The 193633-nt window shown below is 55.0% G+C and carries 212 protein-coding genes, 5 tRNA genes, 1 riboswitch and 2 other annotated features (1 of these 220 running past the window's edge); of the genes, 190 read left to right on the forward strand and 27 right to left on the reverse strand.

Features of this window, described 5'->3' with window-relative positions; translation table 11 throughout:
- Positions 1 to 182, reverse strand: the beginning of a protein-coding gene (locus tag YWK_RS0103960; RefSeq protein ID WP_245578507.1) for an FMN-binding glutamate synthase family protein. It extends 1213 nt beyond the left edge of the window; 182 of the gene's 1395 nt are visible here — the first part of the coding sequence; the start codon lies at positions 180 to 182; its stop codon lies off the left edge, out of view.
- Between the two features lie 190 nt (positions 183 to 372).
- Positions 373 to 1818 (reverse strand): NAD-dependent malic enzyme, encoded by a 1446-nt coding sequence (locus YWK_RS18230; protein WP_051375096.1) that lies wholly within the window; start codon positions 1816 to 1818, stop codon positions 373 to 375.
- A gap of 674 nt (positions 1819 to 2492) precedes the next feature.
- On the opposite strand from YWK_RS18230, the gene YWK_RS0103970 reads away from it, so the two are divergent.
- On the forward strand, positions 2493 to 4283 hold the full coding sequence (locus YWK_RS0103970; protein WP_245578508.1) for an OPT family oligopeptide transporter: 1791 nt from the start codon (positions 2493 to 2495) through the stop codon (positions 4281 to 4283).
- A gap of 141 nt (positions 4284 to 4424) precedes the next feature.
- Here YWK_RS0103970 and purT read toward each other — a convergent pair whose 3' ends face one another.
- On the reverse strand, positions 4425 to 5603 hold the full coding sequence (purT, locus tag YWK_RS0103975; RefSeq protein WP_026963779.1) for a formate-dependent phosphoribosylglycinamide formyltransferase: 1179 nt from the start codon (positions 5601 to 5603) through the stop codon (positions 4425 to 4427).
- Between the two features lie 69 nt (positions 5604 to 5672).
- Positions 5673 to 5754, reverse strand: a riboswitch (ZMP/ZTP riboswitch).
- A gap of 231 nt (positions 5755 to 5985) precedes the next feature.
- On the opposite strand from purT, the gene YWK_RS0103980 reads away from it, so the two are divergent.
- From YWK_RS0103980 to YWK_RS0104020, 10 genes are all read left to right on the forward strand, one after another.
- Positions 5986 to 6546 (forward strand): CcdC protein domain-containing protein, encoded by a 561-nt coding sequence (locus YWK_RS0103980; RefSeq protein WP_026963780.1) that lies wholly within the window; start codon positions 5986 to 5988, stop codon positions 6544 to 6546.
- A 179-nt stretch (positions 6547 to 6725) separates the two neighbouring features.
- Positions 6726 to 7664: a Phenylacetic acid catabolic protein gene (locus YWK_RS0103985; RefSeq protein ID WP_026963781.1), complete on the forward strand. Its 939-nt coding sequence runs from the start codon at positions 6726 to 6728 to the stop codon at positions 7662 to 7664.
- A gap of 50 nt (positions 7665 to 7714) precedes the next feature.
- The gene (locus YWK_RS0103990) at positions 7715 to 8029 is read left to right on the forward strand and encodes a metal-sulfur cluster assembly factor (protein ID WP_026963782.1); all 315 of its coding nucleotides are present in this window, start codon (positions 7715 to 7717) and stop codon (positions 8027 to 8029) included.
- Positions 8026 to 8289 (forward strand): hypothetical protein, encoded by a 264-nt coding sequence (locus tag YWK_RS18235; RefSeq protein WP_051375097.1) that lies wholly within the window; start codon positions 8026 to 8028, stop codon positions 8287 to 8289. The genes YWK_RS0103990 and YWK_RS18235 overlap by 4 nt, the downstream gene beginning before the upstream one ends.
- On the forward strand, positions 8252 to 8863 hold the full coding sequence (locus tag YWK_RS18240; RefSeq protein ID WP_051375099.1) for a Phenylacetic acid catabolic protein: 612 nt from the start codon (positions 8252 to 8254) through the stop codon (positions 8861 to 8863). Before YWK_RS18235 ends, YWK_RS18240 begins: the two co-directional genes overlap by 38 nt.
- Positions 8830 to 9006 carry a PaaD-like zinc ribbon domain-containing protein gene (locus tag YWK_RS22820; RefSeq protein ID WP_425387172.1) on the forward strand — a complete coding sequence of 59 codons (177 nt, stop codon included), beginning with the start codon at positions 8830 to 8832 and terminating at the stop codon, positions 9004 to 9006. The genes YWK_RS18240 and YWK_RS22820 overlap by 34 nt, the downstream gene beginning before the upstream one ends.
- A gap of 123 nt (positions 9007 to 9129) precedes the next feature.
- Positions 9130 to 9954, forward strand: coding sequence for a PaaX family transcriptional regulator (locus YWK_RS18245; protein WP_051375101.1), 825 nt, complete (start codon positions 9130 to 9132; stop codon positions 9952 to 9954).
- 116 nt (positions 9955 to 10070) lie between these two features.
- A complete protein-coding gene (locus tag YWK_RS0104010; protein WP_026963783.1) occupies positions 10071 to 10847 on the forward strand; it encodes an enoyl-CoA hydratase/isomerase family protein in 777 nt (258 codons plus the stop codon).
- 137 nt (positions 10848 to 10984) lie between these two features.
- Complete coding sequence (locus tag YWK_RS0104015) at positions 10985 to 12577, forward strand: benzoate-CoA ligase family protein (protein WP_051375103.1); 1593 nt, start codon at positions 10985 to 10987, stop codon at positions 12575 to 12577.
- Between the two features lie 65 nt (positions 12578 to 12642).
- Entirely contained in the window at positions 12643 to 14442 is a 1800-nt protein-coding gene (locus YWK_RS0104020; RefSeq protein WP_026963785.1) for an adenine deaminase C-terminal domain-containing protein, read from the forward strand.
- A gap of 147 nt (positions 14443 to 14589) precedes the next feature.
- On the opposite strand, the gene YWK_RS20785 is transcribed toward YWK_RS0104020, so the two are convergent.
- Positions 14590 to 15024: a MarR family winged helix-turn-helix transcriptional regulator gene (locus YWK_RS20785; RefSeq protein ID WP_169727134.1), complete on the reverse strand. Its 435-nt coding sequence runs from the start codon at positions 15022 to 15024 to the stop codon at positions 14590 to 14592.
- Between the two features lie 127 nt (positions 15025 to 15151).
- Positions 15152 to 16567, reverse strand: a complete 1416-nt coding sequence (locus tag YWK_RS0104030; protein ID WP_026963786.1) for a glycosyltransferase 87 family protein — start codon at positions 16565 to 16567, stop codon at positions 15152 to 15154.
- A 169-nt stretch (positions 16568 to 16736) separates the two neighbouring features.
- On the opposite strand from YWK_RS0104030, the gene YWK_RS0104035 reads away from it, so the two are divergent.
- The 6 genes from YWK_RS0104035 to pruA all read left to right on the forward strand — a co-directional run bounded on the left by YWK_RS0104035 (position 16737) and on the right by pruA (position 21384).
- Positions 16737 to 17597, forward strand: a complete 861-nt coding sequence (locus YWK_RS0104035) for an aldose epimerase family protein (protein WP_035465962.1) — start codon at positions 16737 to 16739, stop codon at positions 17595 to 17597.
- 184 nt (positions 17598 to 17781) lie between these two features.
- Positions 17782 to 17952 carry an SPW repeat protein gene (locus YWK_RS21350; protein WP_026963788.1) on the forward strand — a complete coding sequence of 57 codons (171 nt, stop codon included), beginning with the start codon at positions 17782 to 17784 and terminating at the stop codon, positions 17950 to 17952.
- Positions 17953 to 18191: 239 nt separating this feature from the next.
- Entirely contained in the window at positions 18192 to 18644 is a 453-nt protein-coding gene (locus YWK_RS0104045) for a MarR family winged helix-turn-helix transcriptional regulator (protein ID WP_026963789.1), read from the forward strand.
- Positions 18645 to 18683: 39 nt separating this feature from the next.
- Entirely contained in the window at positions 18684 to 19205 is a 522-nt protein-coding gene (locus YWK_RS0104050; RefSeq protein ID WP_026963790.1) for a D-glycero-alpha-D-manno-heptose-1,7-bisphosphate 7-phosphatase, read from the forward strand.
- Positions 19206 to 19288: 83 nt separating this feature from the next.
- Complete coding sequence (locus YWK_RS0104055) at positions 19289 to 19669, forward strand: hypothetical protein (protein WP_026963791.1); 381 nt, start codon at positions 19289 to 19291, stop codon at positions 19667 to 19669.
- 167 nt (positions 19670 to 19836) lie between these two features.
- A complete protein-coding gene (gene pruA, locus YWK_RS0104060; protein ID WP_026963792.1) occupies positions 19837 to 21384 on the forward strand; it encodes an L-glutamate gamma-semialdehyde dehydrogenase in 1548 nt (515 codons plus the stop codon).
- Positions 21385 to 21444: 60 nt separating this feature from the next.
- On the opposite strand, the gene YWK_RS20790 is transcribed toward pruA, so the two are convergent.
- Entirely contained in the window at positions 21445 to 22611 is a 1167-nt protein-coding gene (locus YWK_RS20790; RefSeq protein ID WP_169727135.1) for an LCP family protein, read from the reverse strand.
- A 167-nt stretch (positions 22612 to 22778) separates the two neighbouring features.
- Between YWK_RS20790 and YWK_RS0104070 the strand changes: the two genes are divergently transcribed.
- Positions 22779 to 23192: a nucleoside triphosphate pyrophosphohydrolase gene (locus YWK_RS0104070; protein ID WP_026963793.1), complete on the forward strand. Its 414-nt coding sequence runs from the start codon at positions 22779 to 22781 to the stop codon at positions 23190 to 23192.
- A 143-nt stretch (positions 23193 to 23335) separates the two neighbouring features.
- Here the strand turns inward: YWK_RS0104070 and YWK_RS0104075 are convergent, their stop codons facing one another.
- Both YWK_RS0104075 and YWK_RS22620 read right to left on the reverse strand, forming a co-directional pair.
- Positions 23336 to 24247, reverse strand: a complete 912-nt coding sequence (locus YWK_RS0104075) for an MFS transporter (protein ID WP_026963794.1) — start codon at positions 24245 to 24247, stop codon at positions 23336 to 23338.
- Positions 24244 to 24615, reverse strand: a complete 372-nt coding sequence (locus YWK_RS22620; protein ID WP_026963795.1) for an MFS transporter — start codon at positions 24613 to 24615, stop codon at positions 24244 to 24246. The genes YWK_RS0104075 and YWK_RS22620 overlap by 4 nt, the downstream gene beginning before the upstream one ends.
- A 169-nt stretch (positions 24616 to 24784) precedes the next feature.
- Between YWK_RS22620 and YWK_RS21355 the strand changes: the two genes are divergently transcribed.
- The 4 genes from YWK_RS21355 (at position 24785) to YWK_RS0104100 (ending at position 26893) form a co-directional block, all read left to right on the forward strand.
- The gene (locus tag YWK_RS21355) at positions 24785 to 24871 is read left to right on the forward strand and encodes a DUF1697 domain-containing protein (protein WP_084453466.1); all 87 of its coding nucleotides are present in this window, start codon (positions 24785 to 24787) and stop codon (positions 24869 to 24871) included.
- A gap of 121 nt (positions 24872 to 24992) precedes the next feature.
- Entirely contained in the window at positions 24993 to 25865 is an 873-nt protein-coding gene (locus YWK_RS0104090; protein WP_035465964.1) for a DUF72 domain-containing protein, read from the forward strand.
- Positions 25866 to 25874: 9 nt separating this feature from the next.
- Positions 25875 to 26099, forward strand: a complete 225-nt coding sequence (locus YWK_RS18260; protein ID WP_035465966.1) for a hypothetical protein — start codon at positions 25875 to 25877, stop codon at positions 26097 to 26099.
- A 17-nt stretch (positions 26100 to 26116) separates the two neighbouring features.
- Positions 26117 to 26893 (forward strand): enoyl-CoA hydratase/isomerase family protein, encoded by a 777-nt coding sequence (locus YWK_RS0104100; RefSeq protein WP_026963797.1) that lies wholly within the window; start codon positions 26117 to 26119, stop codon positions 26891 to 26893.
- Positions 26894 to 26945: 52 nt separating this feature from the next.
- Here YWK_RS0104100 and YWK_RS18265 read toward each other — a convergent pair whose 3' ends face one another.
- Complete coding sequence (locus tag YWK_RS18265) at positions 26946 to 27827, reverse strand: cobalamin-binding protein (RefSeq protein WP_051375109.1); 882 nt, start codon at positions 27825 to 27827, stop codon at positions 26946 to 26948.
- A gap of 112 nt (positions 27828 to 27939) precedes the next feature.
- On the opposite strand from YWK_RS18265, the gene YWK_RS0104110 reads away from it, so the two are divergent.
- Positions 27940 to 28203 carry a hypothetical protein gene (locus YWK_RS0104110; protein ID WP_026963798.1) on the forward strand — a complete coding sequence of 88 codons (264 nt, stop codon included), beginning with the start codon at positions 27940 to 27942 and terminating at the stop codon, positions 28201 to 28203.
- Between the two features lie 84 nt (positions 28204 to 28287).
- Here YWK_RS0104110 and YWK_RS0104115 read toward each other — a convergent pair whose 3' ends face one another.
- Positions 28288 to 28779 carry an inorganic diphosphatase gene (locus YWK_RS0104115; protein ID WP_026963799.1) on the reverse strand — a complete coding sequence of 164 codons (492 nt, stop codon included), beginning with the start codon at positions 28777 to 28779 and terminating at the stop codon, positions 28288 to 28290.
- Between the two features lie 389 nt (positions 28780 to 29168).
- Between YWK_RS0104115 and cax the strand changes: the two genes are divergently transcribed.
- The gene (gene cax / locus YWK_RS0104120) at positions 29169 to 30158 is read left to right on the forward strand and encodes a calcium/proton exchanger (RefSeq protein WP_051375162.1); all 990 of its coding nucleotides are present in this window, start codon (positions 29169 to 29171) and stop codon (positions 30156 to 30158) included.
- 111 nt (positions 30159 to 30269) lie between these two features.
- Here the strand turns inward: cax and ilvA are convergent, their stop codons facing one another.
- Positions 30270 to 31478 carry a threonine ammonia-lyase gene (gene ilvA, locus YWK_RS0104125; protein ID WP_026963801.1) on the reverse strand — a complete coding sequence of 403 codons (1209 nt, stop codon included), beginning with the start codon at positions 31476 to 31478 and terminating at the stop codon, positions 30270 to 30272.
- A gap of 208 nt (positions 31479 to 31686) precedes the next feature.
- On the opposite strand from ilvA, the gene hisC reads away from it, so the two are divergent.
- Complete coding sequence (gene hisC, locus YWK_RS0104130; protein WP_051375110.1) at positions 31687 to 32793, forward strand: histidinol-phosphate transaminase; 1107 nt, start codon at positions 31687 to 31689, stop codon at positions 32791 to 32793.
- A 31-nt stretch (positions 32794 to 32824) separates the two neighbouring features.
- Here hisC and lgt read toward each other — a convergent pair whose 3' ends face one another.
- Complete coding sequence (gene lgt / locus YWK_RS0104135; RefSeq protein WP_026963803.1) at positions 32825 to 33634, reverse strand: prolipoprotein diacylglyceryl transferase; 810 nt, start codon at positions 33632 to 33634, stop codon at positions 32825 to 32827.
- A 149-nt stretch (positions 33635 to 33783) separates the two neighbouring features.
- Positions 33784 to 34116, reverse strand: a complete 333-nt coding sequence (locus YWK_RS18270) for a hypothetical protein (protein ID WP_035465968.1) — start codon at positions 34114 to 34116, stop codon at positions 33784 to 33786.
- A gap of 77 nt (positions 34117 to 34193) precedes the next feature.
- Here YWK_RS18270 and gltX point away from each other — a divergent pair, with 77 nt between their 5' ends.
- From gltX to YWK_RS0104315, 35 genes are all read left to right on the forward strand, one after another.
- Positions 34194 to 35678 (forward strand): glutamate--tRNA ligase, encoded by a 1485-nt coding sequence (gltX, locus tag YWK_RS0104145; protein ID WP_026963804.1) that lies wholly within the window; start codon positions 34194 to 34196, stop codon positions 35676 to 35678.
- 315 nt (positions 35679 to 35993) lie between these two features.
- Positions 35994 to 36067, forward strand: a tRNA-Gln gene (locus tag YWK_RS0104150).
- Between the two features lies 1 nt (position 36068).
- Positions 36069 to 36143, forward strand: a tRNA-Glu gene (locus tag YWK_RS0104155).
- A 7-nt stretch (positions 36144 to 36150) separates the two neighbouring features.
- Positions 36151 to 36226: transfer RNA gene (locus YWK_RS0104160), tRNA-Lys, on the forward strand.
- A 182-nt stretch (positions 36227 to 36408) separates the two neighbouring features.
- The gene (locus YWK_RS0104165; protein WP_026963805.1) at positions 36409 to 38253 is read left to right on the forward strand and encodes an NHL repeat-containing protein; all 1845 of its coding nucleotides are present in this window, start codon (positions 36409 to 36411) and stop codon (positions 38251 to 38253) included.
- A gap of 39 nt (positions 38254 to 38292) precedes the next feature.
- Positions 38293 to 40065, forward strand: a complete 1773-nt coding sequence (uvrC, locus tag YWK_RS0104170; protein WP_026963806.1) for an excinuclease ABC subunit UvrC — start codon at positions 38293 to 38295, stop codon at positions 40063 to 40065.
- A 191-nt stretch (positions 40066 to 40256) separates the two neighbouring features.
- Positions 40257 to 40874: a succinate dehydrogenase cytochrome b558 subunit gene (locus tag YWK_RS0104175; protein WP_026963807.1), complete on the forward strand. Its 618-nt coding sequence runs from the start codon at positions 40257 to 40259 to the stop codon at positions 40872 to 40874.
- 64 nt (positions 40875 to 40938) lie between these two features.
- Entirely contained in the window at positions 40939 to 42690 is a 1752-nt protein-coding gene (gene sdhA, locus YWK_RS0104180; protein ID WP_026963808.1) for a succinate dehydrogenase flavoprotein subunit, read from the forward strand.
- Position 42691: 1 nt separating this feature from the next.
- Positions 42692 to 43459, forward strand: a complete 768-nt coding sequence (sdhB, locus tag YWK_RS0104185) for a succinate dehydrogenase iron-sulfur subunit (RefSeq protein WP_026963809.1) — start codon at positions 42692 to 42694, stop codon at positions 43457 to 43459.
- A gap of 98 nt (positions 43460 to 43557) precedes the next feature.
- Positions 43558 to 44178, forward strand: coding sequence for a hypothetical protein (locus YWK_RS0104190; RefSeq protein ID WP_026963810.1), 621 nt, complete (start codon positions 43558 to 43560; stop codon positions 44176 to 44178).
- Between the two features lie 274 nt (positions 44179 to 44452).
- Entirely contained in the window at positions 44453 to 45127 is a 675-nt protein-coding gene (locus YWK_RS18275; RefSeq protein ID WP_051375112.1) for a class I SAM-dependent methyltransferase, read from the forward strand.
- Positions 45128 to 45173: 46 nt separating this feature from the next.
- The gene (locus tag YWK_RS0104200) at positions 45174 to 46100 is read left to right on the forward strand and encodes a PLP-dependent cysteine synthase family protein (RefSeq protein WP_281172230.1); all 927 of its coding nucleotides are present in this window, start codon (positions 45174 to 45176) and stop codon (positions 46098 to 46100) included.
- Complete coding sequence (locus YWK_RS0104205; RefSeq protein ID WP_026963812.1) at positions 46101 to 47234, forward strand: bifunctional cystathionine gamma-lyase/homocysteine desulfhydrase; 1134 nt, start codon at positions 46101 to 46103, stop codon at positions 47232 to 47234. It abuts the gene before it with no gap.
- A 292-nt stretch (positions 47235 to 47526) separates the two neighbouring features.
- Positions 47527 to 47754, forward strand: coding sequence for a helix-turn-helix domain-containing protein (locus YWK_RS0104210; protein WP_026963813.1), 228 nt, complete (start codon positions 47527 to 47529; stop codon positions 47752 to 47754).
- A gap of 158 nt (positions 47755 to 47912) precedes the next feature.
- Positions 47913 to 48302 carry a MarR family winged helix-turn-helix transcriptional regulator gene (locus YWK_RS0104215; protein WP_051375166.1) on the forward strand — a complete coding sequence of 130 codons (390 nt, stop codon included), beginning with the start codon at positions 47913 to 47915 and terminating at the stop codon, positions 48300 to 48302.
- Positions 48303 to 48427: 125 nt separating this feature from the next.
- Complete coding sequence (gene murI / locus YWK_RS18280; RefSeq protein ID WP_084453490.1) at positions 48428 to 49255, forward strand: glutamate racemase; 828 nt, start codon at positions 48428 to 48430, stop codon at positions 49253 to 49255.
- A gap of 94 nt (positions 49256 to 49349) precedes the next feature.
- Positions 49350 to 49958 carry an RdgB/HAM1 family non-canonical purine NTP pyrophosphatase gene (rdgB, locus tag YWK_RS0104225; protein WP_026963815.1) on the forward strand — a complete coding sequence of 203 codons (609 nt, stop codon included), beginning with the start codon at positions 49350 to 49352 and terminating at the stop codon, positions 49956 to 49958.
- Positions 49939 to 50496: a metallophosphoesterase family protein gene (locus tag YWK_RS18285; protein WP_051375113.1), complete on the forward strand. Its 558-nt coding sequence runs from the start codon at positions 49939 to 49941 to the stop codon at positions 50494 to 50496. Before rdgB ends, YWK_RS18285 begins: the two co-directional genes overlap by 20 nt.
- 115 nt (positions 50497 to 50611) lie before the next feature.
- Positions 50612 to 50685 (forward strand) — tRNA-Gly (locus tag YWK_RS0104235).
- 1 nt (position 50686) lies between these two features.
- Positions 50687 to 50763, forward strand: a tRNA-Arg gene (locus YWK_RS0104240).
- 164 nt (positions 50764 to 50927) lie between these two features.
- The gene (gene tig, locus YWK_RS0104245; protein ID WP_026963816.1) at positions 50928 to 52220 is read left to right on the forward strand and encodes a trigger factor; all 1293 of its coding nucleotides are present in this window, start codon (positions 50928 to 50930) and stop codon (positions 52218 to 52220) included.
- Positions 52221 to 52351: 131 nt separating this feature from the next.
- Entirely contained in the window at positions 52352 to 52939 is a 588-nt protein-coding gene (gene clpP, locus YWK_RS0104250) for an ATP-dependent Clp endopeptidase proteolytic subunit ClpP (protein WP_026963817.1), read from the forward strand.
- A gap of 86 nt (positions 52940 to 53025) precedes the next feature.
- Entirely contained in the window at positions 53026 to 54300 is a 1275-nt protein-coding gene (clpX, locus tag YWK_RS0104255) for an ATP-dependent protease ATP-binding subunit ClpX (RefSeq protein ID WP_026963818.1), read from the forward strand.
- A gap of 115 nt (positions 54301 to 54415) precedes the next feature.
- A complete protein-coding gene (lonB, locus tag YWK_RS0104260; protein WP_026963819.1) occupies positions 54416 to 56110 on the forward strand; it encodes an ATP-dependent protease LonB in 1695 nt (564 codons plus the stop codon).
- A gap of 193 nt (positions 56111 to 56303) precedes the next feature.
- Positions 56304 to 58718, forward strand: a complete 2415-nt coding sequence (lon, locus tag YWK_RS18290) for an endopeptidase La (protein ID WP_035465974.1) — start codon at positions 56304 to 56306, stop codon at positions 58716 to 58718.
- On the forward strand, positions 58715 to 59386 hold the full coding sequence (gene yihA, locus YWK_RS0104270) for a ribosome biogenesis GTP-binding protein YihA/YsxC (RefSeq protein WP_026963820.1): 672 nt from the start codon (positions 58715 to 58717) through the stop codon (positions 59384 to 59386). The genes lon and yihA overlap by 4 nt, the downstream gene beginning before the upstream one ends.
- Positions 59387 to 59557: 171 nt before the next feature.
- Positions 59558 to 60976: a glutamyl-tRNA reductase gene (gene hemA / locus YWK_RS18295; protein WP_084453491.1), complete on the forward strand. Its 1419-nt coding sequence runs from the start codon at positions 59558 to 59560 to the stop codon at positions 60974 to 60976.
- An 11-nt stretch (positions 60977 to 60987) separates the two neighbouring features.
- Positions 60988 to 61803: a cytochrome C assembly family protein gene (locus YWK_RS0104280; RefSeq protein ID WP_026963821.1), complete on the forward strand. Its 816-nt coding sequence runs from the start codon at positions 60988 to 60990 to the stop codon at positions 61801 to 61803.
- 22 nt (positions 61804 to 61825) lie between these two features.
- Complete coding sequence (gene hemC / locus YWK_RS0104285; protein WP_026963822.1) at positions 61826 to 62758, forward strand: hydroxymethylbilane synthase; 933 nt, start codon at positions 61826 to 61828, stop codon at positions 62756 to 62758.
- 12 nt (positions 62759 to 62770) lie between these two features.
- Positions 62771 to 63562 (forward strand): uroporphyrinogen-III synthase, encoded by a 792-nt coding sequence (locus tag YWK_RS0104290; RefSeq protein ID WP_026963823.1) that lies wholly within the window; start codon positions 62771 to 62773, stop codon positions 63560 to 63562.
- A 32-nt stretch (positions 63563 to 63594) separates the two neighbouring features.
- Complete coding sequence (gene hemB, locus YWK_RS0104295; RefSeq protein WP_026963824.1) at positions 63595 to 64572, forward strand: porphobilinogen synthase; 978 nt, start codon at positions 63595 to 63597, stop codon at positions 64570 to 64572.
- 46 nt (positions 64573 to 64618) lie between these two features.
- Positions 64619 to 65911: a glutamate-1-semialdehyde 2,1-aminomutase gene (gene hemL, locus YWK_RS0104300; RefSeq protein WP_026963825.1), complete on the forward strand. Its 1293-nt coding sequence runs from the start codon at positions 64619 to 64621 to the stop codon at positions 65909 to 65911.
- Positions 65912 to 66165: 254 nt separating this feature from the next.
- Positions 66166 to 67758, forward strand: a complete 1593-nt coding sequence (locus YWK_RS0104305; RefSeq protein ID WP_026963826.1) for a LysM peptidoglycan-binding domain-containing protein — start codon at positions 66166 to 66168, stop codon at positions 67756 to 67758.
- 27 nt (positions 67759 to 67785) lie between these two features.
- Positions 67786 to 68775 (forward strand): hypothetical protein, encoded by a 990-nt coding sequence (locus YWK_RS22085; RefSeq protein WP_169727137.1) that lies wholly within the window; start codon positions 67786 to 67788, stop codon positions 68773 to 68775.
- Positions 68772 to 70058 (forward strand): phosphotransferase, encoded by a 1287-nt coding sequence (locus tag YWK_RS0104315; protein WP_026963828.1) that lies wholly within the window; start codon positions 68772 to 68774, stop codon positions 70056 to 70058. The genes YWK_RS22085 and YWK_RS0104315 overlap by 4 nt, the downstream gene beginning before the upstream one ends.
- Before the next feature lie 53 nt (positions 70059 to 70111).
- On the opposite strand, the gene YWK_RS22090 is transcribed toward YWK_RS0104315, so the two are convergent.
- Positions 70112 to 70273, reverse strand: a complete 162-nt coding sequence (locus YWK_RS22090) for a hypothetical protein (RefSeq protein WP_169727138.1) — start codon at positions 70271 to 70273, stop codon at positions 70112 to 70114.
- 203 nt (positions 70274 to 70476) lie between these two features.
- Here YWK_RS22090 and YWK_RS0104325 point away from each other — a divergent pair, with 203 nt between their 5' ends.
- The 4 genes from YWK_RS0104325 (at position 70477) to murC (ending at position 76762) form a co-directional block, all read left to right on the forward strand.
- Complete coding sequence (locus YWK_RS0104325) at positions 70477 to 70971, forward strand: hypothetical protein (protein WP_026963829.1); 495 nt, start codon at positions 70477 to 70479, stop codon at positions 70969 to 70971.
- A 78-nt stretch (positions 70972 to 71049) separates the two neighbouring features.
- Positions 71050 to 71266, forward strand: a binding site (T-box leader).
- A gap of 39 nt (positions 71267 to 71305) precedes the next feature.
- Positions 71306 to 73972: a valine--tRNA ligase gene (locus YWK_RS0104330; RefSeq protein WP_035465976.1), complete on the forward strand. Its 2667-nt coding sequence runs from the start codon at positions 71306 to 71308 to the stop codon at positions 73970 to 73972.
- 67 nt (positions 73973 to 74039) lie between these two features.
- On the forward strand, positions 74040 to 75356 hold the full coding sequence (locus YWK_RS0104335; RefSeq protein WP_026963831.1) for a bifunctional folylpolyglutamate synthase/dihydrofolate synthase: 1317 nt from the start codon (positions 74040 to 74042) through the stop codon (positions 75354 to 75356).
- A 14-nt stretch (positions 75357 to 75370) separates the two neighbouring features.
- Positions 75371 to 76762 carry a UDP-N-acetylmuramate--L-alanine ligase gene (gene murC / locus YWK_RS0104340; protein ID WP_035466079.1) on the forward strand — a complete coding sequence of 464 codons (1392 nt, stop codon included), beginning with the start codon at positions 75371 to 75373 and terminating at the stop codon, positions 76760 to 76762.
- A gap of 144 nt (positions 76763 to 76906) precedes the next feature.
- Here murC and YWK_RS0104345 read toward each other — a convergent pair whose 3' ends face one another.
- Positions 76907 to 77086, reverse strand: coding sequence for a hypothetical protein (locus YWK_RS0104345; protein WP_026963833.1), 180 nt, complete (start codon positions 77084 to 77086; stop codon positions 76907 to 76909).
- 222 nt (positions 77087 to 77308) lie between these two features.
- On the opposite strand from YWK_RS0104345, the gene YWK_RS0104350 reads away from it, so the two are divergent.
- The 28 genes from YWK_RS0104350 (at position 77309) to zapE (ending at position 98263) form a co-directional block, all read left to right on the forward strand.
- Positions 77309 to 78091 carry a prepilin peptidase gene (locus tag YWK_RS0104350; protein ID WP_035465977.1) on the forward strand — a complete coding sequence of 261 codons (783 nt, stop codon included), beginning with the start codon at positions 77309 to 77311 and terminating at the stop codon, positions 78089 to 78091.
- 13 nt (positions 78092 to 78104) lie between these two features.
- Entirely contained in the window at positions 78105 to 79124 is a 1020-nt protein-coding gene (locus YWK_RS0104355) for a type IV pilus twitching motility protein PilT (RefSeq protein WP_026963835.1), read from the forward strand.
- A gap of 173 nt (positions 79125 to 79297) precedes the next feature.
- A complete protein-coding gene (locus tag YWK_RS0104360) occupies positions 79298 to 80269 on the forward strand; it encodes a resuscitation-promoting factor (protein WP_026963836.1) in 972 nt (323 codons plus the stop codon).
- 184 nt (positions 80270 to 80453) lie between these two features.
- Positions 80454 to 81533, forward strand: a complete 1080-nt coding sequence (locus YWK_RS0104365; protein ID WP_026963837.1) for a hypothetical protein — start codon at positions 80454 to 80456, stop codon at positions 81531 to 81533.
- 160 nt (positions 81534 to 81693) lie between these two features.
- Positions 81694 to 81933 (forward strand): DUF4321 domain-containing protein, encoded by a 240-nt coding sequence (locus YWK_RS0104370; RefSeq protein WP_026963838.1) that lies wholly within the window; start codon positions 81694 to 81696, stop codon positions 81931 to 81933.
- Positions 81934 to 82059: 126 nt separating this feature from the next.
- Positions 82060 to 82746 carry a RadC family protein gene (gene radC, locus YWK_RS0104375; protein WP_051375117.1) on the forward strand — a complete coding sequence of 229 codons (687 nt, stop codon included), beginning with the start codon at positions 82060 to 82062 and terminating at the stop codon, positions 82744 to 82746.
- A 59-nt stretch (positions 82747 to 82805) separates the two neighbouring features.
- Positions 82806 to 83840 (forward strand): rod shape-determining protein, encoded by a 1035-nt coding sequence (locus YWK_RS0104380; RefSeq protein ID WP_026963840.1) that lies wholly within the window; start codon positions 82806 to 82808, stop codon positions 83838 to 83840.
- Between the two features lie 108 nt (positions 83841 to 83948).
- Positions 83949 to 84803 carry a rod shape-determining protein MreC gene (gene mreC / locus YWK_RS0104385; protein WP_026963841.1) on the forward strand — a complete coding sequence of 285 codons (855 nt, stop codon included), beginning with the start codon at positions 83949 to 83951 and terminating at the stop codon, positions 84801 to 84803.
- On the forward strand, positions 84800 to 85318 hold the full coding sequence (mreD, locus tag YWK_RS0104390) for a rod shape-determining protein MreD (protein ID WP_026963842.1): 519 nt from the start codon (positions 84800 to 84802) through the stop codon (positions 85316 to 85318). The genes mreC and mreD overlap by 4 nt, the downstream gene beginning before the upstream one ends.
- A 121-nt stretch (positions 85319 to 85439) precedes the next feature.
- Positions 85440 to 86150: a septum site-determining protein MinC gene (gene minC / locus YWK_RS18300; RefSeq protein WP_051375119.1), complete on the forward strand. Its 711-nt coding sequence runs from the start codon at positions 85440 to 85442 to the stop codon at positions 86148 to 86150.
- A gap of 24 nt (positions 86151 to 86174) precedes the next feature.
- Positions 86175 to 86972: a septum site-determining protein MinD gene (gene minD / locus YWK_RS0104400; protein WP_026963843.1), complete on the forward strand. Its 798-nt coding sequence runs from the start codon at positions 86175 to 86177 to the stop codon at positions 86970 to 86972.
- 210 nt (positions 86973 to 87182) lie between these two features.
- Positions 87183 to 88172: a murein hydrolase activator EnvC family protein gene (locus tag YWK_RS0104405; RefSeq protein WP_026963844.1), complete on the forward strand. Its 990-nt coding sequence runs from the start codon at positions 87183 to 87185 to the stop codon at positions 88170 to 88172.
- Positions 88169 to 89092, forward strand: coding sequence for a site-2 protease family protein (locus YWK_RS0104410; protein WP_051375121.1), 924 nt, complete (start codon positions 88169 to 88171; stop codon positions 89090 to 89092). Before YWK_RS0104405 ends, YWK_RS0104410 begins: the two co-directional genes overlap by 4 nt.
- A gap of 132 nt (positions 89093 to 89224) precedes the next feature.
- Positions 89225 to 89301, forward strand: a sequence feature (ribosomal protein L21 leader region).
- 9 nt (positions 89302 to 89310) lie between these two features.
- The gene (gene rplU, locus YWK_RS0104415) at positions 89311 to 89622 is read left to right on the forward strand and encodes a 50S ribosomal protein L21 (protein WP_026963846.1); all 312 of its coding nucleotides are present in this window, start codon (positions 89311 to 89313) and stop codon (positions 89620 to 89622) included.
- A 12-nt stretch (positions 89623 to 89634) separates the two neighbouring features.
- A complete protein-coding gene (locus tag YWK_RS0104420; protein WP_026963847.1) occupies positions 89635 to 89970 on the forward strand; it encodes a ribosomal-processing cysteine protease Prp in 336 nt (111 codons plus the stop codon).
- Between the two features lie 6 nt (positions 89971 to 89976).
- Entirely contained in the window at positions 89977 to 90279 is a 303-nt protein-coding gene (rpmA, locus tag YWK_RS0104425) for a 50S ribosomal protein L27 (RefSeq protein WP_026963848.1), read from the forward strand.
- Between the two features lie 60 nt (positions 90280 to 90339).
- On the forward strand, positions 90340 to 90825 hold the full coding sequence (locus YWK_RS18305) for a Spo0B domain-containing protein (RefSeq protein WP_051375123.1): 486 nt from the start codon (positions 90340 to 90342) through the stop codon (positions 90823 to 90825).
- Positions 90826 to 90856: 31 nt separating this feature from the next.
- Positions 90857 to 92146 (forward strand): GTPase ObgE, encoded by a 1290-nt coding sequence (gene obgE / locus YWK_RS0104435; RefSeq protein WP_026963849.1) that lies wholly within the window; start codon positions 90857 to 90859, stop codon positions 92144 to 92146.
- On the forward strand, positions 92130 to 92528 hold the full coding sequence (locus tag YWK_RS0104440; RefSeq protein WP_026963850.1) for a Mov34/MPN/PAD-1 family protein: 399 nt from the start codon (positions 92130 to 92132) through the stop codon (positions 92526 to 92528). Before obgE ends, YWK_RS0104440 begins: the two co-directional genes overlap by 17 nt.
- Before the next feature lie 102 nt (positions 92529 to 92630).
- Positions 92631 to 93629 (forward strand): GspE/PulE family protein, encoded by a 999-nt coding sequence (locus tag YWK_RS18310; protein WP_051375125.1) that lies wholly within the window; start codon positions 92631 to 92633, stop codon positions 93627 to 93629.
- Entirely contained in the window at positions 93626 to 94711 is a 1086-nt protein-coding gene (locus YWK_RS0104450) for a type II secretion system F family protein (RefSeq protein WP_026963851.1), read from the forward strand. Before YWK_RS18310 ends, YWK_RS0104450 begins: the two co-directional genes overlap by 4 nt.
- On the forward strand, positions 94708 to 95088 hold the full coding sequence (locus YWK_RS0104455) for a competence type IV pilus major pilin ComGC (protein ID WP_026963852.1): 381 nt from the start codon (positions 94708 to 94710) through the stop codon (positions 95086 to 95088). The genes YWK_RS0104450 and YWK_RS0104455 overlap by 4 nt, the downstream gene beginning before the upstream one ends.
- Positions 95054 to 95560, forward strand: a complete 507-nt coding sequence (locus tag YWK_RS0104460) for a prepilin-type N-terminal cleavage/methylation domain-containing protein (RefSeq protein ID WP_084453473.1) — start codon at positions 95054 to 95056, stop codon at positions 95558 to 95560. Before YWK_RS0104455 ends, YWK_RS0104460 begins: the two co-directional genes overlap by 35 nt.
- Positions 95557 to 95862: a hypothetical protein gene (locus tag YWK_RS0104465; RefSeq protein ID WP_026963854.1), complete on the forward strand. Its 306-nt coding sequence runs from the start codon at positions 95557 to 95559 to the stop codon at positions 95860 to 95862. The genes YWK_RS0104460 and YWK_RS0104465 overlap by 4 nt, the downstream gene beginning before the upstream one ends.
- 22 nt (positions 95863 to 95884) lie before the next feature.
- Positions 95885 to 96307 (forward strand): hypothetical protein, encoded by a 423-nt coding sequence (locus tag YWK_RS0104470; protein ID WP_026963855.1) that lies wholly within the window; start codon positions 95885 to 95887, stop codon positions 96305 to 96307.
- Positions 96307 to 96720, forward strand: a complete 414-nt coding sequence (locus YWK_RS0104475; RefSeq protein WP_156909032.1) for a competence type IV pilus minor pilin ComGG — start codon at positions 96307 to 96309, stop codon at positions 96718 to 96720. Before YWK_RS0104470 ends, YWK_RS0104475 begins: the two co-directional genes overlap by 1 nt.
- A gap of 33 nt (positions 96721 to 96753) precedes the next feature.
- Positions 96754 to 97284: a shikimate kinase gene (locus YWK_RS0104480; protein ID WP_026963857.1), complete on the forward strand. Its 531-nt coding sequence runs from the start codon at positions 96754 to 96756 to the stop codon at positions 97282 to 97284.
- Positions 97285 to 97342: 58 nt separating this feature from the next.
- A complete protein-coding gene (gene zapE / locus YWK_RS0104485) occupies positions 97343 to 98263 on the forward strand; it encodes an AFG1/ZapE family ATPase (protein WP_026963858.1) in 921 nt (306 codons plus the stop codon).
- 19 nt (positions 98264 to 98282) lie between these two features.
- Here zapE and YWK_RS0104490 read toward each other — a convergent pair whose 3' ends face one another.
- Entirely contained in the window at positions 98283 to 99185 is a 903-nt protein-coding gene (locus YWK_RS0104490) for a YqhG family protein (protein WP_051375127.1), read from the reverse strand.
- Positions 99185 to 100864, reverse strand: a complete 1680-nt coding sequence (locus tag YWK_RS18315; protein WP_051375170.1) for a DEAD/DEAH box helicase — start codon at positions 100862 to 100864, stop codon at positions 99185 to 99187. Before YWK_RS18315 ends, YWK_RS0104490 begins: the two co-directional genes overlap by 1 nt.
- Before the next feature lie 145 nt (positions 100865 to 101009).
- Between YWK_RS18315 and gcvT the strand changes: the two genes are divergently transcribed.
- From gcvT to gcvPB, 3 genes are read left to right on the forward strand one after another with little or no spacing between them, the layout of a single operon-like run.
- A complete protein-coding gene (gcvT, locus tag YWK_RS0104500; protein WP_084453492.1) occupies positions 101010 to 102122 on the forward strand; it encodes a glycine cleavage system aminomethyltransferase GcvT in 1113 nt (370 codons plus the stop codon).
- A 48-nt stretch (positions 102123 to 102170) separates the two neighbouring features.
- Positions 102171 to 103517: an aminomethyl-transferring glycine dehydrogenase subunit GcvPA gene (gene gcvPA / locus YWK_RS0104505; RefSeq protein ID WP_026963861.1), complete on the forward strand. Its 1347-nt coding sequence runs from the start codon at positions 102171 to 102173 to the stop codon at positions 103515 to 103517.
- Positions 103514 to 104980, forward strand: a complete 1467-nt coding sequence (gcvPB, locus tag YWK_RS0104510; RefSeq protein WP_026963862.1) for an aminomethyl-transferring glycine dehydrogenase subunit GcvPB — start codon at positions 103514 to 103516, stop codon at positions 104978 to 104980. The genes gcvPA and gcvPB overlap by 4 nt, the downstream gene beginning before the upstream one ends.
- A gap of 54 nt (positions 104981 to 105034) precedes the next feature.
- Here gcvPB and YWK_RS18320 read toward each other — a convergent pair whose 3' ends face one another.
- Positions 105035 to 105673, reverse strand: coding sequence for a histidine phosphatase family protein (locus YWK_RS18320; protein WP_051375130.1), 639 nt, complete (start codon positions 105671 to 105673; stop codon positions 105035 to 105037).
- 164 nt (positions 105674 to 105837) lie between these two features.
- Here YWK_RS18320 and aroQ point away from each other — a divergent pair, with 164 nt between their 5' ends.
- From aroQ to YWK_RS22095, 41 genes are all read left to right on the forward strand, one after another.
- Positions 105838 to 106287 carry a type II 3-dehydroquinate dehydratase gene (aroQ, locus tag YWK_RS0104520; RefSeq protein WP_026963863.1) on the forward strand — a complete coding sequence of 150 codons (450 nt, stop codon included), beginning with the start codon at positions 105838 to 105840 and terminating at the stop codon, positions 106285 to 106287.
- Positions 106288 to 106394: 107 nt separating this feature from the next.
- Positions 106395 to 106952: an elongation factor P gene (gene efp, locus YWK_RS0104525; RefSeq protein WP_026963864.1), complete on the forward strand. Its 558-nt coding sequence runs from the start codon at positions 106395 to 106397 to the stop codon at positions 106950 to 106952.
- Between the two features lie 169 nt (positions 106953 to 107121).
- Positions 107122 to 107394 (forward strand): YqhV family protein, encoded by a 273-nt coding sequence (locus YWK_RS0104530; RefSeq protein ID WP_026963865.1) that lies wholly within the window; start codon positions 107122 to 107124, stop codon positions 107392 to 107394.
- Positions 107395 to 107463: 69 nt separating this feature from the next.
- Complete coding sequence (locus YWK_RS0104535; RefSeq protein ID WP_026963866.1) at positions 107464 to 107919, forward strand: CD1247 N-terminal domain-containing protein; 456 nt, start codon at positions 107464 to 107466, stop codon at positions 107917 to 107919.
- A gap of 338 nt (positions 107920 to 108257) precedes the next feature.
- Positions 108258 to 109289 carry a stage III sporulation protein AA gene (gene spoIIIAA, locus YWK_RS18325; RefSeq protein WP_051375133.1) on the forward strand — a complete coding sequence of 344 codons (1032 nt, stop codon included), beginning with the start codon at positions 108258 to 108260 and terminating at the stop codon, positions 109287 to 109289.
- Complete coding sequence (gene spoIIIAB / locus YWK_RS0104550; RefSeq protein WP_026963867.1) at positions 109282 to 109797, forward strand: stage III sporulation protein SpoIIIAB; 516 nt, start codon at positions 109282 to 109284, stop codon at positions 109795 to 109797. Before spoIIIAA ends, spoIIIAB begins: the two co-directional genes overlap by 8 nt.
- A gap of 41 nt (positions 109798 to 109838) precedes the next feature.
- Positions 109839 to 110045: a stage III sporulation protein AC gene (gene spoIIIAC / locus YWK_RS0104555; RefSeq protein ID WP_026963868.1), complete on the forward strand. Its 207-nt coding sequence runs from the start codon at positions 109839 to 109841 to the stop codon at positions 110043 to 110045.
- A gap of 5 nt (positions 110046 to 110050) precedes the next feature.
- Positions 110051 to 110437 carry a stage III sporulation protein AD gene (spoIIIAD, locus tag YWK_RS0104560; RefSeq protein WP_026963869.1) on the forward strand — a complete coding sequence of 129 codons (387 nt, stop codon included), beginning with the start codon at positions 110051 to 110053 and terminating at the stop codon, positions 110435 to 110437.
- Between the two features lie 39 nt (positions 110438 to 110476).
- A complete protein-coding gene (gene spoIIIAE, locus YWK_RS0104565) occupies positions 110477 to 111697 on the forward strand; it encodes a stage III sporulation protein AE (RefSeq protein WP_035466099.1) in 1221 nt (406 codons plus the stop codon).
- Entirely contained in the window at positions 111694 to 112212 is a 519-nt protein-coding gene (gene spoIIIAF, locus YWK_RS0104570; RefSeq protein ID WP_026963871.1) for a stage III sporulation protein AF, read from the forward strand. The genes spoIIIAE and spoIIIAF overlap by 4 nt, the downstream gene beginning before the upstream one ends.
- Positions 112213 to 112227: 15 nt before the next feature.
- Positions 112228 to 112809: a hypothetical protein gene (locus YWK_RS0104575; RefSeq protein ID WP_026963872.1), complete on the forward strand. Its 582-nt coding sequence runs from the start codon at positions 112228 to 112230 to the stop codon at positions 112807 to 112809.
- A 21-nt stretch (positions 112810 to 112830) separates the two neighbouring features.
- Positions 112831 to 113442, forward strand: coding sequence for a SpoIIIAH-like family protein (locus YWK_RS0104580; protein ID WP_026963873.1), 612 nt, complete (start codon positions 112831 to 112833; stop codon positions 113440 to 113442).
- Positions 113443 to 113608: 166 nt separating this feature from the next.
- Positions 113609 to 114115: an acetyl-CoA carboxylase biotin carboxyl carrier protein gene (gene accB, locus YWK_RS0104585; RefSeq protein ID WP_026963874.1), complete on the forward strand. Its 507-nt coding sequence runs from the start codon at positions 113609 to 113611 to the stop codon at positions 114113 to 114115.
- Positions 114116 to 114126: 11 nt separating this feature from the next.
- Entirely contained in the window at positions 114127 to 115470 is a 1344-nt protein-coding gene (accC, locus tag YWK_RS0104590; protein ID WP_026963875.1) for an acetyl-CoA carboxylase biotin carboxylase subunit, read from the forward strand.
- Between the two features lie 33 nt (positions 115471 to 115503).
- Positions 115504 to 115911, forward strand: a complete 408-nt coding sequence (locus tag YWK_RS0104595) for an Asp23/Gls24 family envelope stress response protein (RefSeq protein WP_026963876.1) — start codon at positions 115504 to 115506, stop codon at positions 115909 to 115911.
- 83 nt (positions 115912 to 115994) lie between these two features.
- The gene (gene amaP, locus YWK_RS0104600) at positions 115995 to 116543 is read left to right on the forward strand and encodes an alkaline shock response membrane anchor protein AmaP (RefSeq protein ID WP_026963877.1); all 549 of its coding nucleotides are present in this window, start codon (positions 115995 to 115997) and stop codon (positions 116541 to 116543) included.
- A 3-nt stretch (positions 116544 to 116546) separates the two neighbouring features.
- Positions 116547 to 116780: a DUF2273 domain-containing protein gene (locus tag YWK_RS0104605; protein WP_051375135.1), complete on the forward strand. Its 234-nt coding sequence runs from the start codon at positions 116547 to 116549 to the stop codon at positions 116778 to 116780.
- 48 nt (positions 116781 to 116828) lie between these two features.
- Positions 116829 to 117245, forward strand: a complete 417-nt coding sequence (gene nusB, locus YWK_RS0104610) for a transcription antitermination factor NusB (protein ID WP_026963879.1) — start codon at positions 116829 to 116831, stop codon at positions 117243 to 117245.
- A 48-nt stretch (positions 117246 to 117293) separates the two neighbouring features.
- Positions 117294 to 118268 carry a Kae1-like domain-containing protein gene (locus tag YWK_RS0104615; protein WP_026963880.1) on the forward strand — a complete coding sequence of 325 codons (975 nt, stop codon included), beginning with the start codon at positions 117294 to 117296 and terminating at the stop codon, positions 118266 to 118268.
- Positions 118269 to 118446: 178 nt separating this feature from the next.
- Positions 118447 to 119457 carry an NAD(P)/FAD-dependent oxidoreductase gene (locus YWK_RS0104620; protein WP_026963881.1) on the forward strand — a complete coding sequence of 337 codons (1011 nt, stop codon included), beginning with the start codon at positions 118447 to 118449 and terminating at the stop codon, positions 119455 to 119457.
- A 118-nt stretch (positions 119458 to 119575) separates the two neighbouring features.
- Positions 119576 to 120442 (forward strand): bifunctional methylenetetrahydrofolate dehydrogenase/methenyltetrahydrofolate cyclohydrolase FolD, encoded by an 867-nt coding sequence (folD, locus tag YWK_RS0104625; protein ID WP_035465980.1) that lies wholly within the window; start codon positions 119576 to 119578, stop codon positions 120440 to 120442.
- Between the two features lie 3 nt (positions 120443 to 120445).
- Complete coding sequence (gene xseA / locus YWK_RS0104630) at positions 120446 to 121849, forward strand: exodeoxyribonuclease VII large subunit (protein ID WP_026963883.1); 1404 nt, start codon at positions 120446 to 120448, stop codon at positions 121847 to 121849.
- Entirely contained in the window at positions 121815 to 122054 is a 240-nt protein-coding gene (gene xseB / locus YWK_RS0104635) for an exodeoxyribonuclease VII small subunit (RefSeq protein WP_026963884.1), read from the forward strand. The genes xseA and xseB overlap by 35 nt, the downstream gene beginning before the upstream one ends.
- A complete protein-coding gene (locus YWK_RS0104640) occupies positions 122054 to 122944 on the forward strand; it encodes a polyprenyl synthetase family protein (RefSeq protein WP_035465982.1) in 891 nt (296 codons plus the stop codon). Before xseB ends, YWK_RS0104640 begins: the two co-directional genes overlap by 1 nt.
- Positions 122945 to 123651: 707 nt before the next feature.
- Positions 123652 to 124245, forward strand: a complete 594-nt coding sequence (locus YWK_RS0104645) for a CNNM metal transporter family protein (RefSeq protein ID WP_035465983.1) — start codon at positions 123652 to 123654, stop codon at positions 124243 to 124245.
- 27 nt (positions 124246 to 124272) lie between these two features.
- Positions 124273 to 126159, forward strand: coding sequence for a 1-deoxy-D-xylulose-5-phosphate synthase (gene dxs / locus YWK_RS18330; protein WP_035465986.1), 1887 nt, complete (start codon positions 124273 to 124275; stop codon positions 126157 to 126159).
- The gene (locus YWK_RS18335; protein WP_084453478.1) at positions 126156 to 126995 is read left to right on the forward strand and encodes a TlyA family RNA methyltransferase; all 840 of its coding nucleotides are present in this window, start codon (positions 126156 to 126158) and stop codon (positions 126993 to 126995) included. Before dxs ends, YWK_RS18335 begins: the two co-directional genes overlap by 4 nt.
- 94 nt (positions 126996 to 127089) lie before the next feature.
- Positions 127090 to 127602 (forward strand): hypothetical protein, encoded by a 513-nt coding sequence (locus YWK_RS0104660; protein WP_026963887.1) that lies wholly within the window; start codon positions 127090 to 127092, stop codon positions 127600 to 127602.
- 17 nt (positions 127603 to 127619) lie between these two features.
- On the forward strand, positions 127620 to 128531 hold the full coding sequence (locus YWK_RS18340) for an NAD(+)/NADH kinase (protein WP_084453479.1): 912 nt from the start codon (positions 127620 to 127622) through the stop codon (positions 128529 to 128531).
- On the forward strand, positions 128509 to 130209 hold the full coding sequence (gene recN, locus YWK_RS0104670) for a DNA repair protein RecN (protein WP_026963888.1): 1701 nt from the start codon (positions 128509 to 128511) through the stop codon (positions 130207 to 130209). The genes YWK_RS18340 and recN overlap by 23 nt, the downstream gene beginning before the upstream one ends.
- Before the next feature lie 153 nt (positions 130210 to 130362).
- On the forward strand, positions 130363 to 131670 hold the full coding sequence (spoIVB, locus tag YWK_RS0104675) for a SpoIVB peptidase (RefSeq protein WP_026963889.1): 1308 nt from the start codon (positions 130363 to 130365) through the stop codon (positions 131668 to 131670).
- A gap of 177 nt (positions 131671 to 131847) precedes the next feature.
- Positions 131848 to 132639: a sporulation transcription factor Spo0A gene (gene spo0A / locus YWK_RS0104680; RefSeq protein WP_026963890.1), complete on the forward strand. Its 792-nt coding sequence runs from the start codon at positions 131848 to 131850 to the stop codon at positions 132637 to 132639.
- 238 nt (positions 132640 to 132877) lie between these two features.
- On the forward strand, positions 132878 to 133078 hold the full coding sequence (locus YWK_RS0104685; RefSeq protein ID WP_026963891.1) for an alpha/beta-type small acid-soluble spore protein: 201 nt from the start codon (positions 132878 to 132880) through the stop codon (positions 133076 to 133078).
- Between the two features lie 280 nt (positions 133079 to 133358).
- Positions 133359 to 133865 carry a cytochrome c-type biogenesis protein gene (locus tag YWK_RS0104690; protein ID WP_026963892.1) on the forward strand — a complete coding sequence of 169 codons (507 nt, stop codon included), beginning with the start codon at positions 133359 to 133361 and terminating at the stop codon, positions 133863 to 133865.
- 52 nt (positions 133866 to 133917) lie between these two features.
- A complete protein-coding gene (locus YWK_RS20795) occupies positions 133918 to 134343 on the forward strand; it encodes a cytochrome c maturation protein CcmE (protein WP_169727139.1) in 426 nt (141 codons plus the stop codon).
- Between the two features lie 51 nt (positions 134344 to 134394).
- Entirely contained in the window at positions 134395 to 136602 is a 2208-nt protein-coding gene (locus YWK_RS18350; RefSeq protein ID WP_051375139.1) for a heme lyase CcmF/NrfE family subunit, read from the forward strand.
- Positions 136599 to 137507, forward strand: a complete 909-nt coding sequence (locus YWK_RS0104705; protein ID WP_026963893.1) for a gas vesicle protein GvpG — start codon at positions 136599 to 136601, stop codon at positions 137505 to 137507. The genes YWK_RS18350 and YWK_RS0104705 overlap by 4 nt, the downstream gene beginning before the upstream one ends.
- Positions 137504 to 138154, forward strand: coding sequence for an ABC transporter ATP-binding protein (locus YWK_RS18355; RefSeq protein ID WP_051375141.1), 651 nt, complete (start codon positions 137504 to 137506; stop codon positions 138152 to 138154). Before YWK_RS0104705 ends, YWK_RS18355 begins: the two co-directional genes overlap by 4 nt.
- Positions 138151 to 138825 (forward strand): heme exporter protein CcmB, encoded by a 675-nt coding sequence (locus tag YWK_RS0104715; RefSeq protein WP_026963894.1) that lies wholly within the window; start codon positions 138151 to 138153, stop codon positions 138823 to 138825. Before YWK_RS18355 ends, YWK_RS0104715 begins: the two co-directional genes overlap by 4 nt.
- Positions 138826 to 138829: 4 nt before the next feature.
- Entirely contained in the window at positions 138830 to 139528 is a 699-nt protein-coding gene (locus YWK_RS0104720) for a cytochrome c biogenesis protein (RefSeq protein ID WP_026963895.1), read from the forward strand.
- Position 139529: 1 nt separating this feature from the next.
- Positions 139530 to 139682 carry a CcmD family protein gene (locus YWK_RS22095; RefSeq protein WP_169727140.1) on the forward strand — a complete coding sequence of 51 codons (153 nt, stop codon included), beginning with the start codon at positions 139530 to 139532 and terminating at the stop codon, positions 139680 to 139682.
- Between the two features lie 86 nt (positions 139683 to 139768).
- Here YWK_RS22095 and YWK_RS0104730 read toward each other — a convergent pair whose 3' ends face one another.
- Positions 139769 to 140254, reverse strand: coding sequence for a hypothetical protein (locus tag YWK_RS0104730; RefSeq protein ID WP_026963896.1), 486 nt, complete (start codon positions 140252 to 140254; stop codon positions 139769 to 139771).
- A gap of 19 nt (positions 140255 to 140273) precedes the next feature.
- Positions 140274 to 141605, reverse strand: a complete 1332-nt coding sequence (locus YWK_RS0104735; protein ID WP_026963897.1) for a glycosyl hydrolase family 18 protein — start codon at positions 141603 to 141605, stop codon at positions 140274 to 140276.
- A 202-nt stretch (positions 141606 to 141807) separates the two neighbouring features.
- Between YWK_RS0104735 and YWK_RS0104740 the strand changes: the two genes are divergently transcribed.
- The 4 genes from YWK_RS0104740 to moaC all read left to right on the forward strand — a co-directional run bounded on the left by YWK_RS0104740 (position 141808) and on the right by moaC (position 145277).
- On the forward strand, positions 141808 to 142596 hold the full coding sequence (locus YWK_RS0104740; RefSeq protein ID WP_026963898.1) for a hypothetical protein: 789 nt from the start codon (positions 141808 to 141810) through the stop codon (positions 142594 to 142596).
- Between the two features lie 168 nt (positions 142597 to 142764).
- Positions 142765 to 143694, forward strand: coding sequence for a magnesium/cobalt transporter CorA (gene corA, locus YWK_RS0104745; protein WP_035465992.1), 930 nt, complete (start codon positions 142765 to 142767; stop codon positions 143692 to 143694).
- A 2-nt stretch (positions 143695 to 143696) separates the two neighbouring features.
- Complete coding sequence (locus YWK_RS0104750; protein ID WP_035465993.1) at positions 143697 to 144686, forward strand: MBL fold metallo-hydrolase; 990 nt, start codon at positions 143697 to 143699, stop codon at positions 144684 to 144686.
- Positions 144687 to 144746: 60 nt separating this feature from the next.
- On the forward strand, positions 144747 to 145277 hold the full coding sequence (gene moaC, locus YWK_RS18360) for a cyclic pyranopterin monophosphate synthase MoaC (RefSeq protein ID WP_035465994.1): 531 nt from the start codon (positions 144747 to 144749) through the stop codon (positions 145275 to 145277).
- A gap of 10 nt (positions 145278 to 145287) precedes the next feature.
- Here the strand turns inward: moaC and YWK_RS0104760 are convergent, their stop codons facing one another.
- On the reverse strand, positions 145288 to 145560 hold the full coding sequence (locus YWK_RS0104760; RefSeq protein WP_026963901.1) for a DUF2627 family protein: 273 nt from the start codon (positions 145558 to 145560) through the stop codon (positions 145288 to 145290).
- Between the two features lie 132 nt (positions 145561 to 145692).
- On the opposite strand from YWK_RS0104760, the gene YWK_RS0104765 reads away from it, so the two are divergent.
- The 21 genes from YWK_RS0104765 to YWK_RS0104865 all read left to right on the forward strand — a co-directional run bounded on the left by YWK_RS0104765 (position 145693) and on the right by YWK_RS0104865 (position 167465).
- On the forward strand, positions 145693 to 147744 hold the full coding sequence (locus YWK_RS0104765) for a sigma-54 interaction domain-containing protein (protein WP_026963902.1): 2052 nt from the start codon (positions 145693 to 145695) through the stop codon (positions 147742 to 147744).
- A gap of 243 nt (positions 147745 to 147987) precedes the next feature.
- Positions 147988 to 149079: a Glu/Leu/Phe/Val family dehydrogenase gene (locus YWK_RS0104770; protein ID WP_026963903.1), complete on the forward strand. Its 1092-nt coding sequence runs from the start codon at positions 147988 to 147990 to the stop codon at positions 149077 to 149079.
- A 24-nt stretch (positions 149080 to 149103) separates the two neighbouring features.
- Positions 149104 to 150525 carry a dihydrolipoyl dehydrogenase gene (gene lpdA, locus YWK_RS0104775; RefSeq protein ID WP_026963904.1) on the forward strand — a complete coding sequence of 474 codons (1422 nt, stop codon included), beginning with the start codon at positions 149104 to 149106 and terminating at the stop codon, positions 150523 to 150525.
- A gap of 33 nt (positions 150526 to 150558) precedes the next feature.
- Positions 150559 to 151575, forward strand: coding sequence for a thiamine pyrophosphate-dependent dehydrogenase E1 component subunit alpha (locus YWK_RS0104780; RefSeq protein WP_026963905.1), 1017 nt, complete (start codon positions 150559 to 150561; stop codon positions 151573 to 151575).
- Positions 151565 to 152548: an alpha-ketoacid dehydrogenase subunit beta gene (locus tag YWK_RS0104785; protein ID WP_026963906.1), complete on the forward strand. Its 984-nt coding sequence runs from the start codon at positions 151565 to 151567 to the stop codon at positions 152546 to 152548. The genes YWK_RS0104780 and YWK_RS0104785 overlap by 11 nt, the downstream gene beginning before the upstream one ends.
- Positions 152549 to 152581: 33 nt before the next feature.
- On the forward strand, positions 152582 to 153886 hold the full coding sequence (locus YWK_RS0104790; protein ID WP_026963907.1) for a dihydrolipoamide acetyltransferase family protein: 1305 nt from the start codon (positions 152582 to 152584) through the stop codon (positions 153884 to 153886).
- Between the two features lie 128 nt (positions 153887 to 154014).
- Entirely contained in the window at positions 154015 to 155040 is a 1026-nt protein-coding gene (gene lipA, locus YWK_RS18365) for a lipoyl synthase (RefSeq protein ID WP_084453483.1), read from the forward strand.
- Positions 155037 to 155732 (forward strand): lipoyl(octanoyl) transferase LipB, encoded by a 696-nt coding sequence (gene lipB, locus YWK_RS18370; protein ID WP_035465996.1) that lies wholly within the window; start codon positions 155037 to 155039, stop codon positions 155730 to 155732. The genes lipA and lipB overlap by 4 nt, the downstream gene beginning before the upstream one ends.
- Before the next feature lie 183 nt (positions 155733 to 155915).
- Positions 155916 to 157574, forward strand: coding sequence for an acyl-CoA mutase large subunit family protein (locus YWK_RS0104805; protein WP_026963908.1), 1659 nt, complete (start codon positions 155916 to 155918; stop codon positions 157572 to 157574).
- A gap of 30 nt (positions 157575 to 157604) precedes the next feature.
- Positions 157605 to 158450: a methylmalonyl-CoA epimerase gene (mce, locus tag YWK_RS0104810; protein WP_026963909.1), complete on the forward strand. Its 846-nt coding sequence runs from the start codon at positions 157605 to 157607 to the stop codon at positions 158448 to 158450.
- Complete coding sequence (locus YWK_RS0104815) at positions 158450 to 159991, forward strand: acyl-CoA carboxylase subunit beta (protein WP_026963910.1); 1542 nt, start codon at positions 158450 to 158452, stop codon at positions 159989 to 159991. The genes mce and YWK_RS0104815 overlap by 1 nt, the downstream gene beginning before the upstream one ends.
- A 99-nt stretch (positions 159992 to 160090) precedes the next feature.
- Positions 160091 to 161200 carry a M20/M25/M40 family metallo-hydrolase gene (locus tag YWK_RS0104820; protein WP_026963911.1) on the forward strand — a complete coding sequence of 370 codons (1110 nt, stop codon included), beginning with the start codon at positions 160091 to 160093 and terminating at the stop codon, positions 161198 to 161200.
- Between the two features lie 73 nt (positions 161201 to 161273).
- Complete coding sequence (locus tag YWK_RS0104825) at positions 161274 to 161822, forward strand: NUDIX hydrolase (RefSeq protein WP_026963912.1); 549 nt, start codon at positions 161274 to 161276, stop codon at positions 161820 to 161822.
- On the forward strand, positions 161819 to 162994 hold the full coding sequence (locus YWK_RS0104830; RefSeq protein ID WP_026963913.1) for an endonuclease Q family protein: 1176 nt from the start codon (positions 161819 to 161821) through the stop codon (positions 162992 to 162994). The genes YWK_RS0104825 and YWK_RS0104830 overlap by 4 nt, the downstream gene beginning before the upstream one ends.
- Positions 162995 to 163089: 95 nt before the next feature.
- Positions 163090 to 163746: a stage II sporulation protein M gene (gene spoIIM, locus YWK_RS18375; RefSeq protein ID WP_051375145.1), complete on the forward strand. Its 657-nt coding sequence runs from the start codon at positions 163090 to 163092 to the stop codon at positions 163744 to 163746.
- Between the two features lie 22 nt (positions 163747 to 163768).
- Positions 163769 to 164092, forward strand: a complete 324-nt coding sequence (locus tag YWK_RS0104840; protein ID WP_026963914.1) for an RNHCP domain-containing protein — start codon at positions 163769 to 163771, stop codon at positions 164090 to 164092.
- Between the two features lie 14 nt (positions 164093 to 164106).
- Complete coding sequence (locus tag YWK_RS0104845; protein WP_026963915.1) at positions 164107 to 164337, forward strand: hypothetical protein; 231 nt, start codon at positions 164107 to 164109, stop codon at positions 164335 to 164337.
- Between the two features lie 73 nt (positions 164338 to 164410).
- Positions 164411 to 165298 carry a site-specific tyrosine recombinase XerD gene (xerD, locus tag YWK_RS0104850; protein WP_026963916.1) on the forward strand — a complete coding sequence of 296 codons (888 nt, stop codon included), beginning with the start codon at positions 164411 to 164413 and terminating at the stop codon, positions 165296 to 165298.
- Positions 165299 to 165538: 240 nt separating this feature from the next.
- Positions 165539 to 165769, forward strand: coding sequence for a hypothetical protein (locus YWK_RS22345; RefSeq protein ID WP_035465999.1), 231 nt, complete (start codon positions 165539 to 165541; stop codon positions 165767 to 165769).
- Between the two features lie 62 nt (positions 165770 to 165831).
- Positions 165832 to 166026, forward strand: a complete 195-nt coding sequence (locus YWK_RS18385; RefSeq protein ID WP_035466001.1) for a DUF1540 domain-containing protein — start codon at positions 165832 to 165834, stop codon at positions 166024 to 166026.
- 317 nt (positions 166027 to 166343) lie between these two features.
- Positions 166344 to 167465: a D-alanyl-D-alanine carboxypeptidase family protein gene (locus tag YWK_RS0104865; protein WP_156909037.1), complete on the forward strand. Its 1122-nt coding sequence runs from the start codon at positions 166344 to 166346 to the stop codon at positions 167463 to 167465.
- A gap of 170 nt (positions 167466 to 167635) precedes the next feature.
- Here the strand turns inward: YWK_RS0104865 and YWK_RS20800 are convergent, their stop codons facing one another.
- Positions 167636 to 168904, reverse strand: a complete 1269-nt coding sequence (locus tag YWK_RS20800) for a tetratricopeptide repeat protein (protein WP_051375147.1) — start codon at positions 168902 to 168904, stop codon at positions 167636 to 167638.
- 177 nt (positions 168905 to 169081) lie between these two features.
- Between YWK_RS20800 and spoIIAA the strand changes: the two genes are divergently transcribed.
- The 19 genes from spoIIAA to YWK_RS0104975 all read left to right on the forward strand — a co-directional run bounded on the left by spoIIAA (position 169082) and on the right by YWK_RS0104975 (position 183170).
- The gene (gene spoIIAA / locus YWK_RS0104875) at positions 169082 to 169420 is read left to right on the forward strand and encodes an anti-sigma F factor antagonist (RefSeq protein ID WP_035466113.1); all 339 of its coding nucleotides are present in this window, start codon (positions 169082 to 169084) and stop codon (positions 169418 to 169420) included.
- Positions 169421 to 169426: 6 nt separating this feature from the next.
- A complete protein-coding gene (gene spoIIAB / locus YWK_RS0104880; RefSeq protein WP_035466003.1) occupies positions 169427 to 169891 on the forward strand; it encodes an anti-sigma F factor in 465 nt (154 codons plus the stop codon).
- Between the two features lie 14 nt (positions 169892 to 169905).
- Positions 169906 to 170661 carry an RNA polymerase sporulation sigma factor SigF gene (gene sigF / locus YWK_RS0104885; RefSeq protein WP_026963921.1) on the forward strand — a complete coding sequence of 252 codons (756 nt, stop codon included), beginning with the start codon at positions 169906 to 169908 and terminating at the stop codon, positions 170659 to 170661.
- A gap of 242 nt (positions 170662 to 170903) precedes the next feature.
- Positions 170904 to 171374 carry a stage V sporulation protein AC gene (spoVAC, locus tag YWK_RS0104890; protein WP_026963922.1) on the forward strand — a complete coding sequence of 157 codons (471 nt, stop codon included), beginning with the start codon at positions 170904 to 170906 and terminating at the stop codon, positions 171372 to 171374.
- A gap of 13 nt (positions 171375 to 171387) precedes the next feature.
- Positions 171388 to 172398, forward strand: coding sequence for a stage V sporulation protein AD (gene spoVAD, locus YWK_RS0104895; RefSeq protein ID WP_026963923.1), 1011 nt, complete (start codon positions 171388 to 171390; stop codon positions 172396 to 172398).
- Between the two features lie 18 nt (positions 172399 to 172416).
- The gene (gene spoVAE, locus YWK_RS0104900; protein WP_026963924.1) at positions 172417 to 172767 is read left to right on the forward strand and encodes a stage V sporulation protein AE; all 351 of its coding nucleotides are present in this window, start codon (positions 172417 to 172419) and stop codon (positions 172765 to 172767) included.
- Between the two features lie 19 nt (positions 172768 to 172786).
- Positions 172787 to 173389, forward strand: a complete 603-nt coding sequence (locus YWK_RS18395) for a stage V sporulation protein AE (protein WP_084453485.1) — start codon at positions 172787 to 172789, stop codon at positions 173387 to 173389.
- 300 nt (positions 173390 to 173689) lie between these two features.
- Positions 173690 to 174472: a spermidine synthase gene (locus tag YWK_RS18400; protein ID WP_051375150.1), complete on the forward strand. Its 783-nt coding sequence runs from the start codon at positions 173690 to 173692 to the stop codon at positions 174470 to 174472.
- A 62-nt stretch (positions 174473 to 174534) separates the two neighbouring features.
- Complete coding sequence (locus tag YWK_RS18405) at positions 174535 to 175161, forward strand: site-2 protease family protein (RefSeq protein ID WP_035466006.1); 627 nt, start codon at positions 174535 to 174537, stop codon at positions 175159 to 175161.
- A 3-nt stretch (positions 175162 to 175164) separates the two neighbouring features.
- Entirely contained in the window at positions 175165 to 175914 is a 750-nt protein-coding gene (locus YWK_RS0104925; protein WP_026963925.1) for a segregation and condensation protein A, read from the forward strand.
- 8 nt (positions 175915 to 175922) lie between these two features.
- Positions 175923 to 176480 (forward strand): SMC-Scp complex subunit ScpB, encoded by a 558-nt coding sequence (gene scpB, locus YWK_RS0104930; protein WP_035466117.1) that lies wholly within the window; start codon positions 175923 to 175925, stop codon positions 176478 to 176480.
- Between the two features lie 69 nt (positions 176481 to 176549).
- On the forward strand, positions 176550 to 177266 hold the full coding sequence (locus tag YWK_RS0104935; protein WP_026963927.1) for a DUF2953 domain-containing protein: 717 nt from the start codon (positions 176550 to 176552) through the stop codon (positions 177264 to 177266).
- Entirely contained in the window at positions 177175 to 177585 is a 411-nt protein-coding gene (gene ytfJ / locus YWK_RS18410; protein ID WP_035466008.1) for a GerW family sporulation protein, read from the forward strand. Before YWK_RS0104935 ends, ytfJ begins: the two co-directional genes overlap by 92 nt.
- A 137-nt stretch (positions 177586 to 177722) precedes the next feature.
- Complete coding sequence (locus YWK_RS0104945; protein ID WP_026963928.1) at positions 177723 to 178316, forward strand: nucleoside recognition domain-containing protein; 594 nt, start codon at positions 177723 to 177725, stop codon at positions 178314 to 178316.
- Positions 178316 to 178864, forward strand: coding sequence for a spore maturation protein (locus YWK_RS0104950; RefSeq protein WP_026963929.1), 549 nt, complete (start codon positions 178316 to 178318; stop codon positions 178862 to 178864). Before YWK_RS0104945 ends, YWK_RS0104950 begins: the two co-directional genes overlap by 1 nt.
- 76 nt (positions 178865 to 178940) lie before the next feature.
- Positions 178941 to 179756: a pseudouridine synthase gene (locus YWK_RS0104955; protein ID WP_026963930.1), complete on the forward strand. Its 816-nt coding sequence runs from the start codon at positions 178941 to 178943 to the stop codon at positions 179754 to 179756.
- A 155-nt stretch (positions 179757 to 179911) separates the two neighbouring features.
- Complete coding sequence (locus YWK_RS0104960) at positions 179912 to 180616, forward strand: response regulator transcription factor (RefSeq protein WP_026963931.1); 705 nt, start codon at positions 179912 to 179914, stop codon at positions 180614 to 180616.
- Complete coding sequence (locus tag YWK_RS0104965) at positions 180613 to 182355, forward strand: HAMP domain-containing sensor histidine kinase (protein ID WP_026963932.1); 1743 nt, start codon at positions 180613 to 180615, stop codon at positions 182353 to 182355. Before YWK_RS0104960 ends, YWK_RS0104965 begins: the two co-directional genes overlap by 4 nt.
- A 353-nt stretch (positions 182356 to 182708) precedes the next feature.
- Positions 182709 to 183170, forward strand: coding sequence for a hypothetical protein (locus YWK_RS0104975; protein ID WP_026963933.1), 462 nt, complete (start codon positions 182709 to 182711; stop codon positions 183168 to 183170).
- Here YWK_RS0104975 and YWK_RS0104980 read toward each other — a convergent pair.
- Entirely contained in the window at positions 183163 to 183579 is a 417-nt protein-coding gene (locus tag YWK_RS0104980) for a helix-turn-helix domain-containing protein (RefSeq protein ID WP_026963934.1), read from the reverse strand. The genes YWK_RS0104975 and YWK_RS0104980 overlap by 8 nt on opposite strands.
- Positions 183580 to 183694: 115 nt before the next feature.
- Between YWK_RS0104980 and YWK_RS18415 the strand changes: the two genes are divergently transcribed.
- Positions 183695 to 184387: a Sir2 family NAD-dependent protein deacetylase gene (locus tag YWK_RS18415; RefSeq protein ID WP_051375152.1), complete on the forward strand. Its 693-nt coding sequence runs from the start codon at positions 183695 to 183697 to the stop codon at positions 184385 to 184387.
- Between the two features lie 50 nt (positions 184388 to 184437).
- On the opposite strand, the gene YWK_RS22100 is transcribed toward YWK_RS18415, so the two are convergent.
- On the reverse strand, positions 184438 to 184602 hold the full coding sequence (locus tag YWK_RS22100) for a hypothetical protein (protein WP_169727141.1): 165 nt from the start codon (positions 184600 to 184602) through the stop codon (positions 184438 to 184440).
- Positions 184603 to 184963: 361 nt separating this feature from the next.
- Here YWK_RS22100 and YWK_RS0104995 point away from each other — a divergent pair, with 361 nt between their 5' ends.
- A complete protein-coding gene (locus YWK_RS0104995) occupies positions 184964 to 185329 on the forward strand; it encodes a hypothetical protein (protein WP_156909033.1) in 366 nt (121 codons plus the stop codon).
- Positions 185330 to 185352: 23 nt separating this feature from the next.
- Here the strand turns inward: YWK_RS0104995 and YWK_RS18420 are convergent, their stop codons facing one another.
- The gene (locus YWK_RS18420; RefSeq protein ID WP_245578510.1) at positions 185353 to 186012 is read right to left on the reverse strand and encodes a PrsW family intramembrane metalloprotease; all 660 of its coding nucleotides are present in this window, start codon (positions 186010 to 186012) and stop codon (positions 185353 to 185355) included.
- Between the two features lie 119 nt (positions 186013 to 186131).
- Between YWK_RS18420 and YWK_RS0105005 the strand changes: the two genes are divergently transcribed.
- From YWK_RS0105005 to YWK_RS0105025, 5 genes are all read left to right on the forward strand, one after another.
- Positions 186132 to 186941, forward strand: coding sequence for a DUF2797 domain-containing protein (locus YWK_RS0105005; protein ID WP_035466123.1), 810 nt, complete (start codon positions 186132 to 186134; stop codon positions 186939 to 186941).
- A 111-nt stretch (positions 186942 to 187052) separates the two neighbouring features.
- Complete coding sequence (locus YWK_RS22105; RefSeq protein ID WP_169727142.1) at positions 187053 to 187229, forward strand: hypothetical protein; 177 nt, start codon at positions 187053 to 187055, stop codon at positions 187227 to 187229.
- 277 nt (positions 187230 to 187506) lie between these two features.
- On the forward strand, positions 187507 to 187833 hold the full coding sequence (locus YWK_RS0105015; protein ID WP_026963937.1) for a DUF1450 domain-containing protein: 327 nt from the start codon (positions 187507 to 187509) through the stop codon (positions 187831 to 187833).
- Positions 187834 to 188079: 246 nt separating this feature from the next.
- Positions 188080 to 188784, forward strand: coding sequence for a S1C family serine protease (locus YWK_RS0105020; protein WP_026963938.1), 705 nt, complete (start codon positions 188080 to 188082; stop codon positions 188782 to 188784).
- A 398-nt stretch (positions 188785 to 189182) separates the two neighbouring features.
- A complete protein-coding gene (locus YWK_RS0105025; RefSeq protein ID WP_026963939.1) occupies positions 189183 to 189509 on the forward strand; it encodes a rhodanese-like domain-containing protein in 327 nt (108 codons plus the stop codon).
- Here YWK_RS0105025 and YWK_RS0105030 read toward each other — a convergent pair.
- Positions 189506 to 189856, reverse strand: a complete 351-nt coding sequence (locus YWK_RS0105030) for a hypothetical protein (RefSeq protein ID WP_026963940.1) — start codon at positions 189854 to 189856, stop codon at positions 189506 to 189508. The genes YWK_RS0105025 and YWK_RS0105030 overlap by 4 nt on opposite strands.
- 128 nt (positions 189857 to 189984) lie before the next feature.
- Here YWK_RS0105030 and YWK_RS20805 point away from each other — a divergent pair, with 128 nt between their 5' ends.
- Together YWK_RS20805 and YWK_RS0105040 are read left to right on the forward strand one after the other, a co-directional pair.
- A complete protein-coding gene (locus YWK_RS20805) occupies positions 189985 to 190728 on the forward strand; it encodes a class I SAM-dependent methyltransferase (RefSeq protein ID WP_051375155.1) in 744 nt (247 codons plus the stop codon).
- Positions 190729 to 190784: 56 nt separating this feature from the next.
- On the forward strand, positions 190785 to 191054 hold the full coding sequence (locus YWK_RS0105040; RefSeq protein WP_026963941.1) for a hypothetical protein: 270 nt from the start codon (positions 190785 to 190787) through the stop codon (positions 191052 to 191054).
- Between the two features lie 47 nt (positions 191055 to 191101).
- Here the strand turns inward: YWK_RS0105040 and YWK_RS0105045 are convergent, their stop codons facing one another.
- Entirely contained in the window at positions 191102 to 191791 is a 690-nt protein-coding gene (locus YWK_RS0105045; protein ID WP_026963942.1) for a metallophosphoesterase, read from the reverse strand.
- 78 nt (positions 191792 to 191869) lie between these two features.
- Between YWK_RS0105045 and YWK_RS0105050 the strand changes: the two genes are divergently transcribed.
- The gene (locus YWK_RS0105050; protein WP_026963943.1) at positions 191870 to 193336 is read left to right on the forward strand and encodes a UvrD-helicase domain-containing protein; all 1467 of its coding nucleotides are present in this window, start codon (positions 191870 to 191872) and stop codon (positions 193334 to 193336) included.
- Positions 193337 to 193633 lie beyond the last annotated feature (297 nt).

Genomic DNA, 193633 nt, shown 5'->3' on the forward strand with positions numbered 1-193633 from the left:
CGAATGCCAGTGATCCCTTCCCATAAGTTTTTACCGTAGGGCTCGGTTACGAGGCGCTTCATCATCGCGTCAAACTGTCGGTGAAGATACCGACGCATGATATGAGTCAAGAGGAGCAACATCATGATTGCAAGTAGCAGGATTTCCAATCCGATGCAAAACACCATACGGTAGGTAGACAAGTCCGTTTTCCCTCACTAAACTGCCATTGCCCAGAATGTAAATTCACGTTCTGGTTTAATGCCTTGTTCTTCCGAAACGTGGCTATTCGTCAGCTTGACCGTTCGGGGAATCGTTTAATCGTACAACTTGAGGATAAAAAAACGGCGAGCCATTGCGCTCGCCGTGTCATCGATGGATGGTCGTATCTTGTTACAGCGGCAGGCTCACAGTGCCCATGTCTGGGGACTGACTGAATTCTTTGCGGGCTGTGCCAGTGCGAATGGCCGCTTCCATGACGGCCTTACTGACCGCTTTCACCACGTCTTGGTTAAACACACTCGGAACGATGTACTGCTCATTCAGTTGGTCCGACGGTACGCAATCAGCAATCGCATGTGCTGCGGCCAGCTTCATCGCTTCGTTAATCTCTTTTGCGCGTGCATCCAGCGCACCGCGAAAGATACCAGGAAAACACAGAACATTATTAATTTGGTTGGGGTAATCAGACCGCCCGGTAGCCATGATTCGGACGTACGGCTCGGCTTCTTCAGGTGCAATCTCAGGCGTCGGGTTGGCCATCGCGAATACAATTGGATCCCTGGCCATGGTTTTCAAGTGCTCGACAGTCAGGACGCCCGGACCGGACACACCGATGAACACGTCGGCGCCGCGAATGGCGTCACTCAAGCTCCCTCGCTCGTTCTCAAAATTGGTGTGACGACTGTACCACTCCTTGACGGGATTTTGATAGTGCCTTGACCTTTCAATAATGCCTGCGCGGTCGACGCCGATAATATTCCGTACACCCGAAGACAGGAGTATCTTTGTACACGCCACGCCGGCGGCTCCGACGCCGCACACCACCACTCGCAAGTCCTCCATCTTCTTGCCAACAATTTTGAGTGCATTCAGGAGTCCAGCGAGCATCACGACTGCCGTGCCATGCTGGTCATCGTGGAAAACGGGGATATCCAGCTCGTTTCGAAGCCGGTCTTCAATCTCGAAGCATCGAGGCGATGAAATGTCCTCCAGATTGATACCCCCAAAAACAGGTGCCATGGCTTTCACAATCTGCACGATTTCATCCACACTCTGCGTTGACAGGCAGATGGGAAACGCGTCGAGATCCGCAAATTGCTTGAACAGCATCGCCTTTCCTTCCATCACAGGAATCGCTGCTTCGGGGCCAATGTCGCCAAGTCCGAGTACCGCTGATCCATCCGACACCACCGCAATGGTGTTTCGTTTGATGGTCAACTGGAACACCTTCGACTTGTCTTCGTGGATGGCTTGACACACTCGGGCGACTCCCGGGGTGTAGACCTTCGACAGGTCGTCCCTGTTCTTCACTGGTATCTTCAATTGTGTTCCGATTTTTCCACCCAGATGGACCAAAAAGGTGCGATCGGACATGTGTACAATCTGTACCCCGTCCTGCTGTTTGAGTTCGTGGACCACTTTGTCGAGCACGTCAGGACCAGGCACATTGACCGTCAGGTCGCGCGTGGAGTTGTCCTTCTCGACGTGGATGACATCCACCGCGACAATGTCCCCTCCTGCCTCGCTAATCGCGTGGTACGCGGTACTGAAGGGAATGCCTGATGCAATTTTCAACCGAAAGGTGACGCTCAACGTTCCTACATGTGATCCTGCCATAGCCGATGCCTCCTCAAGTACAATCGTCCGCGGACGGTCGTCCAGTGATGCTTTGGTGGCGAGCCACTCACCAGCGAAACACTGGCTTGTGTGGCGCAGCGTGAATGGTGTTCCAACCCGACAAAGCTGCTGTAATTCTCAAACGTTAGACAATACGAAATACGTTGCAATCATTGATTTTCCTCTTTCGGGTGAGGAGTTTACACAGAATTTTTTATACACTCTCTCCAGCGCTAACATTCACGTTTGCATGTACTCTATTGGACACTTGACCGCGAGCTTGCTAAACTTGTTTCGAATAGAACTGTACCGCATGGGGACGTGTAGCGGGGGGCCAACCCTCAGGTAGGCGTGTGATTTCGCATGCCATTTTCCCCTCATCCTACGAAGAACCAATCCGCGTTTTTGTTCACCACAGTAGGGCATGCTGACTGGGGTGGACTTTCTTCGCGTCGCTGCGCCGGTACCTTGACACCGGATAGAGGAACGGCGCGTTCTTCGCAGGATACGCGTAAAGCCCCACGGAACCGATGTAATGCGGTTCCGCGGTACAACATGTGAATAATATTAAGGAGGAATGACTTCTGCAGTCCAAGCAATCTTCAGACTTTCAACCGTTCATTTCTCCAGACGAGCGTCCCAGGGAACTCACTCTGACTGCGGTCATTCTCGGCGTGGTGCTGGCGATTGTCTTTGGCGCGGCAAACGCCTACCTCGGTCTGATCATCGGCATGACCATCAGTGCGTCCATCCCTGCATCGGTGATATCGATGGCGATTATTCGAGGCTTGCTTCGGAGAAACTCGATTCTGGAAAACAACATTGTACAAACCATGACCACTGCCGGCGAAGCATTGGCTTCAGGTGCGATTTTTACGTTGCCCGCCTTGTTCCTGTGGCGAGCAAACCCCAAGATGTTCACCATTACGCTGATTGTTCTTACGGGCGGCGTGCTAGGTGTCCTGTTCATGATTCCGCTCCGGCGGATGCTGATTGTTCGTGAACACGGCAAGTTACCTTATCCGGAAGGTACAGCCTGCGCACGTGTGTTGATGGCGGGAGAGGAAGGCGGCCGGAAGGCGCGACTCGTCTTCGGTGGTCTTGCACTCGGGGGAGTGTTCAAATTTCTCGAAGACGGACTAACGCTCTTTCCGTCTGAAATTTCCACAAGAGTAGCTGGATTTCGTCAAGGTATGCTTGGCATGGACACACTGCCCTCGCTCCTCGGAGTCGGGTTTGTAGTCGGGCCGCGGATTGGCGCCTTGATGGCGGCAGGGGGAGTCTTTGCGTGGCTCGTGTTGATTCCGATGATTGCTTACTTCGGGCAACACGGCGTAGTGTCCCCAGCCACAGATGCCATCAGCGGTATGGATGCCTCGGACATTTGGGACCACTACATCCGCTATATTGGTGCAGGCGCAGTGGCTGCAGGCGGAATTATTAGTCTAGCCAGAACGCTCCCAACCCTCTGGGGGACACTTCGAGGTGCAGTTGCTGGCTTGCGGATTGGTGGAGACATTGGGAACTTTGGTCAACTGCGTACCGAGCGCGACATTCCCCGCGTCTTCAGCATTGTTCTGGCAGTCGTTGCGCTGTTGGTCATCGCGTTCGCGCCACAGTTGAGCGTTGGTGTCATCGGCGCGCTTGGCGTCGTCGTTGTCGGATTTCTATTTGTGACGGTGTCTTCGCGCATTGTCGGCATTGTCGGATCTTCTTCTGATCCGGTGTCTGGCATGACCATCGCGACGCTTCTGATTGTTGCCACGGTCTACCGAGCGGCCGGGTATACCGGTATGAAGGGTATGGTTGCTTCCCTCATCGTCGGCGCTATTATCTGTACTGCAACTGCCGTTGCCGGTGACATTTCGCAAGATTTGAAGACCGGCTACCTCGTTGGCGCTACGCCAAGAAATCAGCAGTTTGCTATGCTCATCGGGACGCTGGCGTCTGGTGTCACCATCGGTTGGGTGCTGCTGTTGTTGAACCATGCGTACGGTTTTGGCAGTAAGGCACTCCCGGCGCCAAAGGCTGTCATGATGAAGATGATTGTGGAAGGTATAATGAACGCAAATATGCCATGGGATTTGATATTTATCGGTGCTGCATCTGCCATCGTCATGGAGTTGCTGGGCGTCGAGTCGCTTGCCGTCGCGGTTGGTATTTACTTGCCTGTCTTTACGAGTATGTCGGTGTTTCTCGGCGGCCTGGTACGGTGGATTGTCACTAGAAAGCGGCGGGAGGACGCACAGGCGGATGGGGATGAGATTGCAGAACGCGGCATTTTGGCGGCGTCTGGACTCATCGCTGGCGAATCGCTGATCGGTATTTTGCTCGCGGTCCTTGCTGGGGCAAAAATCCAATTGCCCACGGTCCAGATCTTTGGCAACACTGGATCGCTCATTCTGTACTTGTTGTTGGCTGTATGGCTGGGCTGGATAGCGCGGCGCTTGCGCAAGTCCGCATAATCAGATCCGAGGTCTGTACAACCAATCGTTGCCCGCAAAGCGTATAGGAGAGGCTTTGCGGGCTTTTTTTATAAACTCACGAATCTACTCAACCACAAAGCTTCTTGCAGTGGTGGCAGGGTTTACGCCAGCAAGTGAGTTTTACCCCTTCACGATTTCCACGACGGACGCGGCTTCTGTTGCGCGTTGTCGCGCGGTTTCCACATCTTCTGCCGCACTCAGTGTGACGGCCAGTCGCCGTCCGATGGTGGCAGTCGGCTTTCCAAAGAACCGCACTTGTGTGCGCGGTATTGCGAGCGCTTTGTCTAGGCCTGAAATCCGATATTCGCTGGACTCCAGCGGAGACTTCACTGCATGGCTTGCACCCGGGTTCAAGAGTGTGATGCTTGGGATGGGGAATCCGAGAATGGCACGCACATGTAACGCGAATTCCGAAAGGTCCTGGGTCACCAAAGTCACCAGCCCCGTGTCGTGTGGGCGAGGAGATACCTCGCTGAAGTAGACCATGTCTTGAGTGACGAATAGCTCAACCCCGAATACGCCATAACCACCAAGGGCATCTGTCAACGATTGGGCAATGTGTTCTGCCTGGCGTCGTTGTTCCTCGGTCAAGTTGTGAGGCTGCCAAGACACGATGTAATCTCCGTCTTTTTGCTGGTGTCCGATGGGGGCGCAAAAACGAGTGCCAGATACCGACCGGACCGTTAACAGCGTAATTTCCGAATCAAAAGGGATAAATTCTTCGACGATGACACGTGTGTTTTGGACGCGTCCCCCTTGCATGGCGTAGTTCCAGGATGGTTCGACTTCGTCAAGTGACCTGCAGACGCTTTGTCCTTTTCCGGATGAACTCATCAGCGGTTTCACTACGCAGGGTGTGCCGATGTCTTGGACGGCCTGTTGCAGTTCAGTAAGGGAATTCGCGAACGCGTATCGAGCCGTGGGGAGCCCCAGCTCTTCTGCAGCCAGCCGTCGGATGCCCTCTCTATCCATGGTGAGCCGGGTTGCCGTCGCATTCGGGATCACGCGAAACCCTTCTCGCTCGAGTTCCTCGAGTGTAGCGGTGGCAATGGCCTCAATTTCGGGCACAATCACATCCGGGCGCTCCTGTTCGATGATGGAGCGCAGCTGTGCAGCGTCAAGCATGTTGATGACATGAGCCCGGTGGGCCACTTGCATGGCTGGGGCATGCGCATATCGGTCGACCGCAATGGTTTCGACACCCAACCGCTGTGCCTCAATGATGATTTCCTTTCCTAGCTCTCCTGAACCCAGTAACATCAGTTTGGTCGCGTTTTGAGACAATGGCGATCCGTACATATTTTGTGGTACCTCCTTCATCGCATCGCAGTCGGATTGACGCACAAAAAAGACCGCCTGGGATTCTTGTCAGAATGCCCAGGCGGTCGGCTCGCGTAACGACTACACTCCCTTGTGGTTATCCACTGATCCGCCAGTCATGTAATCGTGCGTTGATATTTTCGTTCGAATGAAGCGTAGCACATCGCGCACGGACATACAAGGGTTTCCGTCGACCATTTGTGTTCTCTGAACTCATGTGATTTTCATCGCAAGAAAGGCTAAACTTTTCTAAACGAAGTCAATTTTGAGGACGCTCAAAGTGAAAAGATCTGATTGCCACTGCGGGTATTCAAACAGTGTGTCCAGAATCCGAGGGACAGGAAACGGAGGTAACCGAAGTATGCAACATACATCATCGGTCGTTGTCATTGTGCTGCTCGTTCTATTCGGGTTGTATCGACGGACTCGGAGAACCATCGGATTTCAAAAGTTCGTTAAAAGGCGTATGATCACGAGAATGGCGCTGTTGGCTGTCGTTGGCGTCCTTGTCTTGGTCATAGGATTCTTGCATCCGATGGTGTACATCTTTGATGCTATTGGGATTGTCCTGGGCGGTATCATCGCGTACTACGCGATTCGTACGACATCGTTCGAGTGGCGTCAAGGCGCGTGGTTCTATCGGCCAAATCCATGGATTGGTGTGCTCCTTGTCGTGTTATTCATCGGGCGCATCGCCTACAGGGTGTATCAAGACTATGCGATGTTCGGTGCCACAGCCTCAGCCAACGGGCAATCTGCAGCCCAAGCGCAGTGGACCGTCTACTCTCATGAGCCGTTTACAGCCATCATTTTATTCACGTTAATTACCTACTACGTCGCATACTATACGTTCCTGATTCGACGAGAACGGCATTTGGAAGCGAAGGGGGAAGCAAGCAACCGCGATTTTGAGAATGTATAAAGTCTGTAGAATCCGTGAAAGCACCTGCTGTGCAGCAGGTGTTTTTTGATGCAGCTCATGAGGTATCGATGGTTCCGAGCAAACATTTTCATCTGAATATTGACAATAGTGTTCATTGAGTTTATATTACAAATAAATACGATGTATATTGAAAAATGTAATATATCGAGGTGGGGCGCATGGCTGTTGACTCGAGGGAGTTGCTCGTCGACAAGATTCGAAAGGGGTTCGTTGTCGAAAGTATCGACGACATGACAGAGGAGTACCTACACGCCTTGAAGCAAACGCTCATCATCACAGGAGACACGGAACTGGTCAGTGTTCCGGCTCTGCTCACGGTGTACAAAGAAGCACCGTCGCTAAACCGGAAAATTACCACTTTGGCGATTATGCAAGATGAACTTGGCCACGCGCACATCGCCTATATATTGTTACAGCAACTTGGAGTAGATACGGTAGAGTTGTTATACAACCGCCCGGCACATCGTTGGAAAAACCCGTACGCGTTTGACTTCAAACTGAACAACTTTGTGGAGTTAGGCGCGTTTAACGCGTTGTACGACCGGGCTGGCTACACGCTATTGTCTGACGTTGGACAAAACACGTCCTATGGACCATGGCGGCGCGCGCTGGTCAAGGTCGACAAGGAGGAACTGTTTCACTTGCGGAACGGCGAATCCATTCTTCGCGAGGCAATGAAAGATCCAAAGAAACGTAAGGAAGTGGAAAAGGCGTTCCGGTGGATGTTTATCATGGCTTTGGAGTTCTTCGGAGTGTCTGATGAGCTGAAGAGCCGGACCACACAGCTTGACCTTAAACTGAAAGGAAAGACCAATGACGAACTTCGTCAGGACTGGCTGTCCAAAGTGGTTCCATTCTGTGAGTCCATCGGCATCGACGTCCCTGCGCATTACGACGAAGAAACCGGAAAATTTGTGTTGGACTTCCCGTTTCCATGTAAGTTTGACGTGGAGCGGCAGGAGTGGCTGATGGACCAGCCAGACACTTGGGACAACGTGATCAAGCGGTTTAAGGCCCGAGGTCCGGAAAATGAAGCGTTTATTCACCGCATTCAAAAAGGATTTCACGAGTACGAACGTCTGCGCCGTTCCTCCTAAACTGGAGGCTTGTGTGCGTGTGGCAATGGGTCAGGAAAGGAGGCGACAGCATGGGGGTTGACCGCTATTGGCGCGCTCTCCAGGAAGTGATGGATCCCGAGTTTCCCATTTCGGTGGTCGACATGGGGCTCATTCGTGGGATTCACCATTCGTCAGACGGTGAGGTATTGGTGACGATGACCTTTACGTCGGTATCTTGCGCCTGTATGCAGTGGATTGAATCCGACATCCGAGAACGATTGCTGCGATTGGACGGTGTACACAGCGTTCGCGTAGAGGTTATCTGGGATCCACCTTGGAATGCCAATCAAATGACCGACAGGGGGAAGCAAACCTTGCAGAGTTGGGGGGTAGCTGTATCGTGAGCAAAGACCACGTTACCAAGAGGTACGACGTGTTTGCACGAAGTCAGCGCGGTGGGCCGCTGTATCACATCGGGATGGTGGAAGCGTTTTCGGACGACCTCGCAAAAGTATATGCGCATACGACATACGACGAGGAAAGCTGGTTTGAGATGTGCGTAGTACCTGCTGAACAAATGCGGTGGGTCATTGAACCGAAAGCGTTGTATCCGAGGGAGGGGGTGAATGGACGTGGACACGTGGTCGTGGGTCAACGTTCTTGAAGCGCTGGCGGACAACAAGTTTGTGCTCGGAGATCAGCTGGTGGAAGTCGGCATCAGCGCTCCGGAACTGCAATCGGCGTTGGCAGCGGTGGCCATTGCGCAGGGCGAATTGGGACACGCGCGCCATTTATACCACTGGTCTCACGAACTTCAGGGGATTGACAAGGATGTCGCCGAGGAGTCGGGAAACTCTTTGCCCATCTTACAGTTCCATGAGAATTGGATAGAACTGATGGTCTCCGTTCTTGGGCTGAATGTTGCCACAAAAGTCGTCCTGGACTATTTGCGCCAAGTTGGTGGAGCCGCAGTCGTGCAAAAAACCACAAAGATGTTGGATGAAATGGACGAACACATCACCTTTGCCACGGAGTGGTGTCGCCGGTTTCGACACGAAACGGGAGCCATACCCAGACTGTACGAGGAGTCCGTGACGAGACTGGTAAGGGAATTCAGCACATGGCTTCACAAGATTGAACAGCAATTGAGGGACGTGGAGCCACCTGACCTGACAGGGTTGTTTTGCAAGGAGATGGAGTCCAAATGCAGTCCCTTAACCACAGGCCATCCCGCGTGAAAGCCACTCCGTTTCTAGCTGTCAAGTGTCCATTTTGCGGTTCCCGTACGGTGCGACGGGTGTCACAGTTTGGCAAGGTGCAGCTGGTCAGTCAGTTTCTCTGCAGCGACTGCAGAAGCGTGTTCGAGCGCGTGCGTTGGTGACAGGAGAGCGCTGAGACGATCCTTGAAACGAGAGACATCAGTATCGGTCCCGTCGCCTCAGGATTTCTGAGGTTGAGTGGTAAGATATTGAGCAGAGTGACTTCGGGGAATTGAGGGATCGTCATGAGGCCAGTTTCGCTGTGTTTCACTCTTTTTGGGGACTATTTTCGCGACTTGAATATGGAAGTCTGGGTAGGCAGCCTGATTCGGTACCTCGAGCCGTTTGGGATTACTTCTGGGGCAACCCGGGTCACGCTGTCGAGAATGGTCCAGCAAGAATTCGTCACGGCTCGCCGCATTGGGCAGAAGAGTTTCTATCGACTGTCTGATAAAGGCAAGCGGCGAATCCTGGATGGCGTCACCCGGGTGTACGACTGGGACGACGAACGCTGGGATCGGAACTGGCAGGTGGTATCCTGCAACCTGGTGGATGTTGAAAAGGATCTGCGCGACTCGATTCAAAAAGAATTGCAGTGGATGGGGTTTGGCTCCCTTGGACGCGGTATGTGGATTTGCCCGCATCAGCGATACAGTCAGTTAAAGCAGATGATGGATGAGTATCAAATTCAGCCACATGTGCACGTGTTTACAGGGACCTACGAGGGACTTGGCTCTCCGCTGGATCTTGTATCTCAAGCGTGGAACTTGCCTGAGATAGAGGAGAAGTACGAGTCGTTTCTGCGAGAGTTCGGACCCAAGTTCCAGCGCTTGCATCAACTTGGGGTGCAGGGCTCCCTGTCCGAGCGAGACGCATTTGTCGAGCGCGCATTGCTGGTGCATGAGTACCGCAAGTTTTTGTTTGTCGATCCGCGGCTGCCCAAGGAACTGCTTCCGGCCAATTGGGCAGGGGAACAGGCGCGAAAACTGTTCAAGGACTTTCACGAATTTTTATCTCCATTGGCAGAAAAGTATTTTTACGACCATTTGGAAATCGCAGACTCGGCGTGAGCGCCGCAGAAAGACGGTCGCGAGAGGGGAGACATTCCTCTCTGCGCCACGGCCGACTCATCATCGACTGAAGATTATCAATTCTTTAACAAAAACTACTTTTGGAGGTTGTGCACATGGAATTTGTCACCGTGAAAAAGGAAAACGGCGTTGCTGAAATTCACCTGCATATCGGTAAGGGAAACGCGTACGATTTCGATGTTTACCGTGAGATCAATGCCGCGATTGACGAGGTTCGCTTGGATTCCAGCATTCACGTGGCCATCCTCATGAGCGACGTTCCGAAATTTTTCTCGGTCGGTGCCAATGTAAACTTCCTCAAGTCGGCAGACCCCAAGTTCAAGACCCAGTTTTGCCTGTTCTGCAATGAAACGCTGGACAAAATTGCGCGTTCTCCACAGATCTTCATTGCCATGCTCGAAGGGCACACGGTTGGCGGTGGGTTGGAGATGGCGATGGCTTGCGACCTGCGGTTTGCTGCGAATGATGAGTACCAGATTGGATTGCCCGAAGTTACTCTCGGTGTGCTCCCCGGAACTGGGGGAACGCAGCGGATGTTACGGTTGGTTGGCTATTCGAAGGCGCTGGACTTGTGCATCACCGGCCGCACACTGTCGCCGCTGGAAGCCCTCGACTACGGTCTGGTAGACAAGGTGTATGACGCCTCCGAGATTCGGGAAAAGACGTTTGAATACGCCCGCAAGTTGGTGGACAGCGCCACGTACGCCGTCAGCAATATCAAGTTGTCCATCATGAATGGCAAGGAAATGCCGTTGAACGCCGCCATTCGCTACGAAGGTGAGCTGCAGAACCTGCTGTTCCGGTCGCAAGATGCGAAGGAAGGTCTGAGTGCATTCCTTGAGAAGCGCCCTGCCTCGTTCCAAGGCCAGTAATAGAGGAGCAGACCGGCGAAGCGCCCCGCAAGCCGTCGGCGCTTCCCCGGTCTTCTTGATGTTGGGAAGGAACGATGGCGCTTCCCCCATGTAGTATATGAAAGGGCTTACAAAATTGAGATTGGAGTTGATGGGACATGGCAGCACCCCGCAATGCCGTCTTGCCCCTGGCCACTCATGACCTCTACAACGCTGCAAGCTACTTTATTGACCGAAACGTGGAACTCGGACGGGCGGAAAAAATCGCGATTCACCATGATGACGGTGACATCACGTACGGTGATTTACGAAGGTGGGTAAACCGTGTAGGACACGGTTTGAGGGGAATCGGTGTACAAATGGAGAATCGAGTCCTCCTCGTTTGCTATGACTCCGTTGAATTTGTTGCGTCGTTTTTCGGCGCAGTCAAAATCGGTGCCATTCCAATCCCAACCAACACCATGCTGCGTCCCAAAGATTACGTGTATTTGTTGAACGATAGCAGGGCGAAGGTCGCCGTGGTGGAGGCTGAGATTTGGAATCAATTGCAGCCGGTTCGGAGTCAACTGCCTTTTCTTGAGCACGTTGTCGTCATCTGTCGGGACCATGCGACGGTGCCCGCTGGTTGTTTGGAATTTACGAGCTGGCTGGCAGAGCAGTCCGAGGAACTGTCTCCGGTGGACACCATCTACGACGATGCGGCGTTCTGGCTTTATACTTCGGGCAGCACGGGTAAGCCCAAAGGAGCCATTCATTTGCAACACGACATGGAACTGGCCTTGCACCACTACGCGGAAGGCATCCTGGACATGACGGAAGCAGACGTGACCTTCTCTGCTTCTAAGCTGTTCTTCGCATATGGCATGGGAAATGGCATGTATTTTCCGTTGGGGGTGGGTGGCACCGCTGTGTTGATGCGCGAACGCCCGACGCCGACGGTCGTGTTTGAGCGAGTCGAAAGACATCGTCCAACCCTCTTCTTTGGTGTACCTACCTTGTACGCGGCGATGTTGGATCACGTGAAGAGACGAGGTTTCGCATATGATTTTTCATCCGTGCGCTACTGTGTCTCTGCCGGAGAGCCTTTACCTCCGGCAATCTATCATCGATTCAAAGAGACGTTCGGAGTGGACATCCTGGATGGCATCGGGTCCACCGAAGCGCTGCACATCTACCTTAGCAATCGGCCTGGAAATGTACGAGCAGGCAGCACCGGGCAGGTTGTACCGGGGTATGAAGTCAGGATTGTGGACGAGGCGGGGTGCTCTTTATCACCCAATCAGGTGGGGGAACTCTTGTTGAAGGGGGACTCGCTGGCTCAAGGCTATTGGAACCTACACCAGCAGACCAAGGCCAAATTTGGTGGCGAATGGTTCCACACGGGGGATTGCTACTATTACGATGAGGATGGATTCTTCTGGTATTGCGGTCGATTGGACGACATGCTCAAGTCCGGAGGAATTTGGGTGTCGCCTATCGAAATTGAGAATGTATTGATAGAACACGAGGCGGTATTGGAAGTGGCAGTTGTCGGCGGGAGGGACGAAAACGGCATTGAAAAGCCCGTGGCTTTCATCGTGCCACAGGATATCCATCAGGCGCCACAACTAGAGCAGGAGCTGTTTCACTTTGTCCGGGATCGGCTCGCCCGGTATAAATGCCCCAAGCGCTTCGTATTTGTTGAGTCACTACCGAAGACCGAAACGGGCAAAATCCAAAGGTTTAAGCTACGAGACACCGTGCACGTGTAACTCTCGTCTCTGTAGACAGAGTATTCAAAAAAGATGTGGAGGTGGGGTCGTTGCGCGGAAACGTTTTGGCATCCGAAGCGACGCGAAACGAACTGATTGAAGTCGCCCAAGGAAGAAGAGCTGCAAGCCTGTGGATTCGAGGGGGGCAGGTTGTCAACGTCTACTCTGGAGAAATTGTCCCTGCAAACATCGCTGTATACAAGGATTGCATCGCATACGTGGGCCCCAGCGACCTTGTGGTGGATGAAAATACAGTTGTTCTCGATGCCGACGACCGTTTCATTACTCCTGGATTTGTTGAACCCCACGCCCATCCTTGGGTGGTTTACAACCCTGTGAGTCTCACGGAAAAGGTCCTGCCGCTCGGCACTACCACCCTGGTGCACGACAACTTGTTCTTTTACTTGCACCTCGGTCCAAAAGGATTTGCCCAGATGGTCCAGGATGTGCGCGCGTTGCCAGGACTGCATCTGTGGCTGGTCCGGCTGATTTCCCAGGTCGACTACCCGGAAGAGAAAGAGGAGTTTGCCGCTGAGTACGTCCGGAAACTCCTCCAGCTCCCTGACGTGGTGGGGACGGCTGAAATAACCCGGTGGCCGATGTTGTACGACGCTGACCCGCACCTGCTGAACAACATTGACTATGCCAAGCGCCTGGGCAAGGTCTCAGACGGTCATACGTCCGGGTGCTCCTATGAACGGCTGAATTCCATTGTGGCTGCAGGCATCAGCGCCTGTCACGAGGCGATTCACGTACAGGAAGTGCTGGATCGGTTGCGGCTCGGACTGTGGACCACGCTGCGCAACAGTTCCTTGCGCCCGGACTTATCGGAGATTATACAGGCTGTGACGGAATGCGGCGTGCAGACACATCGGATGATGATGACCACGGACGGACCACATCCCAGCTTCATTGAGGACAACGGATTTGTGGACGGTTTATTGCGATCCGCCGTTGAACACGGCGTCTCTCCCATCCAGGCGATTCAGATGGTGACCTTAAACCCCGCGACATACCTAGGACTCGACGAATACATTGGCGGGATTGCGCCGGGGCGCCGCGCAGATCTGGTGTGTCTTCCGGACCTCCAACAGTTTCAACCTGAGTGGGTGGTTGCCGGCGGGCGGGTGGTCGCACGACACCAACAGTTGACGGCTCATTTGCCGACCATCGATTGGCTGTCGTATCCGCAGACAAAACCGATTGTTGTTTCTGGTGAGCAGTTGCAAGACCCGAATCTCTTCGTGTATGCGCAACCCGGGGCGGACGAACGCGCGACCATTCCAGTTATTCGTTTCAAGTCGGCGGTGATTTCGGAACGGAAAGATGTTTCCGTGCGGGTCCGTCATGGATTGGTGGATTTAGAAGGGGAACCCGGACTGATTTACGGAGCCTTGCTGGAGCGGTCTGGTGAGTGGATATCTCACGCGATTCTAGAAAACTTCCTGGATGATGTGGAAGGCTTGGCGAGCACCTACAACACGACCACACACATCCTTGCTCTGGGCAAAAGCCCGACCGCCATGGCACAGGCCGCCATACGGGTACGCGAATTGGGCGGAGGCATTGTTCTCGTAGACAAGGGCAAAGTGGTTTTGGAAATTCCGCTTCCTTTTACTGGCATGATGACACCCAGCGCGTCGTTTCGTACGGCGGTAGAATACCATCGCGTGTTGTCGGAAGCGGTGAAACAACGCGGATATCCGTTCCATGACATCTTGTACTCTCTGCTGTTTTTGACGTGCGACAATTTGCCTGGTCTGCGGCTGACGCCAAGCGGATTGGTGGACGTGAAAAGCAAACAAGTCCTGTATCCATCCGTCAAAAAACCGTTGCAACACCTTCGAACCGCACCTGCAAGGTAACGAAGACAGACTGTGCAAAGGATTGAAACTCTCGTATCGAAGGATGCTGTTGTCAATGTGATAACCATGCCAGCGCCCCTGGCTGTTGGCAATGTGAACCTGATATAGATCAATTCGGCAATATATGCAGCGCTTTGTAAGTATCGGTCACGTGTTCTCTGGCAGTACAAGCGTCTTATATACGGAGTTCAATCCTTTGACGAATTCGACGGTCGTCTCCAATTGATGTGGATCGAACGGCGCGAACATCTCCATCATCTGATTCACGCGTTGCTCTCGGACCATTTCCAGCTTTCTCTTGCCATCCTCCGTGAGCGTAACATAGACCACTCGTCGGTCGCTCTTTGACCTGTGACGTTGGACGAGGTGCTTCGCCTCGAGTTCGTCGCACAGGGCAGTAATGGTGCTCGGACTCATATCTGCAGCCCGGGCGATATCTCCAATCTTCGCCGTGTCCCGTCTACTCAAATAGCTAAGGACGAACAGCTGATTTCGCGTGAATCCTTCCTTCGCGAGCGTTGTCGCCAAGTTTTGCTGCAAAATCAACAACTGGTACGCTAGCTCAGCGCATGTCTCACGCATCACATGGGTATCCATTTTTGCCACCACGGTTCTACATTGTACGTTACAGACTGAGACGTCCATCATTAGCATACCACGATTTGAGGTAGGAAGCGTCTGCGAGAAAGGCGCAGTCTACGGCCATACCTTAGGTTCGTCTTGTTCTCACTGCAGACTTCCATTGTCGCCACTGCAAAAACAGGAACGCGTACGTCGGTAGGTACTCGATGTACATGTCCAAAAACACGTCACCGTAAGTCAAGTGAGAGGCCACCGCAAGCCACTCCGTTGCGAAGTCAGCTGCAATGATGGCAAATGGTAGCAGCGGCAAGACGTACCATGGGTGCATGACGGGGGAAGCCAGTATAAACACGAGCCCCGTCAGGCACACCTTCTGTTCGATGGACCACTTTCGGGCGCTTGTGACAAGTACCACATACCATGCAGTGAGCTCGGCACCCAGGATGATGAGGGACGCGTGTTTGTGGATGATGGGCCCAAACCACTTTGCGAGTACATACTCCAGGCTTCCGTTGTACGCTATCTGCGACACTTTGGTGAAGTACGCGAACAGGTCACCCCGTGCCGAAAGAAAGGGAAGGTATACGACGACGACGGACAAAAGAAAACTCACAAAGGCTTTGAGGGAATATTTCCATGTCCGCAGGTCGATGAGCGCAGCGAGCATCACCGCTGGATACACTTTGATACAAGTTGCCATGGCAAGCGCCACGCCCATGGCTATCGGTTGATTCCTGAGCCGAAACAGCCAGGCGAGCAACAGCCATGGAATGGCGAACATGTCCACGTGCCCAGATCCAAAGGACTCCACAAGCAACGGCGGAAACAACAGAAATAGAGTGAATTGCTGCACGTCCTTGTCCGACAGGCGATGTGCCTCATCGATGTAGTGGCGTATCCAGCGCAAGACACGACCGCTTCGCGGCGGTAGGTACGGCTCGGTACCGCGTGTATTACCTCGCTTTCGTTCCACCAGTACAGCGTAAAACAAGACCATGCTGGCCACTTGATTGAAGATCAGCATTGCTTTGTATTGAGAGAGCGTTCCATTCGTCATCCACGCGATGATACCAAAGTACACCTGTGCCACCGGTGGATACGCCTCGGGCCAATCTTTCCAGTCCATGAGCCACCAGTACGACCAGTGTCGGTACTGGGTGAGGTGGGGATGGATGGGAACGTACTGAAACGGATTGACACCATGCACCAACAGGCGTCCATCCCACATGTAGCGCAATACATCCAGCGAGTACGCCAGAGGCTGGGCGATGAGCCAGATGGTCACGACCAGTGAGAGGACAAGCGGCACGCCAAGTTGAAAGCGGCGCCGATGGAAGGGCTGCACTCGTGACAACGCGACCGCGAGGGCACAGGCCGCTAGCCACGGAAGGGCTTCGAGCAGCCACGCCTTGTGGATATCTTGGACGACCTTGCCGTTGCCGTACAATCTGTGTGCCCATGTATACGAAACGCAGATACAGGTCACGTAGAGGAGAACCATGGATCCGTAGGCGACTTGTTTGATTTTCCGACTATGCATCATCTTCTAGAAACCGTCCAATCTATGGTGAGTACCGGACACGACGTGGTGTGTTCCCACGATTAGATTACAGGGAACACCAGCAGTTTGCACACGGTTCTCATGAACTTTGAGACGGTGCGGAAGAGGGCGTACAATATCCATGATAGATGATGATGATGGAGGTGTCCCGATGTACCGAATGAACCAATGGAGAGACGGCTACGAGTTATATGAGCTTGTGGACGATAGCACGAATTCCTGGTTTCGAATTGCTCCAGAACGAGGTGGCCTGGTGGTCTCCTTAGGTTTGGCTGGGGAAGAACTCCTGTACCTCGACAAGGACACGTTCCTGAATCCCGATACCAATGTCCGCGGCGGAATTCCCGTCCTGTTCCCAATCTGCGGTCAGTTGCAGGGAGGGGCGTACGAGTGGCAAGGAACCACGTATTTCATGAAGAATCACGGTGTCGCCCGGACCAACCCATGGACAGTGCTCAACGTGGACACAAAGGACGGTGCGGCCATCACGCTCCAACTGGTCAGCAATGAGCGGACGTTGGCGGAATTTCCGTTTGAGTTCGAGCTGGTGTTCGAGTACGTCTTGAAAGGCGGATCGCTCACCATTTTTCAAACATATATCAACAAGTCCAATCGTCCGATGCCGATGTACGCGGGGTTCCATCCCTACTTCAAATCGTCGGTAAAAGACCTGCACTATGACACGGATGCAACCCGGTATCTGGACTACAACGACATGGCGGAGAAGGACTATGAAGGACACATCGATTTAACGAACATGGTGGAATCCGCGGTACTGCTCAATGCTTCTCGGCGGTCCATCTCTTTTCCTCTCCCCGACATCGGCCGGAAGGTCTTGATGGAATATGGCCCGGAGTTTAAGTATGTTGTCTTGTGGACAGTCTCTGGAAAGCCATTCGTGTGTGTAGAGCCGTGGATGGCCAAGACGGGTTCACTGAATACTGGACAGGACGTAATGTATGTGAAGCCGGGTGTGCCTTTGAAAACCTATCTGACGATTCGCTGCATGTGACGCGACTCGTCCATGAAACGCGGTGTATGTGCACCGCGTTTTTCTATGTGAACACTTTGCAAAGCCGCAGTTAAAATCATTTCGATTCGTGAAAGATGTTTTAGGAAAGGAACATTTCGAGAGACGTTTGCATAGGAATCAGATAGGGTTAACGTTCCGGTTAACCTGAAGGAGGTGAGGTCACATGTGGCAACTGTGGTTGAGCGGTATTATTGGCCTTTGGGTCCTCATTTCGCCCTGGGTGTACGGTTTTGCGAGCAACACCGGCGGACTTTGGAACAGCGTCATTTTCGGGGTCATCATTCTCATTCTCTCTATTTGGGCGGCTTGCGCCGACAAGCAGAACAAGTCGTAGGGTAGTCTCTCCCAGACAGTACGGTGTCTTTATACCACTTTGGAACAGACAGGCATCACATGGATGCCTGTCTCTTTTTGTCTGGTTGTACGCGTAATTGTTTCATTGCTAAAATATTAGTATCGCTAGGTTTCTCGGCGTTTGTAAACAGGCTGTACGCTACGTGAGACAGTCTCGTAAAACATTTCTCATGGTGTTTTGCAAACGCTTAACTCAGTTCTGTAGGAGTGAACTCCGCCGTGGACGAGGACAGACTTACGCATCAATTGCAGGAACTAGAAGATGTATTGGCCCGATTTCAACGGACCATTCGCACATATTTCCTCTCTCAGACATTTGGCCTGACGGGGAGTCAGATATTCGTCTTACGATACTTGTCTTCGTGCCCACAAGCGAAGGCCTCGGATATTGCCAGAGTGTCCGGATTGAGTCCAGGCGCAGTTACACAAGTGTGCGATGAACTTGTGCGCATGGGGTATGTCGAGCGATTGCGTTCCAACGACGACCGGCGAGTGGTCAACGTGGTCATTACAAAGAAGGGCCGCGAACAATTCGAAGTCATTCGGAAGCTACGCAGCGACCGCGTGCGGTCCATCCTCGAGCAACTCGGTCCAAACGACGTCGACGAATTTCTGCGTATTGTCAACCGGATTGTGGAGATTGTAGAAAGTGAATCTGACGGAAAGAGGTAGTTCCATGGATAACATGGTGTGGATTGGACGTTCTGACGGATGATGCGCGCAGTCATTCTGGACCGTGACGGCGTAATCAACGACCACCGGGACTATGTGAACACACCGAATGACTTGTACTTATTCGATTTCGCGGCTGGTGCCATCCGGCGCCTCAACGAGGCAGGGTTTCTCGTGGTGGTGGCAACGAATCAAGGTGGAGTGGGGCTCGGATACATGTCCGAGGACACGTTGCAAGCCATTCACAAGAAGATGCTTCGGGAGCTACGTGAACAAGGCGCTGAGATTCACGATGTCGCCGCGTGCACCCATGCACCGAAAGCGGGGTGTTCTTGCCGCAAGCCGAAGCCAGGGCTGCTATTGGAGTTGCAGCGCAAGCACGGCTTTGATCTTACCGCCAGCTATATGGTTGGCGACATGGAGACGGACGTGGAGGCTGGTCAGTCGGCAGGAACCCACACGGTTCGTATTGGTCGTGGCCCTTCTGCAGCAGACTACGTTGCAACGGATTTGGCAGATGCGGCGAGGTGGATTGTAGCGGATGCGTTCACAGGTCTGTAGGCGGGCGCCATATGATACATGGGATGCGGCCGCGCGAGGAGCGGTCGTTTTCATACAGTCCTCAAGGACAAGGGGATGAACCTATGGATCAGGACGACTGGCGCCCAGCGGACAGTGATAGGCAGTGGGAAGTGGAGTTGCAAACAGACGGAAATCTTCGCGACACGGACTGGGTAGACGGACATCTGGAAGAGTGGTGGGAGCACTTGCTGTGGTCTCAGATGGTCGACCACGAAAATCTTCTGAGTTGGTCGCTGCGGGATGGAGTGCCTGTACCACTGGTTTCGACGCACCCTGCAACACGAGCCCGCACAATTCGAACTCAGCCGGTCTACCGAGCGTGGAATCAGAAGGACTTTGTACTTGCGTATCCGACGCTCGCGCCGTATGCGCCGTTTCCGTCGACTGGGGCGTTTGGGTACGACCCTTGGGCAGCACAGATGTATTACAGCGTGTGGTGGTAACATGGAATGTGCACTGAGGTCGCGAGAACCGTGCGCACGGTCCGCGGAGTGCAGGCTGTCCGCGTACGGTTTGCCGACCATCAAAATGACAGGTAAAATAGGCTAGTGTGTTAATTCAGGTGACATACCAACTGTGTACAGGCAGTCACAGACTGGAGGATAAGACCATGTTGGGACCATTTGAAAACGAGGCACTCACGAATTTTAGCATCCCTGAAAACCGACAACACATGTTGCAGGCGTTGGACTTGGTGAGGTCACAACTGGGACAAGAGTACCCGCTGTACATTGGCGGAAAACCGGTGATGACGGAGAAGAAGGAGACTTCCATCAACCCATCGCAGTTGGATCAAGTCATTGGGTACGTCGCCCAAGCGGATCAAAAACTCGCGGAGGAAGCGATGCAGGCTGCATGGGCTGCATTTGAAACATGGAAGCGCAAGTCTTTCGAAGAGCGAGCTCGCTACCTGTTCAAGGCGGCAGCCATCATGCGTCGGCGGAAACACGAGCTGTCCGCGTGGATGACATATGAGGCCGGGAAGACATGGGCCGAGGCAGACGCCGATACGGCAGAAGCCATCGATTTTTTGGAATTTTACGGGCGTGAAGCCATTCGCTTAGGTGAACCCCATCCTCTGGTTCGGATTGTGGGCGAAGACAACGAACAATATTATCTACCTCTCGGCGTAGGCATTATTATTCCACCCTGGAACTTCCCGCTCGCGATTTTGACTGGGATGACGGTATCTGCGGTGGTTGCCGGGAACACCGTGATTGTGAAACCAGCCACGCCCACCAATGTGATTGCCGCGAAATTCATGGAGATAATGATGGAAGCAGGTATTCCGGACGGCGTCATCAATTTCTTGCCGGGTAACCCGGATGTGATTGGCGACTTCCTCGTCGACCACCCGAAAACCCGCTTCATTTCGTTCACCGGTTCCCGTGCCGTCGGCTGCCGGATCTACGAACGAGCGGCGAAGGTGCAACCCGGTCAGATTTGGCTCAAGCGCGTTGTTGCTGAAATGGGCGGGAAAGACGCCATTGTTGTTGACGATAACGCGGACTTCGAAGATGCTGCGCGCCAGATTGTCGGTTCTGCCTTCAACTTTTCCGGGCAGAAGTGCTCTGCGGCCTCGCGTGCGATTATTCACCAGGATGTCTACGATGAAATGTTGAATCGCATTGTGGAGCTTACCCAAAAGTTGAAAGTTGGCCCTGGCATGGATGAATCTAGCAATGTCGGTCCCGTCATCGACGAGAAGGCATACAACAAGGTCCTCTCGTATATTGAAATTGGAAAGGGCGAGGGCAAGTTGCTGATTGGCGGTGGCAAGGCCGAAGGGAATGGATATTACATTCAGCCCACGGTTTTCGCGGATGTCGATCCCAAAGCACGCATCGCCCAAGAAGAGATCTTTGGCCCTGTGCTGGCAGTGATTAAGGCCAAAGACTTCGAGGATGCCATTCGCATTGCAAATGACACGGAGTACGGCTTGACAGGTTCCGTGTTCAGTCGCAATCGAGATCACCTCGAATACGCACGTCGAGAATACCATGTTGGCAACCTGTACTTTAACCGCAAGTCTACGGGTGCGTTGGTTGGCGTTCATCCGTTTGGCGGGTTCAATATGTCGGGAACGGATTCGAAGGCGGGCGGACGTGATTTACTGTTGCAATTCACACAGGCGAAGGCCGTGTCGGAAAAGCTCTAATGAAATGAGATGGAAGAAAGGGCGCACCTCAGAGTGCGCCCTTTCTGTCGGGTGTGTGAATCAGTATGGAATGGCGGCAAGCCACCAGTTTGCCGAGTTGCTCATAGCGCTCATTTGATCTGTGGGCAGGTTGTTTGCTTCCGTCCCGATATGGTCGTGGCCATTCATCGCGTTGTCCACGCTGCCAGAATTCGTCACGGGAGGAGTCCAGTTTTCTGTGACCTGGGGATCTTGTATCGGACTGTGGACGACCACGCCTTTGTCAAAGAATTGTTCCGCAACGTATCTGGCTTCTTGTGGATTCACAATCCAGTAACTTTGGTCATTCGGCGAGTTCTTGTCGGGATCATGAAATGAGCCAGGTAACGTTTCGTGGATAATTTGGTATCCCTCGTACTGTTTGGCCTTCTCGGCGAGGCCAAGCACATCAAGCATGCTCATATCTGTGTCAATGGTGCCCCAGAACTCGCGAACCAACGTTGGCAATTTCGTCACGTTTGTGGGTTTCAGGAGCTGGTGTGCCAACGCCGTCAGGAACTTCTGTTGTCGCTCGGTTCGACCAATGTCGCCGAGTGTATCATGTCGGAAACGAACGTAGCCGAGGGCTTGTTCACCAGTCAACGTTTGTGCACCAGGCCGTAGGTTGATGACAGCGTATTGCTTGTCTCCCGTGTTGTAGTACATGCGTTTGTCGACCTTCATGGTGACGCCGCCAAGGGTGTCAATAATGTCAACAAGCCCACTGAAGTGCGTCAGTGCGTAGTGGTCGATGGGTTGATGGATGAGCTGGTTGACGAGAGTTTCCGCCAGTGCGGGACCACCCAACATCAATCCTTCGTTGATCTTCGAAGATGATCCGTCCGGGAACATGACTTTTGTGTCTCGCGGGATGGACATCAATTCGATGCGCTTGTTTTTCCGGTCGATGCTACAGAGAATCAGGACGTCCGCGTTACCACCTGGTTCGCCAGCACGGTTGTCTGTCCCAATCAGAAGGATGTTCGTGCGCGCCTCGTCCGGTGCCGTGGTCTCAACCGGCGGCAACGTCATGCCTTTGTACTGAGCGGCTTCGGTGTGCGTCAGTGGGCGTGTCAGCGCGTAGTAACCCCCTGCCCCAAGGGTGAGACAGCCTGCCATGGCGGAGGCGATAATCACCGTTCTTCGCTTTCGCTGTAATTTTGTATCATTCCATGGTTTCGGTTTCTTTTTGAGATGTCGTCCCGCCATTCCATCACCCCTGTTGCCAGTGCCCTTATCATGCCCTGATGCAACAAAAAAGTTGTCCATGACGTTGTCGCGAAAAATGATTTGCACTTTTTGCGCATTTGCCCGAAAATACAAATACCAGCACGACAAAGTTCCCCGCGATGTTATCCGTTTGGAGGTGGTGGGGCATGAGTCAAGATTCACGCCCAGTAAACGCGTCAAACGCCTCGCCGAACCGTCGGCCGAGCGTAACAGTGTACAACCGATTGGTACGTGATAAAATGCCGGAAATCATTGAGGCCATGGGCAACATTGCGGTTTATCAAATTCTCGATGACACTGCGTTTCGCGACGCGTTGCTCAGCACGATTTCTCGCAGCGCCGCTCAGTTTTCGGAGACGGAGAGCCTCGAGTCGCTGGCTGATTTGCTGGACTGCATCGACATTTGGCTCGAGATGAACGATTTGACGATGGAAGAAGTGGAAAAGGCGCGGGCTGAACGCGTCAAGCGATGTGGTAACTTCCACCAGAAAATGTTTCTCGAAGTCGTGGCAGACGGTGCATCTTCTGACGCTTTGCAACTGCGGGAGTTCCGCTGCTAGGCAAAGAACAGAAGAGCGTATCGTGGTCGATTGCGCCAGAGGCCGCGAATCTATATCAATCATCAGTCTTGGCATATCAGCGATTTGCAACATCGCGACGAACCACGCAAGTGGACTTTTGCAAATCGCTCATACACATGATGTCACGGAGCGGGAAGCGATGTACGTTTCTCGCTCTTTGCAGTCTCCACATTCCAGGGTCTGCGCAGCAGGAAGACACCCAGTCCGAGCAGGACGCATGCCGCGCCCCCAATCAAGACTGTTAACGGTGCGCCGAGGGAAGCCACCATGACACCACCCATGAGGTATCCGACCGGCAGCCCTGCGCCTGTCATGGTCGTGGTTGCGCCGTAGACCTTGCCGCGTATTTGGTCTGGTACAAGTCTTTGTTGACAAGTCGCATAGATGACGTTATAGGGCGCGTACGTGAAACCTCCCAGAAATAGACTCGCCATCGCGAGCCACGGACTTTGGGCCAGGCCCAAGATACCGCTACACAAGCCCCAGCAGACAATGATGGATGATGTAACCCAACGGACCGACCACTGCGGGCGAAAACGGCCCCAGAGTAATGTGCCGAGGAGGGCACCGACAGCGAAGCTTGACCACATCATGCCAAGCATCGACGCCTGCCCGTGGAATTTCTGCGCAATAAGCACCGGCAGGGCGGGTTCCAGCGGACCGTACGTGAGGTCGAAAAACAGCGTGATCATTGTGAGCAGGAAGAGGAGCGGGACTCGATATAAGTAGACCCACCCCTCCCCTAACCTTGTAAGCCAGGTGCCATCTGGTTTCGACCCTCGAGAGGCTGGATTGGCAGACAGGTCTGCCGCGTACATGCGTGTGGGAATGGCAATGAGTGTCACGACATAGACAAGAAAGCAGCCTGACGTGACCAGGAAAGTGAGCGGTGCACCAATGAAGCCAATGAGCATTCCACCGAGCGCCGGACCGAGCAGCGTGGCGAGATTGATACGGACCTGCGTGAGGGCGTTCGCTGCCTCGAGTTCCTCATCCGTCACGAGATTTGGAACGAGCACACTGCGGCCAATCATGGAAATCGGTGAAAGCGCACCGGCGAGAATGAAAAGGACAAGTAAAAAAGAAACGGGATACGGATGAACCACTCCACAACTGGAATCAGAGCGTATAACACCAATTGTGCCACGTTGTCGAACAGCATCAGGATCTTGCGTGGCCACCTATCAAGGACAATTCCGATAAACGGACTTGTTATCATTTGTGCGACCGGATAGGCCGCGAGTACAAGCCCGATGTTTGTGGCTGATCCAGTTTCCCGAAGAACGAGCCACGTTAACGCAATCCAACTCATGGTCATCCCAAGTTGAGCAAACATGGTTCCAATCCAGAACAACCGAAACTGTGGGTTTCGAGACAGGTTGGCGTAGATTTTCCCTTGCACGGATTGGTCACCCCACGTAGCTTGGTTTCAGATACATTTGACGAGTACATTTCCACCGTAATGGCTTTATCCCTCACTGTCCATACGTCAATCGTCGTAAACAGCGTTGAAGGAGCTTCAGAAGTGAGGGGAAAGCCATGAAAGCCCGACGATAAAGGAAGTTGATAAAATGACCATCTATGTCGCTTTGCTTCGAGGAATCAACGTGAGTGGGCAAAAGATCATTAAGATGGAAAAGCTAAGAGCCCAGCGTTGACGATGTAGGTGTTGTACATCGTGAAGTATATTTGCTGTGTCGTAAAGGCTATCCGTCCAACTTGCGAACGATGATGGTATAAGATGATATAATTCGAGGAGGCGAAGGGAGCGTCATCGGTATGCCTGTGCGAATCGGAACGTGTGCTTGGGCGGATCACCACCACTTCTACCCGAAGAGTGTCAAACCATCAGAAAGGCTGGCATTCTACAGCGAGTATTTTTCGCTGGTGGAAGTCGATAGTTCTTATTACGGGATCCCGAACCCCCAGACCGTTCGCCAATGGGTACGTCAAACGCCGAGGGATTTCGTTTTTGACGTAAAGGCGTATCGTACACTGACGCAACATGACCGCGGCGAGGCTGGCCCAGAACTGTTGGAACAGCATTTTACCGCTTTCACGAAAGCGCTGACGGTTCTTGCGGACGCCGAAAAACTTGGCGTAGTATTGTTTCAATTCCCTCCGTGGTTCGTATGTACACCGCAAAATCAGGAATACGTGGAGCGAGTCGTTCACAAAATGTCCGAGTTCACGGTTGGCGTTGAATTTCGGCATCGCAGCTGGTTCCTTGGAGATCAGCGAGCATCTACCGTGCAATGGCTGCACGACTTGCGAGCTGTGAATGTAGTGTGTGACGAACCGCAGGCGGGAATGGGAACCATTCCTTTCGTCCCAGACGTCACTCACTCGAAGTACGTGATGTTTCGCCTTCACGGGCGCAACGAACATACGTGGTACCAAAAGGGGTTGACGTCGTCGCAGCAGCGGTTTGATTATCTCTATGCACGAGAAGAATTGCGGGAATTTCTTCCAATCGTGGCAGAATGGTCGAACCGAGCGGATGACGTGCACATCTTGATGAACAACAACCAGGGAGACTACGCAGTCACAAACGCATTAGACTGGAAATTCTTGCTTGGGCAACCGGTCAAACCCCGGCCCCAGCTGGAAGAAAGCACTCAGCTCACGCTGTTCGACCTGGGCGAGACGTAGGAGGATATGATGAACCAAGGTTGGCCGGATTGGATGTTTGCAGCGTTTGCCATCGGCGGCTGGGAACTGTTTGATTTGATTGCACGAAAGTTAAATGTTCCTTCCGCGCGCTGGGTTGGCGGAGGTATCGTGGCGCTGTGTCTTCTGATCCTCGGTGTGCGGTACCTGCGGAGATGGTGGTACCGGAAACACCATCCCGAAGTGCCGGATCCAGATGAATGGAAAAATTATTGAGCGGGGAGCGACGTGGCATGGGGACAGTACATATTGAGGTTCGAGATGGAGTCGCAGTGTTGACGCTCGACAATCCACCTCTCAACGTTCTCAGTACTGATATGGGGCGTCAAATCAAACAGGCTGTGGAGACTATAGGCGACAATCCAGCAGTGTACGCAGTGGTGGTAACGGGTGCCGGAGATCGCGCGTTCATGGCGGGAGCGGATATTAAAGAGTTTCCTCAGTACATTGAAGAAGGGAACGCAGAAGAGAAGGCGTTGGCGTTTGATGACGCGATGAATCAACTGCAACGACTTGGAAAGCCGACGATTGCCGCGTTGAACGGTCTGACCCTGGGAGGGGGCTGCGAACTCGCACTCGCGTGTGACTTCCGCATCGCTGAGGAGCAGATTGTCATTGGCCTTCCAGAAATCAAACTCGGGGTCTTCCCCGGTGCTGGTGGAACACAACGTTTGTCCCGACTGATAGGGCCTTCCCGTGCCAAGGAATTGATTTTCAGCGGGGAACCTGTATCGGCCGCTGAAGCGTATCGGATTGGCTTGGTCAATCGAGTCGTGCCCAAAGGGAGCGCGCTCTCGTCTGCTCTGGAGTTCGCACAGGTGTTTACGCAGCGCAGCCAGGTGGCATTGCGGCTTGCGAAGCAGGCGATGGATCAGGGACTCGAGATGCCATTGGAAGATGGAATCCGATTGGAAGCCAAGCTGTTTGGCGAAGTGTTCAGGTCCGCAGATGCCAAAGAGGGAATTCAAGCGTTCATCGAAAAGCGGCAACCTAAATTCACGAACCGCTGAACCCGGATCACCGGTGAGCCAGTGACACGCTCTAGCGTCACTGGCTTTCTTATCATGGGGTGATGCCATCCAACCAACTTCCGTCCCACGTGCGGACGGGTCCGTAAGAAGCGGGAGAAGGGAGTTGAAGCGTGCGCGCGATGTCGGGATGGACAATGCCGACCAACTGTTCTAAGCCGTCAATCAATCGCGGAGAAGGCCGACAGTACAGCCCCTCCGATAGGACGTATATCTGGTGGTTGCGCATGGCTGGTACAGACGACCACGTCTGGCGCGAGAGAATTTTTTGCAGAGGTACTTTGTGCTGCGGAACACCGGTCCAGACCGCGAGTACGTAGTCCGGATTGGCCGCAATGACCCGACTACCGTCGTCTTTCACCTGGTCTCCTTCAGCATCTGCAAAGATGTTGGCGCAGCCGGCCAGAAAACTGATCTCGGTGAGCCAGTTTGATTGGGCAGGCGAAAACACCGGATTCGGCCACCACTCCCAGTATAGTTTGGGACGGTCCTCGCAGGTCTGGGTCTGCTTTACAATGTTCGCCACGCGGCGTTGGAGAGAGGAGATGACCGTCTCCAACACGTCTTGTGGAACCGCACCGTCGAGCGCATCAGCCACCAGGCGCATGTCCTGCCAAATGTCTGAAATCCCGTGAGGAGATAGGACGATATAAGGGAGCCCCGCACTTCGAACCGACTCAACCACGCGTTCCATGCCGGGCACGGAAAGGGAACAGACGGTGAGATCCGGCTTCAAGTTGCACAATCGCTCGATGTCAATGTTCAAATCGGGGCCGAGTTTTGGCAATGCACGAACCACGTCTGGCGGATAGTCTGAATACAGGTCAACGCCGACCAAGCAGTCGCCGAGACCCATAGCACAAAGAATCTCTGTGTTGCTTGGGCAGAGTGACGCAATACGCGGTCTGGCTGTCACACGCACCCTCCTTCATTGTTCAGTCTTGGTACCTACAGTATAATGAAACCAAATCTCTCTGTGTTGACACAGCGTACTGGGTATGGGCCATCAAAGTTGAGGAGTGTCCGCCTTGTTTGGGTTCTGGTTTTTATTGGATGTGCTGGCCATTGTCTCAATGTTTGGCTTCGGCATCGCCTTGAACATGATTTTTCGGCAGTGGTGGGTGTCCGTACTCCTATTTGTTCTGCTATCCGCTATGTTGTTCTTCCGCGTCGGGTTTTCGTTCTCCGTGGCAGAGTGGGTGTTGTACGGTATCAGCCTCGTGGGCGTGTTGCTGTCTGCCTTTGGGGTAATGGCTCTAAAAAAGAACGGATATGCCCTGTTCACGAAGTAATAAAGAAGTAATAAAGGTGTCGGTTCCAACCCTGCGCATGGAAAAAGGACGGTGCCTCTACGGCGACCGTCCTTTTTCACGGCTTCAGCCTTTGTAGCGCTGAATCGACTCCTGCAAAATGCGTTCTGCGTCGTCGCGGCCCTTCCAGCCTTCAATTTTCGTCTCCTTGCCCTCCAGGTCCTTGTACACCTCAAAGAAGTGGGCAATTTCCTTGAGAATGTGTGGCGGTACGTCGTCCAGCGTTTGTACGTGGGAAAAACGTGGGTCTGTTTCCGCAACACCGAGTAACTTTTCGTCCTGGCCCTTGTCGTCGGACATGACCAGTACACCGACAACGCGCGTTTCAATGACGCAACCCGGGAAGGTCGGGAACGAGGTCAAAACCAGGACGTCCAGCGGATCTCCATCCTCCGCCAGCGTGTTTTGTATGTATCCATATTCGGTAGGATAGTGCATCGGAGAATACAGGACTCGGTCGAGCCGAAATACGCCGGCTTCCTTGTCAAATTCGTACTTGTTCTGGCTGCCCTTAGGAATTTCAATAAAGGCGTCCACACTGAGCTTGCCGCTGGACATTTACAGTTCCTCCTTTAAACATGTTCTTACCCATTATATGCTCACTGCGAAGCCTTGGGCAACCAAGCAGGGGTGAGGCAGTGAAAGAGACTCTGGCACTGCAATGCGGCCACGTTGTGGATTCTCTTTGACAATGCAAAAGAGTTGGGAGAAAGTGAAGTAGCTGACTGGACGAATCACTGTTTGATTGGTAACGTGAGTGTGACCCGGCCCATCTTGAGCGTTGGTGGTGGATTCATAATTGTACATGTGGTGAGTCACGATAGAGCCGAGATCAGACCGGATGAAAAAACACGTGGAAGAACAGAGTACGGGGGGATTCGAGGTTGAAGAAGTGGATATGGCCTGTCACTACAGTCTTGGTAGCCGCCAGTGCAGCTGTCGAACTGATGCACGCAGGTCACTTGATGGTGTTCATTTTGGCGTGCCTGGCCATTATTCCTTTGGCAGGTTTGATGGGAAGGAGCACAGAATCGATTGCCGCACATGCGGGCTCTCGAGTCGGTGGGCTCTTGTCCGCCACGTTTGGCAACGCCGTGGAACTTATCATCGGCATCATTGCGCTCAGTAACGGACTCACCACACTGGTGAAGGCGTCAATTACCGGGTCGATTCTGGGAAACCTCCTGTTTGTCCTCGGCGTCAGCTTTTTTGTGGGCGGGATTCGACATCCGATTCAACGGTTCAACATCCGCGCTGCACGCAGCAACGCGTCGATGTTGCTCTTGAGCGTCGGTGTGGCCTTCATCGTGCCAGCAATTTTCTCATCTGAACGCGCAGAGGTCAGCCTTGCACTGTCCAGTGTAGTGGCCACCGTTTCATTGCTGTTGTACATATTGGGACTCTACTTTTCGTTGTTTACGCACCGCGACGTATTTAAATCCATTGACAGCGTCAGCACCGAAGGGGAAGACGAACATCATTGGCGGTTGTTTCCCTCTGTTGTTGTCTTGTTGGTCACCACGGTCCTCGTGGGACTGGAAAGTGAATGGCTGGTCGATAGCATGAAGTCTTTGGCTACGACGTTCGGATGGAGCGAAGTGTTCATGGGCGTTGTGGTCGTCGCAGTCATCGGCAACGTCGCTGAGCATGCTTCGGCCGTGTGGATGGCCTGGAAAAACAGGATGGACTTGTCGTTGGAAATTGCCGTCGGCAGCAGTTTGCAGGTGGCGATGTTTGTGGCACCGATTTTGTTCTTTGCCAGCCTGTTTATTGGAAATCCAATGCCGCTGCTGTTTTCCTGGCCGGAACTCGCCAGTATGGGTGCCGCCGCTATATTGGTGGTGGTGTTGATGATGGACGGCGAATCGAACTGGCTGGAGGGCGCGATGGCGTTTGGCGCGTACTTGGTGATGGCCGTCGGATTTTATACGTTGTAGGGCGGGACACCCATTCGCGAGCACCTCGTTTTCTGGGGAGACGGATACATGGTAAACCAAAGCGGGCACCGGTGCCATCGTGTGACCGGTGCCCGCTTTGGTTTAAAGCGATTAACAACGATTTGTGGGCTTATAACCGTGTTCCTGCAGCGTGTGGAAGATGAGATGGATGTGGTTGGTGTCCTTGGTTTCCAGGTCGAGTTCGACTTCCGTTTGACCGAGGGCGATGCTGGTCCCAACTCGGTGGTGCTGCACTGAGAGGACATTGGCTCCAAGCCCAGAAATGATGTCCAACAAATCCCGCAAGGCCCCGGGTCTATCGGCGAGGTTCACGGCCAATCGCAGGAATCGCCCGGACTCCACAAGACCGTGCTCAATCACACGAGAGAGCATCGTCACGTCAATGTTTCCACCAGAAAGAACCACCACTACGTTTCCGATGTTATGCGGGACCTTTCCATAGAGGCACGCGGCCAGTGCAGCCGCCGCAGACCCCTCCGCCACGAGCTTACTCCGCTCGAGCAGCAAAACCATAGAACGAGCGATTTCGTCTTCCTCCACAGTCAGTACGTCGTCTACGTACTGTTTGGCCAGCGTAAGCGTCAGGTCACCTGGTCTGCGCACCGCAATCCCATCAGCAATGGTGGGGCATGGCGGGAGGGTCTCTACGACACCTGTGTCGAGGGCATGGCGGAAACAAGCGGCTGCAGACGCTTCCACCCCAAAGACTTTGATATCGGGGCGCAGCGCTTTGACTGCCACCGCGATGCCGGCCGCGAGCCCACCGCCGCCCATCGGTACGATAATGGCGTTTGCCGACGGCAGTTGTTCGAGGATTTCCAAACCGACGGTGCCTTGTCCGGAGATAATGTATGGATCGTCAAAGGCGTGCACGTACGTGTATCCGTGTTGCTCCTGCAGCTGTAATGCGTGTGCGTAGGCGTCGTCGTACGAATTACCGGAGAGCACGACGTTTGCGCCATATCCTTGCGTCGCGGCAATTTTTGCGAGGCTGGCGCTTTCCGGCATCACGATGGTACAGGGCGCCTGATGGTAACTCGCTGCAAAGGCTACGCCTTGCGCGTGGTTGCCGGCGGATGCTGCGATGACGCCTCGTTTGCACTCTTCCTCTGTCAGATTGGCAATCTTGTTGAACGCGCCGCGCAGTTTGAACGAGCCTGTTTTCTGTAAGTTTTCGAGTTTGAAATAGATGTTGTTGCCGGTCATTGTGGAGAATGTTTTAGAATAATCGACAGGCGTTTCCAGAACGACGCCTTGCAACCGCGTTCGCGCAGCCTGAATGTCGTTGAGCGTTGGAATGAATGTAGACACGACGAGACTCCTTTCAATATCGGGCTAACCGCGCTTGGCCGCCTCAGAAGATAGGTACACGTCCGTTGTTGGACGGTGGATAGTGTGCTAGAATGCACGGTATATCGCACGGTCTATTGTAACAGAGCCTATTTGGGAGTGGTACTCTCTGCAACAGGGTTAGGCTTTGCTGCAGTCGAATTGGGGGATGCTGCGAATGATGGAATGGACAAAGTTGGTACGGCCAGGGATATCCGACATTGAGCCCTACGTACCCGGATTGACAGATGACGAGCTGCAAAAACTGTACGGTCTGAAGCGCGTGATCAAATTGAATGCCAACGAAAACGCGCTGGGGCCGTCGCCGTTGGCCATTGAGGCGATTCGAGAAGAACTCTCTACATTGCACCACTATCCAGACGGCGGAAGTGAATTGTTGCGTGACGCCATTGCAAAGTTTCACGGATTGTCCGCAGAACACGTGCTGGTTGGCAACGGATCGGACGACATCATCAAATTATTGTCTGAAACATTTTTAGAGTCGGACGACGAAGTTGTGGTTCCGTCTCCGACGTTCTCGCAGTATTCGTTCGGTGCCGCGATTATGCGCGCGAACGTAAAACAGGTTCCTCTGCACGCAGATTTCTCGTTTGACGTGGAAGCGCTGGCCGACGCGGTGACAGAGAAGACGAAGTTAATCTACCTGTGTTCCCCCAATAATCCCACCGGAACGATTCTCACTCAGGAAGAAGCGGAATGGCTGCTCAAAGCACTGCCGGAACACGTGGTTGTGGTGCTTGATCTCGCATACAACGACTACAGTCAAAACGACCGGCGCGTTGTCGACAGTCCAGCATTGTTTGCCGATCCGCGGGTGGTTCTGCTACATACCTTTTCCAAGCTCTACGGCTTGGCAGGGCTCCGTGTGGGTTATGCCCTGGCACATCCGGAATTGCTCGCGTTCGTGAACCGCGTCCGGGAACCGTTCAACGTGAACCGGGTCGCACAGCGGGCGGCAGCGGCTGCGCTGTTGGATGAAGATCATCGACGTGCATCACGGGCGCTCGCAGCGGAAGGCAAGCGCTTTTATGAAACGCAGTGTGCGGCTGTGGGGCTGTTCGCAGTCCCTGCAGAAGGGAACTTCATTCTCGTTCGGACGGGGGATGGCGTGGCGACCGCGAACGAATTGATGAAGATGGGCGTGATGATTCGCGCTGGATTCTCGGGGCTCGCGGAATGGGTCAGAATTTCCTTCGGCACGACCGAGGAGAATGAGATATGTATGAACGCTCTGATCCAATCGACCCAGCGTCAACACGCGTAAGCACTGTAGAAGTGAAAACCCCGCTCGTTCCTTAGGAACGGGCGGGGTTTTTATCATCTGGTGTTGGTTTACGGCCATCACGGACAAACAGAAAGATAAGCACGCCAATCCCCAGGACAACGAGCGGTGCGCTTGTCCATTGTGCGGCATCCCAGTGAAACAGATACCGCGGTGAATCTCCACGCAACATCTCTAACAAGAACCGGACTGCATTGTACGCGATGACGTAGTACATGAACAGGAACCCTTTCGGCCACCGCCGTTGCTTGAGAATCAGCAGGATGGCGAAGAGCACGACATCGGCCTGTCCCTCCCAGACTTCGGCTGGCCACAGTGGCTGGTCGCCGTACGTCTGATACGCCAGCGTTTCCGGTGGGTAGAGGATACCGAAGCCGCGGTGGGTGGGGTCGCCAAAAGCGTCTCCATTCATGAGGTTTGCATCGCGGCCGATGCTTTGTCCAAGCAACAGGCCGGGCGCTACCACGTCCGCCAGCGACCAAAAGTCGAGCCGATGTTTGTATATGTACCAAGCGCCAACGATGAAGGCGCCCGCCACGCCGCCTTGAATCGACAAGCCACCGTGCCAGACGGCGATGATTTCGCCGGGGTGTTGTGCGTAGTACGGCCAGTCAAAGAAGAAGACTTGCCAAAACCGCGCTCCCACAATACCTCCTAGCAGTAGCATTGGCGCCAGGTTCCAGAGGTGTGCGACCAGATCTCGCTTGCCGTCTGCCTTTGCAAAGTACAACGTCGCGCCAAGTCCCAGCAGGAACGCCAAGGCGAAGATGGTGCTGTACGCCCGTACCGGGAAGTTTCCAATCCAAAACCAGTATTGGTGCATCGTCACAACTCCTTGATTGAGAAGAATCCATCACCGTCCACCGCGATAAACCTCTTATACTATACCACTTTGTGTCTGTTTGCGGCTTGGACTACAATGAAGGAGTTGCACAGCACCATGCACGAGCTGGTAGACGTCGAGAACACAATCTAATTCTGTCCCTCGATGGATCCCTTAGGCGCCTGTGAGGGGGGTTCATCCAAGGTGACTTGCCGGTCGGACGACATCGGGTTCTGGTCGCGGAGCGAGCTGACGACAGCTTGCCCTGGCCGCCACGGTGACGTCTTTCCAAGTTTCTCTTCATTCGTCGATGCACCGTACGGCCCTTCCGGGAATTCCTCCCGCAAAATATCGTAATCCCGGGCTTGTACGGCGGACAATTCGGCGTTTGGCAAGTCCGTATCATTGATGGGGCCAGGGTTGTACGACCCAGAGTTTGTGCTGGTCAATGGCGCCTTTCCTTTTTCGGCTTTCGACAACATGACTCACCTCGCAAGGGAATGTTGTCCTTAGGCTTTCATTCTTTCTTGAATCAGATACATGACGTGGAGGTTGTGAAATGGTGGACACCGAACACCCGGTTCGAGTGCGCTTTGCACCAAGCCCTACGGGGTCGCTGCACATTGGTGGGGCGCGCACTGCATACTTCAATTGGCTGTTTGCGCGCCAGCACGGTGGCACATTCGTCCTGCGTATCGACGACACCGATACAGCAAGATCTACGGAGGCGTCATTACAGGAAATATTGGATAGCTTTCGCTGGCTCGGCATTGATTGGGATGAGGGGCCCATCGTTGGCGGGCCGCACGGGCCGTATCGCCAGTCGGAGCGGCAGGAGATCTACCGAGCAGCACTGGATAAGCTGGTGTCGGAAGGGCGGGTGTACCCGTGCTTCTGTTCGCAGGAGCAATTGGCCAAAGACCGTGAAGAAGCCCAGCGTCAAGGTAGGGCACCGCGGTACGTCGGCCGTTGTAGGAATTTGTCCAGAGAGCAAGTGAAAGCGAAGATGGACGCTGGGGAACCGCATGTCTATCGCTTCCGGTCTCCGCAGGTCGGAGAGACCGTCGTGCACGATGTCATCCGCGGCGACGTGGTCTTTTCGAACGAAGAGCTCGATGACTTTGTGGTGTGGAAGGCGGACGGTACGCCAACGTATCACTTCGCGTCTTGTGTTGATGACTCAGAAATGCACATCACACACGTCATCCGAGCGGAGGAACATTTGTCCAATACCCCCAAACATGTGGTCTTGTTTGAGGCGCTGGGCGCAGAACTGCCTGTTTTCGCGCACGTTCCGATGATTTTGGCGCCGGACCGCAGTAAGTTGAGCAAGCGCCATGGCGCGACCAGTGTCCGGGAATACCGCGATGCAGGCATTCTTCCGGAGGCGCTGATCAACTATTTGTTGTTACTCGGTTTTGCGCCGGGCGAGGACAAGGAAATTCTCACACGCGAAGAGGCAATCAAGCTGTTCGACTTGGAGCGCGTGACCAAGCATGCGGCAGTGTACGACGTGAAGAAACTGGAGTGGTTAAATGCCCAGTACTTCCGCGCCTTACCTGTTGACCAGGTGTTGGACATGGTTTGGTCTTTGCTGCGGGAAGCGGGGTACGTGGAGGAAAATCCAGATGCTCACACGTTAGCTTGGATTCGGACGGTGATTCAGACATCACAGGACCGCTCTCGGAATGCAGGAGAACTCATCGCAAATGTGTCGTATTATTTTCAGGCACCGCAGCAATACGATGAGAAAGGTGTCAAAAAGCACTTCTCCCATCCGGATGTGGCGGACAGATTGGATCAACTTGCGGATGCTCTGGACACGGTCGTCCCGTTTACAGTGAGCAACATTGAGCGTCTCTATCGCGGCCTGGCTGAGTCTTGGCAGGTAAAGGCCGCTCAGTTGATTCATCCGACGCGTCTCGCCATCAGCGGTGTGACGGTTGGCCCAGGACTGTTTGACATCATGGCGCTCCTTGGCCGGGAAGAGTGCCAGGAACGCATGCGATGGGTCGCCGTCAAACTGCGTGCAGGTCAATTGTAAGCATCCGGATATCGTGTGCGCGAAGTTACGCAACGAACCGTTCCTGTGGAACTTTGCATTTCGTTTGTAAGATGAACCTCACCGTTTGAGTTGTGCCGCAGCGGTGAGGTTTTTCTTTAATTCGCCTGATCTGGACGGGGAGATTATCGTGTCAGCAAGGCTGGTATTACATCTGCCCAACAGGTGCAGGCAGACACTTGGCGTCAGCGGAAATTTCATAAGAAAATTTTTCCTTGAGAAAAACCGTTGACAACCCAAATAAAGGCCTGTATAATCCTCAATTGTCAACGGCGCGATGCCAAGACAAGACGGCGATGCCGAATGGTGTAATGGTAGCACGACTGACTCTGGATCAGTTAGTCTAGGTTCGAGTCCTAGTTCGGCAGCCAAGGCCCTATCGTCTAACGGTTAGGACGCCGCCCTCTCACGGCGGTAATAGGGGTTCGAATCCCCTTAGGGTCACCAAAACTCTGGGTCATTAGCTCAATTGGTAGAGCATCCGACTCTTAATCGGCAGGTTGAAGGTTCGAGTCCTTCATGACCCACCACAGAGCGACTTTCCGTACGGGAAGTCGCATTTTTTGTCCCTTTCGTAACGGTGAATGCTTCCATCTCTTGTTGTTCGCGGGAGATGAAAGGTTTCTTCGCAGCCTGGAGTTTTCTATGATGAGAGTAAGGTAAAGTAGGGCAGGGAGCACTGGCCCTAGTCGATTCCTACGGAGGGACCATGTTGAACAAAAAACATCAACGAGGCGAATATCGCCTGCGGGCGGTTGAAACATGGCTGGATCAATTCGGCGCTATGGTTTGGGCCGTGGACCAGATCTGGCATGGAGCGGCGCAGCCTCCCGTCAACGTGTTTGAAGATACGTTCATCGAACTATATCGACGTTTTTCGAGCATCCGCCGCTTTCCGTCCGCGCGTTCAGCGGTGCTGTATTACGCTATACAAGCTTGTGTCAACGCAAAGGAGTCGGAACTCGCCGAGAACGTACACCGCGCGAGTACCCAAGTCGGCGACTCGGCCAAAGCGAACGTGTCCGAGACGACGGCGTGCTCCATGCCTTGGGAAGGTGAGCTAGAGGCGATTTGTCGACTCACGCAAACTCAGAAATGGGTGGCCGTTTCGTACCTGTTTCACGAGGGTGACATGCATACCCTGTCCCGCACGATTTCTCGACCCAGGGCGTTCGTCCTGAACCAGCTGGATGCGGCCTCCAAAGTGCTGTGGTCTGCTTCCGACACGTTTGCCAGTGCGCAGCAAAAATGGGTCGACTTGCGCACGAAGGTCCAGGTCTATCTGGAGCAGTTGTGTGTACCGGAAGCGGTGCAGGTACGAGCGAGAAAGATGTTGATGGCGTCTGCTGCAAGCATGCAAGCAGAACACCGCCAGCGCGGACCAAGATGGGTGAAGTACGGGATGGTGCTGGCTGGAGCGGTAGCCCTTGCGGCGATTGCTTACGGTGCACAGGGGAGAGTTCAGTCTGCCACTGCGAGCAGCGCTGCCGCGGGCGACGCGTCCATGCCGCCGAAGCCGACCGGCTTGCCAAGCCCCATATCCAACTTCCCAGGGCGTGTGCTTGCACAATTTCGGCTCGCGAACCACTTCGACATAAAAACCGCAGCGCACATGGCGATTACAAAGAACAGTGTGTACCTGCCTGAGTTGACCACAGTCAGCGATACGTGGCCGTCTGTGGTGATAAATCGGTGTGACATGGCTAAATCGGGTCAATCGCTTGAGGAGAACCTGGAGCGAGTGGGACAAGTGGACCTGATTCCACCAACGCACCCGGCAGCGTCCAGTGGAAAATCAGCCGCGCCAGTCGGCTGGGTGGTCAAGGAATGGCGCTTTTACGTGACGGGTTCTTGGGGGATAGTCGTCGCGAATTGGGTGCCACACGGTGCGTCTGGTGAGTCGGTAACACAGCTGTACGCCCTCTATCTACCCACTGGAAAAGCAAGCCTCGTCAAGACGTTTGACAACAAATCGGCAAGCGACCAAACAGTCGTGGCCGTGGGTGCAGGGAAAATCGTGGTTCAGTCAGCCATTGACGGTGCAGCGGATCAACCACAAGGACAAGCGTCCTTGAGCTTACCTGTCGACGTCTATACGTTGTCAGGACACATTCCTTTGCAAGCGCTGGGCGAGCCAAAACACATTCCAGCCCCATTTGGGCTGATGCAAGATCCGGTTATCACCGGGGATCGGCTGATATTTCAGGGAATCCGGGGACAGGTTCAGCCGGAGGACAATATCAATGCGACTTGGTATGGTTTGTCCTGGGACGGTCAATTGGCCCGTTACGATGGTCCTCCGCTGGACGGTCAACCGCACTGGCCAGTCACAGGAGCGTCTGGTGCTCTCTGGTGGGCAGAGACCACCCCAGACGACTCGCATCAGTCCAGCATGCAAGTGCTGATGCACCCATTGACAGGCACAGACGCGGTGAAGCAGACTCCAGCGCAGACCCTGGCACAGTCTGTTCAGTTTTTTACTGCGTCGGATCAGTACGTCGCCTGGGTTCAGTCGACGGAGGGAGTCACCCAACTTGTGGTTGGAGAGTTGCCATAGACGCCACGATGAGTTCGCCAGTGGGGGAGGTGATGGTCGGTGAATCAAGTCCTTCGCGACAAATTGACACTCTTGCCAGCGAAGCCTGGCGTGTACTTGATGAAAGACGAATCCGGGAACATCATCTACGTGGGAAAGGCGAAGGTTCTGAAAAACCGGGTGAGGTCCTACTTTACAGGTTCTCACGACGGGAAGACCCAACTGTTGGTCAGCCAGATCCGCGATTTTGAGTATATCGTGACAGATACTGTGGCCGAGGCATTGGTTTTAGAGTGCAACCTGATCAAGCAGTACTCGCCCCAGTACAACATCATGTTGCGCGACGACAAGGCATATCCGTACATCAAAATTACGCATGAGCGCCATCCACGCCTGGAGATTGTTCGTCGGGTGAAAAAGGACAAGGCGAAGTATTTCGGCCCATATCCGAATGCCACATCTGCGACCGAGACGAAAAAATTGTTGGAGCGATTGTATCCTCTGCGCAAGTGCAAGACGCTGAAGAAAAAGGTCTGTTTGTACTACCATATCGGGCAGTGTTTGGCCCCTTGCGAGTTCCCTGTTGAGGAGGAGACGTATGCTGCGCTCACGCGCGAAATTGCGAATTTCCTCAGCGGCGGACACAAGCAAGTGCAAGAAGACCTGCGCCAGCGCATGGAACAAGAGGCAGAAAAACTAAATTTTGAACGAGCCAAAGAACTCCGTGACCTTATCCAGCACATCGAACGGGTCATGCAAGAGCAGAAAGTCACAGTCACTGACCTCGTCGACCGCGATGTCTTCGGGTACTACGCGGAACGTGGGTGGCTCTGCGTCCAAGTCTTCTACGTGCGATCCGGCAAAATGATTGAGCGCTCTGTCAACGTGATGCAACACTACAAAGAAGCCGAGGAAGACTTCATGTCATTCGTCGAACAGTTTTACTATCAGCAGGCGGATATTCCGAAGGAAATTTTATTGCCGCAAGGCGTGAACAGCGACGCGCTGCAGGAGTGGTTGCCGGCGAAGTGCATCCAGCCAAAGCGGGGACAAAAGCGTCAACTCGTAGATCTGGCGTGCGAAAATGCCAAGCTGGCGCTGGAGGAACGCCTGCGACTCATGGAAAAGAAGATGGACCGGACTCTCGGGGCCATTGTGGAACTAGGTGAGACGCTCGCCATCCCGACACCGCACCGCATTGAAGCGTTCGACAACTCCAACATCCAGGGCTCTGACGCCGTGGCGGCCATGGTCTGCTTTATCGACGGAAAACCTGCGAAGTCGGAGTATCGCAAGTACAAAATTCGAACGGTGCAAGGGCCGGATGACTACGAATCGATGCGGGAGGTAATCCGCAGGCGGTACACCCGAGTTCTGAAGGAAAAATTGCCTCTGCCGGACCTGATTGTGATTGATGGTGGTAAGGGCCAATTGGCAGCAGCGTTGGACGTGCTGGAGAACGAGCTCGACCTGGACGTTCCGGTCTGTGGATTGGCGAAGGATGACCGTCACCGGACGCACCAACTGTTCTTCATGGATGAGGAGCAACCGGTGGAAATGGACCGTCACTCCCAAGCATTTTATCTGTTGGAACGCATTCAGGACGAGGTACACCGATTTGCCATTACGTTCCACCGGCAACTGCGCAAAAAAACCGGACTGAGTTCCGTGTTGGACGACATCCCCGGCGTCGGCCCGCAACGGCGCAAGGCGTTGCTAAAGCACTTTGGATCCCTCCAATCCATGCGCGAAGCCCCGTTAGAGGAGTTTCAATCCATCGGCATTCCAGCCAGGTTGGCGGAGGCGATTCAAGTGCACTTGCGACAGCTGTAAAGCCGTTTCGTCACGGTTGCAGACGAGCAGGACTTGACATCGACGCTTGTCGTTTCTTGACGCTGTATTTCACAACCAGTACAATTTACGGTGGTATCGGGAATTCCCAACCTAGAGGCAGTCGATGAGACTGCCGTTACATATGTCCTGACCATGTGAGAGCGTGGCGGGTTTCGAAGGGAGGCAAACGCGTGGCACAAGTTAAACCACACACAGATTACATGCTGCGCAGGTTACACACACTTTCCGGGGTCATTCCTGTCGGGCTGTTTTTGTTGGAACACCTATTTACTAACGCAACAGCCACCAAAGGCGCAGCATCTTTCAACAATGCAGTCGGCGCAATTCAATCCATTCCGCTACTGCCCTTTATTGAGTTTTTCTTTATTTTCTTGCCCCTTGTTTATCATGGTGTATTCGGACTGTACGTGGCATTTACCTCCGGATATAACGCAGGGCAATACTCGTGGGGACGCAACGTGATGTTTACCTTGCAACGGATCACGGGCATCATCACGTTTGTGTTCATCATCTACCACACGTGGACGACTCGGTTCTCAGGGCACGCGCCGACGTTTGACATGATGCACCACCTGGTTCAGAACCCAGCGTATCTGTGGTTTATGATCATCGGCGTCGTCGCTGCAACGTTCCACTTTGCCAATGGCATGTGGTCGTTCTGCATTCACTGGGGGATTACCGTTGGCCAGCGTGCGCAGCGCGTGACCGCCTACGTGTCGATGCTATTGTTTGTGGTCTTGGCTGGCATCGGCGTTGACGCGATTCTCGCCTTTACACACAGCGCGTAACGGCTACATACGCAGTCCTTTTCCGGCACTGTTGTGTCGATGACGACGAAGGAGGGAACGCAGCATGAGCGGACAACGCATCATCGTAGTCGGCGGTGGTCTGGCCGGCTTGATGACGACCATTAAAGTAGCAGAAGCGGGAATGTCAGTGGACTTGTTTTCACTGGTTCCAGTAAAACGCTCTCACTCCGTGTGTGCCCAGGGTGGCATTAACGGTGCAGTAAACACCAAAGGTGAAGGCGACTCGCCCTGGATTCACTTTGACGATACGATTTACGGCGGAGACTTCCTCGCCAATCAAAAGCAAGTTTTGGCCATGTGTGAAGCGGCGCCTGGCATTATCCATTTGATGGACCGCATGGGGGTCATGTTTAACCGGACTCCGGAAGGTCTGCTCGACTTCCGTCGGTTCGGCGGCACCAAGCACCACCGCACTGCGTTTGCAGGTGCGTCCACGGGGCAACAATTGCTGTACGCTTTGGACGAGCAAGTCCGCCGTCACGAAGTGGCGGGGTTGGTCACCAAGTACGAAGGTTGGGACTTCCTCGGCGCCATCCTGGATGATGAAGGTGTTTGTCGCGGCATTGTGGCACAAGACCTCCGCTCCATGGAAATTCATACGTTCCGCGGCGATGCGGTTGTCATCTGTACGGGTGGCAACGGCATGATTTTCGGGAAGAGCACGAACTCCCAGATCAACACCGGATCGGCAGCGTCTACGCTTTATCAACAAGGCGTCAAGTACGCGAACGGCGAGTTCATCCAGGTTCACCCAACCGCCATTCCAGGCGACGACAAGCTGCGCTTGATGTCCGAATCTGCGCGCGGCGAAGGTGGACGAGTCTGGACCTACAAGGACGGAAAACCTTGGTATTTCCTAGAAGAAAAGTATCCAGAATACGGAAACCTGGTTCCCCGTGACATTGCAACCCGTGAGATCTACAAGGTCGTTGTGGAGATGGGGCTCGGTGTCGACGGCGAGAACCAGGTGTATCTTGATCTGTCCCACATCCCGGCAGACGTGCTGAATGTGAAACTCGGCAACATTCTCGACATCTACGAAAAGTTCGTCGGTGACGATCCGCGCAAGGTCCCGATGCGCATCTTCCCGGCTGTGCACTACAGCATGGGTGGTCTGTGGGTCGATATCAATCAGCACACGAACATTCCGGGATTATTCGCTGCGGGTGAAGCGGACTTCCAGTACCACGGCGCAAACCGCCTGGGTGCCAACTCCCTTGTCTCCGCCATCTACGGTGGCATGGTCGCAGGGCCGAATGCCGTGAATTACGTCAAGGGGCTGAAAAAGTCGGCGAACGACTTCTCGGAAACGCTCTTTGACCAGTACCGTAAGCGGGAAGAAGAGAAGTTCGAAGAAATCATGCGGCTGGATGGCACGGAGAACCCATATCAGCTCCACCGCGAGCTTGGCAAAGTGATGACGGAAAACGTCACGGTCGTTCGCTACAATGACAGGCTGAAAAAGACCGACGAGAAGCTGCAAGAGCTCATGGAACGCTGGAAGAAGATCAAGCTTCCTGACAAGTCTCGTTGGCAAAACCAGTCCGCTCAGTTTACGCGCCATTTGTGGAACATGCTGCAACTGGCTCGCGTAATTACCATTGGTGCGCTGATGCGCAACGAGAGCCGTGGGGCACACTACAAACCAGAGTTCCCGAAGCGCGACGACGAGAATTTCTTGAAGACAACCATTGCTACATTTACGCCTGACGGTCCTAAGATTTCATACGAAGAAGTTGACACCTCGCTGATTCCTCCACGTGAACGTAACTACGGTAAGAAGGAGGATGCATGACGTGACTCAGCAAACGGCAACTGCGAAGAAGACCGTTCACCTGATTATTGAACGTCAAGATGGTCCGAATTCTCCTGCCTATACGCAGGAGTTTGTCGTCGACTATGTTCCAGGTATGAATGTCATCGCCTGTTTGATGGCCATTCAGCGTAATCCGGTCGATAAAGACGGGAACCCCGTAGCCCCGGTGGCATGGGAGATGAACTGCCTGGAAGAAATCTGTGGCGCATGCATGATGGTCATCAACGGTAAGCCTCGTCAGGCTTGTTCGGCCATTGTCGACCAACTGGAGCAACCCATTCGGTTGAAACCGGCCCGCACGTTCCCTGTTGTGCGCGACCTGGTGGTCGACCGGAGCCGCATGTTTGACGCGCTGAAGAAAGTAAAGGCGTGGATTCCGATTGACGGTACTTACGACCTGGGCCCCGGTCCGCGGATGCCGGAAAAAGATCGGCAGTGGGCCTATGAACTGTCTAGGTGCTTTACGTGCGGTGCGTGTGTGGAGGCGTGCCCAAACGTGAACGAACGCACGTCGTTCATTGGGCCATTCGCGATTTCACAGGCTCGGTTGTTTAACGAGCACCCAACAGGCAAGATGCACCGCGAAGAGCGGCTGGAAGCACTGATGGGCGAAGGCGGAATTCATGAATGCGGGAACGCGCAAAACTGCGTACAGGTTTGTCCGAAGGGCATTCCGTTGACCACGTCGATTGCGGCGATGAATCGCCAAGTCAACGCGTATGCGATTGGTTCTTGGTTGAAAAAATAAGCGCTGTACGCGTGGTGGAGACGAAAGTCTCCACCATTTTTGTTTACACCGGGGGTGCGCTGTCGATACTGGGACTGGGGATGAAGGAGCGAATCACTATGATGAAACCCATGGAGCTCGGCTTCATCGTGGCTTTGTCCGTCCTCACCGTTCTTGCGACGGGCAGCGTGCTTCGGGATGCCAGCATCGGCCAGACGTCGTATGTGGATCAGGCAGTGTCGAAAGGAATTCACGCTGTGCAAGCGTGGGCCAGAAGTTCACTGTGGCAGGAAAACGTACCGGTCGAAGACTTGGCACAGTCGAAGCCGGCAGCGTCAACCTCTTCTGGTCCATCGGCCGGCCTAGAGGCCAAGGGATCTGTCAGCGGGACCGAAGCCTCGGGCGACGCAGCCCGTTGGCATGCACAAGACGTGGGGCGGCTGACAAACATCGTCAAAACGGTCTTACAGTCCATGACGCCCGATGAGTGGAAGACGTTGGGGTCTGATATCGCGGCGCAGAACCCGTCATCAAAGGCAGTCGAGGTGGCGTCCATCGTCAAAAAGCACTTGTCTCCAGCAGACCAACAGTGGCTCACCACTCATTTTTCAGGACCGCAGGCTTTCAATGCTGGAGATTTGGATCTCTTGCAACAGGTTGTCTCTGAGTGTAAGGCCAAACTGACGCCAGACGAGCAGTCTCAACTCCAACAGGAATTGTCGCAGTTGTTGACTTCGTGATGCCCGTAATGAACGATGCGATGCTAGGAATCTGCGAAAGTGTTGGAAGATAGCGGGCTCGAAGACGCTGTCACCCAAACGCCAGAGCAGCCAGTGTGACATGGTGGGACCCAATACAAGGGTGTCACCGTTTTGCTGTTCAGCACAAGTTTGTAGTGTGACAAGCCCTTACTCACCGACTTAGATTGTCAGATCGGCAAATCCGTGGTACCCTAAATAAACCGAGAAAGTCCATAAACATGCTAGGAATATAGTTCGTCTTGGGGTGGAAAACATGGGGAGAGAATTCCTGGATTTGTTCGACCGTTGGGCGTCTACGTACGATGAGACGGTTTACGGTGGGGATAAAGAGTACGTTGAGGTGTTTTCAGGATATGATGAGATTTTGCAGAGCGTCGCGGAGCGGACCGTGGGAACGGTGCTCGAGTTTGGCGTTGGCACGGGCAACCTGACCGCAAAGCTGGTCGCGTTAGGGCGCCGTGTGATTGGTGTGGAACCGTCCGTTGAAATGCGTAAACTCGCGCAGCATCGGCTCGCGAATGTGCCAATTCACGACGGCGATTTTCTGCACTTCGAATTGCCGATTCAGCACGTTGATTCCATTGTCAGCACGTACGCCTTTCACCACTTGACGGACGACGAAAAACGGCTGGCCGCTCGGCGATTTAATACACTGCTTTCGATGGGCGGAAAGGTCGTCTTCGCTGACACCGTCTTTGTGGATCAAGAAGCGAAGGAGAAAGCCATCCGCAAGGCCCAAATTGAATTGCGCTCCAACCTCGCAAACGACCTGGCCACTGAATACTATACAACTGTACCGGAGATGACGAGGATATTTCAGGAGGCTGGCTTTGACATTGAGTTCGCCCAATGCAATGCATACGTGTGGCGGTGGGAGGCTACGAAGATTCAACCGGTCGAAGCACAAGATGCTCCTGCTGTACAATGAAGAAGCACGCCGGTCCAGAAGAACCTAAGAGGGTGGTGTGATACTGGTGGATGGTGTGATTACAGATATTCGAGCGTTGATTGGCCATACGCCCCTGATGGAGTTGAAGCATTCCGGCGTGCCGAATGGAGTTCGATTGCTTGCGAAACTCGAATACTTCAACCCTGGTGGCAGCGTAAAGGACAGACTGGGCGTGGAGTTGATTCGGGACGCCTTCGCGACCGGGAAGTTAAAGAAGGGTGGAACCATCATCGAACCCACCGCTGGCAACACAGGGATTGGGTTAGCGTTGGCCGCGCTTCACGAGGATGTCTCGGTGATCTTCGTGGTCCCGGAAAAGTTTAGCGTTGAGAAACAGCAACTGATGCGCGCACTTGGCGCGAAGATTGTGCATACACCGACCGAAGAAGGCATGAAAGGCGCCATCCGGAAAGTGGAAGAACTCTTAGCAGAAATTCCGGGTTCATTCAGCCCCAGTCAGTTCGCCAATCCAGCGAATCCGGCGGCGTACTATAAGACGCTGGGTCCAGAAATCTGGGACCAGACGCAGGGTCAGGTAGATATCTTTGTAGCGGGAGCAGGGACCGGCGGAACGTTTATGGGGACGGCCAGGTACCTGAAAGAGCAAAACCCGGCCGTGAAGACTGTGATTGTAGAGCCTGAGGGCTCCATCTTGGGCGGTGGACCAGTGGGTCCCCACGAAACCGAAGGGATTGGCATGGAGTTCTTGCCGCCATTTATGGACAAGACGTACTTCCAGGCGATTCACACGGTGTCGGACAAGGATGCGTTTCGCAGAGTGCACGAGTTGGCGCGGAACGAGGGACTCCTCGTCGGTAGTTCATCTGGTGCGGCGATGCACGCAGCCTTAGAAGAAGCGAACCATGCCCCCAAGGGAACGACGATTGTGACCATTTTTCCGGACAGCAGTGAGCGGTACTTGAGCAAGAACATCTACCAGGGAGGTTTTTAAATGCGTTCGAAGACTCGATTGATACGCGGTGGAATTCCTGAGGATCCGACAACCGGAGCTGTGAGTGTTCCGATTTACCAAGTCAGTACATATCGACAGGAAGCGGTTGGCAAGCACAAGGGCTACGAGTATTCTCGGACGGGAAATCCGACGCGGCGGGCACTGGAAGAACTGATGAAGGACCTCGAAGGCGGTGTGGCTGGATTCGCATTTTCTTCAGGAATGGCCGCCATTACTGCGGTCATCATGCTCTTGAATGCTGGAGACCACGTCATCTTAACCGACGACGTCTACGGCGGCACGTTCCGGGTGGTGACGAAGGTTCTGCAACGGTTCGGGATTTCGGCCACCTTTGTCGATACCACCGACGTCCGCAACATTGAAGCCGCCATTCAACCAAATACAAAAGCACTCTACTTGGAGACACCGACCAATCCGCTGTTGAAAGTGTCAGATATTGCCGCGTGTGCTCAATGCGCCAAGTCTCGGGGACTGTTGGTCATTGTTGATAACACGTTCATGTCGCCGTACTGGCAGTCTCCCATCGAACTGGGCGCGGACATTGTCGTGCATAGTGCGACGAAGTACCTGGGGGGACACAGCGATGTGGTGGCTGGCATCGCCGTCGTGAACTCACCGGAGTTGGCAGAGTCCCTGCACTTCATTCAGAATTCCACGGGGGCTGTCCTCGGCCCACAGGATTCTTGGTTGCTGATCCGCGGGATTCGCACGCTTGGCGTCCGAATGGAAGCTGCCGAACGAACGGCGCGTCGTATCGCAGATTTTCTGGTGGAGCATCCCCGTGTACAGCGCGTGTATTATCCAGGCTTGCCCTCGCACCCTGGCCACGACATTGCGTCGAAACAAGCACGTGGGTTTGGTGCGATGATATCGTTTGACGTCGGAAGCTTGGAAAAGGCCGATGAGGTACTCGCCAACGTGAAGTACTTCACCTTGGCCGAAAGTCTGGGCGCGGTGGAAAGCCTGATCTCCGTTCCAGCGCGAATGACACATGCTTCCATTCCGAAAGAACGTCGAGATGAGCTGGGCATCACGGACGGCCTCATCCGGATCTCGGTCGGATTGGAAGACGCGGAGGACCTCCTCGAGGACCTGGCAGCTGCGTTGAAGTGATGGTTGACTGAACCAGGATTGGCCGCAGGGGTATTCTCCACTCGTGCGGCCATTTGTATGACCATGCTCGGAATGGACGGTTTCAAACCGCAAGCCATCTCTCGTGGTGCTGAATCCCTCTATTGAATTTACAAATTTCCCATTATAACAAACACTGTGATAGCGTGGCCAGCGTGCGGGCTTGCCTGCTCGCCCATGTTTTCCGATTTCCGCACACGGTTTCACAGGCCGTCATACTATAGCGTGACTGTATCCCATTCTTGTAGACCGAGCGACAAGGAGGGATAAAAGAATGTCTTCCGGCAATGACATGCGGGTGAAGTCACTACTGACAAATCGTGAGCGAGAAGTATTCGAATTGCTGGTTCAAGACAAGACGACAAAGGAAATCGCAGCCCAGCTGTTTGTGAGCGAGAAGACAGTGCGTAATCACATTTCCAATGTGATGAAGAAACTTAATGTAAAGGGACGCTCCCAAGCCGTCGTAGAACTCGTGCGACTGGGCGAACTGAATATTTGACGTAATTACCCCTACAGTGACATGGTGTAGGGGTGTCCTTTCGTTGACGCTGGCAGGGGAGAATGATACAATCTGCAAGAACACAACGTCTTAATTGAGGTGTGCCTGTGGGGGTTACGTTCTCCAACCACGTGGTTGAGATTGAAAAGCATCTTCGGATGATTGCGTCGACCGTGCGCCGCAGAGGGCGGATGTTGCTCGAGCAGTATCATATGACACCGCCGCAGTTCGACGCGCTCGTGATCCTGGATCGGGATGGCGTGTTGACCATCGGGGACTTGAGCAACCGCCTCTACCTTGCGTATAGCACCACAACAGACTTGGTTGATAGGTTGGAACGAGCGTCGTTTGTGGTGCGTGAGCGCGATTCGGAGGACCGTCGAGTGGTGCGAGTGCGGCTCTTGGAAAAAGGTCGGCAAATGATTGAGAAGGTGCTGGATGCGCGACGCGCGTACCTTGCAGGAGTCCTGGAGTCAGTCAGTTCGAAAGATCAGGAAGAAATATTGAGGATATTAGCGTTGTTAAATGACAAAATGGACAAGAACTGACATGCTGTGCGAATGCCGCACAGCGTTTCCTTTTTCGCGCCAGGTTCCTCCACGTCATATACATGCAGAAGTATATCGATGCAGAAGTCATCACAGTACTAGCGTTTCAGGGAGCGGTGAAATACGTGTCAAACCAATTGCCGATTGGTGTTTTTGATTCTGGCGTCGGAGGATTGACGGTAGCCTCGGCAATCAAAGCCGAGCTGCCCAATGAGACCATTACCTATTTTGGAGATACAGCACGGTGCCCATATGGGGACAAAACACCGGAGCAGGTACTTGAATATTCAACAGAAATCTGTGACTTTCTGGTGCAGCGTGGGGTCAAAATGTTGGTCGTCGCCTGCAATACGGCCACGGCCGTCGCGCTGCCGACATTGCAACAGCGTTACCACGTTCCTGTGCTCGGCGTCGTACGCCCTGGAGCCCGCGCTGCAGTCCGCGCCACCGAGACCATGCGGATTGGTGTGATTGGAACGGCCGTGACGGTCAAGAGTGGTGTCTACGAACGCGCCATCAAATCCCTTCTTCCGAAGGCTGAGGTGTACAGTCTTGCGTGTCCGGAATTCGTGCCGCTCGTAGAACGCGGGGAAACGTCTGGAAAACACGTCGAACGGATTGTCCAGGAACGTCTTCTCCCGTTACAGAAACGTGACATCGACACGCTGATTCTGGGATGCACGCACTACCCGCACTTGGAATCCGTCATTCAGCGCGCCGTGGGTGACCACGTCCGCCTCATTTCGTCTGCCTACGAGACAGCTCGAGAGGTGAAAGCGGTACTGTCCGACCAAGCCTGGACAGCGGATCGTACCGAACCAGCAGTCGACCAATACTTCACGAGCGGCGACGGCGTGCGCATGGAGCAGGCACTCCAGAAGTGGATGCGTGCCTGGGCGGATGACGCCTTTGTCATCCACGTAGGGATGGAATCGTTGACGTGCAGCCTGTGACACGAAACACACGCCAGATCCACTGGGGACAATCCACGAAATGTGGTACGATGTGAAGCAACCGCAACGGTGATGGACATGGAGTGAGCACGTAGTGAAGACGATTTATCTCGCCACAAAGAACGCACACAAAGTAGGGGAGTTCGCGGCACTTTTGCAGCCGCTGTCAGTGTCCGTTCAGCCGTTGCCGGACGGCGTTCCGGACTGTCCGGAAACAGGCACCACGTTTGAATCCAATGCCATGCAAAAAGCGTCATTTTACGCCGCTTATTGCGATTCGTGGGTACTGGCGGACGACTCTGGGTTGTGCGTAGATTGGCTTCATGGAGCTCCCGGAGTTCATTCTGCCAGATATGCCGGTGTGCACGGAGACAGTGCCGCCAACAATGAGAAGTTACTGAGAGCACTCAACGGGGTGCCCGAATCGGAACGGAATGCACAATTCGTATGCGTTTTGGCACTCTACCACCGTCGGTACGGCACCGGGTATGTGGCGCGTGGCGAGGTCCACGGTAGGATTGCTCTGCAGCCAAGTGGTCAGTCTGGTTTTGGATACGATCCGCTGTTTTACGTCCCAGAACTCGGCTGCACGTTTGGCGACTTGCCAACGGATGTGAAGAACTCGGTGTCTCACAGGGCGAAGGCTGTACAAGTTCTGACTCAATTGTGGAGGGGGGCGGAGGATGAGGCTGTGCATCGTTAGCGATACGCATCGCTACCGACACGAATTATTGAGCGCTGTGAAGAGCGTTCCCAAGATTGACGCCATTTTGCACGCAGGGGATGAAATTGAAGACGTACGTTGGCTCGCGCAACGAGTGGACTGGCCCATCTACGCAGTGGCAGGAAACTGGGATTCCGGAAGCCGCGACTTCCCACATGATTTGACCATCGACGCGTTCGGCCCGCGCATCTTTCTGACACATGGTCATCGCTGGAGGGTAAAAGAAGGGATGAAGGCGCTCACGGAACGCGCCAAAGCCGTGGGTGCAAACATCGTCGTCTTTGGCCACACGCACACGGCCGTCGTGCTGATGTCGGACGGCATCCTGTTTGTCAATCCTGGCAGTCTGGCTGCGCCGCGCGGCCGCAGAGAGCGGACGTTTGCGGTGCTGGACATTGCTCCGGCAAACGCTCCAGATGCTTACAACGTCAAGGTCTCCCATTACACGAGTCAGGGCGAGCTAACCAGTGGGCAGATGCGAGTGACCATGATAAAAAGTTCCATCCCCAACAATTGAATGCGAAGACTTGATCTCTTGGGGCGATATCGTCTACACTGTTTGAGTGCAGACGAACGACTGACACGTTTGTTAGTGACGAGTGTACGGGTGCATGGATTGTAGCGCTCCTGACGCGGGTGTAGTTCAGTGGTAGAACTCCAGCCTTCCAAGCTGGTCGCGTGGGTTCGATTCCCATCACCCGCTCCATGTCTCAGTAGCTCAGCTGGATAGAGCAACAGCCTTCTAAGCTGTGGGTCGGGGGTTCGAATCCCTCCTGAGACGCCACAACCATTATGGATGACCCGTCATCGGGTGCTTGTTGCGGAGTGTGCGCAGCTGTCGCTGAACTCCGCAACATGGTATAATGGGCGCGTTGTGTACGGACAAGATTGTCCGCTGCACAAGATTTACAGGGCAACTTGGCCGTGTTTTGGGGAGGAACTTGACACATGACGGTGAAATGGGAAAAAACAGAGGCGAACGTCGGCGTTCTCGAAGTGGAGGTCGACAAAGATAGATTCTCTGAAGCGTTGGACGTTGCTTTCAAAAAAGTTGTCCAGCGTGTGAATGTACCCGGTTTCCGAAAGGGAAAGGTTCCACGCAAACTGTTTGAGTCCCGTTTCGGGGTAGAGTCTCTGTATCAAGATGCAGTGGACTATCTGTTGCCGCGTGCATACGATGAAGCGGTTCGCGAATCCGGTATCGAACCAGTCGCCTTGCCGGACGTGGACGTTGTTCAACTGGAAGCGGGTAAGCCGTTTATCTTCAAGGCAAAGGTGACGGTGAAGCCGGAGGTCGAGTTGGGCGATTACAAAGGGCTTGAAATCAAGGACAAGCCGTTTGAAGTGGACGACAATGCAGTCAACGAGGAATTGGAACAGATTCGAAAGCAACATGCGCAAATTGACGTCGTCGAGGACGGCCAAGTTGAGCAAGGAGACATTGTAAACATTGATTTTCAGGGCACCGTCGACGGTGAGGCGTTCGAAGGCGGGGAAGCCGAAAACTATCAGTTGGAAATCGGTTCCGGCATGTTCATCGCTGGTTTCGAAGAACAACTGGTGGGTATGAAACCTGGTGAGGAGCGGGACATCGAGGTCACCTTCCCAGAGGACTACCATGTCAAAGCGCTTGCGGGCAAAGTGGCGAAATTCGATGTCGTACTGCATGACATCAAGCGCAAGCACCTGCGTGAACTGAATGACGAATTCGTTCAGGAAATCAGTGACTTCCAGACGGTAGACGAGTTCGTCGAGGACTTGAAGAAGCAGTTGGAAAGCCGCAAGGAACAAGAACATAAGCGCTATCTCGAAGACGAAGCAGTTCAGGCTGCGGTGGCTGCCGCGAAGGTAGATATCCCGCAAGTCATGATTGATCACGAAGCGGATCACCTGGTGCAAAACTTCGCACAGCAGTTACAAATGCAGCAGATTCCGTTTGACGCGTACCTGGAGTTTACCGGTCAAACCCGCGAAGAACTGCGTGGTCAATTCATGGAATCTGCAGAGAAGAGTGTTCGCACGGCGCTGGTTCTGGAGGCCATTGCGAAGAAGGAAGGGCTGGAGCCTTCTGACGAAGATGTCGATGCGGAACTGCAGAAGATTGCTGAGTCTGCGGGTCTCGAGGTCGAACGCGTCAAGCAGATGCTCAGCCTTCGTGATCCAGGACTGAATTCCTTCCGGAACGACTTAAGAACCCAAAAGACGGTCGCTTTCCTGGTGGAACATAGCAAAATCGTGTGAATTCGTGTACAATAAATCTACATAGGGTGTTTTAGCGACAAGGCACGATGATATACCGTGCCTTGTTTTCTCAAACCAGTGATTTGCAAACAATCTCTGCGGCCCAAAAGGTCGCGTGCGGAGGGGACGTCATGAGTTTGACGCCAATTGTCATCGAGCAAACGAGTCGTGGTGAGCGGTCTTACGACATCTATTCTCGCCTGTTAAAAGACCGAATCATCATTCTCGGCACGCCTATCGATGACTATGTTGCGAACTCGGTAGTTGCTCAATTGTTGTTCTTGGCAGCGGATGACCCGGAACGGGATATTCAGCTATATATCAACAGCCCTGGCGGATCTGTGACAGCTGGGTTTGCCATTTACGACACGATGCAACACATCAAGCCCGACGTGTCCACCATGTGCATTGGCATGGCGGCGAGCATGGGCGCATTTCTGTTGGCTGCTGGCGCAAAGGGCAAACGCTACGCGCTGCCGAACAGCGAAATCATGATTCACCAGCCGCTGGGCGGAGTGCAAGGGCAGGCATCCGACATTAAAATCCACGCAGATTGGATTTTAAAGACGAAGGAAAAACTAAACCGAATCCTGTCTGAAAGGACCGGGCAACCGTTGGAAAAAATTGAACGGGATACTGACCGGGACAACTTCCTCTCTGCCGAAGAAGCGAAGGCATACGGTTTGATTGACGATGTGATTGTGGGAACCGGCGCGTAACACCTTGTCCGGACCTCTACAGTGGCGTTCATCGGCGCGTAACGCGTACAGATCTATGAACGTCCTTTATAAAGGGAGGGAACGCAATGTTCAAGTTCAATGACGAGAAAGGTCAGCTGAAGTGTTCCTTCTGCGGGAAAACGCAGGAACAGGTGCGCAAGCTGGTTGCCGGACCAGGTGTATACATTTGTGATGAGTGCATCGAGTTGTGTAACGAAATCGTGGAGGAACAACTTGGCGAAGAAGAGGAATTCGACCTGAAAGAGGTTCCGAAACCGACAGAGATCAAGTCCATTCTTGACCAGTATGTGATTGGTCAGGAGGCTGCAAAGAAGTCTCTGTCCGTTGCGGTCTACAACCACTACAAGCGGATCAACAGCCGTTCGTCCAAAGGTGACGACGTCGAGTTGTCGAAGAGCAACATTCTGTTGATTGGGCCAACCGGTAGCGGTAAGACGTTGCTTGCGCAAACCTTGGCGAGGATTCTCAACGTACCGTTTGCGATTGCGGATGCGACCTCTCTCACGGAAGCTGGGTACGTGGGTGAAGATGTTGAGAACATCCTCCTGAAGCTCATTCAAGCGGCTGACTACGATGTGGAAAAGGCTGAGCGAGGCATTATCTACATCGATGAGATTGATAAAATTGCCCGTAAGTCGGAAAACCCTTCCATCACTCGGGACGTTTCTGGCGAAGGCGTTCAGCAGGCACTGTTGAAGATTCTGGAGGGAACTGTGGCCAGCGTGCCTCCGCAAGGTGGGCGAAAGCATCCGCACCAGGAGTTCATCCAGATTGACACGACGAATATTTTGTTCATCTGCGGTGGTGCCTTTGACGGCATTGAGCCGATTATCAAGCGTCGCCTGGGACGCAAAGTCATTGGATTCGGTGCCGCTGGGAACACCACGGAAGCCGCTTCAAACAATGTTCTGCAGCACGTGCTTCCGGAAGACCTCTTGAAGTTTGGGTTGATTCCAGAGTTCGTCGGACGTCTACCGGTTGTAACGACGCTGGAGATGTTGGATGAATCCGCGTTGAAGAGAATTTTGACTGAGCCGAAGAACGCTTTAGTCAAACAGTTCCAGAAGTTGCTGGAGATGGACGACGTCGTGCTCGAGTTCCACGAAGACGCGTTAGCTTATATCGCGAAAGAAGCGATTAAGCGCGGTACCGGCGCACGTGGACTCAGGGCGATTATCGAATCCATCATGCTGGACGTGATGTATGAATTGCCGTCGCGAGACGACGTCAAGAAGTGCATCATTACCAAGGAGTCTGCCGCCCGTGAACAAGGACCCATTTTGCTCGGCAAGGACGGTAAGGCCACAAAGATTATGATTAAGTCCGAAGAAACTGCATAAGACAGGAATGGCAAGCGCCTGTCCGGGACACCCGGGCAGGCGCTTTTTGTTTATGGTCCCACTTCCGGGGCAATACTATCAGGTATCTGATAGCGAAAACAGGGAGGGGTTTATCGTGAGCGCTACCATTTTGGCTGTCATTCAGGTGTTCTTTGCTGTGGTGATTGGCCTATATTTCTGGAATTTGCTCAAAACGCAAAACAGCAACCGCAACGCGATAGAACGTGAGTCTCGCAAGGAATTAGACAAGCTGCGGAAAATGCGCGCTGTGTCACTCAGTGAGCCGCTGTCCGAAAGGACTCGGCCGGCAACCATGAAGGATATCGTCGGACAAAAGGATGGACTCAAGGCGTTGCGTGCGGCACTGTGCGGCCCGAATCCTCAGCACGTGTTAATTTACGGCCCCCCTGGTGTGGGCAAGACGGCGGCGGCGCGCGTTGTTCTCGAAGAAGCGAAAAAGAGCCTAGGTTCTCCGTTCGGATCTGATGCAAAATTTGTAGAAATCGACGCAACCACGGCGCGCTTTGATGAGCGCGGCATCGCGGACCCGCTGATTGGTTCTGTGCACGACCCGATTTACCAAGGCGCAGGTGCGATGGGCATGGCCGGCATTCCACAACCCAAAGCCGGCGCCGTGACCAAGGCGCACGGCGGCATGTTGTTTATCGACGAGATTGGAGAACTCCATCCGATTCAGATGAATAAATTGCTGAAAGTTCTGGAGGATCGTAAAGTTTTTCTGGAAAGTGCGTACTACAGCAGTGAAGACAGTTCGATTCCCCCTCACGTTCACGACATCTTCCAGAACGGATTGCCCGCCGACTTCCGACTCGTCGGAGCAACCACCCGGTCGCCAGAAGACATTCCACCAGCCATTCGGTCGCGCTGTCTCGAGATTTTCTTCCGTCCATTGACGAAGGAAGAGATTGCAGAGGTCGTCCGCAAAGCAACTGACAAGGTTTGCATGACCATGTCCGATAACGCCGTGGAAGAGATTGCGAAGTACGCCACCAATGGACGGGAAGCAGTGAACATTGTACAAATCGCAGGTGGCCTGGCCCTGACGGAACAGCGCAATTGCATCAAGCTGGAAGACGTCCAGTGGGTGATTCAGTTTAGCCAGTTGAATCCTCGCCCGGATCACAAGATTCACGCGCAGTCGCAGGTCGGTGTGGTCAACGGTCTCGCGGTATACGGCCCAAGCCTCGGCGTGCTGCTTGAGATTGAGGTGACGGCGACACCCGCGGCCCGGAAGGGAAAGGGAAACGTGTGTATGACCGGATTGGTGGAAGAGGAAACCCTCAGTTCCGGCGCAAGGAGCATTCGGAGAAAGTCGATGGCGCGTGGTTCGCTCGACAACGTGTTGACCGCTCTTCACCGATTTGCCGGGGTGAACGCAGCGGACTACGACTTGCACATCAACTTCCCTGGGGGAATGCCGGTCGATGGTCCAAGCGCGGGGATTGCCATGGCGACAGCGATATACTCTGCTGTGACCGGGCGGCCTGTTCAGAACACGGTGGCCATGACAGGGGAGATTTCCATCCACGGTTACGTGCGGCCGGTCGGTGGCGTTCCTGCAAAAATTGACGCTGCAAAGCAAGCGGGCGCTTCCGCCGTGATTATCCCCAAAGAGAACTGGCAAGAGACATTTCTGCAGTACGAAGGGACGAAGATCATCCCGGTGGAACGTATCGAAGACGTCCTGCGACTTGCGCTGGTTGGTGGACTGGATGAAAGCCACAGTTTTGATTCTTCTATCCCCGCTGCACACACGTCCGTGAATGCCATCGTTCCCTCGGCACAGTAGCCTCTTCGGGTATCACGCCCTGATGATCCATCAGGGCGTGAAAGCTGTGCATGGGTTGCCCAATTAGACTTTGCCACTGCATTTTTGTACAATTAAGGCCAATTCGAAACCGTCCTTGCACAGCCGACGGAGGTAGTGTATCAATGAATTCGCGATACCATGTTGTTTCAGGGTAGACTCGGGGGTGGAAAACATGGTTGCTGAAAAGACGATAGACGTATTTCCACTGTTGCCGCTACGCGGACTGCTGGTCTATCCGGCGATGGTTTTACATTTTGATGTCGGGCGTGACAAGTCCATCAAAGCATTGGAAAAGGCAATGGTGGGTGAACACTTGATATTGTTGACCTCTCAGGAGGATGGACAAATTGACGAGCCGACCCCGGATGACTTATATTCCGTGGGCACGATTGCTCGAGTGAAACAAATGATGAAGCTGCCGAATGGCACGATTCGCGTCCTCGTTGAAGGGGTTGAACGCGCAAAGATTGAAGAGTTCACTCGGGTGGACGAGTGGTTTGAGGTTCGTGTGCGTCGGCATGCGGATGATTCAAACAGCGACAGGAGTCCTGAACTTCAGGCGATGATGCGCTCGCTGTTGCAGCAATTTGAGCAATACGTGAAGTTGTCCAAAAAAGTCGACCAGGAAACCTATGCTTCGGTGATAGACATCGAGCATCCAGGGCGTTTGGCGGACGCGATTGCCGCACATTTGCCCTTAAAGATTCGCGATAAACAGGAAATCCTGGAATCGTTCGACGTCCGTGAGCGCCTGGAAAAGGTCCTCCAAGTGCTGTCGGATGAACGAGAAGTCCTCGAACTGGAGAAGAAGATTCACCAACGCGTGCGCAAGCAAATGGAGCGGACGCAGAAAGAGTACTACCTGCGTGAGCAAATGAAAGCCATTCAGAAAGAGCTCGGCGAGCGCGAAGGGCGTGCAGGTGAAGTCGAGGAATTGCGCGCAGCCATGCAGGAGAAGAACTTGCCGCCACAAGTGGTCGAGCGCCTGGAAAAGGAACTCGACAGACTGGAGCGGATCCCTCCTTCTTCGGCCGAAGGCACTGTCGCGCGCACATACATCGACTGGTTACTTGCACTGCCATGGCTGGATGCTGCGTCGTCCAAGGTTGACCTGAAGAAAGCCGAGCGTATTTTGCAAGAGGAGCATTACGGACTGGAAAAGGTCAAAGAGCGTATTCTCGAGTTTCTAGCGGTGCAGAAACTGGTGGAACGGCAAGCAGGCCCGATTATTTGCTTGGCTGGCCCGCCCGGTGTGGGCAAGACCTCTTTGGCGAGGTCCATTGCCTCGTCTTTGAATCGGCCGTTTGTGCGGGTCTCTCTGGGTGGTGTCCGGGATGAGGCGGAGATTCGCGGCCATCGACGTACGTATATCGGGGCGCTACCTGGTCGCATTATTCAGGGCATCAAGCAGACCGGAAAGCGGAACCCCGTGTTCCTGCTGGACGAGATAGACAAGATGGCGAGCGACTTCAGGGGGGACCCAGCATCCGCCATGTTGGAAGTGCTCGACCCTGAGCAGAACCACGCGTTCTCCGACCATTACATAGAAATTCCGTTTGACTTGTCCGACGTGTTGTTCATCACGACGGCGAACAACGTGTACCAAATTCCGGGCCCGTTGCGGGACAGAATGGAAGTCATTCAACTCTCGGGCTATACCGAGTTGGAAAAACTTCAGATTGTGAAACACCACCTGTTGCCAAAGCAAAAGAAGCAACACGGATTGTCCGGCGACAAGCTGAGGATTTCGGACGAGGTGCTCATGCAGCTCATCCGCGATTACACGCGGGAGGCCGGCGTCCGCCAACTGGACCGACTCGTGGCCGCCGTTTGCCGAAAAGTTGCGCGCCTCGTCGCAGAAGGCGAGAAGCGCAGAGTCACCGTGAATGCACAGCTCCTGGTCGAGTTCCTCGGTCCTGCCCTGTACCGCCATGGTGTGATGGAAGAGGAGGATCAGGTGGGCGTTGTGACGGGGCTGGCCTGGACCCAGGTTGGTGGCGACACGTTAACCATCGAGGTTTCGGTCGTACCGGGCAAGGGGAAGGTGATGATTACGGGCCAATTGGGCGATGTGATGCGTGAAAGTGCCCAGACAGCGCTATCGTACGTGCGGTCTCGTGCACAATCCCTCGGTATCCCCACGGACTTCGCGGAGAAGGTTGACATTCACGTTCACGTCCCTGAGGGGGCCATTCCGAAGGACGGACCTTCGGCAGGCATCACCATGGCCACCGCCATTGCCTCTGCATTGAGTCACCGTCCTGTCAATCGGCGGGTCGCGATGACGGGGGAAATCACGTTGCGTGGGCGCGTGTTGCCAATTGGCGGATTGAAGGAGAAGAGCTTGGCAGCACACCGTGCAGGAATTGACACCATCCTATTTCCGGAAGGGAATCAGAAGGACTTGCGAGATATCCCGGATTCGGTCAAGTCTGCCGTGAAGTTTTTACCGGTCAAGCACATGGACGAAGTATTAGCACACGCGTTGCTACCCAAGGTCGATGACGAAGAACCGGGGTTGTCCCCGCTGTTCGGGTCACTTCCCAACCTCACCGAGGGGTTTGGAGAAGAGGGGGCTCATCAGTGAAACTGAGAAGTGCCACGTTCGAAATCAGCGCCGTCAAACCGGCGCAGTGGCCGACGGATGGACTTCCAGAATTTGCGTTTGTCGGGCGAAGCAACGTGGGCAAGTCGTCCTTGCTGAACCGGTTACTTGGGCGGAAATCCTTGGCCCGGGTTTCCGCCAAGCCAGGAAAGACACAGCAGATCAATTTCTACCGGATCAACGACGAGTTCCGGTTTGTGGATTTGCCGGGATACGGCTACGCGCAAGTCAGTAAGCAGGAACGGGCGCTCTTTGTCCGGTTGATGGAGACGTATTTGACCCATCGAGACTCTTTGCGCCGCGTGATTCACCTCATTGACATCCGTCACGAACCGACGAAGCAAGACATCGAAGCGCACCGGTGGTTGCTCACCCTTGGCGTGCCTGTGTGCGTCGTTGCAACAAAACTGGACAAGATCTCAAAATCCGCTGTGAACCCTTCGTTGGCCACCATCCGGAAAGTCCTGCGGACACCGTACCCAGTCATTGCCGTTTCCTCAGAAAAAAATGTCGGGTTGGACGCGCTGTGGGACATCCTATCTGGCGATTTGGCTACGTTGTCAACCACGGAAGACGGGGAGGCGCACGGTGGTGGGGGCAAACAACAGGCTGAGGAGGTCACGGATAGCTCTCGCGGGTGGAATGAGTGACAGCGTGTCCTGGCAGCCACCAGCCAACCCCACAATTGTCGATGTACCGACACAACTCGAGTGCTATAATGACGAAGAGATTGTGTGACAAGGTATCATATAGTAACGCACTTGGTTCAAAGTATGAAGGCGGTCCAATTTCCGAAAAGGAGGTGGCCCATCTTGCATATCATGGTTGTCGGATTGAATCACAAGACAGCGCCCGTGGAACTCCGGGAGCGAGTCAGCATCTCCGATGTGGAATTGGACGACATCCTGAATCAATTTCGACAGACGAGAACAGTCCTCGAAATTGTTGTACTGTCCACTTGCAATCGCACCGAGTTGTATGCCGTGGTGAACTCCTCGCGAGCCGGAGAAGATTTCTTGGTGCGCTTTCTTTCAGACCGGTGCCACACCGCGCCGGATGGATTGAAACCGCACTTGTACGTGAAATACGGACATTCAGCTGTGACACATTTAATGAAAGTGGCGTCCGGTCTGGACTCTATGGTCATTGGCGAGACGCAGATTCTCGGCCAAGTACGCAATGCGTTCCTGACCGCGTCGGACGCCGGCGCGACGGGTGCATTGTTGAATCAGTTGTTCCGTAAAGCCATACATGTTGGAAAGCGCGCCCAAACCGAAACCACCATCGGACAGAGCGCAGTATCGGTTAGCTATGCCGCTGTCCAGCTCGCCAAGAAAGTGTTTGGCGACCTCCGAGGACACCGTGTGCTCGTGGTTGGCGCCGGAAAGATGAGCCGACTGACGGCGCAACATCTGTCTTCTGCGGGGATTGAACAAATCTACATTGCAAACCGCACGTATGAAAAGGCGGAAGACCTTGCCGAGGAGTTCGGTGGGGTTGCGATTTCCTGGGACAACCTGTCGGATGCGCTGGCGGAAGCGGATATCGTGATTTCCTCCACAGGGTCTAAGGGCTACGTTTTATCGGAAGCCGTTGTGAGTGAGGCGGTCAAACGGCGTCACCATAAGCCGTTCATGTTGATAGATATTGCGGTCCCGAGGGATATCGAGCCGTCGGTGAGCGGTTTGCGCAATGTGTACCTGTACGACATCGACGACCTGGAAGGGGTCGTTGCTGCCAACTTGGCAGAGCGGCAACGGCAGGCGGAGGTCGTCGAACGCATGATTGCGACCGCCCTGCAGGAGTACTCCGAGTGGCTGTCCGAACAGGAAGTGGTGCCGCTGATTGCCGCGGTCCGAGCGAAGGGCACCGCGATTCAATCGTCCGTGATGGAGAGCCTCAAGCGCAAGTTGCCCGACTTGACGGAACGCGAATTAGAGTTGATTCACAAGCACACCATGAGCATTGTCAATCAACTCCTGCGTGATCCCGTGCAAAACATGAAGGAATTGGCCATCGCGTCGGGGGGCACGGAACACGTGCGCGTATTTGCACAATTGTTCGGCCTCACTGATGAAGATTTGCGGAAACACAGCAAAGAGAGCTGGCTCTTCGCCGGCGCCCTGGAAAACGAGGGCGAGGCGAAGGGGTTCACGGATCTGGTCAAACAGTGGCGGAATCAGCTGCTGCGTGAACCGTCAGCACAGTCCAAAGTCACGCTGCACCCTGTCCTCCGCTAGGGGTTGTGGACATGCTGAGCAGTCGATTGGTCATTGACATTTCCGTGCTGTGCTACGCAGCCAGCCTTGTGCTGCTGTTTGTTGACGCGATTCAACCGCGCCGTGCTGTCAATCGGACGGCGCTTGTTTTATTGTTTCTTGTGTTTGTGGCAGAGACATTTGTCCTGCTCCATCGCTTGCAGACTTCCGGCGCGGTGCCCGTATATACCTCGTTTGACGTCATGTTGCTCTTGTCGTGGCTCATCCTGTTGGTCGCTGTGGTTGTGAACACGTTTTTTCGCATTGACTTGGTACTGTTTTTTGCCAACGCATTGGGGTTTGCCATCGTCGTGTTTGATGCGTTTGCCCATGTTGGACGGGTCGTGTATACAGCTCGGCAGGGAGACGTGCTCGTTTTGCACATCACTTGTGCCATCCTGAGCTACGCCGCGTTTTCGTTTGCGTTCGTCTTTTCTATCATGTACCTTGTGCAGGACAAGTTTTTGCGAGAGAAACGGTGGAACCGCATGTACCTGCGACTTCCGTCCCTGGAGCGATTGGATACCTATGCGTTCCGGTCCATCCTCGTGGGCTTTCCGTTTTTGCTCATCGCGATGATCCTCGGCGCGATTTGGGGCAAGCTTACGCTGGGACGGTTCCTTTTCATGGACCCCAAGCCATTGGCAACGACCTTACTGTGGATGATGTACGGCGTCTACCTGATTTTGCGATTGCGATCCGGTTGGGGCACCTCGAAGCTGATCTGGTACAACGTCATCTGCTTCACTGGCGTCATTGTGAACTTCGTTGTCATTGGCAGCTTCTCGCTGTTTCACCACACTCTATGACTGAAGTGCGGGAGGGTTTCCCATGCAGACATTGCGCGTGGCATCGCGAAGAAGTGCGCTCGCGATGACGCAAACTCAGTGGGTGGTTACACAACTGGAATCCCGTTATCCAGGTCTGCGCGTTGACATTGTGCCTGTGGTGACGAAGGGTGACAGGATATTGGACGTGAGCCTGTCCAAAGTCGGTGGAAAAGGCTTATTTGTCTCGGAAATTGAAGCCTGTCTCCTGTCCGGGGACGCGGATTTCGCGGTTCACAGTTTGAAAGACGTCCCCGCTGACCTGGCGGAAGGACTCGCCTTGACAGCGATTCCAGAGAGAGAAGATCCGCGGGATGCGCTCATTACGAAGACAGGGTGTAGCCTCGACGCGTTGCCGGACGGCGCTGTGATTGGCACTTCCAGCCTCCGTAGAGTCGCACAACTGCAAGCGTACCGACCGGATCTGCGGTTTGTCCCGATACGCGGCAACATCGACACTCGGCTCCGAAAGCTGGAGGAAGAGGAGTTAGACGCCATTGTACTCGCAGCTGCGGGGTTGCACCGAATGGGATGGACCGACAAGATTACGGAATACCTGCCGCCACATGTTTGCTTACCGGCGGTGGGCCAGGGCATTCTGGGGATTGAAAGTCGCAGCGCCGACCAGCGCGTCAATGACATCCTGAGCTCGCTACACAACGGAGCCACCGCCGCAGTCGCTCAAGCAGAGCGCACCTTGTTGCAGGCGTTGAACGGAGGCTGCCAAGTGCCGATTGCAGGCTATGCAGAGCGTGACGACAGCGGACAAGTTTGGCTGCGCGGATTGGTAGCCAGCCCTGACGGGCGCACGGTGCTCCGTGCGGAAGTGCGAGATCAAGCGCCCGACCGTGCGGGACTGGAGGTCGCAGAGAGACTTCGAGCGCAGGGTGCGGACCAGCTCCTTGAGGCGACGGCAGCCGTATCCACTGCTGAGTAGGGGATGGCGTGAATGGATGCTCACGTTGCGAAACAGGATGTAACGTTGTTGGTCACGCGGCCACATGGGCCGTCTGAACGCCTGTGCGCAGCGGCGCAGCGGTTTGGTATGCGCGTGGAATCCGTTCCATTGCTGGAGATCCAATACAGAGTCCAAGACGGGGACTTCAACTTGGTTGAACACCTTGGCGAGTTTGACCTAGTGGTGGCGACCTCCGCCAACGGGTTGCGCGGGTTGGAACGTGCCGCGGCCCAAGCCGGGTGCCGCCTCGCGGACGCCGCTCCCCCATGCGTCACGGTGGGCGCTGCCACCGCGAACGTCGCCACTCGTTTGGGATTACACGCGACCTACCCCGAAGGCGGAAAAACAGCCCAAGACCTGGCTGCGTGGATCTCCGCGCAGTATCCACCTGGGCTGAACATCGCGTGGCCGTGTGGTCTACTGGCGGATAGAACGTTCGCTCACATGTTGACGGCGCAAGGCTTCCGGGTCCGACCGTGGGTCTGTTACGAGACGGTCGTGAAAGACGTTCCACCGACGCGGTGGAGAGAGGTACTTGCAGGCGGTGGCGTTCATGTGTTGATGCTATATAGCCCTTCCGCTGTCCAGGCCTTGGCACGTCATCTGGACGTGGTGAGACATCTGGCTGCAGACATCCGGTACGCGGTGGTGGGGCCGACGACGGCACAGGCGCTGCGACATCAGGGACTGACCGCCTGGTGCGTGGCTTCCAAGCCGTCTGACGAGAGGTTTGTGGAATCGATTGCGCGGACACTGTGCATCGAAGCGGGTCATCTAGAGTGAGGCCCGAAACATAGAAACAGGGGTGTTGATGTATGAATTCCTTTGTGAGACACCGTACATTGCGGAGCTCAGAAGGACTCCGCTCATTAGTCCGTGAACACGCGTGGAGCGTCAAGGATTTAGTCTTGCCGCTGTTTGTCCAGGAAGGGCTGAAGGGCAAAGAAGAGATCTCTGCGATGCCGGGCATCTATCATTTTGGGCTCGATGAATTTCGCCGCGAGATTCATGAGATCTCGCAATTGGGTATTCCTGGAATACTGCTCTTTGGTATCCCTGGACACAAGGATGATCAGTGCACGAGCGCTTACGACGAAAACGGCATTGTCCAACAAGCGATTCGGGTTGCAAAACAGGAGAACCCAGATCTTGTCGTGATGACGGACGTCTGCCTGTGTCAATACAACCCCACGGGACACTGCGGCATTGTGCGGGACGGCAAAATTGTCAACGATGAGAGCTTGACCCTGATTGCAAAGACCGCGCTTTCGCACGCATTGGCCGGCGCTGACGTGGTCGCACCTTCAGACATGATGGACGGACGCATCGCTGCCATCCGTTCCGCTTTGGAAGAGCATCAATTGCACGACGTGGCCATTCTCTCCTACGCCGTCAAGTACGCGTCGGCGTTTTACGGGCCGTTCCGCGAGGCCGCGCACTCCGCACCTGCGTTCGGGGATAGGCGGACGTATCAAATGGACCCTGCCAACAGTCGGGAGGCGTTGCGGGAAGCGATGTCGGACGTCGAGGAAGGCGCGGACATGCTGATGGTGAAACCTGCCCTGTCGTACATGGACGTCACGCGGACCATCCGGGATTCGTTCGACTTGCCTGTTGCCACGTACAACGTGAGCGCAGAGTACAGTATGGTCAAGGCGGCCGCACAGCGCGGCTGGATTGACGAGCGCGCCATCGTGTCGGAAATGCTGGTTTCCTTCAAGCGGGCCGGAGCGGACTTTATTATCACATATCATGCGAAAGATGCGGCCGTTTGGTGGAAACAACAAGGGTAAGCATTCGGCTGGATGAGTGAATCACGGATGGACGAGGGGTGACAGCATGCGGAGTAAGTCTGAGGCAGCTTTTGAGTCGGCAAAGGCCGTGATGCCAGGTGGTGTAAACAGCCCTGTGCGGGCCTACCGCGCGGTGGGCGGGACACCATTTTTTGCCGACAAGGGTGAAGGACCGTATTTGTGGGACATCGACGGCAATCGTTACGTGGACTACCTGTTGTCGTGGGGCCCACTGATTTGGGGCCATGCGCATCCGGAGATTGTCAAGGCGGTCACGGAGGCGGCGGTCAAAGGTACCAGTTTTGGCGTGCCCACCGAATTAGAGACCCGCATGGCGCGGCTGGTGGTTGACATTGTGCCGTCAGTGGACGTGGTGCGCATGGTCAACAGTGGAACCGAGGCCACCATGAGTGCACTGCGCCTCGCTCGCGCCTTTACAAAGAGGCCCTGTATCGTAAAGTTCGAAGGGTGTTATCACGGGCACGCGGACAGCCTGTTGGTGAAAGCCGGTTCTGGCGTCGCCACGTTCGGTCTGCCGGACAGTCCCGGCGTGACTCCTCAGACAGCCGAAGGCACGTTGACCGTGCCCTACAACGACATTCCGGCGATTGAGGCGCTGTTCGAACAACGTGGGGAGCAGATTGCTGCCGTCATTGTGGAACCCGTGGCAGGCAACATGGGTTGCATTCGGCCAAAAGACGGTTTCCTTCAGAAACTGCGCGCATTGACCCAGGAGTACGGTGCGTTGCTCATCTTTGACGAAGTGATGACTGGATTCCGAGTGGCGCTCGGTGGTGCGCAAGCCCGTTTTGGCATTCAGCCCGATTTAACCACCATGGGCAAAGTGATTGGTGCGGGACTGCCTGTCGGAGCGTACGGAGGTCGCAGAGACATCATGGCGATGGTGGCGCCAGAGGGGCCGGTCTATCAGGCGGGTACGCTCTCTGGCAATCCACTCGCGATGGCGGCCGGCGTGGTTGCCCTGGAGATGCTGAAGAACGCTGCAGCGGGCGGACTGTACGACCGGATGCAGGATTACGGGCAAAAACTCGTAGAAACCTTCGTTGCCGAGGGAAAGCGGCGCGGTATTCCGGTTTCAGGTCACGCCATCGGCGGTATGTTCGGCTTGTTTTTCCGCGATGCTTCTCCGGAAAATTATGAGCAAGCCAGCCAGTGTGATAAAGAGCGGTATGCTCAATTTTTCCACGCGATGTTGAACAACGGCGTGTCGTTCGCGCCATCTCAGTTGGAGTCAGGGTTCTTGTCTGCCGTACACGGAGAAACGGAGTTGAATCTGACCCAAGAAGCGATGGTGAGCGCGTTTCGCCAGGTTGGATGACGGAATGAGAACGCGAATCGCCATCCCGCGGGTTGGCGACCATTAACATATCGTATGGACCTCACAAACAGCTCCGAAAGGGGCTGTTTGTGCGTGGACACCGGGCACTACGGTGGCATGGATGGGCACGACATAAAGGCTCGCCCGAGGGCATACAGTCATACAGTGAGAGGCTGAACATCGTCACGAACGTTTGTACGGAGCGGCCGGTGTTCTTGTCGCTCCGCCACATCGTGCGAGGAGGAGGGGAACGTATGAGCGAGCCGGATCGTGCCCCGTTGATTCAATTATCCGTAGATCAGGAAGTTTTTATCGACACGGTTCGCGATGGGGACGTGATTGAAGACGCCACCGTGGCGACCGAGGTGACGTCGTTTGACCGTGTGGATGACGCCTACGTCCTGGAAGGGGCCATTGTCTTTGCGGGCTATCTGGCGGGCGAAGGGGTGGAACGTGGGGCAGAGGCAGGGGAGTTTGACTCCCTGTCCATCGACTTCGACGGCGGTTCGATTGCAAAACACGTGCACCATCGCATGCCATTCGTACTTCGTGTCCCGGTCAACTCACAGCCGCGCGGGATTGTCAACGTGGCCAGTCGCCTTGCGGCATGGAATTTGGAGGTCATCAGCACGGGGTGGATCCGCGTCGTGGCCGACCTCAATATCGTGGGACTGAACGGAAGCCAAGGGTACCACTTCCAGTGTGGTGCGCAGGAAGCTGGGGATTTGTTTTTTGATCCGTCCTGGGACACGGATTTCGACACAGCCGCCACCCGGGGGGAATCGCCCACGCTTGGCAAGCCGCCAGCACTGGCGGATCCGACGGTATATGGGGATCCGTCTATGGCGTCGCACTCCCCGGGCACCAACGATGCCTTTGAAGACGTATCGGCAGATAGCGTGGAACGTGAATTGGAGTGGGCGAGAGGCGTAGAGCATTCCCAATTTGAAGCGGACTCTGGTGGACGACACGAGGATGCGGGCACGAGTGAGCTTCAGGGAAAAGTCGAAGCGCTAAGCGATGCACGTGGTGGCCACGAACCATTGGATGCGCATGACAGTGAATCATCCGTTCGTGAAAACAGCCGTGCTGAGTCAGAACTGGGGTCCCATGCTCCAGAAGAACGTCGGGGAGACGATATGAAATCTGAGTCTCACGCTGGAGAACATCAGCGGCACGAAACGGAATCGAGTGCTCGCCAGAAGCGGCAGCGCACAGCGGATTCACAACCTGCGTCGGACAAAGATGAGTTGCGGTCACTCGACCACGTCTTGGACGGTCAGTCGCTGACAGATCAGGCGGAGGACCACCAGACGGATGAATCGGCACCACCGTCGACTCCGGTGGTCGAATTTGAGTTTGAGCATCAAGTCAGTGCGGTTGAATTGTCTCAGTCTCAGGCCGGGCCGGAACTTCCGGCTGAGTCAACCGAGGACTTTGTCCCGTCCCGGAGTTTTAGCGATGATGAGTTTCACGCGACGGCTGGTTTTGTACCGACAGTGCGCGTGGGCAGCGACTTAGGGCCGAGCCAGTCAAGCGATGTCGACCTGGACAGCGATGACTTCGCGCGTTCAGAGCACACACCATCGGTCAAACAGGAGGATTGGGGAGACGAAACGACACATGTCGACAAAGACTTGTGGTCGTTTGTCGACTTCAATGGACCGGAAGCGGCGCACACGTTGCGGTTCGCCATTGTGATGGAAGAGGAAACACTGGAGCTGGTTGCTGAGCGACTCGGTTGTTCGAAAGCCGATTTGATGCGCGTCAACCGACTCACCGACGAGCCTGTGTATCCTGGGAGATCCCTGCTCATCCCTAGCACTGCGTCCACGTTGGTGCACTAGTCGCCATTCCCGACAGGCGGTGACAAGATGAGTCTAACCGATGTGTCAGACCTCGAACCGCTGTTGCAGCCATACGGCGTGCGTTCCACCCGGGTGTCTCCCTTGGCACCCGGGCGTTTCCGTGTGGACACGTCAACCCGGAGTTACGAAGGGCGCGTGGTTTCGGAGACGTCGGCCATATCGCGCATGTCCCTTGCGGATTACGCGGCGCACAGACAGTTCCGGCGTACGCAGCGGTTTTTGCTCACGTTATATCACGACCGATTCGTTCCAGCTGGGGAAGACCATGTGTTTTATCTGACAGATGCCTGGGTTGGACCGCCTCTGAATGTATCGTTCCGCGACGTGATGGACGGGATTGACAACCTGTGCCACCTGCATCGGGCGGTGGAGGGGTACAGAGCGTCCCTCCCCACGGACCTGTTTTCGTCAGAGGACCGGTCGGACCGGTGGCTCGAGGCGCTTCAGAAAGGGGCCCGTTGGCTCGGTGTAGAGAAAATGCTTGGGCGTGCGAAAGAAAACGAGCGACTGTCTGAATGGCTGACGAAGTGGGAGGACCTCGCTCAGGCTTCCATTCGTCATTTGGTCAGCGCGGGGTACAAGGAAGTGGCACGCGTATGGCGGGCCAGTCAGGAGATAGCCTGGAATCAGTACCGGCTGTCCAACCTGATTCGACTGCGAAATGGAAGGATGGCTACCTTGCAATCCGCAGATCCTGTAGCGGACACTCGACTCTATGACCTCGCTTCGTTTTGTCAAGACATCTGTGCTCGGGGTCACGCGGATGGGGTCATAGAGGCAGTGGAACAGTACGCCAAGCAGATGAAAATCACCCCAGAGGAGAAAGCAATCGTCTATGCTTTCACCGCGTTTCCACACCAGGCGTTTGCTGTGGTGCGCAGCTGCCCGTCCGTTGGGGATTCGTCACCGGAGCGTTGGGTGGTCAAGGCGCAACAGCAGTACAGCGTAGCGCGCACGTTGTTAAAGCAATTGGAACGAAGGGGGAGGATGACGTGAGTACTCCAGATCCCTTTGGTGCCATCGAAGCCTACGGGGCTGACCTCGAGGTGTTGGAGGAATACAACTGCGTTCCGATTCGAGCGCGCATTGTGCGCGACCTGCTGAAAGTGCAAACCGAAAGCGGGGCTCGAGTGTTGAAGAAAGGCGCCCACAAGGCCGTTCACTTGGACTGGTCGTTTCTTTGTGCAGAGTATGTGGCGAAGTCCGGATTTCCGAACGTGCCTCGGTTCATTCGAACTCGGTACGGAGATCCGTACGTGCTCCACTCGACTGGCACGTACTACATGACGGCGTGGCGGCCTGGGCGCGAATTGGACGTCCAGAAGACAAACGAGCTCTTCGATGGGATGCGGATTCTGGGTGAGTGGCACGAAGCTGCTTTTGGATGTCGACCGCAAGGCATTGAGGTGCCGCGGCGGACGTCATTTGTGACGCGCATGCGACGCGCGGCGGAAGTGTTGCAGCGATATCGCCAGATGGCGCAAAGCGCACAGGAAACAACTTCGTTTCAGCGGGTATTTGCCGCGAATGCACAGGACTTGTTTGAACGCTTGCTGGGGTCCCTCCAGCGCCTCGAGGATGCCGATTTCCCGACGGTCGACGGCGCGGCGCGCGAACAAGGGTGGGTGTGTCACGGGGATTACACCTGCCACAACGTAATCTTGGACGATAGCGCATACACCGTCTGGAACTACGATAAAGTGTACCCGGGTCTCCCGCTCATGGACACCGCTCTGTACTTGCACAGATACATGCCAGCTTACGACTGGGACCCGGCGGTGCTGGCCTCGGCACTGGAACGTTATCGGGAAGCGAGCCGTTACCCAGAGGACGGTCAAATCCTCGCTGCGCTGCTCACCGTGCCGCTGCGCTCGATGCAGGTGGTCTCGTGGTACTTCCAGCGCTCTAGGGACTGGGCGGAAGAGGAGTTTGTGCACGCGCTTGAGATGTCACTGAACATGGATGTGCAGCGCATGGTCGCTGTGCAGGAGGTATTTGAGGACTCGCGCGAAATCCCAGTTCAGTTGCTTCCGGGGCCAGTCGCCTGGCAGGCAGACCCCATCCTGGTGCAAGATAGACAGGTCCCATCGAAGGTCAGCTTAGCGGACGAAGCGCCGGCCGGGGACTTCCGTTCCGGAGTGGAGGCCCGAACGCGGCCAAAAAGACCGCTACCAGGCCGCGCAAACAACGCGCGGGCGAAACGTCGAACGCCAAGCCGCGTTGCCAGTCATCGCCCCAAGCTATGGGGAGACGCCACACCGGCCGATGAGCGGGAATAACGGGGAAGGACACTCCACGGAGTGTCCTTCCTTCGCAATGTCGTGGGTATGCGCTACGGTGCCCCGAGAAACATGGCTACGAATACGATGAACAGGAGCAGCAAAACGAACAAGTCAATGGCACTTGGCCACAAAATGGCGCGCAAAAACAATAGAAAGATGGCCACCGCCAAGATCACTTTGACAAACCGTGCAAGTGCGTAGAAGAACCCCACGTGTCCTCGTCCCCCTCTGTGGAGCACAGACTATGGTATGTATATGCAAGCTTGTGACACGGGTCAACCTTTCGTCGCAGACGATGCAGTCGGAGTTCATGACAAAGCGGGCGCGTCTCTGATAAGATGAGACGAGAAAAAGACCGCGTTTTGCGGATGGTGCATTCCTGTGCAAGTCGCGGAACATATGCGTGGAGGTTCTGATGAGCGAATACACTACAGACAAAGGCATCTGGAACGGATGGTACTGGAGGCTCATTGGTCTTTCCGTCATGAGCATCGCCATTGTGCAGCTGTTATTGAAGTACGTCATTCACTACTCATTATTTGTCAGCCTGCCGATGGCCGTCCTCGTCATTTCTTATATCGTGGTGCCTAGGGCCAAGGAGAGAACGTTGGCAAACGCGCTGCTCGGTGTTTTTTCCATGTTTGTCGTCAGCGCTGCGCTGGCCCTGATTTTTGAGCCGGCGGTGGTTCAACAAGCCGCAAAGCAACACATCGTCCGGCAGTTCCTCCTCGAGTATTTGGCATTGCCCCTGTTGCTTGGCATTACGCTCGCGTACGGGTATCTGCGCCTGTCGCAGTGGTCGGATAAGAAGCGAGCGGAGCTGGAAGAGAAACGCCGAGCGCAAATGGTTGCGGACAAGCCCGTACCGCCCCGACGCATACACCGCAAGAAAAAGCGGAAGAAACGTTGAAACGGTTTCACTTCGCGCGACGCCGCTTGACACACCAAAGCGTATGTTTGTATCATGTTACGTACATTCAACTTTACGTTTTGGGCGAGGAAGAGAAGGAGTAGAGTGCATCCACTCTGTACAGAGAGAACGGTCATTGGCTGCGAGCCGTTCCAGAGTATCACTCGAAGGTCGTCTCGGAGCTGTCGTTCGACCGGGTCATTCCGTTATCAATGGTCAAGTGTTGCACGGATGTTTCGCAGATCCCGTGCAAAAGTCAGGTGGTACCGCGGAAATCAACCTTTCCGTCCTGAAGGACGGAAAGGTTTTTATTTTGACCCCGATGTGAGGAGGAATCGTTCCCGTGAGTGAGAATGGGACAAAATCTTTGCCAACCGTGTATGATCCGGCGTCTGTAGAACAGCGGATTTACGCGTTCTGGGAACAGTCCGGCTATTTCAAGGCCGGCCATCATCCCGAAAGGCCGGGGTTCTCCATTGTCATGCCACCGCCGAATGTCACTGGATTTTTGCACCTCGGCCACGCCTGGGATAACACACTCCAGGACGCCATCATCCGCTACAAGCGTCTCGCAGGTCACGATGCGCTGTTCCTGCCCGGAACGGACCATGCAGGGATTGCGACGCAAGCGCGGGTGGAGAAGGCGTTGATGGAGGAGGAAGGCGTCTCGCGCCACGAACTGGGGCGTGAAAAGTTCCTCGAACGCGTGTGGGACTGGAAGCGCAAGTACGCACACGAGATCACGAATCAAATCCGCGCCTTGGGCTCTTCCTGTGACTGGTCGCGCGAGCGATTCACCATGGACGAAGGCTTGTCCAGAGCGGTCCGAAAAGTATTTGTGGACCTCTACAACAAAGGGTTGATTTACCGGGGGAACCGTATCATCAACTGGTGTCCTCGGTGTGCCACCGCACTATCGGACATTGAAGTGGAGCACGTGGACGTCGAAGCGAAGCTCTACCACGTCAGCTATCCACTCGTCGACGGCAGTGGTTCGGTCACAGTGGCGACCACGCGCCCCGAGACGATGTTTGCGGACGTGGCGGTTGCCGTTCACCCAGAGGATGAGCGGTACAAGGATATGGTCGGAAAACGGCTGCGACTGCCGCTTACCGACAAAGAAATTCCTGTGATTGCTGACGAATACGTGGACCAAGAATTTGGCACCGGTTGCGTCAAGATTACACCCGCGCACGATCCCAACGACTTCGAAGTCGGTCTGCGCCACCACCTCGAGATGCCGCAATGCATTGACGCGGATGGCCGCTTGAACGCCATGGCAGGCCTGTTCCAGGGCATGTCCCGTGAAGAAGGTCGCGCTGCGGTGGTGAAGGCGCTCGAAGAACAAGGGTTCCTCAAAGATGCCGAGACGCTCAACCACGCGGTGGGACACTGCAGCCGATGTGACACGGTGGTCGAGCCGTTCCTGTCGGATCAGTGGTTTGTCCGTATGGAGCCGTTGGCGAAACCGGCATTGGACGCCGTGTCCAGAAAGGAACTTCGGTTTGTGCCGGAACGCTTCGAAAAGGTGTTCCTGCACTGGCTCGAAAACGTCCGCGACTGGTGTATATCCAGACAGCTGTGGTGGGGCCACCGAATCCCAGCGTGGTACTGTGACGAATGTCAAGGCATTACGGTTTCGATGCAAGACCCGACGGAGTGTCAGCACTGTCATTCCGCGCAGATTCACCAGGACGAGGACGTGTTGGACACGTGGTTTTCATCTGGACTGTGGCCGTTTTCGACCATGGGGTGGCCGGATGAGACGCCCGACATGGCTCGGTTCTACCCGACCAACGCCCTCGTGACCGGCTACGACATTCTGTTCTTCTGGGTTGCGCGCATGGTGTTCACTGGTCTTGAGTTTACTGGCAAAATGCCGTTCCACGAGGTCGTAGTGCACGGATTAATTCGCGCATCCGACGGTCGAAAAATGTCGAAAAGCCTCGGTAACGGTGTGGATCCGCGTGAAGTCATTGAAAAGTACGGCGCGGATGCGCTTCGCTTCACGCTGGCGACGGGGACTTCGCCCGGGAACGACCAACGGTTTTACTGGGAGAAAGTGGAGTCTTCGCGCAATTTTATCAACAAGATTTGGAATGCGTCGCGGTTTGTGCTGATGAACTTGCCAGACGGTGTAGACTTGCCTCCGCTCGACGCGGACAATCTCGATGTATCGGATCGGTGGATCTTGCATCGGTTGAACGAAACGATTGAAGTCGCCACCAACCACCTTGAGCGGTACGACTTTGGTGAAGCGGGTCGGGTACTGTACGACTTTGCGTGGGATGACTTCTGCGACTGGTACATCGAGTTTTCGAAGCTTGCGCTGTACGGTGACGACGAGGTTCGCAAGGCGCAAACGCGTGCGGTCCTTGTGCACGTTTTGGATTCCTTGCTGCGCTTGCTGCATCCGTTTATCCCGTTTGTCACAGAGGAAATCTGGCAGTCGTTGCCGATTCCCGGCGAGGCGCTGATTGTGGCAGAGTGGCCGAAAGTCAATCCACAGTGGCACGCACCCCACGCTGTGCGTCAGGCGAACGTATTGATGGAGACCATTCGCGCCGTGCGCAACATTCGTTCAGAACTCAACGTGGCACCGAGCAAACCCGTCGCGATGTTTGTGCGGGTGGCGGACGAGGATACAGCGGCGTTGTTCAATCAGACCAAGCATTACCTCACACGGTTTTGTCATTTACAGTCGCTGACCATTGGACAAGCGGTGGACGTTCCCAAACAGGCGATGTCTGCGGTTGTGACCAACGCCGAAGTATTCTTGCCGCTGGCCGACTTGGTCGATATTCGAGTCGAGCTGGAGCGGCTTGAAAAAGAAGTCGCTCGGTTGCAGTCGGAAGTGGATCGCGTGGAGAAAAAGTTAGGGAATCCGCAATTCGTTCAGAAAGCCCCCGCGGATGTGGTGGAGGCAGAGCGAGCCAAGGCGGTAGATTACAAAGCCAAACTTGCGGCTGTTCAAGAGCGAATTTCCGCACTGCGCGGGTAGGCTTACGTCCGAACATGCACTGCGGCAGATTCCTAGAGTGACCGCGGCGCAGTGAGGAGAATACATTATGTCGGTAGATAAGTACAGGATGATTGACTGGATGCAGTCGTTGAAGCGCTTTGGGATGCACCCAGGACTAGGGCGCACGCAGGCAGTGCTTTCCGCTCTGGGGCATCCCGAGCAAGGGTTGCGGTTCCTGCACGTGGCGGGTACAAACGGAAAAGGATCTGTGTGCGCGTTTCTGACGGCGCTGTTGTCCGTTCACCACAGGGTTGGCACATTTACTTCTCCGGCATTTGACGGATATCGAGGAAGGTTCGTGGTGAACGGGCGACAGATGAGCGAGAGCGAATTCGTGGCCTTGGCGAGTCAGGTGCGCGATGTATGTGAACAGGTCACTCCGGAAGATCCGCTGACTGAATTTGAAGTTTTGACCGTAATGGCGATACTTTACTTCAAACACGCGCACGTGGATGTGGTCGTGTGGGAAACGGGACTGGGCGGCCGATACGACTCGACCAACGTCGTGACTCCCTTGGTGACCGGTATCACCAACGTGAGTCTGGATCATATGGATGTCCTAGGCGACACCGTGCGCCAAATCGCGTATGATAAGGCAGGAATTATCAAGGCAGGGGTGCCCCTCGTGACAGGGGCGCGCGGAGAAGCGCTTGTAGTCATCAGAGATGTTGCCGCGGATGTGGGCGCTCCGGTGCACGTTCGCGGCAGAGACTTTGTGGAGATCCCAGTGAACCCCACACAGTCTCTCATGCATTACCGCGGTCTGTATCGAGACGTATGGGCAGTTCCCCTTGGCCTTTACGGTGTACACCAGATGGAGAATGCGGCGGTCGCGCTGGCCATGTACGAGGTGGCTTGCGAGCTAGGTGGATATCAGACGCTGTCGGATACAGCCATCCGCCAAGTGATGGCCGCAGTTCGCTGGCCAGGCCGCTTTGAGACATTTGAACATAATGGCAAAGTTGTGATTTTAGACGGAGCGCACAATGCCGAAGGCGTACAACGCATGGTACAATCATTGAGGCAGTTTTCGACAGCGCATGGAATTCCGCCCACAGACTGGACCATGGTGATAGGGATTCTCAATGACAAAGCCGCAGACGCCATGTTGCGCTCGGCGTTGCCTTATGCTCGCAAGGTGATTGTCACGGCACCAACCGTATCCAGGGCCAGAAATCCAGAGTCGCTCGCGGAACTGATTCGAAGCGAGCGCCGTGATGTGGAACTGGACGTTATCGGTTCGGTGGAAGATGCGATTCGCATCGCGTTGGCGGAAAAGTACCCTGTGTGTTGTTGGGGATCATTGTATACCGTGCACGAGGCGAGGAAGGCTATGAAACAATCGGAAGAATTTACGATGTGAGGACGGTGAGGCGCGTGAATCGCTCCCAGCACGTGCATTTCGTAGGAATCGGTGGATACGGTATGAGCGCCATCGCTCGGGTCATGTTAGACATGGGGTATCAGGTATCTGGATCTGACGTATCGTCACAGGAGTTGACGAAACGATTGACAGAACGCGGCGCCAAAGTCTATCAGGGACACGCAGCCAAGCAGGTGGAAGGCGCGGATATTGTGGTCTACAGTACCGCACTTGCACAGGACAACGTGGAACTTCAGGAGGCAAGGGCGCGTAACATTCCAGTGATTCACCGCTCAGAAATGCTGGCGCGGTTGATGGCGGACAGGGTTGGCGTCGCCGTGACGGGGGCACACGGAAAGACGACGACGACTTCGATGATTGCTTATGCCATGGAGCGCTGTGGCTTGGATCCCACGTTCGTCATCGGCGGCGTGGTGAGCAACATCGGTGACAATGCGAAAGCTGGCTCTGGTCGCTACGTGGTGGCAGAAGCGGACGAGAGCGATGGCTCGTTTCTACACTACCGCCCGCAAATTGCGGTGATTACCAATATTGAGGCGGATCACCTGGAACATTATGATGGTGATTTCGAAAACTTAAAGAGAGCGTATGCCCAGTTTATGAGCCAGGTTCCCGAAGATGGGCTGTGTGTCATTTCCGGCGCGGATGAACATTTGCGCAACATTCGTTCCTCCGCCGTGTGCCGCATACAGACGTACAACATTGACGGGGAAGCCGACTATGTCGCAAAAAATGTTCGGTTGATTGACCGGGGCAGCCAATCCGACGTGTATTTCCGGGGGCAGTACCTCGGCGAATTGCGCTTGTCGCTGCCTGGGCGTCACAACGTGATGAACGCCCTGGCAGCGGTCGCCGTCTTGCGGGAGGCGGGCGTCGAGTTTTCTGCGATTGCGAGCGCACTGGAGGAATTCCACGGGGCGAAGCGGCGCTTCCAAGTGATTGCCGAGGCCGGCGGCGTCCTTGTTATCGACGACTATGCGCACCATCCTACGGAAATTAGCGCGACGATTGAGGCGGCCAAAGCCACGGGGCGCCGCATTGTCGCTGTGTTTCAGCCGCAGCGGTACACAAGAACTTTCTTCCTCTTTGACGCATTCGCCAAGGCGTTTGCCGGTGCAGATGAGGTTATCATTGCAGACATATACTCTCCAGCCGGGGAGAAGCAAATCGAAGGCGTCTCTGCCGAACGATTGGTGGAACAGATTCAGATCCAGAGTAATCCAAACGTACGGTTCCTCCGCACGAAAGACGACGTTTTTGAATATCTGGTAAACCATGTGAAACCCGGGGATCTCGTGTTGACCATGGGGGCCGGAGATATCTGGCAAGTCGCGTATCGACTCGGTGATGCTTTGGAAGGCCGGGCCGAAACGGCGTATGTGTAAGCCGGCAGCGATGGTCTGACGCCGAGATGGAACAAGCGTTTCGTCATGGAAGTTGGACACTGTGCAGTTGTAAGAACGTGAAAAAGGGGCACCCCGAGATGGAGGGGTGCCCCTTCTGTATGTGATGAACAGGGAAGCTGGAGGTTACCGCCAATACTTCGACCGTCGGCGCACTTGCGTGGCCTTCGTGAACCAGTAGTAGGCCAATGCCAGTAAGGCGACAACCAGGGCAATCTTCAGAACGAGTGTCAAGAAGACCATCAGCACCACGAACATCACGACGCCAAGTCCAAACAGGATGATGGAACGGGTCAAATTCTGCACGGTGACTACCCCCTGTTCTCAAGTGCGAATCACGGGTACGCATGACAATGGTTCTATCTGTGTGGACTTGTCCACTGTCCAACAGTATAACATAATCTGTCACTCGCACATACGTGAATTCGCCAGAAAGATTGTAAAATTAACCCACTTCGACAAGGAATTTGATGATCCAAGTCGAATTTCTGCGCGTGGTGTAGTCCTAGCGACCAAAGGAGGTCTGTGATGACGACCGTACAGGACTTTTGGTTTGTGTTCATCGCGACGCTCGGCGCTTTGTTGGGCTCCTTCTTGAACGTCGTGGGCTATCGACTGCCTCGCGGTGAATCCATTGTATCTCCAGGGTCACATTGTACCCACTGCGGGCGCTCGTTGCGGAGTCACGAACTCATTCCCATGTTGTCATGGCTCGTCCTTCGGGGAAAATGTCGCAGTTGTGGACAATCCATCTCTGTGCGGTATCCGTTGCTGGAAGCCGCGACAGCCTGTCTGTTTGCTGCCACGTTTCTGGCATTTCCTGAATGGCCTGTGCGGGTCGGATGGATGGTGTTGTGGCTGGTGGTGATGGCGGCCGTGTCCACCGACTTGTACGCCATGATGGTGCCAAACGCCTTGTCCTTACCTGGGGCCGTTGTCATGTTTGTCGTTTCGGTGTGTACCGGATTGCAGCATTGGATGGGCGCCGTGGTGGGGTTGGCCGTGTGTTTCACGCTGCTCCTCGCGATTCACCTGCTGTCTGGAGGGAACATGGGACTTGGTGATGCCAAGTTGTACCTCTCGATTGGTGCTGCGCTAGGGGCGGTGCAAGGCATAGAATCGCTTGTTTTTGCGTCTTTTTACGGCACCGTGATAGGGCTGGTGCTGCGGGCTGTAGGCTGGCTGGAACGACGACAGTACGTTCCGTTTGTCCCATTTATCGCGATGGGTGTCGTAACGGCCGTGTTTTGGGGGCACGCGCTGAGCGGCTGGTATTTTCACGAGGTCCTGCGGCGCACCGATGTGGGATGAGGAGGCGTGGTGAATGGACATCCTGTCACTCCTGACCAGGGCACATGCCATGCAGGCGTCTGATCTGCACATCTCCGCGAATGCGCCACCGATGTTTCGCGTGTGCGGAGAACTCAGGGCAGACGGGGAGGTGCTCCAGTCCGCGGAGACCGAGGCCATGGGTCGACAACTGATGACCGATGAACAATGGCAGCGATTTACCGTCGTCGGTGAACTCGATTTTTCGTACCGCATTCCTGGAACGTCGCGCTACCGGATCAACGTCTATCGCCAACGCGGATGCGTGAGCTTGGCCGCACGGGTAATCCCGGACTCCATTCCGGACGTGCGTGGACTTGGGCTGCCTGACACTGTCCTGCAATTCACGGAGCGTCCACACGGTCTTGTACTCGTCACTGGTCCGACGGGCAGTGGAAAGTCAACGACACTGGCTGCTCTCATTCACCATATGAACCAGACGGTCCGCCGCCACATCATTACGTTAGAAGACCCCATCGAGTACGTGCATCGACACCAACTTTGCATGATTGATCAACGCGAGATTGGGCTGGACACACAAGGGTTTGCCCGTGCGCTGCGCGCGGCCCTACGCCAGGATCCGGATGTCATTCTGGTGGGAGAGATGCGAGATCTTGAAACCATTCGCACGGCCATCACAGCGGCGGAAACGGGACATTTGGTGTTCGCGTCATTACACACGAGTAACGCTGTGCAAACCGTCGAGCGCATCGTAGATGTGTTTCCGTCAGCCCAGCAATCGCAAATGCGGATTCAGTTGGCGAGCGTGCTGCAAGGGATTGTAGCGCAACGTTTGTACAAGACCATCGACGGCACAGGTCGCGTTGCGGCGGTTGAGGTGTTGGTCAACACACCAGCTGTGGCAAATCTGATTCGATCCGACAAGGTACATCAAATCCGCTCCGTCATGCAAACCAGTAAGGCGTTCGGGATGCAGACGATGGATGTGCATTTACGTGAGTTGGTTGCATTGCGAAAGGTTGCGCCGCAAGCTGTGGCAAATGAAAAACCGTGAGCCATCAGGAATTGTTTTGCCTTGGCAACATAGACTGAACTATCACGCCGCCACTAGACAAATATCGACGATATTAGTCATTGCATCCCAGTCTGCAAATCTATATACTGAACGTGAACTAACGACCCTTGGAAGCTCCTTGGTCTCTCAGATTTTTGAAGAGAGGTGATGGAGTGCGTATTCCTAAGTCGAAAGTACTGTACGTGTCTGCCGCCACGGTAGCGCTGCTCAGCGGCTCATCCGTCGCAGCGTCTACGGCGTATAAGACCGTTACAGTCCAAGACAACGGACAACGCAAGGTGATTCGCGGTTTTGCAACAGGAAACCTGGGTAAGTTCTTGGCGGGACACCAAATTCAGTGCGCTAACAATGATAGGGTGTCTCCGAGTTTAGCGGCCCCGGTTATTGACGGCATGAACGTCGTCATCACCCATCCGGTGACCGTCACGCTGGTCGATGGCAACTACACAACGCAAGTAGACACGTTTGCCAAGACTGTCGGAGATCTGCTGGATGAACAAGGTGTGCAGCTCCACGACGGCGATACGGTGAACTTGTCTCCAGACGCAGCACTAGTCAATGGACTGACTGTACAAGTAACAAGAACCAATAAACAGATTTCCGTGAAGACGCAAGAAATACCGTTTCAGACCATACGCCAGCGGACCGCTAATCTGTATGTGGGTGAACAACGTGTGCTGACGCATGGTGTGAAAGGGTCCATGCAGATACAGACAACAAGCGTCTTCGTCAACGGCCGTAAAGTTGGCCAACGCGTTGACAAAAAGGTGGTACAACCGGCGGTCAACGAAGTGATTCAAATCGGCACGCGCCCAAGACCGCAGCAGCTTTCCGCGCGCGGTGGGGGATCGTTGCTTGCATCGAAAAAATGGACGGTTGTCGCTACCGCGTACACGGCTGGCGGCCGCACAGCGACGGGGGTGCCTGCTCAGCCTGGAGTGATTGCGGTAGATCCAAACGTAATCCCGCTGGGTTCCAAGCTTTACATTCCTGGCGTTGGAATCGTTCGAGCGGCGGACACTGGAGGCGCCATCGTCGGGAACCGCATCGATATCTGCGTGAGCAATGAGTCTGCGGCAGAATCTTGGGGCGTTCGGACAGTGACCGTGTACGAAATTCAGTGAGGATCTAGGGGCAGCAAGGGTTGCAGTGTACACATTCAGTAAACAGGAGTCGTGCGCAAGATGGCACGGCTTCTTTTTTTTTTTTTTTTTTACGCGAATCTTTCATGTTGATCATAGTTTGCGACGTGGGTTCATAGAGTGAAGTAACAAACGATGACGACAGGGTGGAAGGAGAAGGTCGTGGATGAATCGGATGGACACAGATAGCACAGCTCGACAGTTCCCCGTCGCGCAACCCACCTTGACAGTAAAAATGGGGGACAAGCAGTGGGTTGTGGGCGCTCATCCCGCTTCCAATGAGTTGGCTTCTCCTCTGGAACACGTCGAGCAACCGACGACGTCCGTGCAGGCGGACAAGTCAGAGACTTCATCACCGCAGCGAAAGGGACAGTGGCGTGAGCAACTGGGCGCGAAGGTGGCCCAATCCGTGGAAGATTTGCTAGAGCCGGTAGCTCCCACCGAACAGACGGTGAAAACAGGGCGACCTACGCGCCGAAAATCTTCAGGATGGTTTATTCCTGCCACACAGCGCACAAGATGGAAGGACACATTTCAATTCGGATGCATTCTAGGACTTCTACTAGGGTGCTTAAGTATGGTATTGTTTCACCAGATGGCCCCGGACATGGGCTCTGCCGAAGTGGCTCTGGGGTCGTCCAATACCACGCAGGTTCTGAACGCCTCGAGCAATTCCTACGTTGTACCGGCAGTGAAAGTGCAAATTCTACAGTCGGTAGCGTACAGCAGTCGGCGGGCTGCGGATGGTGAAGCTGTGGCGTTGCGTCGCCATGGCGTTGAGGCTGTCGTACAGGGCAGCGGATCGAATTACGTGTTGTGGACGGGTGTGGCTCTGCGTGCCGGTCACTTACAGGACGAAGTGGCGGAGTTAAAACGGTACGGGGTGTCGGTGTCTCCAGTGACTTTGACCCTCAGTGCTCAGCAGCGGTCGGCGTTGGCGGGCTCCAATCCAGCGTCTCTCAGCCAAGTGTCGCACTGGTTGTCTTCCGCGGCGAGCGCGTTGGCATCCCTCACGGCTGTAGAAGCGGACGGCGGCGTCCCGCAGGATGCGTCGACCGCTTACCAAACTGCGAAGTCTTTGCAACCCAGTCAGGACATCCTGGCGGAAACGGGGCAAGGAGAGCTGCTGCATGCATTTTCGCAGACACTGGACAGCGCGTTCAGCGCGTTGGTTAAACACCAAAATGCATCGGCACGTGGTTTCACGCTACAAGCCTATCAACTCCTCTCAGAACTGCATTCGTGACGTTGCCAAAAGGCTCCTGGGAATCACATAATGTGCCAGAGCTTTGGGGTAAGCTAGACATAATTCCACTGTGTTCACCATTTGTCGACATATTTCGGCAGGACTCAACAACCTGTTGTCGAATTCGTCTGGGATACTTGTGTTCAAAAGGAGTATCCTTATGCGCGGAACGGTATGGCGCACAGCGGGTTTTGTGTTTGCAGGTGCTGTCATTGGAACGCTGGCAGGTCAATTGTTGGCGCATCAGTTTCCTGAATTGGGCCATTCGACATCTGTCCGCTGGCATCCCAGTGCGGATCTCGGCGTGATAGTGTATTCTCTCGACGTGACCCTACGCGTCAATTGGTTATCGCTTGTCGGCGCGGTGACGGGATATTTTGTACAGAGCCGTTGGAAGTAGTCGTAGACGTGCACGAAGGGCACACTTCCTGTTCGATGGGATTTGTGCCGATGGCGTTTCCTCCTTATCGTAGAGGTACGTGCCCACGGCGTGGCGCCGTCCCTGCGAAGAGGAGGAATCGCGTGCATGGAGTGTTCACAGACTGTGACCAATGGAAACAGACAGGCTCCGCGTGAGAGGTTGTTGACATGCGGGGCGCAAGCGCTGCGCGACGACGAATTGCTGGCTATCATCCTGCAGTCTGGAAATCGCCACGTGTCTGTCTTGGAACTGGCAAACCGTGTACTGGCTCGCGCCAACGGGTTGTATGGTTTGTTGGACATTACGGTGGAAGAGTTGGTGGACGTCACTGGAATCGGACTTGCCAAGGCTTTACAGATTGCTGCGGCTATCGAGTTGGGGCGTAGAATCATTCGCAAACCGACGGAGCACCGTGTGCAGATTCGCTGTGCGGACGACGCTGCTGAGTACGTCATGGATCGCCTTCGTTTTTTGAAGAAGGAACACTTCGTCATTCTTCACCTGGACACGAAACATTGCGTGATGGGAGAGGAAACGGTGTCCATCGGCAGCCTCGATGCGTCGATTGTACATCCGCGCGAAATCTTCAAATCCGCCGTAAAAAAGAGTGCCTCCGCCATTTTGTGCGTGCATAATCATCCAAGCGGAGACCCGACGCCAAGCCCGGAAGATGTCGCCGTAACTCGGCGCCTGATGGAAGCCGGTAAGTTGCTTGGCATCGACGTGCTGGATCACATCGTGGTCGGTGACGGGTTCTTTGTGAGTCTGAAAGCGCAGGGTCTCTGCTTGTAGCGATAAGGTGTTTTGGCATTGGTGGGGGAATCGGTACTTGATTTGAGAGGAGACGTCGTATGTTTACCGCGAGAGATATGGGAGTGGACTTGGGTACAGCAAATACCCTGGTATATGTTAAAGGAAAGGGGATAGTGGTGCGGGAGCCCTCGGTCGTGGCCATCCGGACGGATACAGGCGCTATCGAGGCGGTTGGCGAACAGGCCAAACAGATGATTGGCCGCACCCCGGGCAACATTGTCGCGGTGCGCCCGATGAAAGACGGGGTCATCGCGGATTTCCAGACCACAGCAACCATGTTGCGGTACTTCATCCGCCAGGCGATGAAGACAAAATCCTCGTGGTCCGGAAAGCCCCGGGTGATGATCAGCGTTCCGTCAGGCATCACAGCCGTCGAAAAACGCGCCGTTGAAGACGCGGCGGTCGAAGCGGGAGCAAAACACGCGCAGACCATCGAGGAACCGATGGCAGCGGCGATTGGGGCAGGATTGCCCGTGGGTGAGCCTACCGGCAGCATGGTGGTGGACATAGGTGGTGGTACCACGGAGGTCGCCATCATTTCCCTGGGTGGCATTGTCACAAGTCGCTCCATCCGCGTCGCTGGCGACGAAATCGACGAGGCCATTATTCAATACATCAAAAAGGCGTACAACCTGATGATTGGTGAACGTACCGCGGAGGAAATCAAGACGACCATCGGTACGGCGATGCCAACGACAGAAAACGAATCGATGGACATTCGCGGTCGTGACTTGGTGACCGGGTTACCGAAGACGTTCACCGTCTCCGCAACGGAAATCAGCGAAGCGTTGTCGGATACTGTGGGCGCGATTGTCGACGCGGTCAAAGTCACGCTCGAAAAATCTCCGCCGGAACTGGCAGCCGACATTATGGACCGGGGAATTGTTCTGACAGGCGGTGGAGCGCTCCTGCGAAACCTGGATCGTCTACTCAGCAACGAGACGGGCATGCCTGTGATTGTCGCCGAAAACCCATTGGACTGTGTGGCTGTTGGTACAGGTAAAGCGCTGGACAATTACGATGTATACCGACGTCGACACGCGGCAGCCCGCAAGGCGCAAAGCCGCGCGTAACGCGCAACCGCAAGGCCTGTGGGGATGCGGACGTTGCGCGAGTAAAGGAGATCTCACGGGCGGGGACCAGTACTTTGCGCCCCGACCGGAAAGGGAAGTGGGATGCGGGTGTCCCGACTCATTACGAATCGGCGCTTGTTTATACTGTTGGCAAGTTTCATCTTGCTGATTGTGATTGCCGGGTTGACGTTGCGCGGTCGCGAGCGGCAAGCGACGTGGCCCGAACAGATTGTAATGGATGTACAAAACACGGTCGGTGGATGGATCTATCGCCCTGTCAGCCAGTTGACAGCGTTTCTGGGCGGGATCCACAGTTTGCACGAGATGTACGTCGAGAACTCAAAGCTGAAAGCAGAAATGCAAGATTACAGTGCTCTGAAGGCACAATTGGCAGATGCTTTGGCACAGAACGAGCGGTACAGTCAAATGCTCGGCTTTAAGCAACAACATTCGTCGATGCAGCTCGTTCCTGCACACGTCATTGCTCGCAATCCATCGGAGTGGAGCAACGAGTTGACCATCGATGCGGGTACCAAAGACGGCGTGCATGCCGATATGGCGGTCATCGCTGCGGATGGCAGTCTGGTCGGACGTGTTTCAGAAGCAGCTACCTTTAGTGCAAAAGTGGTTCTCATCACCGACACCCGAGTGGGTGACGGTGTTTCAGCGCGCGTTCAGAACGGCACGAGCCAACCTCCGTTCGGAATGGTCACGGGCTCCAGCACGGAAAACGGAAAACTGGAGATGTCCTTCCTGTCGCCCGTGGAACAGGTCAAAGTAGGACAAACGGTGGTCACCTCCGGTCTGAGCGACATCTTCCCACCACAGCTTGTCATTGGTACGGTGGAAAAGGTAGAACCAGGTCTGCAGGGGTTGACCCAGTCGGCAGTGATTCAGCCTGCGGCTAACCTTGAGTATTTGCAGGAAGTCTTCGTTGTTCAAAAATCGGGTGCAGGTTCATGAAAAATGCCATTTCGTTTTTCCTGATGTGGCTAGGGCTGATTATTCAGTCCACGTTTTTTCAGGTTCCTCCCATCAACGTCTTGCAACCCAATCTGGTTTTGGTTGTACTCGTCATGGTGGCGTTGACGCGGGGCGCGAAGGCGGCGTTGATTCTGGGCGTAGCGATTGGGTTTATCCAGGACGTAGACTATGGATCGTTTCTGGGACTCAATGCGTTTACGTACGGTGTCATTGGATACTTTGCGGCCGCTTCATTTGCGCAATTTCTGCACAAAAACGTGGCATTGACGCTGCTGGTCACTGTGGTCTGTACGTTCGCACAGGATTGGATTACATATGGCATGACGCGGCTGTTTGAGATCACCGCATACTCTTGGCACGCCGTGTTATCCTTTACCTTGGAACAGATGGTGATAAATGGGATTTCACTGTTGCTGCTGTATCCGCTGCTCTTGCGGTGGCTGATGGACAAAGCGCGAAATCGATATAGTCACTCTGAATCCGATCCGGTCTAACATCGCGCCAAATCCAAACCCTCGGCATCGAGGGTTCTTTCACTTTGGGGCAGGAAATGTGCCGACGAATAGCGAATAGTGATTGCCGGGTTATTGGTGTTGAAATCAGGAGGGAACCTTGTTGTCCGTCAATGCGAATACATCTGGGAAGCCCGAAGGAAGGCCGCCGGTGTCGGTAAAAGGCGTCAACGACGGACTCCTGTTTCTCTTGGATGAAGAGTGTGAGCACGAGGTGCTGACAGCCTATCTGCGGGAGTTGCTTTTCGAAAACCCGTCACAGCTCCTGTCGGGGCCCGACGTAAAGGTTTCCGTTGACTACGGAAACCGCAATCTGACGGCTCAAGAGAATCTGGAATTGCTGCAGTTGTTCTTGCAAAAGGACAACTTTTGTATGCGAGAATGGAGCTCGAACACAGTGGCCCGGCGGGCGTTGTTTGCCAATCGTAATCGCCCGGAACGGCAGAACATCCATAAGGGGACCATTCGCGCGGGCCAGCAAGTGTATTACGATGGCGACGTCGTGGTGATTGGCGATGTCAATCCGGGAGGAGAAATCATTGCCACCGGAGATATCTATGTGTTCGGGCGGTTGCGCGGGATTGCTCACGCCGGAGCGAGGGGAGATACATCAGCCATCATCGCTGCAGCCGAGTTCGCGCCACTGCAACTGCGCATTGCAGGAACTGTGACGCGGGTACCTAAGGTGGACGGGCGCGTAATGAATACCTTCATGGAGTTTGCGTATCTGCGCGATGACGGCATGGCCGTCGATAAAATGCACTATCTGTTTGCTATCCGTGGGGAGAAAAAAGCGAAACGAAAGCGCGGATAGGCTCGTCTCAAGGGGGGAGTTTCAATGGGAACCGCCATCGTGGTGACTTCCGGCAAGGGTGGTGTGGGTAAGACCACCTCGACTGCGAACGTGGGTACCGCGCTTGCGCTGCTTGGCAAAAGTGTTTGCCTTATTGACGCGGACATCGGGTTGCGGAACCTGGACGTGGTGATGGGGCTCGAAAACCGCATTATATACGATATTGTCGACGTGGCGATGGGAGAGTGTCGGCTAGAGCAGGCACTTATCAAAGACAAGCGGTTTGAAAGTCTATCTGTTCTACCTGCCTCGCAAACCAAAGACAAGACGGCTTTGCAACCAGACCGCGTGCGGCAAATCGTCACGGAATTGAAACAGTCGTTTGACTACGTCATCATTGATTGTCCAGCTGGCATTGAGCATGGTTTTCGCGTGGCGGTGGCTGGCGCGGATCAGGCCATTGTTGTGACGACGCCGGAAACTGCGTCCGTGAGAGACGCGGATCGGGTCATTGGTCTGCTGGAAACAGAAAACCTGCGCTCTCCAAAGCTCGTCATCAACCGCATTCGATCGAAGATGGTCAAAAGTGGCGATATGCTCGACATTGACGAAATTGTTCAGGTACTGGCCATTGATTTGCTGGGCGCGGTCCCTGACGATGAAACGGTCATCAAGCAGAACATTAAAGGCGAGCCAACGGTGATGCGGCCTGATTCAAAAGCAGCGATTGCGTACCGGAACATTGCACGTCGAATTCTCGGCGATTCCGTTCCGTTGATGGTTCTGGACGAACAACCGGGGCTGTGGGCGCGCGTGAAACGCTTGATTCTCGGAAAGGCGTAAGTGCCTGGGCCTGACAAGGGGCAGTGAGATGGAGTCAGTCGAGCCTGACGAAGCGGAGGGCTGCCCGCGGGTCAGGCCATGTTGAAAGCGTGGTCTCGGAAGGGCCGAGTGCGTTCCTGTGGTAACAGGAGGGGCACTCGGCCCTTTGTCATACTCGTCCGCCCTCTGCATACGTATGAACTGAACGAGTCGTGGAGGAGGGCGCTGTCAATGGCGTTGCGAAGTGAAAAATGGTCATGGGCGACGGTCCACAGACGATTGCAGCAAGGGGTCTTTGGCAGGCAGCGTGAGCATGAAACAGAAGATAATCAGCAAGACGAACTCGATAGCAATCCGTGGCTGTCCCTTCAACCAAACGGCGGTCAAGAACCGTCCCATGTCGGCACGGAGTCGTCCAGCGCCGCCACACCCGGAACGGAACGGCACGCGTCGCCGCGTTGGCTGACAGATCAGTCCTCTCCATACGGTTTTGCGGATGACGATGGTACGTTGAAACAAGTGGACGGCGCCAATTGGCGCAAGATGTTTGGAGCCACCGAGTCCAAGCGGTTTGTTCCGAATCGGGACAACAAGCGTTGGCAAACCAATTCTGGGCCCGGCGCCAAATCCTCCGTCTCTCACTCCGAAGGAACCTGGTTGTTGCAGACAGTGGCGGCCATGGTACTGGTCGCTGCAGGCATCTACGCGCACAACACGAAGGGTGAGCTGTCGACCAAGATTGAGGGATGGTACGCCTCCGCGTTTTCAGCCGATTACAGCAATGTCGCCCTTCCAGCAGTACAGCAGTTCCTGGCCAACCACCACATTGCGTTACCGGTGTTTCAAGGCAATGCGGGCGCCATTAAACTGCACGTTCCGCTGTCTGGGAAAGTGATTGAGGACTACTCAGCCACCCATCCGGAGATGTACATCCAGGGTAAATCTGACGAAACCGTGTTGGCTGCCGGTTCCGGAACCGTGATTCAGGTGGCGAAGGTGAACGGCGGCAGTATGGTGGTGATTGATCACGGCAAGATAGGCACGACCACCTACGCGGGGCTCGGGGATGTCTCGGTCAACAAGGGGCAAGCTGTCTCGTCCGGCGAGGCCATCGGCCACTTGGCCAAGGCAAATGCGCCCGTTCTTCACTTTGCGCTGCAAAAGGACGGGCATTCAGTGAATCCGCACGATTTCATTGTGTTCTCGGATGATACCGTATGAACAAGGTCTCACGCCGACTTCTACATTCACCTTCCATCGTTCGCGATATACGGGTGCTGGGCCGCGTGAAGGTGCACCCGTTATTTCTCCTGTTGGTGGTGGTGTCTGTTTCGGTCGGCATGTGGCGGGAAGTTGTGGTTCTCTTCTTGCTGGTGATGTTGCATGAACTCGGTCACGCTGCGATGGCCCACCACCTCAGATACGAAGTCAAAGAGGTGTCTTTGTTGCCGTTCGGCGGTGTCGCCAAACTCGCTTACGGCACGCTTGGATTCACGCCGGTACACGAAGCGCTGATTGCCATCGCGGGCCCGCTGGTCAACTTGGTACTCGCTGTATTCGCGTGGGCATTGCACGCAGTGGGGCTGTGGTCCGTTGAATTCTACCGCAACGTGGTGGAGCTCAACCTCTGGATTGTCGTCTTCAACTTGTTGCCTGGGCTGCCGCTGGACGGTGGGAGAGTGATGCGCGCTGCGAGATCGCGCACGCTGGGTTACGAAGACGCGACGCGGGAGGCGTACAACGTGGCACTGTGGATATCGGTTGTGTTACTGTGCGCCGGTGGACTGTCGCTGTGGGGCGGTTATCCACATGCAGGCATGGTGATTCTCGGGGTGTTTCTATTTGTTTCGGCTTGGACTGGGCGGCGTGATGTGACCATGGATACAGTGCGGTTTTTGGATGCCAAGCGGCGACGCAAACGTCCGGATGCAGAAGTGGTACGCGCGCTGGCTGTGCCGATGGACGCGACGGTCAAGGATGTGGTGCGACAGTTTGCACCGGACAGGTACCACATGGTGTACGTTCGGGACGACAAAGGTGCCATCTGCTCCGTTGTGGAAGAGGAGGACTTGATGGACGCGGTGTTTGAGGGCCAGTTTCTCACGAAAATGGAGGCGTGGGTTCATCCAGACGGGGATTGACAGTAAAGTGGCACTCGCAAACTCTCTCGTTCAGCGATGTTAGGACTTGGTAAGCAGAGATATTGTCATCCAAACCGCAACGTGGTAATATAGTGTGCGTATGTCTGCGGCTAGGTGCAACCCTTTTCCGTGGACTCACTTCAACCGCATGGTTCGAGGTTGTTCACAAACCCACACTGGGTACCTCGGCAGCGAGTCTAAGTGAAGGAGCGAAAACGATGTACGCTATTGTTGAAACAGGTGGCAAACAGTTCAAGGTATCGCAAGGAGACACCATCTACGTGGAGAAGTTGGACGCGGAAGTTGGCTCGTCCATCACGTTGGACAAGGTGTTCTTGGTCAGCACGGACAAGGGTGTCAATGTCGGAACGCCGACCGTGGACGGTGCGAAAGTGGTAGCCAAAGTGGAGGAGCACGGCAAAGGGAAGAAGATTGTCGTGTTTAAGTACAAGGCCAAGAAGAACTACCACAAGAAACAGGGTCATCGCCAACCGTACACCAAACTGAAGATTGAAGCGATTGAAGCCTAAGGATGTGCGCCTGTGATTTTCGTCAGCGTGTTTGAGAGCTCTGACAGGATTCACAAGGTGCATGCGTCAGGGCATGCAGGATACGCCGAACACGGCATGGATATTGTCTGTTCTGCCGTCAGCGTACTGTTGTACAACGCAGTGAACAGTTGCGAAGCATTGCTCGGGGCTGAGTTGTCGGCGTCTGATGAGACGGACCCGTTCGTTGTGGAAGTGCCGCAACAATGGGTATCTCACGATGGCGTACAGTTGTTGCTTCGCAGTATGGAGTTCGGACTACGGCAAATCGCAGAACAGTATCCGGAGTACTTGGTCGTTCAGACGCGACCTTATATTTTAGAGGAGTGATCACAGATGTTGAAGCTAAACCTGCAACGGTTCGCGCATAAAAAGGGTGTTTCCAGTACCCGTAACGGACGCGACAGTGAAGCGAAACGCCTGGGGGTCAAGCGGTCAGACGGACAATACGTGAACTGTGGATCGATTATTGTTCGCCAGCGCGGTACCAAGATTCATCCGGGTAACAACGTAGGGATTGGCAAGGATGACACACTGTACGCATTGATTGATGGCCGCGTGAAGTTCGAGCGCTACGGCCGCGACCGCAAACGCGTGAGTGTGTATGCTGTAGAAGAAACTGCCGTTGCGCAAGCCTAAATACGGATTCTCTGGAAGGGCCTGGCACATTGCCGGGCTTTTCTTTTGGGGGAAAACTTCGTGTACGAGTTTACACTGGATGCTAGCGAGGCGTTTCGCCGGCATCGACACGATGTGATGAATAGCTTACAGTTGGTGAAAGCCTACATACAGATGGAAAAGTCAGATAAGGCGTTGCAGGCCGTCAACGATTTGGCGGACTGGTTGAAATCCTTGTCTCTGGTGCAAATGCGAAGTACTGAACCTCAGTTATTGTGGACGGCTGCGCAGTGTCCGCGGGTCCGATTCGCGCATGTGCCGGAGGATGTCATACTCCGGCAGGGTGAGTCGGCGGAGATTTGTCGGCTGCTGGAGAAACTCGAATCGTTGGCAGCGCAATACGGGCAAGCTTTGGTGAAACTGTCGATTGCATCACCGGTTGACCGTTGCCATCTGCCGCTCCATATCACGATTTCGTTGCGAGAAGAATTACGGGATTTGTGGAACAATGTACAGAGTGAGCCGTGGAGTTACCTTTTGCTCGACGTTCAATGGTCAACGGCATGAGGTTTTCCTGCGACAAAGGAGTCGGTAAGCGATGTTTGTGGATCAAGCGAAAATTTACGTAAAAGGTGGTGACGGAGGCAACGGGATTGTCTCCTATCGTCGAGAGAAGTACGTGCCACTGGGGGGGCCTGCCGGTGGTGACGGCGGCCGCGGTGGCGACGTCGTGTTTGTGGTGGACGGAGGACTTCGGACGCTGATTGACTTTCGTTATCAGCGCCACTTCAAGGCGGAACGAGGCGAACACGGAAAGACGAAGAATCAGCATGGTAAGAGCGCGCCGGACCTGGTCGTGAAGGTGCCGCCGGGAACAATTGTGAAGGACGCCGACACCGGGGAGTTTCTGGGTGACCTGGTGCGCGAGGGCCAACGCCTGGTCGTCGCAAGAGGCGGGCGAGGTGGGCGTGGGAACACGCGTTTTGCCACCGAAGTGAACAAGGCGCCGGATATGGCGGAAAAGGGGGAGCCGGGCGAAGAGCGCAACCTGTTACTCGAATTGAAGGTGCTGGCGGATGTCGGTTTGGTTGGGTTCCCGAGCGTAGGGAAATCCACCCTGTTGTCATCCGTGTCTGCCGCTCGCCCGAAAGTCGCAGCATATCACTTCACCACGTTGGCTCCTGAGCTTGGCGTGGTCCGTGTGAGCGACGAGCGCAGTTTCGTCATGGCGGATTTGCCAGGGTTGATTGAAGGCGCACACGAGGGACACGGACTTGGTCACGAGTTTCTTCGGCACGTGGAACGTACGCGTGTGATTGTGCACGTGCTGGACATGGCCGCGACGGAGGGTCGAGATCCCATTCGGGATTACCAGATCATCCGCTCCGAACTGGAAGCGTATGATGCCCGACTGGCCACTCGCCCTGAGTTGGTCGCCGCCAACAAAATGGACGTGCCCGGCGCGGAGGAGAACCTGTCCAAGTTTCGCGAGGCGTATCCTCAGCATCGAGTGTTCCCCATCTCCGGTGTGACGGGGCAGGGTGTGCAAGAGTTGGTCTATGCCATCGCAGACACACTGGACGAAGTGGCGCAAGAGGAACCTGTGTGGGAACCGACGGCACCCGAAGAGGATGTTGTGGAGAAGAAAGTGTATCGGTACGAAAAGAAAGAGCCGTTTGAAATCCTGCGACAGGGCAATCGCTTTGTTGTCCAGAGTCCTGAATTAGACAAACTGGTGAAGATGACCAATTTCTCGCAGTACGACGCCGTGGTGCGGTTTCAGCGAATTCTGAAGCACAAAGGTGTTGACGATGCGCTACGTCAACGTGGGGCGAAGGAAGGCGACGTGATCCGCATTGGAGACATGGAATTTGATTTTGTCGAGTGACCCTCCCCCTTGGTGGTCTACGGGACTGCAATCCGAATGCCTGTCCGCAGCGTCGAGTGGTTTTCCACTCGAAGTGTGCGGCTTCTTTGTTTTGGAGGCATGTAGTGGCCGTGCGTCATTTCGGCCGTTACGCGCGCGGGCGTCGACGCACTCGTTCCGAGTGGACCCGCAGGAGGTCGTTCGCTTTGCGTACGAGATCATGGATAGGCAGTGGACGGTTCTCGGCTCCTTTCACTCTCACCCCGATGGAACGCCCACGTTCTCAAAGCGAGACCGTTTGCTCATGGATTGGGGTGCGTGGCACGTGCTTGGCTGCCGGTTGAATGGCGTGTGGGAAGTCACGTTCGCGCGGAGGTCCAGCTGTACTGACGCGACAGATTGATAAATTCGTGGAAATATAATACAAAATGATCTTGCTGCTCACGTGTAGAAAACAGGCCGCCGACCGTTTTTCGCGAAATTCCTCTCAAACGGAGGGATGGAGATGGAAGAACTGTCGGCGGTCTTGTTGTTACAAAAACTGCTCGACGAGGCTGTGGAGCAACGTTGCTCCGACGTGCATATCTACACGGCCAAGGACCAGTTGATTGTGAAATTCCGCAAGCACGGGAGGCTGGAGACGTTTTTGCAGACCGAGCAGATTGGCGCGGAGGTGGTACGTCGCGTGAAGGCGCTTGCTCGGATGGACGTCGCAGAGTCACGCTTGCCACAGGACGGCGCATTTCGCTGGGAATCCGAGATCATGCAGTGTGATGTCCGCGTATCGACATTGCCCACCATTCACGGCGAAGCTGTGGTGATGCGACTCTTCCCTGAACAAAAAGGGCCGCTTGACTTCTGCAGCTTGGGGATGAATCACAAGCAATGTCAGATTGTGACCGACGTGTTGAACAGCAGTGCGGGCATGGTGATGGTGACTGGCCCAACCAACTCCGGGAAGACAACGACGCTGTACGCCATGATGCTGCATCTCGCGCGAGCCGGCAGGAAAGTCGTCAGTATCGAGGACCCGGTGGAGCGGCCGCTGGAAGACTGTCAGCAGGTTCAGGTTCGGGAGACGATTGGCGTCACCTTTGACGTTGGCCTGAGAGCGGTGCTCCGGCACGATCCAGACGTCATCATGATTGGTGAAATTCGCGACGACAAGACGGCGCGTGCTGCGGTGCGCGCGGCACTCACCGGACACTTGGTACTGACAACGACGCATTCCAACGACGCGGTCGGAGCGCTGATCCGGCTGGTGGAATTCGGTGTGGCCCGGTCGTTCGTCGCGGACGTGGTGCGCGGGATTGTTGTCCAATCGTTCGTGGACACGGGAGCCGACAGAGGCAACCAAAACCAGGTGACAGGGGACAGAGCGCCCGAGTTTGAGGTGGTGCGGATTACACCAGAAGTCGCACAACGCCTGGGCTCCGATGCGCCATGGTGGAGTGTGAGAAAAGCGTTGTCAGAACACGCATGCAACAGCGAGGTGCGCGTGTGAACCGAGTGTCACATGACGTGAGGCGGCGGATTGGATTCAGTGGGTTGCAACAGTGGAGAATCGAGGCTGCACTCTTGGAGGTCTCTGGCTGGCTGGTCCCGCTGCTGAAAGCGGGCATACCCCTCAGCGACGCACTGGCGTACGTCGCCACGTCACCGATGGGAAGGCTGGCCAAAGCGTACGCCCAGGCGTTGCAAACCGCAGTCCAGGAAGGACAGTGGCTCGCTGAGGTCTGGTCGGAGCAATTGCCTGTGTTATACCGTGTTTTCCTCATGGAAAGTCAGTACAGCGGCGCTTTGGATGCCTCTTTGTTGGCGTGGGAACGGGTGGTTCAGCAACGCAGGGAGTGGTGGCAAACGATGCTGAAAATTTGCGCCTATCCAATCTTTCTTTGCCTGCTTACTGCGTGCCTGCTGACGTACCTCGTACGCTCTGCCATCCCTACGTTTCAAGCGCTCTACGTTCAACTGGGGGCGAGCCCAGGGCGAGCGGCGCAGGCTTTGGTGGCATGTGCACAATTCGCGGTCTATACCGTGTGGTTGGCGATGCTCTGCGGAGCCACGGCCGCTGTGCTCCTACCGATGGTGAGGCACTACTACCCTCATGTTTGGGAACGGGTGGTGCGGCGCGTGCGCTGGTTCAGGGTGGTTCGGGACATGCGTATTCACTTGCTCTGCTTATGGCTCGGAAGTCTGGTACAGGCAGGAGTTCCGGTGGTGGACGCCCTTCGTGCATTGTCCAGCGAACAATTTCCCCTTTGGGTTCGGCGCACGGCCAGCCAGGCACTTGAGCGATGTCTCTCCGGCAAGGGGTTGACCGAGGCATTCGCTGAAGCGTCCCATCCGCTCTTTGAAGCGGCTCTGAGAACTGCGGAACAGACTGGCGAATTGGCGGAAGCGCTGCTCCGAGTACAAGAAATCTACCAGGTCAGGCTCAAGAACAACGTGGGAAAAATCTTTCGTTGGCTGGAACCAGCGCTGCTCATAGCGGTTGGCACCATGGTGGCGGGGGCCATGGCGCTGTTGTTCATTCCTATGTACGACGTGATTGGTCAAATCTCGGGAGGGGGATCCTTACGGTGAAAGGCGTACAAAGAGCGGCAACCCGGACAGGGGAAGCGGGTTTTACGTTGATGGAGTTGGTCGTTGCGGTTTTCATTGTGGCGGTCATGGCAGCCGTGGTCACGCCGCATCTGCTTGGAATTGGCCAGAATGCTGAAAGCAATGCGTGTGAACAAAATCAGCGGATGATCCGGGCGGCGCTCTCGGAGTATTACTTGATCTACCATAACTACCCGCAGGGTACGGCAGACGAGCAGCTCAAGACTCTGAAAGATGCGAAATTGATTGAATCCATTCCGGAGGAACCCTCTGGCGGTCATTACCAGATCACGGAGACGGATGGCGAGGTCGAGGTGAGTTGTGATGTCCACGGTGAACTGCCAAAGTCAAAGTCATGACCGCCATCAGTGGGAAAGAAAAACCTGCTGGCGATGCGAACGTGGATTCAGTCTGTTGGAATTGGTCGTTTGCCTCGCCTTGCTCGCCGTCGCTTCACTGGGTACCCTGGCGATTGGAGCGCGTTGGTTCAACGTTCACCGACTTCTGTATACGAGAGACAATGTGTTGTGGGCCATGCGCTGGTGCCAACAGTTGGCCGTTGCGAAAGGGATGGACACAAACTTTCGGTTTTCCTTGTACACACCGGAGTTCAGCACCTACCTTGGCCCGAAAAAATTGACACACTTTGATTACCCACCAGGGGTGAATTACCCAGATGGGTACCTACAGATGCAAACCGGAAATGTCCGCTATTCATCACAGGGGACCAGTCAAGTGGGTGGCGTGGTCCGCCTACAGGCTGGTAGCGATACGGTGAGCATCAGTCTGTATTTGGGGTCGGGGCTACAGGCTGGGGTGGACGCTTCATGAACTGGCTTGAGTTGATAACGGCCCTGTGGTTGTGCGCATGCGGCGGTTCCGCTGTAACCAGTGCATGGGTGGCCGCATCTGTCGGCGAAGTGGCGATGGAGCGCCATCGTTTTGTGGATACCTGTTTGCACGACGCAGCAGAACAGTATATGGCCGGACTGTGGAACCCAAACCAGGGCACCATGACGTTTCAGTCACAAGCATTACAGTGCCAAGTGGAGGTTGAGGACGATGGTGCCCTTGCAAAAGTGGTGGCCACCTGTGGGACTCAGTCGGAGACCGTATGGATTCCTCGCTCGTAATTGCTTGGGGAATGACCCAGGGATGTCCCTTCTCGAAGTGGTTGTCAGCTTGGCCCTGTCCAGTATGCTCGTAGCTGTCCTGATTCGGATGGCGTTCGCAAGCTGGATAGGGACGGACACCGTGCGTCGACAAAGTGAATCCTGGGCGATGTCGAATAGCGTGGACCGTATGCTGGGCGACGACTGCCACAGTGCCAGTCGCGCTTCCGTCAGCGGGGGGAATCTGTACATTACACGGATGGACGGGCAGTCGTTTCGTTACCTCGCAAACAGTTCCGGACAGCTGGTTCGAATTGGCCAAACCGGAGGTACCGCGGTGGTCGCGACACAGGTGGCACATTGGCAGGCGAAAGTCGAGGATGGGCGGGCAGTCGACATCGTGGTCACGTTTACATCCGGTGTCACGTATGAGACACAATTTTCCCTGTTGGCGGGCGGTGCCTAGTGTGGACGTATATCCGTAACCACCAACGGGGAGATGTCCTGCTATTTACCATGGGCGTGTTGCTCCTCATGACTTTGGTCTGCGCCGGGATGGCCACGGTCGTCACGTATTGTGCTCAGATTGAAACGCTTAAGCAGCAGCATCAAGAGGTGTACTGGCTGGCGCGCGGACATGCAATTCACTTGTTAGAGGAATTGAGCGCTGGCCACGAAGTGCCCGCACATGCGCTGCAAGCGTACGGCGAAGGAACCGTGGAAACGGCGGTGACGCGTGGAACGGTGTGGACAGTGAAAGTGACTGCAAAGACCTCTCAAGCGACGGACGTGATACAGTTTTGCTATGATTCTGGACGAAAAAAGGTGGTCGATTGGAAAGAAAACCTCCCTGTCACCATGGACAATTCGGTATCTTAGTATGATACGATGGGTGACAGGAGAGTGACGGCTGTGCGGACGGACATTGCGCTAATTGGAATGATGGGCTCAGGGAAGAGCACTGTGGGAGAGCAGTTGGCCGCACGCCTCGGCGGATTGTTTGTAGATCTGGATGCGTGGGTTGAAAGACGTGCGGGGAAACCTATTTGGCGCATTTTCGAAGAAGACAGTGAATCTGCGTTCCGGAACTTGGAGTGGCAAGGGTTGTGCGAATTGACACACACAGCCGGGCAGGGGCGTCGCGTGCTGTCCACAGGAGGGGGCGTCGTCACTTCGCCCGACTGCTGTCAGCTGCTAAGGACCAAGTGGGTGACTATTTGGTTAGATGCGTCGGTGGAGACGCTGGTCCACCGGTTGAGCTCCATGGCTGACCAACCCCGACCCCTCTTGGCGTCGGCGACAAGTTTGTTCGAACGGGTCCGCACGCTGTTGGATGTGCGAAAACCATTGTACGAGGCGTGTTCGCAGTGGCGCGTGGTGGTGGATGAGCAATCGGTGGAAGAGACGGTAGAGTGCATTCTCCGTTACTTATCCAAGAACTGAACGGAAATGATTCACATCGATAAAATCATGTCGTAGATAGAGGGGAGGAATCTGCCGCGTGCAGCACATCAAGGACATGCTGCCGCTTCGTGTAGAACGGCGCTATCAAGAGTATGACGTGCAATACTTTCGCAAGGCCATTCCTCAACTCAACGAATGGGCAGTGAGTGACGAAGTCATTGAACAGCACAAGCTGTTGCTTCTGGAGTACCTGCGGCAGTCGAAAATTTGCGCTGCCTGTACGGGGTACGCAAACTGCGGCAAAGAGGGAGACATGCAGGGTTTTGAACAGACCCTGGAAACGTACGGACCGCACCTGACGGCGGGCGTTCGCCGTTGTCAGCCCTATCTGGAGGAACAGATGCGGAGAAGGTTGGAGCGATGGATGAATTTGTCCGGCGCTCTACCGTATGACAAGACGTATCGGTTCTCCAACTTTCCCGTGGAGCAGCGACGAAAGTATCCTGCGTTAATGCGATACGCGGAAGAATTCGCGAATCACTTCGAAGTAGGACAGCCGATGAAAGGTGTCTATCTGTTTGGACCGCCCGGTGTGGGGAAGACACACCTCATGCTGGCAGTGGTCAATCGCCTGTATGAGCGAGGGATCCCATGCCTGTTCGTCCGGTCTGACTCTATCTTTGACAAGATGCGTCACATCATAGCGGACAATGGCGACCTGGATTCCATGTTGGAGGCGTACGCAACGGCGCCTGTATTGGCTATTGATGAATTCGCCCAAGAGCGCGCGAACGAATTCACACTGGAGAAACTATTTCGCATCATCAACCATCGTTTTCACAGCAAACTGCCAACTTGGTTTACCAGTAATTACGCAGTACCGGATATTTACCGGAAGAACGGAATGGATCTGCTGGACTCCGTCGGACCCCTGCGCAGCCGAATTATGGAAATGGCGAAGCATGTGAAAATGGATGGCGATGATGCCCGACTGCGCAACCTCGAGTCCTTATCGTGACCGACCAGCGTTGATGGTTTCAACGTTCCATCAGTCCGACCAGTGCCAGCTGCTTGACAACAATGTCAATACGGGGGCCGGAGCGTTCCGCTAGCTCCCGCTCCTTTCTTTTCTGTTCGGCTTGCACCAACGGTTTTTCGTTGTCTGGGACGTCTGGTAGAATGCTCTGGTAGTACAGGCGAACCTGCTGTAGCTCCCTCTCGAGGCGTTGTTGCGCCGATACGGCCCAGTCGTGGGGCCGTGCCGCTAGGGCCTGAGCGACATGCGTTTGACCACGCTGGAATGCTTGTACCATGGTGAGTGCCTTCACGTCTGCAAATCGAGACGGGTTCTCCGGCTTCATAGAGATTTTGCGGATAATATCGTAAAAGCGTTCCACAATTTGTCCGTTGGACAGACAGACCCCGACGGACCAGAACTGTTGTTCGACTAAGTCACAGCGGTAGGATACAGTCATATTCATCATCAACCATGGGACGAGTGCCGACGTTTCTTTCCAGGATTGTGGGACAACACATGCAAATTGCCCGCGCTTGTCGAGGGACGCGTACATTTTGTCCAGGCGGAAGCTGCCGAGTGTCACCAGCTCAGCGGTAGGCGGGCGAAAGAACATGGGCTGAATGTCATTTAGGTTTTGCTTTTCCGCTTCAGCTCGCGCTTCCTCTCGCAGTCGCTGGTTTTCCCGCTCGAATGCGTCCTCTGTAAAGGCGAGTCGAAGAATCGTCGGTTGCACTTCCTGATGGGTTTGCTCCACCCACATCCAGTAGTAGGGTCTATCTGTCAACTCTTTGTCGACGTCTCTTGGCAACTCATACTCGCGGTATCCGTCCGTCGCGTACACCACGGGCGCTCCGACGGCCGTAAAGTAAGCTTCGCAGAATGTCAGCCGCTCCTCAGCCGTTCTCAAGGGTACTTGGCTCATCATGTGTTCTCCTCAATCTGTTGTAGCAATGCGTCGCCGTATCGGTGTAGTTTTTCTCGCAGCTCCTCATCCGAGTTGCTCGTCATCGCCCACTCCAAGATGTTGTCTTCCAGTTTGCTGGCGAGTGTTGGATCTCCGACAATGTAATCCAATTCGCCAATGACCATTTCAAACATGCGGATTTTCTCCTGGAGCAATTCCACAATGTGCGCCTCGATGGTGTCCTTCGTGGCCAGGTTGTGGATGTATACTTCTTTCTCCTGGCCTAAGCGGTGAATGCGGCCTATCCGCTGTTCCAGGCGCATCGGGTTCCATGGTAAGTCGAAGTTAATCATCTGATGACAGAACTGCAGGTTAATCCCTTCTCCCCCAGATTCCGTTGCCACCAGTACTTTCATCTTCTGGGCGAAGAGGTCCTTCATCCAGTCTTTCTTACCGCGTTTGAATCCACCGCGAAACGGAACCGCAGAAATGCCGCGTTTCCGCAACATGTAGAGGAGAAAGTCCTGGGTAGCACGATACTCGGTGAAGACGATGCACTTGTCATCCATATCATCGAGCATTTCGAGAACCTTCTCCACTTTTGTGTACGTTGTGATTTGCTGAGCCAGTTCCATGAGATGTGCGATGTGTACTTTCATGGTCTCAGATTGCGCGCGTTTCATCATCCGGTCCATCGTGACCATCGCAGCATACGGGGAAGAGCAGATCTCGCGTTGTAACGTGATCAACGGCAGCACGGAGCCCTTGTTCTCCAGGCGTTCGTTGTACTCTCGCTTCAAGAACTGTTGTACGGCGTCGTAGAGCATGCGTTCCTCGCGGCTCAGGTACAACGGCACGGCAGCCACGTGGCGTTTCGGCAAGGTCGTGGCGCCGTCCATGCGGCGGTTGCGGATCATCACGTTGGACAGCTGAGATTTCAGTTGAACCGGATCTCGCGGCAGCCGGGCCGACTTGACGTGATGGGACGCGAACTCCTGACTGTTGCCAAGATGACCGGGTTTGAGCAACGTGATGAGCGTGTGCAGCTCCTTTAAGTCGTTCTGAATCGGTGTCGCCGTCAGCAACAACATAAACTTGTTGGGAATTTGGTTCACCATTTGCCAGTTTTTTGTCTTGCTGTTCTTCAGCTTGTGGGCCTCATCTACCACCAACAAGTCCCACTGAACACTGGACACGGTGGACTTGTGCGGTTCGCGCTTCGCGGTGTCCAGGGAACCGACCACAACGTCCGCCTGCGTCCAACTCCACTCGTTCTTTTGCGCGTAAGCGGGGATGCGAAATTTTTCGTTCAACTCCCGGGTCCATTGAAGGACGAGGGATGCTGGGGTTAGGACGAGAATCTTCCGAGCCAATCCACGCAACAAGTATTCCTTCATAATGAGTCCGGCTTCGATGGTCTTGCCGAGGCCGACTTCGTCCGCGAGAATCGCCCGTCCGTGTAACTCCTGCATGACGTGTCGCGCAGTTTGAATCTGATGCGGTAACGGCGTAAATCCTTGAATGTGTTCAAGGACGAGCAACTCTTCAAAGTCGCCCGCCAACCTGGCTTGTGTGGCAGTAACTGCCAAGGAAAACAGCGACCAATCGGCCGCGCCAAGGTTGCCAAGCGCAGCTTTTTCTAGGTATGCTGTAAAGGCAGTTCGCAATTCTTCGACATGCCAGGAAAGCGGAGGCATGGGTGTGAAGTGGTTGTACTTGGTTGTCGATAGGTTCACTGCGCAAACCTCCAGCGTCGATGGATTCCGGGAACGCGTCACTAGTATGGACAGTTTCGGAAAAATCTTTCGTAGACCTCGTGAGGAGCGCGTCCAGAAAGGGGGAATGTGCGTGGCGGAGTTAAAACGAACGCCGCTGTATCCACTCTATAAACAATACGGCGCAAAGACCGTAGAGTTTGGTGGATGGGACATGCCCGTTCAGTTTCAGAGTATTCTTGTGGAACACGAAAGCGTGCGCAAACGGGCCGGGCTCTTCGATGTCTCGCACATGGGCGAGTTTGAGGTGACGGGCAAGGACAGTCGCGCGTTTTTGCAGTTTCTCGTCACGAACGACGTCTTTAAACTGCAGCCCGGCATGGCGATGTATTCACCGCTCCCCAATGAACACGGCGGTTGCATCGATGATCTCCTCATATACTGCTTTTCTGAGGATAGATTCTGGGTGGTCGTCAACGCGGGGAACATTGACAAGGACTTTGCGTGGTTCCAGCAACACGCAGGTGAATTTGACGTGTCACTGGTCGACAAATCGAGTGACATCGCGCTCTTGGCCTTGCAAGGCCCGCTGTCGGAGGCGATTCTCCAACGCGTTACAGATGTCCCGTTGGCAGACCTGAATTACTATCGATTTGTGGAAGGTCGCGTATGCAATCGTCCAGCCGTGATTTCGCGCACGGGGTATACCGGTGAGGACGGATTTGAACTGTACCTAGACGCCGAGGACAGCCCGGCGGTGTGGACGGAGTTGCTGGTTCAAGGCGAATCCGAAGGACTGTTGCCATGCGGCTTGGGGGCTCGGGACACGCTTCGCCTGGAAGCCAGACTGCCACTCTACGGCCACGAGCTGGCTGAGGATATTTCCCCGTTTGAAGCCGGCCTGGGCATGTTCGTCAAACTCGACAAAGGGGATTTCGTAGGAAAGACGGCGCTGTCGGCGCAAAAGGCGGAAGGTGTCCAGCGCAAGATTGTGGGCATTGAACTGCGGGAGCGGGGGATTCCGCGCGCAGACTACGATGTCTACTTCGAAGGTCGGCTGGTCGGCCGCGTGACTTCCGGCACGATGTCCCCAACGTTGAAAGTACCGATTGGACTCGCGTTGATTGACGTGGACGTCGCGCAAGTGGGTACGCTGCTCCAGGTGGACATCCGAGGCAAACAGGTACCTGCGGAAATTGTGAAAACGCCGTTTTACAAAAGACCCAAGACAAAAGCATAACTGGAAGCTCTACCGTTCCGTGAGACAAGACAACAGGAGGCAAGCCCGGTGAGCACATTCAGCTATATTCCGCATACAGATGAAGACCGGCAGAAAATGTTGGAATTTCTGCAGATCTCCGATACGTCAGAGCTTTTTTCCGATATTCCCGAACAAATTCGTATGAAACGGCCGCTCCAACTGCAACCTGCCATGGCAGAGCTGGCCTTGGAACGCCACATGGACAAGCTCGCGGCGAAAAATGTGCACGTCGGTCAGGTTGTGAGTTTTCTTGGCGCGGGGTCTTATGAACACTATCAGCCGAGCGTGATTGACGCCATCATCGGCCGATCCGAATTCTACACTTCCTATACACCGTATCAGGCAGAGATCAGCCAGGGAATGTTGCAGGCTATCTTTGAGTATCAGACCATGGTGTCCGAACTGATGGGCATGGACTTGGCGAATGCGTCCATGTACGACGGCCCGACGGCATTGGGGGAAGCGGGCATAGTGTGCTGCTCACACACACGTCGAAACAAACTTCTGGTGGCGTCCACCATGCATCCTGAGTACCGTGCAGTCCTGGATACGTACGCCCACGCTCAATCGATTGAGGTGGTCGTTGTCCCGTTCAAGCACGGGATGGTCGACGTGAGACAGCTCGAGCAGTACCTAGACGATTCGGTCGCAGGTGTACTGATTCAGTACCCGAACTTCTTCGGTTACATCGAAGATGTCCGCGCGATAGGAGAGCTTGCGCATCAGCGCGGGGCTTTACTGGTGGTCAATACCTACCCAATTGCGCTTGGATTACTGGAGTCACCGGGTGCGTTGGGCGCAGACATCGTGGTTGCGGAAGGACAGTCGCTTGGAAACGCCATGGCGTATGGTGGACCGTATCTTGGTATCATGGCGGCGCGGAAAGATTTGATGCGGAAGCTGCCAGGCCGCATTGTCGGACAGACGACGGACAGCCAGGGGCGCCGTGGATTCGTGTTGACATTGCAGGCGCGGGAGCAGCACATTCGCCGTGAAAAAGCATCGTCGAACATTTGCAGCAATCAAGCCCTGAATGCACTTGCAGCGACGGTGTTTCTCTCCTACATGGGTAAACAAGGTATGCGCGAGTTGGCGTTGCAAAATTACCATAAAGCGCACTACTTCCAGTCGCGCTTAGCGCTGCTGCCTGGTGTACAGATCCCGTTTCAAGGGCCTTTCTTCAACGAATTTGTGGTGAAACTCCCAATGGCGGAAGCGGTTCAGTCTGCGATGTTAGAGAAAGGGTACTTCTTTGGTCTGAACCTCGGAAAGTATGATACGGAGTTGCAGGATTGCGTGTTGTTGACTGTAACGGAAGTTCGAACAAAGGCCGAATTGGACGCAGCTGTGGCAGAACTGGAGGGACTCCTATGAGTTTGCAACGCAAGGGAGATCAACCCCTGATTTTTGAACGAGGACGTGCTGGGCGGAAAGCGTACACGCTTCCGGAACTGGACGTGCCTGAGGCATCTCTCGACGACATCGCCGGATTGGAACGATCCACACCACCTAATTTGCCGGAAGTCAGCGAAGTGGATGTCATCCGCCATTTCACGGACCTGTCCACACGGAACCACGGGGTCGATTCCGGGTTTTACCCTCTCGGTTCCTGTACCATGAAATACAATCCAAAGCGAAACGAAAAGGTGGCCCGATTGCCAGGGTTCGCAAAGCTTCACCCATTGCAGCCCACCTCTACGGTGCAGGGTGCACTTGAACTGTTGTATCAACTGCAACAGGACTTGGCTGAAATTACGGGGATGGACGCAGTCAGTTTGCAGCCTGCGGCTGGTGCGCAAGGCGAGTGGACGGGGTTAATGATGATCTCCGCATACCACCGCGATAGAGGGGAACGACGCGACAAAGTGATTGTACCGGACAGCGCCCACGGCACGAATCCTGCGAGCGTCACCATGGCTGGTTTACAGGCGGTGACCATTCCGTCGAAGGAGGATGGCAGCGTCGACTTGGACGCGTTGAAAGCGGTCGTTGGACCGGACACAGCCGCGCTGATGCTGACGAACCCGAGTACGCTCGGGTTGTTTGAAACACAGATTCTTGAAATTGCAGACATCGTGCACGCGGCGGGAGGGCTGCTGTACTACGACGGTGCCAACGCAAACGCCATCCTCGGATACGCGCGTCCCGGCGACATGGGCTTCGATGTTGTGCACCTGAACTTGCACAAGACGTTTTCGACGCCGCACGGCGGCGGGGGACCGGGTGCAGGGCCTGTCGGTGTGAAAGAATGCCTAGAACCGTACCTGCCAAAACCAGTGATTGTGAAACGCGAAGACGGTACGCTGGACTGGCAGTGGGACTGCCCGCGTTCCATTGGGAAAGTCAAGGGTTTCTACGGGAACTTCGGGATCTTGGTACGGGCGTACGCGTATATTCGCACGCTCGGGCCAGAAGGGTTAAAGATGGTCTCGGAACACGCGGTCTTGGCTGCAAACTACCTCATGCGCCGCCTGCAAGCGGCTTATGACTTGCCGTACGACAGGGTCTGCAAACACGAATTTGTGTTGTCCGGCCGCAGACAGAAGAAGCTCGGTGTGAAAACGTTGGACATCGCCAAGCGGCTGCTCGACTTCGGGGTGCACCCCCCCACCATCTACTTCCCGTTGATTGTGGAAGAATGCCTGATGATTGAGCCAACGGAGTGTGAAAGTCTGGAAACCCTCGACGAGTTCGCCGACATTTTGTTCCACATCGCAAAAGAAGTCGAGACAAATCCTGAATACGTCAAACAGGCGCCGCACCGCACGGTGGTTCGCCGCCTGGACGAGACGAAAGCTGCACGCAATCCGATTCTCCGGTATACGTTTCCAAGCTGAACTCATGACATGGGTGTGCCTCAACGGCACACCCGACATTCGATACGGGGTGAATTAGCGGAGAAGATCACTTTCGTGGGCTTCCGCGCTCTGCGTCCCTGTGTCCGCCAACAGGTGTACAGCTCTGTCTACGTCATGTACCTGCCAACGCTGTCCATCCCAGTGCACCCTTGTCACACCCGTGTTGTGCAGCGCTGCCGGCGGCTCTTGACTGAGTACCGAGAGCGTCATGCGGATGAATCCACCGTGCGTGACTGCGATGACGCGTCCGTGCGCGACCGTACTCGGAACGACTTCCAGGAAGGCTCGTACGCGGGCGGAAAAGACGTCGTCGGTTTCTTCGCTCGTTAGCGTGTCGTCGATGACCGGAAATTCGGGCGTATCTGGAATGCGTCCGTGAACGTCTGCATCCATTCGGGGCTTTCCTTCCAAGGGACCGAAGTGGCGTTCGCGAAGTAACGGTTCAATAGACAGTGGGCACTGCAGTCTCTGCTGAAGGATGTGTGCCGTCAGCTGCGCACGGGCGAGATCGCTCGTAAACATGTGTGTAAACGACTCACCGGCGAGTGCGTCGGCGAGTGCTCTTGCCTGTGCGACGCCCGTTGCATTTAAAGGAACGTCGCGCCAACCTTGCCATCGTTTTTGCAGATTCCAGTCCGTTTGTCCGTGTCGAACAAGCCATAGCTCTATCACGTTTTGACCTCCATAGGCCCACCGCCGTCGGTTGATGGAAACCAGCGGGGGGTGACGTTGGTGTCCCAGGCGACGTGAAAACGCCGAGGTGGTTCAAGTATAACAAGGCTTATGTTACAATGACACCAACTTTGTCCAGTGGACATGTGCGAGGAGGGCGCCACGTGGGGACGGACAAGCCATACCTGCTGTTGCTGAACGGACCAAACCTGAATCGTTTGGGTATACGCGAACCGGGGCTGTACGGGACGGACACGTTGCAAGACGTGGTGAGCCGAGTGGAAGCTGCTGCGGCCGAGTACGGCGTTCTGGTGCGGTCTTTTCAGTCGAACGCGGAGGGAGACTTGATTGATTTTCTGCAGGCGCACGGTGTGCACGCCGTCGGCATCATCATCAATCCAGGCGCGTTGGGGCATTACGGGTACAGCCTCCGCGATTGTCTGGCTGACTTGCAGCGTCCAACCATCGAGGTGCACATCTCAAATGTCCATCGCCGCGAGGCATTTCGACATCAACTTGTGTTAGCGCCTGTGGTTACAGGACAGATTGTAGGCTTGGGGACGTACGGCTACGAACTGGCGGTGCACTATTTGCTGCGTGAGTTGCGCAAGTGAGTATGTCCTGTAAATCCGGGAAAGGTAGTAATGGCCTTGCGTTTCTCCGCCAAGCGTGATTTCATAGTGATGTTCATTCGGTTTCGATTGTACAGGAGGGTATATCTGTGATATCTAGTAACGATTTTCGCACCGGCACCACCATTGAAGTCGATGGCGGGATTTACCGCGTCATCGAATTTATGCACGTGAAACCTGGAAAAGGTGCCGCGTTTGTGCGCACCAAGTTGAAGAACGTGAAGACCGGTGCGGTCAAGGAACAAACGTTCCGCGCAGGTGAAAAGGTCCCGCGTGCTCGGATTGAAACGCGCGAGATGCAGTACTTGTACAACGATGGCGACAACTACACGTTCATGGACACCGAAACATATGAACAAATCAGCATTAACAAGTCTCAGCTCGAATACGAACTGAACTTCCTGAAGGAGAACATGAACTGCTATATCGTCATGCACGAAGGGCAGGCCATCGGAATTGATCTCCCGAATACAGTAGAGCTCAAAGTGATTCACACGGAACCGGGGATTCGCGGCGACACGGCCACGGGTGGCAGCAAGCCTGCGACGGTGGAAACGGGATACACGCTGCAAGTGCCGTTTTTCGTGAACGAGGGCGACGTGCTTCTCATCGACACCCGCACAGGAAACTACATCTCCCGCGCATAACGGACCGTTCACAAGACCCTGCGAGTAGATTCTCGCTGGGTCTTTTTTACTTCAGCGATTTCCGAATCGCGGTGAACCGTGCTAGTGGAATTTTGCAATCGCCCATCTCTCTCTGGTGGTCTTGTTTCCGCTCCTATTGCATATAGGACAAGCGAAGGGAGAGAGGCAGATGTTCCACGTCACGGAAAAGGTAGTGCTCGGCATGGCTGGCATTCGGGTGTTATCCAGTTTCATCGAAATGACCGGCGCCATCCTCATGCTCTACTTTGGAACCGCGGCCAAGGCGCTGCAAGTGAATGCGGCGCTCGCCCTCGTCGGACCTGTTGTGCTGGTGTCTGTCACGTTCCTCGGTGTTTTGGGCGTTGCCGACGAGATGAGTTGGGGGAAAATCGTCTGGATTGTGCTGGGGGTTGGATGCATTCTGTACGGGGCGAAAGGCTGAGGTAGACGGATGGGATTCTCAGTTCCTCACATACTACACAGAGATGACGACGTGTAGGAGGGCTTACCCATGGAGCAGCTACAGGGATTCGATGTGGGCACATTGTCCCTGGAACACAGGATGGCGTACTTACAGGGTGTGTGTTCATCCATGCCAATACAGAATTCGGATCAACAGCGCGTCCTAGTGGAGGTTGTCCGGTTGATGGGAGACGTGGTGGACGCCGTGACAGATTTGAAGCAGCGTATGGACCAGCTGGAGCAATATGTGGACGATATGGATGACGACCTTGCCAACCTCGAAGAAGCCGTATTCGACGGTCTCAATGACGAAGACCTGGACGAGAAAGCGCCGGACGGTCATTCCATGCTCGTCTCATTCGCGGACGTTCCATGCCCGCATTGCGGATTGCACTTTTTTGTCGACGAAGATTTTTGGGCGGCCCAAGACGTCGTCGACGTCGACTGTCCAAATTGTCATGAGAGCGTGGAAGTGTCGAAATCCGGACTGAACCCATCGCACTGAGCACGGTTTCGCAAAGACGGCCGCAGAGGCCGTCTTTTTTTGCTCCCGGTTTGACACGAACGTATGACTTTCGCGTTTTGCTTTTTATCAAGCGGTGGATGGTTTCTTAAAAAAACTGAACACAAAGAACATGAGCAAGATAAAGATCACGAGGAAGACTACAATCCACCGAATCATCATGGAGATGTCCACCGTCAACTCCCTCCTTGTCATCGACTGCCACTTTTCTATTGAATGCATCAACAACCCCGTTGGTTCCGGCGCTCCTTCCTTTGCGGATGTCATAACGCGATTTTCTTGTCCATATACATGGATTAACCGGGAGGTGGACAAAGCCCTTGTCAAACAAAGAGCTCTCCCTCCAAACGGATGAAACATGGTCGCATGTACTGCGCGTACTTCCTCCAGACGTGCAAGCCAGAGTACAAGCTTTGCCCCTGGATATCAGGCTGCGCATTGAAGAACTGCGCTTCCGCGTTGGACAGCCTGTGCAGGTTTGCGGCCTTGGATTGAACGGATTCCTGCATGCAAAGGCTGGGTTGACAGATACCGTCGACGCGTCCTGTCTGGTTACGGAAGACCACATCTCGCGCGTCCTACAAGCTGCGACACAAGCGTCGTTGTACGCCGTTGAAGATGAGTTGCGCCGGGGGTTTGTCACGATGCCAGGCGGACATCGCGTCGGTGTCGCTGGGAGAGCTGTGCTGACGGACGCAGGGACCATTCGGACCATCCGGAGCATTCACGCGGTCAACATCCGGATTGCCAGGGAACACATTGGCATCTCCCAATCAATTCACCCGTACGTCGTCCATCCAGAGTCGGGGAGACCGTTGAACGTGCTGTTGATTTCTCCGCCACAGTGCGGCAAAACGACCATGCTTCGGGACATGGTACGAGCGTACAGTGAGGGACAGGTGACTGGGGTGCGGCGGGGACTCAAAGTGACCGTGGTCGATGAACGATCCGAAATCGCTGGCAGCGTCGCTGGCGTGCCGCAGTTTCACCTAGGACCGCGCACCGACGTTCTGGACGCTTGCCCGAAGGCGGAAGGCATGCTGATGGCCATCCGCAGCTTGTCGCCGGATGTCGTCGCGACGGATGAGATTGGCCGAGACGAGGACAGCACAGCCATTTTGGATGCCACTCATGCAGGGGTGAGTGTTTTGGCCACCGCGCACGCGCATACGGTGGACGAATGGCGCAAGCGACCCGCTATGGCCTCGTTGTTTGCGGCTCACGCCTTTGACCGGTACGTGGTACTGAGCCGCAGACGCGGACCGGGTACCGTTGAGCAGGTATTGGACGCGAGAGGCATGCCGCTCGGCAGAATCCGTGTACAGGCAGACGGGAGGGTACCGGATGCTTAAAGCCGTGGGGGCGGGGATAGTGCTGGTGTCATGCACAGGCATCGGCTTTCGCATTGCGAGAAACTTTCGAGAAAGGCCTCGTCAGTTGCGGGCCGTGTTGCATGCGCTGCGCGTTCTGCAGGCAGAAGTCGAGTACAGCGCGACGCCTTTGCCATTTGCGCTGCGCAAGGTTGCTGACCGAAGTCAGGCACCCGTTCAGACGCTGTTTGAACGCGCGGCAGAGGCCCTCCACGACAATGAGCGCTCGGTTGCTGAGGCCATCGACGAGGGGATTCGGGCTTGCGAGGCGCAGTCCTCGTTGCGCACACAGGACTTCGAGGTGTTGCGTGAGTTCGGAAAGACACTCGGACAGTCAGACAGGCAACACCAGACACAGCAAATCGAAGTGGCAATATCGCGTTTGTCGGGTCTTGAGCGAGAAGCAAGGGACTCGCAACAGAGGCACGAGCGGTTATGGCAGTACGTAGGTGTACTGATGGGGTTAATGCTCGTCGTCTTACTGTACTGAGCCGCGCACGCGTCGGCCTCGGGTGAAGAGGGGGAGTGGCCATGACGCCGGAGATCCGGGCCATCTTTCAAATTGCGGGCATTGGCTTTTTGGTGGCCATCCTGCATACCATTCTCAAGCAAAGCGGCAAGGAAGAGTTTGCGCATTGGACGACTTTTGTGGGGTTTGTCGCCGTCTTCATCATTGTGATTGGCTACGTAGACCAGTTATACACCCAAATTCAAGACGTGTTTTTTAGACAGTGGTGAGGCAGGTGCACATTCTTCAGTTGGTTGGAATCGGACTCACAGCCACCGTACTCATCGCCGTCCTTCGACCGAAGGCTCCACAATTCGCAATGTTGATTGGCATGGTGGCCGGCATCATCCTACTTCTGAATGTGGTCGAAAGCATGGAGTCGGTCATTCAGACGTTGAGTGACCTGGCCACTGCGGCCAAGGTGGATCACAGTTTTCTGGCGACAGTACTCAAGATTATTGGCATTGCGTACATCGTGGAGTTTGCAGCCCAAGTGGCACGAGATGCGCAGGAGGGTGCATTGGCTGGGAAGATTGAGTTAGCTGGCAAAGTTGGCATCGTAATCCTCGCATTGCCCATCATCACTGGGGTCATTGAAACCCTGGTGCACCTGTTGCCGTAGGAGGGGACGTCGTTGCTTTGGAAACAACTGCTGCTCACCATGGCAACCGTGCTCAGCATTTTGTTGTCGTGCAGTGTTGCAGCGCCAGCAGACACCAACGCTCCGCCCGTGCCAAGCGCCTCGGCCACGCAGTCCGGTACGGAGACGAGTACCACCGCGGCACAGCAGGACGTCCAAAAGTCGGCTCAGAATCAGCTCGACGCCCTCCCGATTCAGTCGTTGCAGCAGTATTGGCAGCATCTGCAACAGGATTACGGCGGATACCTGCCCGACGTTTCGGGTGAGGGCTTGGTACACGCCATCTTACACAGTGGTGGTTTTAATCCATCGGGGCTGGTCCAGGGCTTGTTGCGGTACTTTTTCTCAGAAGTGTTCGATAACGCCCGGTTGCTCGGCGGCATCCTGTTGCTGTCTGTGCTCGCAGCGATGCTTGAGTCCTTACAGTCGGCGTTTGAACGCCAGGCGGTCAGCCAAGTTGCCTACGCCATGATCTTCCTCGTGCTCATGGTGCTTGCCATTGGGTCGTTTACCGAAGCGATTGGCTACGCCAAACACGCCATACAGTCGATGAACGACTTCATGCTCTCCACCGTGCCCCTGGTGGTCACCCTGCTCGCCGCGTCCGGAGCATTGGCGTCAGCCGCGTTCTTTCAGCCGGTCTTGGTGTTTGCAGTGCANCTGATTAGTAATGTGGTCTTCTTAGTGGTCTTTCCGCTCGTCTTCTTTGCTGCGCTGCTGGACATTGTGAGCGCATTGTCTCCGCGATACCAGTTGACGAGGCTGGCAGGGTTGTTGCGTACCGGGGGTATCGCCGTGCTCGGGTTGTCGCTGACTGCGTTCATCGGCATTACCTCCGTCCAGGGGCTTGGTAAAGGAATTGCAGATGGCGTGGCGATGCGAGTCGCGAAGTTTTCCGCAAAAACACTGGTTCCGGTCATCGGTAGTGCGCTGTCGGACGCTGCAGAAACGGTTGTCAGTGCGTCCTTGTTGGTCAAAAACGCAGTCGGGATTGCTGGTTTGGTGATTATCGCCTGCATCGCGCTGTTCCCGGCGTTAAAGATTCTCGCATTGTCGTTCATCTACAGTGGAAGCGCTGCGCTGATGCAACCATTGGGAGAGACGCCCATGGTGAACTGCCTCGGTGCCCTCAGTAAAAGCCTTGTCTTGGTATTTGCGAGCGTGGCCGCTGTGGCCCTGATGTTCTTTATGGCCATCTGTATCTTGTTGGCTTCCGCCAACCTTGCGGTGGTGATGGCATGACGGCCCTCGGCGAATGGTTGAAACAAATCGTTCTCGTCGTGCTCCTGGCCGTGTTTGCGGATCTGCTGTTGCCGACCAAGGCCACGCAAAAGTACGTGCGAACCGTCATGGGGCTGGCCATTATCGCAGCCATTTTGCAGCCCATCATCCCGTTGTTTCAACGAAACTGGGCCGACCGCGTAGCACAGTTCGCAACGGATGAGGTGTTCTCCAACCAGAGTCTCGACATCGCTCCTGCTGTTCCGAATGTAGACTCACTCAAGCAGGTTCTGAAGTCACAACAAGACGCGGAGGCCGCCAACATTCTTGGCCAACAACTGAAACAACAGTTGGCCAGTCAGTTTCAGTGTGTACCGAACAGCGTGGAGATTTCTGGGGTACAGGGTGGAACAGATCAGTTGCAGGTGCGAGTGGTTGTCGCCGTCAGCGACATGCCGAAGGCCGGCCACATCCAGGCCTGGATTGCGAAGGAGCTTGACATTTCTTCAGAACAGGTGCATGTGGTGACATCCTAATGGAGGGGATTGGCTATGGATTGGAAGCCGCTTTTGCAAAACAAGTGGCTGTTGGTGCTGGCGCTGCTTGGCATCGTTTGTCTCGTTCTGGGGTCGGTGTGGAAGCCGCACGGCGCCCTCTCGACGATGGCAACCACTGCGGGGAATACGGTTGGTAGCGCAACGAGCGGAACGTCGAATGAGACGCAAATCAGCACGACGGATAACACCACCATCGCTGCCTACGAATCGATGTTCGACAAAAAGCTTGAAAACATGTTGAGCCAGATTTCCGGTATCAGCCAAGTGTCGGTGATGGTCACATTTGATACGACGAGCAATGCAAAGCTTGCAACCAATACGAGAGAGACAAAACAGTCGCAAAGTTCGGGGTCTTCCACGACCACGGACAACGAGATTTTCACGACGACGAATCCGGATGGTAGCCGCAGTCCTTACGTGCAAGAAACGTTGATGCCACAGGTTCGCGGCGTACTTGTGGTGGTGGATGCGGCAGATTTTTTTGTAGCAAAATCAGAAATCGTTGACGCGATTACGAATGTGTTGGACGTGCCTGCATATAAAATTAGCGTAGAGCCTAAAAAGAGCAACTCGTAGAAGATTGGGAGGAATGTACAAGTGGTTAAGAGACAAACCGTGTGGCTGTCGACGATGATGGTGCTGTCCCTGATGCTCATCGGTTACTACACGATGAACAATGAATCGAGCACAACGGGCAGTGCGGGTGGGACGAGTGATACCTCGCCGACGAGCGTGACAACGACGACAACCCCAGACACAAGCGGCGATGGTAGCACCAAGTCCACGTCAAGTCAGACGAAGACCCCGGCGACAACATCGAGCGCGCAAAACAACAGCGGTTCACCAACAAATTCCACAGACTGGTACGTCAGCACACAGACGCAGTTGGAACAGCAAATTACGCAGAAAATGGATAACTACGAAAAGATCATTACCAACGACAACGCGACGCCGGATCAAATCAGTCAGGCTCAGCAACAACTGAATCGCTTGACCAGCCTCGAGGGCGGCATCGAGAACGCGCATGACGCGATTGTCGGCAAGGGATACAAAGATTGCGTGATTATGCCGAACAGCGACTACACTCAGTTTACCGTGTACGTCAAAACAGACAAACTTTCAGCCGACCAGGCCGTTCAGCTGATGCAGTTGGTCAGTCAACAGTTGAACGTCTCGGCCGTGAACATCAAGGTCGGCGCGAAAGCATAACGGCACACGGAAGAAGAAGCGCCCCGTCTAGGCTGTTTGGCGGGGCGCTTGGCTTCTCGGCCGAGCCCAGAGGCGGGACCATGGCTTCACGTGCAACGTCAATTTTCACTGTGCTATACTAGGACAAGTGGATTTTGACGCATCTCATGAGGAGTGAACGTTGCACGTGCTAAAGATTGGTGAAATTCGCGAACTCATTCGTTTGCTAGACGAAACGTCGTTGTCTGAGTTGAAACTGGAAACGGATGATATGAAATTGCTCTTGAAGAAGGCTGACGCGGCACCGGTATCGGTTCCTGCAGCTCCAGTACCGGTTGCGACAGCGCCTGTGCCGCAACCCGTCGTGGTACAGACGCCGGCCGCTGCACCAACGCCTGCACCATCCGCGCCGGCAGCAGACGCTGCGAGTGCCGCCGATGTCGTCGAGGAGAACGTACATATCATCACGTCTCCGATGGTCGGAACCTTCTACCGGGCGCCCTCTCCCGACGCAGCACCGTTCGTGGAGCGCGGCGCGAAGGTGGAGCCGAAGACGGTCGTTTGTATTGTGGAAGCGATGAAGCTCATGAATGAAATCGAGGCAGAAGTCACTGGCGAAGTCGTAGATATCCTGGCTGAGAACGGCCAACTCGTCGAATATGGGCAGCCGCTCTTCAAAATTAAACTTTCGTAAGGAGACCGACCATGTTTCAACGTGTATTAGTTGCAAATCGCGGTGAAATTGCAGTGCGGGTCATCCGTGCATGCCGCGAGCTGGGTATCGAAACCGTGGCGGTATATTCAGAAGCGGACAAGAATGCCCTGCATGTACAGCTCGCCGACGAAGCGTACTGCATCGGGCCAACACCGAGCAAACAGAGTTACCTCCATATTCCTAGTATTATGTCTGTCGCCACGTTGACGGGTGTCGATGCCATTCATCCAGGCTACGGGTTTTTGGCGGAAAACAGCGATTTCGCGGAAGTCTGTGAGGCGTGCGGAATCACCTTCATCGGGCCGAGCCCGGAAGCGATTGTGACTATGGGCGACAAAGCCGTGGCGAAAGATACCATGAAAAAGGCAGGGGTTCCAACCGTTCCAGGTAGCGACGGATTGATTGCAGACGCCGACGAAGCAGTGGCCGTTGCGGAACAGATTGGGTTCCCCGTGATTATTAAGGCGACCGCTGGTGGCGGCGGTAAGGGGATTCGTGTCGTGCATGATCCAGACGCACTTCGGCAAGCGGTTACAACCGCGCAGCGCGAAGCGGAGACCGCTTTCGGCAACGCAGGCGTATACTTGGAAAAGTACATCGAGCGTATGCGTCACGTGGAAATCCAAGTATTGGCGGATCGGCACGGGAATGTCATCCATTTGGGTGAACGGGATTGTTCCGTTCAACGTCGCTTGCAGAAACTGGTCGAGGAATCGCCGTGTCCGGTGCTCCCGGAAGAAACCCGCCGAGCGATGGGAGAAGCTGCCGTTGCTGCCGCGAGAGCGGTCAATTACGTGGGTGCTGGCACCATCGAGTTCATCTACGCGCCGGATGGGCAGTTCTACTTCATGGAGATGAATACGCGGATTCAAGTAGAACACCCGGTCACGGAGTGGGTCACGAGCGTCGACTTGGTCCGCGAACAGATTCTGGCGGCCGCAGGTGAACCGCTGTCTGTTACGCAAGAGGATATCGAATTGCGCGGGCATGCCATCGAGTGTCGCATCAACGCCGAGGATCCAGAGCGCAATTTCATGCCGTCTCCCGGCACCATTACAGAATACTTGCCGCCAGGGGGCATCGGTGTGCGCGTCGATAGCGCCGCGTATCCTGGATATACTGTTCCGCCGCACTACGATTCGATGATTGCGAAGCTGATTGTCTGGGCGCCGACCCGCGAGCAGGCAATTGACCGAATGCTGCGGGCGTTGACGGAGTTTCGGATTGAAGGTGTAAAAACCACAATTCCGTTCCACATCAAGTTGCTCAACCACGAAAAATTCCGGGCTGGTGACGTCAGCACGCGGTTCCTGGAAGAATACAAGGTGATGTAATGGTCGGAATCCACGAGACAGGAGGGTCTTGTCATGCAAGACATGGAGTACCAATCCAATGATTTAGGGAAGATTCAAATTGCCGACGAGGTAATTCAGGTGATTGCCGGGCTGGCCGCCAGCGAAGTGGAAGGCGTCGTCGAGATGAGCGGTGGCGGGTTCACGGATAACTTGCTCGGGCGGAAGAATCTGTCGAAGGGCGTGAAAGTGTCGTTCGGCGATGAAGACAAGACGTGTATCATCGACCTGTCTGTCGTGCTGGATTTCGGAATCAACATTCCTGACGTATCGATGCAGATTCAGGAACATGTCAAGCAGGCGGTGGAAAGCATGACAGGGCTCGATGTGGTACAGGTGAATGTCCACGTGTCCGCGATTGCGTTGTACACTGACAAGCAGAAGGAGACAGTCGAAGTCGCCGTTGAGAAGCGCCCGCGCTAACTGGCGCTGATGCGCCCGCAGAGGCGGCCCCGGTGTTGCGGGGCCGCCGGGCGCACACGGCAGGACGCCACAGGAGGGGTACCGTGAGTATTCTGGATCGAACACTTCTTATTATTCTGGCACTTGGCAGTCTCGTTGCGTCCGTGTTTGCGTTTCTGCTGGGCATTGGTGTGTTTGACGACAATTCGGTGTCCGCGGTACTGCCATTCTCCACGTACCCTTACAACGTGTACACCATTGTGATTGCCATCGTCTTTGCACTGGTTGCGCTACGATTCGTGTTCTACAGGTGGAACAGTCCGGACCCGGAATACGTGGTGCTGCAGGGCGACCACGGCCAGATCCGCATTTCCTTTGAGACCATTAAGCAGCTGGCAAACCGGACAGGGCGCTCCATCCGCGGAGTTCAGGAGTTTGACACGCGCGTTCGGAATGGACAAGCGGGCATTTGGCTCTCTGTCCGAGTCAAAGCGCTTCCAGACTTGGATTTGTCTCGGGTGAGTGCGGAAATTCAGACAGCCGTGAAGGAATATGTCGAGCATACCACAGGGATCAATGTCGAAAAAGTGATTGTGAACATTGCTGAACTGGCTGGCAGTCCAGCGAAAAGTGCGAAGACGTGGGTGGAATAGACGATGAATCGGATACGTCATTGGACGCTTGTGATCCTCAACCTGAAGCGGCGGTGGCTTGGGCTCATTATCGGGTGTTTGCTGTGGTTGGCCTGGATGTTATTCGGAGTCTGGGCAACTGTGGTGCTCGTCGTATTCGCTTCGGTCGGGTTTTTCGTCGGACGTATTCTCGAAGAGCATCAATCTTGGAAGGACGTCGTGGATAAACTACTGGCGGAACGTTTTACGGATTCGTGACAGGTTTGGTTATACAGATAACGGAATGCAGCAGAATGGAGTGAGAGCATGCGGCGCAGGGAGTTACGACAAAAGGCACTCCAGTCGTTGTATCAGATTGACGTAGGCAAATCGGACGCGGACGCCGCCATCCGCCACGTGTTGGAGGAAGCAGAATCGATGTCCGACAAGGACGTTCAGTACGTTCAGAAGTTGGTACATGGAACTACTTCTCATCTGGCGGAATTGGACGAGTTGTTGGCCTCCTCCGTGCAGGGGTGGAAGCTCGACCGCATTGCGTCCGTGGATAGGAATGTGCTTCGGCTGGCTGTTTACGAATTGTTGTACGAGACGGACGTGGATATCGCCACCATCGTCGACGAGGCGGTTGAACTGGCGAAGGCCTTCAGCACGGAGGAATCGGGTCGTTTCGTGAACGGCGTTTTGGCGAAGATCTTGCCGACTGTCAGACAAAACCGTCAGTGAAGGATGAATAGCTGGCTACGAATTCACGGTTGTAAAAGGGGAACAGGCATGCGTTGTGTGCTAGGTATTGATACGAGCAATTACACGACTTCCTTATGTGCCGTGGATTATGACAGCGGCACATTGGTGGCCGAAAGCCGCAAGTTGCTGCCTGTGCAATTGGGGGAAAGAGGGCTTCGTCAATCCGATGCGCTCTTTTTTCATGTGCAGCAGATTCCACTCGTGATGGATCAATTGATGGCACAGGTGGGAACGGGACGACAAGTGCAGTGGATGGGCGTGGGTGTCTCGGTGCGTCCCAGACCGAACGCATCGTCGTACATGCCTGTCTTCAGAGCCGGTCAAAGTTTTGCGGATGCGTTTGCGAGAGCCCTCTGCGTTCCGGTGGTACGGACGTCGCATCAAGAGGGACATGTGGCTGCGGCGCAGTATTTTCTCGAAGAGATGCCGAGTGACGTGACATTTCTTGCTGTACACCTGTCCGGCGGGACATCGGACGTCGTACTGGCCCGCCCCACTCGGTTCGGTTACTCCGTGCATCCGGTTGCCGAGGGGGCGGACCTACATGCGGGGCAGTTTGTCGACCGAGTGGGCGTCGCGTTAGGGTTGCCGTTTCCTGCTGGGCCGCACTTGGAAAAACTGGCCCGGGAATCGAAAAACAGTGAGTTCAGACTGGGCGTGCGGCTCGTGGAAAATCGCCTCAGTTTCTCCGGCCCGTGTTCGGCCGCTTTGCGCGCGCTTGAGCGCGGAGTCGCGCCGGCTGACGTGGCCTTGGCCGTACAGGCGTGTATCGCAAATGCCGTGGTGAAAGCCGTGACGAGCGCCCTCGACGCCTTTTCAGACGTGCGGCATTGCATGATTGCTGGCGGCGTCGCGTCGAATGCGTACATTCAGGAGCGCGTGACACATCGCCTGCGTGTACTTCGCCCGGACGTGTATGTCGGCTTTGCGCCGGCGCGTTTTTCTTCCGATAACGCACTTGGCGTGGCTCGCATCGCACAGAAGTTTCTTCACCACGGATGATCCCGTGGCTGGTGTTGGATCTACTTCAATCGTCGGATGGCAGCACAAGCACACGACGTTCTGAACCTTCCGCACAGTATTGGTAGGAATGGCATGATGGGTTATAATGAGCGGGTGAACAGGGGATGGACAGGAAGTGCACAGGTGCTCTTGAACCAGGACGAGGAGGGGACAACGGGTGACCGCCACGGAATTTTTGGACAACGGCCAACCAGTCTTTGACATTACCATCATTGGAGGCGGCCCGACCGGGTTGTTTGCCGCATTTTACTGCGGCATGCGCGACGCAAGTTGCAAGATTATCGATAGTCTCCCGGAACTCGGTGGGCAACTTGCCGCACTGTATCCGGAAAAGTACATTTATGACGTGGGTGGATTTCCGAAAATCCGGGCAAAGCAGTTGGTAGAACAGCTGAAGGAACAAGCGTTTCAGTATCATCCAACGGTTCACTTGAACGAACGTGTGGAACAGCTGGTGCGCCGTGATGACGGCATCTTTGAATTGACCACGGACAAACAAACACACTATACGAAGGCAGTCATCATTTGTGGGGGCATCGGTGTTTTCACGCCGCGTCCATTGCCTGCGGAAGGTGTGGAGCCGTTCATCAACAACGGTATTTATTATTTCATAGACGACCTGGAGAAGTTTCGCGGTAAGCGGGCGTTGGTGATTGGTGGTGGAGACTCGGCCGTGGACTTCGCGCTAATGCTGGAAGAGGTGGCTGCTTCGGTGACGTTGATTCACCGCCGAGACCAATTCCGCGCGCACGAAGAAAGTGTAAAGCAGTTACACGCCTCGACGGTTGACGTCAGAACGTTCATGGAACTTCTCTCAGTTCGCGGCGACGGCAAATTGGAGCAAGCGACACTGATCAACAGCAAGACAAAGGAGACCACCGACATTCCGGTCGACGTGATTATCAGTGGGCTCGGCTTTACGGCTTCCCTCGGACCAATTGCAAACTGGGGCTTGGAGATTGAGAACAATGAAATCGTGGTCAATACGCGGATGGAGACGAATATTCCGGGTGTCTACGCCGCAGGTGACATTGTCACGTATCCTGGCAAGGTCAAACTGATTGCCACGGGATTCGGCGAAGCACCGACAGCCGTGAACAACGCCAAGACGTTCATTGATCCCAAAGCGCGGTTGAGCCCTGGTCACAGCAGTAACCGGAAAGAGTAGACACGAAGTCGGTGTTACGGAGTTCACACGGTGGTGTGGACTTCTTCTTTATGGAAATCATGGGCAGCCTGTCCCACCGCGTTTCAGTGCAGCCCTGGTGAGGCGAAGAATTGCGGAGGTGTACCTAGTGGCAAGGATTTTGGATGGAAAGAAAGTTGCGGAATCGATTCATCAAGAGTTACGGGAGCGTCTGATTCGCCTCAAGGAGCGAGGGGTCTCACTGAAACTGACGGTCGTACTGGTAGGGGATAACCCTGCATCTGCGAGCTACGTTCGTGGCAAGCAGCGCACTGCGGAGAAAATAGGCCTGGAAGGGGAAATCTTGCGATTGCCGGCAGATGTGTCGCAGGAAGTCCTACTGGCTGAAGTGGATAGACTGAACGCCGACGATTCGGTGGACGGCATTCTGGTTCAATTGCCACTTCCGACGCACATCGCTGAGCAAGAGGTGCTGGAACGTATCTCGCCAGAGAAAGATGTGGATGGTTTCCACCCCATGAATGCTGGGCGGAACTTTGTCGGCCTGGATGCGGTGTGGCCCTGTACCCCTGCCGGAATCGTCAACATGTTGCATCGTGAAGGCATTGAAATCGAAGGCAAGCACGCAGTGGTCGTAGGACGAAGCAACATTGTCGGAAAGCCGATGGCGCTGTTGCTACTCAAGGAGAACGCGACGGTGACCGTCTGCCATTCAAGGACCAAGAACCTCTCCGACATCACTCGCTTGGCGGACATTCTCGTGGTTGCAGTCGGCCAACCGAACGTCGTGACACAGGGCGATGTGAAACCAGGTGCTGTCGTCATTGACGTCGGAATGAACCGTGTTGACGGGAAACTGGTCGGAGATGTTGACTTCGCAGGTGTTTCCGAAGTTGCCAGTGCCATCACGCCCGTCCCTGGCGGGGTTGGACCGCTGACGGTCGCGACTTTGATGCAAAACACCGTAGCGTTGGGACTTGCTCGTCGCGGTATCAAGGAGGAATAGAGTATGGCGGTTCCTGCGTCCGCGAAGGTCTATACCGTGAGCGAAGTGAACCAGCTCATCCGCGACGTCATCGAACGTGACGTTCGCTTGCAGACTTGTTATGTGACGGGGGAGATATCCAACTTTAAACACCACTCCAGCGGTCACATGTACTTCACGCTGAAGGACGAAAAGAGCCGCCTTCGGGCGGTGATGTTTGCCAGTCGCGTCAAACGCTTGTCGTTCTTGCCCGAGGACGGGATGCGCGTGATTGTACTGGGGTCCATCGGTGTGTTTGACCGGGACGGCCAGTATCAAGTCTACGTGGAAGACATGCAGCCGGATGGAGTCGGTGCGCTGTACGTCGCGTTCACGCAACTCAAGGAGCGCCTCGAACGCGAGGGATTGTTTCGCCCGGAAAGAAAAAAGTCACTGCCGCGTTACCCACGGCGCGTGGGCGTGGTGACGTCTCCCACAGGTGCCGTCATCCGCGATATCTGTACGACGCTGTCGCGTCGCTACCCATTGGCGAAAGTGGTGTTGTCCCCTGCGCTTGTTCAAGGGCCGACGGCAGCGGCGTCGATTGTGGCGGCACTCGACCGCTTGCTCACGTGGTCTTCCACTCGAGAGCGGATTGACGTGATTATCGTGGCCAGAGGCGGCGGGTCGTTGGAAGAACTGTGGCCATTCAACGAGGAGGCGGTGGCCAGGGCCATCTCCGCTTGCCCGATTCCGGTTGTCTCTGCGGTCGGACATGAGACGGACTACACCATCTGTGACTTCGTGGCGGACGTCCGCGCGGCCACACCGACAGCGGCCGCGGAAGTGGTCGCTCCTTATGTCATGGACCTGCGAGAGCAGTTAGCGCAGTGGTCCAGCCGCAGCTTCACATCCATTCGATATCGACTGGCAGAGCAGAGGCAGCGACTGTCAGCTATCCGTGAGTCGGCTGTATTAAAACACCCACTCAACATCGTCAATATCTACAGACAACACGTGGATTACCTCGACAGCTTATTACAACAGCACGCCACCAAACCCATCCGCGCTGGGGAGCGCGTGGTCGCACAGCTGTCCGAGCGGTTGCACCGCCTGGACATCAAAGCACGTGTTGGAAACGCGCGCAACAAGGTGGACGTGGCGCAAGCAAAAGTGATACAGTCAGTGAAATTGTACCTGTCCGAGCGGAACCGAGCGCTCGACAAATCCATCGTGTCGCTTGAGGCCCTCAATCCCTTGGGTGTCTTGCGCCGAGGATACAGCGTTGTGTACAAAGCGGACGGAACGACGGTGGTCACTCGAAAGCAGCAGGTAGACCCTGGGGAGAGGGTGACCATACGGTTGGCGGACGGAACGTTGATGGCCAGGATTGAGGACGGGGAGGAACGGGACTATGAACGAGGCGTTCAGTCAAGACTTGACATTTGAGACTGCGATGAAGCGTTTGGAGGAAACCGTGCGGAAGTTGGAGTCCGGAGAGCTATCGTTGTCCGAAGCCATCGAGCGTTATAAGGAAGCGATGCAACTCGTTCAATTCTGTCGCGGTCAGCTGGACCGTGCCGAATTGGAAATTGAGCAGTTGGTGGAAACGCAAGGCACGTTGGACAAGCAGTCCCTGAAGGAGGGCGTTTAATGGCGGTGAAACCCGACGTCGATGCGTATATCGCGGAGATGGGGCGAACGGTGACGGACTATTTGTCCACGTTGTTTGCGAACCCAGGCCGCCCCGCCCGTTTGTTTGAATCGATGAACTACAGCTTGTTGGGGGCCGGGAAACGGCTGCGTCCCATCTTGTGCATCGCTGCAGCCGAGACGTTCGGCGTAGGTGTGGACAAAGTCCTGCCTGCCGCCGCCGCGCTCGAGCTGGTTCACTGCTATTCGCTGATCCACGACGACCTGCCTATCATCGACAACGATGATTTGCGCCGTGGTCGCCCAACGAATCACAAGGTATATGGCGACGCGACCGCATTGCTGGCGGGAGATGCACTTCTCACGTACGCTTTCGAACAGTTGTCCCAGCCACTGGGCATCTCTGCGGACAAACAGTTGCAGATGATTCACACGCTCGCCCATGCGGCCGGGGCGTATGGCATGGTCGGTGGCCAACAGGCGGACATTCTTGCCGAGCACACGGACGGAGACCTCGAGCTGCTGCAGTTTATTCACGTGCACAAAACCGCCAAATTGATACAAGCGTCGGTTGTCATCGGCAGTTTGTTTGCCAATGCATCGAGTCAGGAGCTGGACGCCGTCGCGAAGTACGGGCTGTCGGTAGGTCTGGCGTTCCAAATCGTGGACGACTGGTTGGACGTGGCAGGCAGCGAGGCGGAGATAGGTAAGCCCGTGGGCTCTGACGAACGTTTGCAAAAACTCACCTACCCGCGATTGGTCGGGCTGGAGAAGACGCGGGAATTGGCTGAATCGACCATGCAGGAAGGCGTTGAAGCGCTGACTTCAGCCGGCATCCAAGCGCCGTTGCTCGAGGCGATTGGTGAGTACGTTGTGCGGCGCACAAGGTGACCGTTCATAGGACATTTACGTGTGTGAGCTGGGAACGTTGCCAGCAAGCCTCATGTTCTGGATTTCGGATCGTATGCTATAATTGTATCGACGTTTGGGTGGCGCAGTATTCTAGTCAACCGTCCGACTCTGAAGGCGGGGCTAAAAATCCGCCAAAGGGCACATCGATGAAGTTCCTGGTGTTGGCTTGAGGCGCCCAGCCTTGGGTTGATGCTGGGAGTTAAGAAAGTTGGGCAACTCGCAATGGCATGCGAGATCTGACCCAGCTTTCGCGGAGGCCCATGTCCGTGGCCTGCTTTTAAAGGAGGTTATGGCTTGGGGTATGAACCTGCATGCGGAGTCCATCTGTGTGCAGCGTAGCCTGCCTTGAGTGGTACTGAAGGATCACGGGAAACAGGCGTTTAGCTCCCCGGCCAGGGAGCGGCGCTGGTGCCGTGTGAAATCCGTGCTGCAAAAGAGGCTAGGAGTCGGCAACGGTTGTCGCGGAAAACGCCTAGACTGTACTTCAAGTGGCTCTTTGGGGATTATAGTGTGGACTAAGTGGTAATCCAGTCTGACTGATGGTGACACAGTCAAGGGATGCATAAAGGGAAACCGCCGGTGCGGCGACGCGCCGGTGCGTCCTTGGGAAAACCTACTGGACCTAAGCCACAGCGTTTACTCAAAGAGCTGCCACCCAGGATTTTTCCTCTATTCGGGGGTACATAATGAAAAGAACGACGTTGCGGGGTTCACTGCCGTTCATCTTCACGGTGTCGGTCATCTCCCTGCCTTTAAGTGGTGTGTTTGACACAGCCACTATTTTTTTAGACGAAGTTCGGTGGTATGTCGGGGCCCTGATTGTGGTTGGGATTGTACTCGTAGGGGCGTTGTTCGATATGCTGGGTGTGGCCGCGGCCGCTGCGAGAGAGACGCCGTTTCACGCGATGGCTGCAAAGAAAGTGTTCGGCGCGAAGCGGGCAATCACCATTGTTCGGAACGCCGAAAAAGTGTCCAGCGTGTGCAGCGACGTCGTCGGAGACATCGCGGGCGTGTTGAGCGGTGCCGGTGCCCTCGCTGTGTCGGTCCAACTGAGTGATACTTTTCACGTGACAGGGTGGGCAAAGGAACTGACCACCATTGTGTTGACTGCACTTGTAACTTCGATTACTGTGGGAGCGAAGGCGATGGGAAAGACGTTGGCGATTCAGTCGCCGACGCCCATCATCTTGACGGCGGCGAAAATTGTCGAGACACTGTTCATCATTCCAGGCCGTCATCACAAACGTACCCGACAAACGGCACGTCGTTCCCGTTCATGATTCCGACGGTTAATCTAATGCTGTGAGGTGTTCACGACGTATCTCGAACACGTAAACGCACCAGCGGACATCAAGTCGCTGAACGTACAACAATTAACCACGCTGGCTCAAGAGATTCGCGGGTTCCTCGTCGACGCTGTGTCGCAGACGGGTGGCCACTTTGGCGCCAATCTCGGAGTCGTCGAGTTAACCTTGGCATTACATAAAGTGTTCGACAGTCCCACGGACAAAATCATTTGGGACGTCGGACATCAAGCGTATGTCCACAAAATCCTGACCGGACGCAAAGATCGATTTCCGACGTTGCGACAGTTTCAAGGTCTGGCCGGATTTCCAAAGCGCGGCGAAAGTGTGCACGACCAGTTTGGCACTGGCCACGCCAGTACCTCTATCTCAGCCGGGCTAGGCATGGCCGTGGCACGCGATTTGGCGGGCGAAAAGTACAGTGTCGTCGCCGTCATCGGCGACGGTGCGTTGACCGGCGGCATGGCCATGGAAGCGTTGAACCACGCGGGTCATTTAGGCACCAATCTTCTGGTCATTTTGAACGACAACGAAATGTCCATCTCGGAAAACGTGGGTGCGTTGTCTCACTATCTCACGCGTCTACGCACGGACCCGACGTACTCCAGAGCAAAGTCAGAAGTGGAGGGCCTGTTGCGCAAAGTTCCGGCGATTGGACCAAAGCTGACCAAGACATTAGAAAAAGTGAAGGATTCCATGCGGCACCTGGTGGTACCCGGTCTCTTGTTTGAAGGGTTTGGGTTTAAGTACTTGGGCCCAGTCGACGGGCACGACTTGGAGGGCCTGCTGAAAGTGCTGGAAGACGCCAAGCGGCTGAAAGGCCCCGTCCTCATCCACATGGTGACCAGTAAGGGCAAGGGGTACGCCTCGGCGGAAAAGGCGCCCGACAAATGGCATGCGTGGCCGAGCGCGCCCAAACCAGGTGGGCCACCGTCTTATACCAGTGTGTTTGCGGATACGCTGAGACAACTGGCGCGAGAGATGCCGGATCTGGTTGCAGTCACGCCAGCCATGATCTCTGGGTCGGGGTTAACGAAGTTCGGCGAAGAATTTCCAGACAGGTTGTATGATGTGGGCATCGCTGAGCAGCACGCAGCGACGTTCTGTGGTGGACTGGCGGCAGCTGGCAAGCGCCCGGTATTAGCCATTTATTCGACCTTCTTACAGCGTGCCTATGACCAGGTCATTCACGATATTTGCATCCAGAAGTTGCCCGTTCTGATTGCCGTGGACCGCGCTGGACTGGTGGGTCCAGACGGGGAAACCCATCAAGGCGCGTACGACGTGTCGTACCTCCGAGCCATACCGAACATTGTCGTGATGATGCCGAAGGACGAAAATGAACTGCGACACATGTTGTACACCGGACTGCACGTGGACGGGCCGGTCGCCGTGCGCTATCCACGAGCAGATGGCGTCGGTGTGGATCTGAGCGAGCCCTTGCGGAAGCTGAACATTGGGGAAGCGGAAGTGCTGCGCACAGGGGATGCTGCGGCGATTCTTGCCCTGGGTCCGATGGTGCAACTTGCCGAAGAAGCCGCTCGCCGGCTGGAAGAAGAGTACGGCGTGTCGACGACGGTGGTCAACATGCGGTTTGTCAAACCGCTGGACGAGGCACTCATCCTTCGGCTTGCCAAGTCCATGCCACTCGTTACTGTCGAAGAAGCGGCTTTGGCGGGTGGTATGGGATCCGCCGTTCTGGAACTGCTCGCAGACCACGGTGTCGAGACGCGCGTACGTCGGCGGGGCATCCCGGATGTTTTTGTGGAACATGGAACACGGAAGGAACTGCTCCAACACATAGGATTAACTGCAAACGACATCGTTCAGGACGTGCTACATGTCATCAAACGCGGCGAAGCATCCCGCATCGGGAGTCGACAAGCATGAAACCCGGTAAAATACGACTGGATGTGTTATTGGTTCAACGCGGGCTGTTTCCCAGTCGGGAGGCAGCCCGGCGTGCCATTATGGCTGGACAAGTCATGCGGGGCGGTGAAGTTGTCGACAAGCCGGGCACGCAGGTGTATACCGATGAATCGTTTGAAGTCCTACAACCGAGCCACCAATTCGTGAGTCGCGGCGGCCTGAAGTTGGAGCGGGCGCTTGATGTGTTCTCGGTATCGCTGAAAGACCAGGTGGTCATCGACGTGGGTGCGTCTACAGGAGGGTTTACAGACTGCGCACTGCAGCACGGGGCGAGCCGAGTGTATGCGGTCGACGTGGGCTATGGGCAACTCGCGTGGAAGTTGCGCATCGATGACCGGGTGGTCGTGATGGAGAGAACCAACTTCCGACACGTCGACGCCTCGCGCTTTGACCCGAAGCCGAGTGTGGCCGTCATGGATGTGTCGTTCATCTCAACAAGGCTCCTGTTGCCCAAGCTGATGGAAGTTCTGACCAGCCCGGGTGTCATTCTCAGCCTTGTCAAACCGCAGTTTGAGGCTGGCCGAGAGCACGTGGGCAAGGGGGGGATTGTGCGCGATCCCAAGGTCCATCTGAATGTCCTCCGCCGCCTGATTACATTTGTCTACGACGCAGGCATGGCGTGTGACGGGTTGACGTATTCGCCTATCCAAGGTGGAGACGGAAACATCGAGTACCTCGCCAAATGGGTAATGGGGGGGGCTGATGTGACACCGGCCGAGGTGTGGCTCGAAGCTGCCCGGCATACGGTGGAGTCGGCCTGGGACAAGTTGACAGGCGAGCGTCCGGTTTTGACATAAGCCTGGCAGGACGGAAATCAGCGCTACTGAACAGGAAATCATCAGGCCACTGTGGAATATTGTCTGAAAACCGTGGTAAGGGGACCGTCTGACCATGCAGTGGCGCGATCTGTTCACAATGCTGTTGTGCATCGGTATCGTCTACTGGCTCGGCAAGTCGCTGTTCATGGGGCGGCGCCGAGGCGGCGAGACACCGCTTCGGGGCAAACTGTCCACCGCGCGCGATTGGCTGGAGGAGAACGGTTACCAAATTATCCGTGTCCGGGAGCGCGGAGAGTGGATTGGATATTACGGAGACAAATCGTTCAAAAAATCTCTGATTGCTGATTTTGTCGTCCGCAAGGGCCCGAAGTACTACGCCGTGAAGCTGCGCCAGCCCCGAGATCAGGGAGTCAACGGTGTGAAGCTGCGCGACCAGTGGTTCCCTTTGTATGTCGCGTTCGGCGTTCAAGGCATTTTACATATGGACGTCGACGAGGAACGCGTGCAGGTTGTCGACTTTGACTGGAAAAGCCCGCCGTATGTGCGGTGGAAGACTGTGTTCAATCGGAGCCTGTGGTTTCTCGTGGGCGTCCTTGTGGCGATGGCCTGGTTGCATGGGCGGTAAGGGCGAGGAGGAAGAACGTGAGGACCATTGGAATCATTGCGAACCTGGACAAACCGAAGGCGTGCGCTGTGCAGGAACGGCTTCAGTTCCTGCTCAACAGTCAGGGCATTCACACTGTGTGCGTGGAGATTCGCAAAGATCTCGCCTCTCATGGCAACACACTGCAACCGCTGGCCGCCGCGGAAATGGTATTTGTGCTCGGTGGCGATGGAACGTTGCTCGGTGTCGCACGGCACTTGGCGCGATGGAACGTTCCTTTGCTCGGCATCAACGTAGGACACCTGGGTTTTCTCAGTGAAGCGGAGCCAACGGACATTGATGAGACGGTCCGTCGTGTTTCCGAGCGAGAGTACGACCTGGAGCGGCGCATGATGCTCGAGGTAGACGTATACCGCCATGGCCGCAGAATCGAACAACTGATTGGGTTGAACGATGCAGGCATCGGGAAAGGATCGTTTGCTCGGATGGTATCCGTGGACGTGCGAGTGGATGGGGTCTTGCTCGATGCGTACAGCGGCGACGGCGTGATTGTGTCTACCCCAACCGGATCCACCGCCTATTCTCTGTCCTGCGGTGGTCCCATTGTCGCTCCACAACTGCAGGCCATGCTGATTACGCCGATTTGTCCACACACGTTATCGGCTCGACCGTGTGTCATCAGTGATACTCAAGAGGTGAGCCTGGTGGTGCATGCAACGCACGAAGACCTCGGTTTGACGGTCGACGGGCAGATTGGAGTTCGACTTCAGCCGGAGGATGAAGTGAAAGTGCGCAAAGCCCAGGTCGTGACCACATTGGTCAAGTGGAGAGACCGGGAGTTCTTTTCTGTTCTCCGGCAAAAACTGCACGGACAGGACGCATCTGCACATCATGACGGGGGACGCGAATCCACAGGAGGGACGGAACTTGCTGCTCGAACTGACGGTTGAGCGACTGGCCTTGATTGATGCGCTTCGGCTGCCCCTACAACCAGGGTTTAACGTACTGACGGGTGAAACCGGCGCCGGGAAATCGATTCTCTTGGATGCGATTGGACTCTTGTTGGGGAATCGCGGATCTGCCGAACTCATTCGAAACGGGGAAGACAGTGCGCTCGTGGAAGCCGTGATTGCGCTGTCGCCGTCAACTCAGGCGCGGGTGAAACCGCTGCTCGAAGAGTGGGGGTTGCCGTGGGACGAGTCCCTGATCATCTCACGCGAACTGTTCAAATCTGGACGCACCGTCTGCCGTGTCAATGGACGCCTGGCCACGGTACAGATGCTTCGGGAGCTTGGATGGAGGATTGTTCAGCAACACGGACAACACGACCATCACGGATTGCTTCGCACGGAAGAACAAATGCGCGCCTTGGATCTGTATGGTCACCACGAGGAGTTGTTGGCAGACGTTCGCACGCAGTTTCGCCACTACCTGAACTGCAAGCGTGCGTATGAGGAAACGCTGTTGGATGAGCAAGGGCGCGCACAACGCTTGGACATGTTGACGTTCCAAATCCAAGAAATTGAACAAGCGGACCTTCAACCGGGTGAGGAAGACCGGTTGCGGGAACGCCGGAAAAAACTACAGCACGTCGAAAAAATCTCTACCGCGCTGCAACAAGCAAAGTCTTTTCTGGACGGGGAAGGAACCATCGGGGCACTCACGTTACTTGGGAACGCGCACGACCACATCGCGGCCGCAGCGGCGTACGACGACTCGTTGCATGAAGCGGCAGAGTTGTTGCAGACTGCTCAGGTGCACGCGGACGAAGCTGCGCGCTTGATTTATCGCCACTTGGATGAATTGGACGAAGATCCATCCGAATTGGACGCCATCGAGGAACGTCTTGCACAGATTCGCGCCTTGCAGCGAAAGTACGGCGCCAGTGTGGAAGAGGTACTTGCGTATTACGAAACCGCTGTACAGGAACGTGACGACCTCCTCCATCACGAAGAAAAGGCCAGCCGGTTGTTCGCTGACATGCAGGCTGCTGAAACGGCGCTGCATGAATCCTGCGAACGGCTCCATCAGGCACGTGTCGAAGCCGCCGAGCGCCTTTCCTCTGAAGTGGTGCAGACGCTTCGTGCACTCTCCATGCCGAGCGCACGCCTTGAGGTCAGGGTTTGGCGACGTACGCAGTCGGATGGAACGGTTCAGTATTCGGAAGACGGGTTTGATCAAATCCAGTTCTTGTTTTCCGCCAACGTCGGCGAAGAGCTGAAACCGCTGCAAAAAGTCGCCTCTGGCGGTGAATTGTCGCGTACGCTCTTGGCACTCAAATCGGTTCTCGCGGATGTGGATGACTTGGAGACGCTGATTTTCGACGAAATTGACACCGGTGTCAGTGGGGTCGCTGCCCAGAGCGTCGCCCAACAAATGAGAAAGATTGCAACCAGTCGCCAGGTACTTTGCGTCACCCACTCTGCAGCCATTGCGGCAGCTGCAGGTACGCACTATTACATTGAAAAAACGGAACGCGACGGTTCAACTCAAACGTCGGTGAGGAAGCTCGATACATCCGGTCGGATTCGTGAGCTTGCACGGCTGCTTGGCGCGGGGATTGCAGACGAAACCGCGGTTTCACACGCAAAAGCTTTGTTGGAGCGCATGGGTGCAAAGGGCGCTTGAGAGACATCCATTGTCCAGAAGTAGCAATCTATCCATGTGACGGATAGAAGTCGCTCTGCGTGGCATGTTTTACGCATCATAAAGCCTTTCTTGCGGGGCACCTTAGTACCACGAGCAATTGCTTGGGAGGTGCAACGTAAAGGAGGGCGCAAGATGCCGAAACGCTTTCGTTACAAGCACTTTCGCTGGCTGTGCGCGGCGGTTTTGTGCACGGCCTGCCTGTCTCCGCCGGTGCATCAACTTACGTCAGTGCCCACGTCCATTCAGGTTCCACTCGGGGACCAAGCGATTGTTCCACTGCATTTGCCGAAAGGGTCCAAGGTTGCTACGTCAAACGGGAACGTGTTCAGCGTGAGCGCAGTTCACTCGCAGGGCATCAGCGCTAGCGATGTGGAAGTGTATCCCAAGACACTTGGCAGCGCGTATGTTTCCACACGGCTGTTTGGGTTCTTACCGTGGAAAACAGTGCAAGTACACGTGATTCCACAGCACAAAGTGTACGTCGCCGGCCAGTCGGTCGGGATTCGACTGAAATCGCGCGGTGTCATGGTCGTCGGGTATCAACGGGTTGGAAGAGAGAGGGCATCGCCAGCCGTCGGGGCCGATATACGACTCGGTGATGTCATTGAGGAAGTGAATCGACATCCAGTGAGCTCAGCTGAGGACGTTCGACGCTTTGTGGAACATGCCGATGGCGAACTCAAACTTCTGGTTCGGCGCGGCGACGCGCACAGGAACGTCGTGGTGACACCCGCTTCGGATGAACGCGGAGCACGGCATCTCGGGTTGTTCGTGCGAGAGAAGACTTCCGGTGTCGGGACGCTCACGTACTACGATCCGCAAACTCACCGATTTGGTGCCCTTGGCCACGTGATTTCGGACGCCGACACTGGACAGCCCATCGTCGGTCAGGGAACGCTATATGATGCGGAAGTCACGGGAATGGTGAAAGGACTTACCGGCAGGCCTGGGGAAAAGCGCGGACGCTTTGTAGAATCGCGCGGCGTCATCGGTCACATTGAGTGCAATACGCCCTACGGCGTGTTTGGAAGGATGTCCAACCAACTGGAGGATGTAGCGGGGTTGCATCCGCTTCCAGTCGCTTTGCCAGGAGATGTCCATGAAGGGCCAGCCAAAATGTGGACGGTCGTTCACGGTCGCAAGGTCGAGTCGTTTGACGTCGAAGTCGAGAACCTTGTGCGACAACAAAAGCCGGCCACAAAGAGCATGATTGTCCACGTGGTCGACAAACGGTTGTTGGGTTTGTCTGGCGGGATTATTCAAGGGATGAGTGGCAGTCCCTTGGTGCAAGACGGAAAGTTGATTGGCGCTGTGACGCACGTTTTCGTCTCTGACCCCACGCGAGGCTACGGAGTGTACGCGGCTTGGATGCTGGAGCAAGGCGACGGCGCTGTGAGCGCAACGGACCGTGCGGCGCGGGCGGCCTGGATACGCAACTGAATGCGGCGTATAGGTATGGTGATGTCCTCGGACATCGCCATCCACGCTTGTGTCGAAATATGTCGACGGTAGTCCAATTTCCGCGAAAACTATTACATAAGATTTGGGAGGACATGCCCCCCACATGTCGAAATATTCTACTCGGGACACCATACGAGGGGGAATCACCAAGTGGGTTTGAAGGTTCTCATTGCGGACGATAATCGGGAATTTGTAGAGCTACTGCGAGACTACATCGCGTCTCAGGACGATATGGAAGTATGTGGGGTCGCACACAATGGTAACGAAGTCGTGGACATGGTTCGGAACAAGCGACCTGACATTTTGGTGCTGGACATCATCATGCCGGTATTGGACGGGATTGGAGCACTGGAACGTCTCAATGATTTGTCCGGTGGAACTCCAAAAGTGATTTTGCTGACAGCGTTCGGTCAAGAAACAGTCACTCGTCGCGCAATGGAACTTGGCGTCTCCTACTTTATTCTGAAGCCGTTCGACATGCCGGTATTGCTGGAGCGGATACGTCAAGTGTCTGTGGAAACGCCTTCGATTTCGCCCGTGGCCGCAACTTCAACTATGTTTCAGTCGGCAGCTTTTCAACAAGGACCGAGTAAAAAGTCTGTGGATGCAGCCATTACACAAATTATTCACGAAATTGGAGTGCCTGCGCACATCAAGGGATATCACTACCTCCGCGAAGCCATCGGCATTGTCTTTAGCGACGTGGAGATTCTGGGTTCCATTACAAAAACGTTGTACCCGCGCATTGCTGAACGATTTAAAACAACACCGTCCCGTGTTGAGCGAGCGATTCGCCATTCCATCGAAGTGGCGTGGGGACGTGGCAATGTGGATGCCATTCGAGCGGTCTTTGGTTACACCGTGAGTGCTTCTAAGACAAAGCCGACGAATTCGGAATTTATCGCAATGATTGCGGACAAGCTTCGCATGGAGCACAAAGTTTCTTAATGACCTGTGACAAATACATAGACCACTGGGTAGGGGTGCCGAGACATTTGTGTTTGCGTTTCCAACGCAGTCATGAATGTCTTTTTTTCTGGGCAACGACGCACGGTTGTCTACGACAGTTGCCAGGGTACTGCACGTGCCGTAACTCATCCAAACATCGAAGTGTGAATAACGACCCTTCCACGAAGGCAAACTAGGCTTGTCTCACATTACACAGAACAACAAGGAGGAGTTACAGATGGCAGACAATCGAAACCAGAAACTAATTTCCCAAGCATCACAAGCTCTGGACCAAATGAAGTACGAAATTGCCTCCGAATTTGGTGTTCAACTGGGCGCTGACACGTCTTCTCGGCAGAACGGTTCTGTGGGTGGAGAAATTACGAAACGCCTAGTCGCATTCGCGGAACAACAACTTTCTGGCGGCGCCCTTCGGTAATGATGGTGAACGAATAACGACAGGTTTTGATACGTGTTCTCGAACGCAGGGACCCCAATCCCTGCGTTTTTCATGGCCTTCCGTACCACGAGAAGCGCGTACGAAGCGCATACGGCTCCTCCCTGCGCCTCCCCTCTGTGGTAGAGTGGAGAGGGGGGAGTGCATCCGGCGTGTGAACAACTGAACAGTGGAGGCCCGCGGGCCCCTATAGTATACTTGTTCACATCGGTAGCTTGCGAATTTCAGCGTTGATGTTCCTGTCAAAGGAAGGATTGAGGCCGTGCGCAGCAAGCGACTCAAACGAATGGGTTTTTGTATTGTTGGACTGCTTATCGTCTTTTGCGCGCTTGCGGGATGGCACCGGTACGCGAGTGACTCGGCTGAGGCTGACGTCCAGCAACGAATTCTGAAAATTGCCAATCAGCTCCGGGCTCCTGGAGATCAAAATACCATGACGGTTGCCACTTCCCAGTCTGACATGGCACAGCACATGCGATACGAAATCCAACAGGAGCTGATTGCCCACATGACCGACGGTGAAGTGATGGAGGATATGGTCCGGGAATATGGCGCGGGAGCGTATGCAGCTCCTCCTCTGCGTGGCTTCGGCATGGTGGTTTGGCTGCTGCCGGTCTCATTTCTAGCAGCTCTCGTTATTCTCTTCGTTGTGGTATTGAGGCGCAACAACAGGCACATGCGCAAGTCCATTCTCGTAGATGGCGTTCTCTCGGCGAAAAACAGGTTCGACGGGGTGGCTGACCGAGACGCTTTGCGAGAGTATTTGTAAGTTGATTTTCCGGATTTTTCTGTGGAGTTCGTTGATTCGGGAGATGAACAACTTGACCATTTCCACGCGCGCGAAATTGGTTGTGGCGCTGATTATCGTCGTTTCCATCATCGGTGTCCTGATTGAAACCGCCATCACCAAAGCGTCCACGTACTACATCACGGTGCACGAGCTGTATTCAGAAGGGGCTGCGGGGATGCATCATGACACTGCAGTCAGTGGCGACATTGTGGGGGCTTCGGTGAGATGGGACCCAAAGACCAGGCTGTTGTCGTTCTCCATCAAGGACGACACGAGCAGCCAAACGCTGCTGGTTCGCTTCCGCGGCGACAAGCCGGACAGCTTAACCAATAACTGGCCCGTGATTGCGTTTGGACAGCTGAATTCAGGTGGTCAGTTTGAGGCCACGAAGCTGCTCGTCAAGTGCCCTTCCAAGTACAGTGCGAAAGATGAGCAGCGCACGTATACCGCCAAGTAACGAGGACATGGGAATGGTCTAGGTGGTGTCGCGCCTTGGGGAGGTTTCGTTGTGATTGTCGGAACACTGGGGCAAGCAGCCATCCGAATACTGCTTGTCGTTGTTTGTATCAGTATCGCCGTTCACGTTGCTGCCATCCGCAGGAAGTCGGCGACCGTTCGGCAGTGGAGCCGATGGTGCATGGTCGCACAGTTTGCGGCCGCCTGTTTGGCATCGCTGTGCCTGATTTGGTTGCTCGTCACGGAGAACAACTGGTTTTCCTACGTGGCTGAGTATACAGGACAAGGGCTGCCTATCATCTATCGAATCGCTGCGTTTTGGGGTGGAAACGCGGGGTCACTGCTCTTCTGGTGCCTCATCCTGACGCTGTACGGGGCTGTGGTTGTGTTTACACGCCACGACGACAGCGAACGTATGTTGCCGTGGGTCGCGCTGATCCTGACGTGTATCACGCTGTTTTACACGCTAGTGATTAACTTTCTCACGTCTCCGTTTCAAAAGCTGGCGAGTCCGGTGCCTCTCAACGGACTCAACCCACTCTTGCAAAACCCAGGTATGACGGTGCATCCCGTCAACGTGTACTTGGGCTTCATTGGATTTTCGGTACCCTTCGCGTACGCGCTGACAACCTTGATACTCGGCAAGCAGGACGCCACATGGTTGGTGGTCACGCGGCGCTGGACACTTGTCTCATGGTTGTTTCTCAGTATCGGCATTGTGTATGGCGCGCACTGGTCCTACGAAGAATTAGGCTGGGGTGGTTACTGGGCCTGGGATCCCATTGAGAATGCGTCATTGTTGCCATGGTTGACGGCGACGACGTTCCTCCACTCTGCCATTGTTCAGGAGAAAAAAGGCTTACTGAAAATGTGGAACGTCGTCCTTGTCACGCTGACATTTTTGCTCACGCTGGTGGGAACCTTTTTGACCCGCAGTGGCGTGCTGTGGAGTATTCACGCGTTTGCAAACGGACCTTTGGGTACATATTTTCTCGTGTTTTTGAGTGTGGCCTTTGTGGTGTCCGCGGCAATCATCGTCTGGCGTCGGCGCGTGTTGCGTTCCGATGCACGGATTGACTCTGTCGTTTCCAAAGAAAGCGCGTTTCTCCTGAACAATGTTCTGTTTTTGGGGAGTGCCTTTGCAGTGCTATGGGGCACGGTGTTTCCTATTGTCTCGCAGGCGGTCACCGGACACAAAATGATGGTGGACAGTCCGTTCTACAACGCGGTCAACCTTCCACTCGCGGTCTGTATCATCCTGCTGATGGGTATCGGGCCGCTGATGGCATGGCGCAGGTCGTCTCTCCGAAGTGTGATGCAGGCCGTATTATATCCCCTTATCGCAGCTGCAGTGCTTGGATGCGGTGTCGCTGTTGTGCTGTACGTAGGATTCCACCACACGTCGCTGCTGGGGACACTCGGCATCATCGCAGCTCTGTTCGTGGTGTTGACCGTTTTTATGGAGTATTGGCAGAGTGTGAATACCCGGGTACTGCTGACGAAAGAATCCGCCTGGATGTCGTTTGTCAAGCTCATTTCCCGCAACCGCCGCAGGTACGGAGGGTACATCGTGCATCTCGCTGTGGCTGTCATTGCCATGGGGATTGCAGCGTCTGGAGCGTTTCACGTGGACGTTCAAAAGCAGCTTTCTCCGGGTGATCCACCGGTTAAACTGGGCGACTTTGAGCTTACGTTTACGGGCATGGGCGTCGAGAAGGTAGGTACCGATACGCGGATGTACGCCAATATTGTGGTGCATCGTGGCGGGAATACCCTCGGATTGCTCAGACCATCCGCCACGTTTTACCAAGATGGTCAATCTCCAAGCACCGACGTGGCGTTGTACTCGAGGCCGTTGCAAGACCTGTACGTGGTGATGTTGGGAACAGTTGGGGGAAAGTCCGCCGTGTTCGATATCCACGTGAATCCCCTGGTCGAATTCATTTGGTTCGGAGGCTACTTATTCGTGGTCGGAACCCTCATCAGTTTGTGGCCAGAATCGAGGAAACATCGTGCGCTGGGCAGTGCCTACCACCCCGTGGACCGAGTACTGCGCCAGTGGAGTGAACTGGAGTACGACTACCACATGGGAAAGTTGGACCAACCGGAATACGAACGCAACCGCGCCGAACTCGCCGCGGAGTTGGAGGCGGCGCAGTCGGTGGCAGCGTCCGTTCATGCGCGTGTTCAGCAAGACGTGCAAAGCTACATCGCCGGCTCCCTCGACACTTCGCTACAGACAGGAGGGGATTCGCGATGACCCTGGCCCGCCGAACGCTTCTCTGGGGAGTTTGCACGGCGATTACTTTGTTTGGGGTCTTGTGGTTCCCGCACGGCAAGGCGTATGCAGACTCGTCGCTGCGAATCACGCGCGAACGAGTGATGCTCGTCCCAGTTCCTGTGCATCGCGTATTCCAAGTGATTGAAGTGCTCGATGTCGCCAATCCAAAGGCTGTGGATAGCGCCGTCTCCGTGTATTTGCCCGTCGGCTATACGGATTTGGCGGTCAACGGGAAGCCAATTTCCCCGGGCAAAAACGGCGTTGTAACCATGGCGAGGGCGGCCAAGGCAGGGCGAACGTCCTCGGTTTCGGTATCGTATACGCTGCCCTTCAACGCTGACAATACGGCACAGTTCACCTTGCATACGCCCTATGACATCGACACCGCCCAACTCTATCTGCCGACTGCAGGGTACGCGTTGACGGCGGAAAATCTGTTAACCACCACCCAAACTACCGCATTGCAGGGAACGCAGGTTCGGGTGTTCACCAGGCTCGGTATCCCGGCCGGGGACGATTGGACCATCAGCTTACAGCAGTTACCGTCGGTCACAGGCGACGTTGCGTCCACAAGCGGTCTGCCCATCATCGGACAACCGTTGACGGAGCGGCAAAACTTGTTGCAGGCGGGCGCCAACTTGCTGATGGCCTGCGTAGTGCTGGCTGTGGGCATCGCCGGCGTTCGGTCCACACAAGGGCTGTCGTTCTGGCGTTCGGCCTCTCGACAGGAAGCTCTGGTAAAGGCACTCGAGAACCTGGAGTTTCAACGTGCGGCCGGTGGGATTGACGAAGCGTCGTACGCTCGAAGGAAGACAGAGGTACTTCGGCGACTGGCCATGCTGTCGGCCCAGGCCACTTCCGGAAAGGGGACGGATTCTGCGTGACTTCGCATGTGACCAGTGGTCTCTTGGCCTTGCATGAAGTGGAAAAGGAGTTCGACATGCGGTTGGTTTTGGACGGCGTGACCGTCTGCCTGGAGACTGGCCGCAGCTATCTGCTCACCGCCGAAAACGGCAGCGGGAAGACGACCTTGCTGCAGGTGATGGCTGGACTCATCAGGCCAACGAAAGGCAGGGTTCTGTGGCGCGGGAAGCCTGTGACTCGAGCTTCGAAAGCGGAAGTCGGTGTTGTACTGCAACCACCGATGATTTACGGAGATTTAACGGGGCTTGAGAATCTCACACTCTACGCGGGCCTATATGGGGTGAAATCACCCAAGGCCGTGGCCGAACGCTGGCTACACCGATTTCAGTTGTCTGACGCCATGCATCGGCCGGCTCGCGAATATTCGAAGGGCATGCGACAGCGTCTGGCGTTGGCGCGGGCACTGGTACACGCGCCCTCGCTGTTGCTGCTCGATGAACCGTTTGATGGGCTGGACGTTCAGGGCATTGCGTTGGTCCAGACTATACTTCGGGATACCGTGGCGTCCGGCGGCACGGTGTTCATGGTCGCTCACCAACTGGAGCCTGTGGAACACGTGGATGGCCGCTTTACTCTGCGTAACGGTAAGCTGGTGGAAGTGTCATGAATGCCTGGAGAGTGTTCGGATACCTGGTTTGGAAAGACATCAAGATTGAATTCCGCGGCAAGCAGTTTCTCGCGGCGAGTGCCACCTTCGGCGTCCTGATGCTGTTCATCACGGGCGTGGCGATGGATGCTGCGCCGTCGTTACCGGTCACGTGGAGCGCCGGGCTGCTCTGGTTGAACGTATTTTTCACGACGGCCATCGGATTGACACGGCACGACCGAAAGGACAAGGAGTACGGGGCCAGCCTGGGCTTGCGATTAATCCCAGCAGACCCGAGTGTTGTGTACTACGCAAAGTGGGTCAGTACCTGTGCGTTGATTTTGTTGGCTCAGGCCGCATTGGTTCTTGCGTTCTTCGTCATGTTCAATCAACACACTCCATCGCTTCTCGGGATGTTTGTGATGACTTTGGTTGGCGGTATTGTAGGGTTGTCTGGCATTGGCAGTTTCTTGTCTGCTGTCACTGCGGAAAGTGCTATGCGCGACTTGTTGTTACCGTTGTTGTTGTTTCCGCTCTCAGTGCCGTTGTTTCTGGCGGTGTTGAAAATTACCGTGGGGGCATTTTCTGCACCCGCGTTTATCCCCTGGGTTTGGGTGGACGTGCTGGCAGGATACGTCGTCATGGTGGCCGTACTTCCCTGGTTGCTCTATGAGGTGTTGATGGAGGTTTGACGACATGAACTGGCAGGTAAAGCTACTGGTTGTGCTGTTGGCGGCTTTCGGCGCTCTGGACTTGTACCTTGCGCTATTGTGGTCGCCGCCGGAAGCGCAGATGGGCGATTTGGTGCGCATCATGTACTTTCACGTGGCAAGCGCCTGGACGGCCATGTTGGCATTCTCCGTGGCGTTTGTGACGGCCGTCTTGTATGTGATATTTCGGCAGATAAAATGGGATGTCATTTCCGTATCGTCGGTGGAGATTGGACTGGTGTACACGTCTATCACGTTGGTCACCGGGATGCTTTGGGCCAAGCCGATTTGGAACACCTGGTGGACCTGGGATCCACGGTTGACGACCACCCTCATCCTCTGGTTTTTGTTCATTGGCTATACATTGCTGCGCGGAACCGTCTCAGGTTTGGAGCGGAGAGCCTTGGTTTCTTCAATTTACGCCATCGTCGCCTTTGCCGACGTGCCAGTGATCCATCTGTCGGTGAAACTTTGGCGTTCGATTCACCCAGACTTGATCACCGACTCCGGTTTTCAAATGCCAGGCTCCATGGCGTTTACATTGATGTTTGGTTTTGTGGTGTTCCTGTTGGTCTACGTGTTGCTGCTGTATATGCGGGCAAAATCGGAGTTCCTGCGGCTGCGTCTCTTTCAACTCCGCCAGGCCAGCAGGGCATTGTCCAGAGACGAAAGAGGGGGAATGTAGAGTGGTTCAACACCTGGGATATTTGTGGGCGGTGACCCTCATTGTTTGGGTGGGTACACTCGCTTATGTGATGTCCATCTTGCGCCGGCAGGCGCGCATTCAACGCGAACTCGAAGCGATGCAATCCCGCCTGGACGACTTGAGCCATCGTTGACATCGTACGACGATGCCGAGTTTCACCATCGATGTGTGCATGCGTTCGCGATGGACGTGGACGGTTTGTCTTGACCCGGGCACCTGCTACTGCATGATTCGATTGACGAGGATGCCGCCGAAGACCGCGATGAATATGGACACCATCATGCGCACGACGGCAAACTCCGGACCATAGAATGGAACCTCTGCAGGGAGGCGCGGTAAGGAGACGAGCTGCCACGACGTGACGAATGCAAAAACTGCTCCTGGACTCGCGTTGGCTGCCAATAGTCCCGATGCCAACGGGTACATGGCCCAGCGCGATCCGGTGCCGAGCATACCGAACATTGCCCCCAGCAAAATGCCGCCAATCCCCGCCTCGCGTCCGAGCCAGCGCGCCACGATATGGACGTGGAAGAACTGTGATAACAAGCCAGCCGCTAACATTGACACGACAATCCAAGGAAGCGCTTGAACAAACATGTCGGCAGTGGTTTCCAGCCCTTCGGAAGCGATACCTGGGCGAAATATCCACAGCGCAACGTACGCGGCCACCGTGAATGCTGCGAAGGAAAGCAGGGTCTTGTCCACGCCAGACACCTCCTAGTCGCTACGACACGCTTTGGCGGAGGGATTGAATCATAGAATTCCACGTTTCGGTGCTGGACAAGCTCAGCGACCAAATCGCCACTCCCGGCAATCCGAGGTTGTTGACAAGGTCGAGTTTACGCTGCATCGTTCTGTCCGTCTCGTACCACCCGACCTCGTACCCGTCTGGCTTGGGATACTTCACGTACATCAGCCCCAAATTGTCGTCCCACTGCCCTTTGACGTTGTGGTCTGTCAATACTTTGTTTACGTCGGGCGCGGCAATCGATTCACTATTGACGCTGCCGTCCTTGTGTACGTACCAGAACCTAGCGTAGAACGGAATGCCGAGAATCAGCTTGTCCGCGGGCACGCCTGTAGACAACAGGTCATCCACGGATTCGGTGACCCACGGGACATCGGCGACCGGACCCGGAGTCGGATCGTTTTCCCAGTGTTCGTCGTACGCCATCAAAATCACGTAGTCGCAGTATTGTGCGAGCCCAGCGTGAAAGTACGCAGCCTCATCCTTGAGGTAGACAATGTCTGGCGTGATGTCTACCGAAAGTTGCACGCCCATCGGATGAAGCGCTTGGCTCAGTGCTTTGATAAACGCCGTGAAGTTTTGCTGGTCGCCCGAGCGAATGTTTTCAAAGTCAACGTTGACTCCATCCAAATGACCTTGATTCGCAGCGTTTGCCACGGACTGTACCAAGCGTTCACGTTGTCCCGGTTGACTGAGTACGGCGTGCGTGAGCCCAGCGCTGAACTGGTTGTCGAACATCGCCCACACTTTAATCTTGTGCGCATGCGCGTAGTCGACGACGCTGGCCTGCGTATGGTCGGTCAGAGTACCGTCTTGTGACGCGACAGACAACCACTTCGGACTGACGACGCTGATCCCCGGATTGTCATGAATCATATGGATGGTTCGTGAAGGTGTGTCGTAGGGCATCCAGCCGAGGGCCAGCTTTTTTGACGATTGTTCCCAGGTTGAGAGGGATTGGAAAAGACTCCCTTGCATACCCGAGTTTGTACCGACGGCTGGGTCTGTAATCGGCAACTGCGCTGCCAACATGCCTTGTGGATTGGCCAACGGCAACTTCAGCGCCGTGGAGACGGCTTCCAGCAGTGAGTGACGTTCACCATCGTCAGACTTTTGATAGTTTGGGGTTCCAACGAGCTCGCTGATCTCCAATGACGCAAGACTCGTCGCCTCCATTTGTGCCGCGGACTGCCAGGACCCGCCTCCATACAATAATAGAAGGCTACCCAGGCAACCTGCGGCGATGACAATCATTCCAACGACGGCAGCAAACCAGCGTAGTAGAGCAGACGGAGTGTGGGGGTGCATGTTGCGACTCCTTTCGAAGACGGGTTCAACCTTCTTTGATGGTCGGTTCACAACTAGACTATGAATTGGATTTGTAGAATAGAAGAATCTGATGCGCAGATTTACCGGAGGGATTTCAACATGCCTCCGCTGAGTCGGCAATATCTGACGCTTAAGACGCCAGCGCTTCGTCGTAGTAAAATGGCGTTATGGGGTGAGCGTCTTGGGACAAACAAAGAAAACCATTCATGAGTGGGAAAAGGAATTAAACATCAAACTGTTGGACTTGGACGGGTTTGATGTGCGCGATGACCAACTGTTTACGCGGTTGTTTACCCGTAAAGAGTTCGAAAAATCAGCGGCCGAATGCACCATCATGAAGGTGCAAGAGGTGCCAAGCGTACAAGAGGAACCGAAGGTACAACAGGTGCCAAGAGTACAAGCAGTACCCAAGGTACAACAAGTGCCAAGAGTACAAGAGGTATCCAAAGTGCAAGAGGCGCCCAAAGTACAAGAGGTACAAGACCGCATTTCCAAGCCTACACAGAGAAGGCGTTATAAGCTTTACATTGTTCCGTTGGTGTTGTTTACGATGCCTGTTGTTGCAACGGTTATCGTCAGCTTCATATTTCGAGCGATAACTCGTCTTATCAACATCAGGTGGTACGTACCTGTATCCATACTGCTTGTGGATGTCGCGATGCTGCTCATCCAACCCAATGCAGCGGTGCTGTCCGGACCGTTTTTTCTCTGGTATCACTTGTTCAACATGTTGTACCATCAGTGGTTGCCGTTCTGGACACATGTTCGGTATTCCATTTTCCATCAACCACTCAACTTAATAGACACGGACAAGCCGCTTTTTTACGACGTCGAAATTCACGGAACTCCACTGTACTTGTACTTTGGGTTGCCGCAGGCCATTACAAGTAGCCTGTTTTGGGCGACAAGCATCGCAAGTGTGAAGCACTTGCTGATAAACAGAAGGCGCCGCGATGGGGTGCGTCGTTAAGGCGCCATGTTTCGTCTTTGCCATTTGCGGTTGTGGGGATAGGGCGAGAGTAGTGCCTGAAGACGCAACGTCCGTTGTTTGGACAGGAAAACGAGGTGAGATCATTGGCGGAAAGAGTTTCGTTCGGTATCATGAGAGGTGAGAAGTGAGGGATCAGAATTCGTGTTAATGAACGCACATGGTTCGGTTTCAGAAGTCTCGCCGCGGATGCCCGAGGATGGCGAAGTCGCTTGGCTGCACCTTTGCCAACCGAGCCAAGCCGAACTGCAGGACATCGTCCACGACACCTTTGGGTGTCATCCGCTGGCCATCGAAGATATCGAGCATCTCGGGCAACGTCCGAAGTTGGATTACTACAGAAACCAGCGTCATCCCCACGCCTTTATCACCTTTTACTCGATTGACCGACAGTTATCGGCGACGGAGTATTCCATTGTGGTTGGTAGGAACTACGTCATTACAGTGACACAACATCCGTTGTCGTGGTTGGACGATTTGTACAAGAGGACGCAGGAAAATCCGGACGTCATGTCGGATGCAGGGACCTTATTGCACCGGATTCTCGACCATTGTGTCGACGGGTACTTTTCTGTGATGGACGAGTTGGAGGAGCGACTGGACTCTCTTGAGCGCCAAGTGTTTCACAACACGCGAAAGGATCTCGCTCCGACCATCTTTCGCCTGAAGCGAAAGCTTCACAAAATCCGGAGAGTTTCGTCGGATGGTAGAAACGTCATCGGCATGCTCGCTCACGATGCGTTCCCCTACACGGAGGAGTCTCACCAGATTTACTTTCTGGACGTCTATGACCACATATCGAGGGTAGTGGACGGATTTGACGCCATTCGCGACAGCCTCAGCGGGCTCCTGGACCTGCAGACCGCACAGCGCGGAAACCGCATGAACGAAGTGATGAAAACCCTGACAATTTTCAGCAGTATTTTTCTTCCGTTGTCATTCATCGTCGGGGTATACGGGACGAACTTTCACGACATACCGGAACTTAACTGGAAATACGGCTACCTGTATTTGTGGTGCCTGATGATTACTGTCGCTGTGGGATTGGCCCTGTACTTCAAGAAAAGAGGATGGTGGTAGTCGTGACGTTCACCCATCCGGACATCGTCCGGATTGAACTGCAGACACCGTTTCCAGTCGGTTCTGTCAACGCATATCTGATGCTCAGTGACGACGCGCGAGTACTCGTCGACTGCGGGCCGAACTACGATCCCGCGCGCGAAGCCTTGCAGACCTCCTTGGCAAGCCATGGGCTTCAGCCTGAAGATATCACCGCGCTTGTATTAACGCATGGGCACGTGGATCACGTAGGACTGGCGTCACTTTTTCAATCGCGGGGTGTGCCTGTCTACGCCTTACAGGGCGTACAAACGTGGTTAACGCCGGGCGGAGAGTGGGATCACTACCGCGCTGCGTTCTTTGAATCCTTGTACACTTCTATGGGTGTTCCTCGTGACTTGATAGCTCGTGCGAAACGGGATCTGTTTTTGTTACAAAAATGGAACGACCGGTCGGTCGTCGATGTGGAACTGGTGCCTGGCCAAACGCTGCCGTGGTTTCCCATGTACGAAGTACTACATGTGCCAGGACACGCGCAGGCGGCGCTCGCGTTGTGGAATCGAGAGACGGGTGACATCTTGACAGGAGATCAGTTGTTGCCACACGTGTCTTCCAACGCGTTGATTGAGCCAACGCTTGATGCAACGGAAGGGCGGGCAGCTACCCGAACCCAGAGTCTGATTCAGTACCGAGCCAATTTGCAAGCGTTGGCGCGCATGGAGCTCGCTACAGCCTACCCAGGTCATGGGGACCCGTTTCAGGAGCCGAGAGATTTGATTCGGAGGAGACTCGCAGATCAAGAACGTCGCCAGTCACAGTTCTATGAACTGGTGGCAAAGGCGCCGAACTCCACCGCATTTGACATTGCGGTTAAGTTCTTTCCGCGGCACTTGAACCAACTTTCGCTAATTATGTCGGAGACGCTAGGATTCCTCGATTGGCTCGAAGCAGACGGAAAAATCGCAGCGTTTGAGACACATGAGGGCGTCATTCGCTGGCGCTCCACACAGTAGAGGTAGGGACGCTGCATCTCGTGGTATGCTGAGTGAAGACGCGATGAAGGAGGCGGATGGATGACATCCCGAAGTGGACTCACACATTTCGATGAAACGGGTAGACCTCAGATGGTGGACGTCTCCCACAAGCCCGCAACGGTGCGCGAGGCCGTGGCCGAAGCGTTTGTGTGGATGCAGTCTGAAACGCGGCGCGCGATTGAAGACCGACACGTCGCCAAGGGTGATGTCATACAAGTTGCAGAACTCGCAGGCATCATGGCAGCCAAAAGGACGTCAGAATTGATCCCGTTGTGTCATCCAGTCCCACTGTCCAACGTCCGAGTCGTGACGGAGTGGGTCGATGGAATCGACGGCGACGAAGCGTGCCTGCGCGTTGTCGCTACCGCGAAGACGACGCACCAAACCGGCGTTGAACTGGAGGCCCTGACGGCTTGTACGGTGGCTGGGTTGACGATTTACGACATGTGTAAGGCCATCGATAGACGCATGTCCATTCGGGACGTGCGTTTGCTCCGCAAGTCAGGGGGAACCAGTGGCGTATTCGACCTCAGTGCGACCGACACGCCCAGCGTTCTGAATGAGCCGTGAATACGAGAGCCTAGTCACGGGACGGTCTGTGTCTTTTGGGGACAGGCCGTCCGCGCCAGCCTTCGCGCTTCAGCTTCCCGCGTTTCTTATCTCGATGGTAAATATAACCGCCTAAAAAAGCGGTTGCAGCCAAACCCAGCAGAAGTCCGAACGCGGCCCACACGACGTCGCTCACGCTTCCTGATGCAAGATACCACTCAATGTGCGTGCGAAACAGGTTGAGCCCTTCTCCTGCGACGAAAAACACCCCAATCAGAATTCCCCAGGCTACCAAATTTCTCATCTTCGCAGTCCTTCCGCATCCATGCTAGTCTAGCTTGTTTATCATCATAGCACAGCCAGTCCGTTTGCGTGGCTCTGTGCCTTACGTAACAGGGATGGTACAATGGCGAGTGGGGAAAGGGTGAACCACTGAATGAACGTGGTGATTGTGGGCGCTGGACAAGGTGGCACCAAGCTGTTTCAAGCGCTGATTGGACATCCGAAGCTGAATGTTCTGTGCGTGGTTGACCATCTCGATGCGGCGCGTGGTATGCAGTTGGCGAGGCAGTACGGCATACCTACGGAATCGGATTACCATGCTGCCGTGCCCACGTACTGCGGCAAGCCTGTAGACGTCGTCCTCGAGGTCACCGGTGACCCGCACGTCTATCAGACCTTGCGAGAATTGGCGCCCGATGTCAGAGTGGTCTCCGGCGTGGACTTAAAGTTTTTCATGATCCTCATCGAAGACAAAGTCCACCTCATTCATGAGCTAGAGGCCCGGCAGCGAAACCTGCAATTGGTACTGAATGCCACGCATGACGCGATGATTGGGATTGGGAAGGATGGCTGCATTACGCTGTACAACGCAGCGGCAGAACACATCCTCGGTGTCCCCGTGGAGGCAGCGTACGGGATGCACGTAGAGGATGTGATACCAAACTCTCGCTTGTTGCACGTATTGGAAACGGGCGCGGAGGAATTGCATCAAGTACAGCGCGTGGGTGACGTGGAAGTCATCACGAGTTGTGTGCCTGTGTACAATGAGTCCCACGAGAGGATGGGAGCCATCGCCATACTTCGGGACGTCACGGAGTTGCGGAAACTGGCGGCGGAAGTGACCAACTTGCGAGAAGTGCAGACGATGCTGGAGGCAGTGATTCAGTCCACGCAGGACGCCATTTCGGTGGTCGACCAGCACGGCCGCGGACTGCTTATCAATGCGGCGTACACCCGTCTGACGGGACTCACGCCAGACCAGGTCCTGAACAAGCCTGCGGACGTCGATATCGCAGAAGGCGAGAGCATGCACATGCAAGTTTTACAAACGAGAAAGCCCGTGAAGGGCGTGCCGATGAAAGTCGGCCCCGGTCGCCGCGAAGTACTGGTGGACGTGGCGCCCATCCTTGTCGATGGGGAGCTACGCGGCAGTGTCGGCGTGATTCATGACGTGTCCGAAATCAAGCGGCTCACGGAAGAACTGGACAAGGCCAACAAGCTCATCCGCACGATGCAGGCGAAGTATACATTCGCTGAAATTGTCGGACGAAGTTCAGCCATGCTATTGGCGGTGGACCAAGCGCGGAAGGCCGCACAGACACCGGCGACGGTCTTGTTGCGGGGAGAGTCGGGTACCGGCAAGGAGCTGTTCGCGCATGCCATTCACAACGAGAGCGACCGGAAGTACAATCCGTTCGTGCGAGTGAACTGTGCCGCGTTGTCGGAGACGTTACTGGAGAGCGAACTGTTCGGGTATGAAGACGGTGCGTTCACAGGTGCGAAACGCGGCGGCAAGCGAGGCCTCTTTGAAGAAGCCTCCGGCGGAACGTTGTTTCTCGACGAAATTGGAGAAATGAGCGTAGCGACTCAGGCGAAGTTGCTTCGTGCGTTGCAAGAGCGGGAAATCATGCGCGTCGGTGGAACACAGCCCATCCCGGTCGACGTGCGCGTGATTGCAGCTACACACGTAAACTTGGAACAGGCGGTCGCGGCGGGAAAGTTTCGCGAGGACCTGTACTACCGACTCAATGTAGTGCCCATAGTGATTCCACCACTTCGGTACCGCTTGGAGGATTTGGAATCTCTGGCCATGCACATCATCTTTCGGCAGAATCAGGCCTTCGGACGTAACGTCACATGCATATCGAAGGGTGCGGTGGATGCACTGAGCAGCTACGACTGGCCTGGCAATGTTCGCGAACTTGAAAACACCATCGGTCGCGCCATGATTCGCATGGGATATCAAGAAACCTGTCTGGAAGCACATCACTTGCCGGTGTTGAAGCCGCAACTGAGCAGGGGGGTATCGACGCCAGGAGATGGATATTTCGTGCCTGAGCACGGCACGTTGCAAGAGATTGTGCAGCAGGTCGAGAAGTCGGTGATTGAGCGCGTTCTTGGCGAAGTCGGCGGGAACAAAGCGGAAGCCGCGAGACGTCTCGGGATCTCTGTGCGTACACTGTACTACAAGTTGAGAACCCCATAGCGAAAGCACGCGCAAAAATGAAAACGCTTGCTTGCAATGATTTGCGCAGTGTGCAAATTATTGCGCGGTCTGCGTGCGATATTTTGCGCAATACGATGGGCGAGTGGCTTGCGTGGGCGTTCGGTGAGTTTGGCACGCCTCTTGCATGAGACAGGAGTGCGGTGTTCGTTTTACGGTCAAGTTTGGATTTGGCGTTCTTTTTGCTATTCTTAGGTGTGGAATAACAAGGAGGCAAGGTTTGCCATGCAACTGTTTCAGTATCTCGAAAAGTATGATTACGAACAAGTGGTATTTTGTCAGGATGAGGCATCTGGGTTGAAAGCAATCATCGTCATCCACGATACAACGTTGGGGCCCGCGTTGGGCGGGTGCCGCATGTGGACGTATGCGAATGAAGAAGATGCCATCATGGACGCGCTGCGCTTGGCACGCGGAATGACTTATAAAGCAGCCGCAGCTGGACTGAATCTCGGTGGCGGCAAAACGGTCGTCATCGGCAATCCGAAGACGGACAAGTCGGAAGCGTTGTTCCGCGCTCTGGGACGGTTTATCCAGAGCTTAAACGGACGGTACATCACGGCGGAAGACGTGGGTACGAACGTTCACGACATGGATACGATTCACATGGAGACCAACTACGTGACGGGGATTTCTCAGGCGTATGGATCCAGCGGCAATCCGAGTCCAGTCACAGCGTTCGGCGTCTTCCGAGGGATTCAGGCGACGGCCAAGGAAGCCCTAGGTACAGACGACCTGGCGGGCAAGACCGTGGCCATTCAGGGGCTTGGCAGTGTAGGTTATTCTCTAGCTGAACATCTACACGCTGCGGGAGCCCGTTTGATTGTCACCGATATCAACCAGGACGCACTGAAGCGGGCACAGATGGAGTTGGGTGCGCGCGTCGTATCTCCCGCAGAGATTTTTGAAGTGGAATGCGATATATTTTCACCGTGTGCGCTCGGCGCGGTCATTAACGATGACACCGTTGAACGGCTGCGCTGCGCTGCTGTAGCGGGTTCGGCGAACAACCAGTTGGCGGAAGAACGCCACGGAGACCGCCTGCACGAGCGGGGGATTCTGTACGCACCGGACTACGTCATTAACGCTGGCGGCCTCATCAACGTGGCGGATGAGCTGGAAGGATATAACGCCGAACGCGCGAAAAAGAAAGTGGAACAAATTTACAATATCATGACAGAAATCTACAATATCGCGAAGCGGGAAAACCTGCCGACGTATCGCGCGGCGGATCGGATGGCTGAGACACGCATTGAGCAAATGCGCAAGGTGCGGAGCACGTTTGTCCAAGGGGCAAAGTCCGCGCTCAACCGCTGACTTATCCGGGAGGACAACAATTCGATGTCAGAGACGAATTACGATGTGGTGATTGTAGGTGGCGGCACCGGAGGCTACGTTGCCGCCATTCGGGCAGCGCAACTCGGCCTAAAGGTCGCTGTTGTGGAAAAAGACAAGCTGGGCGGCACCTGTCTGCACCGCGGATGCATTCCGAGCAAAGCGCTGCTGCGAACTGCTGAAGTGTATGCAACCGCCAAGGAGGCGGACCGATACGGGGTGGAGCTGGCTTCCCCGGCCCTGAATCTCCCGAAAGCGATGGCGAGAAAGGCGAACATCGTAGACCAACTACACAAAGGCGTTCAATTTTTGATGAAAAAGAACCAAGTGGACGTGATTCATGGCATCGGCCGCGTGATGGGGCCATCCATCTTCTCCCCACAGGCCGGCGCGGTCTCCGTAGAGCACGAAAACGGCGAAACGCAGATTTTGTCGCCGCGCTTTACGTTGATTGCCACCGGGTCTCAACCCAGGTCACTGCCTGGACTGGAGTTTGACGGGCAGAAGGTCATTTCCAGCGATGATGCCCTGCAACTGGAGCGGCTTCCAGCATCCGCCATCATTGTTGGCGCAGGAGCTATCGGTGTGGAGTGGGCTTCGATGCTCAGTGACTTCGGTGTGGAAGTGACGTTGGTGGAGTATCTGCCGCGCATCCTGCCGCTGGAAGACGAAGACATTTCAGCAGAAACGGCGCGCATTTTGAAGAAGCGCGGGGTTCGCATCAAGACTGGTGCCAAGGTTCTGCCGGAGACACTTGACAAGTCTGCTGATGTGAGCATCGAGGTAGAGGTAGGTGCTCAGCGGGAGAGACTCTCCGCGGAGCTGATGCTCGTGGCTGTCGGTCGCACGCCAGTGGTCGAGAACATCGGGCTAGAGGCGACGGAAGTCAAGCTGGAGCGCGGTGCCATTGTAGTCGATGAACACTACCGAACGGCAGAAGAAAATATTTTTGCCATCGGCGACGTCATCGGCGGTGTGCAACTCGCGCACGTTGCGGCGCACGAAGGGATCCATGCTGTTGAGGTCATGGCAGGTCGGTCGCCGCGACCCATCGACTACAGCATGATTCCTAAGTGCACGTACAGTCGGCCGGAAGTGGCGAGCGTCGGATTGACGGAGGCCGAGGCAAAGGAACGTGGCTACGATGTAAAAGTAGGGAAGTTCCAGTTCCGAGCCATCGGGAAGGCGCTCGTGTTCGGCGAAGCGGATGGTTTTGTGAAGATAGTCGCAGATGCAGATACGGATGACGTGCTGGGTGTGCACATGGTCGGTCCGCATGTCACTGATCTGATCTCTGAAGCAGCGTTGGCCAGAGTGCTTAACGCCACTCCGTGGGAAGTCGGGCACACCATTCACCCGCATCCGACGCTGTCGGAAGTACTGGGTGAAGCGGCGCTCGCCGTGGACGGAGTGGCTATACATTCGTAAACGTTCGGTACAAGCGGAGGAGGCGTAACGCCGATGGCAGACAAGGTTCGCCATATCGAATTGGGATTGACCGACCAGCAAGTGCTGGACATGTACTGGTACATGGTATTGGCGCGCACCGTGGACGAGCGCATGTGGCTGTTGAATCGCGCTGGCAAGATCCCGTTCGTCATTTCTTGTCAAGGTCAGGAAGGAGCGCAAGCTGGTGCCGGGTTTGCGCTGGACCCTTCGAAGGACTATATCGCGCCGTACTATCGAGATTTGTGCTTGGTGCTCATCTACGGGCATACGGCGAAGTCGGAGTTGTTATCCGCCTTTGGCAAGCCCGAAGATCCGAACAGTGGCGGTCGTCAGATGCCTGGGCACTTTGGGGATAGGAAGCGCCGGATCATCACGGGATCCAGCCCGGTGGGAACGCAGATTCCACACGCGGTCGGGGCAGCGCTGGCAGCAAAGATGCGCGGCGAGGATTTTGTGGCATACGTGTCCTTCGGTGAAGGAACGAGCAATCAGGGGGATTTTCACGAAGCGGCAAACTTCGCTGGAATCCACAAATTGCCGGTCATCTTTTTTTGTGAAAACAACCGATACGCGATTTCGGTACCGGAAAGTAAACAGTTGGCTTGTAAAAACGTCGCCGACCGGGCGGCAGGCTACGGATTTGAAGGCGTGGTCGTGGACGGTATGGACCCGCTTGAAGTATACCGCGTGATGAAGGCGGCTGTAGAGAAAGCGCGGAATGGTGGAGGTCCAACGCTCGTCGAAGCCAAGACATACCGTCTGGTACCACATTCGAGCGATGATGACGACCGCTCCTACCGGACTCGCGAAGAGGTGGAGGAGGCCAAGAGAGGCGACTCCATCGTCCGCTTAAAGCAGTATTTGCTGGATGTCGGCCTGCTCACGGAAGAAAAGGACGCGGCACTTCGCAAGAAGGCATTGGACGAAGTGAACGAGGCGACGGCATACGCAGAAAAGGCACCGCACGCGGACCCAGCCACCTTGACGCACTACGTTTATGCGGAGGAGGCAGTGCACCATGGCCGTTAAGCAATACATTGAAGCCATTCACGATGCGCTCCAGGAGGAGATGGCGCGCGACGAGCGCGTATTTGTGCTCGGCGAAGACGTTGGCGTGCGCGGCGGTGTCTTTCGCGTGACGGCCGGCCTCATTGAACAGTTTGGGGAGTACCGCGTATTGGATTTCCCGTTGACGGAATCCGCAATTGTCGGTGTTGCCATTGGGGCGGCGGCAGCTGGGATGATTCCGGTCGCGGAAATTCAGTTCGCGGACTTTATTCTACCTGCCGTGAACCAAATTATTTCGGAAGCAGCGAAGTTCCGCTATCGGTCGAATAACGATTGGAATTGTCCGATTGTCATACGCGCTCCATACGGAGGCGGCATTCACGGTGCGCTGTACCACTCCCAGAGCATGGAGGCGCTGTTCACACACGTTCCCGGGCTCAAAATTGTCACGCCGTCCACACCGGAAGACGCGAAGGGGCTGTTGGTGTCTGCCATTCGCGATCCAGATCCGGTTCTGTTTTTTGAACACAAGAAACTCTACCGCTCGATTCGAGGAGAAGTGCCGGAAGGAGAGTACTCCACTCCGATTGGCAAGGCCGCGGTGCGTCGCGAAGGCGACGACATCACCGTCATCACCTACGGATTGGGGGTTCACCTGGCGCTCGATGCCGCTTCGCATTTGGAAAAAGAGGGCATCTCGACGCACATTCTCGATTTGCGTACGCTACGACCACTGGATGAACAAGCCATCCTGGAGGCAGCGCGGAAAACGGGGAAAGTCCTGATTGTTCATGAAGACAATAAGGTCTGTGGCGTCGGAGCGGAAGTATCCGCCATCATTGCGGAGCACGCGTTATTCGACTTGGACGCGCCGGTTCGGCGACTGGCAGGTCCAGAAGTGCCCGCCATGCCGTTCAGTCCGACGTTGGAAAAGGCGTACATGCTGAATACCGACAAAGTCGCGCAGGAGATGCGCGCGCTGGCGAAGTTTTAAGGCGAGTCAAAGGATGGGAAGGAGTGGTCGTGCATGCCGGATGTAAAAATGCCTCAGCTGGGCGAGAGTGTCACAGAAGGGACCATCGGCAAGTGGCTGAAAAACGTCGGCGACAAAGTATCTAAGTACGAGCCTCTCGTTGAGGTGATGACGGACAAGGTGAACGCGGAGGTACCGTCCGACTTTGAGGGAACGTTGACAGAAATCCTTGTGCAGGAGGGAGAAACGGTCAAGGTCGGGACTGTGCTTTGTCGTATTGCGGAGGCTGGAGAACAAAGTGATGCCCAATCAGCCAACGCTGCTGCGCCAAGCGCGCATCCGACCGAACCACAGACACCGTCGGCACCTCGCCCCGCCAGTGCCCGTAGCCGTTTCTCACCCGCGGTCTTGCGGCTGGCCGAGGAGCACAATATCGATTTATCTACCATTTCCGGAACAGGAGAGGGTGGTCGAATTACCCGCAAAGACGTGTTAGCGGCGATTGAAGCAGGAAAACACGGTACCTCTGAGCCTGCCGAAGGGACTCCTGCTTCGGTATCCGCGTCCGCATCTGCGCAAAACGACAGGGCGGCTGCGCCAGCAGCGTCTCGTGGCGAAGCCGCTCCTCCCAGTGTACATACGGAAGCCGGGCAATCGAGTGAAGACGTCGAAGTGCTGGAGCCTAGCCCCATCCGTAAGACCATCGCACGTCGAATGGTCGAGAGCAAGCATAACGCGCCCCATGCATGGACCATGGTGGAGGCGGATGTTTCGGAACTGGTTGCCTTCCGCCAGCGAGTCAAGGCCGATTTCAAACGCAAGGAAGGCGTCGATTTGACGTACCTGCCGTTTTTCATTAAGGCCGTGGTCGAAGCGCTCAAGCAGTACCCGATGCTGAACGCGTCCTGGGTGGACGACAAAATTCACGTACACAAGCGGATCAACATTTCCATCGCCGTCGCTACGGATGATGCGCTCGTGGTGCCAGTGATTCACAATGCAGACCGATTGAGTATCGCTGGCCTTGCGCACGCGGTGAACGAATTGGCAGCCAAGGCGAGGTCGGGGCGACTGTCTCTACAGGATGTGCAAGGTGGCACATTTACCGTCAACAACACAGGGGCGTTCGGCTCGATTTTGTCGCAACCGATTATCAACGCGCCGCAGGCAGCCATTCTTTCGGTCGAGTCCATTGTCAAACGGGCTGTTGTAGTGAACGACGCGATTGCCGTGAGAAGCATGGTCAACCTCTGCCTGTCGCTGGATCACCGACTCTTGGACGGCTGGGTTGCTGGACAGTTCCTGAAAGCTGTGAAAGAACGCCTGCAGTCTTTTGGAAATGACACCGTATTGTTCTAAATCCCGTGCGGTGAATCAGTTTCGGGATGGTGCATCCAGCACCATCCTTTGACATGTTTCCCGGATGATTTACACTAGGAGTGGAGAATAGGGACCTCCGTCGTTCTCATACGGAAGGGTGTGAAGGCATGACAGAATCCAAGTTCCTGGAAAAACAGCGAATCAAAGAGCAACTTATGAAAGAACAGAGGGCCTCACGACCGGATTGGTTGAAAATCAAGGTCAAGACGGGGCCCAACTACCGTGATCTGAAAGAGATCATGCGCGGCAAATCCTTGCATACCGTGTGCGAAGAAGCGCGCTGTCCGAATATCTTCGAGTGCTGGGAGCATAGGACGGCGACGTTTATGATTCTCGGAGACATCTGTACACGCGCGTGTCGGTTTTGCGCGGTCCACAGTGGGAAACCCACGGAACTCGACTGGCAGGAGCCAAAGCGTGTTGCGGACGCCGTGGTGGACATGGGTCTACAACACGTGGTGGTGACCAGCGTGGCGCGCGACGACTTGGAGGATGGCGGTGCCTCCATTTTCGCAGCCACCATTCGCGCCATCCGCGAACGTGTCCCAGGCTGCGGCGTGGAAGTCTTAATCCCGGACTTCATGGGCAATTGGGACGCGCTGAAAACGGTGATGGATGCCTCTCCGGACATCCTCAATCACAATGTGGAAACCGTACGACGGTTGTCCGACAAGGTTCGTTCCAAGGCAAAATATGACCGGACGCTGGAACTTCTCCGCAGGGCCAAGGAAATGCGCCCGGATATCCGCACGAAGTCGAGCATTATGGTCGGTCTCGGTGAGACGTTTGAAGAAATTCTGGAGACCATGGACGACTTGCGGGCGGTCGGTGTCGACATCCTCACGATTGGGCAGTATTTGCAACCTACGAAGAAACACCTGTTGGTCGAGAAGTTCTACACGCCGACGGAGTTTCTGAGATTACGCGGTGAAGGTCTGAAGCGAGGATTCGCGCACGTCGAATCCGGCCCAATGGTGCGCAGCTCGTACCATGCACATGAACAAGTGCAACGCGCGAACGGTTTACCTTTGCAGTCGCTCAGTGCTGAAGAGCGAGCATTGCACTTGGCCAAGCATGGTAGCGAATCGGACGTGAACGTAGCTTCCGTGGCGGACGGGGGGACAACGCGTTGAGCAAGGTACAAGCGGAGTGGATTTCCCTCGGAACCATGAAGTACGACGAGGCACTGGCTGTACAGGAGCGGCAGCGAGACGACGTCCTGAACGGCGCCACGGACCGCCAGGTGGTATTCACGGTCGAGCACCCGCCCACCATCACGATTGGGCGCAACGGCACCTCGAGTCATATTGTGGCGCCGCGCGCGTATCTGGAATCGCTGGGCATGGAAGTGTACGAGGTGGATCGTGGCGGGGACGTGACGTACCACGGCCCTGGACAGCTGGTGGTCTATCCGATTTTTCACCTGCAGCCCTGGGACAATGACGTAGGGCGATACGTACGCATGCTTGAGGAATCCGTCATCGTGGCACTGCGGGACGTCGGCTTGATTGCGTCGCGTCTCGAAGGCTACCCTGGCGTTTGGATGGGCACGAACAAGATTTGTGCGGTCGGCGTACGGATGCGTCGTCGGCCGTCCGGGGAGCTCGTCACGTCGCACGGAATCGCGCTCAACGTAAACACCGACTTGAGCCACTTTCAAACCATCATCCCGTGCGGATTGGCAGATAAAGGCGTGACGTCCATTGAACGGGAGACCGGAAGGAAAGCGTCCATGGTAGACTGGGAGAGACGGTTGATGGAGGCGTTTTCCGCGGTGTTTCAAGCGGAGTTCTCAAAGGGGGCGCTGCGCGCGTCCGGGCAGTAACAGGACACGGAGTGGATGGAGGAGAGGTGGGAGCATGAGCTTGGCTTGGACAGCTGGGATCATGGTCGCGATGGCGGTTGTCGCGATAGGGGTGGGTTTTTTTCGGTGTAGTTGGCGGACAACCGAAGTGAGTCAACCGTGACGTCTGCACGACCACAGGACAGGGGAGAGGTTGAGGCTGCCATGTCTATAGAGCGCGAGTATCAACAATGGCGAGACAAGACGGAAAAAGTGGTCGCCAAGCGACCGGAGCGTAAGTCTGAGTTTGTCAACGCGTCGGATATTCCAATTCAGCGATTGTATCTGCCACAAGACGGCATCCAGTCTGAACAGGAATACCTCGATAAACTCGGCTTCCCAGGCGAGTACCCGTATACGCGTGGGATTCAGCCGACGATGTATCGGGGACGGTACTGGACGATGCGGCAATACGCGGGGTTTGGCTCCGCAGAAGAGACCAACCGCCGTTTCCGCTACCTGTTGGAACAGGGGCAGACCGGCCTCAGCACTGCATTTGATCTGCCCACACAAATTGGATACGACGCGGACCATCCGTTTTCACGAGGAGAAGTCGGCAAAGTGGGGGTCTCCATTTCTTCGCTGCTGGACATGGAGACGCTACTGGCAGGCATTCCGCTGGACAAGGTCAGCACGTCGATGACCATCAACGCGCCCGCGTCTGTACTGCTGGCGATGTACCTGGTGGTGGCAGAGAAGCAGGGAGTAACGTGGGACAAGGTCTCCGGGACCATCCAAAACGATATTTTGAAAGAGTACGTGGCGCGTGGAACATACATATTCCCGCCGAAGCCCTCGATGCGGCTCATCACGGACATTTTTGAGTTCTGTTCACAGGAAGTTCCGAATTGGAACACCATTTCCATCAGCGGGTATCACATTCGGGAAGCGGGCTCTACGGCGGTACAGGAAGTGGCCTTTACGCTGGCAAACGCCATTGCGTACGTCGAAGCAGCGCTGGCGAAAGGGCTTGCAGTGGACGATTTTGCTCCGCGTCTCTCCTTCTTCTTTAATGCGCACAACGATTTCTTCGAAGAGATTGCGAAGTTTCGCGCAGCGCGTCGCATGTGGGCGAAGATTATGAAGGAACGATTCCACGCGACGTCGCCGAAATCGATGCAACTGCGCTTTCACACGCAGACCGCGGGTAGTACACTCACGGCGCAGCAACCGGACAACAATATTGTCCGAGTCACCGTGCAAGCGATGGCCGCCGTTTTGGGTGGTACACAGAGTCTTCATACGAATTCGCGGGACGAGGCACTGGCGCTCCCTACGGAAGATTCAGCTCGAGTTGCTTTGCGGACACAACAAATTCTTGCGTACGAAAGCGGTATCACCGATACGGTAGATCCGCTGGCGGGCAGCTACTACGTCGAGTCGCTCACCGACGCGATTGAGGAACGCGCATGGGCGTACATCGACTACATCGATGAACTCGGCGGTGCCGTGGCTGCAATTGAACAGGGATACCTGCAAAAGGAGATTCACAAGGCTGCGTACGACACGCAAATGGCCATCGAACGCGGAGACCAAATCGTAGTTGGCGTGAATAAATTCAAGCTGGACAACGAAGCGCAGCCGGAACTGCTCAGGGTGGATCCAACGCTCGGCCGGAAGCAGGCGGAAGCACTCGCGAAATTGCGAAGCGAACGGGCTGAGGAGCCGTGGCGCCGGGCACTCGATGCACTGAAGGAAGGTGCAAAGACGGATCAAAATTTGATGCCACTGATTATTGACGCTGTTCGGGCTTATGCCACCGTTGGCGAAATCTGCAACGTACTGCGCGACGTCTTCGGGGAATATCGCCCTTCGATTTTCTAAACGCACGGGAAGCAGCGGGGAGGTACGTCTATGTCTCAACCGATTCGGGTACTGATTGCGAAAGCGGGGCTGGACGGTCACGACCGCGGAGCGCTGGTGATTGCGCAAGGCCTTCGCGACCAAGGAATGGAAGTCATCTATACGGGACTTCGCCAGACCCCAGAGCAAATCGTTACAACCGCCATTCAGGAAGATGTGGCATGCATCGGGTTGTCGAGCCTATCAGGGGCTCATCTGGAATTGTTTCCGGAGGTCATTCGCTTGCTCAAGGAGCAGCAGGCGGACGATATTCTGGTGATTGGTGGCGGCGTCATCCCGGAATCGGACGTTGCGATTCTGGAGGCCGAGGGCGTTGCCAAGGTATTTACGCCGGGGACTACGATTGAGGAAGTTGCGGAATTTATCCGGGCCAACGTCCATTTGCGTGCGTTGGACGAGTCTGCACTGGCGGCTTCTCCGGCACGTACGATTGACCACGTCGGAGTCGCTGTCAAGAGCATCGCTGAAGTTCTTCCATTCTACACGCGACAGCTGGGGCTTTCCGTGACACACGAGGAAGTGGTGGCAGACCAAGGCGTCCGGGTGGTGTTTGTATCTGCGGCCAACGCAAATATCGAACTCCTGGAACCGGTGGATGAAACGGGGACAATGGCGAAATTCATCGCAAAGCACGGACCCGGCGTCCACCATGTGGCGTATGCTGTGGACGACATCCACCAAGCGATTGCACAAGCGAAGGCAGCTGGCATGCGCGTGCTCGATGAGTCGCCGAGGCGTGGCGCGCACGGCAAGTGGGTGGCGTTTTTGCATCCAAAAGACACGTTCGGCGTACTCACGGAATTCTGTCAACAGCCACAGGCAGGTGACCGGGAATGATGGAAGAGAAAATCTATGAACTCCAAGATCGGCGCAGGAAGGTGGAGCTTGGAGGCGGAGATAAGCGGATTCTCCAACAGCACGAAAAAGGCAAGTTGACGGCGCGGGAACGAATCGACTTGCTGTTGGACAGCGGTACGTTCCGGGAAATCAATCCGTTTGCCGCAACCCGATCTCAGTACTTGGGGATGGATAGCGTCGATGCTCCGGGCGAGGGCGTCGTCACAGGATATGGCAAGATTGACGGCCGCACAGTCTACGTGTTTGCCCAGGACTTTACGGTGTTTGGGGGCGCGTTGGGTGAAGTGCACGCGCAGAAGATTGCCAGGATTATGGATCTGGCCGCCAAAAACGGCGCGCCCATCATTGGTCTCAATGACTCAGGCGGGGCCCGCATCCAAGAGGGTGTCGTTTCACTGGACGGGTACGGCCACATTTTCTACCGTAACTCCATCTATTCAGGCGTGATTCCGCAGATCTCGGTCATCATGGGCCCATGTGCGGGTGGAGCGGTCTACTCACCGGCCATCACGGATTTCATCTTCATGGTGGAAGGCACCAGCCAGATGTTTATTACGGGGCCGAAGGTGATTGAAACGGTGACCGGTGAGAAAATCACCAGCGAAAACCTTGGTGGGGCGCGCGTTCAGGAAGGCGTCAGCGGCGTGGCACACTTTACGGCAAAGTCTGAAGAAGACGTGCTGCGAGACGTGCGCCGCCTGCTGAGCTTTTTGCCTTCCTCCTATACGGAGGAGGTGCCGCGAAAGGAAGGGGCGTACTCTTTCAAAGCGGATGACCAACTGCTGCAATTGGTTCCGGTGGACGGGACCAAAGTGTACGACGTGAAGGACGTGATTGCACGCCTCGTCGATGACGGAGACTTCATGGAGGTGCAGCCGTCGTTCGCTCGCAACGCCGTCGTTGGATTCGGGCGGATTGGTGGGTATACTGCGGGGTTTGTAGCCAACCAGCCCAAGTATTTGGCAGGTGGACTGGACATCAACTCATCGGATAAGATTGCCCGGTTCATTCGCTTCTGCGATTCTTTCAATATCCCGCTGATTACCCTCGAAGACGTGACGGGCTTTATTCCGGGCGTGAAACAGGAACATGGTGGCATCATTCGTCACGGCGCCAAGATCCTCTACGCCTACTCGGAAGCGACCGTTCCGAAGATTACAGTCATTCTTCGGAAAGCGTACGGCGGCGCGTACGTCGCGATGAACAGTAAGGCAATTGGAGCGGATCTGGTCTACGCGTGGCCAGCCTCGGAAATCGCTGTGATGGGACCGGAAGGTGCGGCCAACATCATTTACGCGAAAGAAATTGCAAATAGCCCGGATCCTGCTGCCACCCGAGCGGCGAGGATAGAGGAGTACCGCAGTCAGTTCGCCAATCCGTACGTGGCAGCAGGCGCAGGGATGGTCGACGACGTGATTGATCCGCGGGAGACTCGGCAAAAGCTCTACGAGGCGCTGGAACTCCTTCGGCACAAGCACGAAGCGAGGCCAACGAAGAAGCACGGAAACATTCCTTTATAATTATAATCATCGTTTCGCCCCGGTGCCGTGGACAGGCAGTGCGTTCACAGCCAGGGGCCTTTCTTTCTCAGCCAGTCTGATGTATGGAAGGTGGACCAAATGGATAGCGCGTATATTCGGAATTTGTTTTTGGAACTGGTGCAAATCGACAGCCATTCGCTGGAAGAAGCGTCTATGGCGAAACGGTGTGCGCAAGAGCTGGAAAGCTTGGGGTTCGAAGTCACGTTCGACGACGCGGGACAGGCGCTTGGAGGAAACACCGGCAATCTGATTGCCTATCTACCTGGCGACGAGACCAAGCAGACCGTGCTCTTAGCAGCCCACATGGACACAGTTCGGCCGGGTGTCGGGGTCAAGCCGCGCGTGGATGAGAATGGCGTGGTGTGGAGTGATGGCACCACAGTGCTTGGCGCGGACGACAAGGCTGGCGTGACCGCCATTTTGTCTGCCCTGCGGCATATTGTCCAAACCAACATGTCGCACGGACCCATACAAGTCGTCTTCACCATCGCCGAAGAGATGGGACTGCAAGGCGCAAAACAACTCGACGCGAAGCGCTTGCGCGCGGATCTGGGATTGTCTCTTGACTCCGGCGGCCCCCTCGGCACGGTCGTCGTCGCCGGACCGACACAGGTGAAGTGGCAGGCTGTATTCAGAGGGCGGGCCGCGCATGCCGGTGTCTCCCCGGAACGGGGCATTAGCGCCATCAAAGTGGCCGCTCATGCCGTGTCGAACATGCCGCACGGGCGCATCGACGCAGCGACGACCGTCAACATCGGCAGCTTTGTCGGGCAAGGGCCGACCAATGTGGTTCGAGACAAGGTGCAACTGGACGGAGAAGCGCGCAGTCTGAATCCACAGCGGTTGGACGAAGTCCTGCAGCAGATTGAAGAGGTGTTTCGCAAGACGGCAGCACAACATGGGGCAGAAGTTTCTTTCATGCACCAAAAAATGTACGACGGGTTCCGGTTTGACGAAGGAGACGATGTTCGCGCGAAGGCTGTAGCCGCGTTGGAAGCGGCAGGTTTTACGCCGAATCCGGTGGAGAGCGGCGGCGGTAGTGACGCCAACATTTACACCAGCAAAGGTGTGCCGACCATCAACATTGGCATTGGCTATGAAGACATTCATTCGACTTCAGAGCACATTGCATTGCAAGATATTGAAGGTGCGTCTCGCGTCATTGTAGAGTTCTGCGCGCGAGCGTAGTGATATCTGATGTCGCGCCTTGACGTGTGATGGCAGGCATACTAGACGCCAGCAGTGAAAAGGAGGTCAAGTCATGAGCGAAAAAGTCTTCGAGGAGCGCACAGTCGCCAGCGAGACGCTGTTTCAGGGGAAAATCATTGATCTAGAGCGGTTGCGCGTCCAGCTTCCCGACGGTCGGGAGGCAACAAGAGAAGTCGTGCGTCATCCTGGGGCAGTGGCCGTCCTCGCGGAGCCGACGCCGGGTTCGGTTGTTCTCGTCAAACAATATCGCAAGGCCCTTGACGAAAGTCTCGTTGAAATCCCAGCGGGTAAGCTGGAACCGGGTGAGTCCCCGGAAGTTTGCGCTGTTCGCGAGTTGCGGGAGGAGACCGGACTCGCAGCGCGCTCCGTGAACTCTGTGTTTGACTTTTTCACCAGTCCTGGTTTCGCTGATGAACGCATTTACCTGTACTACACCAACGATGTGGAACAGGAGGAGCAAGCCCTCGACGAGGACGAGTTTGTGGAAGTGACCAGCGCTACACGCGACGAAGTGACAGCCATGCTTCGGGATGGCTCCATTCGCGATGCAAAAACCCTGATTGCGCTCTTGTGGTGGATTCAGCAGAGCAACGGGCGATGAAACCACTCTACTGTGACTTCCATATTCACGTGGGCAGGTCGCTTGGACGTCCCGTGAAAATGGCGGCGGCTCCCGGAATGACGCTCGAGTCCGTGCTACACGCTGCGCGCTGCCAGAAGGGCTTGGACATCGTCACGGTGATTGACGCGGTGACTTCCAACGTGATGGTGGAACTGGAGGCTTTGGTTCAGCAGGGGAGACTGGTGCCCCTGGCGGGCGGAGGGCTGCAGTTTGAGAATGGACTCGTGGTTCTCCTAGGTGCGGAAATCGAAGTGGGTGGCCCGGACGGCGGCGCTGCCCACTTCGGGGCCTGGTTTGGCCACATGGATGCGGCCAAGGACTTCTTGCAGTGGCTTTCCACCGTACAGAAGAACACGGGCTTGTCGTCGCAGCGCGCTGCGACAGATGCAGTGACGTTACAAAATGAAGTCGCGTCGCGAGGCGGGATGTTTGTTGTGCACCACGCCTTCACTCCACACAAAGGCTTGTATGGAAACTGCGTTCGACGGCTAGCTGACATGGTTGACCCAGCACGAGTAGACGCGCTGGAGTTGGGGCTTTCTGCCGACACCGATATGGCTGATTGCCTCAGCGAGCTGCAGGACGTTACATTTCTATCGAATTCTGACGCCCATTCCCTGCCGAAAATTGCCCGCGAGTACAACGTCTTACAACTGTCCACCAGCGGATTTGACGGTGTGCGCCACGCGTTTCATCGAGTCAATGGGTGCGCAGTCATCGCGAACTACGGGTTGCACACGGCGCTTGGAAAATACCATCGCACGTTTTGCTTAACATGTGAGCGCATCTGGGAGCGCGGCGCACAACAGTGCGTCTGTGGGAGCACGAAGCGCGTAATGGGGGTCTATGACCGTCTGTGTGAGATTCGGGACAGGGCAGTTCCTGTCCACCCGGCCCATCGACCACCTTATATCCACCAGGTACCACTGGAGTTCATCCCGGGACTCGGGCCAAAGACCTACGCGCGGCTACTCACCGTGTTCGGCACCGAGATGGCGGTGTTGCATGAGGCGTCTTACGAGGATCTCGTAGACGTAGTTGGTGTAGAAGTAGCAAACAAGGTCGTCCAAGCTCGCTCAGGACAGGTCCAATTCATTGAAGGTGGCGGCGGAAGATACGGGCGCGTACAATTTAACGGCGAGTTGTCCTAACCCAAACGCTAGATACATAGATATAAACCAGTCAGCGATTTGCAATATAGCGACTGTATGTCATCCACGTGTATCACGTTTGGGGAGGGACCATCATGCCTGTGGCGATACAGCGCATTCGGGAGTTTTCGCCTTCGAACCTCTGGCAAAAGGTTCGCACGAGTGCTGAACCGCACCTGCACATCTGGATGTTCCTGTTCGCGGTGACCATCTGTGGCATTCTCTTCGGCAGTATTGTGGCCGGCCAACTCAATCGTGCAGATACGGCTGTGCTCGGACAAACGGTTCAACGACTACTGACAGCGGTGGCTGGTCATCAACTTGCACCCGCGTCTGATCTGTGGTGGCACCGAATGGTGGGCGATGTGCAACTGTTGGCTTTGATTTGGTTGTTCGGCGTGTCAGTCATCGGATTACCATTTGTCGTCATCGCCATCTTCTTGCGCGCGTTCAGCGTCGGATTCGCCGTAGGATTCACGGTGTTGCACTTTGGGTGGAAAGGATTTATCGTCGCTGCAGTGGCCATCTTTCTGCACCAGCTGTTGTCGTTGACTGCCATTCTCTGTGCCGGTGTCTTTGCTATTCGGTTCTCTGCAGGCATTCTGCGGCGGGTTTATCCGCTGCCTGCATTGAGTACAGCGTTTCTTAAGTACACCGCGTTGTTCGCCATCTGCGGCGTGGTTCTGATGGCTGGTGCCTTGTTACAGGCATACATCGCTCCGCCTCTCTTGCATGGCACCTTAGCGGGGTAAAAGTGAGGAAGGAAGGGTGGGCGTGGCTAGAAAATTCACCGATGTGAACGAAGCGTTTGAGTGTATCCACTGCGGGGCGAGCGTTCGTCCGTCCGTGAGATCATGTCGGAATCACTGCCCAGAGTGTCTGCACTCTGTGCACCTGGACGTGTTTCCTGGAGACAGGGCAGCCGAATGTGGCGGGTTGATGATTCCGGTTCGGGTGACATACAACTCCAGGAAAGGGTATCAAATTGTGCACAAGTGCGCCCAGTGCGGCCATGAGTCCAGAAATGTGGCTGCGCTGGAACACGAAGAACAGCCTGATTCACTGGAAGCCTTGCTGAAGCTGATGCAGAGAGGTTGAGAGGAGATGGGCTCGTGCGACAATGGTCGAGAGGGTTGCGAATTGTCGCGACCGTCGTGGTCATCATCTGGGGGCTGCTTGTGTTGCAATCGGAGGTCGTGAACCGGGCGTTTTATAATCCATACAACACCCCCACACCACCCTATGTGTCGGTGTTTACTCAGTTTCCCTCTTCCGCACATTGGTCGAAATGGGTGTGGGACATCGGACGCGACGTCGTTACTTTCATCCGGTTTCCGAATTGATGAACTGGCAGGACTTTCACAAGGCGCGTGGAATACAAGATAGGCATTGGAGACAAGCTAAGGGAGTCTGGTCATGAACGAGTGGATTACGCGGTTTATCGATTATCTGGCTGTGGAACGCGGCTTGTCCATGAATACACTACAATCGTATCGACGAGACTTGTGCGCCTTCGCGGAGTACTTGAAGCGCACAGCCCAGCAGGATGTGATTCACGCAAAGCAGGCGCAGATTGTAGGGTATCTCGGCCATTTGAAAGCCTTAGGGCGCGCCAATACCACCGTATCCCGGAACCTTGCGAGTATCCGCTCGTTTTATCATTATCTGTTACGAGAAGAAGCGCTCTTTGTCGATCCGACAGTACACGTGGAGACACCCAAAGTGGAAAAACGCTTGCCCAAAGTGCTGACCATCGATGAAGTGGAGCGACTGTTGCGCGCACCGGATGCGTCGACGCCGGCCGGTGCACGGGATAAGGCGATGCTCGAGCTGTTGTACGCAACAGGGATTCGGGTCAGCGAATTGGTGTCCCTCCAGGTTTCAGATGTCAATCTATCCGCAGGCTTCTTGAGGTGCATGGGAAAAGGGGCGAAGGAGCGGATCATCCCGGTGGGAGAGTACGCGCAGCAGACCTTGGCTCACTACCTGGAATTTGGCCGAAGCAAACTGCTCCGGGAACACGAGGTTCACGCGCTGTTTTTAAACCATCACGGAGGCCAGATGTCTCGTCAGGGCTTCTGGAAAATCCTAAAAAAATACGCCCTCGCTGCGTCGATACATAAGCATATTACCCCACATACGCTGCGTCACTCGTTTGCGACGCATTTATTGGAACGCGGCGCGGACCTACGCGCTGTCCAGGAAATGCTGGGCCACGCCGACATCTCGACGACTCAAATTTATACCCACGTCACGCGTACTCGATTGAAAGAAGTGTACGCGACGGCGCATCCAAGGGCGTAGCGAATCCTGCGCACTTGGCTAGATCTACCTTGGCAAGAGGTTCAAGGGCGCACTTGGGCCATCTTTTTGTGTCCATCGCTATACACGCGGTGGGCCGTGTGATTGCGCGCCCATTTGAAGGACATCCAGGAGCCTACAAACGGGCGCATCGGCGGAAGGATTTTTCACTGCAATTTGGCGAAACGGTGTTAAACCACGTCGCGGACGCTGGTTATCCCGTGTGCGACATCGGCAAGATCTATGACATCTACGGCGGATCACGGTTGCGACCCAACCACGCCAGGTACGGACCACACGCGCGAGTGGGTCCCCCTCCTGGTATGGCAGCGCAACATGAAAGAGGCCATACCGCTTGGGGATCGCGAGACGTTTGCGGACCTTGGCGCGACTGTGGCGGCGTTTTTTGGCGTTGAAGGATCTGGCATCGGAAGGAGTTTCCTGACTGAGCTTGGTCCCATTGGCGGCGCCTGATGGAATTGGGTACATAGCATCCTTCTCACAGTGGCCATCCTATACGCTGGGAGGGATGCGACATGCCAAAAGGCGTGAGGTGCGTGGTCGAAGAGTGTGTGTTCAACGAACGGCACGACTGTGTCGCCGACAACATCGAAGTCAGCTCGAATGGCAATGACATCGTAGGTACCTCCAAGGGCACCATGTGTGCCACTTTCCGTTATCGGGACTTCGATGACGGGTACACTCATTCGGAACATGGGGTTCATGCGTAACCCTGCCTCCGGGAGCGGCTTTCACAGAGAACACTCCATCGAAAGAGGAATGCTGCTGTTGTGCGCATTCCTCTTTTGTCGTTTCTGGCTGATAGAAGTTGTGTAACCTGCGCACACTAGCGCCGAGGACTTTATCTAGACAGAACGGAACGGAGGGAATTGGGATGAGGCAACACTTGAAATGGTGGTTGACTTGTCTATCCGTGTTGTCTTGCACCACGGTCGTACCGGCAGCTGCGTCAGCAGCTGTGCAGCCGGAGGTCACAGGCGAGCAAAAGGCGCACCTCACATCAGACGTACCGGGTAGCAACGTTGAAATGAAGGTGCAATCTGAACCGAATGACGATGCAAATCCCTCAGACGGCCTTGCACGAGAGGCCCGCTCCGCTGTGGTGATGGACGCTGCAACGGGGAAGGTTCTATTTGAGAAAGATGCGCACCGCCGCTTGCCGATGGCGAGTATTACAAAAATTATGACGATGCTGTTGATCATGGAGGCCGTGGACAGCGGCAATCTAAAACTGACGGACCAGGTGAAGACCAGTGAGTACGCGGCGAGCATGGGCGGCTCGCAAATTTTCCTGCAGCCTGGAGAGGTGATGTCCGTCGGGGACATGCTCAAAGGGATTGCCATGGCATCTGCCAACGACGCGTGCATTGCGATGGCGGAGCACATGAGGGGATCGGCAGAAGGATTTGTACGACAAATGAATCAGCGCGCTGCCCAGTTAGGGATGAAGGATACCCACTTTGTCAACTGCAATGGGCTGCCGGCGCCGGATCACTACAGTTCTGCACACGATATTGCCGTGATGTCGCGTGAACTGTTGAAGCACTCGAAGGTCCTGAAGTATACGTCGGCGTACAGCGACTACTTGCGGAAAGACACCGATCATCCGTTTTGGCTGGTCAATACCAATAAACTGGTACGTTTCTACGACGGCGTGGATGGACTGAAGACGGGTTACACCCAGGAAGCGAAATACTGCCTCTCGGCGACAGCCAAGCGAGACGGATTTCGGGTTATCACAGTGGTGATGGGAGAGCCAAAGACCAGCATTCGCAACAAAGAGGTCTCGGAGCTGTTCAACTGGAGCTTTGCGCACTACACGTCCAAAGTCCTGTACCAAGCCGGGCAAAGTGTAGATGAATTGGAGTTGCGTCACGGTCATCCTGAGATGCTGAAAGTCGTGACCGCGGACACGGTGGGAATGGTTGAAGAAAAGGGTCAGAAACATGATTACGACGTGGATGTGACGTACAAAGAGAACCTTGCCCCGCCCATCAAATCGGGCCATCAGGTCGGGACTATGGTTGTGAAAGACAATGGGCGAGTTGTCGCGTCAGTTCCTCTGCTTGCCGGCCACGACGTCAGACGAACCGGCTTCTTTACGGGTGTGGGAAGAGCGTTACGGGACATCGTGACGTTTGGATCTTAGTGCGTACTTTGGGGCATGCCGATATAAGATTCGCCGTTCTTGGTGCTGACCACTTCCCGTATCGGACGCGGTGCGTGCGGGAAGTGGCTGACAAGAACTGTGTTTTGTTTGTCGAATTTTCTGCCATTTTGTGAAAACTACCGGAAAATTTTTATTTTGCAGGAAATATGTCAGTATGCGCTGAGCGCCATGTTGGCCACTCGAATGGCGTCTGCGGACGCGCTGGCCGCATCTCCTAAAGCCCACAAGGCTTGTGCGCGTACACTGTACAGTCCAGATACCAACGTCATGTCGTGGGTTTCTGCGCTACATTGTAAACCGAGGTTGGCATTCTCCAGCGCCAATTGAGGTTCGTTTTTGTGCATGTACGCGACAGCCAGTGTGTGGCGGGCAAGCAACTGTAGTTCAGGGGTATCTTTATCCAGCAGAACAGCCTCTTTTGCGTCCGCAATGGCCTCGTCCCACTGCTCCAGTTCCAGACAGCACGCGGCCCGTTCGGACAGTGCGTTCGCGAGTCTCAGGACATCGAGTCGAATTTCACGATGTTCAATACACCACGACAATTTCTCCTTGGCTTCGACGAATTTTCCTGCACGGCGGAGACCGATGCCGATGTTCACATGGCATTGATTGATGCCGCGCTGGTGACGGATGACGTCGTAGATGCGAATGGCCTCCTGCAGTTTGTCTTCACCAAGCTCGTATCGCCCCAGTTCAATATAGGCGGCTCCCATTCCGTGAAGAATCATGGCGTGATCCAACTGCGCTTGATACCGTTCCGCGAGAACGACTGCACGTCGGTAACTTTCCAAAGCGACTTCAAACTGCCTGAGTTGCATGTGGATACGTCCCAAATTCGCGTAGATTTTCATAGCGATAGGCATGTTGAGATCAGGGTGGCGACGAAGTAGTTCTGCAGCACGCTGCCAGTGCATCCGGGCGACGCCCCAACGACTTTGTCGTCGTTCGAGCTGACCCAAGTGGAAGTAGGCGTGAACAGCACGCGGAACATCGTCCCGTTCCAAGGAGGCGCGGACCACTTCTTCGTACATGTTCGCTGCATCCCCGTACTGTTGTAGACGTTCATAGCACTGGGCCAGGTCTAAGAACAATACCTCTTCGCGGAACTGGGGTGGAACTGGGGCAGTCAGCGTTTGCAGCAATGGAAGTGCAGCTGCATAATTCTCGGCTTCCATCAACTGTTTTGCACGCCGATAAGCCTGCACGAGATCTGTTTTATGGTGGATATCATCGGCGAAGAAACTCGGCTTCACTCCAAGTCGTGCGGCCAGTTGTTCCAGTAGTTCCTGAGAAGGTGTCGCCTTGTCTGATTCAATTTGGCTAATCATGCTCGGGGTCACAAGGCCACGCGCGAGCGCTAATTGCGTCATCTTTCGTTCCTTGCGAAGATTGCGGATTTTCTGTCCAAGTGAGTCCATCGTATTCCTCCTCACTGCCTCTTATATTTTACTACGTTTATGAGAATCATAGGTATCAAAGATTGTCGAATTCCGTTGGATTGGTTCTAGTTTTGTCGACGTGCAGGAGTTTGCCGGGCGCGAGGGGAATCAAGCTCTTCGAAGGCAGGGATTCTTGGAGGGAGAGTGCGAGTGGCCATGGAGACACACATCGTGAACGGCGTATTGGTGGTCCGCTTGCGGGGTGAACTTGATCATCATGCAGTCGAAAACATCCGCAACGATATTGAAGACGAGCTGGCGAAAACGCATTACCGGGGTCTGGTTCTGTCCTTTCGTGGGATTGACTTCATGGATAGTTCCGGACTCGGCTTGATTCTGGGGCGCTACCGCAGCGTCACTGGGCGAAACGGGAAGATGGCGTTGTGTGAAGTCACCCCGGCACTGCGACGCATTTTTGAGTTGTCTGGCATCCTTAAGGTAGTGCCGATGCACGATACTGAAGACAGCGCCGTACGTGCGGTGAAGGAGGCCTAGTCGGAGATGGCTCAGGACTGGACAAACGCTGTGTTGCAAGAGAACTATATGCGGCTTCAGTTTCCGAGCCGGTCGGAAAACGAATCGCTGGCACGCGTGGCCGTGTCTGCGTTTGCGATGCAGTTGGATCCGACGGTGGAGCAGTTGACGGAACTGAAGACGGCCGTTTCAGAGGCGGTGACGAACGCCATCATTCACGGCTACGAAAACATGGAAGGCGAAGTCAGATTGTACTGTGCCATCCACGAGGGTGCGATTGAAGTGGTGGTTGAGGACGACGGAAGTGGCATTGCAGATGTTGAGGAGGCGCGCCAGCCGCTCTATACGTCACGCCCTGAGTTGGAACGTTCAGGCATGGGCATTACCATCATGGAGAACTTCATGGACGAGGTCGTCATCGATTCGATTCCGGGCAAGGGGACCAAAGTCCGCATGAGGAAAGTGATTTGCAGGACTTCGGAATGTCAGTGACGGGAGTCTAGCACATGGATTACGCAAAAGGTACAGAGGACAAGGCGCGGAAGTACACGGACGACGAAATCCGAGATATGATTGCGGCCAGTCAACGGGGCGATGCCGGAGCGCGCGAACAACTTGTGCTGACCAACCAGCGTTTGGTGTGGGCGGTTGTGCAGCGATTCCTTGGGCGCGGATACGATGCAGACGACCTCTTCCAGATTGGTTGCATCGGCTTGATGAAAGCTATCGACAAGTTTGACCTCTCCTACGACGTGAAGTTTTCAACCTATGCTGTGCCCATGATTATTGGCGAAATTCAACGCTTTCTGCGTGACGACAGTACGGTGAAAGTCAGTCGGAGTCTCAAAGAGACTGCCCGTCACATTCGCCACGTACGCGACGACTTAGCGAAGTCGTTAGGCCGACAGCCGCACATTACAGAGATTGCGGAAGCCATGGGCATTGACCCAGCGGATGTCGTCTTCGCTCAAGAGGCGATGCGTGCTCCTGCCTCCATTCACGAAACCGTTTTTGAAAACGATGGGGATCCCATTTACCTGCAAGATCAGATTGCGGATCAAGACAGTGCCAGTTGGTTTGACAAGATTGCCTTGCACGAGGTGTTGAATCGACTCCCCGAACGGGAGCGGTTGATTGTCTACTTGCGCTTCTTCAAGGACAAGACTCAGTCGGACGTCGCACGGGTATTGGGCATTTCGCAGGTTCAGGTGTCCCGACTGGAAAAGCGCATATTAAATGCCATTCGGGAAGAACTATCGTAAATGTCCTACTTTTGAGCTAGTCGGTCAAGCGAATACCGCATCGAGGGCAACCAAAGCAATATCAAATGGAACCGGAAAAAGCTTCCTGTGACACCCTTCTGGGTATCATAGGGAGCTTTTTTCATTTGTTGTGTACTCTGTAAGATTTATCATCATGTCAAGCTGCCAGAAGGCCCCCTCGTGTACAACCAAGAGATCCAGGGCACACTACATCCCGGTTGATTGCTCAAGGAGGGACCTCTATGGCGACGAAAGCCAAAGCCAAGCCGCTAGACCCAAATGCCACCTATAAGCAGCTGGTAGACAAGCACCGCCCAGCGCGCCCGATGTTCAAAAACACGGTTCGAGCGTTCATCGTGGGTGGGTGTATTTGTGTCATTGGTCAGTTGGTTCAGATGTTCTTCATACGCGTGGCCGGATTCAGTCAGACAGATGCTGCGAATCCCACCGTGGCTGTGATGATTTTGCTTTCCGTGATTCTGACCGCGTTTGGGGTTTACGACAAATTCGCACAATGGGCTGGCGCTGGGTCAGCGGTGCCGGTGACCGGTTTCGCAAACACGATGGCGGCGGCGGCCATGGAACATCGCAGCGAGGGGTGGGTTACTGGTGTAGGCGGAAATATGTTCAAACTCGCTGGACCGGTGATTGTCTATGGCGTAGTAAGCGCCTTTTTTGTGGCTCTCGTGCGGTACATCATCTTTCATGTGTGAGGGGGGACCCGGTGTGCCCAGGGTTGGGAAGCAAACATGGGTGTTTTCAAGTGAGCCCCGCATTGTCGCGACAGGGACAGTTGCAGGTTTGGTGGAATCCGAAGGACCGTTTGGAGCGGATTTCGATGTGCGCTGCCGCGATGAGGCGTGTAAGACAACATGGGAAAAAATGGAGCAAGATCAATTCACTCAAGCCGTTCAAGTCGTCTTGCAAAAGGGAAGTGTCACTGCGAATGACATCGACCTCGTCTTGGGTGGCGATCTCAACGCCCAATTGACGGGCTTCTACTTCTCGCACCGAGATTTCGCGATACCAGCACTTGGGCTGTTCAGTGCCTGTGCGACCTTCACTGAGGCGTTGGCTGTAGCGGGCTTGGCCATCGACAGCGGCGTAGCCCACCGCGTATTAGCCGGTACATCCAGTCACTTTTCGACGGCGGAGCGGCACTTTCGCTTTCCTACGGAGTACGGAGCACAAAAACCACCGACCGCGCAGCGCACCGTGACCGGTGCAGGTGTCGCCTTAGTGGGGGAAACCGGCGGGAACGTGGCTATCACGCATGCTACCATTGGTGAAATCAAGGACTACGGCATTACGAGCCCGTGGGAAATGGGTGCGGCGATGGCACCAGCGGCCGAATCAACCATTGTTGCACATTTGAGTGACACGGGGCGCACGCTACGAGACTACGACTGTGTGGCGACCGGCGACCTGGGACGGATTGGTCATGCTATCCTGAAGGATTTGTTCGAACAGCGCGGTCTACCAATGGACACGGATCTGACCGACTGCGGGATGATGATCTTTCGCCCGGACCAGACTGAGGTGTTTAGCGGAGGTAGCGGTGCAGCGTGCAGTTCGCTCGTCACGTTGGCCCATTTCGTCAAAAAGTTAGAACAGGGTGAGTGGCGGCGGGTGCTCGTCGCTGCGACAGGTGCGCTGTTGTCGGCCGTCACTGCGCAACAAAAGGAGACCATCCCGGCAATTTGCCATGCCATTGTGCTTGAGCGAAAGGACGGATAAGATATGGCTGGGAACTGGATGATCTTTATTTGGGCTTTTTTGGTCGGCGGTGGCATTTGTGCCATCGGTCAAATCTTGCTCGACACCACGAAGTTGTCGCCAGGCCACATCATGGTCATCCTCGTTGTGGCTGGCTCGGTACTGGATGGTTTGGGCCTATATGATCCACTTGTGAAGTTCGCGGGCGCTGGCGCGACGGTCCCTATCACCAGTTTTGGAAACTCCCTGGTGCACGGGGCGCTGGCGGAGGCAGACAAGCATGGGCTCATCGGAATCATTACGGGTATCTTCGAGGTGACGAGCGCTGGCGTTTCAGCTGCCATCTTGTTTGCGTTTCTGGCAGCAGTGATTGCGCGCCCGAAAGGGTGAGTCAAGGCAGGGAGAGGGCATGGAACGGCGGGAAGTCATCATAGTGACGGATGGAGACCACTTTGCGAAACGCGCCTTGGAAATCGCTGCAAAGCAAATTCCTGCAAAGGTGATCTCGCAAACGGCGGGCAATCCCACCCGGCTGTCCGGGGTGGAGATTGTTCAATACATCCGCGAAGCAGATTTTGACCCAGTCATCGTGATGTTGGACGACAATGGAAACGGAAACGAGGCCAAGGGGGAACAAGCGCTTCAGGTGTTGCTCGCACACCCAGACATTACGGTCATTGGCGCGTTGGCTGTCGCGTCCAACACCTCTTGTGTCCGAGGGGTTCCGGTAGATTTCTCTATAGATTGTCATGGACAACGCGTGGAGACCGGCGTGAACAAAGACGGTGTACCCATTCGGCGTCACCTCGTCTACGGTGACACCGTCGACGCGCTCCGAAACTTAAAGGCTCCGGTCATTGTCGGCATTGGAGACATCGGAAAAATGGGCGGACGGGATGCGCCCGAGCATGCGGCACCCGTGACGACCAAAGCGCTGAAGGCGCTGATTGAAGCCTATCAGGAGTGGAAGCGGACGCGTGCGGCCCACTCCCAAGACGCGGACAGTGAATAGACTGGACTGAGAAATATTGTCCAGCGAGGTGATGAAGCGATGTTGAGCGCCTTGTTATTCCTGCCGCGCCTCTTCCGTTATTTTGGGTTGTTTCAAACGTTCATCGGCGTCGTCCGACCGCTGTGGCCTCATGTAACGCGCCTGTGGCAAAGAACACCGGTCCGCGGCGCCGTCTGACCGTCTTTTGCGCCTTTGCCGCTGTGCAGCGACACTGAGCAAATGATGTGTCGGTCTATGAGTTTGAGCGTTTCATAGGCAGAAGGTATACTGACTGCATCACTGCTTAAAGGCGGTACGCCCATGCCTGAGAAAATCGTTCAAAAGCTGTCTGGTACCATCCATGACGTCGTTGAAGTTGTGCAGAGAGGTCGTATTCGATACTTGCGTTTTGGCAGGGGAGGCGGCTGGCAAGGGGCCATGTATACGGATGGGCGCCCTCAACCGGTGTTTCCCTACCAACGCGCATTTACTTCTTTGGTGGAGACCGCCGATGAGGTCAGTTCCTTTCTCGCTTTCGGTGTCGGCAGCGGTACAGCCTTGCGAACGGTGCAGCAAGTGCATCCCAAGAGCCGACTGTACGGTCTGGAATTGGATGAGCGGGTCGTGGATGTCGCCATTCAGTACTTCGGTGCACCGAATCATCGTGCAGCAGACTACTGGATTGGGGACGGTGTCGCATTTCTTTGCAACACCGATGTCACGGTGGACTTGCTGTTCGTTGACGCGTACATGGCCAACCAAGTGTACGGACCATGTCTCCATCCAGATTTCACAGCGGTGCTTCATGCTGCAACCACTCCGTCGGGGGTAGCCGTTTGCAATGTCATCACGAGTTTTCCGCTGCGGGGCCGTGTGCGCGCGTTCCTGGAAGCCGCCAGTGGTCGGTTTGCGACAACGACGCTATTGCCTGTGGGCCCACCGCTACCCTACGCAGAGCAAAACGTACTCTGCGTGTTTTCGAAGTCCCCAGGGTATCTCGAACGGTGGAGGGCCGCGATGCGAAAAAGCCCTGCTTTGTACTTGCACGAACGGTGGTTGTGGCCCTTGCGTGCAAGGACTTTTCGAGGCTCTTCTATGGTATAATAGGGGCGCATTGCTGGGTCCGGCCGACGTGCCGTAAGCCGAACTTCGAAGGGGTATGATGGGTGTACAGTTTGTTTGGTCCAGATTTTATTTTTCGATTGATTGCCATTGTCGTTGGACTTGTCATACACGAATTTGCGCATGCGTGGACGGCAATGGTCCTGGGCGATAAGACCGCCAAGCACCAGGGGCGAGTCACCCTGAACCCGGTTGCTCATTTGGAGCCGATAGGCCTCCTGATGGTTTTGTTTGGACCGTTTGGCTGGGCCAGGCCGGTTCAGGTGAATTCATCCAATTTCAAGCATCCACGGACGGCGACACTGCTCGTTGCGCTGGCAGGACCTGTGTCAAACCTCATTTTGGCCATCATATGTCTGCTGGCATATCGCCCGTATTTCTTCAGCGGCACGCTCAGCACCGACGGATTTATCCCACAATTGTTGTCGTGGGCGGCTACGGTCAACGTGGCGCTCTTTGTCTTTAATCTGATTCCCATCCCACCGCTCGACGGGTCTCGAATCGCCTACAGTCTCTTGCCTTATCGTTGGGAGATGCAGTACCGCAAGCTGGAGCTGTACGGTCCCTTCATCATGTTGTTACTCATCATGATTCCACAAACGCGCAACGCCATTTTTGGCACGTTGCTGAATACCATCACGTACGGCCTCGCATCACTATTAGGATATTGAACCATGGCATATGAAATTGTTCTCGAACAGTTTGCAGGCCCGTTGGACCTGCTGCTTCACCTGATACAAAAGCATGAATTGGACATCTTTGACATTCCTATTGCTACGGTGACGGAACAATACTTGGCGTATCTCAGTGCGATGGAAGAGTTGTCTCTGGAAGTGGCCAGCGAATTTGTGGTCATGGCCGCTACGTTGCTCGCGATTAAGAGCCGCATGTTGTTGCCTCGTCCGTCGAAGGAAGCAGAAGAAGGTGCGGATGATACGGATCCTCGCGAAGAGCTGGTGCAGCAACTCCTTGAGTACCAGCGCTGCAAGTGGGCGGCTGAACAATTGCGAGAACGGGGCGTCTTGCAAAGCAACGTGTTTTCCCGGCCGCCCTTGGACCTTCGCCCGTACGCGCCCAATGAACCACCGCCTGTCGAAGGCGTTTCGCTGTGGGACTTGGTGGACGCGTTTCGAAAGTTGTTGTTGCGGGTCCCAACGGAGGAGAGAGTTGCCGAAATTCAAGGACAGGTGCTCTCCGTAGACGATGAGATGGACAAGCTTCTCTACCGCATGCGGATTCTCAAGAAAAGTACGTTCTTTGAACTCATTCAGAATACCCGCAGCCGGCACGCCCTGGTGACCTCGTTTCTGGCGTTGCTGGAACTCATGAAGGCGCATCTCGTCCGTTGTACACAGGTGCTTGCCTTTGGCGACATTCAAATTGTCCTCGTCGAAAAGGGAGAGGAGGGAGAGGAGGAATTGTGATTGTGTCGATGACGGGTGCTTTGGAAGCGGTGCTGTTCGCCGCGGGTAGCGAAGGAATGACCCTCGACGAAATTGCCGAAGTGCTGCAGTTGTCGGTCGATGAAACAAAGGCAGTCTGTCAAGAGTTGCAACAATCGTACCAGGAGCGGGATAGCGGGATTGAGCTGGTGGAACTCGGAGGCATGTGGCAACTGGTTACGAAACCTGAATATGCTGTATACCTTCGGAAAATGGCGACGGCGCCCATTTCCACGCACTTGAGTCATGCAGCGCTTGAGGTGCTCGCCATCGTAGCGTACAGGCAGCCTATTTCAAGAATTGAAATCGAAGCGATTCGGGGCGTTCAGTCCGACAGGGCGATTCAAACGTTGGTTCATCGGCAGCTGATTGCAGAAGTGGGTCGCCAGGAGGCACCTGGCAGGCCGATTCTGTACGGAACCACCACCACGTTTCTGCAGACTTTCGGATTGCGCAGTCTCGAAGACTTGCCGCCATTACCGGAGGAACCCGAGGTTCCGCAGGATCTCTCGCTGTTCCAACTGACGCCAGCGTTGCCGAGAGACTAGGTTCATAGTATAGACACGCTCAAACAGGAAAGTATAAAAACCGTCTCAAACGAAGGGACGGTTTTATTCATGTGGTGGATACTCATCCTTGCGGCGGGTGTACTCACTGTGGTTATGGCCATTGCATGTCTTCGTGTGCGCATGGAAGTGGAGCTCTCTCAGTCGAACAGCGATACGGACGGGTTCGTATACATCTCTACGCTGTTCGGACTTGTCAAGGTCCGAAAGCGCATTGTCAGTGTCAAGGTGACCATGAGTTCAGATGGGCCCGCTGTGGAAACGTTACACACGACACAGAATCGTGCCAAGACATCTGTGCTGACCACCCGCGAAGTGCTGCACATCATCCACCACTGGCAGCAGTGGCTGGCTCTGATTCGGGACGTCTGGCAGCAGTGTCGGAGCTTACTGAGTAAAGTTGCAATTCACGAGTTTCACGTGCGAGGAAGCGTGGGAACCGGTGATGTGGTCCTCACCGGGATGGCGTACGGGAGCTTGTGGGCGGCTGTGTCCAGCGTGGTGGGGCGGCTCACCTACCTTGCGCGGTGGAAAAGCACGCCAGATGTTCGCATCGACGCGAACTTCCAACAGGCCGAATTGCACATGTCTGTTCGGTGTATAGCCAACGTGCGCGCGGGGTATCTTATGATTACGGCAATGCGCCTTGTGCGCGTGTGGAGAAGGAGGACAAGTGATGGATCACCCAATCCAGGGACTCATGAAGACGGCCATGGAGAATATTCGCGAGATGGTCGACGTCAACACGATTATCGGCGATCCGGTTGAGACGCCGGACGGGACGGTCATTCTGCCGGTTTCGCGCGTTGGTTTTGGGTTCGCCGCTGGCGGAAGCGAATTCAACGCCGGCGACTCGAGTGGCTCGAGTGGGGCGTCTGCCGAGCATCCCTTTGGTGGTGGATCCGGGGGCGGGGTTTCCATCAATCCGATAGGATTTCTCATCGTGAACGGAAACAATGTGCGACTGCTGTCTACAGATAACCAGAACCAGCTGTACGACCGCCTGATTGATATGGCACCTGTTGTGGTCGACAAGATTCAATCGATGCTCAAGAACAATGGCGGTCAGAACACGCGCCCGATGTAGTCCAAACCCGTTTCAGGGCGCGCACCGACGTTTCCATCACGCGTACCATGCGTGCCGAAAACCCATCATGGTTGTCCTATTGCAGAGCGAGCTGGCATACCCTTGAAGTGACAGGTGTCTTCAGGGGGTGTGCCGGCTTGATTGACGTGATCTGGCTGTTGCTGTTTTGCTGTGGCGTGGTGACTGCTATGCTCACGGGGCACATGGACAGACTATCGGGTGCCATCATCGGTGGCGCTGAAACGGGAGTCGAGTTGTCCATCGGGCTCATCAGTGTCATCGCGTTTTGGCTGGGCATGATGAACATTGCTGAGAAAGCTGGCATGGTTCAGTGGATAGCCCAGAAACTGAAACCCATCGGGAAGTTTCTCTATCCGTCGGTGCCTGAGGATCACCCCGCAATGGGTGCCATCTTATTGAACATGAGCGCCAATCTGCTTGGTGTCGGGAACGCCGCGACGCCGCTTGGGCTGAAGGCCATGAGTGAATTGCAAAAGCTAAACAAGGACAGGGACACGGCCAGTGACGCCATGTGCACCCTGTTGGCGGTAAACACCGCGAGTATCACACTTCTTCCGACCACCGTGATTGCCATCCGAATGCAGTTCGGGTCCAAGGACCCCACGGCCATCGTTGGCACGACCATCGTTGCCACCGCCATCGGCACATTGGCAGCCATCTTGTTGGACAGGCTCTTCCGGAGACTTTCCCGGAGGAGGCGCAGTCACTGATGCAAACCATCATCACGACACTTTCCGCGTGGATGTTGCCCGTCTTAGTCACCTCTATACTGATAATAGGTTTTGCACGACGGGTTCCGATATACAATACGTTTGTCGATGGGGCAAAGGGTGGCTTTGGCACTGCCATTCGGTTGATTCCACACCTTGTTGCCATGATGGTGGCGGTCTCTGTCTTTCGCGCATCGGGTGCGATGGATTACCTGATTGCAGCCCTAAAGCCTGTTTTACATGTCTTGCATATTCCGCCCGAGGTCGCGCCCATGGGGTTACTGCGTCCCATTAGCGGGGTCGGCTCATTGGCGCTGATGACCGACATCTTCAAGGGGCAGGGACCCGATTCTTGGCTTGGGCAATTGGCCTCGACCATGCAAGCGGCCTCAGATACGACGCTCTACATTATCACGGTCTACTTCGGCAGCGTGGGCATTCGAAACATACGTTACGCTTTAAAAGTTGGACTATTGGCAGACTTTATCAGCGTGTTAGCAAGTGTTTTGGCGGTGTATTGGCTGATGGGGCCGATGCCAGGCGCATGAATTCGGACATTCGGCCGCGAATGGGTATAATGAGTAGTGGAACGCATCATGTACCCGGTTGGGAGAGGAATACGTGTTGGAACGCCTCCAGAAGATTCTCGCGCAGGCGGGAGTTGCATCGCGGCGGAAAGCAGAAGAATTGATTTTGGCAGGGAAAGTTGCCCTGAACGGCGAGATTGTCCGGGAACTTGGGACGAAGGCGAATCCCGAGAAGGACAAGATTACCGTCGATGGTCGCCCGATTACAATTCAAGCCACGGTCAATCTGATTCTCCACAAGCCTACATCCTACGTCACCACGGTGTCCGATCCGGAAGGTCGACGCACAGTCATGGACCTACTGACTGATGTGAATCAGCGGGTGTACCCGGTCGGCCGCCTTGATTACGATACGAGTGGTCTGCTGTTCATGAGCAATGACGGAGAACTGACCAATCGGCTGTTACACCCAAGGTACCACGTGGACAAAGTGTATCGGGCGACCGTGCTCGGAATGATTGAAAAACAAGCCGTGGAACAATTGACCCGCGGCGTGCGCTTAGAGGACGGGGTGACTGCGCCGGCGGAAGTGCACGTGTTGCGGAAACATCCGCTGGAGTCGGTCGTCGAGATTACGATTCGAGAAGGACGGAATCGGCAAGTCCGGCGAATGTTCGAAGCCGTTGGCCATCCCGTCAAACGACTGAAGCGGGTTCAGTTCGGGCCGCTCGTGCTCGATGATTTGAAGCCAGGGGAGTGGCGATGGTTGACACCGGATGAGTGGGCGGCTTTGTACGCGGCGGCTGACTTGGAACCGCCACCGTACGCGGGCCCCATCGAGAAAGCGCGGACCCCACAGAAAAAGAGGCAGAGTGGGAAGCGCCAGAGAGCCCAAACCGCAAGGCGGCGGTGACGGACGGAATCTCTTTGGGTGCTGACGATGAACTGCACATCCGCAGTGCCACATGCGGCGGGATCTTCCGCCGCTTTTCGTCATCCGGCCGTGTTGCTCAAGCGAACATAGATCGGCATAATGGACTCAGGGCAAAAGGGACGGGGGGAAGCAGAATGGAACAATCCAGAATACTGGTCGTCGATGACGAGGAGAGAATTCGTCGACTGGTTCGTATGTACTTGGAGAGGAATGGATTTGTAGTGGAGGAAGCAGCGGATGGGATAGAAGCGTTGCACATGGCGACGTCCCAGCCGTACTCCTTGATTATTCTAGATCTCATGTTGCCGGGGATGGACGGGCGCGACGTCTGTTCCCAGATCCGACAGCACTTGGAGACGCCTATCATTATGTTAACGGCGGCCGGTGACGAAATGCAGCGGATCCACGGGTTTGAGTTGGGCGCAGATGACTACGTCGTGAAACCGTTTAGCCCGCGCGAACTCGTGATGCGCGTCAAGGCGTTGCTGAAGCGGTCTGGCGAGCCAGAGCACGCAAAAGTTGACATGCAGCAAGTCCTGACGTTCCCGGAATTAGAAATTCACATCGATGCACGACGTGTGGAAGTGGCTGGACAGGAGATCAGTCTGACCCCGAAGGAGTTTGATCTGTTAGTCTACATGGCGCAGCGCCCGGACAAAGTGTTTGGCCGGGAGGAGCTGCTGCGAGACGTGTGGAACTATCAGTTTTACGGGGATCAGCGCACCGTGGATACTCACATCAAACGTCTTCGCGAAAAACTAGGACATGCCTCCGAGGCGGTCAGCCAGTACATTGTGACCGTCTGGGGTGTGGGCTACAAGTTTGAGGTCGTGCAGTGATTCGGAACAGTATCGTTGCAAAACTCTGGGTGACCATCGTCGGCATGGTCATCCTTGTTTTAGTGCTCCTGTCCATGTTGCTGCAACAGTTTTTTGACAACTACGTGTACCAACAACAGTCTCGGGAATTGACTCGATTGTCGGAGAGTGTACACGTTCTGCTTGAACACAATAACTTGACATTTGTGCAAAGTATCGCGGATCAACTCGCAAAAGTCCAAGATGCGCACATCGCCATTCAGGTACCCTACACGGCGTCTCCTACGTTGAGCGCGGTCTACCGTCAGTTTAGCGCCAAAGAGAGACAATCGTTTGACCGCGGCCAGCCAGTGATTGAACGTGGATTGATGAACGGAGCCGACACCGTGTCGGTCTATATGAAAGTTCCAACTGCAGGACAGCCGGGCATTCAGGTTGTGACGCAACAGATGAGCGTACTGAACGAGCCCATCGCTCGGATGCGAAACTTGATTCTGTTCGCCAGCGTGTTAGGCGTGTTAATGACGACGGGACTGGCGTTCGTCGTCTCGAAAAACCTGTCGCGCCCACTGGTGCAGATGAATCGCGCGGCAGAACAGATGGCCAAAGGTAACTTTAACGGGCGCATTCAGGTGGTGACAAACGACGAGGTCGGGCGGTTGGGCCGGACGTTCAACGCACTCGCCAATGAACTCGAGCAAACCATCGCCGCGCTGACGGTGGAGACAGATCAATTGAGCAGCATTTTGTCCTCATTGGAAGACGGAGTCGTCGCAGCGGATTTGCAGGGAATGATTACTCTCGCCAATCCCCCAGCGCTGCGGAGACTTGCCACGCTGGGACTCGGTGAATCTGGTGTGCCACAAGCCAGTGTTTTGCCCTCCCAGTTGAAGGACATTATGCAAACCGTGATTGCGGAGAAACGAACAACCGTCCGTGAAATGAGTATTCAGGGACGGGACATTGTCGTCACGATGACGCCCCTGTATCAGTCGGACGGATCCACGATACGAGGTGTCGTTGGCGTACTCAGGGATGTGACCGAAGAACGAAAGCTGGACCGCTTGCGCAAGGATTTTATTGCAAACGTGTCTCATGAGCTGCGAACGCCGCTCAGCATGATGCAGGGTTACGCCGAGGCACTGCAAGACGAATTTGGTGACAACCCAGAGCAACGCCGGGAACTGGCTGACATTATTCACGACGAGACGTTACGGATGAAACGGTTGGTCAACGACTTGTTGGATTTAGCCCAATTGGAATCTGGCCAATTCCAAATGAATTTCCAAGATCTTGACCTAACAGATATTGTGCGTCGCGTGGCACGCAAGTTCCAAGCGCTGGCTGGAGATAGGGAAATCCAGCTGTGCGTGGAGGTACCTGAGGAGCCTGTGTATGTGCAGGGGGATGCGGATCGGATGGAGCAGGTGTTCACCAACCTGATGGACAATGCCATCCGACACACCGGACCGAATGGCACAGTCACCATCGCCCTGCGCGAAAGCGGGGGGCATGTGCAGGTCCGCGTCTCGGACACCGGGAGCGGCATACCTGAGGAAGACATACCATATATTTGGGAACGCTTTTACAAGGCGGACAAAGCACGTACAAGAGGTAGTTCGGGAACCGGGTTGGGATTGGCCATTACCCGACAGATTGTACTGGAACACCGGGGAGACATCGTGGTAAACAGTACGGTTGGCGTCGGCACCACGTTTATCGTGTCACTGCCACGCGTGCAAGACCGTGCCGATGTTTGATGACCAGCAATTGGCAAAATCATGACGATTGCTCGATGACAAGTAACATGGTGGGGGGTTAGGGGAGGAATTTCATGTGGGATGGGTATACTATCTACGGCTGGTCGATACCAAATTTCAAGCCGACTGTTTAAAAGCGAGGCTTGAGGATGCGGAAGGCTGGCTCTATCGAAAGGTACCTAAGTATATCGGGGTGTATCGGACCCCAAGCGGAAGGTACGGAGTCAAGATATTGTGGTGAGCGATTTGCAAATTCCACGAAGGTCGTCGCGACTTTTGCAAATCGCTGATGGGAACAAACTGACAGGCGCCGTTCGCGGGCGCCTGTTGCAGCGAGTAAAGGGGGACCATCTGTGGGAGATCAGCAAGAATCAGCAGACGACAAACATCCCTGGCCCGGCTTGCCGAAGCCTTTGGTGCATCGGCTGTCCATGAAGTGGACCACACTGGAGTCCTTGCGTATTCTTCAACAACGCTTGTTAGCACGTGGAGCCCCATCCCAGGTTGTTCTGCTGACGACATCCGGACTTCTGCAAGGTCGATTGGCAGATATTTCAGAATCCTATGAGAGCAGTGTTGCACTTGATGCGGTATCCGATATCGACGTACCGTCTGCAGCTGTCCACTTGCGTACGGACCTATGGTCTATGTACGCCAGCAAGGACGAACAGATCACCCCTGTAGATTCAGCAGCTGTACTGCATCTTGAAGATGTGGTGATGAAAGTGGGTACCCGAAAGGTTCGGCTCAACCACTTGGGCGTCTTCGCGGACGAGGTTGTGGCATTTACGCTCAGTCCGGACCCCATTATCTAGTGAAGTTGGGCATTTTGCGCTGTTCGGCAATGAGATGAATCATCCTTGTCAGGAATTCGCGGTCTTCCTTGGGTAAGGTGCTCATCTGATGAGCCGCCTGCAGATACGGAGCGGATGCCTCGTTGAGAATGAAGTTTTGCAGGTACATCGGCAACTCGTCAGGTGATGACTTCATCTTCGGTGGCGTGAAATTGACAGATCCGTCGACGAGGGCTTCAATGGGTGCCCCGAGCGCATTGGCAAGGCGAAGCGCATATTCGAGAGAGGGCTGGCGCCTGCCGCGCTCAATGGATGAAATGTGTGGTGTTGAGATTCCGGACCGGAGCGATAGCTCCTGTTGCGACCACCGTAGATGGACACGCAGCCGGCGGATGCGTTTTCCAAAAGAATCTTCGTGTTCATTTTCCATTGGGTTTTCCTCCCTTGTTTCGGATATGTTTGCCACACCATCAATGTAAGATTTTCCATTGGGTTTGTAAAGATCATAAATTGAATTATATTAAAATATTGAATAGGGATGTCGTATGGCCGATTATCACGTCAATCTGGGAAATGTTTTTGAGGTCGCCAGGACATTGCAAGCGGAACGAGACCAGGTGCAGTTTATGACAGCGGTTACAGGTGCTGGGATCAGTGTCGCCAGCGGCCTGCCGCTACTCGAGGACGAGGTCCAGGATGTACCGCTGCGCGAGTTCTTTGCTCCGGAATTACTTCACGATTGCCCGCATCAGTACTACAAGGTTTACAGAGAAGCGTTGATGACGTGGAGAAAGGCAACGCCCAACGCTGCCCATTTCGCACTGGCCAAGGTCGGTGTCTGGATTGTTACGCAGAATGTGGATGGCCTTCATTGGGACGCGGGTTCCAAACACGTCATTGAACTACACGGCAACTTCCGAGAATTGCTTTGTAGGACTTGTCAACAAATATACTCAAGTCAGCTTGCACTGCGTAACGAGGTGCCAACGTGTACGGGCTGTCATCGACCTTTGGAACCGGGCATTGTGTTGGAAGGGCAGGAGATACGGCACTTCAGCCGCGCTGTCGATTGGGTCGGGCGCTCTCAACTGCTTTTTGTGGTAGGCACCATGCTGCAAATGGACCCCGTTCGGCGGCTTCCGCGCATCGCGAAGGACAACGGGGCACACGTGGTCTGGGTTAATGAAGAGGCGGAACGGGTGTTGCCTGTGCTCTGTCGGGCCCTGTTGACCCACTAAAAAGAGCCCGCCACAGCGCACTCCGCGGATCCCATGCATCGGTGGTCCATCTACCAGCGAGATTCTCGCCCGGAGGTGACGAAGGCGATGGCGATAAAAGCGCCAGCCATCCCCATAAAGACGGTGGCTAATGTGGGTGCATTCTGGGAGAAGAATAAGGCCGTCACGGCAAATATCACACACATAATGGCGATACCGGTGTAATACTTGAACACAGTTCCAGCACCTCCTAAGCCGACAATCACAACTTCATCATATCATCCGGTCAATATTTTTTGCAACGAAGATTCTGATAATTGATCGGCACTGTAACAATATGGTACACCTTGCATCGCTTAGGAAAGCTAGGATTTACCTATTTCCATCTCGATACCTGATTCGCTATAATAGGTCTAGACTTTCCCATATCCTTTTCCTGAACGCCCCCTAATCTGGTTGGTTTACCACAGGGGGCGTTCCTGTATCCGTGTGTTCCAAATGACACGTTGCCGCCACACTACGCTGGTGTTTGGCAACGGATTTCAGTATCATCAATCAATAATGTTGTCAGTCATGCGATGGAAGGCGTGTGTTCACTTGCTGCGATACAGTTTTATCAGTGAGAATAGCCGCAAGGCGAAGTATGTAAAGCATCTGTACGATCAGTTGAGAAGTAAAGTTCGGCGAGAGGACTGGGTGGCCACTGCGGACTGGGAAAACATCCATGGCCATGACGGGATACCCGTCCCTCAGAATGATAAAACGCGCGCCCTGAATCTGCGCCTTCAGGATGAGCACCTCAGCCCTTATATGAAGACCGATATGAATTTGTTTCAAATGCATATGCTCGACGAAACGGTGAAGATTGTCATCTTCCGCGCGCAAAATGGTTGGCTTTTGACGTATGAAGGCGTTTCCGAAGGGCCGCAACCGTTTGGTCAGAACGGCTATGATACGCGTTAAGTCCATGCCACGTGAATGAAGCGCTACGAAAATGTTGTAGAGGCTTTCGTTGCCCAATCCAAACGCCGTAGTGCCTGTTCCAGCAGAACAATCAGGTAGACAAACAGCAGCGCGTCGCCAATCCAGCTGTTGGCCAAGGCAAAAGCATCGTACAAGCCGTGTGCAAGGGCGGGAACCACATAAGCCCAGCCTCGGCTCTTCTGCGACCAGATGGAGCGCGCGAAATACGTCCCCATCAGAATCCCAAACATCAGATGGGCTGGCACTGCTGTGACGGATCGTAAAATAGCAGTAGAAAATCCCGAACTGGTTACATACAGAAGGTTTTCAACGGTGGCAAACCCGAGTGCCGTTGCGCCGGCGTAGACAATGCAGTCGATGGGGGACTTCATCAGCCCTCGCTGCAGGGCTGCCCGTTCGACGATGGCCGCCTTTAAGAACTCCTCCACCATGCCCGCCACGAAGAATGCGGTGACCACGAGGGTGAACAACCCGTGGAGATGTCCATCGAAACCACGATTCAACATGGCGCGCTCCAGCAGCCCGGCAGGAAGCACGATGGCGGCCCCCAAGAGATACAAGCGATAAACAGCGCGCTTCGGTTCGGGATGTAACTGGTCGCGCGAGTACAACCAAGTCAGAAGCAACAGAGCTGGCAATAACGCCAGGCAGATGTAGAACAAAGTGCAACGGCTCCTTTCAGGAAACTGAGACCCGCGACATGGACGGGTTGCCATTACTATGCGGAAAATGTACGGTCGTCATTCGGACGGGTCCTGTGTGGAAAGAGAGAGTGACAGTCATGACCATTCGGATCAAGGGGTTTCTACGCGAATTGCATCATAAGCCGGCAGACACTGTGGAGTACGTGTTCACGACGCACGACGGTGCACTCTCGATGTCTGACTGGCTTGGGAGAACGGTAGACATTCGGGTGACAGGTAACAAAAAGTGCATACACTGCGGTCGGTCCGTGAAAAAACTTTACCAGAACGGATACTGCTTTCCATGTGTCACCACACTCGCGGAATGTGATCTCTGTATCGTCAAGCCGCATGAGTGCCACTTTCACGAAGGTACGTGCCGCGATGAACAGTTCGGACAAACCCACTGTATGATCCCGCATTACGTGTATCTTGCATACTCAAGTACCGTGAAGGTGGGGCTGACGCGGAAAGGGCGGCAATTCACGCGGTGGGTTGACCAAGGGGCGTCGCGCGCCATCTTGTTGGCCGAGGTACCGACTCGAAAGTTGGCTGGCGAATTAGAAATGGAGATTGCCAAGGCGTTGCCGGACAAGACGGATTGGCGCAAGATGCTTCGGGACACCGGAGATGAGGAAGTGGATTTGCTGTCTGTCAAGCGAGAGGTGGTGGAACGCTTGCCGGAATCCTATGTACAGTACGTGCTTCACGAAGAACAGCAAGTACATCGGTTCCGTTATCCTCGGACCACAGGATTCGAAGTGAACCTCAAATCCATTTCCTTGGACAAACACCCTCAGGTGCATGGGGTTCTCCATGGAATGAAGGGACAGTATTTAATGCTCGACACAGGCGTCCTGAACATCAAAAAACATGCGGGATATGAGATTGAGCTGTCACTGGTGTAACGTGAACAGGGCTTCGGACCCCGATGTTGTCGTTCATTTCGCGCTCAGACACACTGCAGGGATGTAGTTTGTCGACTCTGGATAAAATACCCCTGAAAAGGGGGAGAGTCGATGTCCTGGGTTTATGAAGCGAGGTTGTACGACTCAAAATCTGTGGCATCGTACGTCGCCATGTGTGTCCGGGACGATTATGTACTGCGCGGGTTTCAGAATGTCAATGTACAAGTGTTCCGCACGCGGAAGGGGAATTACGGTATCCGCTATTCTGGGCAGGGGCGTCAGATCTGATGGCAGGATGTCCAGTGTGCAATGGGCTTGTGCAGCTGACAGCAAACTGCCCGAACTGCAAACATGTGGTCACAGACAATCTCCGAGTAGGGGAGTTGTTCGGACCCTACAGTCCTTATGAACCGTTGGAAACAGTGCCAGACCAAATTGGGATGATCCATCTAAATACATGTACGCACGTGGCGAATTGTCCGGGGTGTGGAACCGCCTCTTACTTCCTGGTGCATGTTCGGGTATGATAGAGACATGAACGACAGGATGAAGAGGGGCTGGGACCTTGGCGTCGTCGATGAGTTTGAAGTGGTGCAAGAAAAACCTTCAGAAATACTCACAGCCTGTATACGAGTTGTTGCAGGAAGAGAATCCTGACCTCAATATGGAAGTTGAGGATTGCGTGGACTGCTGCGGGCTGTGTACGGACGTGCCATTTGCATTGCGGAACAACGCCATCATTTCAGCGAGAGATGCGCGGGGGTTGTACGTAAAACTCAAGCAAGGTACCTCGTTCATGACGAAACCACCTCTACCCGGTACATATGCAGCTGTGATGATGGATTCTCGTATGGGCTCCAAAGAACCTGCTGCGGGAAACGCTGAGCGCTAGGCTGTCTCCCTGTTCGTTGTGTGTTCGGTTCAAGCGTATTCCCCATTGTCCCCGGTCATGCTGCTACATGCGGGGACATTTTTTATGGCCGTACCCATAAAAGATCTATGACATCCCCCACCTCTTGCCTAGCCATCTCTAGGCCATCGTGGATCAACGGTCGGAAACTTCACTGTTCTCGAGGACCGAGAATAAGATCTAGGGCAACGCATCCCAGTCCTCTATACCTGCGAGGTGACGGCCGACATGGTGCAACGTGTTAAACGCAAGGCAAGACGTGGAACGCGGGGTGCGGGGATTTCGCTGCCGGATTTTGTGAGTATCGTCGACAAGTACAAGAAGGCGGTTGTCGGTATCGAAGTCGTGCACCAGCCCAACCCACAACGAGGGTTTTCCTTTGGCATGCCTTGGGAGCGACGGGACGATACCCAGAACAGAACAGTCAATATCGGTACTGGATTTGTATTCGATCCGAGGGGATACATCCTCACCAATGAGCACGTGGTACACGGCGCATCGCAAATCATGGTTCGCGCGTATGGAAAAAAGAACCCCTTTCGAGCCTCCGTTGTCGGTTCTGATTACAAGCACGATATTGCCATTCTGAAAGCGCCCATCCCCATTCCGGACACCACTTTGAAAGTGGGTAGATCAAAAGATGCTCAAGTCGGCGAATGGGTGCTGGCGATTGGTTCTCCACTGGGGTTGGACCACTCAGTCACGGTCGGCATCATCAGCGCCACGGAGCGGCCGCTGCAGATTGGCGACAGAGACTATCCGAACCTGCTCCAAACGGATGCAGCCATTAACCGCGGAAACAGCGGTGGCCCCCTCATTAACTTGCGTGGTCAAGTGATTGGCATGAACACTGCGGTCAGTCAGAGCTCACAAGGCATTGGTTTCGCCATTTCGGCGGACATCTTACGGGAAGTCATTAAGCGTCTGTTGTAGCACCGTTTTCGTCGTTCCTCTACAGCGCGGCATGCCGGGTCTACATCTATGCATATCCTGACCCGGCCCCACATGCGTTTCCTTTGTATCCGGGCAACTAGCAAACCTCACTTTGAGGACGGCCTCCCGCTTGGACCTTTCGTGTCCCCTCCATGATTTGATGACGCGCACGTCATACCCTAACCTACATACGCATACACGGTCATGTCATCGCCAGCGATGGTTCTGATTGCATACTACACCTCGCGATTCCCAGAGTAGCCGTCAGGTTCGTTGACTTGCCAACCCTCAAGTGTCACTATTACATGTGAGCGATTTGCAAAATTCCACTAGAGTGGTTCATGTCGAGCGGGTCATTGTGGTGCACGCTCGGCGATATGACGAATGAGGTGATGAATTTGGCATACGAGAAGGCAGGAGTGCTTCAGTACTCTAAGGAAGAATTGAAAGAAATTTTGAAGAATCAGTCTGCCAAGGTCATCGATGTGCGGACGGAAGAGGAGTATGCCGCGGGCCACATTCCATCGGTCCCCTTGCGACCCATGCAGGAATTGCCGGAATGGGTCAACGAGTTGGACCCATCCGAGCGATATGTTTTCGTTTGCAGAAGTGGCGGTCGGTCGCAAAAGGTGGCCTCTTATCTGAAAGAAAACGGGTTTGAACACGTCGCGAACTTCGAGGGCGGCATGTTGGCCTGGGATGGAGAGTTAGAGACAGAGTCCTAACTGTAGGAGTTCACGTAGGAAGCCAGGAAGAAAAAGTATTTCGACTTTGTTTCATAGAAGTGACGAAGTATGTCTGGGATGGACGACGCATGCGTCCATCCCTGTTTTTTTAGATCCGTTGTGACGTCTTCCAATCGAAAACCCGCGCCTTGGAATGTGACACCAGCCTCCAGCGCGTCCCACGCGTGCCTGGAAATGGCGGATCGATAGAGGTTGTGCGCCGACTTGATGCTGTAAATGGTGAAGTGCCCGTTTTCAAGCACGGTCACAATGGCGGAGGGGGTAAATACGAAATCTCCTGGCGGTTCCACGTCGAGGATATATACTTTACGGATTGCAACATCCATGGGTTCTGTAGCTCCCTTCTTGATGGAACTGTACAAGGAACTGCCTAGGATTGCAACTACAGGCTTCGGCCTACGCAGGGCGAGTGGCGGTAACATACCATGTGGCGAACGAGGGGAGGGGATTGTGCGTGGAGTATCAGGACGCGCTTGCAGTTCTCGGAGTCGGCACCGCCCATCCCGGTGGACTGGACAGTACCATGATGTGGATAAAAGAGATTCCCTGGACAAACTCGATGTCTGTACTCGATGTCGGGTGTGGAACGGGTCGCTCCTTGCTAGAGATCAAAAGGCGGGCCGGTTGCACCGTATGCGGTGTGGACGTACGCAGCAAGATGATTGCCAAGGCCGAAAAACGGGCCGCCCAACTTGGGGTTACGGCGAAGTGGCTGGTGGCAGATGCCGAATCTCTACCATTTGGGGATGAAGCATTCGACGTTGTGGTCACAGAATCTGTAAACGTCTTTCTACAACCAGGTAACGCCTTGCAGGAGTATTATCGGGTGTTAAAGCAAGGGGGGTGGTATGTGGACGTGGAGATGCTGACGCTTGCGCCTGTGCCACCTGAATGGAAATCTTCTGCAATGCAGGTATACGGTGCGAAATTGGTGCCGGATCAGTCGGAGTGGAAACGCCTCTACCGGGCGGCAGGATTTGTCGACCTACGAGTTCTAGGTACGCGAGCTGTCGTTCCGGAGCAAATGATGGAGACGGATCAGAAGTACCCAGACGAGGTCAATTTGGCAGACAATCACGCGTATGCAAACGAAGAACTCGTTCATGTTCTGTCTGCGAACGCGGCATGGCTTGAGAAACATCACAAATGGCTTGGTTACGGTGTGTTTCTCATGAGAAAACCCAAGGATTGGGCATAACCCGTCAGCGGAAGGGGCAACGTATATCTGACACCTTTGCGAAGGAGGTGGACCTCGTGCACGATGCGCAGAAAGAGCGGTTTGATGCGATGCGCGAACTTGTCGATGAAGCCTCAAGAGCAGTGGAATCCATGCGGAGCATTGTACAGTCTGAACTGATGAATGTACGCAACGATTCCTCTCGACAGGCAGAGCAGTTGCAGCGCATTCAACAGGATGCGGGCAGAGCCGTTTATGCGTTGTCCCAAACCGTGGATTTAGCTCGACATGCCCGTTCGTATCAAGCGCAGACTCATAGCAGTCACGAAGGGAACAAGCCTCAGTAAAGGTGCAGCGGCCTCGCATGGCGGGGCCTTTTTTATTGATGATCCCCTCACAGTGGCAGCAGTACCGGTTTGAAGTTCACATAGTCTGCGCTGACAAGCCGATACTCCACTCCATTCTTGATGCCTTCAAATGCAAATCGGTGTGCGGCGCCGTGTAGATGCCCGTAGACGCAAAGGCGAACCTGAAACGCTTCCAGAACTTCCGTAAACAGCGTGTCTTCACCCTCCATTCCGCATGGCGGATAGTGAAGCATGGCGATGATGGGAAGGCCGTAGGTTGCAGCTCGTTCGAGCGACATCTTCAGACGCCCCACTTCTCGTGTGTGAATCACTTCATCATCCGCTGTAAACTTCGGGTGCGTTGGTAAAATCCAGCCGCGACTGCCGCAAATGGCATATCCATGCAGAGAAAGGGAATCGTTCTGGATAGCATAGCATCGACTTGGCAACGCGTTCCTCACCTTGCTTATACCGTTCCACCAATAATCGTGATTCCCGCGGATCATCACTTTGTCTCCGTGTAAGCGACCAATGTAATCCAGGTCTGGACGTGCCTCTTCAAGTGTCATAGCCCATGAAATATCGCCCGGAATCAATACGACGTCATCGTCGGAAACCATCTGGTTCCAGTGTTCTGCAATTTTTTCTGCGTGATGGTCCCAACCAGACCCGAATACGTCCATGGGTTTGTCGACCGCGTGTGAGAGATGCAAATCCCCCAGTGCGTAAAATGCCATGTGTGTCCTGATCCCCTTTCTCCAAAGAGAATAGCATTGTGGCGATGCAGGATTCCAGTTTCCCGACGCGATGGTTTGATGCTTCGCATCATCGACACCCCCGGTTTGGGCAGTCAGAATGAAGACGTGGGAGTGGTGCAACCGATGTGGACGGACGAACAGCAAACCATTATCACGTCTCCGATGGGCAACCAAGTTGTATATGCTGCTCCGGGCAGTGGGAAAACGGCGGTGCTCACCCAGCACATCGCAAGCGTCATTGAAAACAAACAGGCTGCACCGGCAGAAATCATGGCGGTGACGTTCACAAAACAGGCAGCCTTGGAGATGCGGACAAGACTCGGCACGCGCACCTCACTCAGCTTTCGACAAGCGGAAACAGTGCGCATCGGAACGTTTCACGCCCAGGTCTTTCAGTGGGTCCTCAGGCATACGCCGGACGTACCGGTCATCCTCCGCCAGACTGAGCAGTTGCAATTTCTTAGCGCAGCCATGAAGGCGGCGGGATGGCAAGGCGGGCATCGGCCGCATGCAATTCTGTCTGTCTTAAGTGCGGTGAAGTCCACGTGGCCACACCGGCCGTTGCCTGACCGTCTCCACCGTATCATCGCCTTGTACGAGATATTGAAGCGAAGAAACGGTCGTTGGGACTTTGACGATATCCTCAGCTATTGGTGCCAACTCTCTGATGACGGCCGTGTTCTCTCTGTGCCGAAGACGCGATATATCTTAGTGGATGAATTTCAAGATACGAATCAAATCCAGTGGTATGTCTTGCAACGACTGGTGGAAATCAGCGGTTGTCACTTGTTTGCGGTGGGAGATGACGACCAGGCGATTTACGGTTTTCGGGGCGCAGATCCCGCATGGCTCATCCAGTTTCCGAGGCGGATGGAAAGATCGGCGGTCCATTACTTGAGTCGAAATTTCCGCTCAGATATTCGTATTGTTGAATCTGCTGGACAGTTGATCCAGCACAATCGACACCGGACCGCAAAGCAGATGGTGCCACATTCACAGCGTTTGGGCGACTGTGTAGTCATTGTCCATCACGACACTGCTGGCGAATACCAGTGGATTCAGCGGCGAGTGGCATACTTATCTGCGCAACGGGATCTCTATACAATAGGCATTCTGGCGCGTACGCGTGTGGAACTCGCACGTCTTCACGCTCAGGCGGGTGCATTCCTGAATAACGGGGAAGGAGTCTCGGTGGAGTTCCGTACCTTTCACGACGCGAAGGGGAAAGAATGGGACGAGGTACATATTCTCGATGTTGTAGAGAAAAATCCATTTCTCGCGGAGTGGAGTGAGGATTCTGCCTTCCTCGAAGAAGAGAGACGCCTTTTCTATGTCGCAATGACTCGCGCTCGGCACTCGCTCCTATTGCACTGGCCGCGTCATATTGACGGGAGGAGAACACAGCGTAGTCGATTCGTGGCAGAGGCAGGGCTGGCGGGGGAATGCATGGATGCCAAAGACGTCCGTGTTGAGGCTGGCAAACCGACTGTGCAATACTCGGCGGGGGTGCCGGTGCGGCGGTAATGAAAAATGAAGCAGCAAAACGCGTTACATCAGCGTTTTGAAGTTGACTTCGGGCTCAGGAAACAATTGCCTCTAGATCTTTAAAAGATTTTCGTGCTATATTATTCGACGTCGCTTCGACAACGAGTGAAGCGGTCGGACAGCAAAACCAAACATTTTCGCTTTACTTGTAATGAGTGGAATGTGGTAACATACTTGAGCTGTCTCGGGGCGGAGACTCCGGTCAAAGCTCCAACACAGAGTGGTTCCTTGAAAACTAAACACGCGCAGAGAGTGATTCAAAACACGCAAGTGTTT

This window comes from Alicyclobacillus pomorum DSM 14955 (assembly GCF_000472905.1).
GTDB lineage: Bacteria > Bacillota > Bacilli > Alicyclobacillales > Alicyclobacillaceae > Alicyclobacillus_A > Alicyclobacillus_A pomorum.

What these genes read in the sequence shown, in the direction of transcription:
- YWK_RS18230 (WP_051375096.1), bottom strand. Translation starts at nt 1,818, where the DNA reads ATGGCAGGATCACATGTAGGAACGTTGAGCGTCACCTTTCGGTTGAAA.
- purT (WP_026963779.1), bottom strand. Translation starts at nt 5,603, where the DNA reads ATGTACGGATCGCCATTGTCTCAAAACGCGACCAAACTGATGTTACTG.
- YWK_RS0103980 (WP_026963780.1), top strand. Translation starts at nt 5,986, where the DNA reads ATGCAACATACATCATCGGTCGTTGTCATTGTGCTGCTCGTTCTATTC.
- YWK_RS0103985 (WP_026963781.1), top strand. Translation starts at nt 6,726, where the DNA reads ATGGCTGTTGACTCGAGGGAGTTGCTCGTCGACAAGATTCGAAAGGGG.
- YWK_RS0103990 (WP_026963782.1), top strand. Translation starts at nt 7,715, where the DNA reads ATGGGGGTTGACCGCTATTGGCGCGCTCTCCAGGAAGTGATGGATCCC.
- YWK_RS18240 (WP_051375099.1), top strand. Translation starts at nt 8,252, where the DNA reads ATGGACGTGGACACGTGGTCGTGGGTCAACGTTCTTGAAGCGCTGGCG.
- YWK_RS22820 (WP_425387172.1), top strand. Translation starts at nt 8,830, where the DNA reads ATGCAGTCCCTTAACCACAGGCCATCCCGCGTGAAAGCCACTCCGTTT.
- YWK_RS18245 (WP_051375101.1), top strand. Translation starts at nt 9,130, where the DNA reads ATGAGGCCAGTTTCGCTGTGTTTCACTCTTTTTGGGGACTATTTTCGC.
- YWK_RS0104010 (WP_026963783.1), top strand. Translation starts at nt 10,071, where the DNA reads ATGGAATTTGTCACCGTGAAAAAGGAAAACGGCGTTGCTGAAATTCAC.
- YWK_RS0104015 (WP_051375103.1), top strand. Translation starts at nt 10,985, where the DNA reads ATGGCAGCACCCCGCAATGCCGTCTTGCCCCTGGCCACTCATGACCTC.
- YWK_RS20785 (WP_169727134.1), bottom strand. Translation starts at nt 15,024, where the DNA reads ATGCGTGAGACATGCGCTGAGCTAGCGTACCAGTTGTTGATTTTGCAG.
- YWK_RS0104030 (WP_026963786.1), bottom strand. Translation starts at nt 16,567, where the DNA reads ATGATGCATAGTCGGAAAATCAAACAAGTCGCCTACGGATCCATGGTT.
- YWK_RS0104035 (WP_035465962.1), top strand. Translation starts at nt 16,737, where the DNA reads ATGTACCGAATGAACCAATGGAGAGACGGCTACGAGTTATATGAGCTT.
- YWK_RS21350 (WP_026963788.1), top strand. Translation starts at nt 17,782, where the DNA reads ATGTGGCAACTGTGGTTGAGCGGTATTATTGGCCTTTGGGTCCTCATT.
- YWK_RS0104050 (WP_026963790.1), top strand. Translation starts at nt 18,684, where the DNA reads ATGATGCGCGCAGTCATTCTGGACCGTGACGGCGTAATCAACGACCAC.
- YWK_RS0104055 (WP_026963791.1), top strand. Translation starts at nt 19,289, where the DNA reads ATGGATCAGGACGACTGGCGCCCAGCGGACAGTGATAGGCAGTGGGAA.
- pruA (WP_026963792.1), top strand. Translation starts at nt 19,837, where the DNA reads ATGTTGGGACCATTTGAAAACGAGGCACTCACGAATTTTAGCATCCCT.
- YWK_RS20790 (WP_169727135.1), bottom strand. Translation starts at nt 22,611, where the DNA reads ATGGCGGGACGACATCTCAAAAAGAAACCGAAACCATGGAATGATACA.
- YWK_RS0104070 (WP_026963793.1), top strand. Translation starts at nt 22,779, where the DNA reads ATGAGTCAAGATTCACGCCCAGTAAACGCGTCAAACGCCTCGCCGAAC.
- YWK_RS0104075 (WP_026963794.1), bottom strand. Translation starts at nt 24,247, where the DNA reads ATGATTGGCCGCAGTGTGCTCGTTCCAAATCTCGTGACGGATGAGGAA.
- YWK_RS21355 (WP_084453466.1), top strand. Translation starts at nt 24,785, where the DNA reads ATGACCATCTATGTCGCTTTGCTTCGAGGAATCAACGTGAGTGGGCAA.
- YWK_RS0104090 (WP_035465964.1), top strand. Translation starts at nt 24,993, where the DNA reads ATGCCTGTGCGAATCGGAACGTGTGCTTGGGCGGATCACCACCACTTC.
- YWK_RS18260 (WP_035465966.1), top strand. Translation starts at nt 25,875, where the DNA reads ATGAACCAAGGTTGGCCGGATTGGATGTTTGCAGCGTTTGCCATCGGC.
- YWK_RS0104100 (WP_026963797.1), top strand. Translation starts at nt 26,117, where the DNA reads ATGGGGACAGTACATATTGAGGTTCGAGATGGAGTCGCAGTGTTGACG.
- YWK_RS0104115 (WP_026963799.1), bottom strand. Translation starts at nt 28,779, where the DNA reads ATGTCCAGCGGCAAGCTCAGTGTGGACGCCTTTATTGAAATTCCTAAG.
- cax (WP_051375162.1), top strand. Translation starts at nt 29,169, where the DNA reads ATGCACGCAGGTCACTTGATGGTGTTCATTTTGGCGTGCCTGGCCATT.
- hisC (WP_051375110.1), top strand. Translation starts at nt 31,687, where the DNA reads ATGATGGAATGGACAAAGTTGGTACGGCCAGGGATATCCGACATTGAG.
- lgt (WP_026963803.1), bottom strand. Translation starts at nt 33,634, where the DNA reads ATGCACCAATACTGGTTTTGGATTGGAAACTTCCCGGTACGGGCGTAC.
- YWK_RS18270 (WP_035465968.1), bottom strand. Translation starts at nt 34,116, where the DNA reads ATGTTGTCGAAAGCCGAAAAAGGAAAGGCGCCATTGACCAGCACAAAC.
- gltX (WP_026963804.1), top strand. Translation starts at nt 34,194, where the DNA reads ATGGTGGACACCGAACACCCGGTTCGAGTGCGCTTTGCACCAAGCCCT.
- sdhA (WP_026963808.1), top strand. Translation starts at nt 40,939, where the DNA reads ATGAGCGGACAACGCATCATCGTAGTCGGCGGTGGTCTGGCCGGCTTG.
- YWK_RS0104190 (WP_026963810.1), top strand. Translation starts at nt 43,558, where the DNA reads ATGATGAAACCCATGGAGCTCGGCTTCATCGTGGCTTTGTCCGTCCTC.
- YWK_RS18275 (WP_051375112.1), top strand. Translation starts at nt 44,453, where the DNA reads ATGGGGAGAGAATTCCTGGATTTGTTCGACCGTTGGGCGTCTACGTAC.
- YWK_RS0104205 (WP_026963812.1), top strand. Translation starts at nt 46,101, where the DNA reads ATGCGTTCGAAGACTCGATTGATACGCGGTGGAATTCCTGAGGATCCG.
- YWK_RS0104210 (WP_026963813.1), top strand. Translation starts at nt 47,527, where the DNA reads ATGTCTTCCGGCAATGACATGCGGGTGAAGTCACTACTGACAAATCGT.
- YWK_RS0104215 (WP_051375166.1), top strand. Translation starts at nt 47,913, where the DNA reads ATGATTGCGTCGACCGTGCGCCGCAGAGGGCGGATGTTGCTCGAGCAG.
- YWK_RS18285 (WP_051375113.1), top strand. Translation starts at nt 49,939, where the DNA reads ATGAGGCTGTGCATCGTTAGCGATACGCATCGCTACCGACACGAATTA.
- tig (WP_026963816.1), top strand. Translation starts at nt 50,928, where the DNA reads ATGACGGTGAAATGGGAAAAAACAGAGGCGAACGTCGGCGTTCTCGAA.
- clpP (WP_026963817.1), top strand. Translation starts at nt 52,352, where the DNA reads ATGAGTTTGACGCCAATTGTCATCGAGCAAACGAGTCGTGGTGAGCGG.
- clpX (WP_026963818.1), top strand. Translation starts at nt 53,026, where the DNA reads ATGTTCAAGTTCAATGACGAGAAAGGTCAGCTGAAGTGTTCCTTCTGC.
- lon (WP_035465974.1), top strand. Translation starts at nt 56,304, where the DNA reads ATGGTTGCTGAAAAGACGATAGACGTATTTCCACTGTTGCCGCTACGC.
- hemA (WP_084453491.1), top strand. Translation starts at nt 59,558, where the DNA reads ATGGTTGTCGGATTGAATCACAAGACAGCGCCCGTGGAACTCCGGGAG.
- YWK_RS0104280 (WP_026963821.1), top strand. Translation starts at nt 60,988, where the DNA reads ATGCTGAGCAGTCGATTGGTCATTGACATTTCCGTGCTGTGCTACGCA.
- hemC (WP_026963822.1), top strand. Translation starts at nt 61,826, where the DNA reads ATGCAGACATTGCGCGTGGCATCGCGAAGAAGTGCGCTCGCGATGACG.
- YWK_RS0104290 (WP_026963823.1), top strand. Translation starts at nt 62,771, where the DNA reads ATGGATGCTCACGTTGCGAAACAGGATGTAACGTTGTTGGTCACGCGG.
- hemB (WP_026963824.1), top strand. Translation starts at nt 63,595, where the DNA reads ATGAATTCCTTTGTGAGACACCGTACATTGCGGAGCTCAGAAGGACTC.
- hemL (WP_026963825.1), top strand. Translation starts at nt 64,619, where the DNA reads ATGCGGAGTAAGTCTGAGGCAGCTTTTGAGTCGGCAAAGGCCGTGATG.
- YWK_RS0104305 (WP_026963826.1), top strand. Translation starts at nt 66,166, where the DNA reads ATGAGCGAGCCGGATCGTGCCCCGTTGATTCAATTATCCGTAGATCAG.
- YWK_RS22085 (WP_169727137.1), top strand. Translation starts at nt 67,786, where the DNA reads ATGAGTCTAACCGATGTGTCAGACCTCGAACCGCTGTTGCAGCCATAC.
- YWK_RS0104325 (WP_026963829.1), top strand. Translation starts at nt 70,477, where the DNA reads ATGAGCGAATACACTACAGACAAAGGCATCTGGAACGGATGGTACTGG.
- YWK_RS0104335 (WP_026963831.1), top strand. Translation starts at nt 74,040, where the DNA reads ATGTCGGTAGATAAGTACAGGATGATTGACTGGATGCAGTCGTTGAAG.
- YWK_RS0104350 (WP_035465977.1), top strand. Translation starts at nt 77,309, where the DNA reads ATGACGACCGTACAGGACTTTTGGTTTGTGTTCATCGCGACGCTCGGC.
- YWK_RS0104355 (WP_026963835.1), top strand. Translation starts at nt 78,105, where the DNA reads ATGGACATCCTGTCACTCCTGACCAGGGCACATGCCATGCAGGCGTCT.
- YWK_RS0104365 (WP_026963837.1), top strand. Translation starts at nt 80,454, where the DNA reads ATGAATCGGATGGACACAGATAGCACAGCTCGACAGTTCCCCGTCGCG.
- YWK_RS0104370 (WP_026963838.1), top strand. Translation starts at nt 81,694, where the DNA reads ATGCGCGGAACGGTATGGCGCACAGCGGGTTTTGTGTTTGCAGGTGCT.
- radC (WP_051375117.1), top strand. Translation starts at nt 82,060, where the DNA reads ATGGAGTGTTCACAGACTGTGACCAATGGAAACAGACAGGCTCCGCGT.
- YWK_RS0104380 (WP_026963840.1), top strand. Translation starts at nt 82,806, where the DNA reads ATGTTTACCGCGAGAGATATGGGAGTGGACTTGGGTACAGCAAATACC.
- mreD (WP_026963842.1), top strand. Translation starts at nt 84,800, where the DNA reads ATGAAAAATGCCATTTCGTTTTTCCTGATGTGGCTAGGGCTGATTATT.
- minD (WP_026963843.1), top strand. Translation starts at nt 86,175, where the DNA reads ATGGGAACCGCCATCGTGGTGACTTCCGGCAAGGGTGGTGTGGGTAAG.
- YWK_RS0104405 (WP_026963844.1), top strand. Translation starts at nt 87,183, where the DNA reads ATGGCGTTGCGAAGTGAAAAATGGTCATGGGCGACGGTCCACAGACGA.
- YWK_RS0104410 (WP_051375121.1), top strand. Translation starts at nt 88,169, where the DNA reads ATGAACAAGGTCTCACGCCGACTTCTACATTCACCTTCCATCGTTCGC.
- rplU (WP_026963846.1), top strand. Translation starts at nt 89,311, where the DNA reads ATGTACGCTATTGTTGAAACAGGTGGCAAACAGTTCAAGGTATCGCAA.
- rpmA (WP_026963848.1), top strand. Translation starts at nt 89,977, where the DNA reads ATGTTGAAGCTAAACCTGCAACGGTTCGCGCATAAAAAGGGTGTTTCC.
- obgE (WP_026963849.1), top strand. Translation starts at nt 90,857, where the DNA reads ATGTTTGTGGATCAAGCGAAAATTTACGTAAAAGGTGGTGACGGAGGC.
- YWK_RS18310 (WP_051375125.1), top strand. Translation starts at nt 92,631, where the DNA reads ATGGAAGAACTGTCGGCGGTCTTGTTGTTACAAAAACTGCTCGACGAG.
- YWK_RS0104460 (WP_084453473.1), top strand. Translation starts at nt 95,054, where the DNA reads ATGTCCACGGTGAACTGCCAAAGTCAAAGTCATGACCGCCATCAGTGG.
- YWK_RS0104465 (WP_026963854.1), top strand. Translation starts at nt 95,557, where the DNA reads ATGAACTGGCTTGAGTTGATAACGGCCCTGTGGTTGTGCGCATGCGGC.
- YWK_RS0104470 (WP_026963855.1), top strand. Translation starts at nt 95,885, where the DNA reads ATGTCCCTTCTCGAAGTGGTTGTCAGCTTGGCCCTGTCCAGTATGCTC.
- YWK_RS0104490 (WP_051375127.1), bottom strand. Translation starts at nt 99,185, where the DNA reads ATGAGCCAAGTACCCTTGAGAACGGCTGAGGAGCGGCTGACATTCTGC.
- YWK_RS18315 (WP_051375170.1), bottom strand. Translation starts at nt 100,864, where the DNA reads ATGCCTCCGCTTTCCTGGCATGTCGAAGAATTGCGAACTGCCTTTACA.
- gcvT (WP_084453492.1), top strand. Translation starts at nt 101,010, where the DNA reads ATGTGCGTGGCGGAGTTAAAACGAACGCCGCTGTATCCACTCTATAAA.
- gcvPB (WP_026963862.1), top strand. Translation starts at nt 103,514, where the DNA reads ATGAGTTTGCAACGCAAGGGAGATCAACCCCTGATTTTTGAACGAGGA.
- YWK_RS0104530 (WP_026963865.1), top strand. Translation starts at nt 107,122, where the DNA reads ATGTTCCACGTCACGGAAAAGGTAGTGCTCGGCATGGCTGGCATTCGG.
- YWK_RS0104535 (WP_026963866.1), top strand. Translation starts at nt 107,464, where the DNA reads ATGGAGCAGCTACAGGGATTCGATGTGGGCACATTGTCCCTGGAACAC.
- spoIIIAB (WP_026963867.1), top strand. Translation starts at nt 109,282, where the DNA reads ATGCTTAAAGCCGTGGGGGCGGGGATAGTGCTGGTGTCATGCACAGGC.
- spoIIIAC (WP_026963868.1), top strand. Translation starts at nt 109,839, where the DNA reads ATGACGCCGGAGATCCGGGCCATCTTTCAAATTGCGGGCATTGGCTTT.
- spoIIIAF (WP_026963871.1), top strand. Translation starts at nt 111,694, where the DNA reads ATGACGGCCCTCGGCGAATGGTTGAAACAAATCGTTCTCGTCGTGCTC.
- YWK_RS0104575 (WP_026963872.1), top strand. Translation starts at nt 112,228, where the DNA reads ATGGATTGGAAGCCGCTTTTGCAAAACAAGTGGCTGTTGGTGCTGGCG.
- accC (WP_026963875.1), top strand. Translation starts at nt 114,127, where the DNA reads ATGTTTCAACGTGTATTAGTTGCAAATCGCGGTGAAATTGCAGTGCGG.
- YWK_RS0104595 (WP_026963876.1), top strand. Translation starts at nt 115,504, where the DNA reads ATGCAAGACATGGAGTACCAATCCAATGATTTAGGGAAGATTCAAATT.
- YWK_RS0104605 (WP_051375135.1), top strand. Translation starts at nt 116,547, where the DNA reads ATGAATCGGATACGTCATTGGACGCTTGTGATCCTCAACCTGAAGCGG.
- nusB (WP_026963879.1), top strand. Translation starts at nt 116,829, where the DNA reads ATGCGGCGCAGGGAGTTACGACAAAAGGCACTCCAGTCGTTGTATCAG.
- YWK_RS0104615 (WP_026963880.1), top strand. Translation starts at nt 117,294, where the DNA reads ATGCGTTGTGTGCTAGGTATTGATACGAGCAATTACACGACTTCCTTA.
- xseA (WP_026963883.1), top strand. Translation starts at nt 120,446, where the DNA reads ATGGCGGTTCCTGCGTCCGCGAAGGTCTATACCGTGAGCGAAGTGAAC.
- xseB (WP_026963884.1), top strand. Translation starts at nt 121,815, where the DNA reads ATGAACGAGGCGTTCAGTCAAGACTTGACATTTGAGACTGCGATGAAG.
- YWK_RS0104640 (WP_035465982.1), top strand. Translation starts at nt 122,054, where the DNA reads ATGGCGGTGAAACCCGACGTCGATGCGTATATCGCGGAGATGGGGCGA.
- YWK_RS0104645 (WP_035465983.1), top strand. Translation starts at nt 123,652, where the DNA reads ATGAAAAGAACGACGTTGCGGGGTTCACTGCCGTTCATCTTCACGGTG.
- YWK_RS18335 (WP_084453478.1), top strand. Translation starts at nt 126,156, where the DNA reads ATGAAACCCGGTAAAATACGACTGGATGTGTTATTGGTTCAACGCGGG.
- YWK_RS0104660 (WP_026963887.1), top strand. Translation starts at nt 127,090, where the DNA reads ATGCAGTGGCGCGATCTGTTCACAATGCTGTTGTGCATCGGTATCGTC.
- spoIVB (WP_026963889.1), top strand. Translation starts at nt 130,363, where the DNA reads ATGCCGAAACGCTTTCGTTACAAGCACTTTCGCTGGCTGTGCGCGGCG.
- YWK_RS0104685 (WP_026963891.1), top strand. Translation starts at nt 132,878, where the DNA reads ATGGCAGACAATCGAAACCAGAAACTAATTTCCCAAGCATCACAAGCT.
- YWK_RS0104705 (WP_026963893.1), top strand. Translation starts at nt 136,599, where the DNA reads ATGACCCTGGCCCGCCGAACGCTTCTCTGGGGAGTTTGCACGGCGATT.
- YWK_RS0104715 (WP_026963894.1), top strand. Translation starts at nt 138,151, where the DNA reads ATGAATGCCTGGAGAGTGTTCGGATACCTGGTTTGGAAAGACATCAAG.
- YWK_RS0104720 (WP_026963895.1), top strand. Translation starts at nt 138,830, where the DNA reads ATGAACTGGCAGGTAAAGCTACTGGTTGTGCTGTTGGCGGCTTTCGGC.
- YWK_RS0104735 (WP_026963897.1), bottom strand. Translation starts at nt 141,605, where the DNA reads ATGCACCCCCACACTCCGTCTGCTCTACTACGCTGGTTTGCTGCCGTC.
- corA (WP_035465992.1), top strand. Translation starts at nt 142,765, where the DNA reads ATGAACGCACATGGTTCGGTTTCAGAAGTCTCGCCGCGGATGCCCGAG.
- moaC (WP_035465994.1), top strand. Translation starts at nt 144,747, where the DNA reads ATGACATCCCGAAGTGGACTCACACATTTCGATGAAACGGGTAGACCT.
- YWK_RS0104760 (WP_026963901.1), bottom strand. Translation starts at nt 145,560, where the DNA reads ATGAGAAATTTGGTAGCCTGGGGAATTCTGATTGGGGTGTTTTTCGTC.
- YWK_RS0104765 (WP_026963902.1), top strand. Translation starts at nt 145,693, where the DNA reads ATGAACGTGGTGATTGTGGGCGCTGGACAAGGTGGCACCAAGCTGTTT.
- YWK_RS0104770 (WP_026963903.1), top strand. Translation starts at nt 147,988, where the DNA reads ATGCAACTGTTTCAGTATCTCGAAAAGTATGATTACGAACAAGTGGTA.
- lpdA (WP_026963904.1), top strand. Translation starts at nt 149,104, where the DNA reads ATGTCAGAGACGAATTACGATGTGGTGATTGTAGGTGGCGGCACCGGA.
- YWK_RS0104780 (WP_026963905.1), top strand. Translation starts at nt 150,559, where the DNA reads ATGGCAGACAAGGTTCGCCATATCGAATTGGGATTGACCGACCAGCAA.
- YWK_RS0104785 (WP_026963906.1), top strand. Translation starts at nt 151,565, where the DNA reads ATGGCCGTTAAGCAATACATTGAAGCCATTCACGATGCGCTCCAGGAG.
- YWK_RS0104790 (WP_026963907.1), top strand. Translation starts at nt 152,582, where the DNA reads ATGCCGGATGTAAAAATGCCTCAGCTGGGCGAGAGTGTCACAGAAGGG.
- lipA (WP_084453483.1), top strand. Translation starts at nt 154,015, where the DNA reads ATGACAGAATCCAAGTTCCTGGAAAAACAGCGAATCAAAGAGCAACTT.
- YWK_RS0104805 (WP_026963908.1), top strand. Translation starts at nt 155,916, where the DNA reads ATGTCTATAGAGCGCGAGTATCAACAATGGCGAGACAAGACGGAAAAA.
- mce (WP_026963909.1), top strand. Translation starts at nt 157,605, where the DNA reads ATGTCTCAACCGATTCGGGTACTGATTGCGAAAGCGGGGCTGGACGGT.
- YWK_RS0104815 (WP_026963910.1), top strand. Translation starts at nt 158,450, where the DNA reads ATGGAAGAGAAAATCTATGAACTCCAAGATCGGCGCAGGAAGGTGGAG.
- YWK_RS0104820 (WP_026963911.1), top strand. Translation starts at nt 160,091, where the DNA reads ATGGATAGCGCGTATATTCGGAATTTGTTTTTGGAACTGGTGCAAATC.
- YWK_RS0104825 (WP_026963912.1), top strand. Translation starts at nt 161,274, where the DNA reads ATGAGCGAAAAAGTCTTCGAGGAGCGCACAGTCGCCAGCGAGACGCTG.
- YWK_RS0104830 (WP_026963913.1), top strand. Translation starts at nt 161,819, where the DNA reads ATGAAACCACTCTACTGTGACTTCCATATTCACGTGGGCAGGTCGCTT.
- spoIIM (WP_051375145.1), top strand. Translation starts at nt 163,090, where the DNA reads ATGCCTGTGGCGATACAGCGCATTCGGGAGTTTTCGCCTTCGAACCTC.
- xerD (WP_026963916.1), top strand. Translation starts at nt 164,411, where the DNA reads ATGAACGAGTGGATTACGCGGTTTATCGATTATCTGGCTGTGGAACGC.
- YWK_RS22345 (WP_035465999.1), top strand. Translation starts at nt 165,539, where the DNA reads ATGACATCTACGGCGGATCACGGTTGCGACCCAACCACGCCAGGTACG.
- YWK_RS18385 (WP_035466001.1), top strand. Translation starts at nt 165,832, where the DNA reads ATGCCAAAAGGCGTGAGGTGCGTGGTCGAAGAGTGTGTGTTCAACGAA.
- YWK_RS0104865 (WP_156909037.1), top strand. Translation starts at nt 166,344, where the DNA reads ATGAAGGTGCAATCTGAACCGAATGACGATGCAAATCCCTCAGACGGC.
- YWK_RS20800 (WP_051375147.1), bottom strand. Translation starts at nt 168,904, where the DNA reads ATGGACTCACTTGGACAGAAAATCCGCAATCTTCGCAAGGAACGAAAG.
- spoIIAA (WP_035466113.1), top strand. Translation starts at nt 169,082, where the DNA reads ATGGAGACACACATCGTGAACGGCGTATTGGTGGTCCGCTTGCGGGGT.
- spoIIAB (WP_035466003.1), top strand. Translation starts at nt 169,427, where the DNA reads ATGGCTCAGGACTGGACAAACGCTGTGTTGCAAGAGAACTATATGCGG.
- sigF (WP_026963921.1), top strand. Translation starts at nt 169,906, where the DNA reads ATGGATTACGCAAAAGGTACAGAGGACAAGGCGCGGAAGTACACGGAC.
- spoVAC (WP_026963922.1), top strand. Translation starts at nt 170,904, where the DNA reads ATGGCGACGAAAGCCAAAGCCAAGCCGCTAGACCCAAATGCCACCTAT.
- spoVAE (WP_026963924.1), top strand. Translation starts at nt 172,417, where the DNA reads ATGATCTTTATTTGGGCTTTTTTGGTCGGCGGTGGCATTTGTGCCATC.
- YWK_RS18395 (WP_084453485.1), top strand. Translation starts at nt 172,787, where the DNA reads ATGGAACGGCGGGAAGTCATCATAGTGACGGATGGAGACCACTTTGCG.
- YWK_RS18400 (WP_051375150.1), top strand. Translation starts at nt 173,690, where the DNA reads ATGCCTGAGAAAATCGTTCAAAAGCTGTCTGGTACCATCCATGACGTC.
- YWK_RS0104925 (WP_026963925.1), top strand. Translation starts at nt 175,165, where the DNA reads ATGGCATATGAAATTGTTCTCGAACAGTTTGCAGGCCCGTTGGACCTG.
- scpB (WP_035466117.1), top strand. Translation starts at nt 175,923, where the DNA reads ATGACGGGTGCTTTGGAAGCGGTGCTGTTCGCCGCGGGTAGCGAAGGA.
- YWK_RS0104935 (WP_026963927.1), top strand. Translation starts at nt 176,550, where the DNA reads ATGTGGTGGATACTCATCCTTGCGGCGGGTGTACTCACTGTGGTTATG.
- ytfJ (WP_035466008.1), top strand. Translation starts at nt 177,175, where the DNA reads ATGGATCACCCAATCCAGGGACTCATGAAGACGGCCATGGAGAATATT.
- YWK_RS0104950 (WP_026963929.1), top strand. Translation starts at nt 178,316, where the DNA reads ATGCAAACCATCATCACGACACTTTCCGCGTGGATGTTGCCCGTCTTA.
- YWK_RS0104960 (WP_026963931.1), top strand. Translation starts at nt 179,912, where the DNA reads ATGGAACAATCCAGAATACTGGTCGTCGATGACGAGGAGAGAATTCGT.
- YWK_RS0104980 (WP_026963934.1), bottom strand. Translation starts at nt 183,579, where the DNA reads ATGGAAAATGAACACGAAGATTCTTTTGGAAAACGCATCCGCCGGCTG.
- YWK_RS18415 (WP_051375152.1), top strand. Translation starts at nt 183,695, where the DNA reads ATGGCCGATTATCACGTCAATCTGGGAAATGTTTTTGAGGTCGCCAGG.
- YWK_RS0105005 (WP_035466123.1), top strand. Translation starts at nt 186,132, where the DNA reads ATGACCATTCGGATCAAGGGGTTTCTACGCGAATTGCATCATAAGCCG.
- YWK_RS22105 (WP_169727142.1), top strand. Translation starts at nt 187,053, where the DNA reads ATGTCCTGGGTTTATGAAGCGAGGTTGTACGACTCAAAATCTGTGGCA.
- YWK_RS0105020 (WP_026963938.1), top strand. Translation starts at nt 188,080, where the DNA reads ATGGTGCAACGTGTTAAACGCAAGGCAAGACGTGGAACGCGGGGTGCG.
- YWK_RS0105030 (WP_026963940.1), bottom strand. Translation starts at nt 189,856, where the DNA reads ATGGATGTTGCAATCCGTAAAGTATATATCCTCGACGTGGAACCGCCA.
- YWK_RS0105045 (WP_026963942.1), bottom strand. Translation starts at nt 191,791, where the DNA reads ATGGCATTTTACGCACTGGGGGATTTGCATCTCTCACACGCGGTCGAC.
- YWK_RS0105050 (WP_026963943.1), top strand. Translation starts at nt 191,870, where the DNA reads ATGCTTCGCATCATCGACACCCCCGGTTTGGGCAGTCAGAATGAAGAC.